At 73.3% G+C, this 230686-nt stretch carries 164 protein-coding genes and 5 pseudogenes (1 of these 169 cut by a window edge); 85 read left to right on the top strand and 84 right to left on the bottom strand.

Annotation, left to right across the window (positions count from 1 at the left end; genetic code table 11):
- Positions 1-124: 124 nt before the first annotated feature.
- Positions 125-808 (bottom strand): potassium channel family protein, encoded by a 684-nt coding sequence (locus ACIP4O_RS18130; RefSeq protein WP_401575517.1) that lies wholly within the window; start codon positions 806-808, stop codon positions 125-127.
- Positions 808-1476: a TrkA family potassium uptake protein gene (locus tag ACIP4O_RS18135; RefSeq protein WP_009069092.1), complete on the bottom strand. Its 669-nt coding sequence runs from the start codon at positions 1474-1476 to the stop codon at positions 808-810. The genes ACIP4O_RS18130 and ACIP4O_RS18135 overlap by 1 nt, the downstream gene beginning before the upstream one ends.
- 261 nt (positions 1477-1737) lie before the next feature.
- On the opposite strand from ACIP4O_RS18135, the gene ACIP4O_RS18140 reads away from it, so the two are divergent.
- Both ACIP4O_RS18140 and ACIP4O_RS18145 read left to right on the top strand, forming a co-directional pair.
- Positions 1738-3804: an APC family permease gene (locus ACIP4O_RS18140; RefSeq protein WP_401575519.1), complete on the top strand. Its 2067-nt coding sequence runs from the start codon at positions 1738-1740 to the stop codon at positions 3802-3804.
- 92 nt (positions 3805-3896) lie between these two features.
- A complete protein-coding gene (locus tag ACIP4O_RS18145) occupies positions 3897-5240 on the top strand; it encodes a class I SAM-dependent RNA methyltransferase (protein ID WP_401575521.1) in 1344 nt (447 codons plus the stop codon).
- A 100-nt stretch (positions 5241-5340) separates the two neighbouring features.
- Here ACIP4O_RS18145 and ACIP4O_RS18150 read toward each other — a convergent pair.
- The 5 genes and pseudogenes from ACIP4O_RS18150 to ACIP4O_RS18170 all read right to left on the bottom strand — a co-directional run.
- Positions 5341-5660: pseudogene (locus ACIP4O_RS18150) on the bottom strand (MFS transporter); the annotation flags it as partial.
- Positions 5661-5761: 101 nt separating this feature from the next.
- Positions 5762-6595: an oxidoreductase gene (locus tag ACIP4O_RS18155; RefSeq protein WP_401575523.1), complete on the bottom strand. Its 834-nt coding sequence runs from the start codon at positions 6593-6595 to the stop codon at positions 5762-5764.
- Between the two features lie 267 nt (positions 6596-6862).
- Entirely contained in the window at positions 6863-7450 is a 588-nt protein-coding gene (locus tag ACIP4O_RS18160; RefSeq protein WP_401575524.1) for a DUF3291 domain-containing protein, read from the bottom strand.
- A 32-nt stretch (positions 7451-7482) separates the two neighbouring features.
- Positions 7483-8121 (bottom strand): helix-turn-helix transcriptional regulator, encoded by a 639-nt coding sequence (locus ACIP4O_RS18165; protein ID WP_401576217.1) that lies wholly within the window; start codon positions 8119-8121, stop codon positions 7483-7485.
- Between the two features lie 216 nt (positions 8122-8337).
- The gene (locus ACIP4O_RS18170; protein WP_401575526.1) at positions 8338-9252 is read right to left on the bottom strand and encodes a LysR family transcriptional regulator; all 915 of its coding nucleotides are present in this window, start codon (positions 9250-9252) and stop codon (positions 8338-8340) included.
- A gap of 163 nt (positions 9253-9415) precedes the next feature.
- Between ACIP4O_RS18170 and ACIP4O_RS18175 the strand changes: the two genes are divergently transcribed.
- The 3 genes and pseudogenes from ACIP4O_RS18175 (at position 9416) to ACIP4O_RS18185 (ending at position 11019) form a co-directional block, all read left to right on the top strand.
- Positions 9416-9760 carry a DoxX family protein gene (locus ACIP4O_RS18175; protein WP_361332492.1) on the top strand — a complete coding sequence of 115 codons (345 nt, stop codon included), beginning with the start codon at positions 9416-9418 and terminating at the stop codon, positions 9758-9760.
- A gap of 58 nt (positions 9761-9818) precedes the next feature.
- Positions 9819-10076: pseudogene (locus tag ACIP4O_RS18180) on the top strand (transposase); the annotation flags it as partial.
- Positions 10077-10539: 463 nt separating this feature from the next.
- The gene (locus ACIP4O_RS18185; RefSeq protein ID WP_401575528.1) at positions 10540-11019 is read left to right on the top strand and encodes a GNAT family N-acetyltransferase; all 480 of its coding nucleotides are present in this window, start codon (positions 10540-10542) and stop codon (positions 11017-11019) included.
- Between the two features lie 244 nt (positions 11020-11263).
- Here ACIP4O_RS18185 and ACIP4O_RS18190 read toward each other — a convergent pair whose 3' ends face one another.
- A complete protein-coding gene (locus tag ACIP4O_RS18190; protein WP_401575530.1) occupies positions 11264-12091 on the bottom strand; it encodes a tyrosine-protein phosphatase in 828 nt (275 codons plus the stop codon).
- 284 nt (positions 12092-12375) lie between these two features.
- On the opposite strand from ACIP4O_RS18190, the gene ACIP4O_RS18195 reads away from it, so the two are divergent.
- On the top strand, positions 12376-13056 hold the full coding sequence (locus ACIP4O_RS18195) for a DUF2238 domain-containing protein (RefSeq protein WP_401575532.1): 681 nt from the start codon (positions 12376-12378) through the stop codon (positions 13054-13056).
- 45 nt (positions 13057-13101) lie between these two features.
- On the opposite strand, the gene ACIP4O_RS18200 is transcribed toward ACIP4O_RS18195, so the two are convergent.
- Positions 13102-14430, bottom strand: a complete 1329-nt coding sequence (locus tag ACIP4O_RS18200) for a cation:proton antiporter (RefSeq protein WP_401575534.1) — start codon at positions 14428-14430, stop codon at positions 13102-13104.
- Between the two features lie 388 nt (positions 14431-14818).
- On the opposite strand from ACIP4O_RS18200, the gene ACIP4O_RS18205 reads away from it, so the two are divergent.
- Positions 14819-14998, top strand: a complete 180-nt coding sequence (locus tag ACIP4O_RS18205) for a hypothetical protein (protein WP_401575536.1) — start codon at positions 14819-14821, stop codon at positions 14996-14998.
- Between the two features lie 112 nt (positions 14999-15110).
- On the opposite strand, the gene ACIP4O_RS18210 is transcribed toward ACIP4O_RS18205, so the two are convergent.
- From ACIP4O_RS18210 to ACIP4O_RS18230, 5 genes are all read right to left on the bottom strand, one after another.
- The gene (locus ACIP4O_RS18210) at positions 15111-16019 is read right to left on the bottom strand and encodes a Gfo/Idh/MocA family protein (protein WP_401575537.1); all 909 of its coding nucleotides are present in this window, start codon (positions 16017-16019) and stop codon (positions 15111-15113) included.
- A gap of 36 nt (positions 16020-16055) precedes the next feature.
- On the bottom strand, positions 16056-17276 hold the full coding sequence (locus tag ACIP4O_RS18215; RefSeq protein ID WP_401575539.1) for an ROK family protein: 1221 nt from the start codon (positions 17274-17276) through the stop codon (positions 16056-16058).
- A gap of 181 nt (positions 17277-17457) precedes the next feature.
- Positions 17458-18342, bottom strand: coding sequence for a carbohydrate ABC transporter permease (locus tag ACIP4O_RS18220; RefSeq protein WP_361332474.1), 885 nt, complete (start codon positions 18340-18342; stop codon positions 17458-17460).
- Positions 18339-19319, bottom strand: coding sequence for a carbohydrate ABC transporter permease (locus ACIP4O_RS18225; protein WP_401575541.1), 981 nt, complete (start codon positions 19317-19319; stop codon positions 18339-18341). Before ACIP4O_RS18225 ends, ACIP4O_RS18220 begins: the two co-directional genes overlap by 4 nt.
- A 138-nt stretch (positions 19320-19457) precedes the next feature.
- Entirely contained in the window at positions 19458-20858 is a 1401-nt protein-coding gene (locus ACIP4O_RS18230) for an extracellular solute-binding protein (RefSeq protein WP_361332469.1), read from the bottom strand.
- Between the two features lie 142 nt (positions 20859-21000).
- Between ACIP4O_RS18230 and ACIP4O_RS18235 the strand changes: the two genes are divergently transcribed.
- The 4 genes and pseudogenes from ACIP4O_RS18235 to ACIP4O_RS18250 form a co-directional block, all read left to right on the top strand.
- Positions 21001-22047, top strand: a complete 1047-nt coding sequence (locus tag ACIP4O_RS18235; protein ID WP_401575543.1) for a zinc-binding alcohol dehydrogenase — start codon at positions 21001-21003, stop codon at positions 22045-22047.
- 157 nt (positions 22048-22204) lie between these two features.
- The gene (locus ACIP4O_RS18240) at positions 22205-23005 is read left to right on the top strand and encodes a sugar phosphate isomerase/epimerase family protein (protein WP_401575545.1); all 801 of its coding nucleotides are present in this window, start codon (positions 22205-22207) and stop codon (positions 23003-23005) included.
- Complete coding sequence (locus ACIP4O_RS18245; protein WP_401575547.1) at positions 23002-24426, top strand: MGH1-like glycoside hydrolase domain-containing protein; 1425 nt, start codon at positions 23002-23004, stop codon at positions 24424-24426. The genes ACIP4O_RS18240 and ACIP4O_RS18245 overlap by 4 nt, the downstream gene beginning before the upstream one ends.
- A pseudogene (locus tag ACIP4O_RS18250) lies at positions 24423-26387 on the top strand (glycogen debranching N-terminal domain-containing protein); the annotation flags it as partial. The gene ACIP4O_RS18245 and the pseudogene ACIP4O_RS18250, both read left to right, overlap by 4 nt.
- A 93-nt stretch (positions 26388-26480) precedes the next feature.
- Here ACIP4O_RS18250 and ACIP4O_RS18255 read toward each other — a convergent pair.
- Positions 26481-29471: a GH92 family glycosyl hydrolase gene (locus tag ACIP4O_RS18255; protein WP_401575549.1), complete on the bottom strand. Its 2991-nt coding sequence runs from the start codon at positions 29469-29471 to the stop codon at positions 26481-26483.
- Between the two features lie 286 nt (positions 29472-29757).
- On the bottom strand, positions 29758-30729 hold the full coding sequence (locus ACIP4O_RS18260) for a DUF4232 domain-containing protein (RefSeq protein WP_401575551.1): 972 nt from the start codon (positions 30727-30729) through the stop codon (positions 29758-29760).
- Between the two features lie 98 nt (positions 30730-30827).
- Between ACIP4O_RS18260 and ACIP4O_RS18265 the strand changes: the two genes are divergently transcribed.
- A complete protein-coding gene (locus ACIP4O_RS18265) occupies positions 30828-32876 on the top strand; it encodes a prolyl oligopeptidase family protein (protein ID WP_401575553.1) in 2049 nt (682 codons plus the stop codon).
- A gap of 149 nt (positions 32877-33025) precedes the next feature.
- Here the strand turns inward: ACIP4O_RS18265 and yicI are convergent, their stop codons facing one another.
- From yicI to ACIP4O_RS18295, 6 genes are all read right to left on the bottom strand, one after another.
- On the bottom strand, positions 33026-35362 hold the full coding sequence (gene yicI / locus ACIP4O_RS18270) for an alpha-xylosidase (RefSeq protein WP_401575555.1): 2337 nt from the start codon (positions 35360-35362) through the stop codon (positions 33026-33028).
- Positions 35359-36819 carry a GH1 family beta-glucosidase gene (locus tag ACIP4O_RS18275; RefSeq protein ID WP_401575556.1) on the bottom strand — a complete coding sequence of 487 codons (1461 nt, stop codon included), beginning with the start codon at positions 36817-36819 and terminating at the stop codon, positions 35359-35361. The genes yicI and ACIP4O_RS18275 overlap by 4 nt, the downstream gene beginning before the upstream one ends.
- A gap of 54 nt (positions 36820-36873) precedes the next feature.
- A complete protein-coding gene (locus ACIP4O_RS18280; RefSeq protein WP_401575558.1) occupies positions 36874-37770 on the bottom strand; it encodes a carbohydrate ABC transporter permease in 897 nt (298 codons plus the stop codon).
- A gap of 5 nt (positions 37771-37775) precedes the next feature.
- Positions 37776-38735, bottom strand: a complete 960-nt coding sequence (locus ACIP4O_RS18285; RefSeq protein WP_361332438.1) for a sugar ABC transporter permease — start codon at positions 38733-38735, stop codon at positions 37776-37778.
- 7 nt (positions 38736-38742) lie between these two features.
- The gene (locus tag ACIP4O_RS18290; protein WP_401575560.1) at positions 38743-39978 is read right to left on the bottom strand and encodes an extracellular solute-binding protein; all 1236 of its coding nucleotides are present in this window, start codon (positions 39976-39978) and stop codon (positions 38743-38745) included.
- Between the two features lie 1071 nt (positions 39979-41049).
- Positions 41050-42090 (bottom strand): LacI family DNA-binding transcriptional regulator, encoded by a 1041-nt coding sequence (locus ACIP4O_RS18295; protein WP_401575562.1) that lies wholly within the window; start codon positions 42088-42090, stop codon positions 41050-41052.
- Positions 42091-42265: 175 nt separating this feature from the next.
- Between ACIP4O_RS18295 and ACIP4O_RS18300 the strand changes: the two genes are divergently transcribed.
- Positions 42266-43582, top strand: coding sequence for an acetyl-CoA carboxylase biotin carboxylase subunit family protein (locus tag ACIP4O_RS18300; RefSeq protein WP_401575564.1), 1317 nt, complete (start codon positions 42266-42268; stop codon positions 43580-43582).
- Positions 43583-43634: 52 nt separating this feature from the next.
- On the top strand, positions 43635-45656 hold the full coding sequence (locus ACIP4O_RS18305) for a CocE/NonD family hydrolase (protein ID WP_401575566.1): 2022 nt from the start codon (positions 43635-43637) through the stop codon (positions 45654-45656).
- Between the two features lie 43 nt (positions 45657-45699).
- Here ACIP4O_RS18305 and ACIP4O_RS18310 read toward each other — a convergent pair whose 3' ends face one another.
- From ACIP4O_RS18310 to ACIP4O_RS18320, 3 genes are all read right to left on the bottom strand, one after another.
- Positions 45700-46935: a VWA-like domain-containing protein gene (locus tag ACIP4O_RS18310; protein WP_401576219.1), complete on the bottom strand. Its 1236-nt coding sequence runs from the start codon at positions 46933-46935 to the stop codon at positions 45700-45702.
- Positions 46936-47042: 107 nt separating this feature from the next.
- Complete coding sequence (locus ACIP4O_RS18315; protein ID WP_401575567.1) at positions 47043-48356, bottom strand: AAA family ATPase; 1314 nt, start codon at positions 48354-48356, stop codon at positions 47043-47045.
- A gap of 89 nt (positions 48357-48445) precedes the next feature.
- On the bottom strand, positions 48446-49813 hold the full coding sequence (locus ACIP4O_RS18320; protein WP_401575569.1) for a hypothetical protein: 1368 nt from the start codon (positions 49811-49813) through the stop codon (positions 48446-48448).
- A gap of 175 nt (positions 49814-49988) precedes the next feature.
- Between ACIP4O_RS18320 and ACIP4O_RS18325 the strand changes: the two genes are divergently transcribed.
- From ACIP4O_RS18325 to ACIP4O_RS18345, 5 genes are all read left to right on the top strand, one after another.
- Positions 49989-51146 (top strand): aromatic acid exporter family protein, encoded by a 1158-nt coding sequence (locus ACIP4O_RS18325; RefSeq protein WP_401575570.1) that lies wholly within the window; start codon positions 49989-49991, stop codon positions 51144-51146.
- 205 nt (positions 51147-51351) lie between these two features.
- Positions 51352-52440 (top strand): acyl-CoA dehydrogenase, encoded by a 1089-nt coding sequence (locus ACIP4O_RS18330; protein ID WP_401575571.1) that lies wholly within the window; start codon positions 51352-51354, stop codon positions 52438-52440.
- Positions 52437-53189: a PIG-L deacetylase family protein gene (locus tag ACIP4O_RS18335; RefSeq protein WP_401575573.1), complete on the top strand. Its 753-nt coding sequence runs from the start codon at positions 52437-52439 to the stop codon at positions 53187-53189. The genes ACIP4O_RS18330 and ACIP4O_RS18335 overlap by 4 nt, the downstream gene beginning before the upstream one ends.
- A complete protein-coding gene (locus ACIP4O_RS18340; protein ID WP_401575575.1) occupies positions 53186-53803 on the top strand; it encodes an SAM-dependent methyltransferase in 618 nt (205 codons plus the stop codon). The genes ACIP4O_RS18335 and ACIP4O_RS18340 overlap by 4 nt, the downstream gene beginning before the upstream one ends.
- Positions 53800-54702, top strand: coding sequence for a glycosyltransferase (locus ACIP4O_RS18345; RefSeq protein WP_401575576.1), 903 nt, complete (start codon positions 53800-53802; stop codon positions 54700-54702). Before ACIP4O_RS18340 ends, ACIP4O_RS18345 begins: the two co-directional genes overlap by 4 nt.
- A 41-nt stretch (positions 54703-54743) precedes the next feature.
- On the opposite strand, the gene ACIP4O_RS18350 is transcribed toward ACIP4O_RS18345, so the two are convergent.
- The gene (locus ACIP4O_RS18350) at positions 54744-56219 is read right to left on the bottom strand and encodes an aminotransferase class I/II-fold pyridoxal phosphate-dependent enzyme (protein WP_401575578.1); all 1476 of its coding nucleotides are present in this window, start codon (positions 56217-56219) and stop codon (positions 54744-54746) included.
- A 193-nt stretch (positions 56220-56412) separates the two neighbouring features.
- Between ACIP4O_RS18350 and ACIP4O_RS18355 the strand changes: the two genes are divergently transcribed.
- The 4 genes from ACIP4O_RS18355 to ACIP4O_RS18370 all read left to right on the top strand — a co-directional run bounded on the left by ACIP4O_RS18355 (position 56413) and on the right by ACIP4O_RS18370 (position 59432).
- Entirely contained in the window at positions 56413-57081 is a 669-nt protein-coding gene (locus tag ACIP4O_RS18355; RefSeq protein WP_401575580.1) for a DUF6328 family protein, read from the top strand.
- 91 nt (positions 57082-57172) lie between these two features.
- Positions 57173-57685 carry a hypothetical protein gene (locus tag ACIP4O_RS18360; protein WP_401575582.1) on the top strand — a complete coding sequence of 171 codons (513 nt, stop codon included), beginning with the start codon at positions 57173-57175 and terminating at the stop codon, positions 57683-57685.
- Between the two features lie 53 nt (positions 57686-57738).
- Positions 57739-58413, top strand: a complete 675-nt coding sequence (locus ACIP4O_RS18365) for an HAD family hydrolase (protein WP_401575584.1) — start codon at positions 57739-57741, stop codon at positions 58411-58413.
- Between the two features lie 245 nt (positions 58414-58658).
- Positions 58659-59432: an ABC transporter permease gene (locus tag ACIP4O_RS18370; protein ID WP_401575586.1), complete on the top strand. Its 774-nt coding sequence runs from the start codon at positions 58659-58661 to the stop codon at positions 59430-59432.
- 15 nt (positions 59433-59447) lie between these two features.
- Here the strand turns inward: ACIP4O_RS18370 and ACIP4O_RS18375 are convergent, their stop codons facing one another.
- The 3 genes from ACIP4O_RS18375 to ACIP4O_RS18385 all read right to left on the bottom strand — a co-directional run bounded on the left by ACIP4O_RS18375 (position 59448) and on the right by ACIP4O_RS18385 (position 61718).
- Complete coding sequence (locus ACIP4O_RS18375) at positions 59448-60155, bottom strand: SDR family NAD(P)-dependent oxidoreductase (protein WP_401575588.1); 708 nt, start codon at positions 60153-60155, stop codon at positions 59448-59450.
- A gap of 157 nt (positions 60156-60312) precedes the next feature.
- Complete coding sequence (locus tag ACIP4O_RS18380; RefSeq protein WP_401575590.1) at positions 60313-60771, bottom strand: GNAT family N-acetyltransferase; 459 nt, start codon at positions 60769-60771, stop codon at positions 60313-60315.
- Between the two features lie 5 nt (positions 60772-60776).
- Positions 60777-61718: a DMT family transporter gene (locus ACIP4O_RS18385; RefSeq protein ID WP_401575592.1), complete on the bottom strand. Its 942-nt coding sequence runs from the start codon at positions 61716-61718 to the stop codon at positions 60777-60779.
- 82 nt (positions 61719-61800) lie between these two features.
- On the opposite strand from ACIP4O_RS18385, the gene ACIP4O_RS18390 reads away from it, so the two are divergent.
- The 5 genes and pseudogenes from ACIP4O_RS18390 to ACIP4O_RS18410 all read left to right on the top strand — a co-directional run bounded on the left by ACIP4O_RS18390 (position 61801) and on the right by ACIP4O_RS18410 (position 65859).
- Positions 61801-62718, top strand: a complete 918-nt coding sequence (locus ACIP4O_RS18390; RefSeq protein WP_401575594.1) for a LysR family transcriptional regulator — start codon at positions 61801-61803, stop codon at positions 62716-62718.
- 82 nt (positions 62719-62800) lie between these two features.
- Positions 62801-63139 (top strand): hypothetical protein, encoded by a 339-nt coding sequence (locus tag ACIP4O_RS18395; protein WP_401575596.1) that lies wholly within the window; start codon positions 62801-62803, stop codon positions 63137-63139.
- 571 nt (positions 63140-63710) lie between these two features.
- Positions 63711-63985 (top strand): annotated as a pseudogene (locus ACIP4O_RS18400) (alpha/beta hydrolase); the annotation flags it as partial.
- A gap of 31 nt (positions 63986-64016) precedes the next feature.
- Positions 64017-64574 carry an NADPH-dependent FMN reductase gene (ssuE, locus tag ACIP4O_RS18405; RefSeq protein WP_401575598.1) on the top strand — a complete coding sequence of 186 codons (558 nt, stop codon included), beginning with the start codon at positions 64017-64019 and terminating at the stop codon, positions 64572-64574.
- A gap of 280 nt (positions 64575-64854) precedes the next feature.
- Positions 64855-65859: a trypsin-like serine peptidase gene (locus ACIP4O_RS18410; protein ID WP_401575599.1), complete on the top strand. Its 1005-nt coding sequence runs from the start codon at positions 64855-64857 to the stop codon at positions 65857-65859.
- A 55-nt stretch (positions 65860-65914) separates the two neighbouring features.
- Here the strand turns inward: ACIP4O_RS18410 and ACIP4O_RS18415 are convergent, their stop codons facing one another.
- The 5 genes from ACIP4O_RS18415 to ACIP4O_RS18435 all read right to left on the bottom strand — a co-directional run bounded on the left by ACIP4O_RS18415 (position 65915) and on the right by ACIP4O_RS18435 (position 70700).
- Positions 65915-67564 (bottom strand): alkaline phosphatase D family protein, encoded by a 1650-nt coding sequence (locus ACIP4O_RS18415; RefSeq protein ID WP_401575601.1) that lies wholly within the window; start codon positions 67562-67564, stop codon positions 65915-65917.
- 117 nt (positions 67565-67681) lie between these two features.
- Complete coding sequence (locus ACIP4O_RS18420) at positions 67682-68266, bottom strand: hypothetical protein (RefSeq protein ID WP_361332381.1); 585 nt, start codon at positions 68264-68266, stop codon at positions 67682-67684.
- Between the two features lie 33 nt (positions 68267-68299).
- Entirely contained in the window at positions 68300-69208 is a 909-nt protein-coding gene (gene htpX / locus ACIP4O_RS18425; protein WP_361332378.1) for a zinc metalloprotease HtpX, read from the bottom strand.
- Between the two features lie 212 nt (positions 69209-69420).
- Positions 69421-69654 (bottom strand): hypothetical protein, encoded by a 234-nt coding sequence (locus tag ACIP4O_RS18430; RefSeq protein ID WP_361332375.1) that lies wholly within the window; start codon positions 69652-69654, stop codon positions 69421-69423.
- 188 nt (positions 69655-69842) lie between these two features.
- Positions 69843-70700: an alpha/beta fold hydrolase gene (locus tag ACIP4O_RS18435; protein WP_401575604.1), complete on the bottom strand. Its 858-nt coding sequence runs from the start codon at positions 70698-70700 to the stop codon at positions 69843-69845.
- A 60-nt stretch (positions 70701-70760) separates the two neighbouring features.
- On the opposite strand from ACIP4O_RS18435, the gene ACIP4O_RS18440 reads away from it, so the two are divergent.
- From ACIP4O_RS18440 to ACIP4O_RS18450, 3 genes are all read left to right on the top strand, one after another.
- Positions 70761-71636 (top strand): helix-turn-helix domain-containing protein, encoded by an 876-nt coding sequence (locus ACIP4O_RS18440; protein ID WP_401575606.1) that lies wholly within the window; start codon positions 70761-70763, stop codon positions 71634-71636.
- A gap of 279 nt (positions 71637-71915) precedes the next feature.
- Positions 71916-73259: a ParB/Srx family N-terminal domain-containing protein gene (locus ACIP4O_RS18445; RefSeq protein WP_401575607.1), complete on the top strand. Its 1344-nt coding sequence runs from the start codon at positions 71916-71918 to the stop codon at positions 73257-73259.
- 289 nt (positions 73260-73548) lie between these two features.
- Positions 73549-74541 (top strand): glycoside hydrolase family 64 protein, encoded by a 993-nt coding sequence (locus ACIP4O_RS18450; protein ID WP_401575609.1) that lies wholly within the window; start codon positions 73549-73551, stop codon positions 74539-74541.
- Positions 74542-74719: 178 nt separating this feature from the next.
- Here ACIP4O_RS18450 and ACIP4O_RS18455 read toward each other — a convergent pair whose 3' ends face one another.
- Positions 74720-75598 (bottom strand): SigB/SigF/SigG family RNA polymerase sigma factor, encoded by an 879-nt coding sequence (locus tag ACIP4O_RS18455; RefSeq protein ID WP_361332521.1) that lies wholly within the window; start codon positions 75596-75598, stop codon positions 74720-74722.
- 528 nt (positions 75599-76126) lie between these two features.
- On the opposite strand from ACIP4O_RS18455, the gene ACIP4O_RS18460 reads away from it, so the two are divergent.
- The 11 genes from ACIP4O_RS18460 (at position 76127) to argF (ending at position 90047) form a co-directional block, all read left to right on the top strand.
- On the top strand, positions 76127-76522 hold the full coding sequence (locus tag ACIP4O_RS18460) for a cell division protein SepF (protein ID WP_361332361.1): 396 nt from the start codon (positions 76127-76129) through the stop codon (positions 76520-76522).
- Positions 76523-77042: 520 nt separating this feature from the next.
- Positions 77043-78341: a biotin transporter BioY gene (locus ACIP4O_RS18465; protein ID WP_401575610.1), complete on the top strand. Its 1299-nt coding sequence runs from the start codon at positions 77043-77045 to the stop codon at positions 78339-78341.
- Positions 78338-78709 (top strand): nucleotide pyrophosphohydrolase, encoded by a 372-nt coding sequence (locus ACIP4O_RS18470; RefSeq protein WP_401575612.1) that lies wholly within the window; start codon positions 78338-78340, stop codon positions 78707-78709. Before ACIP4O_RS18465 ends, ACIP4O_RS18470 begins: the two co-directional genes overlap by 4 nt.
- A gap of 152 nt (positions 78710-78861) precedes the next feature.
- A complete protein-coding gene (locus ACIP4O_RS18475; RefSeq protein ID WP_401575614.1) occupies positions 78862-79347 on the top strand; it encodes a DUF6099 family protein in 486 nt (161 codons plus the stop codon).
- Positions 79344-79850, top strand: a complete 507-nt coding sequence (locus ACIP4O_RS18480; protein ID WP_401575616.1) for a DinB family protein — start codon at positions 79344-79346, stop codon at positions 79848-79850. Before ACIP4O_RS18475 ends, ACIP4O_RS18480 begins: the two co-directional genes overlap by 4 nt.
- Positions 79851-81420: 1570 nt before the next feature.
- A complete protein-coding gene (locus ACIP4O_RS18485; RefSeq protein WP_401575618.1) occupies positions 81421-81984 on the top strand; it encodes a hypothetical protein in 564 nt (187 codons plus the stop codon).
- 224 nt (positions 81985-82208) lie between these two features.
- Positions 82209-83129 (top strand): LLM class F420-dependent oxidoreductase, encoded by a 921-nt coding sequence (locus ACIP4O_RS18490; protein ID WP_401575619.1) that lies wholly within the window; start codon positions 82209-82211, stop codon positions 83127-83129.
- 134 nt (positions 83130-83263) lie between these two features.
- Positions 83264-84811 (top strand): 3' terminal RNA ribose 2'-O-methyltransferase Hen1, encoded by a 1548-nt coding sequence (locus ACIP4O_RS18495; RefSeq protein WP_401575620.1) that lies wholly within the window; start codon positions 83264-83266, stop codon positions 84809-84811.
- Complete coding sequence (locus ACIP4O_RS18500; protein ID WP_401575622.1) at positions 84808-87462, top strand: polynucleotide kinase-phosphatase; 2655 nt, start codon at positions 84808-84810, stop codon at positions 87460-87462. The genes ACIP4O_RS18495 and ACIP4O_RS18500 overlap by 4 nt, the downstream gene beginning before the upstream one ends.
- A gap of 134 nt (positions 87463-87596) precedes the next feature.
- Positions 87597-88829, top strand: a complete 1233-nt coding sequence (locus ACIP4O_RS18505; protein WP_401575624.1) for an arginine deiminase — start codon at positions 87597-87599, stop codon at positions 88827-88829.
- A gap of 171 nt (positions 88830-89000) precedes the next feature.
- Positions 89001-90047: an ornithine carbamoyltransferase gene (argF, locus tag ACIP4O_RS18510; RefSeq protein ID WP_401575626.1), complete on the top strand. Its 1047-nt coding sequence runs from the start codon at positions 89001-89003 to the stop codon at positions 90045-90047.
- Positions 90048-90180: 133 nt separating this feature from the next.
- Here the strand turns inward: argF and ACIP4O_RS18515 are convergent, their stop codons facing one another.
- The 3 genes from ACIP4O_RS18515 to ACIP4O_RS18525 all read right to left on the bottom strand — a co-directional run bounded on the left by ACIP4O_RS18515 (position 90181) and on the right by ACIP4O_RS18525 (position 93815).
- Positions 90181-90639, bottom strand: a complete 459-nt coding sequence (locus tag ACIP4O_RS18515) for an ATP-binding protein (RefSeq protein WP_401575628.1) — start codon at positions 90637-90639, stop codon at positions 90181-90183.
- A 143-nt stretch (positions 90640-90782) separates the two neighbouring features.
- Positions 90783-91478, bottom strand: coding sequence for a DUF4389 domain-containing protein (locus tag ACIP4O_RS18520; RefSeq protein WP_401576222.1), 696 nt, complete (start codon positions 91476-91478; stop codon positions 90783-90785).
- 246 nt (positions 91479-91724) lie between these two features.
- The gene (locus ACIP4O_RS18525; protein ID WP_401575629.1) at positions 91725-93815 is read right to left on the bottom strand and encodes a glycosyltransferase; all 2091 of its coding nucleotides are present in this window, start codon (positions 93813-93815) and stop codon (positions 91725-91727) included.
- Positions 93816-94279: 464 nt separating this feature from the next.
- Here ACIP4O_RS18525 and ACIP4O_RS18530 point away from each other — a divergent pair, with 464 nt between their 5' ends.
- Together ACIP4O_RS18530 and ACIP4O_RS18535 are read left to right on the top strand one after the other, a co-directional pair.
- Positions 94280-95278 (top strand): dihydroxyacetone kinase subunit DhaK, encoded by a 999-nt coding sequence (locus ACIP4O_RS18530; protein ID WP_361332329.1) that lies wholly within the window; start codon positions 94280-94282, stop codon positions 95276-95278.
- Positions 95279-95409: 131 nt separating this feature from the next.
- The gene (locus ACIP4O_RS18535; protein WP_401576224.1) at positions 95410-96069 is read left to right on the top strand and encodes a DAK2 domain-containing protein; all 660 of its coding nucleotides are present in this window, start codon (positions 95410-95412) and stop codon (positions 96067-96069) included.
- A 56-nt stretch (positions 96070-96125) separates the two neighbouring features.
- Here the strand turns inward: ACIP4O_RS18535 and ACIP4O_RS18540 are convergent, their stop codons facing one another.
- Positions 96126-96824 (bottom strand): HAD family hydrolase, encoded by a 699-nt coding sequence (locus tag ACIP4O_RS18540; RefSeq protein WP_401575632.1) that lies wholly within the window; start codon positions 96822-96824, stop codon positions 96126-96128.
- Between the two features lie 611 nt (positions 96825-97435).
- On the opposite strand from ACIP4O_RS18540, the gene ACIP4O_RS18545 reads away from it, so the two are divergent.
- Complete coding sequence (locus tag ACIP4O_RS18545; protein WP_401576225.1) at positions 97436-98140, top strand: ScbR family autoregulator-binding transcription factor; 705 nt, start codon at positions 97436-97438, stop codon at positions 98138-98140.
- A 160-nt stretch (positions 98141-98300) separates the two neighbouring features.
- On the opposite strand, the gene ACIP4O_RS18550 is transcribed toward ACIP4O_RS18545, so the two are convergent.
- Positions 98301-99383, bottom strand: coding sequence for a fatty acid desaturase family protein (locus ACIP4O_RS18550; RefSeq protein ID WP_401575634.1), 1083 nt, complete (start codon positions 99381-99383; stop codon positions 98301-98303).
- 208 nt (positions 99384-99591) lie between these two features.
- Between ACIP4O_RS18550 and ACIP4O_RS18555 the strand changes: the two genes are divergently transcribed.
- From ACIP4O_RS18555 to ACIP4O_RS18565, 3 genes are all read left to right on the top strand, one after another.
- Positions 99592-100464 (top strand): ABC transporter ATP-binding protein, encoded by an 873-nt coding sequence (locus ACIP4O_RS18555; protein WP_401575636.1) that lies wholly within the window; start codon positions 99592-99594, stop codon positions 100462-100464.
- Positions 100461-101444: an iron-siderophore ABC transporter substrate-binding protein gene (locus tag ACIP4O_RS18560; RefSeq protein WP_401575638.1), complete on the top strand. Its 984-nt coding sequence runs from the start codon at positions 100461-100463 to the stop codon at positions 101442-101444. Before ACIP4O_RS18555 ends, ACIP4O_RS18560 begins: the two co-directional genes overlap by 4 nt.
- Before the next feature lie 207 nt (positions 101445-101651).
- Entirely contained in the window at positions 101652-103721 is a 2070-nt protein-coding gene (locus ACIP4O_RS18565; RefSeq protein WP_401575639.1) for an iron ABC transporter permease, read from the top strand.
- A 67-nt stretch (positions 103722-103788) separates the two neighbouring features.
- On the opposite strand, the gene ACIP4O_RS18570 is transcribed toward ACIP4O_RS18565, so the two are convergent.
- On the bottom strand, positions 103789-104169 hold the full coding sequence (locus ACIP4O_RS18570; protein WP_401575641.1) for a hypothetical protein: 381 nt from the start codon (positions 104167-104169) through the stop codon (positions 103789-103791).
- Positions 104170-104411: 242 nt separating this feature from the next.
- Between ACIP4O_RS18570 and ACIP4O_RS18575 the strand changes: the two genes are divergently transcribed.
- The 7 genes from ACIP4O_RS18575 to ACIP4O_RS18605 all read left to right on the top strand — a co-directional run bounded on the left by ACIP4O_RS18575 (position 104412) and on the right by ACIP4O_RS18605 (position 110816).
- Positions 104412-105722 carry an MFS transporter gene (locus ACIP4O_RS18575; protein ID WP_401575643.1) on the top strand — a complete coding sequence of 437 codons (1311 nt, stop codon included), beginning with the start codon at positions 104412-104414 and terminating at the stop codon, positions 105720-105722.
- Between the two features lie 152 nt (positions 105723-105874).
- Positions 105875-106618 (top strand): hypothetical protein, encoded by a 744-nt coding sequence (locus ACIP4O_RS18580; RefSeq protein WP_401575645.1) that lies wholly within the window; start codon positions 105875-105877, stop codon positions 106616-106618.
- A 305-nt stretch (positions 106619-106923) separates the two neighbouring features.
- Positions 106924-107535: a hypothetical protein gene (locus ACIP4O_RS18585; RefSeq protein WP_401575647.1), complete on the top strand. Its 612-nt coding sequence runs from the start codon at positions 106924-106926 to the stop codon at positions 107533-107535.
- A 108-nt stretch (positions 107536-107643) separates the two neighbouring features.
- Complete coding sequence (locus ACIP4O_RS18590) at positions 107644-108402, top strand: hypothetical protein (RefSeq protein WP_361332307.1); 759 nt, start codon at positions 107644-107646, stop codon at positions 108400-108402.
- 117 nt (positions 108403-108519) lie between these two features.
- A complete protein-coding gene (locus tag ACIP4O_RS18595; RefSeq protein ID WP_401575649.1) occupies positions 108520-108774 on the top strand; it encodes a hypothetical protein in 255 nt (84 codons plus the stop codon).
- 157 nt (positions 108775-108931) lie between these two features.
- On the top strand, positions 108932-109489 hold the full coding sequence (locus ACIP4O_RS18600) for a hypothetical protein (RefSeq protein WP_401575650.1): 558 nt from the start codon (positions 108932-108934) through the stop codon (positions 109487-109489).
- Positions 109490-109616: 127 nt separating this feature from the next.
- On the top strand, positions 109617-110816 hold the full coding sequence (locus tag ACIP4O_RS18605; RefSeq protein ID WP_401575652.1) for an acyl-CoA dehydrogenase family protein: 1200 nt from the start codon (positions 109617-109619) through the stop codon (positions 110814-110816).
- A 13-nt stretch (positions 110817-110829) separates the two neighbouring features.
- On the opposite strand, the gene ACIP4O_RS18610 is transcribed toward ACIP4O_RS18605, so the two are convergent.
- Entirely contained in the window at positions 110830-111909 is a 1080-nt protein-coding gene (locus ACIP4O_RS18610; protein WP_401575654.1) for a winged helix DNA-binding domain-containing protein, read from the bottom strand.
- Between the two features lie 182 nt (positions 111910-112091).
- Between ACIP4O_RS18610 and ACIP4O_RS18615 the strand changes: the two genes are divergently transcribed.
- Positions 112092-113579: a DUF1800 family protein gene (locus ACIP4O_RS18615; protein WP_401575656.1), complete on the top strand. Its 1488-nt coding sequence runs from the start codon at positions 112092-112094 to the stop codon at positions 113577-113579.
- A gap of 94 nt (positions 113580-113673) precedes the next feature.
- On the top strand, positions 113674-114942 hold the full coding sequence (locus tag ACIP4O_RS18620) for a DUF1501 domain-containing protein (protein WP_401575657.1): 1269 nt from the start codon (positions 113674-113676) through the stop codon (positions 114940-114942).
- 21 nt (positions 114943-114963) lie between these two features.
- On the opposite strand, the gene ACIP4O_RS18625 is transcribed toward ACIP4O_RS18620, so the two are convergent.
- The 3 genes from ACIP4O_RS18625 to ACIP4O_RS18635 form a co-directional block, all read right to left on the bottom strand.
- Positions 114964-116343 (bottom strand): sensor histidine kinase, encoded by a 1380-nt coding sequence (locus ACIP4O_RS18625; protein ID WP_401575659.1) that lies wholly within the window; start codon positions 116341-116343, stop codon positions 114964-114966.
- On the bottom strand, positions 116340-117047 hold the full coding sequence (locus ACIP4O_RS18630) for a response regulator transcription factor (protein ID WP_401575660.1): 708 nt from the start codon (positions 117045-117047) through the stop codon (positions 116340-116342). The genes ACIP4O_RS18625 and ACIP4O_RS18630 overlap by 4 nt, the downstream gene beginning before the upstream one ends.
- Before the next feature lie 62 nt (positions 117048-117109).
- The gene (locus tag ACIP4O_RS18635; protein ID WP_401575662.1) at positions 117110-117475 is read right to left on the bottom strand and encodes a YybH family protein; all 366 of its coding nucleotides are present in this window, start codon (positions 117473-117475) and stop codon (positions 117110-117112) included.
- A gap of 101 nt (positions 117476-117576) precedes the next feature.
- Between ACIP4O_RS18635 and ACIP4O_RS18640 the strand changes: the two genes are divergently transcribed.
- The gene (locus ACIP4O_RS18640) at positions 117577-118506 is read left to right on the top strand and encodes a LysR substrate-binding domain-containing protein (RefSeq protein ID WP_401575664.1); all 930 of its coding nucleotides are present in this window, start codon (positions 117577-117579) and stop codon (positions 118504-118506) included.
- Here ACIP4O_RS18640 and ACIP4O_RS18645 read toward each other — a convergent pair.
- From ACIP4O_RS18645 to ACIP4O_RS18660, 4 genes and pseudogenes are all read right to left on the bottom strand, one after another.
- A complete protein-coding gene (locus tag ACIP4O_RS18645; RefSeq protein ID WP_401575666.1) occupies positions 118503-120422 on the bottom strand; it encodes a ricin-type beta-trefoil lectin domain protein in 1920 nt (639 codons plus the stop codon). The two genes, ACIP4O_RS18640 and ACIP4O_RS18645, sit on opposite strands and share 4 nt — an antisense overlap.
- Before the next feature lie 108 nt (positions 120423-120530).
- Positions 120531-122708, bottom strand: a pseudogene (locus ACIP4O_RS18650) (ricin-type beta-trefoil lectin domain protein).
- A 294-nt stretch (positions 122709-123002) separates the two neighbouring features.
- Positions 123003-124025 (bottom strand): LacI family DNA-binding transcriptional regulator, encoded by a 1023-nt coding sequence (locus ACIP4O_RS18655; protein ID WP_401575668.1) that lies wholly within the window; start codon positions 124023-124025, stop codon positions 123003-123005.
- A gap of 195 nt (positions 124026-124220) precedes the next feature.
- Positions 124221-125540 (bottom strand): lysine N(6)-hydroxylase/L-ornithine N(5)-oxygenase family protein, encoded by a 1320-nt coding sequence (locus tag ACIP4O_RS18660; protein ID WP_401575670.1) that lies wholly within the window; start codon positions 125538-125540, stop codon positions 124221-124223.
- 81 nt (positions 125541-125621) lie between these two features.
- On the opposite strand from ACIP4O_RS18660, the gene ACIP4O_RS18665 reads away from it, so the two are divergent.
- A complete protein-coding gene (locus ACIP4O_RS18665; RefSeq protein ID WP_401576227.1) occupies positions 125622-126575 on the top strand; it encodes a methionyl-tRNA formyltransferase in 954 nt (317 codons plus the stop codon).
- Here the strand turns inward: ACIP4O_RS18665 and ACIP4O_RS18670 are convergent.
- From ACIP4O_RS18670 to ACIP4O_RS18680, 3 genes are all read right to left on the bottom strand, one after another.
- Positions 126554-127501 (bottom strand): ABC transporter ATP-binding protein, encoded by a 948-nt coding sequence (locus ACIP4O_RS18670; RefSeq protein WP_401575672.1) that lies wholly within the window; start codon positions 127499-127501, stop codon positions 126554-126556. The two genes, ACIP4O_RS18665 and ACIP4O_RS18670, sit on opposite strands and share 22 nt — an antisense overlap.
- A gap of 4 nt (positions 127502-127505) precedes the next feature.
- Positions 127506-128546 (bottom strand): FecCD family ABC transporter permease, encoded by a 1041-nt coding sequence (locus tag ACIP4O_RS18675; RefSeq protein ID WP_401576229.1) that lies wholly within the window; start codon positions 128544-128546, stop codon positions 127506-127508.
- A gap of 105 nt (positions 128547-128651) precedes the next feature.
- Complete coding sequence (locus ACIP4O_RS18680) at positions 128652-129641, bottom strand: FecCD family ABC transporter permease (RefSeq protein WP_401576231.1); 990 nt, start codon at positions 129639-129641, stop codon at positions 128652-128654.
- Between the two features lie 265 nt (positions 129642-129906).
- On the opposite strand from ACIP4O_RS18680, the gene ACIP4O_RS18685 reads away from it, so the two are divergent.
- Together ACIP4O_RS18685 and ACIP4O_RS18690 are read left to right on the top strand one after the other, a co-directional pair.
- On the top strand, positions 129907-151914 hold the full coding sequence (locus tag ACIP4O_RS18685; protein WP_401575674.1) for a non-ribosomal peptide synthase/polyketide synthase: 22008 nt from the start codon (positions 129907-129909) through the stop codon (positions 151912-151914).
- Positions 151915-151953: 39 nt separating this feature from the next.
- A complete protein-coding gene (locus ACIP4O_RS18690) occupies positions 151954-152157 on the top strand; it encodes an MbtH family protein (protein WP_164282069.1) in 204 nt (67 codons plus the stop codon).
- Between the two features lie 72 nt (positions 152158-152229).
- On the opposite strand, the gene ACIP4O_RS18695 is transcribed toward ACIP4O_RS18690, so the two are convergent.
- The 11 genes from ACIP4O_RS18695 to ACIP4O_RS18745 form a co-directional block, all read right to left on the bottom strand.
- Entirely contained in the window at positions 152230-153300 is a 1071-nt protein-coding gene (locus ACIP4O_RS18695; RefSeq protein ID WP_361321900.1) for an iron-siderophore ABC transporter substrate-binding protein, read from the bottom strand.
- Positions 153301-153358: 58 nt separating this feature from the next.
- Positions 153359-155248 (bottom strand): ABC transporter ATP-binding protein, encoded by a 1890-nt coding sequence (locus tag ACIP4O_RS18700; protein ID WP_401575677.1) that lies wholly within the window; start codon positions 155246-155248, stop codon positions 153359-153361.
- On the bottom strand, positions 155245-156930 hold the full coding sequence (locus tag ACIP4O_RS18705; RefSeq protein WP_401575679.1) for an ABC transporter ATP-binding protein: 1686 nt from the start codon (positions 156928-156930) through the stop codon (positions 155245-155247). The genes ACIP4O_RS18700 and ACIP4O_RS18705 overlap by 4 nt, the downstream gene beginning before the upstream one ends.
- A gap of 706 nt (positions 156931-157636) precedes the next feature.
- On the bottom strand, positions 157637-159679 hold the full coding sequence (locus ACIP4O_RS18710) for a phosphocholine-specific phospholipase C (RefSeq protein WP_401575681.1): 2043 nt from the start codon (positions 159677-159679) through the stop codon (positions 157637-157639).
- Between the two features lie 40 nt (positions 159680-159719).
- Positions 159720-161231 carry a right-handed parallel beta-helix repeat-containing protein gene (locus tag ACIP4O_RS18715; protein WP_401575682.1) on the bottom strand — a complete coding sequence of 504 codons (1512 nt, stop codon included), beginning with the start codon at positions 161229-161231 and terminating at the stop codon, positions 159720-159722.
- Between the two features lie 121 nt (positions 161232-161352).
- Positions 161353-163260, bottom strand: a complete 1908-nt coding sequence (locus ACIP4O_RS18720; protein WP_401575684.1) for a DUF2264 domain-containing protein — start codon at positions 163258-163260, stop codon at positions 161353-161355.
- Positions 163261-163362: 102 nt separating this feature from the next.
- Positions 163363-164343: a hydroxyacid dehydrogenase gene (locus ACIP4O_RS18725; RefSeq protein WP_401576233.1), complete on the bottom strand. Its 981-nt coding sequence runs from the start codon at positions 164341-164343 to the stop codon at positions 163363-163365.
- 127 nt (positions 164344-164470) lie between these two features.
- Complete coding sequence (locus ACIP4O_RS18730) at positions 164471-165295, bottom strand: carbohydrate ABC transporter permease (protein ID WP_164282070.1); 825 nt, start codon at positions 165293-165295, stop codon at positions 164471-164473.
- Positions 165296-165378: 83 nt separating this feature from the next.
- Complete coding sequence (locus ACIP4O_RS18735) at positions 165379-166329, bottom strand: carbohydrate ABC transporter permease (protein ID WP_401575689.1); 951 nt, start codon at positions 166327-166329, stop codon at positions 165379-165381.
- On the bottom strand, positions 166329-167666 hold the full coding sequence (locus ACIP4O_RS18740; protein ID WP_401575691.1) for an ABC transporter substrate-binding protein: 1338 nt from the start codon (positions 167664-167666) through the stop codon (positions 166329-166331). Before ACIP4O_RS18740 ends, ACIP4O_RS18735 begins: the two co-directional genes overlap by 1 nt.
- Before the next feature lie 348 nt (positions 167667-168014).
- Positions 168015-169085, bottom strand: coding sequence for a substrate-binding domain-containing protein (locus ACIP4O_RS18745; protein WP_401575693.1), 1071 nt, complete (start codon positions 169083-169085; stop codon positions 168015-168017).
- Between the two features lie 734 nt (positions 169086-169819).
- Here ACIP4O_RS18745 and ACIP4O_RS18750 point away from each other — a divergent pair.
- The gene (locus ACIP4O_RS18750; protein WP_401575695.1) at positions 169820-171550 is read left to right on the top strand and encodes a sigma-70 family RNA polymerase sigma factor; all 1731 of its coding nucleotides are present in this window, start codon (positions 169820-169822) and stop codon (positions 171548-171550) included.
- A 295-nt stretch (positions 171551-171845) separates the two neighbouring features.
- Here ACIP4O_RS18750 and ACIP4O_RS18755 read toward each other — a convergent pair whose 3' ends face one another.
- Complete coding sequence (locus tag ACIP4O_RS18755; protein WP_401575697.1) at positions 171846-173375, bottom strand: UDP-N-acetylglucosamine 1-carboxyvinyltransferase; 1530 nt, start codon at positions 173373-173375, stop codon at positions 171846-171848.
- A gap of 197 nt (positions 173376-173572) precedes the next feature.
- On the opposite strand from ACIP4O_RS18755, the gene ACIP4O_RS18760 reads away from it, so the two are divergent.
- The 12 genes from ACIP4O_RS18760 to ACIP4O_RS18815 all read left to right on the top strand — a co-directional run bounded on the left by ACIP4O_RS18760 (position 173573) and on the right by ACIP4O_RS18815 (position 192216).
- Complete coding sequence (locus tag ACIP4O_RS18760) at positions 173573-174484, top strand: LLM class flavin-dependent oxidoreductase (protein ID WP_401575699.1); 912 nt, start codon at positions 173573-173575, stop codon at positions 174482-174484.
- A gap of 381 nt (positions 174485-174865) precedes the next feature.
- Positions 174866-177586 carry an aconitate hydratase AcnA gene (gene acnA, locus ACIP4O_RS18765; protein ID WP_401575701.1) on the top strand — a complete coding sequence of 907 codons (2721 nt, stop codon included), beginning with the start codon at positions 174866-174868 and terminating at the stop codon, positions 177584-177586.
- Positions 177587-178161: 575 nt separating this feature from the next.
- Positions 178162-179607, top strand: a complete 1446-nt coding sequence (ngcE, locus tag ACIP4O_RS18770; protein ID WP_361321882.1) for an N-acetylglucosamine/diacetylchitobiose ABC transporter substrate-binding protein — start codon at positions 178162-178164, stop codon at positions 179605-179607.
- A complete protein-coding gene (locus tag ACIP4O_RS18775; protein ID WP_361321879.1) occupies positions 179607-180644 on the top strand; it encodes a sugar ABC transporter permease in 1038 nt (345 codons plus the stop codon). Before ngcE ends, ACIP4O_RS18775 begins: the two co-directional genes overlap by 1 nt.
- Positions 180644-181666 carry a carbohydrate ABC transporter permease gene (locus ACIP4O_RS18780; RefSeq protein ID WP_401575703.1) on the top strand — a complete coding sequence of 341 codons (1023 nt, stop codon included), beginning with the start codon at positions 180644-180646 and terminating at the stop codon, positions 181664-181666. Before ACIP4O_RS18775 ends, ACIP4O_RS18780 begins: the two co-directional genes overlap by 1 nt.
- Before the next feature lie 340 nt (positions 181667-182006).
- Positions 182007-183206, top strand: a complete 1200-nt coding sequence (locus tag ACIP4O_RS18785; RefSeq protein WP_361321873.1) for an ROK family transcriptional regulator — start codon at positions 182007-182009, stop codon at positions 183204-183206.
- A 119-nt stretch (positions 183207-183325) separates the two neighbouring features.
- Positions 183326-184459, top strand: a complete 1134-nt coding sequence (locus ACIP4O_RS18790) for a substrate-binding domain-containing protein (RefSeq protein WP_361321870.1) — start codon at positions 183326-183328, stop codon at positions 184457-184459.
- A gap of 220 nt (positions 184460-184679) precedes the next feature.
- Complete coding sequence (locus ACIP4O_RS18795) at positions 184680-185468, top strand: ATP-binding cassette domain-containing protein (protein WP_164284380.1); 789 nt, start codon at positions 184680-184682, stop codon at positions 185466-185468.
- Positions 185465-186766: a sugar ABC transporter permease gene (locus ACIP4O_RS18800; RefSeq protein ID WP_401575707.1), complete on the top strand. Its 1302-nt coding sequence runs from the start codon at positions 185465-185467 to the stop codon at positions 186764-186766. The genes ACIP4O_RS18795 and ACIP4O_RS18800 overlap by 4 nt, the downstream gene beginning before the upstream one ends.
- 283 nt (positions 186767-187049) lie before the next feature.
- Positions 187050-188981: a 1-deoxy-D-xylulose-5-phosphate synthase gene (dxs, locus tag ACIP4O_RS18805; RefSeq protein ID WP_401575709.1), complete on the top strand. Its 1932-nt coding sequence runs from the start codon at positions 187050-187052 to the stop codon at positions 188979-188981.
- 205 nt (positions 188982-189186) lie between these two features.
- Positions 189187-190680: an amino acid permease gene (locus ACIP4O_RS18810; RefSeq protein ID WP_401575711.1), complete on the top strand. Its 1494-nt coding sequence runs from the start codon at positions 189187-189189 to the stop codon at positions 190678-190680.
- 33 nt (positions 190681-190713) lie between these two features.
- The gene (locus tag ACIP4O_RS18815) at positions 190714-192216 is read left to right on the top strand and encodes an ArnT family glycosyltransferase (protein WP_401575713.1); all 1503 of its coding nucleotides are present in this window, start codon (positions 190714-190716) and stop codon (positions 192214-192216) included.
- Positions 192217-192269: 53 nt separating this feature from the next.
- On the opposite strand, the gene ACIP4O_RS18820 is transcribed toward ACIP4O_RS18815, so the two are convergent.
- On the bottom strand, positions 192270-192641 hold the full coding sequence (locus ACIP4O_RS18820; RefSeq protein ID WP_401575714.1) for an NTP pyrophosphohydrolase: 372 nt from the start codon (positions 192639-192641) through the stop codon (positions 192270-192272).
- 126 nt (positions 192642-192767) lie between these two features.
- Between ACIP4O_RS18820 and ACIP4O_RS18825 the strand changes: the two genes are divergently transcribed.
- Positions 192768-193874 carry a hypothetical protein gene (locus ACIP4O_RS18825; protein WP_401575716.1) on the top strand — a complete coding sequence of 369 codons (1107 nt, stop codon included), beginning with the start codon at positions 192768-192770 and terminating at the stop codon, positions 193872-193874.
- A 69-nt stretch (positions 193875-193943) separates the two neighbouring features.
- Here ACIP4O_RS18825 and ACIP4O_RS18830 read toward each other — a convergent pair whose 3' ends face one another.
- Positions 193944-195020 (bottom strand): LCP family protein, encoded by a 1077-nt coding sequence (locus tag ACIP4O_RS18830; RefSeq protein WP_401575717.1) that lies wholly within the window; start codon positions 195018-195020, stop codon positions 193944-193946.
- 441 nt (positions 195021-195461) lie between these two features.
- Here ACIP4O_RS18830 and ACIP4O_RS18835 point away from each other — a divergent pair, with 441 nt between their 5' ends.
- From ACIP4O_RS18835 to ACIP4O_RS18850, 4 genes are read left to right on the top strand one after another with little or no spacing between them, the layout of a single operon-like run.
- Entirely contained in the window at positions 195462-197093 is a 1632-nt protein-coding gene (locus ACIP4O_RS18835; protein WP_401575719.1) for a stealth conserved region 3 domain-containing protein, read from the top strand.
- Positions 197094-197123: 30 nt separating this feature from the next.
- Positions 197124-198779: a sugar phosphotransferase gene (locus ACIP4O_RS18840; protein WP_401575720.1), complete on the top strand. Its 1656-nt coding sequence runs from the start codon at positions 197124-197126 to the stop codon at positions 198777-198779.
- On the top strand, positions 198776-200536 hold the full coding sequence (locus tag ACIP4O_RS18845) for a stealth family protein (protein WP_401575722.1): 1761 nt from the start codon (positions 198776-198778) through the stop codon (positions 200534-200536). Before ACIP4O_RS18840 ends, ACIP4O_RS18845 begins: the two co-directional genes overlap by 4 nt.
- On the top strand, positions 200533-202632 hold the full coding sequence (locus ACIP4O_RS18850; RefSeq protein WP_401575724.1) for a glycosyltransferase family 4 protein: 2100 nt from the start codon (positions 200533-200535) through the stop codon (positions 202630-202632). The genes ACIP4O_RS18845 and ACIP4O_RS18850 overlap by 4 nt, the downstream gene beginning before the upstream one ends.
- A 99-nt stretch (positions 202633-202731) precedes the next feature.
- Here the strand turns inward: ACIP4O_RS18850 and ACIP4O_RS18855 are convergent, their stop codons facing one another.
- The 5 genes from ACIP4O_RS18855 to ACIP4O_RS18875 form a co-directional block, all read right to left on the bottom strand.
- On the bottom strand, positions 202732-204861 hold the full coding sequence (locus tag ACIP4O_RS18855; RefSeq protein WP_401575726.1) for a 3-hydroxyacyl-CoA dehydrogenase NAD-binding domain-containing protein: 2130 nt from the start codon (positions 204859-204861) through the stop codon (positions 202732-202734).
- Positions 204858-206072, bottom strand: a complete 1215-nt coding sequence (locus ACIP4O_RS18860; RefSeq protein WP_361321842.1) for an acetyl-CoA C-acyltransferase — start codon at positions 206070-206072, stop codon at positions 204858-204860. The genes ACIP4O_RS18855 and ACIP4O_RS18860 overlap by 4 nt, the downstream gene beginning before the upstream one ends.
- Before the next feature lie 238 nt (positions 206073-206310).
- Positions 206311-207606: an HRDC domain-containing protein gene (locus ACIP4O_RS18865; RefSeq protein WP_401575728.1), complete on the bottom strand. Its 1296-nt coding sequence runs from the start codon at positions 207604-207606 to the stop codon at positions 206311-206313.
- A 97-nt stretch (positions 207607-207703) separates the two neighbouring features.
- Complete coding sequence (locus tag ACIP4O_RS18870; protein WP_007820863.1) at positions 207704-208363, bottom strand: response regulator transcription factor; 660 nt, start codon at positions 208361-208363, stop codon at positions 207704-207706.
- 368 nt (positions 208364-208731) lie between these two features.
- A complete protein-coding gene (locus ACIP4O_RS18875) occupies positions 208732-209355 on the bottom strand; it encodes a DUF3000 domain-containing protein (RefSeq protein ID WP_361321834.1) in 624 nt (207 codons plus the stop codon).
- Between the two features lie 254 nt (positions 209356-209609).
- Here ACIP4O_RS18875 and hemE point away from each other — a divergent pair, with 254 nt between their 5' ends.
- Positions 209610-210653 (top strand): uroporphyrinogen decarboxylase, encoded by a 1044-nt coding sequence (hemE, locus tag ACIP4O_RS18880; protein ID WP_401576235.1) that lies wholly within the window; start codon positions 209610-209612, stop codon positions 210651-210653.
- 49 nt (positions 210654-210702) lie between these two features.
- On the opposite strand, the gene ACIP4O_RS18885 is transcribed toward hemE, so the two are convergent.
- Positions 210703-212076 carry an FAD-dependent oxidoreductase gene (locus ACIP4O_RS18885; protein ID WP_401575730.1) on the bottom strand — a complete coding sequence of 458 codons (1374 nt, stop codon included), beginning with the start codon at positions 212074-212076 and terminating at the stop codon, positions 210703-210705.
- A 22-nt stretch (positions 212077-212098) separates the two neighbouring features.
- The gene (locus tag ACIP4O_RS18890; protein ID WP_401575732.1) at positions 212099-213193 is read right to left on the bottom strand and encodes a DUF4349 domain-containing protein; all 1095 of its coding nucleotides are present in this window, start codon (positions 213191-213193) and stop codon (positions 212099-212101) included.
- A 207-nt stretch (positions 213194-213400) separates the two neighbouring features.
- On the opposite strand from ACIP4O_RS18890, the gene hemG reads away from it, so the two are divergent.
- Both hemG and hemQ read left to right on the top strand, forming a co-directional pair.
- Positions 213401-214936: a protoporphyrinogen oxidase gene (gene hemG / locus ACIP4O_RS18895; protein ID WP_401575734.1), complete on the top strand. Its 1536-nt coding sequence runs from the start codon at positions 213401-213403 to the stop codon at positions 214934-214936.
- A 5-nt stretch (positions 214937-214941) separates the two neighbouring features.
- Entirely contained in the window at positions 214942-215658 is a 717-nt protein-coding gene (gene hemQ, locus ACIP4O_RS18900) for a hydrogen peroxide-dependent heme synthase (RefSeq protein WP_401575736.1), read from the top strand.
- A gap of 469 nt (positions 215659-216127) precedes the next feature.
- On the opposite strand, the gene ACIP4O_RS18905 is transcribed toward hemQ, so the two are convergent.
- From ACIP4O_RS18905 to ACIP4O_RS18915, 3 genes are all read right to left on the bottom strand, one after another.
- Positions 216128-217924, bottom strand: a complete 1797-nt coding sequence (locus tag ACIP4O_RS18905) for an alpha/beta hydrolase (protein WP_401575738.1) — start codon at positions 217922-217924, stop codon at positions 216128-216130.
- Positions 217925-218075: 151 nt separating this feature from the next.
- Complete coding sequence (locus tag ACIP4O_RS18910; protein ID WP_401575740.1) at positions 218076-218834, bottom strand: TIGR04222 domain-containing membrane protein; 759 nt, start codon at positions 218832-218834, stop codon at positions 218076-218078.
- 148 nt (positions 218835-218982) lie between these two features.
- Positions 218983-220263, bottom strand: a complete 1281-nt coding sequence (locus ACIP4O_RS18915) for a DUF692 domain-containing protein (protein WP_401575742.1) — start codon at positions 220261-220263, stop codon at positions 218983-218985.
- 394 nt (positions 220264-220657) lie between these two features.
- On the opposite strand from ACIP4O_RS18915, the gene ACIP4O_RS18920 reads away from it, so the two are divergent.
- Positions 220658-220825 carry a hypothetical protein gene (locus ACIP4O_RS18920; protein WP_401575743.1) on the top strand — a complete coding sequence of 56 codons (168 nt, stop codon included), beginning with the start codon at positions 220658-220660 and terminating at the stop codon, positions 220823-220825.
- A 30-nt stretch (positions 220826-220855) separates the two neighbouring features.
- Here ACIP4O_RS18920 and ACIP4O_RS18925 read toward each other — a convergent pair whose 3' ends face one another.
- Together ACIP4O_RS18925 and ACIP4O_RS18930 are read right to left on the bottom strand one after the other, a co-directional pair.
- Positions 220856-221719, bottom strand: coding sequence for an aminoglycoside phosphotransferase family protein (locus ACIP4O_RS18925; RefSeq protein ID WP_401575745.1), 864 nt, complete (start codon positions 221717-221719; stop codon positions 220856-220858).
- 12 nt (positions 221720-221731) lie between these two features.
- On the bottom strand, positions 221732-222445 hold the full coding sequence (locus ACIP4O_RS18930; RefSeq protein ID WP_401575747.1) for a peptidyl-tRNA hydrolase: 714 nt from the start codon (positions 222443-222445) through the stop codon (positions 221732-221734).
- An 89-nt stretch (positions 222446-222534) separates the two neighbouring features.
- Between ACIP4O_RS18930 and ACIP4O_RS18935 the strand changes: the two genes are divergently transcribed.
- On the top strand, positions 222535-223206 hold the full coding sequence (locus ACIP4O_RS18935) for an AIM24 family protein (RefSeq protein WP_401575748.1): 672 nt from the start codon (positions 222535-222537) through the stop codon (positions 223204-223206).
- A gap of 36 nt (positions 223207-223242) precedes the next feature.
- On the opposite strand, the gene ACIP4O_RS18940 is transcribed toward ACIP4O_RS18935, so the two are convergent.
- Together ACIP4O_RS18940 and zapE are read right to left on the bottom strand one after the other, a co-directional pair.
- Positions 223243-223440 (bottom strand): hypothetical protein, encoded by a 198-nt coding sequence (locus ACIP4O_RS18940; protein WP_401576263.1) that lies wholly within the window; start codon positions 223438-223440, stop codon positions 223243-223245.
- Between the two features lie 3 nt (positions 223441-223443).
- Positions 223444-224547 (bottom strand): cell division protein ZapE, encoded by a 1104-nt coding sequence (gene zapE, locus ACIP4O_RS18945; protein ID WP_401575750.1) that lies wholly within the window; start codon positions 224545-224547, stop codon positions 223444-223446.
- A 36-nt stretch (positions 224548-224583) separates the two neighbouring features.
- Here zapE and ACIP4O_RS18950 point away from each other — a divergent pair, with 36 nt between their 5' ends.
- Entirely contained in the window at positions 224584-225369 is a 786-nt protein-coding gene (locus ACIP4O_RS18950; RefSeq protein ID WP_401575752.1) for a dihydrofolate reductase family protein, read from the top strand.
- 81 nt (positions 225370-225450) lie between these two features.
- On the opposite strand, the gene ACIP4O_RS18955 is transcribed toward ACIP4O_RS18950, so the two are convergent.
- The 4 genes from ACIP4O_RS18955 to ACIP4O_RS18970 form a co-directional block, all read right to left on the bottom strand.
- Complete coding sequence (locus ACIP4O_RS18955; RefSeq protein ID WP_401575754.1) at positions 225451-226737, bottom strand: TRAP transporter large permease subunit; 1287 nt, start codon at positions 226735-226737, stop codon at positions 225451-225453.
- A 3-nt stretch (positions 226738-226740) separates the two neighbouring features.
- A complete protein-coding gene (locus ACIP4O_RS18960) occupies positions 226741-227343 on the bottom strand; it encodes a hypothetical protein (RefSeq protein ID WP_401575756.1) in 603 nt (200 codons plus the stop codon).
- The gene (locus tag ACIP4O_RS18965; RefSeq protein ID WP_401575758.1) at positions 227340-229469 is read right to left on the bottom strand and encodes a hydantoinase/oxoprolinase family protein; all 2130 of its coding nucleotides are present in this window, start codon (positions 229467-229469) and stop codon (positions 227340-227342) included. Before ACIP4O_RS18965 ends, ACIP4O_RS18960 begins: the two co-directional genes overlap by 4 nt.
- A gap of 180 nt (positions 229470-229649) precedes the next feature.
- On the bottom strand, positions 229650-230686 hold the 3' portion of the coding sequence (locus ACIP4O_RS18970) for an FAD-dependent oxidoreductase (RefSeq protein ID WP_401575760.1). Its footprint extends 574 nt past the window's final position; only the last 1037 of its 1611 coding nucleotides appear in the window; the start codon falls outside the window, past its right edge — the gene reads right to left on this strand; it ends in the stop codon at positions 229650-229652.

The following is a 230686-nucleotide window of genomic DNA, read 5'->3' on the forward strand; positions in this document are numbered from 1 at the left end:
GGGGGGGGGGGGGGCCCCCCCCCCCCCCCCCCCCGCGGGGGGGGGTGGGGGGGGGGGGGGGGGGGGCCCCCCCCCCCACCGGGGGGGGGGGGGGGCCGCGCCCCCGGACCCCGCCCCGGCCGGACTACTCCTCCTGTCCGACCCCGTCTCCCCGCCCGGAGAGAAGCGTTTCGAGCTGCTCCTCCCGCGACTGCGCCGCCACGAACAGCAACTCGTCCCCCGCCTCCAGGTGATCCTCCACGGTCGGCGCCAGCACCCGCGTCCCCCGGATGATCGTCACGAGCGACGTGTCCTCGGGCCACCGCACCTCCCCGACCCGCGTCCCCGCCAGCTCCGACTCCGGTGGCAGGGTCAGCTCCACGAGGTTCGCGTCCCCGTGGCTGAAGCGCAGCAGCCGTACGAGATCGCCAACACTCACCGCCTCCTCGACCAGGGCCGACATCAGGCGCGGCGTCGAGACGGCGACGTCCACGCCCCAGGACTCGTTGAAGAGCCACTCGTTCTTCGGGTTGTTGACGCGCGCGACCACGCGCGGCACCGCGTACTCCGTCTTGGCGAGCAGCGAGACCACGAGGTTGACCTTGTCGTCACCCGTCGCGGCGATCACGACGTTGCAGCGCTGGAGCGCGGCCTCGTCGAGCGAGGTGATCTCGCAGGCGTCCGCGAGCAGCCACTCCGCGCGCGGCACCCGCTCCACCGAGATCGCGGTGGGCGTTTTGTCGATGAGCAGGACCTCGTGCCCGTTCTCCAGGAGTTCCCCGGCGATCGAACGGCCCACGGCCCCGGCCCCGGCGATGGCGATCCTCATCACTGACCGCCTTCCTGCGGACCCTCGGCGAAGGCCGCCTCGACCCGCTCCACGTCGTCGCTGCGCATCATCACGTGCACGAGGTCCCCGTCCTGCACCACCGTCTGCGAGGTCGGCAGCATCGCCTCGCCGAGCCGCGTGAGGAACGCGACCCGTACCCCGGTCTCCTCCTGGAGCCGGCTCACCTTCTGACCCACCCACGCCTCGGTCGCGTACACCTCGGCGAGTTCCACCGCGCCCGTGGGATCGCGCCACAGCGGCTCCGCGCCCGAGGGCAGCAGGCGCCGCAGCATCTGGTCGGCCGTCCACCGCACCGTCGCGACGGTCGGGATGCCGAGCCGCTGGTAGACCTCGGCGCGGCGCGGGTCGTAGATCCGGGCGGCGACGTGCTCGATGCCGAACATCTCGCGGGCGACGCGCGCCGCGATGATGTTCGAGTTGTCGCCGCTGCTCACGGCGGCGAAGGCGCCCGCCTCCTCGATACCCGCTTCGCGAAGGGTGTCCTGGTCGAAGCCGATGCCGGTCACCCGCCGCCCGCCGAACCCTGAGCCGAGACGGCGGAAGGCGGTGGGGTCGCGGTCGACGACGGCGACCGTGTGCCCCTGCTGCTCCAAGGTCTGCGCGAGAGCGGAACCCACTCTCCCGCAGCCCATAATGACGATGTGCACGACCGTCCTTCCGGCTGAAATCGACTCGGGCGGCCCAAGCGGGCCGGTCCGGGGAGCCTTCCCGCCGTGCGGACGGTCCGGCCCGCGATTTCCGGACAAGGGGCCAAGCTACACACGTCCCGCGGCGGGTACGTATCCGCCCGCCCACCGGACCCGTGTCGCGTCAAGGCCGCGTCAAAGTTCGCGCGTAAGCGTTAGGACTTCGCAAGGACGGGGGTGGGAGGTGGGTGTGCGCCTGTTCGAGCCCTTAGGATCGCCGCCGTGTCCAAATTGACCGACGTGCCCAAACGGCTCCTCATCGGGCGCGCACTGCGCAGTGACAGGCTCGGCGAGACCCTGCTGCCCAAGCGCATCGCTCTTCCCGTCTTCGCCTCCGACCCGCTCTCCTCCGTGGCGTACGCGCCCGGCGAGGTGCTGCTGGTGCTCTCGGTGGCGGGCGTGTCGGCCTACCACTTCAGCCCCTGGATCGCGGCGGCCGTCGTCGTCCTCATGTTCACGGTGGTCGCCTCGTACCGCCAGAACGTCCACGCCTACCCGAGCGGCGGCGGCGACTACGAGGTCGCCACGACGAACCTCGGCCCGCGCGCGGGTCTCACCGTCGCGAGCGCCCTGCTCGTCGACTACGTGATGACCGTCGCCGTCTCCGTCTCCTCCGGCGTCGAGAACCTGGGCTCCGCGATCCCCTTCGTGGTCGAGCACAAGGTGCTGTGCGCACTCGTCGTCGTGTTCCTCCTCACTGTCATGAACCTGCGAGGTGTACGGGAGTCGGGCAAGCTCTTCGCCATCCCCACGTACGTCTTCGTCGGCGGCGTCTTCCTCATGATCGTCTGGGGCATCGTCCGCGGCGTCCTCATGGGCCAGGACCTGAGCGCTCCGACCGCCGACTACACGGTCAAGGCCGAGCACAAGGGCATCGCCGGTTTCGCCCTCGTCTTCCTCCTCCTGCGCGCCTTCTCCTCCGGCTGCGCCGCGCTCACCGGGGTCGAGGCGATCAGCAACGGCGTCCCCGCCTTCCGCAAGCCGAAGAGCAAGAACGCCGCCGCCACCCTCGCCCTCATGGGCCTGCTCGCGGTCACGATGTTCTGCGGGATCATCGGGCTCGCGATGGCCTCGCACGTACGGATGGCGGAGAACCCGGCCGTCGACCTGCTGCACCACGGTGTCCCCGTGGGCAGCGGCTTCGTGCAGGACCCGGTCATCACACAGGTCGCCTCGGCCGTCTTCGGCAACGGCACGTTCTTCTTCGTCGTGCTCGCCGCGGCGACGGCGCTCGTCCTCTTCCTCGCCGCGAACACCGCGTACAACGGCTTCCCGCTGCTCGGCTCGATCCTCGCCCAGGACCGCTACCTGCCCCGCCAGCTCCACACCCGCGGCGACCGGCTCGCCTTCTCCAACGGCATCGTCCTCCTCGCGGGCGCCGCAGCCCTGCTTCTCGCGATCTACGGCGCCGACTCCACGCGCCTGATCCAGCTCTACATCGTCGGCGTCTTCGTCTCCTTCACGCTCAGCCAGACCGGCATGGTGCGGCACTGGAACCGCCTCCTGGCCACCGAGCGCGACGAGACAGCGCGCCGCCGGATGCACCGCTCGCGCGGCATCAACGCCTTCGGCGCGGTCCTCACCGGCATCGTCCTCGTCGTCGTGCTCATCACGAAGTTCACGCACGGCGCCTGGGTCGCGGTCCTCGGCATGGTGATCTTCTACGGAACGATGACCGCGATCCGCAAGCACTACGACCGCATCAGCGAGGAGATCGCCCTGCCCGCGCCGGGCACCGAGGACACCGAGGACGTGCTGCGCCCCTCGCGCGTGCACAGCATCGTCCTCGTCTCGCGCCTCAGCCGCCCGACGATACGAGCACTCTCCTACGCCCGCCTCATGCGCGCCGACTCCCTCGAAGCCCTCACCGTCGGCGTCGAGCCGACCGAGACCAAGGCCCTGCGCGCCGAGTGGGAGCAGCGCGGCATCGAGGTCCCCCTCAAGATCCTCGACTCCCCGTACCGCGAGGTCACGCGCCCCGTCATCGGGTACGTGAAGCGGCTGCGCAAGGAGAACCCGCGCGACGTCGTGAGCGTGATCATCCCGGAGTACGTCGTCGGCCACTGGTACGAGCACCTGCTCCACAACCAGAGCGCCCTGCGCCTCAAGGGCCGCCTGCTCTTCAGCCCCGGCGTCATGGTCACCTCGGTCCCGTACCAGCTCGAATCCTCCGAGGCCGCCAAGCGCCGCGTCCGCCGCCGTCAGAACTGGTCCGCGCCCGGCGCCGTGCGCCGCGGCCCGGTCGAGCGCAGGACGAAGGAGCCGGCGGGGGCGAAGCCCAAGGACTGAGGGCCGGTCCGTCGGCGCGCGGCGGCCCCGTAGACTGGAAGGCTGTTGCCCTCAGCGGTCCGCACCCCCCTTTGTTCAGGAGCCCCCTCCCCATGCAGGCAGAACCGAAGAAACCGCAGTCCGGGGCCTCCCTGGTGGGTCAGGAGTACGAGGTGGAGGTCGGCCCCGTCGCGCACGGCGGCCACTGCGTCGCCCGTACGCAGGAGGGCCGCGTCCTCTTCGTACGGCACACCCTGCCCGGCGAGCGCGTCCTCGCGCGCGTCACCGACGGCGCCGAGGACTCCCGCTTCCTGCGCGCCGACGCCGTCGAGATCCTCGAAGCGTCGAAGGACCGCGTCGAGGCCCCGTGCCCCTTCGCCGGCCCGGGGCGCTGCGGCGGCTGCGACTGGCAGCACGCGAAGCCGGGCGCGCAGCGCCGTCTCAAGGCCGACGTCCTGCGCGAACAGCTCGAACGCCTCGCCGGGCTCACGCCCGAGCAGGCCAACTGGGACGGCACCGTCCTCCCGGCCGAGGGCGACAAGCTCCCGGCGGGCGAGGTCCCCGCGTGGCGCACGCGCGTCCAGTACGCGATCGACGAGGACGGCCGCGCGGGCCTGCGCCGCCACCGCTCCCACGAGGTGGAGCCCATCGACCGCTGCCTCATCGCGGCCGAGGGCGTCAGCGAACTCGGCGTCGAGTCGCGCGACTGGAGCGGCATGGACACGGTCGAGGCGATCGCCGCGACCGGCTCCCAGGATCGCCAGGTCATCCTCACCCCCCGCCCGGGCGCCCGCCTGCCCCTCGTCGCACTCGACAAGCCCGTCTCGGTCCTGCGCGTGGACGAGAAGGACGGCGGGGTCCACCGCGTCCACGGCCGCGCCTTCGTCCGCGAGCGGGCCGACGAGCACACCTGGCGTGTCGGCAACGGCGGCTTCTGGCAGGTCCACCCGAAGGCGGCGGACACGCTGGTGCGCGCCGCGATGCAGGGCCTGACCCCGCGCAAGGGCGAGACGGCCCTCGACCTGTACTGCGGCGTCGGCCTCTTCGCCGGAGCGCTCGCCGACCGCGTCGGCGAGAAGGGCGCGGTCCTCGGCATCGAGACCTCCAAGCGCGCCGTCGAGGACGCCCGCCACAACCTCGCCGACTACCCCCGCGTCCGCGTCGAACAGGGCAAGGTCGACCAGGTCCTCCCGCGCACCGGCATCACCGAGACCGACCTGATCGTCCTCGACCCCCCACGCGCCGGCGCCGGCAAGGCCACGGTCCGCCACCTCACCACCCTCACCCCCCGCCGCATCGCCTACATCGCCTGCGACCCCGCCGCCCTCGCCCGCGACCTGAAGCACTTCGCGGAGAACGGCTACCGGGTACGGGTGCTGAGGGCGTTCGACCTTTTCCCGATGACGCAGCATTTTGAGTGCGTGGCGATTCTGGAGCCGGTGGCTAAGGGCTCCTGACCTGCGGTTTTGCGCGTGCGCAATATGTGCGGTGTGGGCCTTACGGGCGATATCTCGACGCTGAAATGACGCTCATTTGACGCTCGTCCTGATGGCGCGTCAGCCCGCAGGCGGCCGAGGCCGGTGCGAAGAGGACGAGCCCGCCGCCGTACGCCTGCCGGGCGCCGATACGGTCGGACACCGTACCGGCCGAGAGCATCAGGGCGGCGAAGACGAGGGTGTAGCGTCCAGCACCCACTGCGGGCCGGACATGCCGCCGCCCAGGCTGCGGCCGATGTCGGGCAGGGCGACGGTGACGATCAGTGCGTCAAGCGAGATGAGGAAGAAGCCCAGCAGGGCGGCGCCGAGCACAAGGGGAGATCCGTTCTGGACCGGGCCCGCGGTGCGCGCGGCGGTGGGGGACGCTCGCGGCGATCTCACGAGGACACTCCTGTGAGGGAAGACGCGCCTCGCGCGGCGCGACCCCGCTGCCGCGCCCGTGCGGGAACGGCGGCGGGATGCGGGCGGGGGCCGGAGGGCCGTCAGTTGTCGAAGTCGGTGGAGCGGGTGAGCTTTTCCCAGGAGTGGAGTTCGGCGCGGGCACGGTCGAGGTGGGCGGTGATCGCGTCGGTGGCGTCGTTACCCAAGGGCAGACGCAGCGGCGGTTCGTCAGCGTCCAGCGCGGCGAGAATGGCGGCCGCGGCCTTGGCCGGGTCCCCTGGCTCCTGTCCGGCCCCGCCCGGCAGGCTGGAACGGACGGGGCCCACGGTGTCCTCGTAGGCGTTCAGGGGCGTGGACTGCTGCAGGGTTCCGGTGCCCGCGAAGCCGGTGCGGAACGCGCCGGGCTCGACGATCAGCACCCGGATGCCATGCGGGGCGACCTCGGCGGCCAGCGCCTCGGAGAGCCCTTCCAGGGCGAACTTGGTGGCGCAGTAGGCGCCGACCCCGGCGAAGGCGAACCGTCCGCCCATGCTGGTCAGTTGCACGATGGAGCCCGCGGCCCGGCGGCGCATGTGCGGCAGTACGGCGCGAGTGAGTGCCGCCGGACCGAAGAAGTGCAGGTCCATCAGGTCCCGCAGTTCCGCGTCGGTGGTCTCTTCCACGGCCCCCACCATGCCCCGTCCGGCGTTGTTCACCAGGACGTCGATGCGGCCGTGCCGGGCCACCACGCTGTCGACCGCTTCTTGGATGCCGGCGATGTCGGTGACGTCCAGCGGCAGCACTTCGACCTGGACCGGATGTGCGGCGACCAGGTCGTCGAGCGGCGCGGTGCGGCGGGCGGCGGCGACCACGATGTCTCCAGCAGCCACCGCCGCGTTGGTGATCGCCCGACCGAACCCGCTGCTTGCACCGGTGACGAGCCATACCTTGTTCATGATCTTCTCCTTGCGCCGGGTGGTTCGCCGCCGTGAGCGGTTGGTGTGAACTACCTTGCAATGCAGACCAGTTGTTCGTCCAAGGCTCACTGTGACAGCCGATGGTCATGGACGTTCACGGGCAGAACCTGGGGCACTCAGCTGCCGCGGCGTCTGTCGCGTCGGCGTACGCGGCAGCAGCCTGCGCCGCACCGGCGGGTCCTTGGAGCCCAACAGCGATCGTCGCCTGCCGGTACACGCGTACAGCAACGACGGCCGCACCACGCCCTATGGCATAGCGATGCCGGTCGTCAGGGCTCCAGTGTCAGCCGCGCCAGCGGCCGGACGGTCCTCGCGCTTCATGAGCCGCACCCGCTCGGATTGTTGCGTGCGAGCCACTTCAGGGTGTTGTGCGGCCTCGGCCGCGGTGAAGGAAGCGGTGAACGTGAACGCGCGGGGGGACGGCCCGTGCGTGCGCAGGTCCGTCAGCCGCCGCAGAGCTTCCTCGGCAGAGGGGCGGTGGCCGGCGGGGACCCACCAGAGCACCAGGTGCGCCTCAAGGGGGCGCTCGAACCATTCACGGCGCCGCTGCATCGCCGCCAGGTGTCCGCTGCGGTAGGTGAAGTCCCACAGAGCCTGCGGGGATTCCCACACCGACAGCGTGACGATGACGTTTTCGCCCGCCGGGCGCAGGCCGGTGGCGTCCGCCTCGCCTTCCTCCACGAGCCGCCACACGAAACCGGGCGCGGCGTCGGCGGAGGCGTTGACCGAGTCGAGCAGGGCCACGAACGGCGCGGTGCGCGGGTCATCAAGCGGGTGCCGGAGGGTGGCGACGTTGAGGTGAGCGAGATGAGCGACGGGCACGAGTGCGGTCATGGCCTCATACCAGCATGGCCCGCTCTTCTAAGTCAATGGCTTTGGTTTTTAGAGTTTTCGATCACCACGCAGCACTCGCCGGGCCTGGGGCCCATGCGGGCACGCACGGGGCCGTCCGTGCCGAACAGCCCTTGCAACAGGGCCAGATTCATGCCGCAGACCAAGGGTGGGAAGCGCTCGGCGACGGCGTGGAAGGGGCAGTTGCGCAGACGCACGACGCTCGCCGCCGCCTTCGCCGTGCCGTCGGTGTCCTCGGCTCCCTCCACGTGTGGTTCGTAGCCGCGGGCGGCAAGCACGTTCACAGCCTCCTCGAGGTTCCCGCAGGGCGTCGCTGTGTCACGCAAGGCCGCGCCCTGGCGGTGTGCCGCCGCGCGCAACCCGTCATCCAGCCCGGCCTGCTCGGCCGCCTCGGCGAGCAGCGTGGCGGCGGTGCGGTAGTCGCGGACGGGCAGCGACACCGACAGTTCACCCCGGGCCCGCGTGTACACCTTGGCTGGACGACCCGCTCCCGGCCCCGAGCGTCCTGACAGGCGGCGACTGCCGCTCTCCAGCAGCCCCGCCTCTGTCAGCTTGTCCAAATGATGCGCGGCGAGCGTGCGCGAGACCCCGGCCGCCTCGGCGGCCTCGACGCGCCCGACCTCGCGCCCTTGCGCCACCACGTACTCGTACATGCGGCGTCGCACCGGATCCTGCAAAGCCGCGACCGCCTCGATATCCCTCACCCGGTCATTCTAGGAACAACGCGGGTTGCGGATAGAGCGGTGACCCCGAGCCGGCCGGCACACCCTCGATGACGCGCTGCATGGTCGGCCATTGGACCCGGCGCCTGCCGGCTGTGGGGCGCGAGCGCACCCGGGCCGGCGGTCAGGAGTGCGGGGAGCCGGCTTTCAGGCAGGCCGGGGGGCGATGTGGGGAACGCGACCTGTCCGCGTGAGGACGAACTCCGTGAAGGCGCGCAAAGGCGGGCTCTGCGCGGTGGTGCGCCACACCAGGGACCACTCCGTCGCTGGGGCGTCCTGCAGGGGCAGGAACACCACCCCGGGGTGCGTGTAATAGCGGCACACGTGGGCGTTGAGGGGACAGATTCCGGTGCCTGCCGCGACGTGGGTAAGGACCTCGTGGAAAGTCCTCACCACAGGGCCCGCCGAGTGGATGGGGCGCCCACGGGGCGTCCAGGCAGGCAACATGGCCGAGATCCACGCCGGTGGCAGTTCTGGACCGATGGCGAGAACCGGGTGATCGCCCAGGTCCTCGAGTTCCACGTCGGTGCGCCCGGTCAGGGGATGCTGCGTGGCGACGGCGAGCACCCGGCCCTCGGTGAGTACGACAGGGCCGACGGTCACATCCGGTTCACGCACCGGCAACCACAGCAGCACGGTATCCACCGTGCCCTGTCGCAGCGCCGTGAACGGTTCACTGAAGTGCACCTCCCGGAACTCCACCCGGCAGTCCGGATGCCGGGCGGTGAAGGCAGCGGCTACGGAACCGAGTTCGTGTCCGAGGGCCCCCATGACGCCGACGGTGAGGGTGCCCCTGACCTGGCCGGCGACGGCCGTGGCTTCCGCGAGAGCCCGCTGGATGCCCTCGTACCCGACGCGCAGGTCCACCGCCAGGCGCTCGCCGAGCGGCGTGAGCCGCACCGAACGGCTGGTGCGCTCGAACAGCGAACCTCCGATGCGCCGCTCCTGCGCCTTGATCGCCTGACTGACCCGGGCCTGGGATACGTACAGGCGGGACGCGGTCCGGCCGAAATGCAGTTCCTCCGCCAGCGTGAGAAAGATTTCGATGTCCCGCAGCTCCACGCCCCACCCCCACTGCCCTCGCGAAATACCCTCCCGCGCCTGCCATCAATAACGCACAGGTGATCGATTCTTTCAAGAGGGGCGTTGATGTCGCGCGAAGCCCCGGCACAGACTGCGGGAGTCATCCGACAGCCCAGCTCAACCCGCCCGGGGAGTCTCGCTCATGTCCATGATCGTCACCGTCCTTACCGTCCTCACCTCGCTCTGGGTGGCGTTCTCCGGAATCTCGCTCCTGAGACGCGCGCCGTTCGTCGTGGAGCCGCTGGTTTCCTACGGAGTACCCAGTTCGTGGTGGACCTGGCTGTCCATCGCCAAACTGCTGGGCTCGGTGGGCCTATTGGTCGGACTGGCGGTACCCGCTGTGGCTGTGGCCGCGGCCACGGGACTGATCCTCTACTTCCTCGGGGCCGTCGTGACAGTACTCCGCGCTCACTCCTACAAGACCGTCGCGTTCCCCGTCCTGTATCTGGCCCCTGTGGCCGCGACCCTGGCCGTCACCGTCGCCTAGGGCGGCGTGTCCGTGAAATCGGTGGCTCGTAGTTCTGTCGATGGTGTGACGGCATGAATTGACGGACGGGTCATGGGCGTTGATCGCCCCGTTGGTGGAGCCGGGCCGGATGGGGCGGCCGGTGCGTGATCGGCGTCAGGTGGTGAACGGGATCTTGCGGAAGCTGTCCACGGGAGCTGCCTGGCGGAACCTGCCCGAGCGGTACGGGCTGTGGACAACGGTCTACGAACGGTTCCGTCACTGGTCGGCCGACGGGACCTGGGAGCGGTTGCTGGCTCACGTCCAGCAGCACTCGGACGCGGTGGGCGAGGTCGACTAAGCCCTGGTCTGCGTGGACTCGACGACGGTGCGGGCTCATCAGCACGCGGCCGGGCCCGCCGCCCTCACACCCCCGACGCGGGCCCGGTAGGAGTGGAAGCGAGACCGCCACATCGGCAGGCCGCCGCAACGGGCTGCGACACCGGTCAGCCACAAGCCGTGATCGTGTGGCGAGCGATTCGGTGTCGGTGGCCGTGATTGCGGTGAGCCGCGCCACAATATTGCCGTGATGATCAGTGTGTGGGAGGCGGCGCCACGCAACCGGTCGTCGGGCAGTGCCCGTTGGCCTCGATCCGGACGCGGGTGAGCCTTGACCCCTGATATCGGACACACGAGACACTGGATCTGGGGCGTGTATCGGAAGTTGCTGTTGAGGGTGCCGAGTAGCTGCGATCGTCCGGGCCATGACTGTTGATTGGAGCGGTGACGAGGTCGTCTTTCGGCGCTCTGGTGCGGAGCACATGGACGAGGTGCTGGGCGTGCTCGACGAGGCGGCGGGATGGCTTGAGGCACGCGGGGTCAGTCAGTGGCCTTCGCGCTTTGAGGCCGCATGGGTGCGGGAGGCTCTCACCCGAGGCGAGACCTGGCTGGTGGAGATCGGGGGCAAGGTCGCGGGTACCGCCACAGTGGACTGGTCGGACCCGTTGTGGGCAGATCCCGGCGGCACGGCGGGATACGTGCATCGCATGGCCGTGCGCCGTTGGGCGTCCGGGCTGGGCAGCGTCATTCTCGACTGGGCGGGCGACGCCGCTCGGCAGCGAGGTGCGAGCACCTTGCGGCTGGACTGCGTGAAGTCCAACGGTCGTCTGCGTTCCTACTACGAGACGCGGGGTTTCGTGCACCGTGGTGACGTGCCGGTGGGCGGTGCTCCCGGCCTGCGGCAGGACGATGGCCCCGTCACCTGGGTCAGCCGCTATCAACTCGATCTTGAAGCGCGGTGAGTTGTGCGTCATGGCCACTCGTTGATGGCTGCGATGGGAATGGTCGCCTCGTGGCGGACCGCGAGCTTGTCGTGGCGAGTTGCCACGGCGCGGTGCCTTCTCGCGCCGCGCGGGTGGCACGAGCTTGTCGTCCACCTCGCGCGGCAGCAGCGGCTTGACGTCCGCCTTCCGCCGGGCCGGCGCCGGAAGGCCGCGCACCCCGGGCAGGACCCGTTTCCGGTGGTGGGGTGGCGGCGTCCCCGGGTCAGACCAGCAGCTTCGCCTTCAGCGTGGCGATGTCCGCCTCCGTGAGGCCGAGGCCGTTGCGTACGTAGCCGTCGAAAGAGCCGTAGATCTTGTCCGCCTCGGCGAACGCGGCCTTCAGCCAGGAGAGTTCGACCGCGTCCGGGTTCCCCGTGTACGTGTTGCTCGCGAGGAAGTCGGCTTCGACGGTGGAGCGCGGGACACCGAGGAGCGTCAGGAGGACGGCGGTGGTCCAGCCGGTGCGGTCCTTGCCCGCCGTGCAGTGGTAGACGAGGGCGCCGGGCTCGTGGGCGACGGCGAGCAGCGTGTCGTGGAAGGCGTGGTCGGCGCCGACGAAGTTGACCATGAAGGGGTAGCCGATCGACTGCCCGAGGTCCCCGGAGCCGCTGAAGAGCCCGGCGGCGAGCGCCAGGGCGAGGGTGGCGGCGGCGTTCTCGTGGAACTTCACGCCGTACGCGAGCGAGAGGACGTCGGCGACCTGGTACGTGACGCCGGCGGGCAGCGTGTCGGGGTCCTCGGCGCGCTCGACGGCGTTGCGCAGGTCGACGTCACGGGTGATGCCGAGGGACGTGAGGGTGCGCTGTTCGTTCGCGTCGAGGTCGCTGAGCTTGCCGGAACGGTAGACCAGGCCCGTCCGGACGTGGTGGCCGTCGGCCGTCTCGTAGCCGCCGATGTCGCGGAAGTTCTTGGCGTGCGGGAGCGAGACCGCGGCGGAGGAAGCCGTGGCGGTGGGGGCGGCCGCAAGGGCGGCGGGGGCCAGGGCGAGGGCGGGGCCGGCGGAGAGAAGGGCGGCGGTCACCGCTGTCACGGCGATTTTGGGCAGGCGCACGGGGAGACTCCTCAGTGGGGGAAACGGCTGGCACGTGGAGCTCGCCCATCGTGTGCCGCCTGCCTCCCCCGCGCATGGACACGACATGACCGCCCGGCGAAGAGAGCACGGCTACTGCCGTAGCGCGGAGGCGAGTTGAGGAGCGGTGCCGACGCACTGCCGCCGTTGCGCTCCTACTCACTCCGGCTGGGCGGCGCACGCCGTGGTCTGAGCGCGCGTACTCATGAGGGCGGTCGCCGCCGGGCCCGAGAGTGGGGGTCCGCCCCGAACACGAGGAGCCGGCGATGACCGCCACCCGTCCCGCCCCTGTCCCGACGCCGGAGGCGAGCCCGTCGTCGCGGCGCCGTCTGCCGGCCGTTCTCGCCGTCGCGGTGAGCGCGGCGCTCGTCGTCTCGTGGTTCGGCGCGGCCGATCCGACGACCTGGCTGCTGGAGACGGTATGGGTGATGGCGGGTCTGCCACTCGCCATCCTGACGCGCCGTCGCTTCCCGCTGAGCGGCCTGCTGTGCGGGCTGCTGGCGGCGCACGCGCTGGTCCTCGTCGTGGGCGGTCACTACACGTACGCGGAGGTGCCGGCGGGGGACTGGGTGCGTGACCGGCTCGGATGGGATCGCAACCCGTACGACCGTCTCGGCCATTTCGCGCAGGGCTTCGTCCCCGCCGTCCTGGTACGCGAACTCCTCGTCCGCACCTCCCCGTTGCGTGGCAGCCGCTGGCTTGCGCCGCTCACCGTCTGTGCCTGCCTGGCCTTCAGCGCCGTCTTCGAGTTGCTGGAATGGCTCGCGGCCGTCACCGGAGGTCATGCCGCGGACGCGTTCCTGGGCACCCAGGGAGACGTCTGGGACACCCAGTGGGACATGTTCTGTGCCCTCATCGGAGCTACCTGCGCCCTGCTGCTCCTGAGCCGCGTCCACGACCGCGCCCTCGTCCGCCTGGGCGTTGACAGGCCGGCCGGCGCCTCCTGAGGGAGGCCGCCCCCTGTCGGTTCGGCGGCTGCGTTGTCCCCCTCGTCACTGCCGCTGCTCCTGCGACGTGAGGTGCTGTCCCGGGGGGTCCGTCGCGTCCTGGGCCGTGCCGTGCGAGGCGCGCGTGTCACGGCGGTCGAGGTAACGCACCACCGGCGTCGCGAGGGCGCCGTGGAGGAGTACCGACACCACGACCGTGAAGGTCACCGTCGCCCACAGCTGCGCGGCGGGGGCGGCCACGTGGGCGTGGCCGAGGGCGTAGGAGAGGTAGAAGAACGAGCCGATGCCGCGGATGCCGAAGAACGCGGTGACGGCCCGTTCGCGCCGGGTGGCGGCGGTGGAGCGCAGCGAGAGGTATCCGGTGACGGGGCGGATCACGAGGAGCAGGAGCAGGCCGAAGACCGCGCCGCGCCAGGTGAGGGCGGCGAGGCCGCCCTGGGCGAGGAATCCGCCGACGAGGAAGAGGACGAGAGCGGTCAGCAGCCGTTCGATCTGGTCCATGAACGAGTGCATGACCCGGTGGTAGCCGTGGGTGCGTTCCGCGGCCCGCAGGCTCAGGGCGGTGGCGAAGACGGCGAGGAAGCCGTAGCCGTGCAGCACTTCGGTCAGGCCGTAGGACACGAAGGCCACGGCGAGGGCGACGAAGCCCTCGCTGCGCTCGGAGACGCGCAGGGAGGCCGGGCGGGCGCGGAAGACGAGCCGGCCGAGGAGGGCCCCGATCCCCGTTCCGGCGAGCACGCCGACGGTGATCCGCAGGAGCACGTCGTAGCCGAGCCAGTGCCCCGTCCAGGCCCCGGACCAGCCGGTGGCCGAGGCGGCGGACAGGGCCAGGGCGGCCATGACGAAGGGGAAGGCCAGCCCGTCGTTGAGCCCGGCCTCGCTGGTGAGCGCGAAGCGGGTCTCGTCCTCGTCGAACTCGGCGTCGGTCGGCTCCCCCACCCGTACCTCCCCGGCCAGCACGGGATCGGTGGGGGCCAGGACACCGGCGAGCAGGAGCGCCACGGCCGGGGCCCAGCCCAGCAGACCCCAGCCGGCCGCGGTGGCGGCCAGGACGGTCACGGGCATGGCCACGCCCAGCAGCCGCCACGTGCTGGCCCAGGTGCGCCTGCCGAAGGGCCGGTTGATGGCCAGGCCCGCGCCCATGAGGGCCACCAGGACGCACACCTCCGTGAAGTGCTCGATCACCGGGCCGGAGGCGACGGGGTCCAGCGTGGGCAGCGGGTCGAGCGGCAGCAGGAAGACGACGAAGCCCAGAGCGAGGAAGACCATGGGCAGCGAGACCGCCCACCGTCTCAGCAGCGTGGGCAGCATCGCCGCCCCGAGCGCCCCGAGACCGAGCAGTCCATAGGTCAGATCCGTGCCCGAGAGCTCCATGCGCGTACCCACCTGGTGTCGACAGAGGAAGGAAGGCGAGCCGACCTGCGTTCCCGCGCGTGCGCGCCGGGGCGAGGGGCGATCACCCAGGCACCCCGTACCCCTGGTGGGGTGGCGCACGCCCGGACCGGCGCAAGATCCGGGGCAGGGGCGGCGTTCCGCGTCTCCGCCGGTGGGGAGGAAGGGGCAGCGGCGGCATTCCGCGTCGAGCCGCGCGCTGTGCGCGGGAGGCAGGCGCCGAGGCCGTGGCGGCCTCTGTCCCCCGTGAGAGCTACGCCCAGGCGTCCCCTCAGGGGTGACGGCGTGTGATCCGCGTTTTCCTACCGTTTCGTTCGGTCGCGGTGCCCCGCCCGAGGCCCTGTGAACGGAACCCGAACGAGGAGTCGTCGTGAAACCGGTGTGGCAGATCCTGGCTGTGGTGGCGGTCAGCGCGGCTGGTGGTCAGGCGCTCTCCGGGGTGAAGGAGAACCCGTGGCTCGCGGTGCCGTTGGGCGGCCTCGCGGTCGTCCTCGCGGTCCTCGTCTACCGGTGGGTCGTGGGACGCCTCGACGGGCCGTACACGACCTGATCGTCTACGCGGCCGAGCCGGGTTCCCCCTCGCAGGACCGTCTCGGTGTCCTCGCCGGGCGGATCGCGCCGCGGGCCGCTACCGCGGAACCGGCCCACCAGCCGCACTGATCTCAGGCGGCGAGGGAGCGCGTGGCCTGGTCCAGGAGTTCCTGGATGCGCAGTCCGCGCGCCGCGTCCGGGGCGCTCGTGACTCCGGTGCGCACGGCGGTGGCGAAGGCGGCGCGCAGGACCGGCCAGCACTCCTCGTGGTCGATGCCGGCCGTGTCGTAGACCAGTTCCTCGTCCGGGCCGAAGAGTTCGACGCGCGTGCGGGCGCGCGGCAGGCGTACGGCGCCCGAGAGCGAGGCCTGGCTCGTCGCGCCGTTCTCGTGCGCGCAGGTCAGCTCCGTCCAGCGGCGCGGGTCGCCGGTGGCGCGGACCGAGACGATGGGGGAGACGGCCGCGTCGAGCAGGTCGAGCAGGTGCGGGCCGAGGTCGAGGAGGGCGCCGTGCTCCAAGCGCCAGGCGGTGGCCTGGTCGCCCTCCAGGAAGGCGCCGTGCAGGTAGCAGGAGCGCGCGCCGCTCGTGTCGTGGTGCGCGGCGCGGGCCAGGAAGTCCTGGGTCGCGGGGTGGTAGCGCTTGGTCAGGACGAGCTGGGAGACGACGCCGTGCTCGGCGACGGCGTCGGCGACCGCGCGCGCGGCGGCCAGGTCCGCGCCGAGCGGCTTCTCCAGGAGCAGCGCGCGCCCGGCCGCGGCGGCCCGTACCGCGAGCGGGGCCTGGACGGCCGGGGGGACGGCGAAGGCGACCGCCTCGCAGTGGTCGAGCAGTTCCTCGAAGGAGCCGGCCGCGGTGGCGCCGTGCTCGGCGGCGAGCGCGGCGGCGGCCTCCGGGCGGCGCGCCCACACGGAGGTGAGCCGGGTCTCGGGGCCCGCGGCGAGGACGCGCGCGTGCATCGTGCGGGCCCAGGGGCCCGCGCCGACGAGTCCGACGCGGACGGGGGCCGGGTTCCCGGCGGTGGGGGCGGCGGGGTCGTGCATGGTGTTCTCCGGGGTGGTACGGGCGTGCCCACGAGGTCAGCGGGCGGCGCCGGTGGTGGCGCGGGTGAGCGCGTTCAGGCGCGCGTCGGCCCGCTCGGGTGCGTAGAGGTGGTCCACGACCATGATCGCGGCGCCCAGGAGGCCCGCGCGGTCGCCGAGTTCGGAGGTGAGGACCTGGAGGTGGGCGGTGGTGCGGGGCATGGCGCGCTGGTAGAGCAGTTCGCGTACGCCGGTGAGGAAGGGGGTGCCCGCGAGATCGCCGCCGAGCACGAGCACTCCGGGGTTGAGGAGGGTGACGACCGTGACGAGGACCTCGCCGATGCGCTGCCCGGCACGGCGGCTCAGGCGCACCGCGTCCGGCTGTCCGGCGGCGAGGTGGGCGCGCACGTCGTGCCCGGAGGCGGTCGGTACGCCCGCCTCGGTGAGCTGGGCGGCGATGGCGCCGCCGCTCGCGACCGCGGCGAGGCAGCCGGAGGAGCCGCACATGCAGACGACGTCGGGCCGGTCGTGCAGCCGGATGTGCCCGATGTCGCCCGCGCCGCCGTCGATGCCCCGGTAGAGGGCGCCGTCCACGACGACCCCTGCGCCGATGCCGGTGGACGCCTTGACGAAGACGAAGGCGCGGCAGCCGGGATGCAGGGCGCGCTGCTCGCCGAGTGCCATGAGGTTGGCGTCGTTGTCGACGAAGACCGGCAGGGGCTCCTCGCGCGGCGCGGCGTCGACGTGGGCGGCGTAGTACTCGCGGAAGCGTTCGCGCAGCGGGTAGCCGTCCCAGCCCGGCATGATCGGCGGCTGCACGAGCAGCGCGCGTTCCCAGTCGACGGGGCCGGGCACGCTCAGGCCGACGCCGCAGACGCGTTCGGGCGCCTGGCCGCTCGCGTCGAGCAGCATGGCGAACCAGCGCGCGAGCCGGTCGAGGACCACGTCGGGGCCGTCCGCTATCACCAGGGCGTCGCGGTGCTCGGCGAGGACCGTCCCGGCCAGGTCGACGACGGCCGCGCGGGCGTGCCGGGTCTCCAGGTCGGCGACGAGGACGACCGCGTGGCCGGTGTCGAACTCCAGCCGTGCGGAGGGGCGGCCGCCGGTGGAGGTGCCGCTGCTGCCGCGCAGCCAGCCGGCGGCGAAGAGCTGGTCGAGCCGGTGGCCGACGGTGGAGCGGGAGAGGCCGGTGGCCTCCTGCAACTCCCCGCGCGTGGTGGCCGCGCCGCCGCGGATCAGCCCCAGCAGGTGCCCCGCGCTCGCCTGGGTGTGCGCCATCAGCGTCCTTCGTCCCCCTCAGTCGTGGCCGGGGCTCCCCCCGGCGCTCGCCCGGTCAGCATGCCGCGCCCTTGTTACGGGCCCGGGGCGGCCCCGTGTCCCCGGGGCCCCCGTTCCCATGATCCACGGCCGCGGCGCCCGGCGGACAGTACAACCGGGCCCGCATGCTCAGGCACCTTTCCTAGCCCTTGTCGGCGCCCGCCGTCAGGCCCTCGGTCAGCATCTTCTCCGCCGCGAAGAACAGGGCGACGACGGGGATGGTGAGGACGACCGATCCCGCCATGAGGACCGTCTTGGAGACCTCGATGCCGTTGGCGAGCTGCTGGAGTCCGAGCGAGACGGTCCACTTGCCGGGGTCGGCGGCCAGGAAGAGGAGGGCGAACAGGAACTCGTTCCAGGCGATCATGAACACGTAGAGCCCGGTGGCCATGAGGGTGGGCAGGGCCAGCGGCAGGATGATCTTGCGGACGGTCTGGAGCCGCGAGGCGCCGTCTATCGCCGCCGCCTCCTCGATGCTGTACGGGATGGTGACGAAGTAGTTCTTCAGCATGTAGATCGACACCGGCACCGTCTGCGCGATGTAGACGACGGCGAGGCCGACGAGGCTGCCCGAGAGGCCCATCTTCGCGAACATGACGAAGAGCGGGACGGCGAGCAGGGTGGCCGGGAAGAGGTAGACGGCGAGGAAGAGGGCGCCGACCTGCCGGCCGCCGAAGAACTTGAGGCGGCTGACCGCGTAAGCGCCCGGAACGGCCGCGGCGAGGGTCAGCAGCACCGTCGCCACGGCGACGAGCGCCGAGTTCAGGAGCATCCCGAGGAAGCCCTGCCCGCCCTCGGAGGTCGGCTTGAGGACGCTCTCGTACGTGGTGAGCGTGAACTCGCGGGCGCTGATCCACAGCCGCCCCGGGTCGAGCAGCAGCGCGTCGATGGGCTTCAGCGACAGCAGCAGCATGTAGTAGAAGGGCACGATCGTGATGAGTGCCAGGAACAGGATCACGACCCAGCGCAGCACGCCGAAGAGGCGTTCCTCGAACTGGGCGCGGGTCATGCGGGACGCGCGGTTCATGCGGACTCCTCCTGCACCTTCTTGGCGAAGAACTTGAAGTAGACGCCCAGCAGGAGCATGAGCACGACGGCCAGCACGAGCGCCTGGGCGGAGGCGGCCCCCACGTCGAAGCGCGAGGTGAGGAAGTCGTAGACGCGCACGGCCACCACGTCGGTGCCCGAGCCGCCGCCGGTGAGCAGGTACACGTCGTCGAACTTGTTGAACGTCATGATGAAGCGCAGCACGCTCAGCAGCGCGATGACCGGCATGAGCTGCGGCAGCAGGATGTGGCGGAAGCGCTGGGTGGGGGTCGCGCCGTCCACGCGGGCGGCTTCCTCCAGCGAGTCGGGCACGGCCTGGAGCCGGGCCAGCAGGAAGAGGAAGGCGAAGGGGAAGTAGCGCCACGTCTCGAAGGCGATGACCGTCAGGAGCGCCAGCGGGATGTCGAAGTGCGCGCCGAGCAGGCTCACTTCGTAGGACCGCGTGGACAGGAAGGCGATCGGGTCGTCCCAGCCGAAGAGCTTGCGGCCCCACTCGTTGACGATGCCGTACTGCGGGCTGAGCGCGACCTCCCACACGAAGGAGACGGCGACGACGGGTGCCACGTAGGGCAGCAGCATCGCGGCGCGCAGCAGGCCCCGGCCGCGGAAGGGCCGGCGCAGGGCGAGGGCGGCGACGAGGCCGAGGATCACGGAACCGGCGGTCGCGCCGACGGTGTAGGCGAGTGTCGTGCCGAGGCTGCTCCAGAAGCCGGGCGAGCCGAAGACCTGGGCGAAGTTGTCGAGCGTCCACCGGCCGAAGAGTCCGTTGTCCTGGATGTCGACCAGCTTGGCGTTCTGGAAGGCGAGCAGGACGGTCCACAGGATGGGCACGATCACCACCACCAGCACCACGAGGAAGGTGGGGGTGACGAAGGCGATGCCGGAGCGGTTCTCCCGCTGGCTCGCGGTGCGCGGGGTGGCGCGGCGCTTCGTCGCGTCGCGCGGGGGTGTGCTCATGGGGTTACCTCAAGGGGGTACGGCCTGGGGGGAGGGGCGTGCGGGGGCGGCGGGTGGGGGGACGCGCCGGGGGAGGGCGGGAAGCGGCGGCCCGCGGTGCCGGGGGGCGAGGCACGTCCCCGGGCAGCGCGCGGGGCGTCACTGGAGGGATTTGCGCAGGGCCTCGACCTCGGAGGCCGCCTCCTCGGCCGCCGAGTCCGGGGACTCCTGGCCGCCGGTCATCGCGCCGATCGCCTTGGCGACGGGGAGTTCGCCGTTGGTCGCGCCCACCAGGGTGCCCTGTCCCTCGGTGAGGCCCCAGCGGCGCATGCCCTTGATGCCGTCGAGCAGTTGGTCGGTGAGGCCGTCGGGGTAGGCCTGCTTGAGCGAGCGCCGCTTGTCCACGCCCATGTCCGCCTCGCGCCACGCGGTGCGGAAGACGTCGGGGTCCTTCGGGGTGCCGTTGCGGACCGGGATCTTGCCCTCGGGGGCCATGCCGAACCAGTCCGCGTAGCCCTTGCCCATCATGTAGTCGACGAAGGAGCGCGAGGCGGCGGTCTCGGCGGTGCGGGTCACCGCCCAGGAGGTGATCTCGCCGAACTGGGCGGGCTGTTGGGCGTCGGGGCCCTGGAGCGCGGTGACGATGCCGGTGTTGCGGGCCAGGAAGTCCGGGTCCTTCTTGCACTGCGGGCAGCTCGGGAGCGCGTCGGAGCGCAGGCCTGCCAGTTCGTCGAGGAGGAAGGAGGACCAGACCATCATCGAGGAGCGGCCCGCGAAATAGGTGGCGCGGGTGGTGTCAACGCTCTGGGTGCCGGGGGCGCCGTGCTCGCGGGCCAGGGTGTCGTAGGCCTTGAACGAGGTGCGACAGGCGGGGGAGTCCAGGGTGACCTCGCCCTTGTCGTTCACGAGGCGGCAGCCGTTGGCGAGGGCCAGGTCCTCGAAGCTCTGCTGGGTGAAGACGTCGGAGGGGTCGGTGGCCAGTGACATGCCGTCCATGTCGCCCTTGTCCAGCTTCGCCGCCGCCTTGAGGGCGCTCGCGTAGCTCGTGGGCGCCTTCAGTCCGGCCTTGGCGAAGAGGTCCTTGCGGTAGACGAGCAGTTGCAGCCAGGCGTCGGAGGGGACGGCCAGCCGCTTGTCGCCGTCGGCGGTGAGCGAGAGCGCGTTGGACTGGAAGGTCTTCGGGTCGAGATCCGCGACGATCTTCTTGGTCACATCCGTGTTGAGCAGCCCGTTGCCGTACATCTGCCAGACCTGGCCGAGCGGGACCGCGCCGATGACGTCCGGCAGCTTCCCGGCCGCGGCCGCGGACATGATGAGCTGCGGCAACTGGGCCTCGTCCACTCCGACGAGGTCGACGTGCACGCCCGATTCCTTCTCGAAGCGCCGCACGACCTTCTTCGTGGCCGCCATGCGCGGCGGCAGGTTCTCCTGTGTCCAGACCGTGATCCGCTTGTCCGGCTGTTGTTCGCCCGAGTTCCCGCAACCGGCGAGCAGCCCGGCGACGAGGGTCGCGGCGAGCCCGGCCAGAGCCGTCCTGGTCCCTCGGGCCTTCCACACCATGCTGTTTCCTCACACTACTTACGTTGATCGTCAACGCATCTCAGCATCACTTTTGCTTCTTGACAAGACATAAGCCTGAGATATCTTCGACGGAAGTGAGTGATCACCCGCCCCACCTTCCCCTCACGACCGGAGCAGTCCCGTGGAAAGCGTCGTCCAGTTCACCGGCCCCCGACAGGTCGAGGTCGCCTCGCACGAGAGCGCCGAACTTCCCCCCGGCCACCTGCGGGTACGCACGCGCTACAGCGGGATATCCGCCGGTACGGAGCTGACCGCGTACCGGGGGACCAACCCCTACCTGACCCGCACCTGGGACGCCGAGGCCCGGCTCTTCCGCGACGGCGCGGCCGGTATCGAGTACCCGGTGGCCGGCTGGGGCTACTCCGAGGTGGGCGAGGTGACCGAAGTCTCACCCGAACTCCTCGGCAGGCCAGGCGTGCCCGCTCCCGGCGACCTCGTCTGGGGCATCTGGGGCCACCGCAGCGAGGGCGTCGTCCCCGTCGAGCGCATGATCGGCCACACCCTTCCGAGCGGCCTCGAACCGCTCGCCGGTGCCTTCGCCCGTGTCGGTGCCATCGCCTACAACGCCGTCCTGGCCGCCGACATCCATGTCGGCGAGGACGTCGCGGTCTTCGGACAGGGCGTCATCGGCCTGCTCACCACCCGGCTCGCCCAGCTCAACGGCGCCCGGGTCACCGCGGTCGACGCCCTCGACGGCCGCCTCGCCACCGCCCGCTCCTACGGCGCGAGCCACGCCCTCAACGCCCGTACCGACGCCGTCGCCGAGCGCATCCGCGAGGCCACCGACGGCGCCGGGGCCGACGTGGCCATCGAGATCAGCGGCGCCTACCCCGCCCTGCACGAGGCGCTGCGCTCGGTCGCCGTGGGCGGCCGTGTCGTCGCCTCCGGCTTCTACCAGGGCGACGGCGCCGGGCTGCGCCTGGGCGACGAGTTCCACCACAACCGCGTCCAGCTCATCTGCTCCCAGATCGGCGGCGTGCCGCCGCAACTCTCGGGCCGCTGGACGGTCGAACGCCTTCAGCGCACCTTCCTCGCCCTCGTCGCCGAGGGCAGGGTGGACGTCTCCGGGCTGGTCAGCCACGTCGTCCCCGTCGCCGAGGCCGCCGAGGCGTACGTCCTGCTGGACGAGCACCCGGCCGACGCGCTCCAGGTCGTCCTCAGCTTCTGAGCCCGCTTCCGGGACCGCGCCGGGCGAGGCGGACAGCCCCTGCTCCTCGCCCGACCGGCCCGAACTCCCGCCCCCACGCCGCCTCCGGGCCCGTACCCGGCCCTCCCACCCCCGTTCCCCGCGTGTCGCGCCCGCGGCACGGAAAGGCCCCGTTGCCATGTTGAAGATCGCCTGCCAGGAACAGCTGCTGCCCGGGGGGAGCCTCCAGGAGAAGTGGGACTTCGCCCAGGAGGCCGGTTACGACGCCGTCGAGCTGCGCTCCCAGGGCGAGTTCCGCTTCCGCGACCGGCTCCCCGAACTGCTGCGGGCCCGCGCGGACGGGGTCGTCATGCCCACCGTGTGCGTCGAGATGCTCCACTTCTTCGCCGCCTTCGACGACGACTTGCGCCGCGACGCGCTGGAGCAGATGAAGTCGCAGCTCAGCGTCGCCGCCGAGATCGGCGCGCTCGGCGTGCAGACCCCCGCCTCGTACGGGATGTTCTCGCGCCGCCTGCCCCCCTTCGAGCCGCCGCGCTCCGAGGAGGAGGACCGCGAGATCCTGCTCTCCGGGCTCACCGAACTCGGCGAGCACGCCCGCGCCGAGGGCGTCACCCTCTACCTCGAACCGCTCAACCGGTACGAGGACCACATGGTCAACCGGCTCGACCAGGCCGCCGAACTGATCGCCGCCGTAGGCCTCGACTCGGTGCGCATCGGCATCGACAGCTACCACATGAACATCGAGGAGGCCGACCCGGCCGCCGCGATCCTCGCCGCCGCCCCGTACATCGGGCACACGCAGGTCAGCGACTCCAACCGCTTCCAGCCCGGCGCGGGCCACCTCGACTGGTCCGCGTGGCTCGGCGCCCTGCACACCATCGGCTTCGACGGCTACCTCGCCGCCGAGTGCCGCCTCACGGGCGACCCCGTCGAGGCCGTCCGCTCCGTCCCCGCCTTCCTGCGGAGGTCGGGAGCGTGACCGAGCCGCTCACCGCTCCCGTGCCCACCGCCGCCGCGGACCTGACACTGTGGCGCGGTGCGGCACGGGTCCTGCTCCAGAACTGGCGGGGGGACTCGACCGTCCCCTCGCTCGGGCTCTACCCCCACCAGTGGAGCTGGGACTCCGCGTTCATCGCCATCGGCCTGCGCCACCTCTCGGTACGCCGCGCGCAGCGCGAACTGGAGACCCTGACCCTCGCCCAGTGGGGCGACGGACGCGTCCCGCACATCGTCTTCAACCCCGCCGTCCCGCTCGGCGCCTACTTCCCGAGCCCGGACTTCTGGCGCTCCTCGCGGGCCGGGGCCGCGCTCGGCGCGCCCCGCCACATCGAGACCTCCGGCATCGTGCAGCCACCCGTGCACGCGCTCGCCACCTGGCTCGTGCACCGCTACGACCCCGCCCTCTCCCGGCGGCGCGGCTTCCTGGAACGGCTGCGCCCCCGGCTCGCCGCCTGGCACGACTACCTCACCGGGCCGCGCGACCTCGGCGGCGGCGGGCTGACGGCGGTCGTGCACCCCTGGGAGGCGGGCATGGACAACAGCCCCGCCTGGGACGAGCCCCTCTCCCGCGTCGAGCCCGCCCGGGCCGGTTCCTACCGGCGAGCCGACCTCGACCACGGCGCCTTGGCCGAACGCCCCACCGACCTCGACTACGGCCGCTACGTACGCCTGGCGGCCGACTACCGCGACGCGGGCTACCGGGACACCGCGCCCTTCGCCTTCGCCGTCGAGGACCCCTGCGTCAACGCGCTGCTCATCGCCTCCGAACACGCCCTCGCCGAGATCACCGCGGAACTCGGCGGCGACCGGACCCCGCACGAGCGGCGCGCGGCCCGGCTGACGGACGCGCTCGTGGAGCGCCTGTGGTCGCCCGCGGAAGGCATGTTCCTCAGCCGCGACCTCGGCCCCGACCGGCTCGTGCCCGCGCGCAGCGCCGCCGGACTCGTGCCGCTCCTCGTCCCTGGATTGCCCGCGCACCTGGTGGACACGCTCGTCCGCACGGCCAAGGGCGAGAGTTTCGGCCTCGGCACCCTGCCCCTGGTCCCCTCCTACGACCTGCGCGGTCCCGCGTTCGACGCCTCCCGCTACTGGCGCGGACCCGCCTGGTTCAACGTCAACTGGCTCCTGGAGCGCGGACTGCGCCTGCACGGCCGCACGGACGAGGCCGACCTCCTGCGCGAGTCGATGCTCCGCGAGGCCCCGGCCAGCGACTTCGCCGAGTACGTCGACCCGTACACCGCCGAGGCGCGCGGCACCCGGGCCTTCGGCTGGACGGCGGCCCTCGGCCTCGACCTGCTCGCCGCCCGGCGTTCCCGGTCGAAGCTTCCCGCGCCCCACGAGGGCGGCGACCCCTCCCCGGCCGGGACCCGGCCCGGGGCCCGAGAGAGGACCGCGGTATGAGCACCACCGACACCACGCTCGTCCACGAGGGCACCTTCGCGGTCCTCGGCGCGGACGGCGGCCTCACAGGGCGCCGCGGCAGCAGCCCGGACGGCCTCTTCCGGCGCGACGCCCGCCACCTGAGCCGGTACGAGCTGACGGTGGACGGGGCGGCCCCGCAGGTGCTCGTCCCGCTGCGCGAGGAGGACGGCGGCGCCACCTGCGTGCTCGCCCCCGCCGGCACCCGCGACACCCCGCCCGCGCACACCGTCGTACGGGAACTGGCCCTCGTCTCGGGGGCGCTCGTGGAGCGCGTACGGCTCGTCAACAACGGCCCTGGGCCGCGCACCGCGCGCCTCGCCCTCCTCGTGGACGCCGACTTCGCGGACCAGTTCGAACTGCGCTCGGACCACCGCGTCTACGCCAAGGACGGCGCGCGCCGCACGGTGCGCGCCGAGGCGACGGGCCTGCGCTGGACCTACACGCGCGAGAGCGCTCACGCGCGTGAGGACGCGCGGAAGACCTGGGAATCGGTCACCACCGTCACCGCCTCCCCGGCACCCGCGGCCGTCGAGGAGGCCGGGACCACCGCCCGGCGCCTGCTGTGGGACCTCGACCTGCCCGCGCTCGGCTCGGCGGAGGTCCTGCTGCGCGTCGAGGCACGACCGCACGGCGCCACGCCGCCCGCGCCGGGCACCGACCCCACCGCACTCGCCGCCCGCGCCCGTGCGAACGCCGGTGACAGGAGCCTGCCGGTGCCGCCGCAGGCGCCCCCGGGACTCGCCGAGGCGTGCCTGCGCGGGCTCGACGACCTCGACCGGCTGCGTGTCACGGCGCACGGCCCGGCAGGAGAGGAACTGTCCGTCCCGGCCGCCGGGGTGCCCTGGTTCCTCACCCTCTTCGGACGCGACTCACTGCTCACCTCGTTCTTCGTCCTGCCCTACCGCCCCGCGACCGCCGCCGCGACCCTGCGGGCGCTCGCCGCCCTCCAGGGCACCGGCTACGACGCGGAGCGCGGCGAGGAACCGGGCCGCATCGTGCACGAGGTGCGGTACGGCGAACTCGCGCACTTCCGCCAGGTGCCCTACGGGCGCTACTACGGCTCGGTGGACGCCACCCCGCTCTTCCTCGCGCTGCTCGGCGCCTACACCGAGACGACCGGCGACCCGGGCCCGGCCCGCGAACTGGAGCGGCACGCGCGCGCCGCCGTGGACTGGATGCACGGCGACGGCGGACTCGACGCGCACGGCTACCTCGTCTACCAGCCCGACCCGGACGGCCTCGTCAACCAGAACTGGAAGGACTCGGCCGGGGCGATCTGCTTCCGCGACGGCACCCAGGCCGAAGGCCCGGTCGCCGTCGTCGAGGCCCAGGGCTACGCCTACGACGCGCTGCTGGGCACCGCCCGGCTCGCCAGGGAGCACTGGGACGACCCCGCCTACGCCGCGCGGCTGGAGGAGACGGCGGCGGCGCTGCGCGAGCGCTTCGCACGTGATTTCTGGCTCGCCGAGGAGGACTTCCCCGCGCTCGCCCTGGACGGGGAGGGCCGCCAGGTCGACGGCCTCGCCTCGGACGCGGGCCACCTGCTGTGGTCGGGCATCCTCGACGAGGACCGCGCCCGCCGCGTGGGCAGCCGTCTGCTGGAGCCGGACTTCTTCTCCGGCTGGGCGGTGCGCACCCTCGCCACGGGCCAGCCCGCCCACCACCCGCTCTCCTACCACCGGGGCAGCGCCTGGCCGCACGACAACGCGGTCATCGCCCTCGGCCTGGCCCGCTACGGGATGGGGGAGGCCGTGCGCACTCTCACGGCGGCGCTCGCGGAGACCGCCGCCCACCACGGGGGGCGCCTCCCGGAGGTACTGGCCGGGTACGACCGGACCCTGCACCCGCGCCCCGTTCCCTACCCGCACGCGTGCAGCCCGCAGGCCTGGGCGGCGGCCACCCCGCTCGCCCTCCTCACGAGCCTGCGCGCGGTGGTGTGAGAACCGGCCCGGCCCCGCGTGGTGCGGGGCCGGGCCGGGGCGGTGTGGGCCGCGGTGGTGCGGGTCAGGATGGTGCCGGGCCCGGTGGCGAGCTCAATTCCCCGCGCTGGGAAGGGGCTTGGTGGTAAGGGCCACGTCGAACAAATGCAGGACGCCCTTGTCGCTGGACTGCGGCAGGACCACGGACTTCACCCGCTTCGCCGGGTCGAGTGCCTCGGGGGCCGTTCCGAAGACGACCGTGCGGGTCGTGTCCGCGGTGCCGTCCGCGCGGTTGCGGCCCGTCGTCTCCACGAGCGGTACGTTGCCGAAGCGGTAGTCGGTGCCGGGGGTCCAGTCGGTGAGGGCCACGGTGACGTCCTGCGTGGTGCCGTCCGTGTACTCGACGCGCGCCGTGCCCTGGGCCGGGCCGTTCGTGGCGAGGCCGAGGAAGGAGATCCCGGTCGCCGCCTTACCCGTACGGCCGCCGAGGGCGATCCGCTGGCCGTGCGGAATCCAGTTGTCCGGCTCGCCCGGAGCGGTGCGGGGCCAGGTGAAGGTCACCCCCGTTTCGCCGAGCGGGAGCCTCGCCCCGGGAGCCGCGCCCGCCGCCGAAAGGCGTTCGCGGGAGAGGGAGTTGTCGCTCAGGTCGAGCGAGCCCGCCGACTTCGCGCCGTCCACCGTCGTCCCGACGTCGTTGCGCGCGTCGGAGCCCGCGTCGTACGAGGGCGGTACGTCACCGGCCCGCGTGCCCCAGCCGCCCGGCTTCGCGGCCATCGTGAAGTCGAGCGTCCCGCCGCGCCGCGCGAAGTCCTCGCCGACCCAGCTCGCCGTGCTCGTACGGTCGTTGACCTTGAGGGACGCCACGTACGGGCGGTCGCCCGTCGTGCCGGGCGCGTTGAGGCGCAGCGTGCGCGCGCTGCCCTGGCTGCGGATCGTCACCTTGTCGAACAGCGGGGCGCTCAGGACCAGGTTCGCGGTGCCGTAAATGGTGGGGCTGAGACCGAGGTTGGCCCACACGTACCAGGCGGAGAGCGCGCCGAGGTCGTCGTTGCCCGGCAGGCCGTCGGGGCCCGTGCCGTACATCTCGCTCGTCGCGCGCCGCAGTGTGTCGCCCGTCTTCGCGGGCTGGCGCAGCCAGTTGTAGACGTACGGGGCGGAGAAGCTCGGCTGGTTGGAGAGGTAGGCGCCCTTCGTGCCGTACACCCCCGCGTCCAACTGGCTCAGGTGCTCATCGAGTTCGGCACTCACCTTCGCCTCGCCGCCGCGTGCGGCGATGAGCCCGCCGACGTTCTGCGGCACCATCCAGCCGTACTGGTAACCGGTCGCCTGGTCGAACTGGTTGCCGCGCTGGCCGAGATCGAAGGCCCGGTCGAAACCGTTCCGCGAGCGCGGCCGTATCTCCTGGGTGACCGGGTCGAAGACGTTGCGCCAGTTCTGCGCGCGCGCCATGAACCGGCTCTCGGTGTCCTTCTCGCCCAGCCGTCCGGCCAGTTGGGCGATCGCGAAGTCGTCGATCGCGTACTCCAGCGTCTTCGAGGTCGCCGAGTCGCCCTTCGCGTTCTCCACGAAACCCGTGCCGAAGTACTGGAGCGCCGCCGTGCGCCGCGTGTTCGTGGCGGGGAGCGACTGCGTCTGAACCATCGAGCGCAGCGCGCCCTCGCGGTCGTAGTGGGTGCTGCCGAAGGCGTCGATCGCGGAGAGCACCGCCTGGAGCGAGTCCCCGGTCATCTTCTGCTGCGCCTGGTTCAGGTGCGGCCAGTTGGGCCAGGTGCCGGTCTGCTCGACCATGTCCACGAGCGACTGATTGACGTCGTCGCCGATCTTCGGGAAGAGCAACGCGAGCAACTGCGCCTGTCCGCGGTAGGTGTCCCAGCCGGAGTACGTCGTGTAGACGTGGTGGCCGCGCGCGACCGTGTGCACCTTGCCGTCGTAGCCGGGGTAGCGGCCCGAGACGTCGTCGGTGACGTTGGGGTGCAACTGCGCGTGGTACAGGGCCGTGTAGAACTTCGTCCGCTCCGCCGCCGTACCGCCCTCGGTCCGGATGGTCCCGAGGTTGCGCTCCCAGGCGCGGCGGGCCCCGGCGCGGACGGCGTCGAAGGACTGTCGGGCGCTCTCGGCCCGTACGTTGCGCGCCGCGCCGTCCACGTCGACGTAGCTCAGCCCGGTGTGCGAGGTGACCTTCGTGCCGCGCGCGAAGGTCAGCCAGGCGCCCGCGCCGTGCTTTTGGTCGCCGCCGGTCGCGCCGTCGGCGCCGGGCGTGACGTTGTCGCCCTGCCAAGTGCCGTGCGCGGTGAAGGGCTTGTCGAAGGTCGTGGAGAAGTACGCGCGGTAGTGGCCGCCGCCCTCGCACACCGAGGCGGCCTCGACCCAGCCGCTCACCGTCCGCCCGGAGACGCTGACGTGGCTGTCGTAGACCTTGTTGTTGGAGCCGGCCACGTCGAGCAGCAGGGTCGCGCTGTCGCCGTCGCGCGGGAAGGCGTACCGGCTCACGGCCGACCGCGTCGTCGCCGTCAGCTCGGCGGTCACGCCGTTGCCGAGCCCCGCGCGGTAGTAGCCGGGCGCGGCGTCCTCGGCGGCGTGGTCGTAGTCGAGGTAGTACGAGGTGATGTCGGCGGCGGGGCTGCGCGGCAGGCCGCTGTCCGGGAGGGCGCCCGTGTACGGCAGGACGGGGAAGTCGAAGGCGCTGAACCGGCCTTCGCAGCCCGTGCCCGACAGGCGCGTCATGCCGAAGCCGCGCAGCTTGTCGGCCGTGTACTCGTAGCCGCCCTTCTGGTCGCCGTCCGAGGTGCGGTACGTCGTCGGGCTCGACTGGACCATGCCGAAGGGCAGCGCGGCGCCAGGCCACGTGTTGCCGTAGGCGCTGTTGCCCTTGTTCTGCGTGGTGTCGAGCTCCGTGCCGATGAAGGGATCGACGGAGTCGTAGGCGCTCGCGGCGCTTCCCGGCGCGGGACGGGCGTGGGCCTCGGCGGCCGGGACGCTCGCGGCGAGGAGGCCGAGCGAGGTCACGGCGGCGAGGAGGAGGCCCGCGCCCGGGCGCCGGGCGGGCGGTGCCGGTTCGCGGGTGGGCGGCGCCGGTTCGCGGGTGGTCGTACGGGGCGTGCGCATGGCGCTTTCCCTTTCGGCGCGGTGCCCGGGGCGGGGGCCGAGACGGCCACTCCCGGACAACGTTGTCATGTGGCCCGGTGACCGTATCCCGCGTGGGGCGAACGGGGGAGGGGCCGGAGCACGAATTCCCGGCACCCGGTGAGGAAAGTCCCCGCCTCCGGCCGTACGTCGCCCCGTTCCCGGCCGTCCCGGCCGCGTCGCCCCGTCCCCGGCCGTCCCGGCCGTACGCCCCCCTGTCCCCCCGGCCGCCCCGGCCGGACTTGGTCCCACCCCCGGGCCCCCTGCCTCAGCGTGCCGTCTTCGCCCATGGGGTCACGCCGAGCTTGCCCGTCGTGCCGAGGTCGATGTGTTCGGGGAACATCACCGGGGCGGCTCCCGCCTTCGCGCGCACGCGGGCGTAAGGGGCCGTCACCGGGGTGCCCATCTCCGTGAGGTTGCGCCAGACCAGCCTGGCCGTCGCCGACTCGCCGGGCTTGAGGGTGACGGGGCGCGGGGGCCCGTCGCCCGTGATGCCGGTGGTGATCTCCCGGCTGCCGCGGAGGATCGCGACGTTCTCGATCGGCTCGCGGGAGTCGTCCAGGAGTTGCAGGACGGGGTAGCCCTCGACCTGGTAGTCGCGTGTGCCGCAGTTGTCGAGGTGCAGGCCCATGACGCGCAGGCCCATCGCCGCGTCGCCCTTGTCGGTGCCGACCCGGACGCCGGAGGAAGGGCAGGTGCCCGGGGCGGCCAGGGCCTCGGCGGCGGGAACCGCGGCGACCTCGCTCACCTCCGCCCCCGTGATCCGGGGCGTGGTCGGCGGCAGCGCGCCGGCCCGGACCGAGCCGCGCACGGTCTTCCCCGGGGCGACGTCGCGCTTGGTGGCGGTCCCGCCGCCCATGGCCCCGCCGTCCTCGCTCGTGAACGTGAGGGTGACCGTGTAGGTCAGGGTCTCGGTGCCGCTGTTGGTGATCTCGTACGCGGCACTGATGCCGGAGTCCCCGCCGAGGTCGAGGTGGTCGGCCGTGACGGAGTAGCGCCGGGTGGGGGTGGGCGAGGGAGAGGCGTTCGGCAGGGTCAGGGAGGTGACGCGTGCGCCGTCCTTGCCGGGGTCGTCGATGGGCGTCCGGGTGGAGGCCGAGGCCGCCCCCTTCGCGGGGGCTCCCGTCTCCTCCGTCCCGCAGGCCGTGAGGGCCGTGAGCAGCAGGATGGTCGCGGCGAGGGCCGTGACGAGGGGGAGCGTACGGGGAGTGGCCGGCCGGAGCGGCGTGCGTCTGTGCATCCGGTCATCTGATCAGCAGGTATGTCCCCCGCCTGTGACGGAGGCCATAGTTCCGGTCACAGCGCTGTCACAAGTGGCCGGGGCGGGAGAATGCGGGGGTGACTGATGACGACCCGGATCTGTGGCTGGAAGACGTCGAGGGCGAGGCCGCTCTCGCGTGGGTGGGGGAGCGGAACGCCGAAGCGGAGGCCGAACTCGCGGGGGACCCGGGCTTCGCCGCGCTCGAAGGGCGCTTGCGCGAGGTGCTCGACGCGAGCGACCGCATCCCTTACACGACGCGACGAGGTGACCAGCGGTACAACTTCTGGCAGGACGCCGAGCGCGTGCGGGGGGTGTGGCGGCGCACCTCCATCGAGGAGTACCGCCAGGAGGTGCCCGCGTGGGAGGTCCTGCTGGACGTCGACGCGCTCGCCGAGGCCGAGGGTGTCGACTGGGTGTGGGCAGGTGCCGTCGTGCGCGAGCCGGACCGGGACCGGGCCCTGGTGCGGTTGTCGCGCGGCGGGGGCGACGCGATCGAGGTGCGCGAATTCGACCTCGGGCGGCGGGAGTTCGTCGAAGGCGGCTTCCGGGTCGCCGAGGCCAAGACCCGTATCGGGTGGATCGACGAGGACACCGTCCTCGTCGGCACCGGGCTCGCGGGCGGCTCGCTGACCGACTCCGGCTACGCGCGCACCGTACGCCGGTGGCGGCGCGGGACCCCCCTCGGCGAAGCCGTCGTCGTGTACGAGGCGGAGCGGAGCGACGTCGCGGCCTGGGGATGGCACGACCGCACGCCGGGCTTCGAACGGGACTTCGTCGGGCGGGCGACCGACTTCTTCACCAGCGAGCTGTACCTCCTCGCCCCCGGTGACACCCTCGTCAGGATCGACGTGCCCGACGACGCGGCGGCGTACGCGCACCGCGAGCACCTGCTCGTGAGGCTCAGGAGCGACTGGCTCGGCCACCCGGCGGGCGCGCTCCTCGCCTTCGGCTTCGACGCCTTCCTCGCGGGCGACCGCACCGCCCGCGTGCTCTTCGCGCCGGACGACCGCACGGCCCTCGTCGGCCAGGCATGGACCCGCCACCACCTGCTCCTGACGACGATGCGCGACGTCAGCACCCGCGTCGAGGTGCTCACACCGGCGCCCGAGGGCCCCTGGACCCGCGCCCCGCTTACCGCCGTACCGCCGCTCTCCGACGTCGCCGTCATGAACACCGATCCCGACCTCGACGACGCCTACGACCTCGACGTGGAGGGCTTCCTCCAGCCGTCCACGCTCTCCCACGGCCGGATCGGCACCCCCGCCGACGTCCTCAAGCGCGCCCCGGCCCGCTTCGACGCCGAAGGCCTCGTCGTACGGCAGTACTTCGCGACCTCGCGGGACGGCACACGCGTCCCGTACTTCGTGACGGGCCCCGACCACGAGACGCACGGCCCCGGACCCACACTCCTGTACGGCTACGGCGGCTTCGAGGTCTCCCTCACTCCGGCGTACGGGGCCGTGAGCGGCCGGGCGTGGCTGGAGCGCGGCGGCACGCGCGTCGTCGCGAACATCCGGGGCGGCGGCGAGTACGGGCCCGACTGGCACCGTGCGGCACTGAAGGCCGAACGACCGCGCGCCTACGAGGACTTCGCCGCCGTCGCCGCCGACCTCGTCGCACGCGGCATCACCACCCCCGCCATGCTCGGCGCGCTGGGCGGCAGCAACGGGGGCCTCCTGATGGGCGCCATGCTCACCCGCTACCCCGAACTCTTCGGCGCGATAGTCGCCGAGATCCCGCTGCTCGACATGCTCCGCTACCACCAACTCCTCGCGGGCGCCTCCTGGACGGCGGAGTACGGGGACCCGGAGGACGAGGCGGACCGCCCGCACCTGCGCGCCCTCTCCCCGTACCACTGCCTCACCGCGGACCGCGCCTATCCGCCCCTCCTCCTGCGCACCTCCACCCGCGACGACCGCGTCCACCCGGGCCACGCCCGCAAGTTCGCCGCGCGGATGCGGGAACTCGGCCACTCCGTCCTGTTGCACGAGAGCCCGGGCGGCGGGCACGGCGGCGGCAGCGACAACGCGCAGGCGGCGTTCAACAGCGCGCTGGCGTACACCTTCCTGTGGCGCCGGCTGAACCCGCCGCGTGCCGGCGGACCAGCCCGGCCAGACCGGGAGTGAGCCGCAGGCGGTCCAGGGCCCGGGAGGGCGGAGGGGGACGGTGGGGCGGGTGCCGGGTGCCGGGTGCCGGGTGCCGGGTGCCGGGTGCCGGGTGCCGGGTGCCGGGTGCCGGGACGGGTTCGGGCGGGTCCGTCCCGGCGCCGTGCCGCTCAGCCCCTCACCGCCACCAGGCTCACCCGCGTCGTCCCGGCCGCGCAGCGCAGCCCGCCCTCGGCCGTCCGCGTCGTACCGGCCGCCTCGGTCCGTATCCGGTGGCCCGGGACCTCGACGCGCCACGGCCGCGCGCTGTCCGTCGTGATCTCCAGACCAGCTCCGGTGCGGCGGACCGTGAAGGTCGCCGCGGTGCCCGTGCCGTCCGGGCGGGGGATCGCGGTGACCGTCTCGGCGGGCCCGGGGTGGACCCGTAGCGTCATGTCGTCCGCCCAGTCCGAGACCGGGCCCTCCTCGTGCGCGGCGAGCGGGAGTACGGAACCGGGGCGGGCCAGGAGCGGGAGGGTGTCCAGCGGGTGGTGCTCGTGGCGCCAGCCGGGGCCCGCGACCTCCTCGCCGGTCAGGAGGTGGGTCCAGGTGCCCTCGGGGACGTAGTACTCGACCGAGCCGTCCGCGCTGAGGACCGGCGCGACGAGGAGGTCGTCGCCGAGCATGTACTGCCGGTCCAGGGTGCGGCTGGCGGGGTCCTCGGGGAATTCGAGGAGCATCGCCCGCATGACGGGGACGCCGTCCTCGTGCGCCTGGAGCGCCGCGCGGTAGAGGTACGGCATGAGGCGGTGCTTGAGCCGGGTGAACGCGCGGGTCACCTCGACCGCCTGGGTGCCGTAGTCCCACGGCACCCGGTACGACGTCGAGCCGTGCAGTCGGCTGTGCGAGGAGAGCAGGCCGAACTGCACCCAGCGGGCGAAGAGTTCGGGCGACGGCCTGCCCTCGAAACCACCGATGTCGTGGCTCCAGAAGCCGAAGCCCGACAGGCCGAGCGAGAGACCGCCGCGCAGCGACTCCGCCATGGCCTCGAACGTCGACTCGCAGTCCCCGCCCCAGTGAACGGGCAGGCGCTGACCGCCCGTTGTCGCCGAGCGGGCGAAGAGGACGGCCTCGTGCTCGCCGCGCTCCTCACGCAGAAGATCGAAGACGGCCTCGTTGTAGAGCTGCGTGTACAGGTTGTGCGCGCGGGCGGGATCGCCGCCGTCGTGCCAGGCGACGCCCTCGGTCGGCACCCGCTCGCCGAAGTCCGTCTTGAAGCAGTCCACCCCCTGGTCAAGAAGCACCTTCAAGTGGCCCTGGTACCAGGCGCGCGCCTCGGGGTTCGTGAAGTCCACGAGCCCCATCCCGGCCTGCCACTGGTCCCACTGCCACACGTCGCCGTCCGTCGTGCGCAGCAGGTATCCGCGCTCCATGCCCTCGGCGAAGAGCGGGGACTTCTGCGCGATGTACGGGTTGATCCACACGCAGATCCGCAGCCCGTGCCGCTCCTTGAGCCGCCGCAGCATCGCCTCCGGCTCCGGGAAGACCTCCGGGTCCCAGGTGAAGTCGCACCACTGGTAACCGCGCATCCAGAAGCAGTCGAAGTGGAACACCGAGAGCGGGATGCCGCGCTCGGCCATGCCCTCCACGAAGCGGGTCACGGTCTCCTCGTCGTACGAGGTCGTGAACGACGTCGAGAGCCACAGTCCGAACGACCAGGCGGGCGGCAGTGCGGCGCGCCCGGTGAGCGCCGTGTAGCGGCCGAGCGCCTGCTTGGGCGCGGGACCGGCGAGCACGAAGAACTCCAGGCTCTGGTCCTCGACGCTGAACTGCGTCTGTCCCACCGCCTCCGAGCCGATCTCGTACGAGACGAGCCCGGGGTGGTTGACGAAGACGCCGTAGCCCTTGCTGCTCAGGTGGAACGGGACGTTCTTATAAGCCTGTTCACTGCTCGTGCCACCGTCCGCCTGCCACAGGTCGACGGTCTGGCCATTGCGGGTGAAGGGGGTGAAGCGCTCACCGAGGCCGTAGATCTGCTCGCCGACACCGAGTGCGAGCCGGGCGAGCGTGAAGTGCCGGCCGTCGGCGTCCGTCGCGAAGCCGAGGCCGCGCGGGCCGAGCGAGGTGAGCGTGCGCCCATCGGCGTCCAGGAACTCGATGCCCCAGTCGTTGCCGGGCGTTGCGGCAAGCCGTGCGGTGAGGGAGCCGGTGACGAGTTCGGCGACGCCGTCCTCCTGAAGCGTACGCGTGCGGCCCGCGCCCGCGACCGGCTCGGCGAGGGCGAAATGCGGGCCGCGCTGACGGCGGCCCGCGTGGTGGGTGAGCCGCACGCCGATCACACCCTCGGCGGGGGACCACAACTCGACCGTCAGCAGAGGGCTGTTGAGCGTCGCGCCCCGTGTCGACTCCCTGCGTACCGCCGCGTACGCGGTCAGCCGCTCGGGACCCACCTCGACATCGGCGACGGTGGTGGCGTGCCGCAGGGTCACGCCGGGGCGCACCTGCCAGTAGCCGTCGGTGAACTTCATGCGGGGTGCTCCTGGTCGGTGCTGGCGGTGCTGGCGGTGCTGGTGCTGATGGTGGTGCGGGCGCGGTGGTGGGCGAGCAGGCCCGCGTACCAGTGGTAGCTGTCCTTCGGCAGGCGCTCACCGCTCGCGTAGTCGACGCGGACGAGGCCGAAACGCTGCTCGTAGCCGCGCGCCCACTCGAAGTTGTCCAGCAGGGACCAGGCGTAGTACTCGCGTACGTCCGCGCCCTCCTCGATCGCGGTCGCGAGCGCGGCCAGGTGCGTGTCGAGGTAGTGGATACGGTCCGCGTCGTGGACGGCGCCGTCCGGCGCGACGGAATCGGCCTCGGCCGAGCCGTTCTCGGTGATCCACAGCGGCGGCAACCCCGGGTGGCGCGCGGTCAGTTCGCGCAGCAGGGCGGGGAGCGCCTCCGGGACGACGGGCCAGCCCATCGTCGTGTGCCTGGTGCCGTACGGGTCCGTCTCGGCGGCACCGATGTCGACGGCGGTACGCAGGCGGGGCTCGCTCTCGCGGTGCGGTGCCGCGCGGACGGTGAGCGGCCGGTAGTAGTTGAGGCCGAGGAAGTCGAGCGGGGCGCCGATGACGCGTAGGTCGTCCTCGCGGCGGAGCGCGGCGAGGTCCTCGGCGAGCGGGCCCCAGGTCTCGTGCTCGTGCTTGGGGTAGCGGCCCGCGAAGAGCGGGTCCGTCCAGACGTCGTTGTGCAGCGTCCTGGCGCGGCGGAGCGCGGCGAGGTCGTCGGGGTGGCCGCTCGCGGCTTCGACGCGGTCGAGATTGAGGGTGATGCCGACTTCGCGTGCTCCCGCCGCGCGCAGCGCCTCGGTGCCGAGGCCGTGCGCGAGCAGCAGGTGGTGGGCCGCGGCGAGTGCGCCGACGCCCTCTCGCGCGCCGGGGGCATGGCGCCCCTCCGCGTACCCGTTGAATGCGGTGCAGTACGGCTCGTTGAGCGTGATCCAGCTCCCGACGCGGTCCCCGAGCCGCTCGGCCACGACGGTGGCGTACGCGGCGAAGTGCTCGGAGGTCGCGCGCTCGCGCCAGCCGCCCCGGTCCTCCAGGGTCTGCGGAAGGTCCCAGTGGTAGAGCGTGACGGTCGGCGAGATCCCCGCGTCGAGCAGGGCGTCCGTCAGCCGGTCGTAGAAGTCGAGTCCCTTCGCGTTGACGGCCCCCGTTCCCTCCGGCAGGACGCGCGGCCAGGCGACGGAGAAGCGGTACGCGTCGACGCCGAGCCCGGCGAGCAGTGCGACGTCCTCGGGCCAGCGGTGGTAGTGGTCGCAGGCGACGTCACCGCTCGCGCCGTCCTCGGTGCGGCCCGGCGTGTGGCTGAAGGTGTCCCAGATCGAGGGGCCGCGCCCGTCCTCGTCGTGGGCCCCCTCGATCTGGTAGGCGGCGGTGGCGGCGCCGAAGCGGAAGCCGGGGGGAAACGTGGGGTAAGGGGCGGTGCGGGAGGGGGCGGTACTCATGCCTGCCTTTCGATGCGGGAACGGGCCGGGGACGGAGGCGTGCGGGTGCGGGTCCTACTTCACCGAACCTCCGGTGATCCCTGCCGCCACGTACTTCTGCGCGAGGACGAGGAGGACGGCGGCGGGCACGGCGGAGACGACGGCGGTCGCCATGACCGCGCCCCAGTCGCTGACGTGGGCGCCGATGTACTCGTACATGCTCAGCGTGATGGGTTTGACAGCGTCCGTCGTGTTGAGCGTGAGCGCGAACATGAAGTCGGACCAGGCGAAGAGGAAGGTGAAGAGCCCGGCGGTGATGAGGGAGTTGCGGCTCATGGGCAGGACGACGCGGACGAAGGCCGTGAAGCGGTTCGCGCCGTCGACCATCGCGGCCTCGACGACCTCGCGCGGCACCGAGACCATGAAGGAGCGCAGGAGCACGATCGAGAAGGGCAGGCCGAGCGAGGCGTCCGCGAGAATCAGTCCGGGCAGGGAGTTGGTGAGACCGAGGTCCACGTAGGCGCTGTAGAGGGCGTTCGCGATGACGATGCCGGGGACCATCTGCGTGATGAGGGTGCCGAAGACGACGGTGCGCGCGCCGCGCAGGCCCAGCTGCGCGAGCCCGTACGCGGCGGGTGCCGCCAGGGCGAGGCAGACGACGACGGCGCCGAGCGCGACGAGGAGGCTCGTCACGAGGGAGTCGCCCTGACTGCTCAGCGCGCGGCTGAAGTTGCCCCAGCCGGGCGAGGTGGGCAGCCAGCTCGTCGAGGCGAGCCCCTCGCCGGGCTGGAGGGCGATGTTGACCATCCAGTAGAGCGGGAAGAGCAGCACCACGAGGATGAGCAGCGCGATGATCGTGTTGCCCGCGCGGCGCAGGCGGCGGCTCGTGGGCTCGGCGGTGGCCAGGGGGGTGCGGGGCCGCGGGGTGGCGAGGGCGGTGGGGCCGGGCTGTGGTGTGGCGGGTGCGGTCATGCGGCTCACTTCCCCTGTCCGAAGTCGGAACGATTGGCGCGCAGGTAGAGGACGGCGAAAACGGCGCTCACCAGGATGAGGACGTTCCCGACGACGGCTCCCTGTCCGAAGTCGAGTTGCTGGAAGGAGAGCTGGTACGTGACGGTGCCGAGCGTCTGCGTGGAGTCGGCCGGGCCGCCACCGGTGAGGGCGAGGATCAGGTCGAGGATCTTGACGGTCGACATGAAACCGAGGACGAGGACGACGGTCACGACGGGACGCAGCATGGGCAGCGTCACGGAGCGGAACGTGCGCCAGGCGCCCGCGCCGTCGAGCGAGGCGGCCTCGTACAGCTCGCGCGGGATCTCCTGGAGCCCCCCGTAGAGGATCACCATGTTGAAGGGGATGCCGATCCAGATGTTCACGAGGACGGCGGAGGTGAGCGCGACGCCGGGGCTGCTGAGCCAGTGCACGGGGGAGTCGGTGAGGTGCAGGTTCGTCAGGAGGGTGTTGACGACGCCGGTGTCCTGGTCGAGGAGTTTGCGCCACACGACGGCCGAGACGACCATCGGGACGAGCCACGGCAGGAGCAGCAGGGCGCGTACCGGTCCGGCGAGGCGGAAGCGGCGCGAGAAGAAGACCGCGAGCGCGAGGCCCAGGACGAACTGCCCGAGGAGAGAGCCGAGGACGAAGAGGAGGGTGTGGCCGAGCGAGTCGGTGAAGAGGGGGTTGTCGAAGACCTTGCGCCAGTTGTCGAGGCCGTTGAACGGGGCCTCGCCGGTGAAGAAGGTGCGCGGCGTGTAGTGCTGGAAGCTCATCACGACGTTGCGGACGAGCGGGTAGCCGAAGAAGGCCAGCATGTAGAGCACGGCGGGCAGGACGAAGCACCAGCGCAGCAGGGCCGCGCGGGCGCCGCGCCCGTGGCTGGGGCCGTGCGTGGCCGGGGCCTTGGTGACGGAGGTGCCGGGGGCTGCGGTCAGGGCCATGGCGTGCTCACTTCCCCGACGTGGCCCGCGACTGGGCCTGCTTGAGGGCGGCTGCCGGGCTGGACTTCCCGGTCAGTACGGACTGGAAGGCGCCGGAGAGCGCGTCGGAGACGGCGGGCCAGGAGGCGCCGACCCGGGTGGTGCGGGAGCGGGCGGTCGCGACCTCGTCGGCGAAGGCGGCGAGCTTCGGGTTCTGCTTCTTGTACTGCCCGGCCGCCGCGCGCATCGTCGGCACGTTGTTGACGGACTCGCCCCAGTCGATCTGGTTGCGCTGCTCGTTGAGGCAGTTGAGGATCTTGGCCGCCGTGCGCTGCCGGCTCGTGTGCCCCGTCTTCGGGAGCGTCATGACGGTGCCTCCGATGGGCGGTTGCGCGGACTGCCCCGCCTCGGGCACGGGTATCTGGGCGACCGCCCAGTGCAGGTCCTTGTGCGCGTTGAGCACGGGCACCTGCCAGGGACCGTTGATCATCATGGCGGCCCGGCCTGCCAGGAACTGGTCGTTGACGTCCTGCTGGTTCCAGGTGACGACGGCGCTGGAAGCGGACTTCGCGGTCACGAGGTCCTTCCAGAGCTGGAGCGCGGGGGCGCCCTTGCCGTCGTCGAGATGGGCCTCGTTCCCGCCCGTGGTCCAGAAGAACGGCAGGAACTGGTAGACGCCGTCCGCGTCCGGGGTCGCGCTGAACGCCATGCCGTAGGTCTTGCCCGTGGTGAGCCGCTTCGCGGTCGTCTTCAGCTCGTCCCAGGTGCGGGGTGGCTCGACACCGGCCTTCTTGAGCAGGTCCACGTTGTAGAGGAGGGCGAGCGAGTTGACCGAGCGGGCGATGCCGTACTGGGTGCCCTTGAAACTCCCCATCGTGACGGCCGACTTCGAGAGCCCGCCGGTCTCGACCCCGGCTTCCGTGAGCGGCACGAGCCCGCCGGTGTCGGCGAACTGCGGCACCTCGGAACCGTCCAGTTCCAGGATGTCGGTGAGCGAGTGCGAGGAAGCCATGCGCAGCGCTTTGGAACTGACCTGGTCGGCCGGGACGCTGGTCTGCTGGACCTTGACGCCGAGCGGCCCCGCGCACCGGTCGAAGAAGCGCTGGTTCTGGGCGTGCTCGTGGCTGTCGGTCGCGGAGTTGAGCACGGTGAGGGTGTCGTCGTCCGGCCCGGTCGAGCATCCGGCGAGGGCGACAGTGGCGGCGAGCGCGGTCGCGAGGACCACGGCGACGTCCCCTGGCCTGCTCCGGCGAAGGGGTGGCATGGCGGGAGGGCTCCGTTCGGTCTACGGCTGTGTAGGGGCGGAGGGGGGTGTCGGGTGGGGTCGGGGGAGGGGGCTGAGGTCGGGATGGGGTGGGGCCGAGGGCGGGCGTCGAATCGATTCGACAGTGGGGGAAACGGCAGTGGGGGAGACGTGTGCGTGCTCGGTGGTACGGGACGGTAGGGGGCGGGGCGTATCGGGGGAGGCGACGGGATGGACGCCGTGCGGGTGCCTGATGCGGGGCGCCCGTTGCATCGTCGAATCGATTCGACAACGCGACGCCGAGATCGTAGGACGCCGAGGGCCTTCCGACAAGAGCTGGGACACGACCTGGTGAGCCAGTGTGAGGGTCAGCCGGACCGGAACACCTCGCGCGGTCCGGACCGGGACACCTCGCGCGGTCCGGACCGGGACACCTCGCGCGGTGACGAGCCCTCCCGCTCTCGCGCGACCGTGGGGGCGCGGGGAACGGGGAGCGGGACGCCGGACGGCGGATCGGCCCGCGCGGCGAGGGCGCGGGAAGGGGTGAGGGCGCGAGGGGGGCGGAGGCGCGAGGAGGGGCGGGGTGAGAAAGGCCGGGGGCGAAGGGGACCGCTTTCCCGTCCGGTGCGGAAGGCGCTACGGGGCCGTGGCCGGACCCCCGGTCGCCTCGGCGGCATCTCACGCGAGGCTGCCCCGGTCCCGGGCGTCTCAGGCGAGGCTGCCCCGGTCGCGGGTGTCCCACACGAGGCTGCCCCGGCTCCGGGCGGGCGTCTCACGCGAGGCCGCCCCGCTCGCGGGCGTCCCACGCGAAGCTGCCCCAGCCCCCGGGCGGGCGTCCCACGCGAGGCCGCCCCGCTCGCGGGCGTCCCACGCGAGGCCGCCCCAGCCCCCGGGCGGGCGTCCCACGCGAGGCCGCTCCAGCCCCCGGGCGGGCGTCCCACGCGAGGCCGCCCCGGTCCCGGGCGTCTCACCGCAAGGCTGCCCCCGGTCCCGGGCGGGCGTCTCACGCGAGGCCGCCCCGCTCGCGGGCGTCTCACCGCAATGCCGCCCCGGTCCCGGGCGTCCCACGCGAAGCCGCCCCGGTCCCGCCCCTCACACCCCCCGCGGCCCCCTGATCCCCTCCGCCCCGCTCAGCAGCGGCGGGACCAGGAGGTGGGGGGCGGGGGAGGGGGTGGGGCGGGTCGTGGCCTGGGCGGCGAGGCGGATGACCTCGGTGGCGAGGGCGTGGACGGGGAGGTCGACGCGGGGGATGCGGCGGGTGGCGGGGTCGTCGGGGAGGGAGCCGAGGACGAGGACGGTGATGTCCTCGGGGGCGCGCAGACCGAGGGCCGCGAGGGCGTCGAGGGCGTGGTCGGCGGTGGGGTGCTGGACGATCACGGCGGTGGCGCGGTCCGGGCCGGTGCCGATCGTCTCGCGCAACCGGTGCACCAGCCGAGGGGTGTCGTTCGGGGAGTGCCGCTCGGAGGAGGGGCCGCTCGGGGTCTCCACGACCCGGAGCGAAAGCCCCGCCTCGGCCGCCGCCCGCGCGCCCGCCGCGCCGCGCAGCGCGTAACTGCGGCGCGCGGCGAACTCGTTCTGGGTGGGGCCGAGGTAGACGAGGGCGCGGTGCCCCGCGGCGGCGAGGGTGCGTACCGCGAGGGCTGCCGCGGCCTCCCAGTCGAGGTCGGTCCAGGGCAGCGCGGCCTCGTCGGCGGGACGGCCGATGAGGGCGGCGGGGAAACCGAGTTCGCGGACGACGTCGATACGGTTGTCCTCCATGTCGACCGCCATGAGCACGGCGGCGTCCGCGAGCCCGCTGAGCGCGACGCGCCGCACGCCCTCCGCCTTGTCCTGCGAGGTGCTCAGGAGCAGGTCGTAGCCGAGCAGGTTGGCCGCGTCGCTCACGTCGATCGCGAAGCGGCCGTCCACCGAGCGCTGGAGCCCCGCCGCGCGCGGCACGGCGAGCGCGATGACCCGCGTCCGCCCGGCGCGCAGCGTCCGCGCGGAGGCGTGCGGGTGGTAGCCGAGCACGTCGATCGCCTCGCGTACGCGGGCTCTGGTCTCCTCCGAGATGGAGCGCGAGCCGCTCAGGACGTACGAGACGGTGCTCGGTGCCACCCCGGCGTACTGGGCCACATCCCTGATCGTTGCCACCGTCGAACCTCCCCGCCACCTGCGCGAACGGCGCGAGCCATGGTAACCGCCGCGAAGGAGCGCGAGCGGTGCGGGCGGAGCCGGCCGACGCGCGCGCAAGGGCCCCGGCTCCGTTTGCCTCCCCACCCCCCGGGTACTCGCGCCGAACCCTGCAACCGACCAATGGGGAGAATCCATGAGCGAAACCCGTGAAGCCTCTGAAACCCGCGAAGCGAAGCAGTTGGACGTCTTCGTCGTCGGGCTCGACGACGACAACCTCGAAACGCTTCGCGAGGTTCCCGGTGCCGAGGCGCTGACCTTCCATCCGCTGCTTTCGGTGGCTGAACTCCAGGAAGGTGAGATCGACTTCGACAGGTTGCTGGACAAGGCGCGGGCCACGCTCGACGCGTTCGAGGGGGGCGTGGACGCGGTGGTGGGGTACTGGGACTTCCCGGTGAGCGCTCTCGTGCCGCTGCTGTGCGCCGAGCGCGGGCTGCGGGCGACGAGTGTCGAGTCGATCGTGCGGTGCGAGCACAAGTACTGGAGCCGGCTCCTGCAGCGCGAGGCCGCGCCGGAGGCCGTGCCCGGGTTCGGGCTCGTGGACCTGGACGAGGCGGACCCGCGCCCGCCCGCGGGCGTCTCGTTCCCGATGTGGCTCAAGCCGGTCAAGTCGTACTCCTCGGAGCTGGCCTTCGGGGTCAAGGACGAGGCGGAGTTCCGCAAGGCCGTCGAGGAGATACGGGCGGGGATCGGCCGCATGGGCGAGCCGTTCTCGCGGCTCATGGAGGGCATCGACCTGCCGCCGGAGATCGCCGAGGCCGGGGGCGCGGCGTGCCTCGCCGAAGAGGCCCTGACCGGCGTGCAGGTCGCGGCCGAGGGCTACGTGCACGACGGCGAGGTGGTCGTCTACGGGGTGCTCGACTCGCACACGTACCCCAACAGCGCCTGCTTCCTGCGCCACCAGTACCCGGCGGACCTGCCGGAGGAGACGACGCGGCGCGTCGTGGACATCTCGCGGCGCGTCATGGAGCGCACCGGGCTCGACTCGGCCACGTTCAGCATCGAGTTCTTCTACGACCCCGAGACCGGCGACGTGAAGGTCCTGGAGATCAACCCGCGCCACTCGCAGTCGCACGCCGAGATGTTCGCGCACGTCGACGGCGTCCCGAACCACCACCGCATGCTGAGCCTCGCGCTCGGCCGCGACCCCCGCGTGCGGCAGGGGCACGGGCGCTACGAGTACGGCGCGAAGTGGTACTACCGCCGGTTCCGTGACGGGATCGTGCACCGCGTGCCGACCGCCGAGGAGATCGCGGAGGTCGAGCGCGAGGTGCCGGGCGTCAAGGTGGTGATCGTGCCGGACGAGGGCGTACGGCTCTCCGAGATGCCGGGGCAGGACAGCTACTCCGCCGAGCTGGCGCACCTGTACGTCGGGGCCGACAGCGACAAGGAGCTGGAGGCCAAGTACGACCGCGCGGTACGGGGGCTGCGCTTCGAGATCGAGGACGTCTGAGGCGGCCCCGCAGCCGCCAAGCCGTCGAAGAGCCCCGTAACGGAAAGGACTTATGCGTTACGTCAGCCAACTCCCGCATGCCGTCAAGGAAGAGGAGCACGTCCTCATCCCGATGCCGGACGGTGTCCGGCTCTCGGCGCACGTCTGGCGGCCCGTCTCGTCCGACACGGAGCCCGTGCCCGCCGTCCTTGAGGCGATCCCTTACCGCAAAAGGGACTTGAGCTCCGTACGCGACTCGATGCACCACCCCTACCTCGCCGGTCACGGCTACGCCTGCGTGCGGCTCGACCTGCGCGGTACGGGGGACTCCGAGGGCGTACTCCTCGACGAGTACCTGGAGCAGGAGCAGCGCGACGCCGAGGAGGTGCTCGCCTGGCTCGCCGAGCAGCCGTGGTGCGACGGGGCGACCGGCATGATGGGCATCTCCTGGGGCGCCTTCGCCGCGCTCCAGACCGCCGCCCGCCGGCCGCCGAGCCTGCGCGCCGTCGTCCTCGCCTCCTTCACCGACGACCGCTACGACGACGACATGCACTACATGGGCGGCGCGATGCTCTCGGACAACCTCGCCGAGGCGGGCACGATGTTCGCCTACGCGACCTGCCCGCCGGACCCGGCGGTCGTGGGGGAGCGGTGGCGCGACATGTGGCACGAGCGCCTCGCGGCGAGCGGCCCGTGGGTCGTCGAGTGGCTGCGCCACCAGCGCCGCGACGCCTACTGGCGGCACGCCTCGGTGTGCGAGGACTACGGCGCCGTACGGGTGCCCGTGCTCGCTTCGAGCGGCTGGGCGGACGGCTACTCGAACGCCGTCACCCGGCTCCTCGAACACCTCGACGTGCCCCGCAAGGGCCTGGTCGGGCCGTGGTCGCACAAGTTCCCGCACCTCGGCGAGCCCGGTCCGGCGATCGGTTACCTCCAGGAGGTGGTGCGCTGGTGGGACCACTGGCTCAAGGGCGAGGAGAACGGGGTCATGGACGGGCCGATGCTCAAGTCCTGGATGCAGGAGAGCGCGCCGCCGTCGACGTCGTACGAGGAGCGCCCCGGCCGCTGGGTCGGTGAGCCGAGCCTGCCTTCTCCCCAAGTGGAGTCGCACGTGCATCCGTTGACGGCGCACCGCATCGAGGAGGCGGAGGCCGCGGACGGGGCTCCCGGTGACTGGCTGACGGTCTCCTCGCCGCTCTCGGTCGGCCAGTACGCGGGCAAGTGGGCCTCGTACAACGCTCCCCCCGACCTCCCCTACGACCAGCGCGAGGAGGACGGCGGTTCGCTCGTCTTCGACAGCGCGGTCCTCGCGGAACGCCTGGAGATCCTGGGGGCTCCGACCGTCGAGCTGGAGTTCACCGTGGACCGGCCCGTCGCGCAGGTGGCGGCGCGGCTCTCGGACGTGGCTCCCGGCGGCGCCTCGACGCGGGTCTCGTACGGCATCCTGAACCTCACCCACCGCGGGGGCGGCGACCCCGAGCCGCTGGAGCCGGGGCGTACGTACCGTGCCACGGTTCGCCTCAACGGGATCGCCCAGGCGTTCCCGGCGGGACACCGCCTGCGCCTGTCCCTCTCCACCTCGTACTGGCCCCTCGCCTGGCCCCCGCCCGAGCCGGTCATGCTCGCGGTGAAGGCGCGCGCGAGCACCCTGACGCTGCCGGTGCGCCCCGTGCGGGCCCCGGACGAGGGGATCGCCTTCGGCGAGCCGGAGGCGGTGCGCCCCCTCGCGACGGAACAGCGCGTCCCGCCCGAGCAGTCCTGGCGCGTCTCGCGCGATCTCGTCGACTACCACGCGGCCCTCGACATCGTGAAGGACAGCGGCACCACCCACTACACCGACATCGCCCTCGACGTCGGCCGCCGGGCCGTCGAGCGCTACGACTGGACCGCGGACGACTTCACCTCGCCACGCGGCCACTCCGCCTGGACGATGCGCTTCTCCCGCGGCGACTGGGACACCCGCACCGAGACCACCACCACCCTCACGTGCGACGCGGACCACTTCCACGTCCACGCCACACTCGACGCCTACGAGGGCGGGGAGCGGGTGTTCTCGCGGAACTGGAGGGAGACGGTGCGGCGGGATCTGGTGTGAAGGGGCGGGGTGAACCGGTGCGCGGTGAACCGGTGCGGCGGCCTCATCCGATCTCCACCACCCGCGCCCAGGCCGGGGGCCCCGTGGGGGTGTAGGTCTCCTCCTCCTCGTCGTAGTGGGGCTCGTGGCGGCGGGGGAAGAGGCCGATGACCGTGCGGCAGGGCGGGCGGGTGGCGGGCCAGGGGGTCTGGCCGTCGGTGAGGAGGACGAGGGTGTCGGGGCGGGTGGCGAGGGCGCGCGGGAAGGCGGTGCGCAGGTCGGTGCCGCCGCCGCCCGTGAGGTGGAGGTCGGCCGCCGCGCACAAGGTGGTGGCGCGGGAGGCCGCGGCGTCGCAGGAGATGACCTTGACCAGGTCGCGGCGTCCGCCCAACGCTCGTGCGATCGCCGCGAGTTCGAGGAGCGCCGAGCCGAGTTCGGCGTCGCTCACTGAGCCCGAGGTGTCGATCACCACCGTGACGCGCGGGGGTGTGCGGCGCAGGCTCGGCAGGACCGCTTCCGGGAGTGCCGCCGCGCGGCGGGGCGGGCGGCCGTAGCGGTAGTCGGCGCCCTGTCCCGCCGCCGTGGCGGCGGACCGTACCGCCGCGCCGAGCAGCCGCTGCCACGGCTGCGGCGGGTGCACGACGCGCTCCGCCCAGCGCTGCCAGCCCGCCGGCGCGTTGCCCGGGGCGCCGGTGAGGGCGCGGGCCACGCGGAAGCGCACCGCGTCCCGGTCCCCGCGACGCAGCGCGTCCGCCCCGCCCGGGCCCAGGTCCCAGCGGCGCGGCAGGCCGTCCGCGCCGCTGCCGCACTCCAGCCACGCCAGGTGCGCGGTGTGCGCGCCGAGGCGGAATCGGCGCAGGTAGCCCTCCATCAACTGGCCCGCTCCGAGACCGAGATGGGAGGGGAGTACGGCCCCGCGCGGGGCGGTGAGCCCGTCCCCGTAGATGTCGTCGTTGATCTCGCAGTCCGCCGCGATGTTCACCCGCAGCCGCTCCCCGGGGCCGTCCGGGCCGTGCAGTGCCACGTACCGCTCGCCGCGGTCGTGGTGCTCGCGCAGCAGGTGTGAGACCTCGTGCACCCACACCCCGGCCAGCTCGGCGAGCGGCGTGCGCGCGACGAAGACGGCATTGACGTACAGCCGCCAGTACGGGTCCACCGCCATCGTCGGCACCCACGCCGAGGGCACCGGGGACAGCGCGAAGAGCGCGGTCGCGAGGTAGGGACGATGGCGGACTGCGAGGAGCCGGGCCGTGTAGAGCTTGTCGGTGTCCAGGGGGACGGGAACGGAAGCGGCGCGCACCGGAGCGGGGGCCGGTGGCACGGGCGCGGGGCCCGACGGTACGGGCGCGGGGGCCGACGGTACGGGAGCGGGGGCCGCGGGTACGGGCGCGGGCGCGTCCTTTCGTGTCATCGCCACGTCTCCGCCCGTTCCCGCTCCGCCTCGCGCCGCGCCTTCCCGTCCGCCTCCGCCCCCGCACGCGCCACGCGCTGCGAGAGGGCGACGACCCCGGAGAGCCCCTCGATCGCCGGCGGCGCCGGCCAGTCCGGGCGGCGCAGCGCCGCGAGCGCGCTCGCGGGGGTGACCAGCAGGTCGGGCGGGCCGGAACGCGCCGCGTGGGCGAGGAGTTCCCAGGCGGCTTGCCATCTCCATTTCTCCGGGCGGGCGTTGACCGCGGCGACCGCTCCGTCCAGCGCCGCCTGCCTGCGGTCGCCGCGCTCCGGCAGGACCGCGTTCGCGGGGTCGGCGAGAAGGTCCTCGGGGTCGGGGAGGTCCATCCGGTCCAGGTGCGCGAGGAACTCGTACCCGGGGCCGTCCCCGACCGCGCCGCGCACCAGGAGCGCGAGGACGTCGCGCCCGGACCCTGCCGCCGAAGCGAACGCGGTGAGCCGCAGCGCCATGTCCCAACTGCGCGGCGACGGCCACGCGTTGCCCCGTACCGTCTCGGTGGAGGGGAGCTGGTGGACGAGGGTGGGGCGGGCCGTCAGGAAGCCGCACACCGCGCGCCGCGCGTACGCCACCGCATCCGTGAGCCGTTCCGGGGCGAGCGCGGGCAGCGCGGCCACCGGCCAGGTGCCGCCCAGTCCCCGCACCACCACGTCCGGGTCGTGGTGCCACGTGAGGTGCACGAAGCGGTTGGCGAGCGGCGGGCTCAGCTCCCAGCCGTCGGCGGCCGAGGCGGGCGGGTTCGCTGCGGCGACGATGCGGACGGCGGGAGGCAGGCGCAGCGCGCCGACGCGCCGTTCGAGGACGAGCCGCAGGAGCGCGGCCTGCACCGCCGGGGGAGCGGTGGACAACTCGTCGAGGAAGAGCAGCCCCCGTCCCGCGCGCACGAGCCGCACCGCCCAGTCCGGCGGGGCCATCGGGATGCCCTCGCTCGCCGGGTCGGGGCCGATGACGGGCAGGCCCGAGAAGTCGGACGGCTCGTGGACGCTCGCGATGACCGTGGTGAGCGGCAGATCGAGGGTCTCGGCGAGTTGCATGAGCGCGGCGGTCTTGCCGATGCCCGGCTCGCCCCACAGCAGGACGGGGAGGTCGGCGGACACGGCGAGCGTGAGGGCTTCGAGGCCGTCGTTCGCGCGGGGCTCGGTGGAGGTGTCGGCGAGGAGGCCGAGGAGGGCCGTCGCGGTGTCGAGAGGGGAGGCGGAGGCGGTGGGGTCGGGCACGGGCGAACGGTGCGGGGCCGGCGCCTGGGCGCGGATGGTCGCTGCGGTGTGTGGCATGGGGCATCACCTGAGGGCGTGAGGAGGTGTGTGGTACGGCGATGGGGCCGGTGGTTCAGGGAGTGTCCGGCGAGTGGTGCGGGGGCGGTTCAGCGGATGGGACGACGGCGTGGTGCCGGGGGGAGGGGGATGCGCTGGGCCGGGGACAGTCCGGCGCGGTGCAGGTCGTGGCGGAGCCGCTGGCGGCCCGCCTCCGCCAGCGCGGTCCGCAACTCCCCTTCGGGCAAGTCGCGTTGCGGACCGACCAAGTGAGTCACCCGCTCGGTGGCGCCGACCACGTCCCCGTAGCGCAACAGTTCACGCACCTCGGGGTGGACGTCGAGCTCGCGTGCCGCCTCGCGGAGCGCGCCCAGGCAGGGCAGCGGCGTGCCGCCGAGCTGCGCGAGCAACTCCTCGCGCTCCAGCTCCTCCTGGGTGTGGTCGAGCGCGACAAGCGGCCCGCCCGCGCGCGTGCGTCCGAGGCGGTGGCTCGCGCCCTGGCACGCGATCCGCAACACCTCCGGTCCCGGCGGCTGTCGTACGGGACCGGGCGCGCCCGGGGCGAGTGCCGCGGCGACCAGCGGATGCAGCGCGTCCGGCGCGAGGAGCCCGGCGCGCAGCAACTCCACGTCCGGCGGCACCCAGACGGCCGCCTCGGGCAGTGTGGGCACGCCCGGCCACGCGCGGGCGCGCACTTCCTCGGCGGTGGCGACGGCCCCGTCCCGTACGTGCAGGAGCAGCCGCCGCGCACGGGCCAGGCGCACGAGCACGTGCCCGGCCTCCCCGCGCCCCTCGGCCCGCAGCAGGAGTGCCGCCTCCGCGCCCCAGCGTCCGGACGCGTACGCGTCCGAACCCAACAGGGCGTGCCAAGGGGGTGGTTGCCCAGAAGCTCGCAGGTCCGCGCGCTCGCGCAGCTCGCCGCTGCGCCCCGCGTCCCACAGGTGCCGGTGCAGGTCGAGCCGGAAACGGCGGTCCGGGGAAGGGCAGTCCGGGCCCGGGCGGTCGCCGAGCCACAGCGTGAGGCGCTGCCCGGCCTGTACGGAGGCGGGCGGGGTCTCGGCGAGCAGGTGCACGGGCCGGCCGGTCCCGGTCCCGTACCGCGCGAGGGTCACCGCCGTGCCCGCGCGCAGCAGCCCGTCGGGGCCCGTACGAGGAAAGTGCCAGCGCAGCAAATCCGGTGCCAGCGACTGCAGATCGGACCTGAGCCGGGACGCGAGCGCCTCGCCCCAGCGGTGCCGCACGGCGCGGAACGCGAAGGAGACATCGACCTCGGCGGCGGCACAGGCCCCCGCCCAGTCCCCGGCGGCACGCCGCCGCGTCGCGGTCTCGATCATGCGGGGCGGCACGGCGCACGCGCGCACGCGTTGCCAGAAGAGAAGCCGTGGGAAGGGGGGCCGGTACTCGGCCGGGCGGGGCCCGGGATCAACCGGGCGGTGCGGTGGGGAGTCCCCGAACGCCTCGTCAGTGAGCATCAGCACTCACCTTGCGGGCGCGGGGCCTCCTCTCGGAGAGAGGGGTAGGTCGTCATCGGGGCGAGCGTAGACGAGTGCGGGGGAGCGCGCCAGCCATTTTCCGCCCGCTCCCGCGCGCGCCTTTCGCGTGATCGCCCCGTGACGGGGTACCCACGGATTCACCGCATACGAGGAGGCGCCCGTGGGGCCGAGGGACACGGGGCTTTGGGCCCGTAAGGAGACGGCGGCCGTCGTCGCGACCGTACGGACCGTGTTCCGGCAGCCGGGCCCCGAGCGTGACTCCGTCGTGCAGTCGCTCAAGGCGGCGGGCGCCGCGATCGCCGCCTGGGCGCTCGCCGGGTGGTGGCTCAAGGCCCCCATGGCCCTGCTCGCCCCGTGGACCGCGCTCGCGCTCGTCGACGCGACCGTCTACCGCTCGCTGCGCGCCGGATTCCGGCAACTCGCCGTCATCCTCCTCGGCACCCTCACCGCCGCCGCCGCGCTCTCCCTCACGCGCGGCGACACCCTCGCCGCCATGGCCCTCGCGCTGCCGCCGCTCGTCCTCGCCGGCACGTACCGCAGGCTCGGCACGCAGGGGATCTACGGGGCGACGACCGCGCTCTTCGTCATCACGGCGACCTCGGCGAGCCCCGCCGAGATCGGTCACCGTCTCCTGGAGACCGGCATCGGCGCCGTCATCGGCATCGCCGTCAACGCCTTCGTGCTGCCCCCGGTGCACCTGCGCAACGCGGGCGACCAACTCCTGCGGTTGCCCCGGGACACGGGGCGACTGCTGCGCGACCTCGCGCAGGGTGTCCGGGGGGAGTGGACGGCGGAGCAGGCGCTGGACTGGCACGACGAGGCGCGCCGCGTCGAGGAGACGCTGCGGTACGTGCGGGACGCGCGGCAGCAAGCCGAGGAGAGCTCCCGGCTCAACCCCGGCCTGCGGCTGCGCCGCGCCCGGTCCGCGCAGCCGCCGGCCGCGCTCGACGCCCGCTGGTCCGCCGCCGTCGACCACCTGCGCGCGGTCACCCGCACCCTCGCGACCCTCGGGCAGGGGGACAACCCGCTGCGCTCGCCCGGCAACGACTTCTTCGCCGACTGGGCGCGGCTCGCCGAGACGCTCGCCGTGTTGTGCGAGCGGGAGTACGAGGCGCTCGCGCGCCGGGAGCCGAGCGCGCCGTACGTCCTGGAGCCGCGAGCGATCCCGGAGGAGGTGCGCGAGGCGTACGAGGTGCTGGACGCCTCCTTCCACGCGCTCTCCGGCACGGGCGCCGTCCCCGCCGGTGAGCTCCTCGCCGAGACCAGGCAACTGCTGCGGGCGCTGCTGAGCGAGGTGCCGCGTGAGGTCGGGCGCTGAGCGTGCCACGAGCGGGCGGCGGCCTCTGGGGGGGCGGGGCGGCGGCCTCCCGTGGCTGCTTCGCCCGTCTTCGTTGACCGGGCAAGTGGTGCTCACGAGGAGTGGGCGGCAGCAGCCGGACCGGTCGCCCCAGGTATGAAAAGCCGCCGCACGGGCACCCATGGTGTCCCGGCCCCGCACCGCCCCCACCGAACAGGACTTCCCCATGACCCACCCCTCCCCGCCCGCCCCCGAGCCGCCGGAAGGCCGTGGTGTCCTCCCGCCGGGTGACGCGGGCGTCCCCCAGCCGGGCGATTTCGGCGCCGCCGGTGCGCGCGCCGAGGTCGCCGCCCGCTTCGCCGCCGCCGTGCGGCAGATCGAGGAGGGCAAGCTGCGCTTCCCGCTGCCCGGCAGCGGGGCGACCGGACTCCGCTTCGCCGCGCTGCGCGGCGTCGCCGAGGAGGACCTCGCCGTGGCCCGCCTCGTCGAGGGCCACACCGACGCGCTCGCGATCCTCGCCGAACTGGCCGGGCCGCCGCCCGCGCCGGGTCAGCGCTGGGGCGTATGGGCCGCCGAACCGCCCGGCGAGGGGGTACGCGCCACCTACGACGGGACAGCGGACACCTGGACGCTGAGCGGCCTCAAGCAGTACGCCTCCGGGGCGCACTCCTGTACCCACGCCCTCGTCACCGCCCGCACGCAGGAGGGGCAACGGCTCTTCGCGGTCCGCCTCGACCGAGGCACCGACGCAGGGCCGGGCACGTACGAACCCGCCCCCGGCACGTGGCCCGCGCTCGGCATGGCGGGCTCCGACACGCCCGACGTGCGTTTCGAGGGCGCGCCCGCGCTCCCGGTCGGCGACGTCGATGCCTACGTGCACAGGCCCGGCTTCGCGCACGGCGGGGTCGGGGTGGCGGCGTGCTGGCTCGGCGGCGCCCACGCGGTGACGGGCGCGCTGCGCCGTGCCGCCGCGCGCCGCGGCAGCCCTTTCACCGACGCCCATCTCGGCGCGGCGGACCTTGAGTTGTACGCCGCCGGACTCGTCCTGGAGCGCGCCGCCGCCGAGATCGACGCGGACCCCGTGGACGCCGAGGGCGGCGCCGAGCAGCGTGCCCTGCGGGTCCGCGCCCTCGTCGCCGCCTGCTGCGAACGCGTCCTCACCCACGTGGGCCGCGCGACCGGCGCCGGACCGCTGTGCCACGACGCCCGGCACGCCCGCGCCGTCGCCGACCTCACCGTCTACGTGCGCCAGCACCACGCCGAACGCGACCTCGCCGCCCTCGGCGCGCTCGTCGCGGGCCGGGCCAAGTCGTGACCGGGCCCGGCGACGCCGACCCCATCCAGGCCCCCGGTACCGACGAGGCGCTGTGGCGGGCCTGGGACGGGTGGGCGGAGCTGTCGGAGGCCGCGCTGCCGCGCGGGCCCGTCGTGGTGGTCGCCGCGCATCCCGACGACGAGGTGCTCGGCGCGGGCGGGGCGCTCGCGCTGCTCGCCGCCGCCGGGCAGCCGCTCACCGTCGTCACCGTCACCGACGGAGAGGGCTCGCACCCGCGCACCCGCGTGCTGCGGCCTCCCGCGCTCGCCGCCCGCCGGGCCGTGGAGTTGCGCGCGGCGCTCGCCCGGCTCGGCGCCTCGGCGGCCCGTACCGTACGCCTGCGGGTGCCCGATACGGCCGTCGCCGCGCACGAGGACGAGGTGCGCCGCGCGCTCGTGCCGCTCACCGCGGGCGCCGCGCTCGTCCTCGCGCCGTGGACGGGCGACGTGCACGCCGACCACGAGGCGACGGGCCGCGCCGCGCGCGCCGCCGCACGCGAGACCGGTGCCCCCTCGGCCGCCTACCCGGTGTGGATGTGGCACTGGGCGCGCCCCGGCGATCCCCGTGTGCCCTGGCACCGCGCCAAGCGCCTGGACCTGCCCGCCGACGTCCGCGCGCGCAAGCGTGAGGCCGTGGCCTGCTTCCGCAGCCAGATCGCCCCGCTCGGCCCGGCCCCCGAGGATGCCGCGATCCTGCCGCCCGCCGAACTCGCCCACCATGTACGTGACTTCGAAGTGTGGTTCGCATGAGCACTCCCACCGACTATTTCGCCGCCATGTACGAGGGCGCGGCGGACCCCTGGGGCCTGCGCAGCCGCTGGTACGAGGAACGCAAGTACGCCCTCACGCTCGCGGCGCTGCCCCGCCCCCGTTTCCGCCGCGCCTTCGAACCGGGCTGCTCCGTGGGTGAGTTGACCCGGCGACTCGCGGGCCGCTGCGAGCGGCTGCTCGCCACCGACCGCGTCCCGGAAGCCGTCGGTCAGGCCCGCGAGGCCACGAGGGGACTCGACCACGTCGAGGTCGCCCTGCTCACCGTGCCCGAGGAATGGCCGCAGGGCGAGTTCGACCTCGTCGTCCTCTCCGAACTCCTCTACTACTTCGATGCGCCCACCCTCGACCGCCTGCTGCGTCGCACGGTGGACTCCCTCACCCCCGGCGGCACCCTCGTCACCGTTCACTGGAACCACCCCGTGCCCGAACACCGGCTCACTGGAACGGAGTTGGCGGATCGCCTCGGTCGCGAGGAAGGGCTCGCGCTCCGGCTCGACCACCGTGAGGAGGACTTCGTGCTCCAGACCTTCTCCCGCCGGGCCCCGGGCGAGCGGCTGCCGCCGTCCCCGGCCGCGTACGAAGGACTCGTGTGAGCATCCGGCCCCCGGAGGGCGGGCCGCCGGGGCCCGCTGGGGAGTACGGGCCGTACGGAGGCCGTGCGGGGCACGGAGGCCGTGCGGGGTACGGCACTCCCGCCTCGTACGGGGGTCCCGCCTCGTACGGGGGTCCCGCCCCGCGTGCCGCGCGCGCCATCGCCGCTCTCGCCGTCGTCGTCCCCGCCCACGACGAGGAGGTGCTGCTCCCGCACGCCCTCGCCGCCCTGCGCCGCGCCGCCCGGCACCCGGCCTTGCCCGTGCGGGTGCGGGTCGTGGTCGTCGCCGACGCCTGCGCCGACGCGACGGCATCTCTCGCCCGCGCGGCCGGCGCGCACGTCGTGCGGATCGACGCGCGCAACCCGGGGCGGGCGCGCGCCGCCGGGGTCGCCGCCGCGCTCGGCCTGTTCGCCGGGCCCCCGGAGCGGGTGTGGCTCTCCTCGACCGACGCCGACAGCGTAGTACCGGCGAACTGGCTGGCCAGCCAGTGGCGTTGGAGTGTGCGAGGCTGGGACGCCGTCGTCGGCACCGTACGGTCGCTGGGCGGGGACCCCGCTCTCGCCGGGCTGCTCCACCGCGAGGCGGTCCGGTACCGCGAGGCCGGGGGCGCGCGGCACCCGCACGTCCACGGCGCCAACCTCGGCGTACGGGCCGACGCCTACCTCGGCGTCGGCGGCTTCCCGCCCCTCGCCACCGGCGAGGACCACGCCCTCGTCCACGCCCTGGAGGCGGGCGGCCACCGCGTCCTGCGCACCCGGCGCTCGCCCGTGGCCACCTCGGCCCGTCTGCACCCGCGCGCGAGCGGCGGCTACGGCGCACGGCTCGCGCGACTCGCGCGGCTCACCGGGGTGGAGGGGGCGGAGGGGACCGAGGAGGTGCGCGGGACGGAGCCGGTGTAGGCGCGGAGGCCGGAGCGGGACGCGGCGGGCGCCCGCCGCCCCTACTCCGCCACCACCCGCACCGTCCCCAGCGAGGTGTCCACGGCGTCGGGGAGGTTCATGCCCGCCGCGATGCCCGTGCGGAGGTAGTGGAGGAGGGGTGCGGTGAGGCGTTCGCCCGGGAGCGCGGCGGGGATGCCGGGCGGGTAGGGGGTGAGCATCTCGGCCGTGACGCGGCCCGCCGCCTCCGCCGCGGGAACGTCCTCGACCGGACCGAAGTAGGCATCCCTCGGCAACATGACCTGCTCCAGACGGAGTTGCTCCGGTGCGGGAACGACGACCTCGGGACCCGGGCCGAGTTCCGGGGCTTCGGCGGCGAGGGCGCGCAGGGCGGCGAGGAGCGGTTGTGTCGTGGACTCGTCGTCGGCGTGGGTGAGCTGGGTGCTGATACGGCGATGGTCGGCCAAGTGGGCGTCGATCCCGTGCCGTTCGCGCAGCCGGTCGGCGGCGCGGTAGCCGCTCGTACCGAGCCCCGAGACGTCGATGACGACCGGGAGCGGGTCGAGGTCGTGGCCGAGGCCGGGGCCGCAGAAGTCGGCGCGCCCGTGCACGTGGAGCCCGTCGATCGCGTCGATCGCGGCCCGTACCTTCGCGGCCCTGTCGAGCGCCCCGCCCAGCAACTCGCGGCCGTGCAACATCATTTGGCGCCGCCAACCGTCCATGCCCGCGTACAGCGGGACGGACGGGCTCGTGGTGCCGAGCAGATCGGCGCGCGAGGCGAGGACCGCGGGGTCGATGAGGTCCCCGCCGAGGTGGAAGACCGAGCGCTGTTCGAGGCCGCTGCCCATCTTGTGGATGCTCGTCACGCACACGTCGGCGCCCGCGTCCATCGCCCACGTGGGCAGATCCGGGTGGAAGGGCAGGTGCGCGCCCCACGCCTCGTCCACGAGGAGGGGCTTGCCGCGCGCGTGGCACAGCTCCGCGAGCGCGCGCAGGTCCGCCGTCGTGCCGTACGGCGTCGGACTCGTGACGAGTGCGCCCTTCGCGTCCGGGTGCGCGGCGAACGCGGCCTCGTACGCGGCGGGCGCGGGCGGGTGCGCGAGGTGGCGCTCGCGGTCCCACTCCGGATCGACCCACACCGGCCGTACCCCCGAGATGATGAGCCCCGAGACCACCGACTTGTGCGCGTCGCGGCCGATGAGGAGCTTCTCGTGGGGACCGGCGACGGACAGGATCGCCGCCTTGACCGAGAGGGAACTCCCGCACGTCGAGAAGAAGGTGTGCGCGGCGTGCACCGCGTCCGCCATCAGCTCCTCGGCCCGCTCCAGGACCCGCCCGCGCGTGCGGCGCTCGTCGAGCCCGCCGGAGGCGAGGAGGTCGCTGTGGAACGCGGCGTCGCCGAGCAGCCGCCGCACCTCGGGGTCCGCGCCTCTGGCCTGCTTGTGCCCCGGCGGGGTGAAGGACAGCTCACCGCGCGCGTGGTGGGCGGCCAGTGCTTCGAGGACGGGGGCCTGCTGGTGGTCGGGTCGCTCGGGCATGTGCCTCCTGTTCCCCGGGCCCGTCCCGGGGAACCAGCCAATGAGCCGAGCGGTGGAAAGGGCCGCCCCCGCACGGTCCCCGGTTCGCCGGTACGTCCGCCGCGGCTCCCGGCGCGCCACCGCACGCGGCCCCCTCGGGCCCCCGAACCTGGGCGGGCCCCCGAGGAGCCGCCCCGAGGAGAGGACGACCACCATGACCGCGCCCGCACCAGGACCCCAGGAGCCCGGAGAGCCGCACGACGCCTCCGGCCGCCCCGGCACCCCCCAGTCCGCCGGCGGCCCGAACAGCACCGGCGCCGCGAGCCGCCCCTACGAGCCCGCCGGCCCAGACCGCCCCGACGCCTCCCGCGCCCCCGGCCGCAGCGAGACCCGCGAGGAGCGGGCCGACCGCAAGTGGGCGGACCTCCTCCAGGAACTCCGCGTCGCCCAGACAGGCGTACAGATCCTCTTCGGCTTCCTCCTCACCGTCGTCTTCCAGCAACGTTTCACCACGCTCTCGGACACGGACCGCACGATCTACGTCGTCACCGTCGTGCTCGGCGCCGCCACCACCGGGGCGCTGGTCGCGCCCGTCTCCTTCCACCGCCTGCTCTCCGGGCAGCGCCTCAAGCCGGAGACGGTCCGCTGGGCGGGGCGGCTCACGCTCGTCGGGCTCGCGCTGCTCCTCGCCACCATGGCCTCGTCGATGCTGCTCATCCTGCGGGTCGTGGTCTCGCCCAACGGCACCGCGCTGTGGCTCGTCGCCGGGATCGCCGCGTGGTTCGCGCTGTGCTGGTTCGCCTTCCCCGCGTGGGCGCGGCACGCGGCACGGCGGCAGCGGAGCGTCACGACAGGTGACGAAGGCGGTGCGGGGAGGGAGTGAGGCCCGCGTGGAACGGCCCCCGCGGCCGCCCGCACCCTTTGCACCGCCCCGGGGACCCGGGGCACACTCGAAGGTGAGGTCAGGAGGTTTTGTGAGCCCTACCGACACGCCCGCCGCACCGCGGCGGACACCCGCCCCGTCGCCCGGGGCGCCCGCCGCGCTCCTCGTCGTGCCCTTCGACACGCTCGTCGACCTCGACAACGAGGTGGCCGCCGAGGCGGCCCTGCGCGAGGCCGTCGAGCGCCATCCCGCCCGGATCGTCGTGGTGCGGGTGCGGTCCCGGGTGGTGACCCCGCAGGCGCTGCGCATCCTGCTGCGCGCGGGAATCCGTACGGCGCCCGGCGGTGTGCTGTGTGTCGCCGCCGAGTACCCGGCGGCGCGGCGCGTCTTCCACCTCACGGGGCTCGTGCGCGTCCTGCACGTGGCCGCCACCGTCCCCGGTGCCGTGCGGCGGGTCCGCGGCGGCCCTGTACGCCACCCGCTGCGACCGCAGCCGCGACTGCCCCTCCGCCCCTATCCGGCGCTCGCCAGGACGTGGCGCCGCGACGGCGGCCCGCGCGGCGCCGGAAGCGCCCGCCCGCACGGCCCGGCCGGCCCGCGCTGACCGGCTGACCCGCACCGACCGGCCCGTTCCGTCCCCCCCCGCTGGAGGCCCCCGTGAACACGCCCGCCGCAGTCTTCGACGTGGACGGCACCCTTGTCGACACCAACCACCTGCACACCGTCTGCTGGTGGGAGGCGCTGCGGCAGGCCGGGCACCGGGTGCCGTTCACCACGATCCTCGGCGCGATCGGGCTCGGCTCGACCGATCTCCTCGCGCACGTGCTCGGCGAGGGCCGCGACCGGGACGGCGACGCGGACATCAGCGCCGGGCACAAGGCGCTCTACGGCACGTACTACGACCGTCTCGCGCCCTTCGACCGCGCCGCCGACCTCCTGCGCGCACTCCACGTCGAGGGCTGGCCCGTCGTCCTCGCGACCTCGGCGGGCGGTCCGGAACTCGCCGCCCTGCGCGCCGCGATCGACGCCGACGACGCGATCGACGCGACCGCGAGCGCCGACGACGTGGCGGCGGGCAAACCCGCCCCCGATCCCGTCCTCCACGCCCTCGAACAGGTCGAGGCGGACCCCGAGGGGTCCGTCTTCGTCGGTGACTCGGTGTGGGACATGCGCGCCGCGGCCGCGGCGGGGCTCCACCCCATCGGGGTCCTGAGCGGCGGGGTGTGCCGCGCGGACCTGGTGGAGGCGGGCGCGCGGGAGGTGTACGAGGACGTCGCCGAACTCTTCGCGAAGCTCGGCGACAGCGCGTTCGCGCGGCGCGGGGCGGCCTGATCGCGCGGGGACGGCGGGGCCCGAGCGCGTGAGACGGGGACGGCGGGGCCCGAGCGCGTAAGACGGGGATTGCCTCATCGTTCACGGGTGACGGCGCCTCACGCGTGCGGCCAACGCGAGACGACCCGGCCGCGCACGCGGCGCTCCCCCTTCGAGGACCTCCCGCCCCACGGGCCCCCGCCCAGCGTCCTCCCGCCCGGCCCCTTCCCTCCTGCCGGTCGCCGCCCCCTGTCTACTGTGGCCCCGTGCCCCTGAGTGCCTCGCAGTCGCTGCTGCCCGTCAACCTCACCCTCGGGGTGCTGATGTGCGTCCTGCTGCTGGTCGCGGCGGTGGTCGTACGGGCCGGTCGGCTCAGCCCCGACGAGGGGACGAACCGCTCGCGGCAGGTGCTGATCGCCGGGGTGCGGGCCGCCGTGCAGCTCGGGGTCGTGTCCCTCGTCATCACGTGGGCCGTCACGAACGTTCTCGGGCTGCTCGCCTTCCTGCTCGTCATGTTCGTCGTGGCGGTACGGACGGCGGGGCGGCGCCTGACGCCCAACGGGACGTGGTGGCTGACGGCCGCTCCGCTCGCCGTCGGCGTCGTACCGGCCGTGCTCGCGCTGCTGCTCACCGGGCTCGTGCCGCTCAAGGGCATCTCGCTCGTACCGCTCACCGGCATCCTGCTCGGCGGCGCGCTCACCGCGACGGTGCTCGCGGGGCGGCGCGCGCTCGACGAACTGCGCACGCGCGAGGGCGAGGTGGAGGCCGCGCTCGCGCTCGGCTTCCCCGACCGCGACGCGCGCCTCGAGATCGCCCGCCCCGCCGCCTCGGAGGCGTTGCTCCCCGGGCTCGACCAGACCCGTACCGTCGGGCTCGTCACGCTCCCCGGCGCCTTCGTCGGCGTCCTCCTCGGCGGCGCGAGCCCGCTCGCCGCCGGTGCCGTGCAGCTCTTCGTCCTGCTCGCGCTCATGGCGGTGCAGTCGCTCGCGGTCTCGGTGACGGTGGAACTCGTGGCGCGCGGGCGGATCAACAGGGACTGAACGCCGCCGCGACGCTCACCAGGGCACGATCCGCCCCTCGCGGTCCAGGTAGGCGAGTCCGGGCCGGCCGAGCCGGGACTCCACCACGTCCATGAGCAGCGGGATGCTCTCCTCGACGGTGTACGGGGCCTCCGGTCCGCCGAGCGCCGTGCGGACCCAGCCGGGCGCGAGCAGCAGGATCGAGCGCCGGGTCCCCGACTGCCGGACGGCGAAACCGTGCATGAACATGTTGAGCGCGGCCTTGCTGCCCCGGTACACCTCACGGCCGGCCGTGGTGTTGTTGGTGATGCTGCCCTGGCCCGAGGACATCGCGCCGATGAGCCCGTCGTCGGCGACGAGGTCCGCCAGGGTTTCGATGACCCGCATCGGACCCAGGGCGTTCGTCACCATGACCCGGACGAAGTCCTCCGTCGGCACCGCGCCGACCGGGGTGTCCTCGTTGTTCGTGGTGCCCGAGTTGACGAAGAGCACGTCGAGCCGGCGGCCCGCGAGACGTGCGCGCAGCGCGCCGACCTGCTCGGGGTCGTCGACGTCGAGCCTCTCGACGGACACGTGCCCGCCGGAGCGCTCGGCGAGGTCGGTGAGGGGACTCGGCGCCGAGGGATCGCGGGCGGTGCCGATCACGTCCCAGCCCCGGTCCAGGAAGGCGGCGGCGAGGCCGTGCCCCAGGCCGCGCGAGGCGCCGACGAGAAGGGCGGTACGGGGGTCGGTGAGGGGAGCCATGAAGGTGTCCGATCCTCGGGGTTCGGGGTCCCGATGGTAAGTGGCCCCCTCACGCGTCCGCGCGATCTCCACGCCTCCCCGCCCCGCCCGGCGCGCGCCCGTCCTCCAGCAGGACGGGGTAGCCCCCGCCCTCCCGCGCCGCACAGGTCCCGTCCTCTCAGCCCAGCCCCAGCACCCCTACGGTCTCGCCGCCGCTCGTCTCACCCGTCGGCCGGAACCCCAGGCGCTGGTAGAACGCCTCGGGACCGTCCGGGCCCGGGTGCCACGTGGTCGTCAGGAGGTCCTCGCCCCGGCGGCGCAACTCCTCACCGACCGCCGCCACCGCGAAGCGCCCGTAACCGCGGCCCTGCGCCCGCGCGTCGATGTTCAGGCGCCACAGGCCCGAGCGGAAGTCGGTCCCGTCCATCTTCCAGTCGATGTCGAAGAAGGCCATGAGGAAGCCGACGACGCGCTCCTCGTCCATGATCAGCCGGGGCCAGGCCACCCCGGCGGGGTGCACGTACGCCTCGGCGAGGGACTCCGCCACGGGAGTCGAGGCGTGCTCCTGGTCGGGGCGCACGCGGACGGCGATGGCGGCGTCGAGGTTGTCGGGGGTGAGGGTCGCGAGGTAGGGCATGGGCGTCAGGCTAGGGACCGGGCACGCTCCTGGACCAGGGGTTTTCCCGCCTCGTGCGCGGACCGCGCGGGACCCTCGTCCCGGTGCCCGCGTTCCACCGCCTGGCCCCAGTACGTCCCCGCGAGCATGAGTGCCGCGCCCGCCGCCGCCCACGGCGTCAGGTGTTCGCCGCCGAGGGCCAGGCCCGTCGCGACCGCCCACACCGGCTCCGTGCCGAGGAGGAGACTCGCGCGGCTCGCCGAGGTCCGCTGCACCGCCCACGTCTGCGCGAGAAACGCGAACACGCCGCACGCGAGCGCCAGATACAGCAGCCGCGCCCCCGTCGCCGGGCCGCTCGCCGCGAGCGCGCCCAGGTGCGGCAGGGTGAACGGGAGGACGAGCGCCGTCCCGGCCACCATCTGCACCGCGGTGAGGTGCGACGGGTCCACGCGGTGCCGCGCGGTCACCCTGCCGACGAGCGCGACGTGCCCCGCCCGTACGACCGCCGCCGCGAGCATCAACAGGTCGCCCCCGCGCGGCAGTCCGAGTCCACCCTCCCCGCCCGCGCCGATGAGCCCGACCGCGACGACGCACAGGAGCGCCGCCGCGTAGAACCGCCCGGGGAGCGGCGGCCGGGTGCGGTCGAGCGGCGGGGTGAGCACGATCGTGAGGCTGATGAGGAGCCCCGCGTGCGCCGCGCTGGTGTGCGCCACCCCGTACGTCTCCAGGACGAGCACCGCCGCCTGCGTCACGCCGAGCAGCGCCCCCGCCCGTACCTCCGTACGCGACCAGGGGCGCCGCCGCACGAGGACGACGGCCCCGCACGCGAGCGCCCCGAGCGCGTAGCGCGCGAAGAGCACGGCGAGCACGGGCAGGACATCCGTCGCCGACTTCGCGACGAGATAACTGGAACCCCAGACGAGGGCGACGAGGACGAGGACCGCATCGGTACGGCGCACGGCGAGCATGCGTCCCACGCTGCCCCACCCGTATGTTGAAGACCAGACACCACCTTCTTCAGCGAAGGTGTAGCAGCACTAAAATACGGGCGTGGACGAACGACAGCTCCGGATTCTGCGCGAACTCGGTGAACTCGGCAGCGTGAGCGCCGTCGCCGATGCCCTGCGCGTCACGCCTTCGGCGATCTCGCAGCAACTGCGCCTGCTCCAGCGCACGGTGCCGCTCCCGCTCACCGAACGCGCGGGCCGCCGCGTCGTGCTGACCGAGGCGGGCCGGGTGCTCGCGGGCGCCGCCATCGAGGTCGAGAGCGCGCTCGCCCGCGCCCGGCACACGCTCGCCGACTATGCGGGTGAGCCCACCGGGGAGGTCTCCGTGGCCGCCTTCTCCAGCGCCGCCGCGGCCTTCTTCCCGCCGCTCCTGCGCGCCTGTACGGGTTCCGGTACGCCCCAACTCGCCCTCGCCGACCAGGACGTGGCCCAGGGCCGATTCCCCGCGCTGACCCACGCCCACGACCTCGTCCTGGCCCACCGCCTCGACCACGCGCCGCCCTGGCCGTCCACCGTCACCGCGACGACGCTTCTGCGGGAACCGCTCGACGTGGCACTGCCCTGCGCGCATCCCCTCACCGCGCACGACTCCCTCAGCCCCGCGCAGGTCGCGGGCGAGCCGTGGATCGCCGTCCACGACGGCTTCCCGATCCTCGCGACGCTCGACGCGCTCGCCACGGTCGCCGGTCGCCCACTCCAACTTGTCCATCGGGTCAACGAGTTCACCGTGTCGGCAGCGCTCGTCGCCGCGGGCGGCGGGCTCGCGCTGCTGCCGCGCTGGACGGTCCCCGCCCAAGCGGGCGTGGTGCTCAGGCCGCTCGACGGGGTGCACGCGCTGCGGAACGTCGATGTGCTGCACCGTCCCGAACGGACGGCGCGGCGGGCGGTCCGGGAAGTGCTGGGGCTTCTGGAGCGGGTGGCGGAGGAGGTGCGGGGCGGCACGGCGGGGCCCGCGCTGTGACGTGGCTCTCGCGTGTGTCATCCCCCTTGCCGTACAGGTGAATTGATCGATCATGGGGGGACACGGCGACGGGGGACGCGGGATGAGTCAGTACGACGAGGGGCACACGGTCGCGGGCTGGACGGGGGCGGCCGTCGCGGTCGCGGGCTCGGCGTGCCTCGCGGTGGCGGTGGTGGGATGGACGCCGGGGTGGTACCTCGGGCTCGTCCTCCTGATAGTGGCGGCCGTGCTCACCTGGGTGCTGCACCTCGCGGGCTGGGGCAAAGCGGCGGGACCGCGCCCCCGCGACACGTGGGGCGTGCGGGACGCCTCCGTACGCGCGGGCCACCCCGACTGCTTCGCCTGCCGCCTCGCGGGGCGGCGCGGCGAGGCCGCCGGTGCGCCCGAGCGGGCACGTACGGCCGGGGCGCGGACGAGCTGACGACGGCGCGCCGCGCGTCCGTCGGCGGAGCGCGCGGGCGTCCCCGCGCGCGGTGAGGTGCGGCCGTGCGCGGAGGGCCCGTGTCTTTCCGCGAAGGTGGCATGCGTCTCTCCGTGAAGGCGGACGACGCCGCGCACGCGGCCGCACAGCCCGCCTCCCGCCCGGGGCACACCGGGTCCCGGCCCCTGAGACGCCCCGAGGTGTCCATTGACAGCCCCGCCGCGCCCGCCGCAGGATGTGGAACATGCACACGACTCACCCCGGTGTGGTGTGCCGCTACGTGGACCTGCGGCGCACCTCCAGCGCCCTCTGTCGCTGATCCAGCGCCTTCCCGGCCCGGCGGCCACCGCCCTCCGCGCCGCCCCGGTGTTCCGGCCGCTCCCTTCCTGAGCCGCGTTTCCCCTTCCCGCTTCTCGCGCCCCGGCCCCCCGTGCCCGGGCACCCCGTGGCGGCCCCACCGCGCGCCCCGGACGTCCCGCGCCCCCCGCCGAGCCCGGTGGTCCCGCCTCGCGCGCCAACCGCCCCTCGGCGCACGCCCCTTCAGGAGTACGCAGATGAGCCACCCGATCGACTTCCGCCCGCCCTCCTGGCCGCCGCCCACGTCGCCCGCCCACCGTCCCCACCCTCCTGCTGAGCGGTGAACGGGACCCCCTCGCCGACCACACCGCGCTCGCCGCGCTCGCCACGTCGCTGGACCGGGCGCGCCTCGCCCTCGTGCGCGGCGCCCACCACGACGTACTCAACGACCTCCAGCACCGCTCCGTCGCCGCTGAAGCCGTCGGTTTCCTGGAGACCCCGCGCGAACACCTCGTCCCGCGCGTCGCCGTCCAGTCCCGTACGTGGTGACTCGCGCCCCCTCCCCACGGAAGGCACCGTCATGGCCCGCATCCTCTCCGTCTCCGGCAGCCCCTCCGCCACCTCGCGTACCGCCCGCCTCCTGCGCCACCTCGACGCCCACCTGCGCGCGCGGGGCCACGAGGTCACCGTTTTGGATGTCCGCACCCTGCCCGCGGGGCCGCTCCTCGCCGCCGAGTTCGGGCACCCGGAGATCGTCCGCGCCACGCGCGCCTTCGCCGAGGCGGACGGCGTCGTCATCGGCACGCCCGTCTACAAAGCCGCGTACTCGGGCCTCCTGAAGACGCTCCTGGACGTGCTCCCGCAGTACGCCCTCGCGGGAAAGACAGTTCTCCCCCTCGCCACGGGCGGCTCCACGGCCCATGTCCTCGCCCTCGACTACGCCCTGCGCCCCGTGCTCACCTCGATGGGCGCGGCCCACGTCGTCCCCGGCTGGTTCGTGGTCGACAAGGACCTCGCGGTCGATCCGGAGGGCGCCCTGACGATCGCCCCGGGGACGGCGGAGGCCCTCGCCCAGGTGACGGACGCGTTCGCCCGCGCCCTGCACACGGCGTTCCCGGCGCCGATCCCGGTGGGCTGAGCAGAAGCGACGACGGCCCGCCCGAGGTGACCGGGCGGGCCGGGCGGGGCGACCGGGCAGGGCAGCGCAGGCCGCCCGGTCGCCCTACGTTTCCCTATGAACTCGCTTGCTAATTTGGCTTGTTGAGAACCTGTACAGCGCCGCCCCGAACGCCCACGCTGAACTGCGCCGCTCCTGACGACGTCAGTCGGACAACGTTGTCAGGCCGGTGACTCCGCCGCTCGCCGCACGAGGCGGGCGGCGGCCCCCGCAGTCACGCAGGCGAGAAGGGAACAGCCGAATGAGAGCGAGAGCAGCAGGTGGCATCGCCGCCCTGGTCCTGGGAGCGGCCCTCTGGTCCGCCGCCCCCGTGAGCGCCGCCCCCACCGAGGGCGCCCACCGCACGACGATCACCGCTTCGGAGCGCTCGGCGGCGCTGCGGTTCTGGACGGATGCCCGCCTGCGGTCCGCGCGCAGTCTCGACACCCCTGCCGCGGCGTCCACCCCGTCCGCCGCGCCCGATGCCACCGGCCGCCCGGCGACCGCGCCGAAGGGCGAGGAGGTGCGGGTGGCGCCCCTGCCCGCCCCGCGCACCGCCGCGGCCCCCGCCCCCGCCCTCGCGGCATCGGCCCCCGCCCCATGGACCGGCGGCGGCCTCATCTCCACGACGGCGGGCAAGGTCTTCTTCCAGAACGCGGGCGGCGGCACCTTCGCCTGCTCGGCGACCGTCGCCAACGCGGACAACAGGTCGCTGGTCCTGACGGCGGGCCACTGCGTCGTGGACGCGGGCACGGGCGAGGTCTACCGCAACTGGGTCTTCATCCCGGGCTACGCGAACGGCGACCGCCCCTACGGCACCTTCACCGCGTCGGCCCTCTTCCACCTCGACCAGTACGTGGCGACGGCGGGCAACGCCAACTACGACCTCGCCTTCGCCCGCCTCGCCCCACTGAACGGCCGCAGCCTCGGTGACACGGTCGGCGCCCAGGGCATCGCCTTCAACTCGGCGACGGGCCGCGAGGTCCACTCCTTCGGCTACGGCGGCTCGGCGGCCGAGGGCAACGGCGAACGGCTCAACCACTGCTCCGGCGTGGAGTACCCGGACGCGGGCCGCGAGGGCTCCACGATGTGGGGCATCGACTGCGTGCAGACGGGTGGTTCGAGCGGCGGCGGCTTCCTCGCCGACTTCGACGGCGGCGGGGGCTACCTCGTGGGCAACATCAGCGTGAGCGCCGGGAGCAGCGAGTACCACCCCGTGCTCGGCAACGAGGCCCTGGACCTGTACCGCCGGGCCGGAGCCGCCTGACCCCCCCACGGGACCACCGGCCGGGCCCCCTGTCCCTCCGGGGGCCCGGCCGGTGTCACGCGACCGGGGCGTCCACGCGCTCCAGCTTCCGGGCTCCCGAGCGCGTCGCGTACGAACGGTCCCAACTGCTCTTCGCTGCGGGGTCCTTGCGATCCGAGAGGACGTAGTAGTCCATCTGCGCGCGGCCCGCGGTGACGTCGAGGACGCCGTAGCCGTGGGAGTCGAGATCGGCCCAGTGCACGTGCCGGTTCGCGGCGCGCAGCGCCGCCACGGCGAGGGGCGACACCGACTGGGGCGGGACGCCGAGGATGTCGTCGATGTTGTCGGAGGTCACCGAGGTGACGACGAACTCCGTCGCCGCGCTCGCCGACAGCGGATACGTGGCGGCGTTGACGGGCACGTCGTTGGCCCACGCGCTGTGGATGTCGCCGGTCAGGAAGACCGCGTCGCGGATGTTCTCCGCGCGCAGGTGGGCGAGGAGTTCGCGGCGGTCGTCGGTGTAGCCGTCCCACTGGTCCGGGTTGATCGCCAGACCGCCCGCCGGGACGCCGAGCAAGTCCCGCAGCGGGCCGAGGAGTTCGGCGGGAAGGGCGCCGAAGGCGAGCGGCGAGATCATCACCGAGGTGCCGATCAGCTGCCACTGGGCCGCCGAGGCGCTCAACCCCGCCTTGAGCCAGTCGAGTTGCGCCCGCCCCGTGATCGAGCGCTCCGGGTCGTCGACCGCTCCCGCACCCGTCCGCGCCTGCTGGGAACGGAAGGAGCGCAGATCGAGCATGTGCAGCTCGGCCAGCCCGCCCCAGCCCACCCGCCGGTACACGGTGCCGGCCGTCGAGGGCCGTACCGGCATCCATTCGAAGTACGCCTGCTTCGCCGCCGCGACCCGCGCCGCCCAGTCGCCCTCCGTGCCCGGTGTGTGGTTCTCGGCGCCGCCCGACCAGGCGTCGTTGGCGAACTCGTGGTCGTCCCAGATCGCGATGAAGGGGTGGCGCGCGTGCACCGCCTGGACATCGGGGTCGGTCTTCGTCGTCGCGTGCCGCAGCCGGTAATCGGCCAGCGTCAGCGTCTCGTTGCGGGGGCTGTGCGGCCGTACCGGCTTCTTCGGGTAGTCGCCGCTCGCGTACTCGTAGACGTAGTCCCCGAGGTGCAGGACCGCGTCGAGGTCCGTGCGCGCGGCGAGGTGCCGGTACGCGGCGAAGTAGCCCGCCTCCCAGTTCGCGCAGCTCACGACGCCGAACCGTGCGCCGCCGACGCGCGCGTCGGCGGCGGGGGCGGTCCGGGTGCGGCCCGCAGGCGAGCGCTCGTCGCCGCGCGTGAAGCGGTAGTGGTACGTGGTCGCCGGGCGCAGTCCGCGCACGTCCGCCTTGACGGTGTGGTCCTGCTCGGGGCCCGTCCGGACGGTGCCGCGCGCCACGACGCGGACGAAGTCGGCGTCCTCGGCGACCTCCCAGCCCACCTCGCCCGCGGCCCCGCGCCCCGAGCCCGGCGTCGCCTCCGGAACAGGTGTCACGCGGGTCCACAGCAGGAATCCGTCGGGCAGCGGGTCACCGGAGGCGACTCCGTGGAGGAAGAGCGGCGAGGCGGCGCGCGCGGCCGGAACGAGCGTCCCCGCGAGCACGGCGGAAACGGCGGCGGCCTTCACGACCGTGCGGCGGCGGGGGTGCGAAGGGCCGAAAGGGGGTCTGAGTGCGTCCTCGTGAGTCGTCACACGCGCACGGTAGGGCGCGGGAAGCGGTATGTGACAGGGTCCGTACGGAGGGTTCCCGCACCGTTCAGCCGGGCGTCGCCGCGTGCTCCCCGCGCGCCGTGCCGTCCCCCGTCGCGCTCACAGCCCCGGCGCCCCCCATACGGGGAACCACCGGCTCAGGTCCTCCTCCACCCGCAGGTCCGTGCCGAGAGCCGCGCGCACCTCCAGCTCCAGCTGGTTGTCCCGTTTCTCCCGGTCTCCCGGCTGCGGGGCGAAGGGGTAGAAGCTGCCGCGCTTGTAGAGGTAGACGAGGCCCAGGGAGCGGCCGTGCTCGTCCTGGAAGGCGAGAAGCGAGCACAGGAGCTGGGGGCCGAAACCGCCCTCCTCCAGGAGCGTGTTCACCGCGTGCAGGTCGGTGACGAGGCCGCTCAGGTCCTCGGGCGGCTGGGTCGACAGCAGCCACGTGTACCCGTACGGGTCGCGGCTGAACTCGACGGGGACGCCGCCCCGCTCCGTATCCGCGTCGAGCAGCGCCCGTACGTCGTCCCGCACCCGCGCGAAGGATGCCCCCTCGGCGGCGGCGAAGCACACCGAGCCGCGCCCCGTCGGCCGGAAACCGGTCGCCGCCTGGAGCGTGAGCGCCGCCGAGGGGATGGCGAAGAGCTGATCGAGATCAGGGCGGACCGGCTTCGAGCGGCCGAGCAGCGCGTCGAGGAAACCCACGCGACCTCCAGTCGGGAGCGGTGACGGCGCGGCTCAGCCGGAGAGCTGGGCCGAGATGCGGGAGAGCTGGTCCAGGCGCTGCTGGAGCGTCGGGTGCGAGGAGAGCAGGCGGCCGAGGCTCTCCTTCGAGGAGAAGGCGGGCACGAAGAAGAAGGCGTTGTACGGCTCCGCCTTGCGCAGGTCCTGGGTGGGGATGCGGGACATCTGCCCGCTCACCTTCGTCAGCGCCGACGCGAGCGCGGACGGCCGCCCGGTGAGGAGGGCCGCCGCGCGGTCGGCGGAGAGCTCGCGGTACCGCGACAGGAGGCGGGTCAGGAGGAAGCCGATCGTGTAGACGGCGGCGCTGACCAGCGGGATCAGGAGCAGGGCCACGCCCACGGGATCGTTCCTGTTCCCGCCGCGGGTCAGGCCGCTCCACAGGGCCATCCGGGTGATGAGCCCGGCGAGCACACCGAGGAAGGAGGCGATCGTCATGACGAAGACGTCTCGGTGCGCCACGTGCGACATCTCGTGCGCGAGCACGCCCTCCAGTTCCTCCGGTTCCAGGCGTCTGAGCAGCCCCGTCGTGACGCACACGAGCGCCGAACGTTCGTTGCGCCCGGTCGCGAAGGCGTTGGGGACGTCGCTGTCGGCGATCGCGACGCGTGGTTTCCTCAGGTCGGCCAGGGCGCAGATCCGGTCGACGACACCGTGCAGTTCGGGGGCCTGCTCCGGGCTCACCTCGCGCGCGCCCATGCCGAAGGCGGCGATGCGGTCGCTGAACCAGAACTGCGCCACGAAGAGCGCGCCCACCGCGATCAGGATGATCGGCCAGGCCCCGCGCAGCACCGCGAGCAGGACGCCCACGAGGACGACGTAGAGCAGACCGATGAGGAACATCGTGGTCACCATGCGCACGGTGAGCCCCTGGTCGGGTGCGTAGCGTGAACGACTGCGGGCCATTCCCGCCTCCCCTCATTGCCTTCCGTCGGCTCAGGGCGACGCTGTCCTGCCGCCGCCTCCGGCTTCCGCTTACTCCATAGTGCCCTTTTCCATGTCGAAGGGGAGTAAACGGATGTTCGAAAAAGGGTTTCCGTCGCCGCGCATGCCGCGGCCCCGGCACCCCACCGAGGGGGATGCCGGGGCCGCGCACGGGGTCGGGCCGGGGCCCTGGGTCAGCCGGCCGCCACGAAGCCCAGCTCACCGTGGGTGTACGAGCCGTCGAGGTGGCCCTTCGTGATGCCGTACGGACCGCCGATGTTCAGGTAGTCGGCGTTGACGTCCACGTGGGTGTACTCGGCTTCGCCGGCCACGAAGGACGGGCCCTCGTCGGCGGAGGCCAGGCTCGCGCCACCCAGAACGGCGGTGGCGGCAAGGGCGGTGGCGGCGAAGACGGTGCGAAGGCGCATGCAAACTCCTCGTTGAGGTGGGGTCGTTCGCACCGAGACTTCCCCTGGTGAAGGGCCATATCCCCTCCCGCAACTCGAATTCCATCGAATGGGTCAACGCCCGAACTGTTGACAAGCGCATCACGTGGTCGCGGCCCGGTGCGCGGGGCTGTCGGGAGCGGGAGCGGGAGCAGGGGCGGGGGCGCCGCTCAGGCGCTCCCGGGCTCGAAGGCGAAGTCGTGGAGCAGCGGGCCCGTCGTGGCCGGGTCCTCGTACATCGGGGTGTGGCCGATCCCCGGCAGGACCTCGACGCGGCAGCCGGGGACGGGGCGGTACTCGTCGACGCAGGAAGGCGGCCAGCGCTTGTCGGCGCCGCCGAAGAGCACCAGGGACGGCAGGCCGAGCGCGGTGAGGCGGGCGGGCAGCGGCCTCTCGCGCAGGTACGCGGTCGACGCGCGGTCCGTGCCGGTGAGGCCCTGGTACGTCATCCCCTTGACGTCGGCTACGAGTTGGGCCGGGATCTCGACCTCGCGCGTGAAGGCGCCGGCCAGTGTGGCGCGGATCATCCCGTCCGTGCGCAGCGCCCACAGCAGGTTCCCGATGCCGGGCGTGGCGAGGAGGCGGGCGGGGAGGCTGTCGCCGCTGAAGGAGTCCATGCTCGGGCCCGTGTCGATCACACCGAGACCGGCCACGAGATCGGGGCGTGTCTCGGCGAGCGCGATCGCGACGCAGCCTCCGGTGGAGTGGCCGACGACGGTCGCCCGGCGGACCCCGAGCCCGTCGAGCCGCGCCGCGACGAGACGGGCCTCCTCGGCCATGCCGTAGTCCGCCGCGCGGGGCTTGGGCGAGGCGCCGTGGCCGAGCAGGTCGAAGCGGAGGACGCGGAGCCCCGAGAGGGCGGGGAGCACGGGGTCCCACCAGGCGAGGGAACCGGCGAGGCCGTGGATCAGGACGAGCGGCGGCGCCGTCGCCCCGGAGGCGGGGGACTCGGCCACGTGCAAAACGGGCGTCCGCGCGGCGCCGCCCCTCCGGGGGCCGAGGGGCAGGGAGTTACTGGTTTCGGTCATGACTTCAGCTTCTTCGTCCGCCCGGAATCGGTATTGGAGGAATGTTCGTACAGTCGGTACATGGAGGACACGAGCCGGTGGGAGATCGCGCGGGTGCGGGCCCGCGGCGGGGTCGCGATGGCGGGGTTCCGGGTTCACCCGGGCTCCGACGTGGAGTTGCGGGCGCTGCCGCACCCGGCGGTGACGCTCGCCGTCGAATTCGGCGAACGGGCCTTCGCAGTACGGGCGGAGAGCGGTGAGGTACGGGCCGAGAACGGTGAAGTGCGGGCCGAGAACGGTGAAGTACGGGCGGCAAGCGGTGAAGTGCGTGCCGGAGGGCTCGCCGCCGGGCTCGGGTTCGGGGTCTTCAGGGCGCGGGCCGCGGGTACCGCCGCCGTGCAGGCGCGCCTCTCGCCCCTGCTCGCCCGCTCCGTACTCGGTTTGCCGCTCGCGGAGTTGGGGCGCGGGGTCGTTCCGCTGGACGCGGTGTGGGGGGCCGGTGCGGAGCGCCTGAGGGAGCGGCTCGCCGAGGCCGCGGGGTGGCCGGAGCGGTTCGCGCTCGTCGAGGCCGAGTTGGCCCGGCGGGCGTTGGCCGAGGGCGGCGTCGATCCCGAAGTCGCCCACGTCTGGCGGCTGATCGTCCGCGGCGGGGGCCGGGTGCGCGTCGAGGAGCTGGCCGGGCTGACCGGCTGGAGCAGGCAACGGCTGTGGGCGAGGTTCGGCGAACAGCTGGGCATCACCCCCAAGCGCGCCGCCATGCTCGTCCGCTTCGACCACGCCGTCCACGCCCTCCTGCGCGGGGACGGACCCGCGCGCGTCGCCGTCGAGCACGGTTACGCCGACCAGTCCCACCTGCACCGCGACGTCCGCCTCTTCGCGGGCACGACGCCGGGGCTGGCGATACGCGAACCGTGGCTCGCGGTGGACGACAGGGCCTGGCCGACGGGGGGCACGTGACGGAGGTCGCCCCATTCTGCCGGAGCGGTGGCGGCGGCGTGCCGGTCGGCCCGTACTGCCGGAGTGTGCGGCGCCGATCGGCCCCTGCCGCCCGGGGCACGCGCTCCACGCGCCGGGGGAGACGGGCGGCCCCCCGGGGGCAGGACTTGAGCGGCGGGGTACGTGCGGTGGCGCCGCGCGTACAGGTCCGTTCACCCCGTCTTCCGCCCGTCGCCACCGCGCGGTCGCTCCCGCGTGCGTGGATGTTCCCGTCCAGCCCGCCCCGCCCCGGGAGCCCTCGTGTCCACCGCCACTCCGCCCCGTACCGCCGGAGCCGCCCGCCGCGTCGGCGCCGGCGTCGCCGCCACCGCCGCGCTCGGCGCGCTCCTCGCCGCCGCGCCGCAGGCGAGCGCGGCGACGCCGTCCCCGCGCCCCGGCGACCTCCTCACCGTCCGGCTCGACCAGCTCCGTCCCACCCAGCCGTCCGTCGGCAAGGATCAGATCTTCTACAAGCTCGGCCGGTACGGGAGCCCGAAGGACGAGCAGGCGGGGGACTTCAACAAGCGCTTCGACGACTGGTGCGAGACCAACGGCCAGGGCGAGGCCGAGAAGGTCCCCGTGGGGGCCAGGCTCGCCGACCCCGCGAGCTTCACGTGCGCGATCCCGCTCGGCGAGGAGACCGACGAGAGCCGTGCCGCGATGAAGACCGTCGTCGTCGGGCCCGGCGGCAGCCTCTACCTCACGGACGGCCACCACAGCCTGACCTCCTTCTGGGAGGCTCCGGACGGCGGCCCCGGTACGACCATCAGGCTGCGCGTCCAGGCCGACTACAGCGAGCTGGGCCAGAGCGCCTTCTGGGACGAGATGCGCGCCCACCACTGGGTCTGGCTCCGCGACGAGCACGGCGACCCCGTCACCACCGAGGAACTCCCCACCCGCCTCGGCCTCTCCCGCTTCCACGACGACCCCTACCGCTCCCTGGTCTACTTCACACGCGACATCGGCTACACCGCACCGGAGGACGCCGCCGAGTACCTGGAGTTCCTGTGGGGCGGCTGGCTGCGCGAGCGGCTCGACCTCGGCGCCTACGACCTCGACGACCCGGCCTCCTACCTCCAAGCCGTGCGGAGCGCCTCCGAGTTGATGGTGGCCGCCGATCCGGACGAGGTCATCGCGGACGGGCGCACGGCCGCCGAACTCGGCCGCCTCGACGAGTGGAACGACGGCAAGAAGCCCGAGAAGGGCGAGTTCGGCAAGCTCTCGCAGCCGCTCACGGCCGAGAAACCCGGCAAACTCGCCTTCGCGCTCGACTACCGCTCCCGCACCGTCGCCCCGCCCCGCTGCACCACCACGCTGCGCGGCGCCCGCTCGGGCCCGCTCGTCGTCGACTCCGGCGTCACGTGCCTCGACAACACACGCCAGACCGGTCCCGTCGTCGTACGCGCCGGAGCCTCGCTCGTCGCCCTCGGGGCCGAACTCACCGGTCCCGTACAGGCCGTGAGCGCGCGGAGCGTGTACCTGTGCGGTACGACGCTCGACGGGCCGCTCTTTGTGGTCGGCTCCGGGCTCCGCACCGAAGGCCCTGACTGCTCCGCCAACTCCTTCGGCGGTCCCGTCCAGTTGGTGGCGAACACGCGGGGCTGACTTGCCCCGTACCGCCGCAATCCTCCACGTTGATCCTTCAACTCGCGGACGGTGCCGATGGGTTGGCGGGCCGTGCGTGTAAATAATCCGTAGCAAAGGTTCGTACCTTCGCATTGACATCGCGCGCGGCCCGGCCGAACCTCGAAGGCGGCGCGGGTCCTTCGCACCCCACCGGCCCCAGCGGGCCGCGCGGGGACCGTGCCTGCCGGGTGGCCCCACGCCCCTGGCGGCGTGGCCGCGTACCTGGCGGGCGGCCCGTCGTTCCCCCACCCGCCAGGGAGGTACCGTCATGCCCGCAGCATCCCGTACCCGCATCCCCCACAGCTCCGGCCGCAGGGCGGGGCGCCCGCTCGCCGCCGGCGCCGCGCTCCTCGCCGCCGCCTTCTGCGGCCTGGCGACCGCCCCGCAGGCGGGCGCCGCTCCCGCTCCCGCACCCGTCGCCGCCGCCGCGCCGGGCGAGGCCCCGCCGGACTCCTTCTGGGGCGACACCTCCGCCTTCCCCGCGCCGAACAACGTGGTCACTGTCGCGGTCCTCAACCGCACCAACGGCAAGTACCCCGACAGCGAGGTCTACTGGAGCTTCAACGGCGAGACGCACTCCATCGCCGAACAGCCCTACGTCGACATGCCCGCCAACTCGGCGGGCCGCATGTACTTCCACCTCGGCTCGCCCGACAGCGAGTACCAGGACTTCATCGAGTTCACCGTCGGCGACAACGTCTTCAACGGCAACACGACCCGCGTCGACGCCTTCGGCCTCAAGCTCGCGATGCGCCTGCACGCCGCGGACGGCTACGACGTGCAGGTCGGCGAGGACTACGACACCTTCCAGCAGTCCCGCGAGCAGACCTTCCAGGAGTTCAAGGACGAGGTCCCCACCGAGTTCAAGGGCCTCGCCGACGATCCCACCCGCATCCCGGCCCCCGGCGGCTCGCCCGACTTCCGTGCGGGCGGCAAGTACGCGGACTACTTCACCGCCTACGCCCAGTCGCAGGGCGTCGACGCGCCCACCTCCGACATCACGGGTTGCGCCGGCGTCCTCGCCAACGACCCGGGCAAGTGCTCGGCGCTCAACCGCCACGTCGCCCAGCTCCCCGAGGACCAGTGGTCCACGCCGGACCTGTACTACAAGGACAGCCCGGCGAACTACTACGCGAAGTTCTGGCACGACCACGGCATCAACCACCTCGCCTACGGCTTCCCGTACGACGACTACGCCGGCCAGTCCTCCTTCGTCTCGCACCAGGACCCGCAGTGGCTCGCGGTGGCCGTGGGGTGGTGACGTTCCCTCCGGATCGCTGAGGTCCCTCCTGGAACGGTGGCATCGCGCCCGGAGTGTTGATGGACACGTCGCAGGGCCCGTACGAAGAGCAGCTCTTCGTACGGGCCCTGTGGACAATCCGACTCCCGTGATCCGACCGCCTCGCGGCCCCGGTCCGGCCGCGAGGTACCGGAGGACCTCAGCCCTCCGACAGCAACCCTTCCCGCAGCTTCCCCAGTGTCCGGCTCAGCAGGCGCGAGACGTGCATCTGCGAGACGCCCAGCTCCGCCCCTATCTGCGCCTGGGTCAGCTCCTGCCCGAAGCGCAGTTCGAGCAGGTACCGCTCGCGATCGTCGAGCGTGCCGAGGAGGGGGCGCAGCGCCGTGAAGTTCTCGACCAGCTCCATCGCCGGGTCCCAGTCGCCGAGGAAGTCGGCGTAGGTCGTCGCGGTCTTCTGGTCGGGCTTGCCGCTCGTGGTGCTGTCGGCGGGCAGGTCGAGCGAGTCGGACATGTAGCCGTTCGCCGCGATGAGCCCGTCGATGACCTCCTCCTCGCTGATGTCCAGCTCGGCCGCCAGCTCCTTGACCCCGGGGTCGCGGTCCAGCTCGACCGCGAGCCGCTCCTTGGCCCGCGCGAGGTCGACGCGCAGCTCCTGGAGGCGCCGCGGGACGTGCACCGCCCACGTGCTGTCGCGGAAGTACCGCTTGATCTCGCCGACGATGTACGGGATCGCGAAGGAGGTGAACTCGGCCTCGCGGGTGAGGTCGAAGCGGTCGATCGCCTTGATGAGGCCGATCGTGCCGACCTGGAGGATGTCCTCCATGTCCCCGTTGCCGCGGTTGCGGAAACGGCGCGCGGCGAAGCGCACGAGGGACTGGTTCATCTCGATGAGCGTGTTGCGCGCGTACTGGTAGGCGTGCGTGCCCTCTTCGAGGACGGCGAGCTGATCGAAGAAGAGCCGCGAGAGCTCGCGGGCGTCCTGCGGGGCGATCTTCCCCGCATCCTCTATCCAGGGCAGTCCGGCGGCATCCGCCTCGGCCGCCGCCGGGCCGGACGTGCCCGTGCTGTGCGTGGTGATCGTCACGAGTAGCACCTTTGCAGTCGGTTGCGGTCGAAGAACTTCGACATGGCCCCGCCTGCCCCGGCCCGTCGCCGTCACACACGACGAAACGCGACGATCGGGAAACGGCCCGAAATCATCAGGAGAACGAGGTTCGGCGCCGGTGGAATACCGGCTCTGTCGGGCCGGATGATCCTCTTCCGGAATCCACTCCACCCCGCTGACCAGGTAAGTCGGCGCTCCTCCCGTGACTTTCCGCAGGGAATAAGAAAAGACACGAGAGATCGCGAAAAATGCCGTGCATATCTGTTCCGGACGCGGGAATTCGGGAACAAGGGTTTATGCGGGCAGTCCGCCACGGGCCCCGCCGCGCCGCACCGCCCGGGTTGTTGGGTACGGTTTCCCAGGGCACCCCCAGGGTGCCGACGTACCGTCAGGCGCGCCGCCGGGGGCCGCGGGCGGGTGTGTCGCTGGTCCGCCGAACGAGTGAGGCGGGCGAGAATGAACGAATGCAGACAATCGTACGAGCCCGGACGGGGTGGGGCAGTGAACAGCCACGACGTCACTGATGAGCAGTGGGAAGGGCTCGCCCAGGTCGTACCGCTGCGCAGCAGCGACGCCTGGCCGTCCTGGCCGGGGCACAGCGCGCTCCCGGACGCGGAGACCGCCTCGCGCCGGCGCTTCGTCGTCCTGCGCGTGAACGTCTTCGCGGACGCGCGGGAGGTCGCCGAGACGCTCATGGCGCAGATCCCCGTTCTGCTCGACCTCAGCGGCGCCGAGAGCGAGACCGCCAAGCGCGTACTCGACTTCAGCAGCGGCGTGGTCTTCGGCCTCGGTAGCGGCATGCACCGCGTCGACCGCAACGTCTTCCTGCTGGCCCCTCCCGGCACCGAGGTGCAGAGCCTGGTGGAGGGCGTGCGGGGCACGGGCGCGATCGGCTGAGACGCCGGCCGATGGCGGTGGGGTGCGCGGGGAGTGCGGGGTGCCGCGTGCTCGTGGTGCCGAGTGCCCTCCGGGGCGTGGTGCGCGGCGCGCGCGGTGGGCGTGGCGGGGAAGGGCGGGGACGCGGGCGTCTCGCTTCGGTGAGCGCTGAGGTGCTGTCCGGGGGCGGGCCGCGGCACGGCGTTCAGCGAGGGGGGAGTCCCCGGCGAAACGGTTCGTCTTCCGGCCCGGGCCGCCGTCCGTGACGGGGAACTACGCCGTTCCCTGCCCCGCTCCGCATGCGGCACGCGGGCGACCGCCGCGCGCGGGGGCCCAGGCCCGGCGGAGCGGCTCGGTCCCGCCGGGTGACGATGCGCCGCGGTGAGTGGCTCGGGCGCGGTCCGGCCGGGTGGGGCCGGTGCGTGCGGTGGCCGAGGTTTCGCCCGGCGGAGTGGAGGGCCTTTCCCGCGCGTCCCCCGATGGTGGGAAGCTGCCGCAGGCGAAACGGTTCGTCGCGGAGAGGCACGCCTATGTTCCGCACATGCCTCCCACCTCAGGTCCCGGCCCCACCGCGCAGGCCGCCGAAACGCCCCGACCCGTCCCGCCCGGCGCGGACGGCGCGGACGGCGCTTCCGCGCCGAGCGCCGCGCGCGTACCCGGTCAGACGCGCGCGGACACCACACCCCGCCCGCATCTGACCGAACTCCGTCTCTCCGCCTTCGCCGGTCACCGCGCCACCGTTCTGCCCCTCGGCCCCGTCACTCTCCTCACCGGGCCGAGCGGCGGCGGCAAGTCGACCGCGCTCGCCGCCTGCGCAGCCCTCGCCGCGCTCGGCAACGGCTCCTCGCTCGCCGAGGCCTTCCCCGAACCCCACGCCGCCGTCCCCGAGACGGCCCGCCCCGACGCGCAGCGGCGGCGCGGCTTCCGCATCGGCTGCGTCTGCGACGGCCCCGCCGGACCCGTACGCCTCGACCTCGCCGTGCAGGCGGAGCCCGAACTGCGCATCGTGGGCGAACGCCTCAGCGGCGACGGCGTCGTCTACCTCGAAACCGCGCTGCGCGACCCCGCCCGCCGCACCGTGCAGGCCGCCTGGCACACGGCGGGCAACGCCTCCGTCACCCGCGCCCCGCTCCCCGACGACCTCCTCGGCACCACACTCCTGCCGCTGCGCGTCGCGGGCCGTACGAAGGAGCAACGACGCGTCCTCGCGGCGGCCGAGCAGACCGTCCTCGCCCTGCGCAGCCTCTTCCCGTGCACCCCCGCCCCCGCGGCGATGCGCCCGCCGCCCGCCGGCGGGGACGGGCTGCTGCGCCGCGACTGCGCCAACCTCGCCGAGGTGCTGCACCGTGCCGCGCGCGAGTGCCGCACGCGGTACGGGCTCCTGGAGGCGGCGGTACGGGAGGGCTGTGCGGGCCCCGTCGACGGCCTCGGTACCGAGCTGCTGCCCGGGGGCGCGGTCATGGCACGGCTCCTGCGCCCCGAGGGCCCCGGGACCCCGTTGTCCCGGCTCGGTGACGGTGAACTGCGGTACCTGGCGATGGCGTTGGTGCTGTTCACCGGGCCCGGTGTGCTCGATGTGGACCCGGCGAGCGAAGTACCTGGCGCGCTCCAGGCGCTCACCGTCCTCGCGGACGACTTCGACCTGCACCTCGACGAGCGCCAGGTCGCTCTGCTCCTGGACCTGGCGGCGCGGATGGCCGCGCGCGGCCACATCCGTCTCCTCGGCGCGCTCTCCCGCCCGCCCGTCCCGCTGGACGGCTCGCCGGGCGGGCGGCAGAGCTTCCCGGGGGTGCGGCTCGTGGAAGTGGGCACGGCGGTACGTGGTACACCGGAGCGGTGACGAGCCAGACACCCCCGCCCGGGGCCCCTCGAACCGCTTGGGACACGGCCCTCCAGGAGTTGCGCGAACGCCTCACCGCCTTCGCCGCCGCCCGCGACTGGGAGCAGTACCACACGCCGAAGAACCTCGCGGCGGCGCTCAGCGTGGAGACCGCGGAACTCCTGGAGATCTTCCAGTGGCTGACCCCCGAGCAGTCGGCGGCCGTCCTGAACGATCCCGCGACGGGCTTCCGCGTCCACGACGAAGTCGCTGACGTCCTCGCATATCTCCTCCAGTTCTGCCACGTCCTCGGCATCGATCCGGTGCGGGCGCTGCACGCGAAGATCGGCAGGAACGAGGAGAGGTTTCCCGTCGGGGAGAGCGACTGAAACGAAAATCTCGTCACTCTTCGGAGTGAGCCGTTGTGCGCCTTCCCTGGAGTTATCCACAGATTTGCCGTGATGGCTTCCGATGTCCTCACCCGTCCAGCACGCTGAGTAGCGAAGCCGGCAACGGATGGACGGACACGGGGGACGGAACGATGGACGCGACACGGCTCGCGGTGGTGACGGCGGCGGCGCTCGGGGCGGCACGCACGGAGACGGAGGTGGTACGGGAGGCCTGGCAGGCCCAGGCCCTGGCCCGCGCGGTCGGCGGCATCCTGGCGGCGACGGGCCCGCATACCCAGAGCGCCGAGGCCCGCAGGCTCCACGAGACCGGCGACACGGGCGCCCCGCCCTGCGTCCGGCCCCGCGCGGGCCGTCTCACCTCGGTCGCCGACCCGCCCCGCGCCCTGGACGCCCTGGACTCGCTTCTCGCGGAAGCGGCTCACGCTCTCATCCCCCTCGCGGCGACGGCGGCGGAGAGCGGCACGTACACGGACTGCATGGAAACGATCGAAGCCCTGGGCAACTCCCGGGACGCGGTGCGGGTGTTGCGGGGGCTGTGGGCGGGGTCGCCGGAAGTGGTGGCGCGAGGAAAACCGGTCGACACCGGGAGTGACGATCCGGGACGCTGCGCGCGATGACAAGAATCAGTGACACCCCGCCCGCGTGGGACGACCGCACCCAGCTCACCACGTTCCTCGACTACGCACGCGACACCGCCCGGGCCAAGTGCGAGGGCGTCTCCCCGGAGCACGCCCGCACGGCACCCCTGCCCGGCTCGCCGCTGATGACGATGAGCGGAGTGATCAACCACCTGCGGTGGGTCGAGTACTACTGGTTCCAGGTGGTCTTCCTCGGTGAGGAGGACGAGGGTCCCTGGACCGACGAGGACCCGGACCGCGAGATGCGCGTGGCCGTCGACTTCCCGCTCCCGCGACTGCTCGGCGAATACGCGGAACAGAGCGCCCGCTACCGCGAACTGGTCGCGGGCACCGCACTGGACAAGCAGGCCCAGCGCCCCATCCGCGACGGCCGCCACGTCGATCTGCGCTGGATTCTCCTCCACCTCACGGAGGAGACAGCCCGCCACAACGGGCACTTGGACATCCTGCGGGAACTGCTGGACGGGACGAGAGGGGGGTGAGGAGGCGGGGGACCCTGCGGTAGGGCGGCTTTCGGGGGCTCCTCGACCGGCGGGGGCGTGCGGCGGCGGGGCGCGTGCGGGGGTGGGGTGGGGCGGCGCGCATGCGGGGTCGTGGGCGCGTGCGGGGGTGTGAGGACGTGTGGGGTGCCTGCCTGCCGGTGGGCGGGAGAGGGCGTCAGGGGCGGGGCGGGACGGGTTGGTGGGAGTTCGGCGGGGATGGTGGGGCTCTGGTCGTTTTGGCGGTGCCGGGCGTTCGGCGGGCCCGAGGGCTCTCCCGGGCGCGGGTCGTGTCGGGTGAGGCGGGAGCGGAACTCCGGGCCGGGAGTGCGTGAGGGCGTCCCCGCCGGGAAAGCCGGCCGGGCGGCGGCGGCCCGAGGTGCTGGGCGCGTGGCGCCTGGCTTCGTCAACCGCGCTTCGCTCGCCGGGACCGTGTCGGGGAAGGCGATGCGGGTCGCCCGGCGCGGCTCTGGCCGCTCCGGCGGGGTGCCGGTCGCATCGGCGGGCGTTCAGCGGGGGTGGCGGGAGTCGGGGCCGTTTTGGCAGGGTGTCGGTCGTTTCGGCGGAAGACCGGCCGCTCCTCCTGGAGTTGAGTTCGACCGGGGTGATGGGAGTCCGGCCATTGTGGCGGGGTGGGGGTGTTCGGCCGGGGTGGTGGGACTTTGATCGCTCCGGCGGGGTTCGGCCGCTTCGGCGGGAGTGGCGGGGCTCTGGCCGGCCGTTTGGCGGGGTGCGCCGGGCGTTCGGTGGGTGTCGGGTGGGGGTGGCGGGGGTTCGGCCGCTTCGGCGGAAAGTCGCCCGCTTCGGCGGGAGTTGGGCCGCTCCGGCAAGGGTTGGCCGACTTGGGGGAGTTGCGCCGGGGTGGCGGGTGGTTGGCGGGCATGGTAGGACTTTGGCCGTTTTGGCGGGGTGCCGGGCGTCCGGTGGGAGTCTGGCGGGGGCGGCGGGAGTCGGGCCACTCCGGCGGGAGGTCGCCCGCTTCGGCAGGAGTCCGGCCCGGATGGCGGGAGTCCGGCCAGGGTGGCGGGGCTCTGGCCATTCCGGCGGGGGCCCGGTTGTTCCGGCAGGGGTCCGGCCGGGGGAGCGGGACTCCGGCCATTCCGGCGCTGTTCCAGCCGCTTCCGCCGGGCTCCAACTGTCCAGGTGGTCTGCGGCTGTCCCGCGGGGGACTGCGGCCCGTGTCGCGTGGGCCCGCCCGGGGGTGAACGTTTCGGGGGGACGGGGCGTCCAGGGAGTGAGGTCGTTCTTGTGTCAGGGGGTGGGCGCGTTGCGGGCGGTGGGAGTGCGTATGGCTCTGGCGGTTGGCCTGCTCGTGGCCGGTGCGGGCTGTGGGAGTCAGTCGACGGGGGATGACGGGGACCTGCGAGCGATGCGGGAGCGGGCCCGGCGGGTCGGGGCGGCCTGGGAGGGGAGCGGTGCGGCGGCCTCGTGGCGCGCGGGGTACCACCCCGTGGGTTCGGGGGTGCGGTTGCCGCGTGGGGGCTGGCGGGGCGTGGATGATCAACGTGCCTATGCGCAAGGGGCGTTCGAGTTGCGGGGAGGGTTGCCCGGCGCCGGGACGAAGGAGGTCGGCGTGACGTGGGCGGGGCGGGCGCCGGTCGTCCGGCCGCTTGTGGGGGCTCGGGCCTCGTACGCGCGGATGGCCCAGGGCGGGGACGGCGAGGGGAAACCGCACCTCACCGTGACCGGCGCGCGGCTCGGCACGACGACGGTCGCGACCACTCGCGGCCCGGCGACCGTCCCGGCCTGGCTCTTCGCGCTGGACGGCTACGACTCCCCGCTCAGGCGCGCCGCCGTGACCCCCTCACCGGCTCCCCGCTCGCCGATACCCCCCGCCCGTTCCCTGCCCGGTGAGCGAGTGGACCGGCTCGCCGGGGTCAGCGCGGACGGGCGCACGGTCACCGTGGTCGTCGCGCACGGGGTGTGCGACGACGGCCCCCGCGTGGCGGTCCTGGAGACGCGGGGCAGTGTCGTGCTCTCCGCCTCCGTCGCAAAGGGCCGGCACCCCGGCGTGTGCACGAAGCAGGCGAGACTCACGCCCGTCCGCGTACGTCTCAAGCAGCCCCTGGACGGGCGGGTCCCGCTCGACGCGCTCACCGGTGCGCCGGTGCCGTACAAGGAACCACCCGCAGGCTGAGCCGCAGCGGGTGTCGTCCCCCTGGAGAGCCGGGCTGCCGCGTGGAGTCCGGGTCGGGCCGGGTGGGGTCGGCGGTGAGGGTGGCCATCGTTCCCACCCTCGCTGGGGGCTGCCCGCCCCGAGAGGGGCAAGTCGGCACGGCGGAATTTTCACCCGACCGTGGAACGGGGCCCGTGGGGGGTGCGGCGCGGTCGAGGCGGGGGTCAGGAGGCAGGATGGGGGGCATGGATCTGCGTATCTTCACCGAGCCCCAGCAGGGCGCCACGTACGACACACTCCTCACCGTCGCGAAGGCGACCGAGGACCTCGGCTTCGACGCGTTCTTCCGCAGCGATCACTATCTGCACATGGGTGGCGACGGTCTCCCGGGTCCCACGGACGCCTGGATCACCCTTGCCGGGCTCGCCCGCGAGACGAAGCGGATTCGTCTCGGAACGCTCATGACCGCCGCGACCTTCCGCCTCCCCGGCGTTCTCGCCATCGAGGTCGCGCAGGTCGACCAGATGTCCGGCGGACGCGTCGAACTAGGCATCGGCGCGGGCTGGTTCGAGGAGGAGCACAAGGCGTACGGGATTCCGTTCCCGAAGGACAAGTTCTCGCGCCTCGAAGAGCAGCTCGCGATCGTCACCGGGCTGTGGGAGACGAAGCCGGGCGACACCTTCAGCTACGAGGGACGCCACTACCAGCTGGAGAACTCCCCGGCCCGCCCGAAGCCCGCGCAGTCGCGGGTGCCGGTGCTCATCGGCGGGTTCGGCGCGAGCCGTACGCCGAAGCTCGCGGCGCGGTACGCCGACGAGTTCAACGTGCCCTTCGGCTCGATCGAGGACAGCGAGCGGCAGTTCGGCCGGGTGCGGGCGGCGGCCGGCGAGGCGGGCCGCAACCCCGAGGACCTCGTCTACTCGAACGCGCTTGTCGCCTGCGTCGGAGCGAACGACGCCGAAGTGGCGCGTCGCGCGGCGGCGATCGGCCGCGAGGTCGACGAGCTGAAGAAGAACGGGCTCGCCGGGACGCCCGCCGAAGTGGTCGACCGTATCGGCCAGTTCGCCGCGATCGGCTCCCAGCGGATCTACTTCCAGATCCTCGACCTGGACGACCTCGACCACCTGGAGCTCATCTCCTCGCAGGTGCGGAGCCAGCTGAGCTGACCCCGGGCGGGGCGGGCGCGGGACGGCGAGGGGGGCTCGCCGCCCCCGCCCCCGCCCCCCGCGAAGCCCGACGGGCGTTCCGGTTAAATCGGTCGTCCGCCGGGGCGGGGGGAACGCATAATCACGGGGTGTTCATGACCTTGACGACCACCGGTACCCCCGAAGCGCCCGCCTCCGACCTCGGCTTTCTGCTCCACAAGCATCCCGGGCGGGCCCAGCGCTTCGACACGGCGCACGGGACGGCGCACGTGTTCTACCCCGAGGCCGGGGTCGAGCGGTGTTCGGTGGCGTTGCTCCTGGAGATCGACCCCGTCGCGCTCGTGCGGCGCGGGAAGCGCAAGGGGCGCGGCAAGGCGCCGGACGCCTCGCTCGCGCAGTACGTCAACGACCGCCCGTACGCCGCCTCCTCGCTCTTCACCGTCGCGCTCGGCACCGTCTTCAAGACGGCCCTGCACGGCGAGTGCAAGGCGAGGCCCGAACTGGCCGGGCGCGCGCTGCCGCTGCGGATCGAGCTGCCCGCCGTGCCCGCGAACGGCGATCCCGGCCTCGTCGAGCGGCTCTTCGCCCCGCTCGGCTGGACCGTGACCGCCGAGCCCGTCCCGCTCGACCCCGCCTTCCCCGAGTGGGGCGACTCGCGGTATGTACGGCTCGTGCTCGAAGGCGAGCAGGTGCTCGCCGAGGCGCTGCGCCACCTGTACGTCCTGCTGCCCGTCCTCGACGGCACCAAGCACTACTGGGCCTCGGCGGACGAGGTCGACAAGCTCCTCCGGGCCGGTGAGGGCTGGCTGCCCGCGCACCCCGAGCAGGCGTACATCACGCGCCGCTACCTCAGCTACCGCTACTCGCTCACGCGCGACGCGATGGAACGCCTCGAACTCCTCCGGCTCGCCGAGTCCGACGACACCGAGGCCGGGAACATCGACAACGCGGTGGAGGACGGAACGGAGGGCGCGGAAGGCGGTGACGGTACGGAGGGCGCCCCCGAAGCCGGCGGTACGGAGGGCGAGGCCCCCGACGCCTCCCGTCCCGTCACTCTCGCGTCCCGCCGCCGCGCCGCGATCCTCGAAGCGCTCCGCGCCGCGAACGCCGCCCGCGTCCTCGACCTCGGCTGCGGCGAGGGCACCTTGGTCAAGGAACTGCTCAAGGACCCGCGCTTCACGCACGTCCTCGGCATGGACGTCTCGCAGCGCGCGCTCCAGATCGCCGCGCGCCGCCTACGTCTGGACCGGATGCCCGAGCGGCAGGCGGCTCGGCTCACGCTCGTGCAGGGCTCGCTCGCGTACACCGACCCGCGCCTCACCGGCTACGACGGCGCCGTGCTCAGCGAGGTGATCGAGCACGTCGACCCGCCGCGCCTCGCGACGCTCGCGTACACCGTCTTCGGGGCCGCGCGCCCCGCGACGGTCGTCGTGACGACACCGAACGCCGAGTACAACGTGCGCTGGGAGACCCTGCCCGCCGGGCACGTCCGCCACCACGACCACCGTTTCGAGTGGGACCGCGCCCAGTTCAGGCGCTGGGCCCAGGAGGTCGCCGCCGCGTACGGGTACACCGTCGCCTACGGGCCCGTCGGCGAGGAGGACCCCGAGGTGGGCCCGCCGACCCAACTCGCCCGCTTCACCCGTGCCGACACCACCGAGTCCGTCACGGACACCACCACGAAGGAAGGAGCGGCGGCATGAGCGAGAACACCACCACCGACACCACCACCGACACCACCACCGGCACCAGCACCGAGACCGCCGCCGGCCCCGCGGGCACTCCGGCCGCCCCCGCCCCGGCGAAGAGCCGTCGCTGCCCCGTGCCCGACCTCTCCCTCGTCGTCCTCGTCGGTGCGACGGGCTCCGGCAAGTCCACGTTCGCCGGGCGGCACTTCAAGCCGACCGAGGTGCTCTCCTCCGACTTCTGCCGGGGGCTCGTCGCGGACGACGAGAACGACCAGGGCGCCTCGCGCGACGCCTTCGACGTGCTCCACTACATCGCGGGCAAACGGCTCGCCGCCGGGCGGCTCACCGTCGTGGACGCGACGAGCGTGCAGCGCGAGAGCCGCAAGCAACTCGTGGACCTGGCCCGCGAGTACGACGTACTGCCCGTCGCGATCGTTCTCGACGTGCCCGAGGACGTGTGCGCCGAACGCAACGCGAAGCGCGAGGACAGGGCGGGCCTCCCGCGCCGCGTCATCCAGCGCCACCAGCGCGAACTGCGCCGCTTACTGCGCGGCTTGGAGCGCGAGGGTTTCCGCAAGGTGCACGTGCTCCGCGGTGTCGCCGAGGTCGAGTCGGCGCAGGTCGTGCGCGAGAGGCGCTTCAACGACCTGCGCGAACGTACCGGCCCCTTCGACCTGATCGGCGACGTGCACGGCTGCTCCGCCGAGCTGGAGGAGCTGCTCGGCAAGCTCGGCTACGAGGACGGCGCGCACCCCGAGGGCCGAACCGCCGTCTTCGTGGGGGACCTTGTCGACCGAGGCCCCGACACGCCCGCCGTGCTGCGCCGCGTCATGGGCATGGTCGCGGCGGGGACCGCGCTGTGCGTGCCCGGCAACCACGAGAACAAACTCGGGCGCCACCTGAGCGGCCGCAAGGTCACCGTCGCCCACGGACTGGCCGAGACCATCGAGCAGTTGGAGCGCGCCGAGGCCGAGGAGCCCGGCTTCAAGGAGAAGGCCGCGGAGTTCGTGCGCGGCCTCGTGAGCCACTACGTGCTCGACGGCGGCAAGCTCGTCGTCTCGCACGCCGGACTCCCCGAGCGCTACCACGGCCGCACCTCGGGACGGGTCCGCTCGCACGCGCTCTACGGCGACACGACGGGCGAGACCGACGAGTTCGGCCTGCCCGTGCGCTACCCGTGGGCCGAGGACTACCGTGGCAGGGCCGCCGTCGTCTACGGGCACACCCCCGTACCCACCGCGACGTGGCTCAACAACACCATCTGCCTCGACACGGGCGTCGTCTTCGGCGGCCACCTCACCGCACTGCGCTGGCCCGAGCGCGAACTCGTCGACGTGCCCGCGCACCAGCAGTGGTACGAGCCGGCGCGGCCCCTCGAATCGGCCGCGCCCGGCGGCCACCAGGGCCGGCCGCTCGCGCTCGGCGACGTCGTGGGCCGCCGCACCGTCGAGACCCGCGCGCTCGGCCGGATCGGCGTGCGCGAGGAGAATGCCGCGGCGGCCCTGGAGGTCATGAGCCGCTTCGCGGTCGACCCGCGTCTCGTCCCGTACCTGCCCCCGACCATGGCGCCCACGCCGACCTCGCACCGTGAGGGCTACCTCGAACACCCCGAGACCGCCTTCGCCGCCTACCGCGAGGACGGCATCGCACACGTCGTGTGCGAGGAGAAGCACATGGGCTCACGCGCCGTCGCCCTCGTGTGCCGCGACGCGGCCACGGCCGTCGGGCGCTTCGGCCTCGCGGACGAGGGCGAAGCGACCCCCACGGGGGCGCTCGTGACCCGTACCGGACGCCCCTTCTTCGACGACCGCGCGGTCACCGAGGAAGTGCTCGCCCGCCTGCGCGCGGCCATCGACGCGAGCGGGCTGTGGGACGAACTCGACACGGACTGGCTCCTGCTGGACGGCGAACTGCTGCCGTGGTCCCTCAAGTCCACGGGGCTGCTCCGCTCGCAGTACGCGGCCGTGGGCGCCGCCGCCGGGGCGGTCTTCCCCGGTGCGCTCGCCGCGCTCGACGCGGCCGCGGAGCGGGGCGTCGACCTCGGCGACCTCGGCGAGCGGCAGCGCGAACGGGCGAGCGACGCCGCCGCGTTCACCGAGTCGTACCGGCGGTACTGCTGGCCGGTGCGGGGGCTCGACGGCGTCGAGTTCGCGCCGTTCCAGCTCCTCGCCGCGCGCGGCCGGTCCCTCGCCGGCGTGCCGCACGACGCCCAACTCGGTTATCTCGACCGCATGGTGGCCGCCGAGACGACGGGCCTGCTGCGCACGACACGGCGGGTGTACGTGGACACCACCGACGAGGACTCGGTGCGCGCCGGGACCGAGTGGTGGCTCGCGCTCACCGCCGAGGGTGGCGAGGGCATGGTCGTCAAGCCGGTCGAGGCGCTCGCCCGCACGAGCGGCCGCAAGCTCGCGCAGCCCGGCGTCAAGTGCCGGGGCCGCGAGTACCTGCGGATCATCTACGGGCCCGAGTACACCCGACCGGAGAACCTGGAGCGGCTGCGCGAGCGCCAGCTCGGCCACAAGCGCTCGCTGGCGCTGCGCGAGTACGCGCTCGGCCTCGAAGCGCTCGACCGCTTCGCGGAGGGGGAGCCGTTGTGGCGGGTGCATGAGGCCGTCTTCGCGGTCCTCGCGTTGGAGTCGGAGCCGGTTGATCCTCGGCTGTGAGGGAGCGGGGCTCCGTGCGGCGGACCGTCACGGGGCTCCGCCCCGGACCCCGCTCCTCAATCGCCAGAGGGGCTGATTTTTGCCCCTCGTGGCGTGACGGGTGCGGGGCCCGTCCGGCGGACAAGATGACAGGCATGGCCTTCCACGTCGATTCCGAGACCGGCCGGCTGCGGCGCGTCGTCCTGCACCGCCCCGGCCTCGAACTCAAACGACTGACCCCCAGCAACAAGGACGCGCTCCTCTTCGACGACGTGCTGTGGGTGCGCCGCGCGAAGGAGGAGCACGACGCCTTCGCCGCCGTGCTGCGCGAACGCGGTGTCGCGGTGCACCTCTTCGCCGACCTGCTGCGCGAGACGATGGCGCTCCCCGACGCGCGGCGGCTCGTCCTCGACCGCGTCTTCGACGACAAGGAGTACGGGCCGCTCGCCACCGACCGCCTCCGCTCCTCCTTCGAGGAACTCGGCGAGGCAGAGCTGACCGAGGCGCTCATCGGGGGCATGACCAAGCGCGAGTACCTGGAGCGCTGGCCCGAGCCCGTCTCGGTGGGCTTCCACGTCATGGAACCCGACGACCTGCTCCTCGGCCCGCTGCCCAACCACCTCTTCACCCGCGACACCTCCGCCTGGATCTACGACGGCGTGTCCATCAACGCGATGCGCTGGCCCGCCCGGCAGCGCGAGACCGTGCACTTCGAGGCGATCTACCGGCACCACCCGCTCTTCACCGGGCCCGAGGCGGGCGACTTCCGCCTGTGGTCCGAGGGGCAGCCCGACTATCCGTCCACGATCGAGGGCGGCGACGTCCTCGTCCTCGGCAACGGCGCGGTCCTCATCGGGATGAGCGAGCGCACGACGCCGCAGGCCGTGGAGATGCTCGCCACGAAGCTCTTCGCCGCCGGGTCGGCGCGCACGATCGTCGCGCTCGACCTGCCCAAGCGCCGCGCCTTCATGCACCTCGACACCGTCATGACGATGGTCGACGGCGACACCTTCACGCAGTACGCGGGGCTCGGCGACCTCCGCTCCTACACCATCGAGCAGGGCTCGGGCCCGCGCGACCTCAAGGTCACCGACCACCCGCCCGAGCACATGCGCCGCGCGCTCGCCGCCGCGCTCGGCCTCGATGCCGTACGCGTCCTCACGGCGACGCAGGACGTGCACGCCGCCGAGCGGGAGCAGTGGGACGACGGCTGCAACGTGCTCGCCGTGGAACCGGGCGTCGTCCTCGCCTACGAGCGCAACGCCACGACCAACACGTACCTGCGCAAGCAGGGAATCGAGGTCGTCGAGATCCCCGGGAGCGAGCTGGGGCGGGGGCGGGGCGGGCCGCGGTGCATGAGCTGCCCGGTGGAGCGGGACGCGGTGTGAGGCAGGGTGGTGGTGCGGGTGGGTGGTGCGGGGGAGGGCGGGGTGGGCGGTGTGACGTACGGTCGGTCCCCACCTTCCGGCCGTATAGAAATTCCTGATACCGTATACACTTCCATTCCGTCATCGTCGCCTCCGTACCTCTCCGTACGCGGCACCCCGGGAGCGCCCCTCATGGCCCACGACGCGATCGACCTCAGCGGCCGTCACTTCCTCAAGGAGCTGGACTTCGGCGCGGCCGAGTTCCGTTCGCTGATCGATCTCGCCGCGCGGCTCAAGGCCGCCAAGCGGGCCGGGACCGAGGTGCCGCGCCTGCGTGGCCGGAACATCGCGCTGATCTTCGAGAAGACGTCGACGCGCACGCGTGCCGCCTTCGAGGTCGCCGCGGCCGACCAGGGCGCGCACACGACGTACCTCGACCCCGCGGGCTCGCAGATCGGGCACAAGGAGTCGGCGAAGGACACGGCGCGGGTGCTCGGCCGGATGTACGACGCGATCGAGTACCGGGGGGACGGGCAGGACGTCGTCGAGGCGATAGCGGCCCACGCCGGGGTCCCCGTCTACAACGGGCTCACCGACGCCTGGCACCCCACCCAGATGCTCGCCGACGTGCTCACGATGACCGAGCACAGCCCGCTGCCGCTCCCGGAGATCTCCTTCGCCTACCTCGGCGACGCCCGCTTCAACATGGGCAACTCCTACCTGATCACCGGGGCCCTGCTCGGCATGGACGTCCGCATCGTCGCCCCCGAGGCGTACTGGCCGGCCCCCGAGATCGTCGCGAAGGCGCGGGAACTGGCGAAGGAGAGCGGCGCGCGCGTCACGCTCACCGAGGACGTGGCGGAGGGCGTACGGGGCGCGGGCTTCGTCGTGACCGACGTGTGGGTCTCGATGGGCGAGCCGGCGGAGGTGTGGGGCGAGCGGATCGCCGCGCTGCGGCCGTACGCGGTGACGATGGACGTCCTGCGCGCCACCGGCAACCCGGACGTCAGGTTCCTGCACTGCCTGCCGGCCTTCCACGACCTCGGCACGGGGGTGGGGCGCCGCATCCACGACGAGTTCGGCCTCGACTCGCTCGAAGTCACCGACGAGGTCTTCGAGTCCCCGTACTCGGTCGTCTTCGACGAGGCCGAGAACCGCCTGCACACCATCAAGGCGGTTCTTGTCGCGACGCTGGCGGGACCGGGGCGGGTGGCGGCGGACGAGCCGCACGAGGGCTGACGCGGGGGGCGGGGCGGGAGCCTCGACCGCTGGCGGGGTGGCCTCGCGGGGCGCTGCCCCGGGCCCCGCTCCTCAAGCGCCGGAGGGGCTGACTTGGGCTGGCGTGGCGGGTTTGCCCGCTGGCGCGGTGGCCTCAAGCGCTGGTGCGGCTGGTTTCTGGGGGGTGTTGTCGTTGTACCGGTAGCGAGGTCGTTGCCGCCAGCCGGAACCAGACCGCCTTGCCCGAGTCCGTGGGGCGGTGGCCGCAGGCGGCGGCGAGGGCGCGGATCAGGAGGAGACCGCGGCCGCCCTCGGCGAGCGGGTCGGGGGCTTCGAGCGGTTCGGGGGAGCTGAGAGCGCCGGGCGGGGCGGGGTCGCTGTCGAGCACCTCCACCTGGCAGTGGCTCGCGAGCAGCTCGACGTACAGCTCGATCGGCTCGCGTCCCTCGGTGTGCTCGACGGCGTTGGCCACCAGCTCGGCGGTGAGCAGTTCGGCGGTGTCCTGGTCGGGCCCGGACAGCGCCTCGCGGACGAGGGCACGGGCGAGCGGGACGGCCTGCGGGCTGTGCGGCAGCGTGCGGTGCCATGAGCGGATGGCGGCGGTATCCGGCACGACGAGGTTCCGTTCGTGTGGTGCGGGGGACGCGGGCGGCAGGGGGTGCCCGGGGGGACGTCTCTCCCCACCATACGAAGCCGCGCGCTAAACCGCGTCGCCCGGCCCCCGAGGGCCCCCGGGCCCCTCGCCACCCGCCTTGCTCAGCGCCCCGCCCCGCTCCCCGTCCGCGCCGTGTCCGTCTCCTCGTGCGGCGAGGTGTACGTACTGCCCCGGCCGCCGCCGACGACCCCCGCCACCAGGAAGAGCACGAGCAGCCACTTCCCGCCCGTGGAGACGAGCAGCGGGCGCGAGTGCGAGTACCGCTCCACGGGGTCGCCCGCGCCCGGCTCGTCGCCGAAGAACCGCTTCGGATAGGCGGGGGTGAGCAGCAGCCAGTACGCGGAGGTGCGCAGGTGGTAGCGCAGGGCCGCGACGCTCGCGCTGTGCAGCGCGGCCGGCATGCGGCCGAGTACGAGCGTGATCAGCCACCAGATGAGGCCGAGCGTCCACCAGCCGCTCATCGCGAGCGAGGCGATGATCCACGCCGGGATGATCAGGACGATCCGGAAGAGGACCGCGAGCCGGTTGAGGTGCGTCGGCCTGTTCTCGAAGCGCACCGCGTAGCCGGTGTCGTGGAAGAGCGCGAAGGGCGGGTAGCGGTCCACGAGCAGCATCGCGGACGCCCCGACGCGGGCCTCGTACGCGAGATACGCCGCGAGATACCGGAAGACCGGCTCCGGCAGCCGCCCCAGGACGAGCGCCGCGAACCAGCCGACGATCGCCGTGAGGAAGGCGGCGAGGGAGAGGAAGAACAGCACGACGGCGTGCGGCACGAGGAGCGGCAGCCGTAGCAGCACCGTCCACCGCCGCTGCCGCCCCGGCCCCGGCAGGTCGAGCGCGGGCAGCCACTCGAAGGCGCTCTCGGGCGGGTACGCGGCGGGGGCCGCCGGGTGCCCCCAGGTCCAGCCGCCCCCGTACGGACCGCCCTCGCCCTGCGCCATCGCGGGCTCCTCTCGCGCGCAGCCGCGCCACCGGGACGGCGGCGCGTCGCCTCCACGCTTGGCGGCCCGCCCGGGGCCCGCAATCCGGGTGACCCGTTCGGCTCAGTCCTCGGGGGGCGCCGGGGGCCGCACGATCAGCGCGAGATCGTGCGCGGAGGTGAAGAAGGGCCGGACCGTCGCGGTGCCGTGCTCGGGGTGCGGGACGGTCACGGCCGGGTAGTGGTCGGTGCGCTTGCGGTCGGTGCCGTCGCCGGTGACCCGGCCGAGCGGGACCGGTGCCTCCTCGGGACCCGGTGTACGAAGCTCCAGGTCCCACACCTCCTTCGGCGCCTCCTCGCCCGTCAGCGGCACGTCCCCCGCCCGGTGGAGCGGGAGGACGAAGCGGAAGGCGCCGTCGCGCGCCCCGTCAGCGGTCACCGGGACCTCGAAGGACCGGCCGCAGCCGCGCGCCCGCGCCCTGACCACCGCGCCCTGTGGATCGGCCCCGCCCGGAGCCAGGAACCGCGCCTCGACCTCGACGTGCTCCGCGCCGAGCCGCACGCCGGTGACCTCCGCGTGCCGGGCCCGCGCCCAGGCCCGTACCGCCAGGAAACCGTCGCTCGTCGTGTACGGGACCCGGGTGCGCAGCCCTTCGGCGTCCACGAGCGGGGGCGCGACGAGCAGCGCGGCCTGCTCGGCGCGGACCGCGCGCAGCCGGACGCGGGCGGATTCGTCGGCGTCGCGCGGCACCACGAAGCAGTCCCAGCGGCCCTCGGCGAGCGGGTGGGCGACGGCGTCGAGCACGGCCTCCGCCCCGTCGAGCGGCACCCGCACGGAACGCTGTTCCGGGTCCTTGCGCAGGCGTACGAGCAGGTCGAGCGGGCCCTCGGGCAGCCCTTCGGGCTCCGGGGCGAAGGAGAGCGCGCCGCCGGGGAGCGCGCGGGCCACCGCGTGGGGCCGCCCGGCGGGGGCGGGCGCCGTGGGCTCGGCGGGGGCCGGGGGGCGCAGCAGCGTGCGCAGCGCGGTGAGCGGGCCCCGGCGGCGCCGGCCCGCGCCGTGGCGGCCGAGCAGGTCCTCGTACTCGCGCGCGATGCGCTCGGGCGCGTAGCGGGCGGCGCGCTCGCGGCCGCGCGTGCCGAGCTTGGCGCGCAGTCCCGCGTCGCCCATGAGGTCGCGCAGCGCGGCGGCGTAGGCGGCGACGCGGTCGTCCTCGTCGCCGTCGAGCGGCACGAGCACCCCGGTGTCGCGGTGGCTGATGATCTCGCCGGGACCGTACGGGCAGTCGGTCGCGAGCACGGGCACGCCGCAGTGCATCGCCTCGACGAGGGTGAGCCCGAAGGACTCGCGGTCCGAGGAGACGGCGGCGATCGAGCCCTTGACCCACTCGGTCTCCAGGGGCGAGGCCGGGCCCATCAGACGGGCTCGCTCGTAGATGCCCAGTTCGTCGACGACGGCGCGCAGCCGCGCCTTGTCCGGGCCGCGCCCGTACAACCGCAGGGTCCACTCCGGGAAGGACGGCGCGGCGGCGGCGAAGGCGCGCAGGAGGCGGTCGTAGCGCTTGACGGCGACGAGTCGCCCCGCCGCGACGATCACGGGCGAGGCGAGCGTGGCCGGGGCGACGGCGGGGGCGGGGACGGCGTTCGGGACGCACAGGATCTCGGCGCGGACGCCGGGGAGCGCGGCCCGGTACTGCGCGGCGTCGGCCTCGGAGACGGTGACGAAGGCGTCGAGTCCGCCGAGGGTCGCGTTCTGGTCGGTGCGCAGCTGCTCGCTGTGCGCGTCCATCGCGAGGTGCTCCTGGCCGACGCGGACGAGCCCGGGGCGGCCGTGGCGGGCGAGGTAGCCGTTGAGGATGGGGCGCGTGGCGATCACCGCGTCGGCGTCGGTGCCGTCCAGCCAGGCGGCGATGCGCGCGTCGTGCAGCGCGGTGTAGCGCAGCCGGCCGAAGTCGACGCCCACGTCGGGGAAGACCGTGTTCGGGCGCTGGGTGAGCGGGTCCTCGCCCACGTAGCCGCGCGCGTCCTCGCGCATGTCGAGCAGGGCGCGCAGCCGCACGCGCGGGTCGAAGGCGAGGTCGGGGTGGTCCGAGGGGCGGTGCACGCTCACGACCTCGACGGCGTGCCCGCGCCCGGCGAGCGCGGCGGAGAGGTTCGCCACGGCGCGGACGGTGCCGCCGATCCCGTAGGCGTTGTGGATCAGCAGGGCGATTTTCATGCGGACAGTCCTTGGGCCTGGGGCCTCGGGGGCCTTGGGGCGACGCCGGAAGGCGGTGTAGTGCCCTGAGGTGCCAGGTGATGAATCTGTGCGCGGGCTATGTCTATATGGGGGAGGCCACCACAGGGCGGTCAAGCGGCTCCGGTCCGTAAGCGGAAAATTGGCTTGAAATCTTCGATGCGGACCGGATTCGTTCGTTACATAGAACATGCGTTCGGATTAGGCCCATCGCAAGGGTGAGGCGGGGGGCCCGTGGGTCACGGGGGGCGTGCGGGAAGCGGAACGCGCGGTGCGTGCGAGGGCGTGCGCGGTAGGGGGCGCGCTGTGCGTGGGTCGCGTGCGCCGGTCCGTGCGAGTGGTGCGCCGGTTGCCGATCTTCACCGCCCGCCGCAGCATGGAAATCTGGCGCGAGGCGAACGGGTGAGCAGCACCCGGTACGCCGGCTTTCGACACTGGAGGACCCGATGGCCCCCTACTTCGAGAACAACGGCGACCGCCTCGTACCGGACGCGCTCCAGGGCTTCGCGCGCGCCCACGCGGACCTCCTCTCGCTCGACCCCGAGCACGGCTTCCTGCTCGCCCGCGACACGGCGCCCGGGCGCAGGGTCGGTCTGCTCTCCGGCGGCGGCGCGGGGCACGAACCCCTGCACGCGGGGTTCGTGGGACCCGGGATGCTCGACGTGGCCGTGCCGGGGCGGGTCTTCGCCTCGCCGCACAACCGGCAGGTGTACGCGGCTTCGCGCGCCGGGGCGCGCGCGGACGGCGTCCTGCACCTCGTGAAGAACTACACGGGCGACCGCATCAACTTCGGCATCGCCGCCGAACGCCTCGCCCATGACGGCATCGCCTGCGCCCGCGTCCTGATCGACGACGACCTCGCCTCGGACTCCGAGGAGATCGCGGCGGGACGGCGCGGCACCGGCGGCACGGTGCTCGTGGAGAAGGTGCTCGGCGCGGCGGCCGACGAGGGTCTCGGCCTCGACGAACTCGCGGCCCTCGGCGCCGGCCTCGCGGCCCGCTGCCGCTCCCTCGCCGTCGCCTCGGCCGCGCACACCGCGCCCACGACGGGCGAGCGTGCCTTCGAACTGGAGGACGGCGAGCTGGAGTACGGCGTCGGCATCCACGGCGAGCGCGCGGGCCGCACGATGCTGCGCGGCGAACTCACCCCGCTCGTCGAGCGGATGACGGGCGAACTGCTCGCCGCGCTCGATCCGGGCGCAGGCAGCGAGGCGATCGTCCTCGTCAACGGGCTCGGGGCGACGACGCCGCTGGAGCTGTACGGGGTCTACGGCGAGGTCGCGGGCCGCCTGGACGCGCAGGGGGTGCGCCCGGCACGCAGCCTCGTCGGGAACTACGTGACGGCGCTCGACATGCGCGGCTTCTCGGTGAGCCTCCTGCTCGCCGACGAGGAGACCCTGCGCCGCTGGGACGCACCGGTGCGGACGGCGGCGCTGCGGTGGTGACGTGGGCCGCGAACGCGGCGCCACCGCGGTGGTGACGTGGACCGCGGATACGGCGGTACCGCGGTGGTGACCTGGGCCGCGGGTGTGGTGCGGTCACGAGGAGAGGGAGTGGTGTCGTGACGGAGCGAGCCATGGCATGGACGGGACCCGAACCGGACGCGGACGGCTGGATGCGCCGCTTCGCGGCCTCCGCGCAGGCCACCGAGGCCGAACTGACCGCGCTCGACCAGCGGGTCGGGGACGGTGACTTCGGTACGAACCTGAGCGCGGGCGTCGGCGCCGCGCTGCGCCGTGCCGACGCCGCCCCCGGCACGGACACGCTGGAGCACTTCGCCGAAGCGTTCCTCGACGAGGTCGGCGGGACGAGCGGCCCGCTCTTCGGGCTGCTGCTCCAGGCGATGGCGGGGGCGGTGGGCGAGGGGGGCTGGACGGTCGTCGCGCTCGCCGACGGCGTCGGTGAGGGCCTCGCCGCGATACGCCGCGTGGGCGGCGCGGCCCCGGGGGACAAGACCCTGGTCGACGCCCTCCACCCGGCGGCCGAGTCCCTCAAGGAGAGCGCCGCCGACCCCGACCGGACCCCGGGCTCCGCCCTGGCCGCGGCCGCCGAGGCCGGCTGGGCCGGAGTCCACCGCACGGCGGGGCTCCGCGCCCGCATGGGCCGCTCCAGCTACCTCGGAGACAGGGCCACGGGCGTCCCGGACCCGGGAGCGGTGGGTGTGGCCCTGTTCTTCGCCTCGGCGGGTGGAGAGGTGCGTCAGCTGGCTCCCCACCTGGGCCCCTCCGGCGGTTGAGGAGCGGGACGGCGGGGGGCGAGCCCGTCCGGGGGCGGGGCGGAACCCCGCCGGGCTCAGGGCCGCAGGCCCGGGCCACCCGTCACGTGCGCTCGCACCCACGCCATCAGGACGGGCGCGTCCAGCGCGGGCACCCACAGGTGCGCCCGCTCCGCCTCGGCCGGCCGCGCCCCCACCCCGAGCACCCGCAACCCCGCCGCCCGTGCCGCCTCCACGCCGGTGAGCGTGTCCTCGACGGCGAGGGCGCGGTCGGGCTCGACGCCGAGCAGCGCCGCGCCCTTCCGGTACACATCGGGCTCCGGTTTCGCCCGTACCTCCGCGTCCGGCACCACGACGTGCCGGAAGTGGCCGAGCAGTCCGGCCCGCCCGAGCGAGGTCTCGACGACCTCCCTGGGGCAGTTGCTCGCCACCGCGAGCGGCATCCGTTCGGCGAGTGCGCGGACGAAGGCGCCCGCGCCCGGCATGAGGACGGGGTCGGCGGCGGCGAGCGCGGTGAAGCGGCGCAGGAGTTCGGCCGTCAGTTCCTCGGCCAGCTCGGGCTTTCCGGCCTCCTCGGCCATGAGCCGTCCGCAGTCGGCGTAGTGGAGGCCGAGGGCGCGGGCGGCGAAGCCGGGCGAGGGCCGCAGGCCGAGCGTGGCGAGCGTGGCGACCCTGGCCTCGTGCCAGTGCCGCTCGGAGTCGACGAGGGTGCCGTCGCAGTCCAGCACGGCGGCCTCGGGGGTCCAGGAGAGCAGGGGGTGCGTGAAGTCGTTCATGGCGGTGCGCTTTCAGGGAGGGGACGGTGCGCGACGGTGCCGCGCGAACGGGGAGAAAGCGGGAGGAAAGGGGTGCACGAGAGCGGGGGGAGCCGCACGGCGGTCGCGAGGCGCCGGTGCGGGGGAGTCAGGGGGAGATGACGGGGAAGGCGCGTGACCGGGGACCGGGGGACCCGGTGCCGGTGAGGGCGCGTTCCGGACGGACGACGAGGCGGGGCGCGCTGGGTGGGCGCGCCTCAGGCGGCTCTCGTGCAAAACATCATGCGCACTACGTTATTTCCGCCCGCGAATCCCCCGCAATCGCCCGGAGTTGCGGTTGTGTGTGCGAAGCGCTCGTCCGGGGGGAGTGGCGAAGGGGTTTCGGGTATTCCGTGAAAGGTGTCAACAAGGCATTTGTGCAGCCGAGTTGGCCATGAGCGCGGCCCTCGGTGAGGTGATCGGGAAGCTGCGGGGGAGCGGGCGGGAAGCCGCGCGCAATCACCCGGAAGCGTGCATGCCCGAAAGAAAGGAACAATTTCCGGGCGCGAGCGGTCCGTTCGTATTCCCGGCGTACGCGGGCGCATTAGATTTCCCGGTTGTCACAACCATGTTGAACGAAGGTGGACGGCACATTGCAGGAAAGGGCGCAGGCGACCCGGAGAAAGGTGCTGGAAGCGGCGGCCGACCTCTTCGCCACGCGCGGCTACGCCGCGACGAGCATCAACGACATAAGCGCCAGGTCCGGCCGGACCAGCGGAGCCGTCTACTTCCACTACACGAACAAGGAGGGCGTCGCTCTCGCCGTCGTCCGGGACCGGTTCGCGGACTGGGGCCACCTGCGGTCCAGGTACACGGCACGTGACGTGTGTCCCCTGGAGAACCTGGTCGGGCTCAGCTTCGCCGTCGCGGGCAGCCTCGCAGACGACCCGGTGGCCCGCGCCGGGGCACGCCTGTGGGCCGAGCGCGCCACGATCGCCGCCCCGCTCCCCGACCCCTTCGGAGCCTGGACCTTCGGCGCCACCAGGCTGCTCGCCCGTGCCCGCCAGCGCGGCACGCTCAGCCCGGGCGTGAGTCCGGCCCGGACCGCTCCCGCGCTGGTCCGGGCCTTCTACGGCGTCTCCGTCCTCACCGCCCCGCTCGGCACGCACGAGGGCGCGGGCACCGGCAGGGGCGCGGGGGAGGGGAGGCGGCGCGGGCAGATCGTCGGCGAGCGGTTGTACGAGTGGTGGCGCCTCGTCCTGCCCGCGCTCTACGCGCGGCGGGGCGACACCGGCCTTCTGGAGCGCGCCGCCCGGGCGGCCGCCGAGCCCGAGCATCCCCTCGCGGGGAACGCCTGAACGCGCCCGGGACCGTACGCGACGACTCCGCGCCGGTCCCGTCCCGGGCCGTCCGGTCCCGTCCCGGGCCGTCCGGTCCCGTCCCGGGCCGTCCGGTTCCGGCCCGGGCCCGCCCGGCCCCATGCCGGGACCGGACGCCGCCCGCGCGAGCCGGCCTCGCTCAGCCCCCGGTCGACTTCGGGGCCACGACGCCCCGCCTGATGGGCTCGCCCACCCGGTGCATGTGCGTCAGCGCCTCCTTGTACGAGCGCAGCAGCCCCGTCTCGTGGTACGGGATGCCGAGTTCGGCGCAGTACGCGCGGACCAGGGGCTGGGCCCGGCGCAGGTGCGGGGTCGGCATGCTCGGGAAGAGGTGGTGCTCGATCTGGTAGTTGAGACCACCGAGGGCGACATCGGTGACGAGCCCGCCGCGCACATTGCGCGAGGTGAGGACTTGCCGGCGCAGGAAGTCGGGACGCTCGTTCCCGGTCAGCGTCGGCATCCCCTTGTGGTTGGGCGCGAAGGTGGAACCGAGGTAGACGCCGAAGAGCGCCTGGTGCACGAAGAGGAAGGCGACCGCCTTGCCGGGCGACAGGACGAGGAAGAGCGCCGCGAGGTACCCCGCCAGGTGCGCGAAGAGCAGTACCCCTTCCAGGACCCGCTGCTTCATCTCCGGCCTGCGCAGCGCCCGCACGCTCGACACGTGGAGGTTGAAGCCCTCCAAAGTGAGCAAGGGGAAGAAGAGCGCCGCCTGGTGACCGCCGATGAGCCGGGCGATGCCCCTGCTGTGCCGCGCCTGCTCCTTCGACCACACGAGGATGTCCGGGGCGACGTCGGGGTCCAGCTCCTCATGGTTCGGGTTGGCGTGGTGGCGGGTGTGCTTGTTCATCCACCAGCCGTAGCTCATGCCGATGCCGAGATTGCCGAAGAGCCGTCCGCCGATCTCGCTGGGCCGCCGCGTACGGAAGACCTGACGATGCGCCAAGTCGTGTGCCACCAGAGCGACCTGGCCGAAGACGAGGGCGAGGAACGCGGCCACGGCGAGCTGCCACCAGGAGTCGCCGAGCAGCGCGAAGGCCGTCCAGCCACCCGCGAGGGCCGCGGCGACGAGGCCGAGGCGCAGGGTGTAGTAGCCGGGGCGCCGGTCGAGCAGTCCGGCCGCGCCGACGCGCTGGGCGAGGCGGGCGAAATCGCTGCCGCCGCTCCGGTCACCCGCGCCGCGCGGCGTGGGCACCGGGCGGGGTGCGAGGGGAGTCGTCGTCATGAGGCGAGTCTTCGCCTCCCGGGCCCCGAGGGGCAGCCTGCTGACGCCCGGACCCAGGGGGGTGCCACCCGGTGAGCGGCCCGGGGGCTAACCCCCGTAACGCCTCCGTGACCTGCGAGGACTGTGGGGGTAGGGAGCGAGGTGCCCGGCGTGCTCCGCGCCGGGGGTGGGTTCCGCAGCCACCTAAGGTTAGGCTAGCCTTCGTGGCGTGAAACCAGCTGAACGAGCGCTCACCGCCCCCCGTACGCGTGGCCACGGCCTCAGCGCGACGGGCGTCTGTGTGGCCTACGACCGCGCGGACGTCCTCCACGACGCCGCCCTGTCGCTGCGCCCCGGCGAGGTCACCGCGCTCGTGGGACCCAACGGCAGCGGAAAGTCGACCCTCCTGCGCACCCTCGCCCGCCTCCAGCGCGCCCGCGCCGGGGACGTGCGCTTGGAGGAGGACGGCACGGACCGCGTCGACGCCCTCGCGCTCGCCCCCAAGGAGTTCGCGCGCCGCGTCGCGCTGTTGACCCAGCAGCGTCCCACGCCCGGCGGGCTGCGGGTGCGCGACGTCGTCGAGTTCGGCCGTTACCCCTACCAGGGCCGCTGGGGCGGCACCGACCCCGAGGGCACGGCCGCGATTGAGCGCGCGCTGCGCCTGACCGGCGTCCAGGACCTCGCCGAACGCGCCGTCGAGCAGCTCTCGGGCGGCCAGCTCCAGCGCGTCTGGCTGGCCGGCTGCCTCGCCCAGGAGACCGGCATCCTCCTCCTGGACGAACCCACCACCTACCTCGACCTGCGCTACCAGGTCGAACTCCTCGACCTCATGCGGGACCTGGCCGACGAGCACCTGATCGCCGTCGGCGTCGTCCTGCACGACCTCGACCAGGCCGCCGCCGTCGCCGACCGCGTCGCGCTCCTGCGCGACGGACGCGTCGTCGCGGACGGCACGCCCGAGGAGGTGCTCCTCTCCGAGCGCCTCACCGAGGTCTACGGCATCCGTATCGAGGTCGACACCGACCCCCTCACCGGACGGCCGCGCACCCGCGCGATAGGCCGCCACAGCACCAGAAGTGAAAGGCTCCACCCCACGCCATGAGACGACTCCTCCTCGCCACGGCCGCGGTGGCCACCGCCGCGATGACCCTCGCCGCCTGCGGCTCCTCGGAGCCCGCGAAGGACGAGCCCGCCTCCAAGGGCTCGGCCGCCACCTCGAAGGTCTCCGTGACCGACGACAAGGGCCAGAAGGTCACGCTCGACGGCCCCGCCAAGCGGATCGTCACCACCGAGTGGAACGTCACCGAGGCCGCCCTCAGCCTCGGCGTCACGCCGGTCGGCGTCGCCGACATCAAGGGCTACCGCGCCTGGGACAAGGCCGCCCCGCTCGGTGACGGCGCCAAGGACATCGGCATGCGCGGCGAACCCAGCATGGACACCGTCGCGGCGCTGAACCCCGACGTCATCGTCGCGACGAGCGACCTCAAGGCCGCCGCGGTCAAGCAGCTCCGCAAGATCGCCCCCGTCCTGGAGGTCGACTCCGCGGTCGGCGGCGCGCAGCTCAAGACCGTCGACCGCACCCTCGACCTCGTCGCCAAAGCCACCGGCACGACCGACAAGGCCACCACGGTCAAGAAGGACTTCCGCGACAAGATCGCCGAGGGCAGGAAGGCGCTCGCCGACGCGGGCGCCGACAAGCGCGAGGTCGCCTTCGCGGACGGCTGGGCCACCGGCAACCAGGTCTCCGTGCGCCCCTTCACCGAGCAGTCCTTCCTCGGCGAGATCAACACCGAGCTCGGCCTCACCAACGCGTGGACGCAGAAGGGCGACAAGGCGTACGGCCTCGCCTCGACCGACGTCGAGGGCCTCACCAAGCTCGGTGACGTCAACTTCCTCTACATCGCCTCGGACGCGGACGGCGGTGACCCCTTCGCCAAGCTCGCGAAGAACTCCGTCTGGAAGTCGCTGCCCTTCGTCAAGAAGGACCACGTCCACCGCCTGGACGACGGCGTCTGGCAGTTCGGCGGCCCCGCCTCCGGCAGCGCCTACGTCGACAACGTCGTCAAGGCGCTCACCAAGTGACCCGCCCGGCGGGCCGCCGCACCCGGCGCTGACGGCCCGCCGCTCCCGACGGCCCCCGGGGACCCGCGTCCCCCGGGGCCGCCCGGCGTGACGGGGTCCGCCTCCGTGCCGCCGCTCCGTCCCGTACGTACGCGCCGCCGCCCCCCGCCGGCGCGCCCCCACGGCCGGCCCTTCCCCTCCCGCAGCAGACGTGACGAAACAAGGCTCATGACCGCGACCGCAACGCGCCCTCCCGTCCAGGAGTCCACCGCCCCCGCGCACCGCGGGGGCGCCGGGGCCATCACGCTGGGGCTCCTCCTCGTCGTCGTGGCCTTCGCCGTCATCGACATCGCGCAGGGCACCTCGGACGTCGGCCTCTCCGACGTGTGGCACGCGGCGATCGGCGACGGCGACCACACCTCCGCCTCCGTCGTCGCGGCCTCGCGCCTGCCGCGCGCCGTCGCCGGGCTCGTCGTCGGGCTCGCACTCGGCGCCGCCGGGCGCGCCCTGCAGACGATGAGCCGCAACGTCCTCGCGGCCCCGGACACGCTCGCGGTCAACGCCGGTTCCTACCTCGCCCTCGCGCTCTTCGCCGTCACCGGTGTCTCGGTCCCGCTCCTCGCCTCCTCGGGCGTCGCCTTCATCGGCGCGCTCGCCGCCTGCGCCGTCGTCCTCGGCGTCTCCGGGCTCGGTACGGGCACGGTCCGCCTCGTCCTCGCCGGCACCGCGCTCGCCCTCGGCCTCGACGCCGTCACGCAGTCGCTCCTGCTCCTCTTCCCGCAGGAGACCGAGGGCCTCTTCCAGTGGAACCAGGGCTCCATCGCGCAGAACGGCTTCGACGGCATCCTCCAGATGCTGCCCGTCATCGCCGTCGCGCTCCTCGGCCTCCTCCTCGTCTCGCGCCGCCTCGACGCGCTCGCCCTCGGCGACGACGCGGCACGCGGCCTCGGCGTCGCCGTGGGCCGCACCCGGCTGATCGTCGTCGTGCTCACCGCGCTGCTCGCCGCCGCCGCCGTCACCCTCACCGGGCCGCTCGGCTACGCGGGCCTGTGCGCGCCCGCGCTCGTCCGCCCCCTCGTCGCCCGCTACCAGGGCTTCGTGCGGACCCGCGCGAACATCCCGCTCGCCGGCCTCGTCGGCGCGGGGCTCGTCCTTGGCTCGGACGTCCTGCTGCGTACCTTCGTCACCGCCGACCGCTCCACCGGCATCCCGACCGGCACCGTCACGAGCCTGCTCGGCGCGATCTTCCTCGTCGTCATGGCGGTACGGCTCAAGGAGGGCGGCGACGCGCAGGAGCCGGAGCGCACCCGCATACCCGGCCGGGGCGCGTACCTCCTCACCCTCGCCGTCATCGTCGTCGTGCTCGTCGGCCTCGTCATCGCGGGCGCCCTCCTCGGCGACAACGTGCTCCTCCTCGGCGACCTCACCAACTGGGCCACGGGCCGCGCGGGTTCCGCGATCTCCTTCGTCCTCGACACCCGCGTCCCGCGCGTCCTCTCCGCGCTCCTCGCGGGCGCCGCGCTCGCCCTCTCGGGCACCCTCGTGCAGGCGGTGACGCGCAACCCGCTCGCCGAACCGAGCGTGCTCGGTGTCTCGGGCGGCGGTGCGCTCGGCGCCGTCCTCGCCACGACCGCCGCCACCGGCATCGGTACGTGGGGCATCGCGGGCGCCGCCTTCGCGGGCTCCGCGGCGGCGGCCGTGCTCGTCTTCGGGCTGGCCGCGCGGGGCGGCTTCCGGCAGAACCGCGTCATCCTCGTCGGCATCGGGGTCTCGGCGGCGACGACCGCGCTCATCGGCCTCGTCATCGTCCTGACCGACCCCTTCAACGCGGCCAAGGCCCTTACCTGGCTCTCCGGTTCGACGTACGGGCGCGAGCTGCCCGACCTGCTGCCGGTCGGTGTCGCCCTGCTGCTCGGCGGGGCCGTCGCGGTGGCCTCGCGCCGCGACCTCGACCTCGTCTCGCTCGACGACGACACGCCCCGCCTGCTCGGCCTGCCGCTCGCGCCGCGGCGGCTCCTGTTGCTCGGCACGGCGGTCGTCCTCACGGCGACGGCCGTCGCGGCGGCCGGAACGATCGGTTTCGTCGGGCTCGTCGCACCGCACGCGGCGCGCGCCCTCGTCGGCCGCCGCCACGCGCGGGTCCTGCCGACGGCGATGCTCCTGGGGGCGTGCCTGGTGACGCTCGCGGACATGCTGGGGCGCACCGTCATCGCGCCCTCGCAGCTGGGCGCCGGGCTCATGACGTCGCTGGTGGGGACGCCGTACTTCATCTACCTGCTGGTGCGCACGAGGCGGTAGGCGGGGGCGCGGGCCTCGCGTCCAGCGGGGCGGGCCTTCTCCGGGGCTCCGCCCCAGGCCCCGGTCCTCAAACGCCCCCAGCCTTCGGCCGGGAGGTGCCCCCAGACGGGCTGGATTCCTGGGCTTGTGGTGGGGTTCCGCCCCCTGGCCCCGGGAGGTCCGGGGGACCGGGGAGGGAGGGGGCGTCCGGTGCGTGGTGGTCGGGGAGCTGGGAGGGAGCGCGCAGTCGCGGTCCCTCCGGGAGGAGTCCATGGGCCCCGGGCGGGTCGAGGTCGTACGTCGCGGTGCTCCCCGCCCCGGAGAACACCGCCTTCTCCTCCGCCTCCGTCACCGCGATGCCCCTGCCCTCCGTCGCGGTCACCGCGATCGCCCGCTCCTCCGCCGGGGAGAGCGCGATGGCCCGTTCCTCGGCCTCCGACAGGCCTATGCCGTCCTCGCCGTCACCCATCACGACCTCCTCCGTTTCTCTTCGTATGTCCCGTGACCGCCCTGTGAACCCCGTGTTGACCGGTGTCACCCATTCCGGTTAGGTTCGTGCGGTACGGCGCCCGCGCCCCCGCGCCCGGGCCCGCGACCGTAGGCGTTAACGTCAGTCAACGCGCTTCCAGCTTCCTGCCCAGCACGACACGGCAGGGGCGGCGCGTCGGCGTACCGCGGACCGTTGCCCCGCCGGGAAACGGAGTCCTTCCGGTGGCCGACAGCGCTCACCAGCCCACCGAGAGCCCCGAGGACACGCCGCCAGCTCCCGCCCTCGTCCCCGCGCAGCGCCGCCGACGCTTCACCGTCGACACGACCCCGCTCCGCATCAAGCCCTTCCGCCGCCTGTGGTCGTCCACGGTCGTCACCGCGATCGGCAGCCAGCTCACGGCCGTCGCCGTCCCCCTCCAGATCTACGACGACACCGGCTCCTCCGCCCTCGTCGGCGTCGCGGGCGCCGTCGCGCTCGTCCCGCTCGTCGTCTTCGCGCTGTGGGGCGGCGCCATCGCCGACCTGCGCGACCGCCGCACGCTCCTCCTCCTCAGCAACGCCGGCATCGCCCTCACCTCGCTCCTCTTCTGGGCACAGGCGGCGCTCGGGATGCACTCGGTGGCGGTCCTGTTCGTCCTGCTCGCCTTCCAGCAGGCGCTCTTCGGCATCAACGCCCCCACCCGCACCGCCTCCGTCGCCCGCCTCGTCCCCGAGGCCCAGCTCCCGGCCGCGACCGCGCTCACCTCCACCGTCGCCCAGTTCGGCCAGATCCTCGGCCCGCTGCTCGCCGGGGCGCTCGCCCCCGTCCTCGGTATCTCGACGCTCTACCTCGTCGACACGCTCGCCCTCGTCATCACCCTGTGGGCCGTGTGGAAGCTCCCGCCGCTGCCCCCGCTCAAGACCGCCGCGCGCCGTGCCGGTCTCAAGGACATCTTCGACGGCTTCCGCTACCTGTGGCCGCGCAAGCTCCTCCTCGTCTCCTTCGTCGCCGACATCGCGGCGATGGTCCTCGGTATGCCCCGCGCCCTCTTCCCCGAGATGGCCGACACGTACTTCGGCGGCGACGCCGCGCTCGGCGTGCTCTACGCGGCGCTCCCCGTCGGCGCCCTGCTGTGCGGGGTCTTCTCCGGGCTCTACTCGCACATCCGCCGCCACGGCGTGATGGTCGTCCTCTCGGTCGCCGCGTGGGGACTCGCCGTCGTGGGACTCGGGCTCGCGCACTCCCTGTGGCTCGCCGCGCTCATGCTGGCGCTCGCCGGAGCGGCCGACATGATCTCGATGGTCTTCCGCGGCGTCATCCTCCAGTCAGAGGCCACGGACGAGATGCGCGGCCGGATGCAGGGCGTCTTCACCGTCGTCGTCGCCGGCGGTCCGCGCCTCGCCGACCTGCTCCACGGCACCGTGGGCGAGGCGGTCGGCGCGCGCGGCGCGACGGCGGGCGGCGGGCTCCTCGTCGTCGTCGCCGTCGTCCTCCTCGCCCTCGTCGTGCCCGCGTTCTGGCGGTACGTACCGGCCGCGACCATCCGCGAGTGAGCCCGCGGCCCGGGGCGCCCGCCCGTCCCCGCGCCGACTCTTCTGTGCCGTTTCTGTGAAGGAAGCGTTTTCGCGGGTACTCGTGCCGAGTCCCGTCACCCTGACGGGACGTCATCGGACGGCCGGTCGGGGACCGGCGGAAGGGCGGGACCATGACGACGAGGCGGACGCGGACCACGGCGGCGGCGCTCGGGATGCTGTGCGCGGGGGCACTCGCGCTCTCGGCGTGCGGCGACTCGGACGACGCCGACGAGGCGTTCAAGGGCCAGAAGCCCGACGACATCGCGGCGAAGGCCGTCGCCGCCACCGACAAGGCCCCCTCCGTCCACCTCAAGGGCACCTCGCACGTCAAGGGCGGCAACGTCGTCAAGATCGACATACGCGTCGACGACAAGGGCCACTGCACCGGCACGATGAGCGGCGACGGGGCCACGGCGGAACTGCTGCGCGACGGCGGCGACATCCTCATCAAGGGTGACAAGAAGTTCTGGACCAACTCCGCGAAGGCGAGCGGCGGCTCCGGCGGCCAGGGCGCCCAGCTCGCCGACAAGCTCGCGGGCAAGTGGGTCAAGGCACCCGCGGACAGCGCCGACGCCTCGCTCTGCGACAAGAAGGCGTTCCTCGCCTCCATGGACCAGGACAAGTCCGAGCGCCAGGGCCTCAAGCGCGGCGACACGAACGAGGTCGACGGCAAGGACGCGCTCGCGCTCAAGAAGGAGAAGGGCGGCAAGCGCCTCACGATGCACGTCGCGACCGAGGGCGACCCCTACATCCTGCGCACCGAGACGAAGGGCTCCGAGCCCAACGACATGACCTTCTCCGAGTACGGCAAGAAGGTCGAGGTGCAGAAGCCCGCCGACGACGAGATCGTCGACCCCGCGAACCTGAAGGCGTGAGGTGCGGGAGGCGTGAGGTGCGGGGGTGAGGTGTCGCGGGGCATGAGCCGCGTGCTCTGAGGCGGGGGCCGGTACGAGGCCCGGCGACCGGGAGCCGGTACGGGCCGGGGGCGGAGCGCCCCCGGCCCGGCGCGTGTGCTCGCCCCCCGCGCCCCCCCACCGCTCCCGCGCTCCTTCGTGTCGCGTGTCCCTTCCCCGGTCCGCTCGTTGCTCCGTACGCCGGAACCGCTCCCGCCCCGCGCGGGGTCCCGGGGCCGGTGCGGTTCGCGGTCCGGCGCGGGGAGCGCCGGAGGAGGAGGGGGCGAATGGCAGGCTGGATCACGGCCGGGATCATGGCGGCCACGGCGTTCTGCCCGTTGCCGGGCCACACGGGCGGGACCTCGGTGCTCATCGAGGGCGGGCCGATCGGGGGACACCTCGTCGTCTGCACCGACCACGCGTGGGTCGAGATCAACGGTCACCACCCGCCCCGGCCCACCCCGCCACCGCCCCCGGAGCCCACCCCGACTCCCACCCCGCCCCCGCCGCCCCCGGCACCCCCCGCGCCGAAGCCGCCCACGCCGCCGAAGCCCGCGCCCAAACCCCCGGCGCCCGCCCCGCCGCCCGCCCCGCGCCCCGCGCCGCCGCCACCCCCGAGGCCCCGCCCCGCCGTGGTCGCGCCGCCGCCCGCCGCGCGTCCGGCCCCGCCGCCGAGCCCGCGTCCGCGCCCCGCGCCGCCGAAACCGCCCCCACCCGAGGCGGTCCCCGCCCCGCGGCCCGCGCCCGCCGCCTTCCGCTGGGAGCCCCGCGAGCACCGCCCGGTCGCCCAGCGCCCGGAGCCCGCGGGGATGCCGGTCACCACCACGACCCTCGTCGTGATGCTCCCCGCCGTGCTCACCGCCGTGGCCCTCCGGCCGGGCGGCCGTCGCAGGCGCTGAACCCCGCCTCACCCTCCGTCCCGGCCGCGCGCCGCCCCTTCGCGGGCGCGCCGCGCGGCCCCGTACCCGTACCCCTGTTCCCTCCGGCCTGCCCCCAGGAGGCTCGCTGTGCCCCAATGGCTGATCTACACCCTCGCCTCCGTGCTCGTCTGCGCGCTCGTCGTCGGCGCCGCCGCGCTCAGACAGCGCCGCGTCACCGACGAGGACACCTCCGAGACGCCCGACGTCCTGGAGTACATGGTGATGATGGTGGGCGTCGTGTACGCCATCGTCCTCGGCCTCGCCATCGCCGGTGTCTGGGAGGCCCGCCAGGCCGCCGACGACACCGTGCAGCGCGAGGCGCAGTCGCTCTACGAGATCGACCAGCGGCTCGACGTCTACCCCGCGGCCTTCCGCGAGCAGGTGCGCACCCACATCGACGCCTACGCGCGGCACACCGTCACCGCGGAGTGGCCGGAGATGGAGGCAGGGCGCGAACCGGACGCGAAGGGCGCGGCGCTGCTCGCGAAGATCCGCTCCGACCTCGCCCACCGCGAGCCCGCCGACGAACTCCAGGCGCAGGCGTACCAGCCGCTCCTCGACCAGGTCGCCGCCGCCGACGACGCGCGCCACCAGCGCATCGACTCCGCCGGGTCCACGCTCCCGGGCAGCGTCTGGTTCGGTCTCATCGCGGGCGGCGCGGTGACGCTCGGCCTGCTCTACACCCTCCAGATCCGCCGCACCACCCGCGAGGTCGTGCTCGCCACGACGTTCAGCGCGCTCGTCGTCTTCCTGCTCTTCCTCGTGTGGAGCTTCGACGCGCCGTTCGGGCGCGACGGGCTCGACTCGGCGCAACCACTGCTGGAGTTGTACGCGACGGGCGGCTGAGCGGCAGGGCGGAAACCGGCGGCGCGGCGCACGCTGTTATCGGACCTTGACCTGATCGCCCGGTAGTCCGCGCGTGCGGGGGCACTCGGACGGAGTCGTCTTCGAGGGAGCTCCACCGTGTTGTTCGTCGCGTGCCTGCTGCTGCCGCTCGCCGCCGTCCTGCTCTTCGCGATGGACCGGGTGGAGGACTGGATGGGGTCCTCCGCCGGGTCGTCGCCGATCCGGCGAGCGCGCCGGGAGCGAAGCGTGCCGGACACCGGACACCGTACGCGTCACCTCCGGCTCGTGCGCGATACGGACGTGGCCACGACGGCCGCCGAGCGGACGGCCGCCGCGCCGCGCGAGAGCGCGGACAAGCGCCGCGCCGCCTGAGCCGGAAGCGGGCACAGCGCCGGGCGGACCGGGGCACATCGCAGGGCATACCGTCGGGCGGGCAGGGGACAGCGCATCCGGGAGCCGGGCACGTGCCGCTCAGGCGCACCGAAACGGGTGGGCCGTTTTCTCCCCGTATCGCGCCTAAAGTTCCCCCATGCCGCCCGAGTCCACCCCCGCCGACGGCCCCCGCGCGCCCCTCGGCAGCACCGGCGCCCCGGACCCGCTCTCCAGTCCCCAGGTCCTCGGCGAGCGCCTCAAGGAGCGCATCTACGCCTCGCTCACGCTGCTCGCCGTCCTCGTCGGGTACGGGCAGAGCGAACACGCCAGCCACGAGGGGGTCGCCGTGGCCGTCGCCGCGACCGCGCTCGGGCTGTGGCTCGCGACCCTCGTCGCCGACCTCCAGGCCCACCCCGTCGCGCACGCCCGCCGGGCCGGTTCGCACGCCGTGCGCCACGCGCTCTACACGAGTAGCCCCCTGCTCACCTCCGCCGCAGGACCCCTCCTCCTGACCGCGCTCTCGGCGCTCGGCGCCATGGAACTGGACACCGCGCTGTGGATCTCGGTCGGCAGCGAGGTCGCGGCGCTCGCGCTGTGGGGGTACGCGGGCGGACGGCGCTCGGGCCGAGGAGTGCCCCGGGCCGTGCTCTCGGCCGTGCTCAACGCGGTGATCGGGGTCTTCGTGGCGGGGGTGAAGGTGCTCGCGGGGCACTGAGAGCCGCCCGGGCATTCAGGTGGCGGGGCGGGGAGTCACGACTGGTCCCGCCCTCCACGGGGTACCCGCCAGTAACGATCAAGTCCGTGCCGTACGGCGGCGCGGCGGGACGAAGGCGGTGCGGAGCATGGCGGAGCGGCGGCACGGGAGCGAAGCGGGCGCGGTCGAGGGCGATTTCTTCAAGATCGTGGACCTGCTGGACGGCGAGGAGCGCAAACTCCTGGAGCGCGTACGGGAGTTCCTGCGGGCCGAGGTCGCGCCGCACGCCAACGAGCTGTGGGAGGCGGGGCGCAGCCCGGTCAGCCTGCGCGGGCGCATCGCCGAGCTGGGGATCACCGGCGAGGAGGGCGACGAGGAGGGCGTACCGGCTCGCAGCAGTCTCTTCCGGGGGGTGCTCGGCATGGAGATGGCGCGCGTCGACCCGTCGTTCGCCACCTTCTTCGGGGTGCACGCCGAGCTGGCGATGGGCTCGGTACGGGCCTGCGGCTCAAAGGAGCAGAAGGCCCGCTGGCTGCCCGCGATGACCCGCTGGGAGAAGCTCGGCGCCTTCGCCCTCACCGAACCCCTCGTCGGCTCCGGCACCGCCGCCGGGCTCACCACGACCGCGCGCCGCGAGGGCGACACGTGGGTGCTCGACGGCGAGAAGAAGTGGATCGGCAACGGCTCCTTCGCCGATCTCCTCGTCGTGTGGGCGAGGGACGTGGCCGACGACCAGGTCAAGGGCTTCGTCGTGGAGCACGGCGCCGAGGGGCTGAGCGCCGAGGTCATCCCCCACAAGATCGCGCTGCGCGGCGTGCAGAACGCCCACCTCGTGCTCGACGGGGTCCGCGTCCCCGAGGCCGACCGGCTCCAGCGCGCGGAGTCCTTCGCCGACACGAACCGGGTCCTGCGCGTGACGCGCGCGGCCGTGGCCTGGACCGCGACGGGCTGCGCGCTCGGCGCGTACGAGGCGGCGCGGGCGTACGCCGTGGAGCGCGAGCAGTTCGGCCGCCCCATCGGCTCCTTCCAGCTCGTGCAGGACCTCCTCGCCCGGATGCTCGCCGACATCACCGCCTGCCAGACCCTCGCCGTGCGCCTCGCCGCGCTGGAGGAGAAGGACGAACTGAGCGACGCTCAGGCCGCGTTGGCCAAGATGTTCTGCACGACCCGGATGCGCGAGACCGTCGCCCGCGCCCGCGAGGTCCTCGGCGGCAACGGCATCCTCCTCGACCACGGCGCGGCCCGCTTCTTCGCCGACGCGGAGGCGCTGTACTCGTACGAGGGCACGCGGGAGATGAACTCGCTCATCGTGGGCCGCGCGGCGACGGGGCTGAGCGCCTTCGTGTGAGGGGCGCGGGGGCCTACGCGGCCACCGGCCCCACCCGCACCTCGCCCCGTGCCCCCGCCAGGAACGCGGCGAGTCCCGCGCCCTCCGCCTCGACCCCGGCCAGCTCGGCGCCCGTCAGCTTCCGCAGCGGCGTCACCGTCACGACCCCCTTCTCGGCCCGCCACACCGCCCGCACGACCCCGTCGACGAGCACGGTGCCGGGGACGAGGCCGTTCTTCGAGAAGAGGTACGGGCGCGCGGCCTCCGGCACGATGCGGCCGCGGTCGGCGTACGAGAGCAGGACGTTGTCGAACTCGGCGAGGAACCGGACGGGCGCGGGCGCCTCGGGTCCCGGGCGCGGCGCCTCCGGCAGGTCGAGGAGCGCCGCGCCGTCCTCGTCCCGTACCCGCAGCAGGTCCGGCATCGCGTCGGTCACCTCGCGCAGGCGCGTGAGCCCGCACCACGCCTGGACGTCCGCGACCGTCGCGGGACCGAAGGCCGCGAGGTAGCGCCGCACCAACTCCGGCAACCCCGACGCACGTTGCTCCGCGCCGAGCCACGCCTCCGCCGTCGCGTACCGGGTCGCGCCGCCCGCGCCCCACACGGCGCGCGGCGGCACCTGGACGAGCGCCACCGTCGTCCGCGCCACGTCCGCGAGCACCTTCGCGGGTGTCCCCGGCAACAGCTCGGCGAGCGCGGCGCCCAGCTCGGTCGGCGTCAAGGGGCCCCGCGCGTCGAGCACTTCGCGCGTGAGCCGCGCGATCCGCTCCGCGTCGGCGAAGGCCGCGCGCACCTTTGCCCGGTGCCCGCGCACGAGCACAGGCCGCACGAGCGGTCGCAGCGCGAGGCAGTCCGCCGCGCTCACGAGGTGCACGGTGCCCCGGTGCAGCAGCACCCGTACGAGCCGCCGCGAGCTGAGCGCTTCGGCCAGTTCCTCGTGCCGGAAGCCCTCGATCCGCGTCCACAGCCCGGTGTACGGCGGCCACGGCGCCTGCGCCTGCATCCCGACGAGGTGCTCGACCATCGCGACAGCGGGCGTCCGCACCCGCGCGTCGAGGTGCTGGCGGGCGAGCGTGGCGCGGTTGAGGGCGCGGCGGGTGAGTACGGCGGTCACAAAACGCTCCTCGGTGCGGGCGGGGCGGAGCCGACGCGGGTGGGCGAGGCCAGTGCACCGTACGCGGGATGGCGGACGGAAGCGGTCCGCCTCGGGTCCCCGCGCGCCCCGCGCCCGGATTCCCACCGTTTTCCCACCGTCCGCCGACCCGTCCGGAACGTGGCCGGGGCACTCTCGTCCCCATGGCACCGACACTCGACTCCAGGGCGCACCTGACGCGGCTGCTGCAACGCGCGGGCTTCGACGCGGGCGGTGACGCGGTGGACGCCGCCGAGAAGGCGGGCTTCGACGCGACGCTCGATCGCCTGCTCGGCGACCGGGATTCCGGCGACGACCCCGGGGCCGTACCCGCCCCGGACTTCGCGCCGCTGCCCCCGCGCAACAGCGAGGCGGCGCGGCGGAAGAAGGAGGGCGCGGGCGCGAAGAAGCGCGAGAAGGAGAAGAAGTCCCCGCCCGCGTCCCCTGGTGATCCCTCCTCCTCCCACGACACGGTGCCCTCCGGCGCTTCGCCCTCCCCCCGGGAGACGGAAGGCACCGACCCGCACAAGGACCCCGTGCGCGAGCACTACCGCGAGGTACTGCGCGAGCAGCGCGAGGAACTGACGCTGTGGTGGCTGGAGCGGATGGTCGCCACCGAACGGCCGTGGACCGAGAAGCGCACCCTCCTGTGGCACAACCACTGGGCGACCTCGATCAAGAAGGTCAAGTCCGGCGCGGCGATGCTCCAGCAGAACGAGACCCTGCGCCGGCTCGGCGGCGGCGACTTCCGCACGCTCGCCCGCGCCATGGTCGTGGACCCCGCCCTCATGGTGTGGCTCGACGCGGACGGCAGCACCGCGAAGGCGCCCAACGAGAACCTGGGCCGCGAGTTCATGGAGCTCTTCGTGCTCGGCGTCGGCAACTACAGCGAGACGGATGTCCGGCAGGCCGCCGCGGCGCTCACCGGCTGGACGCTGGACCGCCACGCGAACCCGTGGAAACCGGTGTTCCGCGCCGCACGGCACGCGAAGGGGCCCGAGACGGTCGTCGGGCGGACGGCGGACTTCACCGCGCGCTCCCTCGTCGATCACCTTGTCGCGCTGCCCGCCTCGCACGCCCACGTCGCCGGGCGCATGTGGGGAGTGCTTGTCAGCAACGAGAACAAGCCCTCCGCGAGCGCGCTCGCCCGGCTGGTCAAGGCGTACGGCTCCGCGCGCGACACCACCGCCCTCTTCCGCGCGCTCTTCACCGACGCGGCGTTCGCCGATCCCGCCAACGTCCTCGTGAAGCAGCCCGTGGAGTACGTGGTGGGCAGCCTGCGGGCGCTGGGGTTCCGGCCCCGGGACCTGCCGGAGAAACAGCGCACCGCGCTGCTGCTCCACACCCTCACCGGGCTCGGCCAGGTGCCCTTCGCCCCGGACAGCGTCGGCGGCTGGCCCGCGGGGGCCGCCTGGCTGACGACCTCCGCCGCACAGGCCAGGATCGGCTTCGCGCAGACGCTCGTCCGCCACGCCGACCTGGGCGAGATCGAGAAGACGGCCGCGAAGGACCGCGCCGAACTGCTCGCGCGCACCCTCGGCGTGGGGGAGTGGGGTGCCGCGACGCGCGGCGTGCTCACCGCGGCGGCCCGCGACCCGATGCGGGTCACCGCCCTCGCCCTGACCGCCCCCGAACACCTCGTCCTGCGCTGAGCGAACCGCGCGAGGACCGCCGCCCGCACCGTGGCGACCACCGCGCGCACCCCGAGGACCACCGCCGCCGTCACCGCACCGAAAGGCATCTCCCGTGGACACCTGGACCCGACGCAAGTTCCTCGTCACGAGCGGCGTGACGGCCGGCGCGGCGCTCGCCGCCGGGGCGGGCGCCTGGGGGGTGGACGAACTCCTCGCCACCGGCTCCGGCACCCCGGACGGCGAGGCGTCGACCCTCGTGCTCGTCACGCTCTACGGAGGCAACGACGGCCTCAACACCCTCGTCCCCGCCGCCGATCCGCACTACCAGGACCTGCGTGGCGACCTCGCCTACGAGGAGGACGAGGTGCTGCCGCTCGGCGAGGGCCTCGGCCTCAACCCGGGCCTGAAGAACCTCAAGAAGCTCTGGGACGACAAGCACCTCGCCGTCGTGCGCGGCGTCTCCTATCCCAAGCCCGATCACAGCCACTTCCGTTCGATGGCCATCTGGCAGACCGCCTCACCGGCCGGCCCGGTCCCCTCCGGCTGGCTCGGCCGGTGGCTGGACCGAGCGGGGGACGGCGATCCGCTCAAGGGCGTCTCCGTCGGCGCGACGCTCCCGCCGCTCATGGCGGGCACGAAGACGGCGGGCGCCGCGGTGCGCCTCGGCGGCAAACCGCTGCCCGACGCGTGGCAGCGTGCCTGCGCGGAACTCTCCCACCCGGACGAGGACGCGCACCCCCTCCTGCGCAGGGCCGCCACCTCGCTCGGCGATCTTCGCCAGGTGTCGCGTTCCTTCGACGCGAAGAGCGACAGCACCTCGGGCGAGAAGGACGAGAGGGACGAGAAGGGCGAGGACGACCAGGACGGCGCCACCGAGGGAAACGAGGGCGGCTCGGCCGGGGCCGAGAGCGCGCTCGGAGCGCAACTCGACGTCGTCGCCCGTGCGATCGAGGCCGGTGTCTCCACGCGCGCCTACAGCGTGAGCCTCGGCGGCTTCGACACGCACGCCAACGAGAAGGCCACGCAGTCCCGGCTCCTCGCGGGACTCGACCGTGACCTCGGCGGCTTCCTGAGCCGCGTGCGTCGCACCGCGGCGGGCCGCAAGGTCGTCGTCGCCGTCTACTCCGAGTTCGGCCGCCGCCCGAAGGCCAATGCCAACCAGGGCACCGACCACGGCACGGCCGGACCGCTCTTCGTCCTCGGCGAACCCGTCCGGGGCGGCTTCCACGGCGAACAGCCCGCGCTCGACGACCTCACGGACGACGACCTGCGGACGACGACGGACTTCCGCACCGTCTACGCGACGCTGCTGCGCGAGGTGCTCGGCACCGACCCGGGCGCGGTGCTCGACGGCTACGACAAGACGCTCGCCTTCCTGTGAGCACCCGGCGCCCGGCCCCGCTCACCGCGCCGCGGGCAGCGTCACGGTGACCAGGGTGCCGCCACCGGGGGCCGCCGCGCACGCGGCGGTCCCTTCGTGCGCCTCGGCGACGGCGGCCACGATGGCGAGACCGAGCCCCGTCCCCTCGCCGCGCCCCGTACCGGCGCGGTAGAAGCGCTCGAACACCCGGCGCGCGGCGTCGGGCGGTACACCGGGGCCCTCGTCGCCGACGGCGAGCACGACACTCCCGCCCTCCCGCCGCACGGTGACGTGCGCGGCCGTCCCCTTCGGGGTGTGCCGGCGGACGTTGGCGAGCAGGTTGTCCACGACCCGGCGCAACTGCTCGGCGTCCCCGTCCACGAGGGCGCCGTCCTCGGCGTCCACGGTGAGCGGGCGCCCGGGGGCGACGACGCGGCCCGCGGCAACGGCTTCGCGCACCGTGGCGGCCAGGTCCAGCCGCGTGTGCGCCCGGGCGGGCACGGCGTCGAGCCGGGCGAGCAGCAGCAGGTCGTCCACGAGGCGCTGCATCCGCAGCGCCTCCGCCGTGATGCCCCGCATCGCGCGCTCGCGGTGCGCGGGCTCCTCCAGCACGCCCTGGTGGTGCAGGTCCGCGTACCCGAGCACGGCGGTCACCGGGGTCCGCAGCTCGTGCGAGGCGTCCGCGACGAACCGGCGCAGCCGCTCCTGCGTGGCCCGCTGACCGGCGAGCATCGCGTTCAGCGCCGCACCGAGCCGGCCCACCTCGGTGTCCTCGTCCGCCGGTGCGACGTCGCCGCCCGCCCGCCCGGCGGTGATGGCGTCGGCGTCCTCGGCCATGACCTCCAGCGGCCGCAGCCCGCGCCGCAGCACCCCGAGCCCGGCCCCGCCGAGCAGGACCAGCACCCCGCCCGTGGCCACCGCCTCCACCACGAGGAGCCGGCGCAGGGTCTCCCGCACGTCCGCGAGCGGCACGGCGGCGACGAGCACGCCGCGCCCGGCGACCCGCTGCGTCAGCACCCGGAACTCCGGCCCGCCGTCCCGCTCCGCCGGCACGGTGACCGGGTCCCGCGTCCCCGGGCGGGGCAGCGGATCGGGCAGCCGCGGCGCGTCACCGGCCGTGCGCAGTCCCGGCGCCAGCTCGCGCACCGAGCCGTCGGGCCTGCGCAGGCGCAGGAAGAACTCGGAGGCTCCCAGGAGCCGTACGTCGTTGCCGAGCGCCTGCCCCGGGGGCGCCTCGGTGAGCTGCTGGGACACCCGCTGCCGCACGGCCCGCAGCGTGGTGTCCGTACGGTCCGTGAGGTAGCCCCGCAGTGCGCCGTAGACGACCGCGTCCAGGACGAGCAGCGCGAGCGCGGTCGAGGCGAGCAGGGCGAGGAGCAGCCGTCCGCGCAGCGAGCGGGGCCGCGGCAGGCGCGCTCTCACGGCGCCTCCGGCGCGCGCAGGGTGTAGCCGATGCCGCGCCGCGTCTCGATGAGCGAGGGGCCCGGGCCGTCGAGCTTGTGCCGCAGGTAGGAGATGTACGTCTTCACCCCCCCCGGGTCGCCGCCCTCCTGCCCCCACACGTGCTCCAGCAGTTGCCCGTGCGTCAGCACCCGGCCCTGGTGGGCCAGGAGGTGGCGCAGCAGCCGGTACTCGGTGGGGGAGAGGTCCACGAGCCGTCCGCCCCGGCGCACCTCGTACGTGGCGGTGTCGAGCTCCAGGTCCGCGCAGCTCAGCACCCGCGCCGCGGCGGGAGCCTCGCGGCGGCGCAGCACGGCCCGCACGCGGGCGGCGACCTCGGCGAGCCGGAACGGCTTGGTGATGTAGTCGTCGGCGCCGAGGTCGAGCCCGGCGACGATGTCCTCGGGGCTCTCCCGGGCGGTCAGGAAGACCACCGGGACCCGCCCCCCGCCCTCACGCAGCCGGCGCACCACGGCGAAGCCGTCGAGGTCCGGAAGCACGACGTCGAGCAGGACGAGGTGGAAGCCGCCCTCGCGCGCGGCCGTGAGGGCGGCCCGCCCGGTCGTCGCCTCGGCCACCTCGTAGCCCAGAAAGCGCAGCGAGGTGGCCAGCACGTCGAGGATGGCCGGTTCGTCGTCCACCACGAGGAGCCGGGTCCCCGCGGCCATGTCGTCCCGCACAGTCATGACGGCCATCCTGGCACCGCCCGGCGCGGTGCGGGCCGGGCGGGCCTGCCCCCCCGGCGCGCTCAGCCCGTCGGCCGCTGGAACTCCGGCTGGTCGATGACCCGCAGCCAGCTCCCGTCCGGCTGCCGCCGCACGACCTGGGCCCGCGCGCCCGCGCCGTCCTTCGGCGGCGTCGAGGTGAGGGCGAGGTCGCCGTGGACGAGCGTCGGCAGCGGCTCCTCGGGCGTGAAACGCGGCGCGGCGGCGAGCATCTTGCCGATCAGCTCGCGGATCGCCGCGCGCCCCACGGTGACGTTCCCCGGCGGGTATGCCATCACGGCGTCCTCCGCGTACAGCGCCGCGACCCCGTCCGCGTCGCCCGCGTTCGCGCGTTCCACGAAGAGCCGGGTCAGATCCTCCGGCCGCAGGGCCTTCTCGTACTCCGTCATGCTCGGTGCCTCCAGATCGGGATCGTCCGCACCACGAGTCTCGGGCGCCGCCCGCTCAGAAGTCCAAGCAATGTTTTCGATCCGGCCTATCATCCACACTTATGGAGCTGCGTCACCTGCGGTACTTCCTCGCCGTCGCCGACGAGGGCGGATTCACGCGCGCCGCCGCGCGCCTGCACGTCAGCCAGCCCGGGATCAGTGCGCAGATAGCGCAACTGGAACGGGAGTTGGGCGCCGTGCTCTTCGACCGCTCGGCTCGCGCGGTGCGGCTCACGGAGGCGGGCGAGGTGGTGCTGCGGCACGCGCGGCAGGTGCTCGCGGCGGAGCGCGGGCTGCGCGAGGCCGTCGACGAACTCAACGCGCTCGTGAGGGGCAGCCTCGTCGTCGGCATGATCATGGCCTGCACCGTCGAGCCGTTCTTCACCGCGCTCGCCGCCTTCCACCGCGCGCACCCCGGGGTCGCGCTGCGGCTCGTCGAGGACGACTCGGACCGCCTCGCCGCGCGCGTGCGCGAGGGCTCGATCGACCTCGCGCTGATCGGCGCCGCGCACCGCGCGCCCGCGGACCTCGCGGCGCGCGAGGTCGTGAACGAACCGCTCGCCGTCGCCGTCCCGCCCGATCACCCCCTGGCAGCGCGCGATGCCGTGACCCTGGACGCGCTCCTCGCACACCCGTTGCTGTGCCTGCCGCACGGTACGGGCATCCGCGCGAGCCTGGAGGCGGCGTGCGCGGAACGCGGTCTCGCCCCGGCCGTCGCGATGGAGGCGAACGCGCCGGGGGCGGTCCTGCACCTCGCCGCGCGCGGACTCGGAGCGGCCGTGCTCTCCGCCTCGATGGTGGAGGACGTGCCGGGGCTGCGCGCGCTGCGGCTCGAAGGTACGGCGGTACGCGGCGTGTTGGCACTCGTCACGCGGCGGGCGGCGCCCTCACCGGCTCTCGCCGCGCTCCTCGCGCGCTGCGAGGAGGCCTTCGGCACGGCGGGGGGCCCGCCGCGACAGCGACGGGCCCCCGGTGCGCGCGTGTCCGCCTAACCGTTCAGCGTCCACTTCTGGTTGGTCCCTCCGGTGCACGTCCAGATCTGCGCCCTCGCGCCGTTCGCGGTCGAACGGTCGGTCACGTCAAGGCACTTGTTGGCCGCCGTGTTCACCACGTCGTGGCTCGCCGCGTCGTACGTCCACCGCTGGGCGCCGGTGCCGTTGCAGTCGTAGAGCTGCACCTTCGCGCCGTCCGTCGTGGAACCCCCGGTCACATCGAGGCACTTGCCGTTGGTGCGGACTGTGCCGTCCGTCCCGATCGTCCAGCGCTGGTTGGCGGCCCCCGTGCACGACCAGGTCTGCACGGCTGAGCCGTTCGCCGTTCCGGAGGCGTCCAGGCACTTGCCGCCGAGCCCGGTGAGCGTCCCCGCGCGTTCGGTGCCGCCGCCCGGGTTGCCGCTCTGCGTCCCGTCCCACGTGAAGGTCGCGGACGTCTTGCCGGGGAGCTGGTAAGTGAAGTGCTGGCCGCCCCAGTTGACGGTGAAGGTACGCGCCGACGAGGACTCGTTGTAGGCGAGGAGCGCCTTCGAACCGTCCGTGTTGCGCCATGCCACGTTCGGCACGTCGCCGCTCGCCGTGGAGGCGATGCGGCTCGCGCCCGGGTGCACGAACTTCGTGAGGTGCCCCATCGTGTAGTACTCGATGGTGTAGTCGACCTGCCCGCTGCGGCCGTCCCCGTCGTGGACCGTGATCAGCCCGTCGCAGGTGCCGCAACCCCCGTTGTGCGGGCCCCTGTTCTGGTCGACGGCGAGGGACCACTTCGTCACCGACTTCGCCCAGTTGCGGGTGTAGTCGATGATGTTGCGCATGTCCTCGGTCTGCTGGTTGGCGATCCAGGTGCCGCCGGAGTGCTCGGTCTGGAAGGCGTCCAGTTGCGGGTACTTGTCGTGGACCTGCGACTGCTTGGTCACGTCGCCGCCGTAGCCGTGCCACGCGATGCCGCCGAAGTTCGGGTGGCTGCGCACGGCCGCGTCGTCCACGGTGGGCGCCGCGTAGGCGTCGTACGTGTCCCAGTTCCAGTCGTGCGCGAGCACCTTCGTCTTCAGCCCTGCAGAGGCCAGCTTGGGCAGCAGCTCGCTCTTCGTGAAGTACGCGAGTCCGGAACCGTTCCAGCTCATCGAGGGGTAACTGTCGCAGCACGTCGGCTCGTTCTGCGCGGTCACGTAGTCGATGGGCACCCCGGCGGCCTGGTACGCCTGGATGTACTTCACGAAGTAGTTCGCGTACGTGCCATAGTTCTCGGCCTTGAGCCAGCCGCCGTTGAGCTGTCCGTTGTCCTTCATCCAGGCGGGCGCGGTCCACGGCGAAGCGACCGTGGTGAGCTGCGGGTTGAGGCGCTTGGCCTGCTGTGTGAGCGGCAGGACGCCCGCCTGGTCGTGGGCGATGGAGAACTTCGCGAGCGAGGGATCGCTCTGCCCGGCGGGCACGTCGTCGTACGTGTAGCCGAAGCGCGCGAGGTCGGAGCCGCCCATCGGGTTGCGCAGGAACGAGAGCCCGATGCCGTCCGTCGGTGAGAAGAGCTTCGTCATCGTCTGGTCGAGTGTGGACTGCGAGAGCGCGCCGCTCTCCTTCATGAGGTACGCGGCGGTGTCGGTGAAGGAGGCGCCGCCGCCCGTGAAGGTCTGGTAGCGCGTGTTCTCGTCCACGGAGACGGTCGTGCCGCTGTTCGCCGTACCGGACTGGAAGGCGAACGGGGCCTGTTGCTGGAGTCCGCGCGTGACGTGCCGGCCCCCTGAGTCGTCGGTCGTCGTGAGGTACGCGGTGACCTGCTCGCCCGCCGCGTGCACGGGAGCGGTCCCCGCCGCGCCGAGCCCGGCGGCGGCGAGCGCGCCGGTGAGCAGGAGGCGGACGAGGCGGCGCGGGGGAGTGGCCGGAGTGCCGGGAGCGGACCGGAGCCGGGGTCTGGGAGACATGCGGGTGCCCTCCGTGGTGGGGGTGGGGTGGGGGTGGAGCGGTGGGGCGGTGGGGCGGCCTCGGCCGCGCGAGGAGGCTGCCCCGCTCGCGTGCGAACCGACCGTTTTCTACGGGTAGTTGGTCAGGTAGGCGACGTTGCTGCTCGGCGTCACCTTGGCACCCGTGTTGTTGATGATGTGGTTGATGGTTCCCTTGCCGCCGAGGACGGTGGTCACCATGTCGTGGAAGCGGACCCCGCTCGTCTGCGGGACCTCGAAGGAGTGGTCCTCCACGACGGACGGGTTCACCTGGGCGAAGGCGTAGCTGCCCAGGCCCCACGCCTCGTGACTCGTCACGTTGTTCGCGACCTTGTAGGCGGGGTAGCCCTGCGTCGAGCCGTTCGTCCAGGAACCCTGGTCCGGCGGGTCGTAGGGCAGCTCGTTCTGGAAGAAGTACGTGCGTCCGCCGTTGCCGTTCCAGATGACCTGCGTCTTCTTGTAGTGCTCGACGAACAGGCCGTACGCGGTGACGTTCTGCCCGTTGACGACGAGTCCCGTGTCGGCGGTGTTGGTGTTCCAGCCGACCGTGCCGCCGTTGCCGTGGTCGGCGCGCCAGGCCCACGTGTGGTCGATGACCGTGTGGTCGCTGTTGACCACGAGGGAGGTCGTCGCCTTGCCGAGCGTCGCGCCGCCGATCCGCAGGAACACGTCGTTGAGGACCGTCGGGTTCGCGGCGTGGCTCGCCGAGGCGCCGCTCGGGCCGACCTCCATGAGCGTCCGCGAGGTGGTGGTGCCCGCGTCGATGAGGAGCCCGGCGACGCGGATGCCGTCCACGTCGGCCGTGGTGAGCGCGGTGATCCCGTTGTCGGGGACGAGCGTCGCGAGGCCCAAGCCGAGGACGACCTGATCGGGCTTGGTCACCTTCAGCGTCTGGTCGAGGTGGTAGACGCCCGGCGTGACGAGCAGGTTCTTGCCGGAGGCGAGCGCCGCGTTCATGTCGGCGGCGGAGGCACCGGGCTTCGCCACGTAGAACTCGTCGAGGGACAGGTCCCTGCCGGTCTGCTTCTTGCCGCTCCAGGTGGTCGCCGCCGCGTTCGTCTGGAGGCCCGGCACGTAGACCTTCCAGGCGCCCGCGCCGTCGACGTGCGGGAAGGGCTTCTCTGCGTTGACCGGGGCCGCGCCGACCGTCGTGTACGTGGGGAAGTTCTGCGCGGGCGCGCCCTGGTCGCCGACGAAGACCATGTTCCAGTTCGACCCGGACCACGAGCCCATCGAGCTGTTCTTGGTGAGGAACTGCTGCTGCGAGCCGGACTGGATCTGCCCGTCGATCTTGCTGTCCGAGATGAACCCGCCGCTCGACCAGCCGCCGTCGTCCAGCTTGAGGTTCCCGCGCACGTGCATCCGGCGGTACGGGGCGGCCTGCGAGACCGCCCAACGGTCCGAGCCGCCCGTGGGATTGACCGACATGTTGTCGGCCTCGCGCCAGAAGTTCTGCGTCGCGTTGCCCTGGAACCAGTCGGCCTCGGCGTGCACGGCCCCGTTGATCGTCACGTCGTCGGGGCTCATGCCGAGCCCGGCGGCCTGCGTGTAGAAGCCGACGTTGACGTCCGCGCTGTACGTGCCGGGCTTGAAGAGGACCGCGTAGCGCTAGGAGCCGAACTGGTTGCTCTGCTGCTGGTCGAAGATCGAGTTGAGGCGGGACTGGATCGTCGCGGCGGACATCGACGGGTCGAAGACGACCACGTTCGGGCCGAGATCGGGGTCCTTGCCGTTCGGCGGCGTCGTCGTGCCGCCCGCGTAGTCCCACTTCTGGTTCGGTGTCCCGGCGCAGTCCCAGACCTGGAGCGCGGCGCCGTTCGCGTTGTTGTTGTCCTTGATGTCGAGGCACTTCCCGGCGGCCTGGTTCACGAACTGCCCGCCGGTGTACTGCCACTTCTGCGAGGCGAGGGAGTCGTAGCAGGTCCACAGGTGGGTGGCGGTGCCGTCGGCGGTGCCGCCGTTCACGAGATCCAGGCACTTGCCCTTGGCGGTGAGCGAACCGTTGGCGCTGAGCGTCCACGTCTGGTTGGGGCCCGGGGAACACGTCCACATCTGGGCCGGAGTGCCGTCGGCGGTCGAACCGTCCTTCACGTCGAGGCACTTGCCGTTGCCCTGGCTGACGATCGGCCCCGGCGTCGCCGCGCTCGCGGCGGTGCCGTCCACGGCGACGAGGGTCCCGGCCCCGAGCAGCACGACGGCCGCGGCCGTCGCGAGCGTCCTGGGGCGCCGTCTCGGGCGGGTACGGGGGCGGGTACGGGCTGGAGGCATGCGGGTGTCCTTCCTGGGGCGGTGGGGGTGGGGAAGGAGGACCGGCCGGAGCGTCGGCCGTGAAACATTTACATGAGTGGTGCGAACCGCTGCGTACAACCGGTGAAGTTAGAGGGACGCCGGGGGAGCGTCAAGAGTAATGACGTGTACGCGCAAGGGAATTGACGACAGCGCAGGTCAGTCGTGGTGGTAGGTCGCCGGGGCGGGCCGTCCGGCGCGCGTCCGGCCTGTTCACGCGTGCAAGGGATGGAGCCGGACGGAGCGGTGGCGGCCCGCCCGCCGCCGTTTCTTGTTTCAAACGCGACATGCCGGCGGCGCCGTCGAGTCCCGTACGACCAGAGGCGTCGCGAGTTCGACGTGCAGCGTGTCGACGGCGTGGCCCGCGACGAGGCGGACGAGGAGCGAGACCGCCATGCGGCCCATCTCCTCCAGCGGCTGGCGGACCGTGGTGAGCGCGGGCGTGATGCTCTGGCCCAGCTCGCTGTCGTCGAAGCCCGTGACCGAGAGGTCCCCGGGGACCGTGAGCCCCGCCTCGCGCGCCGCGCGGATCGCCCCCGCGGCCGTCTTGTCGTTGAAGGCGACGAGAGCCGTCGGGCGGGGGGTACGGGACAGCAGCAGCCGGGCCGCCGTGTGGCCCTCGTGGGTCGTGGGCTCGGCGATCGCGGCCAGGAGCGCCGGATCGGGCAGCAGCCCGGTCTCGCCGAGCGCCGCGGTGTGGCCCACGAGGCGGTTGCGGCTCGCGAGCCAGTCGGCGGGGCCGCCGATGAAGCCGATCCTGCGGTGGCCGAGGCCCAGCAGGTGCCGCGTCACGCGCCGCGCCCCGGCCGCGTGCGCGGCCGAGACGGAGGCGACGGTCTCGGGCAGTTCGGCTCGCGGGTCCACCACGACGAGCGGGTAGCGGCGCGCGTGCAGCGCCTCCAGGTCGCGGGTCGAACCCGGCGGCAGGACGAGCACGGCACCCGCGATCCCCTGCTGCTCGGGCAGCGCGAGCAGCGCCGAGGTGTCGTCCTGCGCGCTCTCGCCCGCGAGCACGAGCGCACGGCGGCCGTGCAGCGCCAGGGTCTCCACGACGGACGTGACGATCGTGCCGAAGTAGTCGGTCAGCGCGTACGGGCAGTACACGAGTACGGGCGGCGCGCCGCCCCGCGTTCGCGCGAAGCCGCTCCCCAGCCGCTGCGCCGCCTCGCGCACCGCCCGCTGCGTCCCCTCCGAGACCCGCGTGCTCCCGTTGACCACCCGCGACACCGTCGCGATCGACACGCCCGCCTCGTCCGCGATGGCCCGGAACGTCACCCGCCCACCCGGCCGCCTGCCCATACGCCTCCCCCGTTCGTCGAGGCCCACCCTCCGTCAGGGGCGGGGGAGGGGGCAAGGCGGGGCCGCGCGGAACCTCGTCGGGCCGCGCGGAACCTCTCGGGGCCGCTCAGGTTCTCATGGGTGCCGCACGGCATCGCGTCCACGGAACCCTGCGGGCTGCCACGCCGGCTCCGGCGCGGCAGCCCGCCCCGTACCTCAGACCGTCGCCGTCACCTTCCGCCCGTCGAGGAGCGAGCGGTGGATCTCCTCCGCCCGGACCGCCACGGTGGAAAGGAGCGTGCTCGTGAGGCCGTGGGTGTGCTCCGTGCCGCCCTGGAGGTAGATGCCGGCCGTGACCTCGGGTGCGGTCTCCACGCGGTGGTCGCGGTCCACGCGCAGCGCGTCGCCGTCGTCGCGCAGGCACAGCTTCGCCGCGTCGCCGAGGAGCGTGCCGAGGTCGCGCGGGCGGTAGCCGGTGGCGAGGACGAGGATGTCGGCCGCCAGCACCTCGCGCTCGCCCGTGGGCAGGAACTCCACCGTGACGTCCAGCGGAGCGCCCGGGGAGACCTCCCTGATCCGCGAGACGTTGAGGAAGCGCAGCCGCTCGCGCCCCGCGACCTTCTCGCGGTACGCGGTCGCGTAGAGCGACTCGATGAGGTCCATGTCGACGACCGAGTAGTTGGTCGAGCGGTGGTAGTCGAGCAGGGACTGCTTCACCTGCGAGGGCGCCGAGAAGTAGACGTCCACCGCGTCGGGATCGAAGACGCGGTTCGCGAAGGGGCTGTCGTCGGCGGGCGTGTAGCCGTACTTGGCGAACACCGAGCAGACCTCGGCGTCCGGGAACGTCCGGTGCAGGTAGTCCACCGACTCGGCGGCGCTCTGCCCGGCGCCGAGCACGACCGCGCGCCGCACCGGGGTGCCGGAGCGCGCCAGTTCCTCCGCGCGCGGGATCAACGCGCTGTTGTGCCAGACGCGTTCGCCCAGGCTCAGCCCCGGCGGCACGTGCGCCTCCAGGCCCAGCGCGACGCTGATGTTGCGCGCCCGGTGCCTCGTGCGGGCACCCCCGGCGTCCCGGCTCGTGACGTCGAAGCACGTCACCTCGCCGTCCTCGGCGCGCACCGGGTCCACGGCCACGACCTCGCTCCCGTACGCGACCTGGTGCGCGACCCGCGCCGCCGCCCACTCGAAGTACTCGTGGAACTCCGCCCGCAGCGGGAAGAGCGTCTTCTGGTTCAGGAAGTCGATCAGGCGCCCTCGCTCGCGCAGGAAGCACAGGAAGCTGTAGTCGCTGGTCGGATTGCGCAGCGTGACGAGGTCCTTGAGGAAGGACACCTGCATCGTCGCGTCGTCGATCAACATCCCCCGGTGCCAGCCGAAGCGGGGCTGGCGCTCCAGGAACAGCGCGTCGAGGCGGCGGTCCGCCGCGAGGTGCGCGTTGTGTTCCTCAACGGCTATGGACAGAGCGAGATTCGACGGGCCGAAACCGATCCCGACAAGGTCGTGGACGGGCTCGGAACCCGTAACAGGTGCATTCACCTTGGCATCGCCTCCTCAGGCAACGACATGTTAGATAAGGTAAGGCTTACCTAGCAATGCGGTCGTGGAGGGATGCACATCATGCGGGTCGTCATGCTCGGCTACCAGACCTGGGGTCATCGCACGCTGCGGGCGCTGCTCGACTCCGGGCACGAGGTGGCGCTCGTCGTCACGCACCCGAAGAGTGAGCACGCCTACGAGAAGATATGGGACGACAACGTCGCCGAACTCGCCGAGAAGAACGGGGTGCCGGTCCTGCTGCGCAACCGGCCCGACGACGACGAACTCCTCGACGCGGTACGGGAGGCGCACCCGGACATCATCGTCGCCAACAACTGGCGCACGTGGCTGCCGCCCGAACTGTTCGACCTGCCCCCGCACGGCACGCTCAACATCCACGACTCGCTGCTCCCGGCCTACGCGGGCTTCTCGCCGATCATCTGGGCGCTCGTCAACGGCGAGGAGCGCGTCGGTGTCACGGCGCACCGCATGAACGCCGAACTCGACGCGGGCGACGTCCTCGTGCAGCGCTCGGTACCGGTCGGGCCCACCGACACGGCGACGGACCTCTTCCACCGCACGGTCGACCTCATCGAGCCCCTCGTCCGCGAATCGCTCGACCTCATCGCCTCCGGCCGTGACGCGGGCCAGTGGGTGCCGCAGGACCGCGCCCGCGCGAGCTTCTTCCACAAGCGCGCGGACGAGGACAGCCGCATCGACTTCCACTGGCCCGCCGAGCGCCTGGAACGGCTGGTACGGGCGCAGTCCGACCCGTACCCGAACGCCTACGCCTTCCACCGGGGCAAGCGCCTGCGCATCGTCTCGGCGGGCGTCTCGGAGGGCCGTTACGGGGGCACCCCGGGCCGGATCTTCATCCGTGAGGGCGACGGCGTGGTAGTCGTCGCGGGGCCCGAGGCGCACACGGGGCGGCACCCCGGGCTGCTCGTGCGGCGGGTGCGGACGGAGGACGGCACGGAGTACGCCGCGCGGGACTACTTCCGCACGATGGGCGGCTACTTGACGTCGCGGCCCTGAGGGGCGGTGGTCCCGGCACCGACCGGGACCGGGGCAGCCTCCGGGGCGGGAATCCCGGTACGGGGCGGGGCCGCGTCGTCGGCGCCCCGCCCCGTACCCGCGTCCCCGCGCCCGCCGTCCCCGTGGTGCCGGCTCAGCGGGATGACCAGCGGGGTGTGGCTGACCGGGTCCTTCGTGATGCGGCAGCGCAGCCCGAAGACGTCCTCCACGATCGCCTCCGTGACGACCTCGGCGGGCGCGCCCTGCGCGACGATCCGGCCGGCCTTCATCGCGATGACGTGATCGGCGTACCGGCACGCCTGGTCGAGGTCGTGCAGGACCATCACGATCGTGCGGCCCTCGCGCCGGTTGAGGTCCGTGACGAGGTCGAGGACGTCGACCTGGTGGGCGAGGTCGAGGTACGTCGTGGGCTCGTCCAGGAGCAGGACGGGGGTGCCCTGCGCGACGGCCATCGCGATCCACGCGCGCTGCCGTTGGCCCCCCGACAGTTCGTCCACGGCGCGGTCGGCCAGCTCCGTGAGCCCGGTGGCGGCGAGCGCCGCGTCGACCGCCTCCTCGTCCGCCTTCGACCACTGCCGCCACCAGGTCTGGTGCGGGGCCCGGCCCCGGCCCACGAGGTCCCCGACGGTGAGGCCCTCGGGCGCCACGGGGGACTGCGGCAGGATGCCGAGCTTGCGGGCGAGTTCCCGCGTGGGCACCGAGTGCAGTGCCGCGCCGTCGAGTTCGACGACGCCCTCGCGGGGGGCGAGGAGCCGGGCGAGGGCGCGCAGCAGCGTGGACTTGCCGCAGGCGTTGGCGCCCACGATGGCCGTCACCCGGCCCGTGGGGACGGTGAGGTCGAGATCGGCGACGACCGGGCGGCCGTCGTAGGCGAGGTGCAGGCCCCGGGCGCGCAGCTCGGGTCCGTTCGGCTCGGTGAGCGACATGGGTTCAGCCTCCAGAGCCCGCGCGGTTGACGCGGATGAGCAGCCACAGCAGGACGGGGGCGCCGAGGGCGCCGGTGACGACCCCGACCGGCAGCTCGGTCCCCGGGATCGCCTCGCGCGCGAGGAGATCGGCGCCGAGGACGACGAACGCGCCGGTGAGACCGGAGACGAGCGGGGGCGGCGCCGCGGTACCGGCGAGCCGCAGGGCGATCTGCGGGCAGGCGAGCGCGACGAAGGCGACCGGGCCGGCCGCCGCCGTACCGAAGGCGACGAGACCGACGCCGGTGAGCAGCAGCGCGAGCCGCACCGGCTGCACGGGGGTGCCGAGCCCGGCCGCGACGTCGTCGCCGAGCTGGAGCGTGCGCATCCAGCGGCCGAGGCCGAGGGAGAGCGGCAGCAGTACGACGAGGGCGATCGCGAGCGTGTCGACCTGCCCCCACGTACGGCCGTTGAGGTTGCCGACGAGCCAGCCGAGCGCGGCCTGTGCCTCGAATCGGTTGCCGCGCGCGACGAGGAAGTCCGTCGCGCTCGTGCAGATCCAGGAGACGCCGATGCCGACGAGGATGATGCGGTAGCCGGTCGCCCCGCCCTTCCACGCCAGCGCGTAGACGAGGAGCGCGGTCGCGAGCGCGCCGAGCAGGCCGAGCGTCGAGAGCCCGAGGCCGCCGCTCCAGCCGAGGACGACGGCGGCGACGACGGCGGTGCCCGCGCCCTCGGTGAGGCCGATCATGTCGGGGCTCGCGAGGGGATTGCGGGTCATCGTCTGGAAAAGGGCGCCCGAGACGCCGAAGGCGAGCCCCACGAGGAGCCCGGTGAGCGCGCGCGGCAGGCGCAACTCCCGCACGATGCTGAGGGTTCCCTCGTCGCCCGCGCCGAACAGGGCCTTGACGACCCCGGTGAGGCTCACGGGGTAGTCGCCGAGCGTGAGCCCCCAGCAGAAGAGCGCGAACGTGCCGAGGGCGAGCGCGATCCCCGTGAGCAGCAGGCGCGGGCGCAGGACGCCGGAGACGGGAGGGGTACGCAGCCGGAAGGGGCGGTCGCGCAGGACGGGGCGCTTCGCGGCGGCTGTTCCGGGCGCGGTTGTCCCGGGCGCGGCTGTTCCGGGCGCGGGGGACGAGGGCGGGGCGGACGGGGGCGGGGCGGACACGGGCTATACCTCCGCGAGCTTCCGGCGGCGGACCAGGGCGATGAAGAACGGCCCGCCGATGAAGGCGACGAGGACCCCGGCCTGTATCTCCGAGGGCCGGTCCACCATCCGCCCCACGATGTCGGCGGACAGGAGCAGTACGGGGGCGAGCGCGGCCGACAGCGGGAGCAGCCACCGGTGGTCGGGCCCGATCCCCGCCCACTGCGCGAGGACCCGCGCGAGGTGCGGGACGACGAGGCCGAGGAAGACCACCGGGCCGATGACGGCGACCGAGGCACCGGTGAGCAGCACGATCGCGGTCACCCCCTGGAGCCGTACGAGACCGAGCCGCCTGCCGAGCGAGGCGGCCACCTCGTCGCCGAGCGCGAGGCTGTTGAGCGCGGGCGCGCAGGCGAGGGCGAGCAGCGCGCCGACCGCGAGGAAGGGCAGGACGCGGGTGAGGTCGCCCGCGTCGCGGTCGGCGAGCGTGCCCGCCGACCAGAAGCGGTAGCGGTCCAGGGCGTCCTCGTCGGTGAGCACGACGGCGCTCGTGAGCGAGGAGAGCAGCGAGGTGACGGCGACCCCGGCAAGGGCCAGCTTGACCGGCGTCGCCCCCGATCGTCCCAGGCGCCCGAGGAGGAAGACCACGACACTGGCGACGAGGGCGCCGCCGAAGGCGAACCACACGTAGCCGTAGAGCGAGGCGACCCCGAAGACGGCGACCGAGACGACGATGGCGAAGGAGGCGCCCGCGCTCACCCCGAGAATCCCGGGGTCGGCGAGCGGATTGCGGGTCAGGGCCTGCATGAGCGCGCCCGCCATGCCGAGGGCCGCGCCCGTCGTGAGGCCGAGCAGGGTGCGGGGCACGCGCACGGACCAGATCACGTTGTCCGTGAGCCGGTCCGGCGGCTGCCCGAAGAGGGTGCGTACGACGTCGTCGAGCGGGACGCTCAGCGCCCCGAGCGCCACGGAGAGCAGGGACAGGACCACGAGCAGGGCGACGAGGAGTGCCACGAGAGCCGTGGTGCGCGGTCTTCCGGAGGTTCCGCCTGAGGTCACGTGCCGGTCTCCATGCCGTAGTTCCCCTTGTCCGGCCGTAGTCGCCCTCGTCCGGCCGTAGTTGGTCTCGTCCGGGGCAGGTTAGGCAAGCGTAACCTCAGCCGCCGGACGTGTACCGCCCCCCTGATGCCCTATCGGGTTAGGCAACCCTTACCTTACTATGCGGGTGATCGCGGTCCCACTGGGGCCGCTCCGTACCGATCGGGAGGCGGGCACAGCTGTGTCGGGCACCACGCGTCACACCGCGCACACCACGGCTTCGGCTCACTGGACGGCGGCCTTCGCCGACGAGGTCCCCCACGCCGCGCTGCCCCAGGACTTCCCGCACCCGCGCGAGAGCGGACCCCGCGCGAGCCGGGTCCGGGCCCTGGGGGCGGGCGACACCGACGAGCTGACCCGCCTCGCCGCCTTCGTCGCCCTGCTCCACCGCTACGGAGGCGGCGCCGAGGATCTGACGCTCGCGTACGAGGGGCTGCCGCTGCGCTTCACCCTCCACGGAGCCCTGAGCTTCGCCGAGTTGCGCGCCCACGTCGCCGAAGTGCGCGCGCGGGCGCGGGCCCACCGGCTGCCCACCGCCGAACTCCTCGCCCTGCTCGCCCCGGAGGAGGGCCGGGGCGGCACCGTGCTGTGCGCCACCGGCTTCGGCCCCGCCGCGTGGGACGAGGGCGGCCCGCTCGACCTCGCCCTCACCGTGACGGACGAGGAGATCCGCGCCGAGTACGCCGCCGCGCTCCTCACGCCCGCCACCGCCGACCGCGTCCTCGGCCACTACGCGACGCTCCTCGCCGACGCGAGCGCGCGCCCGGAGACCCCGCTCGCCGCCCTCGCGCTCCTCGACGACTCCGAGCGCCACCGCGTCCTCGTCGAGTGGAACGACACCGGCCACGACGTGCCCGCGCTCACCTGGCCGCGCCTGTTCGCCGCGCAAGTGGCCGCGCGCCCCGACGAGATCGCCCTCGTCCACGAGGACGAGCGGCTCACCTACGCGGAACTCGACGCCCGCGCGGCCCGCCTCGCCCACGCCCTCGTGGCCCGGGGCGCGGGACCCGAGCGGGTCGTCGCCCTCGCCGTACCGCGCTCGGCGGACATGATCGTCGCCGAGGTCGCCGTGCTGAAGGCGGGCGCCGCGTACCTCCCCGTCGACACCGACTACCCGGCGGACCGCGTCGCGTACATGCTCGAAGACGCCGGGCCGGTGTGCCTCGTGACGACGGCGGACGTGCTGCCCGACCTGCCTTCCGGCGCCGTGAGCACCCTCGTGCTCGACGCCCCGGAGACCGTCGCCGAACTCGCGGGCCACCCCGCGCACGACCCCGCCCACGCAGCCGGGCTCACCGTCGCGCACGCCGCCTACGTCATCTACACCTCGGGCTCGACCGGGCGCCCCAAGGGCGTCGTCCTCTCGCACGGCGGCGTCGCGAAACTCCTCGCGACGCAGCGGGAGCGCTTCGGGATCGGACCGCACAGTCGCGTCCTGCAGTTCGCCTCGCCCAGCTTCGACGTGGCCTTCTGGGACCTGTGCCTCGGCCTGCTCTCCGGCGGCCGGCTCGTCGTCGTCCCCGCCGAGCGCCGCGTGCCCGGGGCACCGCTCGCCGACTACGCGCACGCGCACGGCATCACCTTCATGATCCTGCCGCCCGCGCTTCTCGCCGCGATGCCCGAGGACGTCGAACTCCCGCCCACCGCCACGCTCCTGGCGGGCACCGAACGCGTCTCGCCCGAACTCGTGGGGCGTTACGCGCGCGGCCGGATGATGTTCAACGCGTACGGCCCGACCGAGGCGACGACCAACTCCACCCTCGGCCTGTGCGACCCGGACACGCCCGCGGGCACGATCGTGCCCATCGGCGTCCCCGACCCGGGCACCCGCGCCTACGTCCTGGACGCCGCGCTGCGCCCCGTACCCGCCGGTGTCGTGGGCGAGTTGTACCTCGGCGGCGCCGGGCTCGCGCGCGGCTACCTCGGCCGCCCCGCGCTCACCGCCGAACGCTTCGTCGCCGACCCCTTCGGCGCCCCCGGCGAGCGCCTCTACCGCACCGGCGACCTGGTGCGCTGGAAGGCGGACGGGCGCCTGGAGTTCCACGGCCGCGCCGACAGCCAGACGAAGATCCGGGGCTTCCGTATCGAGCCCAGCGAGATCGAGTCGGTGCTCCGCGCCCACCCCGCCGTCGGCCAGGCCGCCGTCGTCGTCCGCGAGGACCGCCCGGGCGAGCGCCGGCTCGCCGCGTACGTCGTCCCCTCGCTCACGGCGGAGGCCCACGCGTCCGTCGCCGAGTGGAAGGACGTCCATGAACTCCTGTACGCCGCCGCCGGTTCGGACGGTTTCGAGGAGAACTTCGCGGGCTGGAACAGCATGTACGACGGCAGGCCGCTGCCGCTGGCGGACCTGCGCGAGTGGCGGGACGCGACCGTCGCCCGCGTCCGGGAGCTGCGTCCCCGGCGGGTGCTGGAGATCGGCGTCGGCAGCGGACTGCTCCTCTCCCGCATCGCCCCCGACTGCGTCGAGTACTGGGGAACGGACCTCTCCGAGGAGGCGGTACGGGCCCTGCGCGCCCAGGTCGACGCGGTCCCCGCCCTCGCGGGCAAGGTCCGGCTCGACGCCCGGCCCGCGCACGAGCTGAGCGGGCTGCCCGAAGGCCACTTCGACACGATCGTCGTCAACTCCGTCGTCCAGTACTTCCCCGACGCCAACTACCTTACGGACGTGCTCCGTTCGGCCGCGGCCCTCCTCGCCCCCGGCGGCGCGCTCTTCGTCGGCGACGTCCGCAACCTGCGCCTGCACCGCACCCTCGCCGCCGCCGTCGAGGCCGGGCGCACGCCCGCCGACGACAAGGAGGCGCTGCGCGCCGCCGTCGACCGCGCCGTGGCCTGGGAGGGTGAACTCCTCCTCGACCCCGACTACTTCGCGGCACTCGACGGCCTCAGCGCCGACATACGCCTCAAGCGCGGCACCCACCACAACGAACTGACGCGCTACCGCTACGACGTCGTGCTCAGGCCGGGGACCACCGCGGCCACCGCCGCCCCCGAGACGCTGCCGTGGTCCGCGTTCGGCACGCCCGAGGCCCTCGGCGCGGCCCTCGCCGCCCGTACCGCGCCCCTGCGCGTCACCGGCATACCCAACGCGCGCCTCGCGCCCGACCTCGCCGCGCTCGGCAGGCTCGACGACAGCAGCCGCACGGGCGGTCCCGGCATCGATCCCGAGACCCTCCACGAGACCGCCGGGCGCCACGGCCACCGCGCCGCCCTCACCTGGGCGGCGGACGCGGAGGACGGCAGCGTGGACGCGGTGTTCGCGCGGGAGACGGCCGAAGAAGGCGCGCCCGGCGGGCAGTTCACGGAATCCGGGGAAATCCCCCTGCCCGTCACGGAGTGCGCGACCGGCCCGCTCTACCTCCCCGACCGCCCCCACCCGCACGCCAACCGCCCCGCCCCCTTCCGCAACGTCACCGCGCTCATGACCGCGCTCCGCGCTCACGCGGCCGAGGCGCTGCCCGACTACATGGTGCCCGCCGCCTTCGTCCCCCTCGACCGCCTCCCCGTCACCCCGAGCGGCAAGCTCGACGCCGCCGCCCTGCCCGTCCCCGACTACGGGCTCCTCAGCACCGGCCGCCCGCCGCGCACCGCCCGCGAACGCCTCCTGTGCCGCCTGTACGCGGAGACGCTGGGCGTCGCCTCGGTCACCGCCGACGACGACTTCTTCGCGCTCGGCGGGGACAGCATCGTCGCCATCCAGCTCCTCGTCCGGGCCCGCCGCGCGGGGCTCGAACTCACCCCGCGCGACGTCTTCCGGCACCGTACGGCCGCCCAGCTCGCCACCGCCGCGCGCACCGCCTCCGGCACCCCGCAGGACCCCGAGGACCTGCCCTGGGTCCCGCCCACCCCGGGCGAACTCGCCGCGCTCCAGGGCCCCGGACCGCTGGACATCGCCGAAGTCCTGCCGCTCGGCCCGCTCCAGGAGGGCTTCTTCTTCCACGCCCAGCTCGACGGCGCCGAGCACGACGCCTACGTCGTCCAGCAGGTCATCGACCTCGCCGGACCCGTCGACGCGCGCCTCCTGCGCCGCGCGGCACAGCGCCTCGTCGACCGCCACGCCCCGCTGCGCGCCTGCTTCCGCCCGCTCCCGGACGGCCGCCCCGCGCAGGTGATCGCGACCGGTCTCGACCTCCCGTGGAGCGAGACCGACCTCACCGGGCAGGACCCCGCCCTCGCCGAGACCGTCGCCGCCACCGAGCGCGCCCACCGCTTCGACCTCGCGCACCCGCCCCTGCTGCGCTGCGCCCTGATCCGCCTCGACGCCACGCACAGCCAACTGGTGCTCACCTTCCACCACATCGTCGCCGACGGCTGGTCGCTGCCCGTCCTGCACCGCGAACTCTTCGCGCTGTACGGGCAAGAGACCGCCCCGCTGCCCGAAGTCGCCCCGTACCGCGCCCACCTGGCCCACCTCGCGCGCGCCGACCGCGAGGCCGCACGCGAGGCGTGGCGCGCCGCGCTCGCCGGGGTGGAGGAGGCGACCCGCCTCGTCGCCACCGCGCCCGCGGGGCCCATCGAGCCCGCCCAGGTGCGTATCGCACTGCCCGAGGCCACCACCGCGCGCCTCACCGCCCGCGCCCGCGCGCACGGCGTCACGCTCGGCACCGTCGTGCAGGCCGCGTGGGGGCTGCTCCTGTCCAAGCTCACCGGGCGGCAGGACGTCGTCTTCGGCACCACGGTCTCGGGGCGCGACGCCGCCGTGGACGGCATCGAGTCGATGGCGGGACTCTTCATCAACACCCTTCCCACCCGGCTCGCCTGGGCTCCGGGCGACACGCTCGGCACCGTCCTGGAACGCCTCCAGCGCGAGCAGGGCGCGCTCCTGGACCACCAGCACCTCGGGCTCGCCGAGATCCAGCGCCTCGCCGGGCACGCGGGCGAGGGCGAACTCTTCGATACCCTCGTGGTGTTCGAGAACTACCCGGCCGAAGAGGACCTGAGCGACCCCACCGGAACGGTGCGCCTCACCGGGCACACCTTCCACGACGCCGTGCACTACCCGCTCGCGCTCGTCGTGAAGCCGGGCCGCCGCCTCGACCTGCGCCTCAAGCACCACGCCGAACGCGTCGACGGGGCGGCGGTGCGCCTGCTCGCCGCGCGCCTCACCCGCGTACTCGACGCGCTCGCCGACGACACCGCGCGCCCCGCCGCCGCGCTCGACCTCCTCGGCCCCGAGGAGCACGCGCGCATCGCCGCGCTCGGCACGGGCGAACGCCGCGAGGTCGCCCCCCTCACGCTCCCCGCCGCGATCGCCGCGCAGACCGCCCGCACCCCGGACGCGCTCGCCGTCGTGCACGAGGGGACACGTCTCACGTACGCCGAACTCGACGCCCGCGCCGAGGCGTTGGCTCGCGTGCTGCGCGCCCGGGGCGCCCGGCCCGAGGAGTTCGTCGCCGTCGCCGTGCCGCGCTCGGCCGGGCTCGTGGTCGCGCTGCTCGGCGTCCTCAAGTCCGGTGCCGCGTACGTGCCGATCGACCTCGACCACCCCGCCGAGCGCCTCGCCCACGTCCTGGCCGACTCGGGCGCCCGCACCGTCGTCACGACCGCGGCAGACGCCGGACGCCTCCCCGCGCACCACGGACTGGACACGGTCCTCGTGGACGCCGAGGGGCACGCGGCCGACGCGGCGGGAGCCCCGAGCGCCGAGCCCGCCCCGCACCCCGAGGCCGCCCCCGACCACCCCGCCTACCTCATCCACACCTCCGGCTCCACGGGCCGCCCCAAGGGCGTCGTCGTCACGCACCGCGCGCTCGCCAATCGCCTCGCCTGGATGCAGGGCGCGTACGGCCTCACCGCCGCCGACCGCGTGCTCCAGAAGACCCCCGCGAGCTTCGACGTGAGTGTGTGGGAGTTCTTCTGGGCGCTGCGCGAGGGCGCCGCCGTCGTCCTCGCCGCACCCGAGGGCCACCGCGACCCCGCCTACCTCGCCCGCACCGTGCGCGCCGAGGGCATCACCGCCCTGCACTTCGTGCCCTCGATGCTGGAGGCCTTCCTCGCCTCCGCCGAGGTGACGGCCGACCCGTCCTGGGCGGCCTCGCTCCGGCTCGTCTTCAGCAGCGGCGAGGCCCTCTCCGGGCAGGCCGCCGCACGCTGGACCGCCCTGACCGGGGTGCCCCCGCACAACCTGTACGGGCCCACCGAGGCCGCCGTCGACGTCACGCACCACGCCTTCGACGGCGCGCCCGACACGACCGTCCCGATCGGCCGCCCCGTGTGGAACACCGGCCTCCGCGTCCTCGACCCCTGCCTGCGCCCGGTCCCGGACGGCGTCCCGGGAGAGCTCTACCTCACCGGCGTCCAGCTGGCGCGCGGCTACCACCGCCGCGCCGCGCTCACCGCCGAACGCTTCGTCGCCGACCCGTACGGCGACCCGGGCACCCGCATGTACCGCACCGGCGACCTGGTGCGCCGCCGCCCGGACGGCACGCTCGACTACCTCGGCCGCACCGACCGGCAGGTCAAGCTGCGCGGCAACCGCGTCGAACCCGGCGAGATCGAAGCCGCCCTCACGCGGCTCCCCTCGGTCGCGCGTGGCGCCGTGCTCGTCCGCGCACAGCGCCTCGTCGCCTACGCGGTCCCCGCCACCGGGAGCACGGACCTGGAGCCCGCCGCGCTGCGCGCCGCGCTCGCCCGCGCGCTCCCCGCCGCCCTCGTACCGGAGGACTACGTCGTCCTGCCGGACCTGCCCCTCACCCCGAGCGGCAAGCTCGACCAGGCCGCGCTGCCCGCGCCCGAGGCCGCGCGCGCCGCGCGCCGCGCCCCCGCGAACGAGCGCGAAGCGACGCTCGTCGCCGTCTTCGCCGCCGTGCTCGGCACCGACGACCTCGGCCCCGACGACGACTTCTTCCAGCTCGGCGGCGACAGCATCAGCTCCATCGGCGTCGCGAGCCGCGCCCGCGCCGCCGGGCTCGACGTCAGCCCCCGCGACGTCTTCACGCACCGCACCCCCGCCGCCCTCGCAGCCCACCACACCCCCACCCGTACCGCCCCCGAGACCGCCGGTCCCCCGGCCGCCCTCGCCCTGTCCGAGGCCGCGCTCGCCCGCCTCCGCGCGCTCGCGGCGCCCGCCGCCGTCACCGACGTGTGGCCGCTCGCCCCCCTCCAGGAGGGCCTGTTCTTCCACTCCGCGTACGACGAGGGCGCCCTCGACGTCTACACCGTCCACGAGACCTTCGACTTCGCCACCCGTCTCGACGCCGACCGCCTCCGCGCCGCCGTGCGCGCCCTCCTGGACCGCAACCCCGGCCTGCGGGCCGGATTCACGAGCGAAGGGCTCGACGCGCCCGCGCAGTTCATCGTGGACAGTCCGGCGGTCCCGCTCGAAGAGGTGGACCTCTCCGCACTGGACGCCCACGAACAGGACGCCCGAGTACGCGAGTTGACCGACGCCGAGCGCGCCCGCCGCTTCGACCTCTCCGCGCCCCCGCTCTTCCGGCTGCTCCTGCTGCGCCTCGGCGAGGCGCGCGGGGACCGGCTCGTCATCGGGCGCCACCTCATCCTGTGGGACGGCTGGTCCGCCTGGCTCTTCCTCGACGAGCTGTTCGCGCTCTACGAGAACGGGGGCGACGCCCGCGCGCTGCCCGCCCCCGGCAGCTACCAGGACTACCTGACCTGGCTCGCACGCCAGGACGACACCGCCGCCACCGCCGCCTGGCGCACCGCGCTCGCCGGACTCGACGAGCCGACACTGCTCGCCCCGGGGGCCGCGGACGGACTCGAACCCGTCATCCCCGAACAGCTCGACGTGCGGCTGTCCGCCGCGCTCGGCGCCCGTCTGCGCGAGAGCGGACGCCGCCACGGACTGACCCTGAACACCTTCCTCAACGCCGCCTGGGGACTGACCCTCGCCACCGCGACGGGCCGCACCGACGTCGTCTTCGGCACCACCGTCGCGGGCCGCCCCAGCGAGGTCCCCGCCGTCGGCGACATCATCGGCCTCTTCCTCAACACCGTCCCCACCCGGGTCGCGCTCGACCCCGCCGAGTCCGTGCTCGGCCTGCTGCGCCGCGTCCAGGACGAGCGCCTCGCCCTCATGCCGTACGAACACCTCAGCCTCGGCGTGCTCCAGGCCGAGACCGGGCACCGCAAGCTCTTCGACACCCTCTTCGTCCTGCGCGACAACGACACCGAGGACCGCCTCGAAGCCCTGCGCACCCGCCACGGCGCGACCGCCGTCGCCAACGTCGACGCGACGCACTACCCGGCCAACCTCGTCGTCACCCCGGGCGAGCGCATCACCGTCTCGCTCAGCCACCGCCCCGATCTCGTCCCCGCCGAACGGGCCCGGGCGCTCCTGGACCGCTTCACGCTCCTCGTGGACCGTCTGAGCGAGGACCTCGCGGCCCCCGTCGGCTCCCTCGACGCGCTGCTCCCCGCCGAGCACACCGCGCTGCGCGCCGAGTGGGCCGCGAGCGAGGTCGAGCAGCCGGAGAAGACCATCGCGGACCTCCTCGCCGAGCAGGCCGCGCGCACCCCGGACGCCACCGCGCTCGTCTTCGGCGCCGAGACGCTCACGTACGCCGCGCTCGACGCGGCCGTCAACCGCACCGCGCGCCTGCTCCTCGCGCGCGGCGCCGGTCCCGAACGCGTCGTCGCGCTCGCCCTGCCCCGCTCGCTGGACATGGTCGTGGCGCTCTTCGCGGTCCTGCGCACGGGCGCCGCGTACCTGCCGCTGGAGCTGGACCACCCCGCCGACCGGCTCGCGGACATGCTCGCCGACGCCCGTCCGCTGCTCCTGCTCAGCCGTACGGAGGTCTCCGCGACGCTCGCCGGGGACGTACCGCGCCTCCTCCTGGACGTCCCGGCGGTGCGCGCCGAACTCGCCGCGCTGCCGGAGACCCCCGTGCACCGCCGCTTCAGCCTCGAACACCCCGCGTACGTCATCTACACCTCCGGCTCCACCGGCCGCCCCAAGGGCGTCGTCACCCCGTACCGCGGGCTGACGAACATGCAGATCAACCACCAGAAGGAGGTTTTCGGCCCGGCCGTCGCCGCCGCCGGGGGCCGGCGCCTGCGCATCGCGCACACCGTCTCCTTCGCCTTCGACATGTCGTGGGAAGAGCTGCTGTGGCTCGTCGAGGGCCACGAGGTCCACGTGTGCGACGAGGACCTGCGCCGTGACGCCGAGGCCCTCGTCGCCTACTGCGCCGAGCACCGCGTGGACGTCGTCAACGTGACCCCCACCTACGCGCGCCTCCTCATCGAGCAGGGCCTGCTCGAAGGCCACGTGCCCCCGCTCGTCCTGCTCGGCGGCGAGGCCGTCCCCGAGACCGTCTGGGCGGCGCTGCGCGACACCGGGGGCACCTACGGCTACAACCTGTACGGCCCCACCGAGTACACGATCAACACCCTCGGCGGCGGCACCCCCGACAGCCAGACCCCCACCGTGGGCCGCCCCATCCGCGGCACCCGCGCCCACCTCCTGGACGCCTGGCTGCGCCCCGTGCCCGACGGTGTGCCCGGCGAGCTGTACATCGCCGGCATCGGCCTCGCGCGCGGTTACCTCGACCGCCCGGGGCTGACCGCCGAACGCTTCGTCGCCGACCCCTTCGGCGCGCCGGGCGCCCGCATGTACCGCACCGGGGACCTCCTGCGCCGCCGCCCGGACGGCAACCTCGACTACCTCGGCCGCACCGACGACCAGGTCAAGATCCGCGGCTACCGCGTCGAGCCCGGCGAGATCGAGACGGCGCTCAGCCGCCACCCGCTCGTCTCCCAGGCCGCCGTCGTCGTCCGCGAGGACCGCCTCGTCGGCTACGTCGTCCCCTCGGGCGCCGAGGCCGAGGCCCGCACCGCCGCGCAGGAGGCGCAGGTCGGCGAGTGGCGCGAGATCTACACCGACGAGTACGAGAAGATCGGCACCGCCGTCTCCACCGAGCGCTACGACGGCTGGGACAGCTCCTACGACGGCGAACCCATCCCCTTCGCCGAGATGAGCGAGTGGCGCGCCGCCACCCTCGACCGCATCCGCGCCCTGCGCCCGCGCCGCGTCCTGGAGATCGGCGTGGGCTCCGGGCTCCTCCTCTCCGGCCTCGCCAAGGACGCGGAGGCGTACTGGGCGACCGACATCGCCGCCCCCGTCATCCGCAAGATAGAGGCCGAACTGCGGTCCACCGACCCGGAGCTGGCCGCACGCGTCGAACTGCGCTGCCGCCCCGCCGACGACCTGAGCGGCCTGCCCACGCACTTCTTCGACACGATCGTCATCAACTCGGTCATCCAGTACTTCCCCGGCGTCGAGTACCTGACCGCCGTCATCGAGGGCGCCATGGCCCTCCTCGCCCCAGGCGGCGCCCTCTTCGTCGGCGACGTGCGCAACCTGCGCCTCGCCCGCACCTTCCACACCGAGATCCAGCGGGCGCGCGGCACCGCCCCCGGGGACCTGGAGCGCGCGGTGGCGCGCGGGCTGCGCCTGGAGAAGGAACTCCTCGTCGACCCCGACTACTTCACGACTCTCGGCTACGGTGCCGACCTGCGCACCAAGCGCGGCCACCACGACAACGAGCTGACCCGGCACCGCTACGACGTCGTCCTCCACGCGGGCCCGGCGGACACCGGCCTGGACGAGGTGCGGGAGATTGCCTGGACGACGGCGGAGGACGCCGCCCGCCGCCTCGCCGGGACCGCCGACGCCCTGCGCCTCACCGGCATCCCGGACGGCCGCACCCGCGCGGACGGGGTGGCCCCCGAGTCCGTCCACCGCGTCGGGGAGGCCGCCGGGCGCCGCGTGCTGACCACCTGGTCCGCGCGGGAGGGCGCGTACGAGGCGGTGTTCCTCGCCCCGGGCAGCGGCGAACCCCGGCTCGCCGGGGGGCTGTTCCGCCCGCGCGGCGCCGGCGCCCCGTACACCAACGACCCCACGGCCGCGCGCGGGACCGCCGCGCTCGTGCGCCGCCTGCGCGAGGACCTGGGCCGTACCCTGCCCGCCTACATGGTGCCCGCCGCATTCGTCACCGTCGACGCGCTGCCCATGAACGCGAACGGCAAGCTCGACGTCCGCGCGCTGCCCGAGGCCGAGCCGGCCGTCGCGCTCGGCGGCGGGCGCGGACCCCGCACCCCGCGCGAAGAGGTGCTGTGCCGCCTCTTCGCCGACGTGCTCGGGCTCGCGGAGGCCGGGGCCGAGGACAACTTCTTCGACCTCGGCGGGCACTCCCTGCTCGCCACCCGGCTCGTCAGCCGCGCCCGCGCCGAACTCGGCGCCGAACTCGCCATCCGCGACCTCTTCGAGGCCCCCACCCCGTCGCTCCTCGCCACCCGCGTCCACACCGGCGAGCCCGCCCGCCCCGCGCTCACCGCCCTCGCGGACCGCCCCGCGCGCGTCCCGCTGTCCGCCGCCCAGCGCCGCCTGTGGCTCGTCCAGGAACTCGAAGGCGCGAGCCCCGCCTACAACTTCCCGCTCGTCGTACGGCTGCGCGGCCCGCTCGACACCGACGCCCTGCGCCAGGCCCTCCATGACGTCGCTGAGCGCCACGAGTCGCTGCGCACCCTCGTCGCGCTCCACGAGGGAGAGCCGTACCAGCACGTCGTCCCGGACGCTCGGCCACCGCTCAGCGTCAGCGCGCGCACCGAGGCCGAACTGCCCGCGCTCATCGAGGCCGCGCAGCGCCGCCCCTTCGACCTCACGCGCGAACTCCCCGTCCGGGCAGACGTGTTCACTCTCGCGCCCGAGGACCACGTCCTCGCGCTCGTCCTGCACCACATCACGACCGACGAGTGGTCCGACCGGCCGTTCCTCACCGACCTCGACACCGCCTACGCCGCGCGGGCGCGAGGCACCGCGCCCGAGTGGGCCCCGCTCCCCGTCCAGTACGCCGACTACACCCTGTGGCAGGAACAGCTCCTGGAACGGCTCGGCGCCCGGCAACTCGCCCACTGGAGCAGCGCCCTCGACGGCGCCCCCGAGGAACTCGCCCTGCCCCTGGACAGGCCGCGCCCCGCCGCCCCCACCGGGCACGGCGCCGTCGTGCGCCGCGAGGTGCCCGCCGCGACCGGGCGCGCCCTGCGCGAGCTGTCCGCCGCGAGCGGCACGAGCATGTTCATGCTCCTCCAGGCGGCGACCGCCGCACTCCTGCACCGCCTCGGCGCGGGCGAGGACATCCCGCTCGGCGCGCCCATCGCCGGGCGCACCGACGGCGCACTCGACGATCTCGTCGGCTTCTTCGTCAACACCCTCGTCCTGCGCACCGACTTGGCGGGCACCCCCACCTTCACCGAACTCCTCGCCCGCGTACGGGAATCGTCGCTGGCCGCCTTCGAGCACCAGGACCTCCCCTTCGACCGGCTCGTGGAGGCCGTCAACCCGCCCCGCGTCACAGGCCGCAACCCGCTCTTCCAGGTCATGCTGGGCTACCACCACCGCCCCGAGGGCGACGCGGCCACCCTCCTCGGCCTGCCCGCCGAGTGGTACGACATGGACACCGGTACCGCCAAGTTCGACCTCGACTTCACCTTCGTGGACGCCTCCGACGCGGACGGCGGCATCACGCTGCTCCTGGAGTACGCGACCGACCTCGCCGACCCGGAAACGGCCGCGCTCCTCGCGGAACGCCTCGTCCTGCTCCTGGACCGCGCGGCGCGCACCCCGGACGTGCCGCTGCGCGACCTGGACATCCTGACGCCGGAGGAGCACGCGAAGGCCACGGGCGGCCGGGACGAGACGGGAACCTGGGACGGTACAGGCACCTGGAACGACACCGCCCACCCCGTCGAGACCCGCTCCGTGCCCGAGATCCTCGCCGGCACCGCCCGCCGCGTCCCCGGCGCCACCGCCCTCGTCACAGGGCCGGACGCCGCTCCGCGCCGCACCACCTTCGCCGCCCTGCACGCCTCCGTGACCGCGCTCGCCGCCCGCCTGCGCCCGCACGTCACGGCGCCCGGTGCGGTCGTCGCGCTCGCGCTGCCCCGCGAGGAGATGGTCCCCGGGCTCCTCGGCGTCCTCGCCGCCGGGGCCGCGTACCTCCCGCTCGACGTGGCGCACCCGGCCGAGCGCCTGGAGTACATGCTCGGCGACGCGGCACCCGTGTGCCTCGTGACGACGACGGAGTACGCGGCGGAACTGCCCGAAGTCCCGGGAGTGCCGCGCCTGTTCCTGCACGAGCCCGCGACCGACGAGCCCCCGGCGACCGCCGGGGCCCCCACGCCCCACCCCGACCAGGCCGCGTACACCATCTACACCTCCGGCTCCACCGGCCGCCCCAAGGGCGTCATCGGCACCCACCGGGGCCTGTCCAACCTCTACGCCGCCCACCTGCGCGACCTGATCACCCCCGCCGTGCGCACGACGGGCCGCGCGTCCCTGCGCGCCCTGCACGCCGCCTCGTTCAGCTTCGACGGCTCCTGGGAACCCCTGCTCTGGCTCCTCGCCGGGCACGAACTCCACGTCGTGGACGAGACGACGATGCGTGACCCGGAGGCGCTGCTCGCCCGTATGACGGACGCGCGCGTCGACTTCGCGGACCTCACGCCGACGTACCTGCGCGAACTCCTCCACCACGGCTTCCTCGCCGAGGCGGGCCCCGGGGACCGCGCGCGCCACGTCCCCGCCGTCCTCGCCGTCGGCGGCGAGGCGACACCCCCCGCCCTGTGGCAGCGCCTCACCGCGCTCCCGCACACCACCGTCCACGACCTGTACGGCCCCACCGAGTGCGCCGTCGACGCCTACGGCTGGCACCACACCCCCGAAGGCGCGTGGGCGGCGCCGCTCGACAACACTCGCGCCCACGTCCTGGACGAGGCCCTGCGCCCGGTCCCGGTCGGGGTCCCCGGCGAGCTGTACCTCGCGGGCGAGGGCCTCGCGCGCGGCTACCTCGGCCGCCCCGCGCTCACCGCCGAGCGCTTCGTCGCCGACCCGTACGGCCCGGCGGGCACGCGGATGTACCGCACGGGCGACCTCGTGCGCCGCACCGCGGACGGCACCCTCGTCTTCCTCGGCCGCGCCGACGACCAGGTCAAGATCCGCGGCTTCCGCGTCGAACTCGGCGAGATCGAGGCCGCCTTGACCCGCCACCCCGCCGTCTCGGCAGCCGCCGTCCTCGTCCGCGAGGAGCGCCTCGTGGCGTACGTCACCGGCACCGCGCCCGACCCGGCCGCCCTGCGCGCCCACGTGGCGGCCTCGCTCCCGGAGCACATGGTCCCCAGCGCCTTCGTCACCCTGACCGCCCTGCCCCGTACCGTCAACGGCAAGCTCGACACGGCGGCCCTGCCCGCCCCGCCGTCCCCGGCCACGAGCGGCGGCAGGCTGCCGCGCACGCCGCGCGAGGAACTGCTCTGCACTCTGTTCGCCGCCGTGCTCGGCCAGGAACACGTAAGCCCCGACGACGACTTCTTCGCCCTCGGCGGCCACTCCCTGACCGCGATGCGCCTCGTCGCCCGCGTCCGCTCCGCGCTCGGCACCGACCTCTCCCTGCGCACGGTCTTCGACGCGCCCACCCCCGCACGCCTCGCCGCCCGCATCGACGAGGCGACGGGCCCGGCCCGCCCCACCCTCGCCACGCCGCGCCCCGTCCCCGCCCGCCTCCCGCTCTCCTCCGCGCAGCAGAGCCTGTGGCTGCTCCAGCAGGTCGAGGAGACCGGCACCGCCTACCACATCCCCACCGCCTGGCGCCTGACAGGCGACCTGGACCGGGCCGCCCTCGAAGCCGCCCTCCACGACATCGTGACCCGCCACGCCCCGCTGCGCACGGTCTTCCCGGCCGTCGACGGCGTCCCGTACCAGCGGGTCCTGCCCCCCGACGAGGCCGCGGTCCCGCTCGCGACGGTCCGGTACGAGGACCTCGCGGCCGAGGCGGCCCGGCCCTTCGACCTGGCCCGTGACCTCCCGGTGCGCGCCGCGCTCGCGCCCACCGGACCCGAGGAGCACGTCCTCCTCCTCGTCCTCCACCACATCGCCACCGACGAGTGGTCCGACCGCCCCCTGCGCGCCGACCTCGCCACCGCCTACGCCGCCCGCACCGAGGGCCGCGCCCCCGACTGGACGCCGCTGCCCGCCCGTTACGCCGACTACACCCTGTGGCAGCGGGACCTCCTGGCCGAGACCGGCCCCGCGCTCCTCGACCACTGGACCCGCGCGCTCGCCGGGCTCCCCGAGGAGCTGAACCTCCCCACCGACAGGCCGCGCCCCGCCGAGTCGAGCGGGCGCGGCGGCACCGTGGGCTTCACCGTCGCCCCCGACCTGGAGCGCGCCCTGCGCGCACTCGCCCGCGAGCACGGCGTCAGCATGTTCATGCTCGCCCAGGCCGCCGTGGCGAGCCTCCTGCACCGCCTCGGCGCCGGCGAGGACATCCCGCTCGGCGCGCCCGTCTCCGGGCGCGCGGACGAAGCGCTCGAAGACCTCGTCGGCTTCTTCGTCAACTCCCTCGTGCTGCGCACGGACCTGTCCGGCGACCCGAGCTTCGCCGAACTCCTCGCCCGCGTCCGCGAGAGCGACCTCGCCGCCTACGCCCACCAGGACCTGCCCTTCGAACGCCTCGTGGAAGCCCTCCACCCCACTCGCTCGCTCGCCAGGCACCCGCTCTTCCAGGTGATGGTCGTGCACCTCGCGGGCGACGGCGCCGAGGCCCCGCTCCTGCCCGGGCTCGCCTCGCGGCGCGAGAGCGTCGGCCAGGACACCGCGAAGTTCGACCTCAGCTTCGACTTCGTGGAGCAGGGCGAGGGCGGCGGCATCCAGGGCTGGATCGAGTACAGCGCCGACCTCTTCGACGCGCGTACCGCCGCTCTCCTCGGGGAACGCCTCGTCTCCCTCCTGGAACAGGTGGCGGCCGCGCCGGACCGCCCGCTCGCGATGCTCGACGTCCTGCGCGAGGACGAGCGCGCCCTCGTCCTCACCGACTGGAACGCCACCGAGGAGGCCGGGCAGGACGCCCCGCTCCCCGAGGCGTTCCGGGCCCAGGCGGCCCGTACCCCCGAGGCGACCGCGCTCGTCTTCGAGGGCGCCTCGCTCACGTACGCGGAACTCGACCGGCGCGTGGACGCCCTCGCCCGTACTCTCGCGGCGCACGGCGCGGGCGCGGAGACGACCGTCGCCGTCGCCGTCCCGCGCTCCCTCGCCCTCGTCGTGACCCTGCTCGCCGTGCACCGCGCGGGCGCCGCCTACCTGCCGCTCGACACCGGCTACCCCGCCGACCGCCTCGCGTACATGCTCGACGACGCCCGCCCCGCGTGCCTCGTCACGACCGACGGCGTCGCCCTGCCCGGCACCGCCGTCCCGCGCCTGACCGTCGGCCCGGACGGCACCCCCGCGCACCCCGCCGACGCGCCCCTGCCTCCCGCTCCCGACCCCCGTCACCCCGCCTACGTCCTCTACACCTCGGGCTCCACGGGCCGCCCCAAGGGCGTCACCGTCCCGCACGCGGGCATCGCGAACCGCCTGCGCTGGATGCAGGACCACTACCGGCTCGGCGCCGGGGACCGCGTGCTCCAGAAGACCCCCGCGGGCTTCGACGTCTCGGTCTGGGAGTTCTTCTGGCCGCTCGTCACCGGGGCGACGCTCGTCGTCGCGCGCCCCGGCGGCCACCAGGACCCGGCCTACCTCGCGGACCTGATCCGCCGCGAGCGCGTCACGACCGCCCACTTCGTGCCCTCGATGCTCCGCGCCTTCCTCGCCGAACCCACCGCCGGGGCCTGCGATTCCCTGCGCCAGGTCATGTGCAGCGGCGAGGCCCTGCCCGCGCCGCTCGCCGCCCGCTTCCACGCGGTCCTGCCCGGCCGCCGCCTGCACAACCTGTACGGGCCCACCGAGGCGTCCGTCGACGTCACCGCGCACGAGGTGGGCGCCGCGCCCGGCGCCACGGTGCCCATCGGCCGCCCGGTGCGGGGCACTCGTACGTACGTGCTCGACGCGGCGCTGCGCCCCGTCCCGCCGGGCGTCGCCGGTGAGCTGTACCTCGCGGGCGTCCAGCTCGCGCGCGGCTACCTCGGTCGCGCGGCCCTGACCGCCGAACGCTTCGTCGCCGACCCGTACGGCCCCGCGGGCACGCGGATGTACCGCACGGGCGACCTCGCGCGCTGGACCGGCGACGGCGAGCTGGAGTACCTGGGCCGCACCGACGAACAGGTCAAGCTGCGCGGATTCCGCGTCGAGCCCGGCGAGATCGAGGCGGCGCTGAACACGTACGAGGGCGTCGCGCACGCCACCGTCGTCCTGCGCGAGGAACGCCTCGTCGCGTACGTCGTCCCCGCGGCCGGTGCCGCGGCGGACCCCGCCGCGCTGCGCGCGCACGCAGCCGCCACGCTCCCCGCGCACATGGTGCCCGCCGCCGTCCTGCTCCTGGACACGCTCCCGCTCACCCCGAACGGCAAGCTCGACCGCCGGGCCCTGCCCGCACCGGACTTCGCCGCCGAGACCGGCGACGCCGCCCCGCGCACCCCGCGCGAGGAAACCCTCGCCGCGCTCTTCGCCGACGTCCTCGGCCTGCCGCGCGTCGGCGCCGACGACGACTTCTTCGCGCTCGGCGGGGACAGCATCGTCGCGATGCAGCTCGTCGCCCGCGCCCGCGCCGCCGGACTCGCGCTCAGCCCCCGCGACGTCTTCCGCCACAAGTCCGTCGCGGGACTCGCCGCCGTCGCCACGACGGCGGACCCCACCGCGGCGGAGGACGGGGAGACGGACCTGCTCGCCCTCACCGAGGCCGAGCGCGCCGAACTCGCATCCCTCCCGGCCGGCACCCAACTGCTCCCCGTATCCCCGCTCCAGGCCGGTCTCCTCTTCCACGCCGCGCTCGACTCGGGCGAGGAGGGCCCCGACGTCTACACCGTGCAGGTCTCGTACGACCTCGAAGGCCCCCTCGACGCCGAGCGCCTGCGCGCCGCCGCCCAGGACCTCCTGGCCGCCCACGACAACCTCCGCGGCGGCTTCCGCCACCTCGCCACGGGCCGCCCCGTCGCGGTCGTCCCGCGCACGGCCGTCCTGCCGTGGCGGGTGGTGGACCTGACGGACTTCGGTACCGGCGGGGACGCGACCGCCGCGGAGGCCACCTGGCGCCGCCTCCTCGCCGAGGAGCGCCGCCGCTTCGACCCCGTACGCCCCCCGCTCCTGCGCTTCCTCCTCGCCCGCACGGGCCGCGACCGCCACCGCCTCGTCCTCTCCCACCAGCACCTCCTGCTCGACGGCTGGTCCCTGCCCCTGCTCACCGCCGAACTGTGGGCCCGCTACGAGGGCCGCACCCCGCCCCGGCCCGCCCCCTACCGCGCCCACCTGCGCCACCTCGCCGCCCAGGACACGGCCGCTGCGGCGAGCGCGTGGGCCGAGGCGCTCTCCGGGCTCACCGAGCCCACGCGCCTGGCCCCCGCCGACCCCGACCGGGCCGCCGCCGTCCCGCACACCCACACGCGGGAGCTGGACCCGGCCCGGACCGCCGCGCTGGAAACCTTCGCGCGCTCCCGGGGCGTCACCCTCAACACCCTCGTGCAGGCCGCCTGGGGCGTGCTCCTCGGCCGGCTCACCGGGCGCACCGACGTCGTCTTCGGCGCCACCATCGCGGGCCGCTCGCCCGAACTCCCGGGCGCGGAAGCGATGATCGGGCTCTTCATCAACACCGTGCCCGTGCGCGTCCGCCTGCGCCAGGACGAGAGCGCCGCCGCCCTCCTCGCACGGCTCCAGGACGAACAGTCCCGGCTCCTGGCACACCAGCACCTCGGCCTCGCCGACATCCAGCGCGCGGCCGGACTCGGCGAACTCTTCGACACGCTCGTCGTCTTCGAGTCGTACCCCGTGGCCGAGGAGCCCGCGCGCGGCGACGCGCCGCGCGCCACCGTGCGCGACCACGAGGACTCCACGCACTACCCCTTCGCGTGGGCCGTCGAGCCGGGCGAACGCCTGCGCCTGACCGCCGAGTTCCGCCCTGACCTGATCGACGGGGCGACGGCGCGGCGCCTCACGGACGCCCTCGCGGGACTGCTGACCGGCATGGCGCGGGAGCCCGAACTGCCCGTCGGACGGCTCGACCTGCTCGCCCCCGAGGAGCGGTACAAGGTCCTCACCGTCTGGAACGACACCGCGCTCCCCGAGCCCGCGCGCCTCCACACGATCCCCGAACTCCTCGCCGCACAGGTCGCCAAGAGCCCCGAAGCCCTCGCCGTCACGGACGGCCGCACGCGCCTCACCTTCGCCGAACTCGACCGTCGCACGGAGGAATTGGCCCGCGTCCTCGCCGCGCACGGTGCCGCGCCCGAGCGGACCGTCGCCCTCGCCCTGCCCCGTACCACCGCGCACCTCGTCGCGATCCTCGCCGTCATGCGCGCGGGCGCCGCCTACCTGCCCCTCGACACCGAACTCCCCGAATCCAGGCTCACCGCCCAGCTCACGGACGCCCGCCCCGTACTCGTCCTCACCACGGCGGGCACGACGCTCCCGGAGACCGGGACGCCCGTCCTGCGTATCGACACCCCGCTCGCGGACCTGCCCCGGGCCGAACCCACCCCGCCCGCGCCCGACCACCCCGCCTACGTCATCTTCACCTCCGGGTCCACAGGGCGCCCCAAGGGCGTCGTGATCACGCAGCGGAACATCACGAGCCTCTTCCACAGCCACCGCCACGACCTCCACGAGGCCGCGCGCCGCCGCACGGGCCGCCGCCACCTGCGCGTCGCGCACGCCTGGTCGTTCGCCTTCGACGCCTCCTGGCAGCCGCAGTTGTGGCTCCTGGACGGCCACGCCCTGCACCTCGCCGACGAGGAGACGCGCCGCGACCCCGAACTCCTCGCCGCCTTCGTCCGCACCCACGCGATCGACTTCATCGAGGTCACCCCGTCCCTCCTCGCCCGCATGGCCGACAGCGGACTGACCGGCCCGGACGGCGAGTGCCCGCTCGCGCTCGTCGGCTTCGGCGGCGAGGCCGTGCCGCCCGCGCTGTGGAGCAGGCTCGCCGCCCTCCCGCACACCGAGGCCGTCAACCTGTACGGGCCCACCGAGACCACCGTCGACGCGCTCGTGGGCCGCGTCGCGGACAGCCCCGGAGAGCCCGTCGTGGGCCGCCCCGTGCACGGCTCCCGCGCCTACGTGCTCGACACGGCGCTGCGCCCCGTACCGCCGGGCGTGACGGGCGAGCTGTACCTCGCGGGCCCCGGCCTCGCGCGCGGCTACCTCGACCGCCCCGCGCTCACCGCGGAACGCTTCCTCGCCGACCCGTACGGCCCGGCGGGGGAGCGCATGTACCGCACGGGCGACCTCGCCCGCTGGACCGAGGAAGGACTGCTGCGCTTCGCGGGACGCGCCGACGACCAGGTCAAGATCCGCGGCTACCGCGTCGAACTCGCCGAGATCGAGAAGGCGATCGACACCCACCCGGCCGTGGCCCGGACCGTCGTCGTCACCCGCGAGCCCCGCCCGGGGGTCCACCAGCTCATCGCCTACGCGGCACCGCACGCCCCCACCTCGCCCACCGCCGACGCGCCCGCGCCCGCCGAGTTGCGCGCCCACGCCGCCGCGACGCTCCCCGAGTACATGGTCCCCGCCGCCGTCGTCGTCCTCGACCGCCTGCCGCTCCTGCCGAACGGCAAGCTCGACCGCGGCGCCCTGCCCGCCCCCGACTTCACCGCGTCCGGCGGCGGGCGTGCCCCCGAGAACGCCACCGAGCACACCCTGCGCGACCTCTTCGCCGAGGCACTCGGCCTGCCCGCCGACGCGCTCGGCACCGACGACGACTTCTTCTCCTTCGGCGGGGACAGCATCATCGCGATGCGGGTCGTCGCCCGCGCCCGGGCCGCCGGACTGCGCCTGACCCCACGCCAGTTGCTCCAGCACCGCACCGTCGCCGCGCTCGCGCCGCTCGCCCGTCCGCTCGCCCCCGCCGAGCGCGGCGCCACGCACGACGACGGCACGGGCACCGTCCCGCTCACCCCGATCATGCGCTCCCTCGTCGAGCGCGGCGGCCCCCTCGCCGCCTACCACCAGGCCGCCCTGGTCCGTACCCCCGCCGACCTCACCGAGGACGGCCTCCTGACCGTGCTCGGCGCCCTCGCCGCCCGCCACGACATGCTCCGCGCCCGCCTCCTGCGCACGCCCGAGCCCGCGCTCTCGGTCCCGGCGGCGGGGGAGTGCGACGTACGCGACTGGCTGCGCCGCGCGGACGTACGCGCCGAGGCGGACGACCCCAAGGCGCTGCGCGGGGCCATCGCGGCGCACGCCGAGGAGGCGCGGGCCGGTCTCGACCCGGAGACCGGCGCGATGGTGCGCGCGGTCTGGTACGACGCAGGGCCTGCCCGGGCGGGACGGCTGCTCCTCCTCGTCCACCACCTGGCCGTCGACGGCGTCTCCTGGCGCGCGCTCCTCCCGGACCTCGCGGCCGCCTGGGAAGCGGTGCGCCAGGGGCGGGCCCCCGCGCTCGCCCCCGTCGAGATGTCCTTCGCCCGCTGGTCGCGGCTGCTCGGCGCACGGGCGGCTGAGCCCGCGACGGCCGACGAACTGCCGTGGTGGACCGACGTGCTGGCCGAGGGCGCCGGGCTCCCGCTGCCCCGCCCGCTCGACGCCGCGCGCGACACCGTCGCGACCACCCGCTATGTCTCCCTGACGCTGCCCACCCACCTCACCGGGCCCCTGCTCGGCTCCGTCCCCGCCGCGTTCGGCGCGAGCGTCAACGACGTGCTGCTCACGGCCTTCGCCCTCGCGGTGGGCGACTGGCGCTCGCGCGTGCTCGGCGCGCCGGGCGGCGGCCCGGTCCTGGTCGACCTGGAGGGGCACGGGAGGGACGAGGACCTCGCGGGCGACGCCGATCTCTCCCGTACGGTCGGCTGGTTCACCACGGTCGTCCCCGTACGTCTCGACCCGGGCGCCCGCGCCGGGGACGACCTCGACGCCGCCGTGGCCCGCGTCCGCGCGCACCTCACGGCCCTCCCCGGCTCCGGCACCGGCCACGGACTCCTGCGCCACCTGAACCCGGAGTCGGCCCCGTTGTTGGCCGAACTCGCCGCACCGCAGATCGAGTTCAACTACATGGGCCGCTTCGGGCACGCCGAGGACGCCGACTGGTCCTACGCCCCCGAGGAGGACGCGGCCGACCTCGACGCGGACCCGGACATGCCGATGTCGCACGCCCTCACCCTCAACGCCCTCACCGAGGACCGCCCCGAGGGGCCGCGCCTCGCCGCGCACTGGTCCTTCGCCGCCGGCCTCCTCACCGAGGACGCCGTACGCGACCTCGGCGAGAGCTGGTTCCGCGCGCTGGAAGCGCTCGTACGCCACGCGGAAACCCGCGACTGACCCCCCGTACCCCCTCCGACCCATCAAGGAGCAAGCGCCATGAGCAACCCCTTCGAGAACCCCGACGGCCAGTACTCCGTCCTCGTCAACGACGAGAACCAGCACAGTCTGTGGCCCGACTTCGTCGAGGTCCCGGCCGGCTGGCGCGTCGTCCACGGCCCGGCGCCCCGGCAGGAGTGCGCCGACTACATCGAGACGCACTGGACGGACATGCGCCCCAAGAGCCTCGTCGACGGCGACTGAGCGCACCGGGCGGTACGGCGAAGGGGGCGGACACCCGGTGTCCGCCCCCTCCGCCATGCCGCGCCCGGAACGTCAGGACGCCGGGTCCTCCACCTTCGTCGACGGCTTGCCGTCCACCGCCGCCGCGAGCTGCGGCACCAGGCGGTCGAGGACGTACGGGATGCTCAGCACCGTGGAGAGCGACACCGCGTTGCCGTAGTCGCTCGTCTCCTTGACGAAGACCTCGCGCCCCTGCTTCGCGACGTCCAGGTCCCCGTAGATCTTGTCGGCGTGCAGCTTCGTCACCGAGGAGGTGGTGTCCGGCGCGATCCACAGCGCCGCGTCCTGGTCGAGCAGGTCGAGCCGCTCCTTGCTGATGTTGGCGCCGAACTCGTCCCCGATGACCTTGTCCAGGTCCTTCGGCAGCTCGAAGCCGAGGTCGGACAGGAGCCGCGAGCGCGGGTCCTGGCTGCCGTAGACGAACGTGCCCTCGTACGGGGTCGCCACGACCCCCGTGGCCCCCGCGAACTCGGGGTGCTCCTTCTTCGCCGCGGCGAACTTCTCCTCGACACCCGCCACGAGCTTCTTCGCCTCGGCGGGCTTGCCGAGCGCCTTGCCGATCTCCTCCGTCTGCCGCTGCCACGGCACGCCGTAGTCGTTGAACTCCTTCGGCTGCGCGACGACCGGCGCGAACTTCGACAGGCTCTCGTACTGCGCCTTCGTCAGCCCGCCGTACACCGCGAGGACGAGGTCCGGCTTGAGCGCGGCGATGCGCTCCACCTGCGGGCCCGTACCGCTGTCCTTGAGGACGGTCGGCGCCTTCGCGTCGCCGAGCTTGTCCTTGGCCCACGGCCCGATCGCGCCCTTGTAGCCCCCCAGCCACTCGGTCGTGCCGACGGGCACCTTGCCGAGCGCGAGGACGGCGTCCTGGTCGGTCAGCCCGACGGTGACGATCCGCTTCGGCTCGGACTTCACCGTCGTACTGCCGTACTTGTGCGCCAGCGTCACGGGGAAGGCGCCCGCGGCGGCGGAGCCCTTCGAGGCCTTCGTGTCGGCGGAGGCATCCGTATCCGAGTCGGAACCGCAGGCGGCGGCCGTCGCCGTCAGCAGCACGGTGGAGGCGAGCAGGCCGGTCAGCCGGAGGGCTCTGGGGGCGCGGGACATCACATGATCCTTCTGTCGGTCGGTTCGGTAAGGGCCCCGAAGGGACTCGGGGCGGCGATCAGTGGGGGGCTTCGGACGCCTCGGGGGAGGCGGGGACGGGGGAGTGGGCGGGGGACGGCGGCGGTACGGGGAGGGGGCGGCCTTCGGCAGCGGGGGAACCGCCTTCGCGCGGAGCGCCGGGCCCGCCCTGGCCGCGGCTCCCCGACCACGCCCGCCACAGCGCCGCGTACCGGCCGTCGGCGGTGAGGAGTTCCTCGTGCGTGCCCTGCTCCACGATCCGCCCGGCGTCCATCACGACGACCCGGTCGGCCGCGGCGGCCTGCCCGAGCCGGTGCGCCACGACGAGCGCCGTACGGCCGCGCAGGGCCCGTTCGGCCGCCTCGTCCAGCACCCGCGCCCCCGAACTCCCCGCCTCCGCCGTCGCCTCGTCGAGCACGACGAGCGGCGGATCGGCGAGCAGCAGCCGGGCGAGCGCGAGTTGCTGGGCGCGGTCGGTGGTGAGCCGGTGCCCGCCCTCGCCCACGACCGTCTCCAGCCCCTCGGGCAGCCGCTCCGCCCACTCCAGCGCCCCCACGGCGGCGAGCGCCCCGCGCAGCTCCGCCTCGTCTGCCCCCGGACGGGCGAGGCGCAGGTCCTCGGCGAGCGGCCCGGCGAAGACGTGCACCTCCTGGGTCACGAGACCCACCAGCCGCCCCGAGGCGTCCGGCTCGGCGCCGCCGACGCGGACGCTCCCCGACTCCGCGCGGTGCAGCCCCGCGACGAGCTTGGCGAGCGTCGTCTTGCCCGCGCCGCTCGCCCCCACGAGCGCGACGCGCTCCCCGGGCCGCACCTCCAGGTCCACGCCGTGCAGGACCGGCCGCCCCGGCACGTACGCGTGCGAGACCCCCGAGACCACCACCCCGGGCGGCCCCGCGACGGGCGCCGCGCCCTCCGCCGCGCGCTCCTCGGCCCGTACGTCGACCACGCCGACCAGGCGCGCGAGTCCCGCCGTCGCCGACTGCGCGTCGTCGAGGAGCACGAGCGCCGTGTTGACCGGCGTGAACAGGCTGTGGAAGTACAGCGCGGCGGCCGTCGCCGTACCGACCGACACCGCGTCGCCCCGCACCAGGAGGAAGCCGGTGAGGAGCACGGCGGCGAGGCCCAGGTACTCCGCGACGTGCAGCCTGCCGTAGAAGCGCAGCACGAGCCGCACGCCGCTCATCGTCAGGTCGACGGCGGCACGCGAACGCGCGGTGACCCGCCGGTCGTGCTCCGCCTGGAGCCCGTACGCGCGCACCGTCCGCGCCCCGCCGATCGTGTCGAGCAACTGCTGCTGCTGGGCCCCGGTCACGATCCGCTCGCGCGCGTACAGCGGCACGGCGTGGCGCACGTACCAGCGCGCCGTCCACGCCTGCACGGGTACGGCGACGAGCGCGGCCACGAGGAACCGCCAGTCCAGGAGCGCGAGCGCGCCGAGCGTCAGCACGATCGACAGCCCCGACCTGGCCAGCTCCGGCAGCGCCGAGCGGACCGCCTCGGCGACCCGCGACACGTCCCGCGTCACCCGCGCGTTCAGGTCCCCCGAACCCGCCCGCTCCACGCGATCGAGCGGCAGCGAGAGGGCGCGCTCCACGAAGAGTTCGCGCAGCCGCGCGAGCGCCGTCTCGCCGAGCCGCGAGACGAGCGCCATGCCCCACGCGGTCGCGGCGCCCTGTACGAGCGCGATCCCGGCGAGGGCGAGCACGGGCCAGGTCAGCGCGTCGGGGGAGCGGCCCCGCGTCACGAGGTCCACGATCCGGCCGAGGAGCGGTTGCGTGAGCAGCCCCACCGCCGTGGCGAGGACGAGCACGGCGAAGCCCGCGCCCGCCAGCGCCCGGTGCGGGCGCAGGAGTTCGCGCACGGCGGCGCGGGTGCGCGCGGGCGTGGCGGTCGGGAGGAGGTCCCGCTCGGTGCTGTCCTCGGTCGTCATGCCCACACCGTCCCGCGATACGTCTCATGGGTCCGCGCCAGCTCCTCGTGCGTCCCCTCCGCCCCGACCCGCCCGCCGTCCAGGAACACCACGTGGTCCGTCACGGCGAGCAGCGCCGGGCTGTTGGTCACGACGACCGTCGTACGGCCCCGCCGGAAGTCCCCGAGCCCGCGCGCGATCCGCGCCTCCGTCGCCGCGTCCACGGCGGTCGTCGGCTCGTGCACGACGAGCACGGGCGGCGCGGCACGCAAGGCCCGCGCGAGCAGCACGCGTTGGCGCTGCCCGCCGGACAGCGACCTGCCGCCCTCGCCGACATCGGTACGTGTGCCGTACGGGAGCGTCCGCGCCACCTCGTCCGCGTCCGCCGCCGCCATCGCGGTCCCGGTCCTCGACTCGTCCGGGTCCGCGCCCGCCCCGACGATGTTCGCGGCGAGCGTCCCCTCGAACAGCGCGGCGTCGTGCCGCGCGACGAGCACCACCTCGCGCAGCGCCGCCGGGTCGATACGGGTCAGCGGCACCCCGTCCAGCTCGACCGCGCCCGCCTCGGGGTCGGCCTCCCGGCCCAGGCAGTCGAGGAACGCCTCGGCGTCGTGCGGATCACGCACGGCGATCCCGGTCAACGACCCCGCCGGCACCCGCACATCCACCCCGTCGAGCCCGCGCAGCCGCACCCCGCGCAACCGCAACTCCCCCCTGGCCCGCGCCGGTACGGGCTCCTCTCCGCCCGCGACGGCGGGCCCCGCGCCGAGCACCTTGGCGATCCGGGCCGCCGAGGCCCGACCCTGCGCCAGCTCCGCGTTGACGTACGCGAAGGCCTCCAACGGCCCCACGAGGAACAGCGCGAGCCCCACCGCCGAGACGAGCTGCCCGAGACTGAGCGAGCCGTCGAGCGCGAGGCGCCCGCCCACCCAGGCGATCAGCGCGAGGAAACACCCGGTGAGGGCGAGCACGAGCCCCGACTGCACGGACTCGGCGCGCGCCGCGCGCACCGTCGCGACCAGCGAGACGCGGCTCGTACGGCGGTACCGCTCCACCGCGGCCCCTTGCGCCCCGAGTCCGCGCAGCACCCGCAGCCCGGCGACGAGATCGGCGGCGACGCCCGCAGCGCCCGCCGCCTGCTCCTGCTCGGCCTCGCTGCGCCGCTCAAGGGGCTTTCCGAGCAGGTGACCCACCCACAGCAGCACAGGCGTGCCGAGGAGTACGACGAGCCCGAGCGGAACGGAGGTGAGGAGCAGCGCGACGGCGCTCACGGTGATCCCGGCCAGCGCCCAGATGCCGTTCAGGAGCGCCATGGTCACGGCGCCGACGCGCTTCGCGTCCTCGGTCGCCACGTTCGCCAGCTCCCCCGACAGCCGGTCGCTCTCGGCCCCGCCCCGCGCGTCCAGCACCCTCCGCACGACCGCGAGCCGCAACACGTGCCCCGCCTCCTCGGCACCGCGCTCCCCGGCGAGCGCCCCGAGCCGGAAACTCCACGACAGGCACACGTACACGACGGCGAGCACCCCGAGCCACAGCACGAGCCGCTCCCCGTCCCGCCCCGCCACCGCCTGATCGATGACCACCCCGATGAGCACCGGGGTCAGCGCCTCACCGAGCTGGTGCACACACCCGAGCACGGCGGCAACGCCCACCCGCCGCCCCTGCCCCCTGACGGTGCCCCACAGGACTTCCCGCCCCGACACACCCGCTGCTCCCACCGCTCACCCTCCGAAGACGGTCCAACTTAGGGAAGCCTATTCTAAGTTTCACGCGGCCAGTCATACGAGCCCACAACTCCGGCTCGCCGACCGGGCGAATGGAACCCCGCCGCGTGCGCGCACCACCCGGCACACGACCGCGCCCCTTCCCGGACACGGGAAGGGGCGCGGCAGGTGCTCGCAGCCGGTCGGCGGGCGCCCCGGGCTCAGATGTCGCGGAAGGGACCAGCGAGTGCGGTGACCTGCCCCGATGAGAGGCTGACGGTCGCTGACCTGAGCGAATGACCTTTCGGCTATTTCACGTTCGTGCCGCTTGATGGGGGTGGAAGTCCCAGAAAGCCCCAGGGAACTTCTACCGCTGACGGGCGTCTTTCGGCATGCGGGCAGTCGAGCATCCACCCGGGCGGTTGCACGGTGAGCTGGCGGAGATCGGTGTGGTCGTCTGCCTCGTGAGTCGGCACGAGCCACCAGGCGAGCGGTGCGCGAACGATCTCAACCACCCTCATCCTCTGGCTCATCGTCGGCCCCTGATCAGCAACAAAGCCTCCCCAGGCGCGAGGGAAAACGACCGCCAGGCCCGCGCGACCTGCAAACACGCGCGGACCAGACGAGGCCGTCCCACCAGTTCACCTCCGCGCGCGGAGGTCACCCGCAGGCCATCACGGTCATGAACCGGGATGCCTAGGCGGTGTCAGCCGCTAATGCTGGGGCGGCCGGTTTCCAGGTGGCCGACGAAGCGTTGTGACCAGGTGGTGTCCGGGGAGGCGGTGACGGTGTGGTCGTACCAGCCGGAGCCGTAGGTGAGGGGGGAGAAGTCGTCTGTGACGGTCTTGCCGGCCGGCACGGTGTACGTCCAGGGCCCGCCGGTGCGGTAGGCGTTCGCCTTGATGGTGAAGGTCACGGCGGCCGCGGTGCCGTTGGTCAGAGTGAAGCGCAGCTTGAGTGCCCCGGACGCGGTGACGACGGAGGCGGCCACGAGAAGGTCCTTGCCGGCCTTGGTGGCGTTGCCCTTGAACCGGCGCATGAACCGGTTGGGGCCCACGACGGTGAGGTCGTAGACGCCGTCGCCGAAACCGGGGCCGCAGTGGTAGAAGTCGGTGGTGTCGCCGCCCGCGCCGACCGTGTACTGCCAGGGGCCGCCCGAGCGTTGCGTGCCGTTGGTGTAGGCGGCGAAGTGGCAGGTGGCCGTGCCGCCGTTGGACATCTTGATGTTGGCCTTGACGGTGCTTCCGGAGGTGGTGAAGGCGATCAGGTCGGCTGTGGGCTGGTAGGGCAACGCCCGCGCTTTGCGGGTGCCTGCCTCCTGTGCGGGCAGCCGGTTGTCGACCGGTGCCGGATTGGGCAGTCCGGTGCACTGGCCGATGTCGACGGTGGTCGTGGTGGCCGGCAGGGTGGGCAGGCCGTAGACCGGGCTCGTGAAGTCGAACATGCCGGTGAGGTCGCCGCAGACCGAGCGTCGCCAGGCGCTGATGTGGGGGCAGGTGGCCGGTTTGCCGATCGCGGCCGTCCATTTCTCCAGGAACCGCAGGACCGAGGTGTGGTCGCTGGTCTCGGAGTTGACGTATCCGCCGCGGCTCCAGGGGGAGATCGCGATCATCGGCACGCGGAAGCCGAGGCCGATGTTGGTGCCGTCGAGGAACTCGCCGTCCGTGCCGGCCGGGGCGGTGGGCGGCGGCACGTGGTCGAAGTACCCGTCGTTCTCGTCGTAGTTGAGGAAGAGGATCGTGGAGTTGAAGACGTCCGGGTCGGCGTTGAGGGCGTTGATGACCATGTGGACGAAGTGGGCGCCGTTGGCCGGTGTGCCCAGGGGGTGTTCGGAGTAGTTCTGGTCGGGGACGATCCATGACACCTGCGGCAGCGTGCCGGCCCGTACGTCGGCGGCGAGGGCGTCGCAGATGTCGGCGGCGACGTCGCCGGGTTCGGTGGTGCCCCGGGGAACCGTGGACATGCCCTTGGTCCGCAGCGGACTGCTCGCCGACGCCGAGGTGAACTGTGTGAAGTAGGCGAGCCCGTTGTCGCCGTAGTTGTCGCGGGACTGGTAGAGCTTCCAGCTCACTCCGGCCTTCTCCAGGGCTTCGGCGTAGGTCTGCCAGGTCAGCCCGGATTCGCTGCCGCCGTCCTTGGACGAGTCGCTGATTCTGCCGCTCCACAGGTAGGTGCGGTTCGGGCCGGTCGCGGTCAGTCCGGAGGCGTGGTAGGCGTCGCAGATGGTCCAGGTGTCGGCGAGGGCGTAGTGGAAGGGGATGTCGTCGCGGGTGAGATAGCCCAGGGAGCGCAGGCCCTTGGCGGCGACCCAGGCGTCCATCCTGCCGCCGTTCCACGCCTCGTGCTGGCTCGTCCAGTCGTGGGCGAGGTCCCCGCTGCACTGGGCGAGGCGTTCGGGGTCGGAGCCCCCGGACGCCTTCGTCGCGCTGAGCTGCCAGGGGTAGTGGCGGCCGGTTCCGTTCGGCTGCTCGAAGACGCTGTGGCCGCCCGCGATCTCGACGGTGCTGCGATCGGAGAAGCCCCGGACGCCCTTCAGCATCCCGAAGTAGTGGTCGAAGCTGCGGTTCTCCTGCATGAGGATCACGATGTGCTTCGCGTCCTTGAGCGTGCCGGTCGCTGCCACCGCGTCGGACGTGGCCGTCCTGGTCTCGGCGGCGGCACGATCCGCCTGGCTCCCGCTCACCCCGGCTGCCGCCGCCGCCGCTGCCGCGGAAAGAGCGATGAAATCGCGTCGTTTTGGCTTGTACACGACACTCCTTGACTCGAGGGGGGTTGACTGCTGGTGGGAGCTACAGGCCCGGACCCTGATAGGCGCCCCGGTTGGGCTTGGTGCTCCTCGGGACCGCGTTCGCCCAGTAGTCGCGGCCACCGTTGTCGGTGATGACGGCGCCGTTGCCGAGGGCGGGCGAGGTGGACTTCAGCTTGTAGCCGTCCACCTCGTGGATCGAGCTGCCGCCGGTGCCCGGAGCGGTGAACTGCGGGTCGCCGATGATGCCGTTGGCCGTGGGCCTGGTGACGCCCTGGAAGACGTTCCAGTACCACTTGATCCCGGAAGCGGTGGGGAGCCGGGAGTCGGACGTGCCGACGAAGATGTTGTTCTCGACCACACTCTCGTCGGGAAGGATGACGTCGGACTTCTTGTCCGTGCAGTAGAAGACGTTGTTGTACATGTGCAGCGCCGACCGGCCGGCGCTGTTGCTGCTCATCCGGCAGTCGTTCTCGGAGATGTTGTAGCGGATGATCTGCTTGGCGCCGCCGATGGTGCCGCAGCCGTCGCAGTCGAGGAAGAAGCCGCCGATGTTGTCACGGCTGTAGTTGTACTGGAGGGTGCAGTAGCCGGTGTTGCCCCAGTCGCAGTCGAACGCCTGACTGTCGGCGGCGGACATCTTGGTGATGTCGTGCACGGCGTTCTTCTGGATGGTCGGATTGTGGTCGCCGAGTACCCAGATCCCGGCGAAGTTGCCGCCGGAGAAGGGGTATGCGCCGTTGCCCACGCCGGAGGCGGTGTTGTACTGGATCATCGGGGCGTTGGCGTAGCTGACGATGACGCCGTCGCCGCCGACGTCCTCGACGGTGTTGTGCTCGACGAGGACGCCGTCGCCCTTGTCGGCCATGGAGCCGGTACGGATCTTCAGGCCGCCACCACCGGTGTTGCTGACGGTGTTGTGGTGCACGTGCACGTCATTGAGGGTGGAGTCCGCGCCGGTGGCGCCGGTGACGACGGCTCCGGACTGCACGTAGTCCTCGGTGAGGGAGCCGGTCTTGCTGGTCTGGCCGGCGACGCGATCGATGACGAGGTTCCCGATGTCGAATCCGGAGTGGGCCTTGCCGTCGGTGGCGGAGATCCGCAGGCCGGTGCGCCGGGCGAGAGAGGCGGCCGGGTTGGTGATCTTGATATGGCTGATCGTCCAGTGGTCCTGGTTGGTCAGCGCTACGGCGTCCGCGGTGGCGTTGCCGTTCAGGACGGGCAGGGCACCCGTGCCGTAGCGGGTGAGCGTGATGGGCCGGCTCGCGGTTCCGCTGCCCTGCGGGGCGAGCGCGCCCGTACAGGTGGTACCGGACGCGAAGGCGAGCGTGTCACCTGGCTCGTACGTCTTACTGTTGGCCTGGGCGACGCTGTTGAAGGGGCTGGACCGGGTGCCGGTGCCCGCGCTGGTACGCGAGCAGTCGACGTAGGTGGTGGAGTCGGCCGCGAGAGCCGGCTGGCCGGGCAGGGCGGCGGTGCCGATGAGTGCGAGGGAAACGGCGAAGAGCAGTCGACCAACTGCGCGCTTTCCGGTGACGGCGACTCTGGTTCCCATGCGCGTACCTCCAGGAGCGGGTGGCCTGAAAATTAGAGGTCACATTTGATCAGGTCAATAGATTCGCTCAATAAAACCGAATATTGATTGAATGATCGGCGTGAGGGGGAGAGCGGGCTCTCTAGCCCTTCGGACCGAGGGACACCCTTCCGGGAGCGATGTACGCGCATAGGGCCGTTCCGCCCGGCCAGCGGATGCTCAGTCGCCAGGTCTCACCCGGCTCGACGGTGAAGCCAAGCGCGTCGAGGGGGTGAAGCCCGTCGGTGCCGGTGAGCCGGGCGGCGCAGGCGAGCAGCGCGGTGTCACCGGGCAGGGTTCCGGTCAGGAAGGGCAGGAGCGCCCTGGAGCCGTAAGCGGTGCCTCCGGGCACGGCCGTGGTGCCGGCGGCGGAGAAGCCGTGCAGAGCGCGGAGTTCGCTGCTCAGTCGCCCGTCGGCGCGGGCGAACGCGGCGGGGCCCGCCTCCGTCTCGCTGCCCGCGACCGCCCAGCCGCCGTGCCGCACCGGGGTGCCGGAGGCGGCCCCGGTGACCAGGTGGACGCGAACATCGTCCGGGCCGTGGGCCAGGGTGAGCGAGGTGACCGTGACGCCCGGGAGTTCCCGGCCCCCGGCGCGAGGGCGCCAGGTGGAGGCGGCCCAGCCGTCTCCCGCTCCGAGGAAACCGATCCGGCCGCGTTCGGTGGGTTGTCCGTCGACGAGGAGGGCGAGGTGGTTGTCGGCGATTCCCTCGTGGGTGGGGCCGGTGGCGGTGGAGTGGGCCAGGCGGGCGTAGTGCGGGTTGTCAGGCAGGACCGTGTCGGCGGGCTGGTCGTCGCTGCCGTGGTTGTGGAGGCGGACGAGGCCGTCTTCGGCGGTGGACTGCAGCAGCCATCCCGGCTGGGGCAGAGCGAGCACGGTGTCGCGGGTCTCGGCCGGGGCCGGGCGTTCCGTCTCGCTCCAGACCGGATGGTCCGGGGGCAGGAGCAGCCCGAGGAAGGCGCTGCCCGCCCAGTAGGGGGAGGCCGGGCCGGAGTACGGCTGCACCAGGCGTGGTTCGGGTCCGTGCCAGCCGAGAGTGAGGAGGCCGTGCGCGTCGAGGGCACCGCGGTCGAGGAAGTAGCGCAGCGCCCCGGAGGCGAGGCGGCGGGTCGTGCCGGGGGGAAGCGGGGTGTGTCCGGTGAGCGCTCCGGCCCACAGCGCCGCGGTGGCGGCGAAGCGGTAGGTCAGCGAGCGGCCCTGGTGGACGGGGGCTCCGTCGCCGCCGAAGGTGTGCGCGTACCCGGCGAGGTGAGTGGCGAGCCGGCTTCCGTACTCGGCCAGCAGATCCCCGTCGCCGGAGAGGTGGGCGTGGAGCACCGGGTAGAGGTGGAGAGCCCAGCCGTTGTAGTGGTCGAAGGCCCGGGGCCGCCCGTCCGTGTACCAGCCGCCGCCGAGGTAGAAGCGATCGATCCTCTCCAGACCGCGGCGGACCGCCGCCCGCGCGGCCTTCTCCTCGATGCCGGCCTCGGCGAGGAAGCCGCCGACGGCGAGGGGGAAGAGGTGCCAGTTGTTGTCGTTGGGGTCCCGGTGCAGGGCGTCCGCGAGCCAGCCGCCCACCCGCTCCTTGACGGGCATGTCGAGGTGGTCCCACAGCCAGGGCCGCGTCAGGCGTAGCGCGAAGGCGATGGAGGCGGCCTCCACCATGGCCTGGCCGCGGTCGGTGATCGGCGGCCAGGATTCGCGGTCACCGTTCGCGAGATCCCGCTCGGACGTCGGCGTGCGTGTGCCGGCGTCGAGCCCGGCGGCGTACCTCTCCAGCAGGCCGTGCGGGTCGGCGCCATGGGCGCCGGCGATGCGCAGAGCGGCGGGAAGGAAGGTCCGGGCGAAGCCTTCGAGCCCGTCGGAGCGGCGACCGGACCAGCTGGGACGGTCACCGGGAAGGTCGATGAGCGCGTGACCCGGGCTCGCGTACGGGCGGACGGCGGCGAGGAGCTCGTCGGCTGTCACCTCCCAATGCTCCCTGGTCCAGCCTGTGCGAGGGCTGAGCTGTCGGTCTTCGGGAGGCAGTGGCATGCGGTGTGTCCTTCGTCGAGCGGCTCCGGCCGCAGAGCTGACGCGCGGTCGGGGGAGGGATACGGACCTGGATTCCTCCCCCGACGCGTGCCGGAGGAGCGGTCAGGCCGACCGTTCCCATTCATCGGCGGAAACGAGGTGGGCGAAAGGCCGACCGGTCACGTAGCGCTCCAGCTCGTCGGCGGCCGACGCGGCCATGCGATGGAGCTCCACGCCCAGCGAACCGGCGACATGGGGGGTCAGGACCACGTTGGGCAGACCGTAGAGCGGGGAGTCCGGCGGCAGCACCTCGGGGACGGTGACGTCGAGGACCGCGTCGAGTCGCCCCGACACGAGTTCCTCGGTGAGCGCCCGCTGGTCGATCAACGAGCCTCGGGATGTGTTGATCAATGTTGCCCCGGTGCGCATCGACGCCAGCCGCTCGCGGCTCACGAGGTGGCGGGTCGCGGGCAGTTCGGGGGCGTGCACGCTCACCACGTCGCTGGCACGGCAGAGTTCGTCGAGGCCGACGGGCCTCGCGCCCAGCCGTTCCGCCTCGCCCGGTGGCAGGTACGGGTCGTACAGCAGCAGGTCCAGGTCGTACGGGCGCAGGAGTTCCAGAACCCGGCGGCCGATCCGGGACGCCCCCACGACGCCCACGGTGCGCCGGTAGTTGCCGGCGGCGGCGTAGGCCGACTGCCAGTCGTGGCCGGCCCGGCGGCGGCGGTAGTCGTCCCGGATGCGCAGCAGATCCTTGCCCGCCAGGAGGACGAAGGCGACGGTGTACTCCGCGACGGGCACGGCGTTGGCCGAGGCCGCCGAGGTGACGGCGATGCCCCGGTGCCAGCAGGCGTCGGTGATGTGGTGCTTGACGGACCCGGCGGCGTGGATGACCACCCGCAGGCGGGGCGCCAGGGCGAGGACCTCCTCGGTCAGGGGCGGGCACCCCCAGCAACTGATGAGGACCTCGGCCTCCTGCAACGCCGCGGAGGCCGCCGGTGCGGCGAAGTCGTCGACCACCAGGGACGGGTCCAGGTCCGAGAGTTCGGTCAGCCGGCGCATCGTCGGGGCGTCGATCAGCTTCGACGCCAGACCGGCGTGCATGGCGAGCAGGGCCCGCGGCCGGCGGCCGGGCGCCGGAGCCGCGGAGGCGTCGGTGACGGGGGCGGGGTGGTGCACGGGCGTTCTCCCGGGTGAGGTGTGGCTGGACGGACGGTCGCGGACGGGGGCGCTACTTGACGGCTCCGGCCGTCATGCCCGCCTTCCAGAACCGCTGCAGTCCGATGAAGGCGACGACCAGCGGGACGACAGCGAGCAGCGAACCGGTCACCACGAGGGGGTAGTACTCGGGGAACGCATGGGTCTGGGTGTTCCAGGAGTAGAGCCCGAGGCTCACCGGGAAGAGCTTCGTGTCCGAGAGCATCACCAGCGGCAGGAAGAAGTTGTTCCAGATCGCGGTGAACTGGAACAGGAAGATGGTCACGAAGCCGGGCATGACCATGCGCAGCCCGATCGACCAGAAGGTGCGCAGTTCCCCGGCGCCGTCCATCCGGGACGCCTCCAGCACTTCCCCCGGCACGTACCCGCCGCAGAAGACCCGGGCGAGATACACGCCGAACGGATTGACCAACGACGGCAGGAAGACGGCCCAGAAGGTGTTGACGACCCCCACCTTCGAGGCGAGCAGGTACATCGGCAGCGCCAGCGCCGTCGTCGGCACGAGCACACCCAGCAGGACCAGGCCGAACAGCTTCTCCTTGGCGGGGAAGCGGTACACGTGGAAGGTGTAGCCGGCGGCGACGCAGACGAAGGCGCAGAGCGCGGCGCCCACCCCCGCGTACAGCAGCGAGTTCAGGTACCAGCGGAAGTAGACCCCGTCCCCGGTGGACGCCAGGTCCGCGAGGTTCTGGCCCAGGTGCCAGCGGTCGGGCGTCAGGGTACGGCCGCCGATCAGGTCGCCGGTGTTCTTCGCCGCCGCTGTCAGCAACCACAGCAGCGGGAGGAGCATGTAGAGCGCGGCCAGTACGAGGACGCCGTTCACGGCGGCCTTCGACATCGACCAGTGGCGCCGCCCGGTGTCCAGCGCCGGGGGAGTGGTGCGACCTCGGCGCTGCCGGGGCCGCACGGGAGCGACGGTGCTCACGCCTCGGCTCCCTTCTGCTCGGTGGAACGGCCGCCGGAGAAGCGGGTGACCAGGTACGAGAGGGCGGCGGCGGCCAGCGCGAGCAGGACGGAGGCGGCGGCGGCCAGGCCGTAGTCATCGCGCTCGAAGGCCGCGGTGTAGGCGTACATGTTGGGCGTCCAGGTGGTGACGACGTCGGGGGTGGCGCCGTGCAGGATCATCGGTTCGGTGAACAGCTGCAGCGAGCCGATCACGGTGAAGAGGCCGACCATGGCCAACGACGGCCGGATCAGCGGCAGCTTGATGCTCAGGGCGGTACGCAGCGGGCCGGCGCCGTCGACGACGGACGCCTCCAGCACCTCACGGGGGATGGCCTGGAGCGCGGCGAAGAAGATGATCAGGTTGTAGCCGGTCCACTCCCACAGCGCGATGTTGACCACGGCCGGTACCGGGGTGCCCAGGATGTCGGCCTGGAAGCCGGCCGAGTCCAGGGCGCCGACGACGGGGCTGACCCCGGGCGTGTAGAGGTACATCCAGATCAGGGCCGCGATGATGCCGGGCACCGCGTGCGGCAGGAACAGCGCCAGCTGGAAGAAGCGCTTGGCGCGCGCGAGGGTCGAGTCGAGCAGCAGGGCGAGCAGCAGCGACAGGACGACCATCAGGGGGATGTAGAGCAGGCAGTACAGGCCGAGGTTGACGAAGCCGTCGCGGAACGCGGGGTCGCCCAGGGCGTCGGCGTAGTTGCCGAACCCGCTGAAGACGCGGTGCACGCCGCCGAAGCCGAGCCCGGACCGCTTCTCGTCGTAGAGGCTGAGATAGACCGCGTACCCGATGGGGATCAGCGTGCAGGCGGTGAACAGGATGAAGAAGGGGAGCAGCAGGAGGGCCGGGGCCCCCGCCCGCGCCCGCCGTCGGGGCGCGGGGCGGGCGGCCGGGGAGGCGGCCTTGAGCGGCGCGGGGGTGGCCATCAGCCGGTCACCTTGATCCCGCGGCTCTTCAGCTCCTTCGTCGTGGCCGTTTCGGCGTCGCGGACCGCCGTCGCGATGTCGCCGCCGTTGTCGTGGACCTTCGAGAAGGCGTCCTTGAGCGAGTTGTTGGTGGTGCCCATGACCGGGCCCCAGGTCCAGTCGGTCCTGATGGTCTTCGCGGCGTCCGCGTACAGGCTGTAGAGGTCCTGCTCGCCGAAGAGGGTGCTCTTGAAGGCGCTCTTGACGACCGGCACGAGGCCGGGGGAGGCGGGGTAGGACGAGGACGTGCCGGTGGCGATGCGTGCCTTGAAACCGTCCGCGGTGGTGGTCGCCCACGCGGCGAACTTCACCGCCGCCTCGGACTTCTTGCTGTCCTTGGACACCGCGAACGTCGTTCCGCCGAGCATGCCGCTCGCGGGCGTCCCGTCGAACGTCGGCATCGGCGCGGCCGCCCACTTGCCGCCCTGCTCGGGGATCGTGCCGCCCAGCACGCCGGCGCCCCAGCTCGCGCCCAGGTAGCCGACGGTCTTCCCCTTCTGCAGGGAGGCGGTCCACTGCTGGGAGAAGGAGGGGGCGTACTCCACCAGGTCGGCGTCGATCAGCTTCTGCCAGTAGGCGGCCGCCTTGTGGGTGGCCCCGTCCTGGAAGGAGACCTTCCAGGAGTCGTCCCCGGGCTTGAACCACTGCCCGCCCGCCTGCCAGACCATTGCCTCGAAGGTGCTCGGGTCGTCGGGGAAGAAGGTGGCGATGCGCGCCTTGGGGTCGGCCTTCTTGATCTTCTCCGCGTCGGCCCGGAACTCGTCCCAGGTCTTCGGCGGGGTGGTGATCTTCGCCTTCTCGAAGACGTCCTTGCGGTAGTAGAAGGTCTGCGGTGCGACGTCCAGCGGCAGGGCCCAGGTGGAGCCGCCCAGTGTGGTCATCCGCATGGCCTGGGGCAGGTACTTGCCCTTCAGGTCGTCGGACACCTGCTCGCTGATGTCCTGGACGGCGCCGCGGCTGACGAAGTCGGGCAGCTGGGGGTACTCGACGTTGAAGACGTCGGGGGCGTTGCCCGCCTTCACGGCGTTGGAGATCTTGGCGTAGCCCCCCGCGTTGCCGGACGGTATCTCCTGGAAGTCCACGCGGATGTCCTTCTGGGAGGCGTTGAAGGCGTCCACGGTCTCCTTCGTCCCCTTGGCCCAGCCCCAGAAGGTGAGGGTGGTGGGTCCCTTCCCGGCCGAGGCGTCGGTGTCGTCGCCCGAGCCGCACGCGGAGAGGCCGACGAGGCACAGTGCGGTCGCGGCGGCGACGAGGCCCGAGCCGTACGTTCTGAGGCGGGGAAGCGAAGAGGAAGGCATGGCGCGGCTCCTTGAAGAGGTCACGAGCACCGGCGTCCGACCGGGCGCTGCGAGGTCACGCTGAAGTGAGCGTCATCCTGTGTCGCGCTGCGATCGAAGTCAATACCTTTCGATCAAATGATCCGAACGATCAAAATTGACGGCTCGCTTGACCGACCGCCGACCGCCGACCGCCGACCGCCGTCGATCTCGGATCTCGGACCTCCCCGGACCGGCTTGTGGGTTCCGCGCCCAGGAAAAGCCCTGGAGAAACGGGAGGCTCCGCTCCGGTCGGTCGAATGTCCGATCAGAGCGGAGCCCCTCACTCAGGGTCTGCTCGGCTGCGCACCCCGCGCCGGGTTGATACGGCTACGCCGGCCCGCCGCAGGACTTGCGCAGTTCGAGAGTGGGCAGCAACTCGATCCGGTGGACGGGCATCGAGTCGCCGGCGTCGAGCCGCCGCAGCAGAAGATCCAGGGCGCCCGAGCCGACCGCCTGCTTCGGCGGCGCCACCGCCGTCAGCGGCGGCTCCGACAGCGACGCGTACACGTCGTCGTAGGCGATCAACGCCACGTCCTCCGGCACCGTCAGACCGTGCGTACGCAGCAGCGACGGCAGTTGCAGGGCGTCCTGGTCGTTGTGCACGAGCACGGCCCGCACGCCCTCGCGCGCGGCCTCCGCGATCCGGGCGGCCAGGTCCGCTTCGTCCGCGGGTGAGCGGGACACCCCGGGGTTGGGCACGTCGATCACGGGCAGCGTCGGGAGTCCGAGCTGTTCGGTGGCCTCCGCGTAGCCCGCGCGCACCTCGCAGGCGGTGCGGGTGTCGGCACGGGCGGCGAGCAGCACCGCGTCGTGCCCGAGCGCGACGAAGCGGCGCAGGGCCAGCAGGACTCCGTGGCGGTGGTCGGAGCAGACCGCGTCCAACTGCGCCGCCGCGCCCAGCCGAGCCGCGCGGCGTTCCACCAGGACGGCGGGGACGGGCAGTTCGCCCAGCCAGTCGCCGCCCTCCAGCCCACCGCCGGGAGTCCAGCCCGGCGTGAGGAGCAGCCCGTCGACATCGGACCCCAGCAGCCGTTCTACCTGCGCGCGGTCATTTCCTGCGCCGTACGGGGCGATGCCCAGGACCAGCCGGGCGCCTCCCGCGGTCGCCGCGGCATGGGCCCCGGCGATCACCTCGTCGAAGTACTGGCCGACCGTGGGCACCAGCATGCCGATCACCCGGCCCTGGCCCGCGGGCTGCCCGCCGACGGTGTCGGGGGAGAGGGAGACCGAGCCGTGGGTGCGCTGGACCCTGCCCTCGTCGGCGAGGACGGCGACGTCGCGCCGGACGGTGACCGCCGGGATGTCGAGACGCTCGGCGAGTTCCACGACCCGGATGGAACCGGTCTCGCGCACGACGTCGAGGATGCGCGAGCGACGTCGTTCGGCCGAAGCTGCCATCGGCACTCCTCTGGAATCGGATCCGGTGTCCCCAGGCATGCCTGACCGGCAATGCCTCCCTTGAGGACCATATCCGATCACGCACGGGTCATCTGATCAGTTCCCTCTTCTCCATCCTCCCCGGCGGGGGTGTGGCACGGGATGGGATTCCGGCCCACCGCGCACGGCATTCGGCGGCGCGGAGACCGGAAGACCTTGAATCGACCGGTTATCGCATTGCCGATCAGAGTTGATCGAACGATCCGGCTCTGGTGATCCGTTCCGTGCGCCGCTTCGCCGCGACGGCCCGTCGGCCCCGGCACGCCCACCGACCGGCCCGGGCCGGAGCATCTCCCCAGTGCGACGCACCCGCCGGGGACGTCGCCGCCGAGGCCAGCGGTGGCCGACCCCGGCAACTCGGAGCCGTACCAGGCCGGGGAGAGAGGGGCGACGGGTGGTTCCGGGAGATCAGCGCCGCCGCCCTGAGGGACACCGCCGCTTTGCCGCGCGACCGGCTGCCGGCCGCCGCCCTGGCGGGCCCCCTGACCGTCGTGGACCGGAAGCGCGCTCTCTTCTCTGTGCGGAGCGCCGACGACGGACGCGGCTTCAGGGCCAAGAGGACGGCCGCGGTGCGGTGGAGGGCCGGGAGTCTTCGATCGGATCGATCCGCGAGGAACTGTTATCCGGGCCAGCCTCGGGGGTCTCCCAGCCATCGGACATCATCGACCGACGTCGAAGGACAGGGAACTTCTCGTATGAGCACACAGCATCCGGTGGAGCTGGCAGAGCTGGTGACCCACGCCCGCGAGGGCGACCCGGCGGCTCAGGACGCCTTGATCAGCGCGCACCTGCCGCTCGTGTACAACATCGTGGGCCGCGCGCTGAACGGTTCCGTGGATGTCGACGACGTCGTCCAGGACACGATGCTGCGCGCCCTCGACGGACTGGCCGGGCTGCGTGAACCGGGCAGTTTCCGGTCCTGGCTGGTGGCGATCGCCATGAACCGGGTGCGGAGGCACTGGCAGGACCGGCAGGCCGCGCCGGGCGGCGTCGAGGAGGCCGACCGGGCCCCGGACCCCGGCGCGGACTTCGTGGACCTGACGGTGCTGCGACTCCAGCTGTCCGGCCAGCGCCAGGAGACGGCGCGCGCCACCCGTTGGCTGGAGCCGGACGACCGGGGTCTGCTGTCGCTGTGGTGGCTGGAGTGCGCCGGTGAGCTGACCCGCGCCGAGGTCGCGCAGGCACTCGCACTGTCCCCGCAGCACACCGCGGTCCGGGTGCAGCGGATGAAGGCCCAGCTGGAGGCGGCCCGCGTGGTCGTCCGCGCCCTCGACGCCCGGCCGCGCTGCCGCCAGCTCGCCGAGCTGCTGGTGGGCTGGGACGGCCGTCCGTCCGCGCTGTGGCGCAAGCGAATAGCCCGGCACGCGCGTGAGTGCGTGCGCTGCGCGGGCCTGTGGAGCGGACTGGTGCCGGCCGAAGGACTGCTCGCCGGTCTCGGCCTGGTGCCCGTTCCCATGACGCTGGCGCCGCATCCGCCGACCGGCCACGACGGCACGCCGACCGGTTCGGCGTCCGAGGGCGTCGACGGGACCGCCGCCACGGACGACGGGGCAGCAGCCACGGACAACGTGACCGCCGCCGCGGACGACGTGACCGCGAGCTACGGCGGTCACGCCACCGGCGGCCGGGCCGCGGCACGTCGGAGACGCGGCCGGGGCACCGCCCGCGACGCCGCCCGCCGCAAGCGTCGCATACGGCGGCGCGCGACGGCAGCCGCCGTGGTCGCCGCCTGCCTCGCCGGTGGCGGTGCCTGGTACTTCGGCCACGAGCCGGACGGCGGCTCGGACGGGAGCGAAACCTTGGCCGGGGCTCCGACCGCCCCCGTCACCGGCCTCCCCACTCCGGTCGGCAGTCCGTCGCACTCTCCGTCGCCCTCCGCCTCCCCGACGAAGAGCCCCAGCGCTTCGAAGAGCCCTGGCGCCTCCTCGAGTTCTGGTGCCTTTACGAGCCCGAGCCCGGCGAAGAGCTCGCCCGAGCTGACGAAGAGGCCGCAGCCCCTGCCATCCCGAACCACCGCCGGCGCCTCTTCCGCGCAGTCCGCCCCCGCCGGGGCCGTCGCGCAGGTGATCGCGCTGGTGAACCAGGAGCGTGCGAAGGCAGGCTGCGGCCCGGTCAGCGGGGACTCGCAGCTGGACGCCGCAGCGCGGGCCCACTCCGAGGACATGGCGGCCCGGGACTTCTTCGAGCACACCAACCCGGACGGCGAGGGTCCCGGCGACCGCATCACCAGCGCGGGCTACCGCTGGTCCTCGTACGGGGAGAACATCGCTCGGGGCCAGCAGACTCCGGAGTCGGTGATGAACTCCTGGATGAACAGCCCCCCTCACCGTGCCAACATCCTCAACTGCGCGTTCAAGGACCTGGGCGTGGGCGTCCTCCAGGGGTCGGGCGGCCCGTGGTGGACCCAGGATTTCGGCACCAAGTGACGTGGTCGCGGCCGGCGAACGGCCGCCGCGATCGTGAACGACCCCGCGCGGAGCCACAAGACCAGTCCGCCCGCACGCTGCGGAAGTACTCCCACTTCCTGCCCCGCGCCGGCGCACGGGGCACCGCCGCCATCGACGCGATCTTCGCGCAACTGCTGCCGGTCGGCAGAGCCTGTGGAGCGTGGCCCATCGCCCGCCGCAGGCCCAAAGTCCCAGAGAAGTCCCAGAGATGCCACCGCACCCCTCCCTGGCCCGCTAAGTAGCAGGTCAGGTGGGGCGCGGCGGCATCCTCACATCAGATGTCCCGGAACGTCTCGATCTGCGCCCCCACCGAGTTCAGCCGCTCCGCCAGGTCCTCGTAGCCCCGGTTGATGACGTACACGTTGCGCAGGACCGAGGTGCCCTCGGCCGCCATCATCGCGAGGAGGACGACGACCGCCGGGCGCAGGGCGGGCGGGCACATCATCTCGGAGGCGCGCCAGCGGGTGGGGCCCTCGACCAGGACGCGGTGCGGGTCGAGGAGCTGGAGGCGACCGCCGAGGCGGTTGAGGTCGGTCAGGTAGACCGCGCGGTTGTCGTAGACCCAGTCGTGGATGAGGGTCTTACCCTGGGCCACCGCCGCGATCGCCGCGAAGAACGGCACGTTGTCGATGTTGAGGCCCGGGAAGGGCATGGGGTGGATCTTGTCGATCGGCGCCTCCAGTTTGGAGGGGCGGACCGTCAGGTCGGTCAGGCGGGTGCGGCCGTTGTCCGCGACGTACTCCGTGGAGCGGTCGTGGTCGAGCCCCATCTCCTCCAGGACCGCCAGCTCGATCTCCAGGAACTCGATCGGCACGCGGCGCACGGTGAGTTCGGACTCCGTGACGACGGCGGCGGCGATGAGGCTCATCGCCTCGACCGGGTCCTCGGAGGGCGAGTAGTCCACGTCGACGTCGATGTCGGGCACGCCGTGCACCGTGAGCGTCGTGGTGCCGATGCCCTCGACCCGGACACCCAGGGCCTCCAGGAAGAAGCACAGGTCCTGGACCATGTAGTTCGAGGAGGCGTTGCGGATCGTCGTGACGCCGCTGTTGCGCGCGGCGGCGAGCAGCGCGTTCTCGGTCACGGTGTCGCCGCGCTCGGTCAGCACGATCGGGCGGTCCGGGACGATCGCCCGCTCCACGGCCGCGTGGTAGAGGCCCTCGGTCGCCGTGATGTCGAGGCCGAAGCGGCGCAGCGCGATCATGTGCGGCTCGATGGTCCGCGTGCCCAGGTCGCAGCCGCCCGCGTACGGCAGCGTGAAGTGGTCCATGCGGTGCAGCAGCGGGCCCAGGAACATGATGATCGAACGGGTGCGGCGCGCCGCGTCCGCGTCGATCGACGCCATGTCCAGCTCGGCCGGCGGGACCAGCTCCAGGTCCTTGCCGTCGTTGATCCAGCGCGCCTTCACGCCGATCGAGGAGAGGACTTCGAGGAGGCGGTAGACCTCTTCGATGCGGGCCACGCGCCGCAGCGTCGTACGCCCCTTGTTGAGCAGGCTCGCGCACAGCAGCGCGACGCACGCGTTCTTGCTCGTCTTGACGTCGATCGCGCCCGACAGATGGCGACCGCCGACGACCCGCAGGTGCATCGGGCCGGAGTACCCGAGCGAGACGATCTCGCTGTCCAGGGCCTCCCCGATGCGGGCGATCATCTCAAGGCTGATGTTCTGGTTGCCGCGCTCGATCCTGTTGACCGCACTCTGGCTCGTGGCCAGCGCTTCCGCGAGCTGCGCCTGTGACCAGCCACGATGCTGACGTGCGTCACGGATGAGCTTGCCGATGCGTACGAGGTAGTCGTCTGCCATGGATGAAGGCTATCTCAGATATGAGATCGTCGCCGCTTGAGGGGTGTGGGGCGCGCGGGGCGTCATACCCGGACAACCCCGGGCGCGGTGAGGGTATTTCAGTGAACCGCGTCCACGCCCTGCGCGCCACTCGGGTGACGGGCCGCCCCGCCCGTACCGGCGTTGCGCCGTGCGGGTACCCGCACGAGGATGCGCCCATGCGCTACTCCGTGAACATCCCCAACTTCGGTGACTTCGCCGACCCGCGTACCGTCGCCCTCCTCGCCCGCACCGCCGAGGAGGCCGGCTGGGACGGGCTCTTCGTCTGGGACCACGTGCTCCACGACAGGGAGCGGCGTCGCGGAGCCCCCTTCGGTGACCCCTGGATGCTCCTCACCGCCGCCGCACTCGCCACGACCCGCCTGCGCCTGGGCACCCTCCTCACCCCCGTCCCGCGCCGCCGCCCGCACCAACTCGCCCGCCAGGTCGCCACGCTCGACGCGCTCAGCGGCGGCCGCGTCATCCTCGGTGCCGGTCTCGGCGGCCCGATCGAGGACGAGTACGGGAGCTTCGGCGAGCCCACGGACCCGCGCGTCCTCGCCGGGATGCTCGACGAGGGCCTCGAACTCCTCGCCCGCTACTGGACGGGCGAGCGCGTCACGCACCATGGCAGCCACTTCACGGTGGACGACGCCCAGTTGCTCCCCGCGAGCACACAGCGCCCGCGTCCGCCCGTGTGGATCGGCGGCTTCTGGCCGAGCCGCCCGCCGATGCGCCGCGCCGCCCGCTGGGACGGCGCGGTCCCGCTCTTCCGTACCGCCTCGCACGGCACGCCGCCGGACCTCGCGGAGGTGCGCGAGCTGACGGCGTACGTACGGGAGCACCGCGCCGCGTACGGAGAGGAGCACCCCGAGGCGTACGTGCGCGAGCGCGCGACCCCCGCGACCCCGTTCGATCTCGTGCTCGGCGGCATCTCGCCGCGCGAGCCCGACCGGGCCGCCGAGCTGATCGCGCCGTACGCCGAGGCCGGGATGACGTGGTGGGACGAGCGCCAGGCCGGGGACGGCGAGCACATCGACCGGCTCGCGCCCGTCCTGCGCCGCGTCGAGGCGGGCCCGCCCGCGTACTGAGCCCCTTCACCGGGAGCGTGACGCGCGCCACGCGCCCGCACCGCCACCGCAATGGCCGTACCGCGCCGACCCGGGCGAAACCCGCGATTCCGCCGGGGCATACCCGCACGAAAACCCCCAAGGCCGCCCCGCCCTCACCGGCTCCCGCCCGCCCCGGGTCGCCCCCCGTCGCCCGTCGCCCGGGCAGCGCGGGGCGGCCCGGGGCATGACCGGGCGGGCCGCGTGTACTAGGGTTATCTCGACATCGAGATATCTGCCGAGGCGCACCGCGACCGCCGCCCCGGGTAAGGGTTACCTAACTAAGTCTTACCTTAGCTGACGGGACCGGCGGCATGGCGGCAGCATTGTGGTGGTACGCGCACAGAAATGAAGGAGACTGTCGTGTCGGCGAACAGCTTCGACGCCCGCAGCACGCTGCGCGTGGGTGACGAGTCGTACGAGATCTTCAGGCTGGACAAGGTCGAGGGCTCTGCTCGCCTTCCCTACAGCCTCAAGGTGCTGCTGGAGAACCTGCTCCGCACGGAGGACGGCGCGAACATCACCGCCGACCACATCCGGTCGATCGGCAACTGGGACTCGCAGGCCCAGCCGAGCCAGGAGATCCAGTTCACCCCCGCCCGCGTGATCATGCAGGACTTCACCGGCGTTCCCTGTGTCGTGGACCTCGCCACGATGCGCGAGGCCGTGAAGGAGCTGGGCGGCGACGCCTCCAAGATCAACCCGCTCGCCCCCGCCGAACTGGTCATCGACCACTCGGTCATCGCGGACAAGTTCGGCACCAACGACGCGTTCAAGGAGAACGTGGAGCTGGAGTACGGCCGCAACCGCGAGCGCTACCAGTTCCTGCGCTGGGGCCAGACCGCCTTCGACGAGTTCAAGGTCGTCCCGCCGGGCACCGGCATCGTCCACCAGGTCAACATCGAGCACCTGGCCCGTACCGTCATGGTGCGCAACGGCCAGGCGTACCCCGACACGCTCGTCGGCACCGACTCGCACACGACGATGGTCAACGGCCTCGGTGTGCTCGGCTGGGGCGTCGGCGGCATCGAGGCCGAGGCCGCGATGCTCGGCCAGCCGGTCTCGATGCTCATCCCGCGCGTCGTCGGCTTCAAGCTCACCGGTGAGCTCAAGGCCGGCACGACCGCGACCGACCTCGTGCTCACCATCACCGAGATGCTCCGCAAGCACGGTGTGGTCGGCAAGTTCGTCGAGTTCTACGGCGAGGGCGTCGCCGCCACCTCGCTCGCCAACCGCGCCACCATCGGCAACATGTCGCCGGAGTTCGGTTCCACCGCCGCGATCTTCCCGATCGACGACGAGACCCTGAACTACCTGCGCCTCACGGGCCGCAGCAAGCAGCAGGTCGACCTGGTCGAGGCGTACGCCAAGGAGCAGGGCCTGTGGCTCGACCCGGCCGCCGAGCCGGACTTCTCGGAGAAGCTGGAGCTGGACCTCTCCACGGTCGTCCCCTCCATCGCGGGCCCGAAGCGCCCCCAGGACCGCATCGTCCTGGCCGAGGCCGCCAGCCAGTTCGCCTCCGACGTGCGCAACTACGTCGCGGACACGAGCGTGGACGAGGCGGGCCAGGAGTCCTTCCCGGCCTCCGACTCCCCGGCCGTCTCCAACGGCGTGCCGAGCAACCCGGCGACCGTGACGGCCCCCGACGGCACGACGTACGAGCTGGACCACGGCGCCGTCACCGTCGCCGCGATCACCTCCTGCACCAACACCTCGAACCCGTACGTCATGGTCGCCGCGGCGCTCGTGGCGAAGAAGGCGGTCGAGAAGGGCCTGACCCGCAAGCCGTGGGTCAAGACCACCCTCGCCCCGGGCTCGAAGGTCGTCACCGACTACTTCGACAAGGCGGGCCTGACCCCGTACCTCGACAAGGTCGGCTTCAACCTGGTCGGTTACGGCTGCACGACCTGCATCGGCAACTCGGGCCCGCTGCCCGACGAGGTCTCCCAGGCCGTCAACGACAACGACCTCGCCGTCACCTCGGTGCTCTCCGGCAACCGCAACTTCGAGGGCCGGATCAACCCCGACGTCAAGATGAACTACCTGGCGTCCCCGCCGCTCGTCGTCGCCTACGCGCTCGCCGGGTCGATGAAGATCGACATCACCAAGGACGCGCTGGGCGCCGACCAGAACGGCAAGCCTGTCTTCCTCGCGGACGTCTGGCCGAGCGAGGCCGAGGTGAACGAGGTCGTCGCGAGCGCCATCGGCGAGGACATGTTCGAGAAGTCCTACGAGGACGTCTTCGCGGGCGACGCGCAGTGGCAGGCCCTCCCGGTCCCCACCGGCAACACCTTCGAGTGGGACGCCGAGTCCACCTACGTGCGCAAGCCCCCGTACTTCGAGGGCATGGAGATGGAGCCGGCGCCGGTCGAGGACATCGCCGGTGCCCGCGTGCTCGCCAAGCTCGGCGACTCGGTCACCACCGACCACATCTCCCCGGCCGGTGCCATCAAGGCCGACACCCCGGCGGGCAAGTACCTCACGGAGCACGGCGTCGAGCGGCGCGACTTCAACTCCTACGGCTCGCGCCGCGGCAACCACGAGGTCATGATCCGCGGCACCTTCGCCAACATCCGCCTGCGCAACCAGATCGCGCCGGGCACCGAGGGCGGCTTCACGCGTGACTTCACGCAGGACGGCGGCCCCGTCGGCTTCATCTACGACGCCTCGCGCAACTACATCGAGCAGGGCATCCCGCTCGTCGTCCTCGCGGGCAAGGAGTACGGTTCCGGCTCCTCGCGCGACTGGGCGGCCAAGGGCACCGCGCTCCTCGGCGTCAAGGCCGTCATCGCCGAGTCGTACGAGCGCATCCACCGCTCGAACCTCATCGGCATGGGCGTCCTGCCCCTGCAGTTCCCCGAGGGCCAGACCGCCGCGAGCCTCGGCCTCACCGGCGAGGAGACCTTCTCCTTCTCCGGCGTGACCGAGCTGAACAACGGCACGACCCCCCGCACGGTCAAGGTCACCACCGACACCGGCGTGGACTTCGACGCGGTCGTCCGCATCGACACCCCCGGCGAGGCGGACTACTACCGCAACGGCGGCATCATGCAGTACGTGCTCCGCTCGCTCATCCGCAAGTGACGCGAGGCCGCCCGTGAGGGCGGCGGCACGGAGGTGAGGGGCCCCTTCCCGGTGACGGGAGGGGGCCCCTTCACGTGTCGTGATACGGCGTGTTCTGTTCCCCGGGCGGATACGGCCCCGCCTCTCCCCTGAAAGCGGTGCGTTCTATTCCGTATGTCCCCTGGCGAACTCTCGCTCCCCGCCTCGTACTTCGTTGCGCGGGGGAACAATCGCCGTCGCGCTCCTCCCCAAAAACCCCGCTGTACTGGGAAGTTGCCGACACGTCCGGCTACCTGACGTTTCCCGGATGTCTCAACTAGGGAAAGTTCCAAGGCCAATGAGGCTTTCGATCTTGCCCCCTGTGCCGCAAGTGGACTATACCTGTCGGCGACCGCCCGGGCCGGGAAGCCGGACCCGCGCGGAACCGGGGGAGAAGGACACGGACACGCGGGCGGCCAAGCCCGCACGTTGCCGTTCCGCACCCAACCGGCGCGCAGCACCCCGCAGTTCCAGCACGACCCCAGTCACACTTCACCGCGGTGCCGGGGAAGGTCCGGTTCACCGCCTGAGTCCTGGATGAAAGCGAGGACTTGAGCATGGGATCTTCCCGAGCGAACGGCAACGGTCTGGGCCGGCGCGACCTCATCAAGCGTTCGGCCGCGATCGGTCTCGTCACCGTGCCCACGATGGGTTTTCTGGCCTCCTGCGCCAGCAGCGACAGCGGCTCCGACGACAAGCCCGAGAAGAAGGGCACCAAGAGCAAGAAGAACCCGCTCGGCGTCAACGAGAGCGCCCCGCTCGACTTCGTCCTCTTCGACGGCGGCTTCGGCAGTGAGTACGGCAAGGACGCCGTCGCGATCTACGAGAAGAACTTCCCCAAGGCGAAGGTGAAGTTCACCCCGACCCAGAAGATCCAGTCCACGCTCCAGCCCCGCTTCAACGGCGGCACCCCGCCGGACCTCATCGACAACTCCGGCGCCGAGCAGATGGACATGGGCGTCCTCGTCGGCAAGAAGCAGCTCGCCGACCTCACCCCGCTCCTCGACGCCCCCTCCTACGACGACCCCGCCAAGAAGGTGCGCGACACCCTGCGCCCGGGCATCGTCGAGATGGGCCAATACGAGGGCGAGGCGTGTTACGTCTTCAACTACGCCTACACCGTCTACGGCGTGTGGTACTCGCAGACCAACCTCGACAAGCTCGGCGTGGAGTACCCCGAGACCTGGGACGACATGCTCAAGGTCTGCGCCAAGGCGAAGAAGAAGGGCATCGCCGGCTGGACGTACGCCGGGAAGTACCCCTACTACATCCCCTTCTCGCTCTTCCCGTTCATCGGCAAGATCGGCGGCCGCAAGGTCCTCGACGCGATCGACAACCTGGAGCCGAACGCCTGGAAGGACCCGGCCGTCAAGGCCGGCTTCGAGGCGTACTACGAGCTGTACAAGAAGGGGTACGTCCTCAAGGGCACCCCCGGCCTCGACCACATCCAGTCGCAGACCGAGTGGACCAAGGGCAACGCGCTCTTCATCCCCAACGGCTCCTGGGTCGAGAACGAGGCGGCGAAGACCACGCCGAAGGACTTCCAGATGAAGGTTGCCGCGCCCTCCAGCCTCGACAGCTCGGACGCGCTGCCCTTCGGCACCCTGTGGGCGTCCGGCGGTGAGCCCTTCATCGTCCCGAAGAACGCCAAGAACCCCGACGGCGGCATGGAGCAGCTCCGCGTCATGCTCTCCGAGGCCAGCTCGAAGAACTTCACGCAGAAGGTGAAGTCGCTCTCCGCCCTCAACGGCGGCACCGACGGGCTCGAACTCTCCACCGCTCTCCAGTCCGGCATCGACGCCCTGGACAAGGCCGGCGAGAACGTCCTCAACCCGCGCCTCCAGGACTGGTACGTCGACCTCAACAAGCAGAAGATCGGTGTCGGCGCCCTGGGCGAGATGATGGCCGGGCGCATGACCCCGGCCGAGGCGATCAAGAAGTGCCAGGACTTCGCCGACGCCGCCGCCAAGGACGACTCGATCCCCCACTACAAGCACCGCTGATGGCGAGCGAGCACAGCGCAGCCGAGGCCGGGGCGGACCTCGTGTCCGCCCCGGCCGCCGGCCGTACGCGGAAAACAGCCCCGGGCCGCGCGAGCAAGCGCCCCCGCAGTGCCGCCGACCGCGGCAAGTACCCCTTCGTCATCGGCTTCCTGATCGTCCCGCTCGCGCTCTACGCGGTCTTCGTGATCTGGCCGTTCATCCAGGCGATCTACTACTCCTTCACGGACTGGACCGGCCTGAGCTCCGACTTCAAGATGGTCGGGTTCGACAACTACAAGAAGATGTTCGACGACGACACCTTCTGGAAGTCGGCGCAGCACAGCGTCACTTACGTCGTCCTGCTGCCCGTCGTCGTCCTCGGCATCGCCCTCTTCCTCTCGTTCATGGTCAACGTGGGCGGGCGGCGCCGGAAGGGCTCGGCGATCGCGGGCGTGCGCGGCTCCTCCTTCTACAAGATCGTCTACTTCTTCCCGCAGGTCCTCTCGATCGCCATCGTGGCCCTGCTCTTCCAGTTCGCGTACAACCCGAAGACCGGCGCGCTCAACTCCGTGCTGCGCGGCGTCGGGCTCGGCAGCGTGCAGCCGGAGTGGCTCGGGGACCCGAACCTCGCCCTGTGGTGCATCATGGCCGTCCTCGTGTGGACGCAGGTCGGCTTCTTCGTGGTGCTCTTCTCCGCCGGGATGGCCTCGATCCCCTCCGAGCTGTACGAGGCCGCGCTGCTCGACGGCGCGGGACGCTTCACGACCTTCTTCCGCCTCACCCTGCCGCTGCTCTGGGACACCGTGCAGTCCGGCTGGGTCTACATGGGCATCCTCTCGCTCGGCGCGGAGGCCTTCGCCGTCGTCCAGATCATGTCGGTGGGCCCCGGCGGCCCGGCCGACTCCACCACTGTGCTGCCGCTGCTCGTCTACCAGAAGGCGTTCGGCCAGGGACAGGCGGGCTACGCCACGACCATCGGCGTCGCCCTGCTCGTCATCACGCTGATCTTCTCCGGCCTCGTGATGCGGCTGGGCAGGCGCGAGCGGCTGGAGTTCTGATGAAGACCACCGACACCCCATCCCCGGCGGAGCAGGGCGAGCCGGCCGACGCGGGCCGGGAGGCCTTCGTACCAGGACAGGACGACGGGCGGAACGGGCCGGAGGGTCCTGGCGGTCCCGGCGGTCCTGGCGGCCCGGTGGGCGAGACCGGCGGTACGGACACGGCGGGTGCCCCCCGGCCGCGCGGCGGGGCGAAGACGGGCGGCGTGCTCAACGTCTTCTCGCACGGCTTCCTCGTGCTCTGGGCGATCCTCGTCGTCATGCCGCTCCTGTGGGCGGTCATGACCTCCTTCAAGGACGACGGGTCGATCTTCAACCACCCGTGGGCCCTGCCGGACTCGCTGCACTTCGACAACTGGTCGCGGGCGTGGACCAACGCCCACATGAGCGACTACTTCCTCCACACGGTCGTCGTGGTGGGCTTCTCGCTCGTCGGCACGCTGCTGCTCGGCTCGATGTGCGCCTATGTCCTGGCGCGCTTCGACTTCCCCGGCAACCGCTTCATCTACTACCTGTTCGTGGGCGGGATGAGCTTCCCGGTCATCCTCGCGCTGGTGCCGCTCTTCTTCGTCATGAAGAACCTCGGGCTGCTCAACACGACGCACGGCCTGATCCTCGTCTACATCGCCTACTCGCTGCCCTTCACGGTCTTCTTCCTCACCTCCTTCTTCCGGACCCTGCCGGGCTCGGTCGCGGAGGCGGCGATGATCGACGGGGCCTCCCACACCCGTACCTTCTTCCAGATCATGCTGCCGATGGCCCGCCCCGGGCTCATCAGCGTCGGGATCTTCAACTTCCTCGGGCAGTGGAACCAGTACCTGCTGCCCACGGTGCTCAACACCGACGAGGACAAGAAGGTGCTCACCCAGGGGCTCGTGGCCCTCGCCACGAGCCAGGGGTACAAGGGCGATTACTCGGGCCTCTTCGCGGGGCTCGTGATGGCGATGCTCCCGGTGCTCGCCGCCTACATCCTCTTCCAGCGCCAGGTGCAGGAAGGACTCACGGCGGGGGCCGTGAAGTAGCCGGGCGAGCGGGGCGGGAGCGCGAGAGCCCGCTCCTCTCCCGGAATTCACCCTTCGCGCAAGCGAACTGACATAGCATCGCCCGGCCGGAGGACACCGCGCCTGTCGCATGCCCTGCGGGGCGGCGGCGGGCGCGGTCCTCCGCGTGTCCGGGGGCGGGCCGCGTCCGGTGACGGCCCGCTCACGCCCGTACAACGAACTCCGTCAAGGACTTGACTGCGGCAACCCCGACAGCGGAACTTGGAGTTCATAACTTGTACGTGGCCGCCGTCACTCCTGGTGACCGGTCGCGGGTGCCCCCGTGCGGGGTGCCCGGTCGAGGGCGGGAGTGGATGGGGCAATGGAGACTCCGGGGTCGCAGTCGTCGCTGCACCGGGCCAATCTGGAACGCGTCGTACGGGCGGTGCGGCTCGCCGGCTCACTGACGCAGGCGGAGATCGCGCGGACGACCGGGCTCTCCGCGGCCACCGTCTCCAACATCGTCCGCGAGCTGCGCGAACTGGGCACCGTCGAGGTCACGCCCACCTCGGCGGGCGGGCGCAGGGCGCGCAGCGTCTCGCTCAGCGGCAACGCGGGCATCGTCATCGGCGTCGACTTCGGCCACACGCACCTGCGGGTCGCGCTCGGCAACCTCGCGCACCAGGTGCTCGCCGAGGAGTCCGAGCCGCTCGATGTGGACGCCTCGGCCGCGCAGGGCCTGGACCGGGCCGAGGAGGTCGTCGCCCGGCTCATCTCGGCGACCGGCGTGGACGAGGCGAAGATCGCGGGCGTGGGGCTCGGCGTGCCCGGTCCCATCGACGTGGAGTCCGGGACGCTCGGCTCCACCTCGATCCTGCCGGGCTGGGCGGGGACCCGCCCCGCCCAGGAGCTGAGCGGGCGGCTCGGCGTGCCCGTGCACGTCGACAACGACGCCAACCTCGGCGCGCTCGGCGAGCTCGTGTGGGGCGCGGGGCGCGGGGTGCGCGACCTCGCGTACATCAAGGTCGCGAGCGGTGTCGGGGCCGGGCTCGTCATCGACGGGCGCATCTACCGGGGCCCGGGCGGCACGGCGGGAGAGATCGGCCACATCACGCTCGACGAGGCGGGCCCGGTGTGCCGCTGCGGCAACCGCGGCTGCCTGGAGACCTTCACGGCCGCGCGCTACGTCCTGCCACTGCTGCACTCCAGCCACGGCGCCGATCTCACGCTGGAGCGGATGGTGCGCCTGGCCCGCGAGGGAGACCCCGGGTGCAGGCGCGTCGTGGGCGACGTGGGGCGGCACATCGGCAGCGGGGTCGCGAACCTCTGCAACCTGCTCAATCCCAGCCGCGTGGTGCTCGGCGGGGACCTCGCCGAGGCGGGGGAGCTGATCCTCGGGCCCATCCGCGAGTCGGTGGGGCGGTACGCGATCCCGAGCGCCGCGCGGCAGCTCTCCGTGCTCCCGGGGGCCCTCGGGGGCCGGGCGGAGGTGCTGGGGGCGCTCGCCCTCGCGCTGAGTGAAATGGGGGATTCGACCCTCTTGGAAGGGCCGGTTCCGGCCGGGCGTCCTGCCTTCACTTAGCAAACGCATGACACCGTTGCCATCTCGTTAAGTATTAACTCCTTGACGCCGCTCTCGCGGCCGAGTTGACTTCCAGCCACCTCGGCCGCAGCGACGCGGCCTCGTCAGGGAGGTTTCGAATGAACACGCGTATGCGTCGTGCTGCCTTTGCCTTTGCCGCCACCGGTCTGGCCGTCTCGCTGGCCGCTTGCGGGTCCGCCAAGGAGAGCGACGACGGCAAGAAGGACGGCGACGCCAAGTCGTCCTCGTCGAGCAAGTCCAAGGGCGACGCGCTGAAGATAGGTCTGCTCCTCCCGGAGAACCAGACCGCGCGGTACGAGAAGTTCGACAAGCCGCTGATCACCGCCAAGGTCAAGGAACTGACCAACGGCAAGGGCACGGTCGTCTACAACAACGCCAAGCAGGACGCGAGCCTTCAGGCGCAGCAGGTCGACACGATGATCACCAACAAGGTGGACGTCCTGATCGTCGACGCGGTGGACGCCAAGGCCATCCGCTCCTCGGTGCAGAAGGCCGTGGACGACGGCATCAAGGTGGTCGCGTACGACCGCCTGGCCGAGGGCCCCATCTCCGCGTACACCTCCTTCGACAACCAGTCGGTCGGCAAGGCGCAGGGCGAGGCCCTGCTCAAGGCCCTCGGCGGCGACGCGAAGAAGGGCAAGATCGTCATGATGAACGGGTCGGCCACCGACCCGAACGCGGCCGACTACAAGAAGGGCGCGCACTCCGTCCTCGACGGCAAGGTCAACGTCGGCAAGGAGTACGACACCAAGGAGTGGAAGCCGGAGAACGCCAACTCCAACATGGAGGGCGCCATCTCGGCCATCGGCAAGAAGAACATCGTCGGCGTCTACTCCGCCAACGACGGCATGGCCGGCGGTATCATCACCGCCCTCAAGGCCGCCGGCATCTCGCCGCTCCCCCCGGTCACCGGTCAGGACGCGGAGCTCGCCGCCGTGCAGCGCATCCTCAAGGGTGAGCAGTACATGAGCGTCTACAAGTCCTACCCGCAGGAGGCCAGCACGGTCGCCGAGCTGGCCGTCGCGGTCGGCAAGGGCGAGGACCTCGCCTCCCTGGCGCCCGACAAGGTCGACAGCGGCACCGACAAGGCGATCCCCAGCAAGATCATCCCCGTTGTCTCGCTGACCACGGACAACATCCAGGACACCGTCCTGAAGGACAAGATCTACAAGCTCTCGGAGATCTGCACCGCCAACTACAAGGACGCCTGCGACAAGGCCGGCCTGAAGTAAGCGCGGTCGAGACGGCGCTCACGCGGTCCCCGGGCCCGTGAGCGCCCTCCTCTCGCTCCCACCCAGACCTGTCCGGTGCCCCGCCCCCTCAACAGTCCCGCTAACGGGGCGGGGCGCCGGACGGACCACCCGGGCGGGAACTCCCCCCAATCTGCTCGACCCACCGCGTCCGGTCACCCCCACCGGACGCGGCATCCCCGCCGGTCAGGCGGCGAAGGAGATGGTTCACGTGTCCGCTGCGCCCGTGTTGGCGTTGCGCGGGGTCTCCAAGCGGTTCGGTGCCGTTCAGGCGCTCACCGACGTAGAGCTTGAAGTCCACGCTGGTGAGGTGCTCGCCCTGGTGGGCGACAACGGCGCCGGTAAGTCCACTCTGGTCAAGACGATCGCGGGTGCCCACTCCATCGATGACGGTGTCATCGAGTGGGAGGGCCGCCCGGTCTCGATCAACCGCCCCCACGACGCCCAGGAGCTGGGCATCGCCACCGTGTACCAGGACCTGTCGCTCTGCGACAACCTGGACGTGGTCGGCAACCTCTTCCTCGGTCGCGAGGTGCGCCGCTGGGGCGTGCTCGACGAGGTCGAGATGGAGCGCCGCGCCCGCGAGCTGCTCACCACGCTCTCCATCCGCATCCCGAGCGTCCGCATCCCGGTCGCCTCGCTCTCGGGTGGTCAGCGCCAGACCGTCGCCATCGCGCGCTCGATGCTCGGCGAGCCCAAGCTCGTCATCCTCGACGAGCCGACCGCCGCGCTCGGCGTCGAGCAGACCGCCCAGGTCCTCGACCTCGTGGAGCGCCTGCGCGAGCAGGGCCTCGCGGTCGTCCTCATCAGCCACAACATGGCCGACGTGAAGTCCGTCGCGGACAACGTCGCCGTTCTGCGGCTCGGTCGCAACAACGGTGTCTTCCCCGTGAAGACGACCTCCCAGGAAGACATCATCTCCGCCATCACCGGTGCCACGGAGAACGCCGTGACCCGCCGCGCGGCCCGCAGTGTGGGAGTGCAGAAGTGAGCGCCCAGAACGTGAAGAAGGAAAACACGGGGGCGGTGCAGGACAGCACCAGCAACCCGGAGAGCGCCGCGGGCGCCGTCGCCGCGGTCGACCCGCGGCTGCTCGTGCGCGAGCAGGGTTTCGCGGGCTACCTCACCGAGTTCAAGCGCCGCATACGCGGCGGCGAGCTCGGCACCATGCCCGTCATCGCCGGTCTCGTCGTCATCTGGATCATCTTCCAGAGCCTGAACTCGGGCTTCCTCACCGCCGGCAACCTCACCGCCATGAGCATCACCATGGTCGGTACGGGGCTCATCGCGGTGGGTATCGTCTTCGTCCTGCTGCTCGGTGAGATCGACCTCTCGGTCGGCTCGGTCAGCGGTGTCGCGGGCGCCTTCTCGGCGGTCCTCTCCGTCAACCACGGGGTGAACGACTGGCTGGCGATCCTCATCGCCATCGTCACCTGCCTCGTCATCGGCGCCATCCACGGCTTCTTCTTCGCCCGCCTCGGCGCCCCCGCCTTCGCCGTCACCCTCGCCGGACTGCTGTTCTGGCAGGGCTTCATGCTCCAGATCCTCGGCGACAACGGGACGATCAACCTCAACCCCGACGGCGGGATCGTCAAGCTCACCACGTACTACTTCAGCGACGTCGCCGTGGGCTACGGCCTCGCGCTCGTCACCGTGGTGCTCTTCTTCCTCAGCTCCTACTCCGACGCCCGTCGCCGCAAGGCGGCCGACGTCCCCTCGCGTCCGCTCAGCGAGATCATCCTGCGGACGGTGCTGCTCGCCGTCCTGGCCTTCGCCGTGGCGATCATGCTCAACCAGTACAAGGGCACCCCGCTCGCGCTGGTCGTCTTCCTCGCCCTCGTCGTCCTCACGGACTTCGTGCTGCGCCGTACCCCCTACGGCCGCAAGGTCTTCGCCCTCGGTGGCAGCGTCGAGGCCTCGCGGCGCGCGGGCATCAACGTGACCATGATCCGCATCTCGGTCTTCGGTATCGCGGGCGCCTTCGCGGGCGCGGGCGGTCTCTTCCTGGCCTCCAAGATCGCCACCGCCAACCAGGGTGCCGGTACCGGCGACCTGCTGATGAACTCCATCGCGGCGGCAGTGATCGGTGGCGTCAGCCTCTTCGGCGGACGCGGCCGCACCTGGCACGCGCTGCTCGGTGTCCTCGTGATCAGCTCGATCCAGAACGGTCTCGCCCTGGAGGGCGTCGCCTCGCCGGTCCAGTACATGATCACCGGCGCGGTCCTGCTGGCCACGGTCGTCATCGACTCCGTGACCCGCAAGACCCAGAAGTCCGCCGGCCGCGCCTGACGGCCGCCGGCGCCGGGCTGCCCCGTCCCCCCGTATACGTACGGGGGGACGGGGCACCCGCATGTGGTCGTACTTCCCCCGCGGTGCGGGGGAGGGCCACGGGGCGAACGGCCCCCCGGCTGGCCCCCGCCCCCGCCAGGGTGGATCATGGACCGGCCCCGCCACCGCGCCCGAAGTGACACAGGTCGCCCGGAACCGGTGACGAGGCCCGGAGGCGGAACATTAGACTCGCAAGACCGCCAGACCCGGCAAGGCTCGACAGCTCTACTGCAAGGAGGCACGGGTGCCGCTGCTGACCCGCATCACGGGACCGCGCGATCTGGACCGGCTCAGCCCTGAGCAGCTCGACCAGCTGGCCGGGGAGATCAGGACCTTCCTCGTGGAGGCCGTTTCCAAGACCGGCGGCCACCTCGGCCCCAACCTCGGGGTCGTCGAACTGACGATCGCCCTGCACCGTGTCTTCGAATCGCCGCGCGACCGCGTCCTCTTCGACACCGGCCACCAGGCGTACGTGCACAAGCTCCTCACCGGCCGCCAGGACTTCTCGCGGCTGCGCACGAAGGGTGGCCTCTCCGGCTACCCCTCGCGCGCCGAGTCCGAGCACGACGTCATCGAGAACAGCCACGCCTCCACGGTGCTCGGCTGGGCCGACGGCCTCGCGAAGGCCAACCAGGTGCTCGGCAAGGACGACCACGTCGTCGCCGTCATCGGCGACGGAGCGCTCACCGGGGGCATGGCCTGGGAGGCGCTCAACAACATCGCCGCGGCCAAGGACCGCCCCCTCGTCATCGTCGTCAACGACAACGAGCGCTCCTACGCCCCGACGATCGGTGGCCTCGCCAACCACCTCGCCACGCTCCGCACCACCGACGGCTACGAGCGCTTCCTCACCCGCGGCAAGGAGATGCTGGAGCGCACCCCCGTCGTGGGCCGCCCGCTCTACGAGACGCTGCACGGCGCGAAGAAGGGCCTCAAGGACTTCATCGCCCCGCAGGGCATGTTCGAGGACCTCGGCCTCAAGTACGTCGGCCCCATCGACGGCCACGACATGGAGGCCCTGGAGTCCGCCCTCACGCGCGCCAAGCGCTTCGGCGGGCCCGTCATCGTGCACTGCATCACGCAGAAGGGCCGCGGCTACGAGCACGCGGAGCACGACGAGGCGGACCGTTTCCACGGCATCGGCCCGATCCACCCCGACACCGGCCTCCCGATCAAGACCGCGGCGGCGAGCTGGACCTCCGTCTTCGGCGACGAGATGGTCCGGATCGGCCGCGAGCGCGAGGACCTCGTCGCGATCACCGCCGCGATGCTCCAGCCCGTCGGTCTCAAGAAGTTCGCCGAGGCCTTCCCCGAGCGCGTCTACGACGTCGGCATCGCCGAGCAGCACGCGGCGGTCTCCGCCGCCGGGCTCGCGACCGGCGGCCTGCACCCCGTCTTCGCCGTCTACGCGACCTTCCTCAACCGCGCCTTCGACCAGGTCCTCATGGACGTCGCCCTGCACAAGTGCGGCGTGACCTTCGTCCTGGACCGCGCGGGCGTCACGGGCGACGACGGCGCCTCGCACAACGGCATGTGGGACATGTCGCTGCTCCAGATCGTCCCGTCCCTGCGGATCTCCGCGCCGCGCGACGCCGAACAGCTGCGCGCCCAGCTCCGCGAGGCCGTCGCCGTCGACGACGCGCCGACCGTGGTCCGCTACTCCAAGGGCGTCGTCGGGCCCGCCGTACCGGCCGTGGGCCGCGTCGGCGGCATGGACGTGCTGCGCGAGGCGGGCACCGAGCACCCCGACGTGCTCCTCGTCTCCGTCGGCGCGCTCGCCCCGATGTGCCTGGAGACCGCGAAGCTCCTCGACAAGCAGGGCATCTCCACGACCGTCGTCGACCCGCGCTGGGTCAAGCCGGTCGACGAGGCGCTCGCCCCGCTCGCCGAGAAGCACCGCATCGTCGTCACCGTCGAGGACAACAGCCGCGTCGGCGGCGTCGGCTCCGCGATCGCGCAGGCGCTGCGGGACGCGGGCGTCGACCTCCCGCTGCGCGACTTCGGCATCCCGCCGCGCTTCCTCGACCACGCCTCGCGCAAGGAGGTGCTCGCCGAGATCGGCCTCACGGCCCCCGACATCGCCCGTCAGGTCACCGGACTCGTCGCGGGCCTCCAGGGCGCCTACGAGACGGAGCGGGCCGCCGCCGACGAGCGCGTGGAGCGCACGCGCGACTGAGCGGGCACCGGGGCGCGCGAGACCGCGCCCCTCCGGGGACCGGCACGCGGGAGCGCGCGCTGCTCCCTCCGGGTACGGGCCGCCGCCGAAACCCCTCTTCGGGGTGGAAACGGCGGTCCGTTCGCGTGAAAGAGGCCGTGGCCGGGCACACGTGGCCCATCGCCTTCGCGATCATGCGTGCACCCGAGGGCTGGAGGTCGCCCCGTTGAACAGCCGTAGCCTCTTCCGTACGAAGAACATCGAACAGTCGATCAGAGACACCGAGGACCCCGAGCACTCGCTCCGCAAATCCCTCTCGGCCCTCGATCTCACCGTCTTCGGCGTCGGGGTCGTCATCGGCACCGGGATCTTCGTGCTCACCGGGAAGGTCGCCAAGCAGAACGCGGGCCCCTCGGTCGCGATCGCCTTCGCCGTCGCCGGGATCGTGTGCGCGCTCGCCGCGCTGTGCTACGCCGAGTTCTCCTCGACGGTCCCGGTCGCGGGCTCCGCGTACACCTTCTCCTACGCCTCGCTCGGCGAGTTCCCGGCCTGGATCATCGGCTGGGACCTCATCCTCGAACTCGCGCTCGGTGCGGCGGTGGTGGCGGTCGGCTGGTCCGGCTACATCCGTTCGCTCCTCGACACCGCCGGCTTCCACCTGCCGCAATGGCTCAGCGGAACGCACGACGGGCACTTCGGCTTCGACCTCCTCGCGGCCCTCCTCGTCCTCGTCCTCACCGGCATCCTCGTCGCGGGCACGAAGCTCTCCTCGCGCGTCACGAACGTCATCGTCGCCGTCAAGGTGACCGTCGTCCTGATCGTCGTCATCGTCGGCGCCTTCTTCGTCACGGGCGCCAACTACAAGCCCTTCGTGCCGCCGTCCCAGCCCACCGAGGGCGGCGGCGGCCTCACCGCCCCGCTCATCCAGCTCATCGCCGGCTTCACCCCGTCGAACTTCGGCGTCATGGGCATCTTCACGGCCGCCGCGGTCGTCTTCTTCGCCTTCATCGGCTTCGACGTCGTCGCGACCGCGGCCGAGGAGACCCGCAACCCGCAGCGCGACGTCCCGCGCGGCATCCTCGGCTCCCTCGCCATCTGCACGGTCCTCTACATCGCCGTCTCGATCGTCGTCACCGGCATGCAGAAGTACACCGACCTCACCGTGGACGCCCCGCTCGCCGACGCCTTCAAGGCCGTCGGGCACCCCTTCTGGGCCGGGCTCATCAGCTTCGGCGCGGCGGTCGGGCTCACCTCCGTCTGCATGATCCTGCTCCTCGGCCAGACCCGCGTCTTCTTCGCCATGAGCCGCGACGGTCTGCTGCCCAAGGGCTTCTCCAAGGTGCACCCGCGCTTCGGCTCCCCCTACCGCTCCACCGCGCTGCTCGGCGGCGTCGTCGCGGTCGTCGCCGGGTTCACCTCGATCGACGAACTCGCCGAACTCGTCAACATCGGCACGCTGTTCGCCTTCGTCGTCGTCGCACTCGGCGTCGTCATCCTGCGCCGTACCCGCCCCGACCTCCACCGCTCCTTCCGCACCCCGCTCGTGCCCTGGCTGCCGATCGCCTCGGTCCTCGCCTCGCTGTGGCTCATGCTGAACCTCCCGGCCGAGACCTGGCTCCGCTTCCTCATCTGGATGGTCCTCGGCACGATCCTGTACGCGGCCTACGGGCACCGCCACAGCCGCCTCGACACTCACGACGCTCCGCCCGGCAAGGAGTAAAGCGGGGCGAAGGGGGCGGATAGGTTGAGCGTCATGCTCGCCCCGCCCCCACCGCCGTCCCCGCCCCCGGCCACCGCGCCGGCCGCGGCTCTCCCGCCGCCCGCCGTCCGCGACCGCTACTGGTGGCGTCTGCTCCCCGCCCTCGCGGTCCTCGCCCTCCTCGTCCGGGTTCCCTCCTTCACCCGCCCCCTGTGGAACCCGGACGAGGGCTACCTCGCCGTCCAGGCCCGGATGCTCGCCGCCGGCGGGAGCCTCTACGACACCGTCGTGGACCGCAAGCCGCCGCTCGTCCCCTGGCTCTACCAGGCGTCCTTCGCCCTCACCGGGGATACGACGCTCCTCGGCCCCCGGCTCCTCGCGGTCCTCGCCTGGCTCCTCGCGGCCGCCTTCACCGCCTCGCTCGCCCGCCGCCACGCGGGCCCCCGCGCCGGGATCACCGCGGGAATCCTCTGCCTCCTCCTCTCCGCGGGGCTCAACCCGGCCGACACCCAGGCGGCGAGCTTCGAGGTCTTCATGCTCCCGGCCACGGTGGCTGCCGTGTGGTGCGCCGACCGCGCCCACTGGTGCGGCGCCGGGCTCGCCCTCGCCGCCGCCTTCCTCGCCAAGCAGACCGGGCTCGCGGTCCTGCTCCCGCTCCTGTGGTGCGTCCCGCACCGCGCACCGGCGGGGGACAGGGCCCGCGCCCTCGGCCTCCTCCTCGGCTCGGCCGCCCTGCCCGTCCTCCTCGCGGCCCTCGCCACGGCCCCGCGCGGCTTCCTCTTCTGGACGCTCACGGGCTCGGGCGACTACCTCGCCTTCTCCGGCTCCCTCGCGACGCTCGCGGGCCGCGCCCTCGTCAACACCGCCCTCCTCGCGGCAGCGGCGGCCGGCGTGCTCCCCGCCGCCCTCGCCGCGGTACGGGCCCGGCGCACCGGACTCGGCCCCGGCACGGGCTGGCTGTGGCTCTGGCTCGCGGGCGCGGCCCTCGCGACCGCGCTGGGGCTGCGCTTCTTCGGCCACTACTTCCTCCACCTCGTACCGCCGCTCGCGCTCCTCGGCGCGGGCGCCCTCGCCCGGGTGCCGCGCCGGGCCCGCCGCACCGCGCTCGCGGTCTGCGCCGGTTGCTGCGCCCTCTTCCTCGCCTGGGGCCTGCTCGCGCCCCGTACCGGCGACGAGCACTCCCGCCGCGTCGCCGCCGAGATCGTCCGCCGCACGGCGCCCGGCGAAGCCGTCCTGGTCTGGGGCATGCACCCCGAGACGTACTGGCTCGCCCACCGCCCGCCCGCGAGCCGCTACCTGACCGCGGGCCTGCTCACCAACTTCGGTGGCGGGCGCACGGGGACGACGGCGGTGGGGGAGCGGTGGGCGGTACGCGGCGGGTGGTCCACGTTCCGCCGCGAGGTCGCCGCGCGTCCCCCCGTCCTCGTCGTCGACGACGCGCGCGGCGCCCCGTACCGCCTCTCGCGCACCCCGACGCTGCGAAGGTGGTTGCGCGGGGGGTACGTGCCGGTGGCGCGCGTGGACGGGGCGGTCGTGTACGTGCCGGGCGGGCGGTAGGGGACGCCGGAGGCTTTCGCGGGTGGGATCAGACGGCCCGCACCGCGCGGACGTCACGGCCGTACGGTACGGGGCCCCGCCACCTCCGCTCCCAACGCCGTGACCCTGCCGCGCAGTTCACGATCGGCCGTGATCACGAGCGTCGGGCCCGGCGCCCGCTCGACCTCCGCCACGATCCGGTCGTCCCCGCTGCCGGCCGCGGCCACGACCCGTACGCCCTCGATCGCCGTCACGCCCCGCGCGGCGCCCTCGACGACGAGCACCACGTCGAGCGGCGCCGGCCAGCCGGGCAGCCCCTCGCTCCCGTACCGCACGAGCGAGTCCCGGAGCCGCTCGGCGGCCCCCTTGCGGTCCTTCCACCAGCCGTCCGGCACCGAGCCGACGACATTGGCGGCGTCCACGACGAGTGTGCGCTGTGCGTCCATGGCCTCATCATCGCGCGGCGGGACGGGTACGGAGCCGCATTCCGGCGGCTCCTATGATGGGCGCTGCCCGGGTGACGGTACGGCCCGCGGCGGCCGGTGGTCCGGCCTGGGAAGAAGGGCGGGCTGATGGCGAGAGCGGGACAGCGGAGCGGAGCGGCCGAGGGGACGGAGCGCGGTGCGAGCCCCGCCGAGGTGCGGGTGCCGCACGGTACCTGGCTCGTGCGCGGGACGGACGGGCGGCTCACCGCCTTCGGCTTCGACGCGGAGGGCGTACTGCGCTGGACCGAGCGGCGCGCGGGTGCCCGGGACTGGGAGGGGCCCGACCTCTTCCCCGTCTCCCACCTCGATGCCCTCACGGTGGCCCAGGGCGCCAACGGCTACACCCACCTCGTGGGCCGGCGCGCGGTGCCGCGGCGGGACGCGCCGACGGCCGTCGAGCTGGTGCACGCCGTCCAGTACCAGACCGGGCGCGCCCTCGGTGCCTTCCACGGCCTCGGCAACCCGCATCCCAAGAGCCCCGAGAGGGCCGCCAGGCTCGGCGTCCCCGTCGTGGCCGTGGACGACGGCGGCACCGTGCACGTCCTGGTGCGCAACGCCGGCCGCGGCCTCATGCTGCGCCGCGAGGACAAGACGGGGAAGTGGGAGGGGTGGAAGGACCTCAAGGGGTCCAGGCTCCACGACGTGCCCGCGGCCGTCGCCACCTCGGCCGCCACGGTGGAGGTGCTCGCCCCGGGCGAGGCCCTCACCTCCTACTGGGTGCGGGACAAGCCGTACGGCGCCTTCGCGCAGCGGCCCGACATCCCGCTCTCGGTACGGAGCGGGAGCGTACGCGGCCTGGAGACCTCGCCCGGCAAGGTCACCTTCTACTGGACCGACCCGGCGAACGGTCAACTCGTCGCGCACCGCCCCGGAAGCTGGCTGATACCCATGGGCGGTTCCCCGGCGGACGACACCCTGTCGGTGCTGCGCGCGCGGGTCGACGGCGAGGACCGCACGGTCTTCGCCTATCGCGACGCGGCCGGGCAGGTCATGGTCGCGATGTGCCGCAGCGAGCAGGAGCAGGACGGGTTGTGGTGGGTCCCCACCGGGCTCCGCGGCACCGGCCGCCCCTGCCTCGCCGTGGACGGCGCGGGCCGCGTGACCCTCGGCGTGTTCGGCGCGGACGGCCGTCCGCGCGTCAGCCGCCGCGCCGACGAGCCGGGCCTCGTGATGGGACCCGCGCTGACGGTCTGAGGAGCGAGCTCCCCGGACCGTCCGAGCCACGGGCGGCGGCGCCACGGACGACGCGGGGCGCGGAAGGGCTCAACCGCCGGACGCCGGCGACTCCTTCGCCGACTCCGGAATGTCCACGTCGTTGCGGATCGCCTTCCACAATTGCGTGACCTGCGGCTCGGCGGGGACGACGCGGTTGGGGTCCTGCTTGTCGTAGGCGACCGGCATCATGATCGTCTCCATCGTGTTCGGATCGATCCCGCGCATGCTCCGGGCGAACTTGGCGAGGGACGTGAGCGAGGCGAGGTCCTCGTCCGTGGTGAGCGCCTTGGTGGCGGAGTTCGCCATCTTGATGGCCTTGGTGGGGCTGCCGAGGAGGTCCTGGTTCTTCACCTCGCTCAGGAGCGCCAGCAGGAACTGCTGCTGGAGACCGATACGGCCGAGGTCGCTGCCGTCGCCGTGGCCGTAGCGGGTGCGGACGAACTTGAGCGAGTCGGTGCCGTTGAGCTTGTGGGTGCCCTTCGGCAGGTCGAAACCGCTCTTCGAGTCGTGGATGTCCTCGTCCGTCGTGACGGTGACGCCGCCGATCGCGTCCACGAGCCCCTTGAACCCGGCGAAGTCCACCTCGACGAGGTGGTCGACACGTACGTCCGACAGCTTCTCGACGGTCTTGACGACGCAGGCGGGCCCGGCGAGCGAGTAGACCGAGTTGAACATGACGCGGTGTGCGGCCGGGAGCTTCCCGCCGTCGTGCTTCTCGCACTCGGGCCGGTCCACGAGCGTGTCGCGCGGAATGCTCACCGCGACCGCCTTCTGCCGTCCCTCGGGGATGTGCACGAGCAGCGCGGTGTCCGAGCGGGCCCCGCTCACGTTCCCCGCGTCGAGCTTGCCGTTGTCCCCGGAGCGCGAATCGGAGCCGAGGACCAGGAGGTTGGTGGCGTCCCCGGCGGCGACGGCCTTCTTGGGGCGCGTGGCCTCGTCGAGCTGCTTGCTCAGGTCCACGCCCTTGAGGTTGCCGTTCAGGTGCTCGTAGTACCACCAGCCGGTACCACCGGCACCGAGTACGACCACGAGCAGGCCGACGAGTATCCACCGGCCTGTGTGCCGCTTCCTGCGCGGCCGGGCACGTCGGGAAGGGGCGGCGGGCGGCGCCTCGTTGTGGCTCATCCTGCTCCAGTCGTCGCTTGAGGGGCCTCGGTGTGGGGGAGTGAGCCGTCACGGGGCGGCGAGGACCGGGCTGCGCGTGAATCCGCACTATATATAGGCGACATCGAACGTACAGACGCCTCTCGCGGGCACCGGGTTCCGCTTTGCGACGCTTCGCTCCGTGCTCCCTCCCTCCTCGCGGAGTTGTCCCCGTCGATCGCCCTTGTTCGCATTTGTGACTAAGTGAACCGTCGTTGACAATTATTGAAGGAGTAAGCGACGATATGAGGAAGATGTGGAGTGGTCTCTTCCTGTGTCGCCTGACGTACGCGTGAGCGACGGCGGCAGGACACCGGAGGAGCGGCCCCCGTCGATCAGGTCCGTGTCGCCTCGTCGTGCCGGGCATCTTTCGGCACCACTGGGACAGTCGCGCGCAGGGTGCCGCCTTGGGAAAGGTGGACAGTGGCGACGATTTCCGCACCTGGGTTCGGTCAGGAGATCGGACCCGGAGGAGCCGCCGAGATCCCTTTCTCGCTCCCCGACGACCAGACGCGGCACCCCGCCGCCGACTCGTACGCCCTCGACGGGCCCCGCGTCCGGACCGACCCGCGTGCCACGCCACTCGGCGCCCGTGAGGCCAACCGCCTCGGCGTGACCCGCGTGCTCGACGCCGCGCGCGTCCCGTACTTCACCGTCCGGGGCCGCAGCGACCACGGCCACACGCTCGCCGTGGCGGAGGAGCACAGGGAACGCGCGCTCCGCGCGCTGCGCCACGACCTCGCCGACGAGGACGCGATGGTGTCCCTCGTCCTCGACCCCGAGGGCGGGACGACCGAAGCCGCGCCGAGCGCCACCTCCCGGGCCTGGCTCGACGCCCACGAGGCCCTCGCCGTGCACCTCGCCTGGCACCACTCCGACCCCGGCGGGCATCTCCTGCTGGGCCGGCAGTACGGCTGCGCCGTGGAGTTCTGGCGGCAGGACGGGGACCGGCTCCTCGCCCCGCGCGCCAACCGGGTCGCCTGGGCCGTCGCCGCGGGCGGCCCCGACGTCACCGGGCCCGCCCACCTCTTCAGCCGCTTCGTCTCCCCGTGGACGCCGCCGGAGCTCGCCCCCGCGCTGCCCACCAGGCCCGAGTTCCTGGTCCCCACCGTCGACGACATCACCTTCCCCGTCGACCTCGTCTACACCTGGGTGGACGGGAACGACACCGCCTGGCAGCGCCGCAAGGCCGCCGTCAAGGGCGAGGTGTACCACGCCGAGTCCGCGAGCGACGCCCGTTTCATCAGCCGCGACGAACTCCGCTTCTCCCTGCGCTCGGTCCACCTCTTCGCCCCCTGGGTCCGCACCGTCCACATCGTCACCGACGACCAGACGCCCGCCTGGCTGCGCACCGATGTCCCCGGGGTACGCGTCGTCAGCCACCGGGAGATCTTCACCAGGCCCGAGGACCTGCCCACCTTCAACTCGCACTCCATCGAGAGCCAGCTCCACCACATCGACGGCCTCGCGGAACACTTCCTCTACCTCAACGACGACATGTTCTTCGGCCGCCCGGTCACCCCGCAGACCTTCTTCGGCCCCACGGGTGTCGCCCGCTACTTCCCCTCCCGCAACCGCATCCCGCAGGGGCCGGTCGTGGAGACGGACACCCCGGTGGACGCCGCCTGCAAGAACAACCGGGCCCTGCTGCGCCAACGCTTCGGGCGCGTCATCACCCAGCCCATGGAGCACGCGCCGTACGCCCTGCGGCGCAGCGCCATGCAGGAGGCGGAGCGCGACTTCCCCGAGGCATGGGCACGGACCGCGGCGAGCCGTTTCCGCGCCATGACCGACCTGTCTCCCACGTCCTCCATGGCCCTCTACTACGCGGCGCTCACCGGACGCGCCCTGCCGTCCTCGCTGCCGTTCTCCTACATCCAGCTCGCCGTGCCCGACCTCGTGGCGCGACTGGACCGCCTGCTCATCGAACGGGACAAGGACAGCTTCTGCCTCAACGACGCCTTCTCGCTCCCCGAGGAGGTCGAGGCACAGCAACAAGTTCTCGACTCCTTTCTCCACCGTTACTTCCCGACAGCGAGTCCCCACGAAAGATGACCAGCGAGAACGCCTCCCGGAGCTGCCACCGTGCCTGACCCCTCGTCCCTGGGTTCGGCCGCCCGTCTGTACGGGCGCGTCGTCCCGCGTCCCCTGCGCTCCCTGGCCTCCGGTATGCCGGCGGGGGTGCGCCGCAAGGCCAAGCAATCCCTCGCCCGCACCCTCGACATGCGTGAGGTGGGGCTGCACAAGCGCGCCCTGCGCCGCCTGCGCCGCACCGAACTCCACGTCCTCTCCGGCCAGGAGGTCCTCCTCGCCGACGGCAGGACCGCACACCTGAGCGCCGGCCTCACCCCGCAGGAGGCCCGGCGCATCGACCACGACCTGGTCACCGCCGCCCTCGACTCGGCCGGCATCCCGTGGTTCGCCGTGCCCGCGCTGGACGACCGACGCCTCTGCCTCGCCGTCGAGAGCCGCTACAAGGGCCCCGTACGCCGGGCCTTGCGCGCCCTCCTCCAGGAGCACACCGGCTACGTCAGCTCCGTGATGCCGGGAGACCCCGCCCCCAGCCGGATACCGGGCGGCGACCTCTCCGCGTGGCGCAACTACGGGCGCGCCCGCGTCTTCCGCGTCCACTGGCTGCGCGCCGATCCCACCATGAGCCTCGTGCTCGGCGAGCACGCCGGGGTCGAGATCGAGTTCTGGACCGTCAACAACGAGCTGGCCACCGAACGCCTCGTCGGCCCCAGGCCCAACCGCGTCCAGCGCGTCGTCGCGCGCGACACCCCCCGCGTGGAGCTGGGGCTGCGGCAGCTCAGCGGCTACATCGCCGACGCCTCCGCCGGCAGTGCCTCGCTGGCCCCCTTCGACATCCCGCGGCTGGAGGACATCACCTTCCCGGTGGACGCGGTCGTGCTGTGGCGCGACACCGCCCCCTGGGCGGAGGAACTCCTGCGCGCCGCCCTGCGCTCCCTGCACCAGCACGCGCCCTGGACCGGCGTCGTCCACGTCCTCGCCGAGTCCCCGGTCCCCTCCTGGCTCGCCCCCGGCGAACGGCTCGTGATCCACCGGTCCGGCAACGACGGTGCCCTGCACGCGATACCCGGGCTCAGCGAGCACTTCCTGCTGCTGCGGCCCGGTGCCCTCCTCGGCCGACCGGTCCGTCCCTTCGACTACTTCACGCCGAGCGGCGCGACCCGCCCCCGAACCGGGCCGTGGACAGCCGCCGAAGCCCTCGCGGAATGGACCGCGCGCGCCCAGGAGCTGACCGGCCGGGCCGTCACCAGCGGTTACGCACACGGCCCCCAGCCGCTGTGCCGTACGACCCTCGCCGAGCTGGGCGCCGCACTGCCCGCCGACCCCGGCGGCGACGGCCAGACCCGCGACACGCTGCCCACCACGCACCCCCTGGACGGACTGGCGCACCACCACGCCCGCGTCACGGACGACGCCACCCCGCTCAGCGGCAAGGGCCTCGCCCTGCACGCCGCCCACCCCGGGGCCCGACGGCTCTACGCCCGGCTCCTCGTCCGGCGCGACGTCCAGCACCTGCACCTGTTCGGCCTGGGCTCGGACACCGCGCTCGCCCACGGCGGCACCGGGGCCGCGCTCGACTTCCTGCGCGCGTACTTCCCGGTGCCCAGTCCCTACGAGTCGTCCCCGGCCGCTGCGGACACGTTCCCGGCACCCCCCGGGTACACGGCCGCCACCGACCGCGTGGTCCCCGTCGCCGGGGAACACGCGTGAGCGGCAACGCGGAGGCGGGAGCGGCGGTCACCGTCTACCGCTCGCTCGTGCCGCCCTCCGTCCGCGGCCAGGTGGCCCGCCACGTGCCCCCGCGCGTCCGGCAGGGCGTCAAGGGCATCCTCCGGCAGAGCCAGCTCCTCGCCCCGCTCACCGGAGCGGTGCGCGAGGCGAGGGCGCGACGCCGCTGGCCGGGGATGAGGGAGGGCGAGCGGTCCCGCACCGTGGCTGTGCGCGGCTCCCACATCGCCATGGTCCGCGAGGACGCGACCCCCGTCCTGCTCCGCGAGGAGAACCTCGACCTCATCGCCGGTCTCCTGGAGCGCGAGGGCATCGACCACTTCGCCGTACGGGGCAAGTCCGAGCTGCGCAGCGTCCTCGCCGTACCGGAGCACGCCCGGGAGCAGGTCGCGGCGGCCCTCACCGAACTGGCCGTCACACTGCCGCTCTACGTCGGCGCCTGCGACGGCGAGTCCCTGCGCGGACGACCCGTGCTCTGTGGCAGCGGCCACGCCGAGCGGCTCCTGCGGCAGGCGAGCGTGCTGCGCGTGGGCGTCATGTGGAGCGACCCCGGCGGGAGCCACGTCCTCGGCCTCACCCACAGCTGCGACCTGGAGTTCTGGCGAGCGGAGGACGGGATGCTCCACGCACCGCGCCCCAACCGCGTCACCGACGCCGTGGCCGTGAACGAGGCCCTCGTCCTCGCCCCCGCCCGGCGCCTGACGCAGTTCGCCCCCGCGCACTCCACCGAGGGGCGGCGCGTGCCGACGCTCCCGATCGCGCTCGGCGCCCTGCCCGAGGACATCCGGTTCCCCATCGACGCCGTCTACACCTGGGTGGACGGCGAGGACCCCGCCTGGCAGGCCCGGCGCGCGGACTTCGGCGAAGGCGGCTACCACGCGGAGGCGGCCAACGCGGCGCGCTACATCAGCCGCGACGAACTGCGGTTCTCCCTGCGCTCCCTGCACCAGAACGCCCCCTGGATACGTCGCGTCTTCCTCGTGACCGATCAGCAGCGCCCGACGTGGCTCGACGACTTCCAGCCCTGGCTGACCGTCGTCGACCACCGCGAGATATTCACCGATCCCGGGCTCCTGCCGACCTTCAACTCGCACGCCATCGAGAGCCAGCTCCACCACATCGAGGGCCTCGCGGAGCATTTCCTCTACTTCAACGACGACATGTTCCTCGGCCGCCCCGTGCTCCCGCAGACCTTCTTCCTCTCCAACGGGATGACCCGCATCTTCCTCTCCCCGGCGCAGGTCCCCAGCCACAGCTGGGGCGAGGCGGACCGCCCCGTGGACGCGGCGGGGAAGAACAACCGCAGGCTGATCCGGGAGCGCTTCGGTTCCACCATCGTGCAGAAGCTGCGGCACGCGCCCTACGCGCTGCGCCGCTCCGTCCTCTACGAGCTGGAGGAGACCTTCGCCGACGAGCACGCGAACACGGCGGCGAGCCGCTTCCGCAGCCCCGCCGACATCTCGATCCCGTCCTCGCTCTACCACTACTACGCCTACCACACGGGCCGCGCGGTGCCCTCCGACATCGAGTTCGCGTACCTCGACCTGGCCCGGACGGAGATCGCCCGGCGGCTCGGCATCCTGCTCGCCCGCCGGGACCGGCAGGCCTTCTGCATCAACGACACCCTCACCGAGGACTTCGGCGAGGGCGATCGCCGCACCCAGCAGGTCAGAACCTTCCTCCAGTCCTACTTCCCCGTGCCCAGCCCCTTCGAGCGCAAGGAGACCGGGCCTCGATGAAGCTCTCCTTCCTGATCAACAACATCTACGGGATCGGCGGCACCAACCGCACCGTCATCAACCTCGCCGAGGCGCTCTCCGCCCGGCACGAGGTCGAGATCGTCTCCGTGTTCCAGCGGGCCGCGACCCCCCAGTTCACGATCTCCCCGGCCGTGCGCGTGCGCTCCCTCCTCGACACCCGGCCCGGGCGCCCCGACCGCGCCCCGCACCTCGCCTCCGGGCCCAGCGAGGTGGTCCCGCAGCAGGAGGAGTACTACTCCCAGTACACGCGGTTCAGCGATGAACGGCTCAGGGAGGAACTGCGCGGCACCGACGCCGACGTCGTCATCGGCACCCGCCCGAGCCTCAACCTCTTCGTCGCCGCCCACACCGCCGACCGGGCGCTGCGTGTCGCGCAGGAGCACATGACCCATCTCGCCATCCCGCCGGCCGTCCGGGCCGCGATGGCGGCGGTCTACCCGCGCCTGGACGCCATCAGCACCGTCACGGAGGCCGACGCCCGCTCCTTCCGGGAGCACACGCCGGTGGCCGGGGTCCCCGTCGTCGCCATCCCCAACAGCGTCCCGCGCCCCCGCGTCGCGCCCTCGGACGGCACCGCCCGCGTCGTGGTGAGCGCCGGGCGCCTCCACCACGTCAAGCGCTACGACCTGCTCGTGCGGGCCTTCGCGCTGCTCGCCCCCGACTTCCCCGACTGGCACCTGCGCATCTACGGGACCGGCGAGGAGCAGAGCGAACTCGGCAGACTCATCAGGAAGATGGGACTCGACGAACGGGTCCTCCTCATGGGCGGGCATTCCCCCATCGAGTCGGAGTGGGCCAAGGGCTCCGTCGCCGCCGTCACGTCCTCGGCCGAGTCCTTCGGCATGACGCTGGTCGAGGCCATGCGGTGCGGTCTTCCCGTCGTCTCCACCGACTGCCCGGTGGGCCCGCGCGAGATCCTGCGCCACGGCGAGGACGGGCTGCTCGTCGCGAACGGGGACGTGACCGCCATCGCGGACGGGCTCGGCCGTCTCATGGGCGACGACGTGCTGCGCAAGGAGATGAGCGCCGCCGCGCTGCGCAACTCCGAGCGCTACGACCCCGAGCACGTCGCGGACCTCTACACCCGGCTCTTCGAGGAGGCGGGCGCCCGTCGCGCCTCCTCCTCCCGGGGCTACCGGGCCCCCTCCGCCAGCAGCGGTCGCCGCTTCGGGCGCTCCCACCTGCTGCGCGAGGCGGGCGAGGCCGAGGCCTACGTCGAGCCCGGCGGAGCGGTACGCCTGAGCGTCGCGGCGCCCCACGACGGCCGCCACCGCCGACGCCTGTTCCTGCGCGCCACCACGAAGGACGAGGACGGCGGCCGCCTCTGTCTGCCGCTGGAGACGCGGCACGAGGACCGCGGTCACGACCGCACGACGTACACCGCGGTCGTCGGGCCCGAGACGGTGGAGCGCGCGGGTGAGGGCACCTGGCAGGTGCTGCTCGGCTCCTCCGCCGAGGACGCGGTCCCGCTGCGGGCCGGGGTGCGCGACACGCGCGAACTCCTCGCCGCGCGGCAGCTGTTGCTCGTGGGCGGGCGCTCCGGGCCACGGGTGCGCTGGACGCTCCCGTACGCCCACCGCAACGGCCGGCTGCTGCTGCGCACCCTCGACCGCACGGAGCACATCGAGTGCGCGCGGGTCCAGGTCGGACCGGGCGAGGTCATCACCGTGACGGCGCGCGTGTGCGGCAGCGGCCCCGAGCCGGGGCCCGGAAGCCTTTTCGTCCTCGACCGCAGGGGGACGCACCCCGACCGGCTGACGGTGCCCGTCGAGCTCGTCTCCCCCCGCGTGGTGCGTGCCGTGCTCCCCGTCCGCGAGCTGATCGACCGGCGACTGGAGGACTGGGAGGACTGGGAGTGGGGGGTGCTCCTCCACGGCGCCGACCCCGAACCCCGCCCGGTGTGCCACATGCTGGAGGACTTCGCCGACGTGAAGTCCGTCCTCATCCACCCCACTCTCGTCGCGGACGGCGACGTGGAGGGGCCGCACCTCGGGGTGTACGGCTCCGCGCCGGTGCGCGTGCGCCCGTACTGCTCCTCGTCCGGCCGGATGGCGCTCAACGTCGTGGAGCGCTGAGCGCGCCGTCCGGCCCCGGCACGGGCACCGGCGACACAGGGCGGGCCGCCCCGGGAAACCCCGGGACGGCCCGCCCTCGTACTGTCCGCTTCCGCCCGCTCAGGCCGTCGGCACCGACGCCGTTCCCGGGGCCAGGAAACGCTTGCCCGTGACGCGTTCGGTGACGCCCGCGCGGTCCAGGTACGGGGTGATGCCGCCCAGGTGGAAGGGCCAGCCCGCGCCCGTGATGAGGCACAGGTCGATGTCCTGCGCCTCGGCGACGACGCCCTCGGCGAGCATGAGGGAGATCTCCTCAGCGACCGCGTCGAGCACACGGTCGCGCACCTGCTCCTCCGTCAGGACCTTGTCGCCCTGCTTCAGGAGCGCCGCGACCTCGGGGTCCAGCTCCGGCTTGCCGGAGTCGTACACGTAGAAGCCGCGCTTGCCCGCCTCGACGACCGCCTTGAGGTTCGGCGAGACCGTGAAGCGCTCGGGGAAGGCGCCGTGCAGCGTCTCGGAGACGTGCAGGCCGATCGCCGGGCCGACCAGCTCCAGGAGCACGAGCGGCGACATCGGCAGGCCCAGCGGCTCGACGGCCTTCTCGGCGACGGCGACCGGGGTGCCCTCGTCGATGACGTTCTGGATCTCGCCCATGAAGCGCGTCAGGACGCGGTTCACGACGAAGGCCGGGGCGTCCTTGACGAGCACCGCGCTCTTCTTCAGCTTCTTCGCCACGGCGAAGGCCGTCGCGAGCGAGGCGTCGTCCGTGGCCTCGCCGCGCACGATCTCCAGGAGCGGCAGGACCGCGACCGGGTTGAAGAAGTGGAAGCCGACGACCCGCTCGGGGTGCTGGAGCTTCGAGGCCATCTCGCTCACCGAGAGCGAGGACGTGTTCGTCGCGAGGATCGCGCCCGCGGGCACGACCGCCTCGACCTCGGCGAAGACCTGCTGCTTGACGCCGATCTCCTCGAAGACGGCCTCGATCACGAAGTCCGCGTCCGAGAAGCCCTCGGCCTTGTCCAGGACACCGCTGACCAGGCCCTTCAGGCGGTTCGCCTTGTCCTGGTTGACGCGGCCCTTGGCGAGCAGCTTGTCGATCTCGGCGTGCACGTAGCCGACGCCCTTGTCGACGCGCGCCTGGTCGATGTCGGTCAGCACGACCGGCACTTCGAGGCGGCGGACGAACAGGAGCGCGAGCTGCGAGGCCATGAGCCCGGCGCCGACGACGCCGACCTTGTTGACCGGGCGCGCCAGCGACTTGTCCGGCGCCCCGGCCGGGCGCTTCGCGCGCCGCTGCACGAGGTCGAAGGCGTAGAGGCCGCTGCGCAGTTCGCCGCTCATGATGAGGTCGGCGAGCGCCTCGTCCTCGGCGTCGAAACCGGCCTGGAGGTCGCCGTCCTTCGCCGCCGCGATGATGTCGAGTGCGCGGTACGCGGCCGGGGCGGCGCCGTGCACCTTGCCGTCCGCGAGGAAGCGGCCGGTCGCGACGGCCTGGTCCCAGGCCTCGCCCCGGTCCACCTCGGGACGCTCGACGGCGATCTCGCCCTTGAGGACGGCCGCCGTCCACAGCAGCGACTGCTCCAGGAAGTCCGCGCCCTCGAAGATCGCGTCCGCGATGCCGAGTTCGAAGACCTGCTTGCCCTTGAGCTGCCGGTTCTGGTTGAGCGAGTTCTCGATGACGACCTTGACGGCCTTCTCGGCGCCGATCAGGTTCGGCAGCAGCGTGCAGCCGCCCCAGCCGGGGACGAGGCCGAGGAAGACCTCGGGCAGCGAGAACGCGGGCAGCGCGGCGGACACGGTGCGGTACGCGCAGTGCAGACCGACCTCGACGCCTCCGCCCATCGCCGCGCCGTTGTAGTACGCGAACGTCGGCACCGCGAGGCCGGAGAGGCGCTTGAAGACCTCGTGCCCGCCGTGGCCGATCGCGAGCGCGTCCTCGCGCCGCTTGAGCAGCCCGACGCCCTTGAGATCGGCGCCGACCGCGAAGATGAACGGCTTGCCCGTGACGCCGATGCCGACGATCCGCCCGTCCGCAGCCTCCTGCTCGACCTGGTCGATCGCGGCGCTCAGGTTGGCGAGCGAGGCGGGGCCGAAGGTCGTCGGCTTCGTGTGGTCGAGGCCGTTGTCCAGCGTGATGAGCGCGAAGCGGCCCGCGCCGGGGAGGTCGAGGTGGCGCACGTGCGCCTGCGTGACGACCTCGTCGGGGAAGAGCGCGGCGGCTTCCCGCAGCAGCTCGGTGGTGGTGCTCACTTGCCCTCCCAGTGGGGGTTCTCCCAGATCACGGTGGCGCCCATGCCGAAGCCGACGCACATCGTGGTGATGCCGTACCGCACCTCGGGCTGCTCCTCGAACTGCCGCGCGAGCTGCGTCATCAGCCGGACGCCGGAGGACGCGAGCGGGTGGCCGTAGGCGATCGCGCCGCCGTACTGGTTGACGCGCGGGTCGTCGTCGGCGATGCCGTAGTGGTCGAGGAAGGCGAGGACCTGGACGGCGAACGCCTCGTTGATCTCGAAGAGACCGATGTCGGAGATCGACAGGCCCGCCTTGGCGAGCGCCTTCTCCGTCGCGGGGATCGGCCCGTAGCCCATGACCTCCGGCTCGACACCCGCGAAGGCGTACGAGACGAGGCGCATCTTGACCGGGAGGCCGTTCTCGCGCGCGAAGTCCTCGGAGGCGATGATCGACGCGGTCGCGCCGTCGTTGAGGCCCGCCGCGTTGCCCGCGGTGACCCGGCCGTGCGCGCGGAAGGGGGTCTTCAGGCCCGCGAGCTGCTCGATCGTCGTGCCGGGGCGCATCGGCTCGTCGGCCGTCGCGAGACCCCAGCCCGTCTCCCCACCCTCGGGCGAGGTACGGCGGATCGAGACCGGCACCAGGTCGGCCTGGATCTTGCCGTTCGCGTACGCCTTCGCCGCCTTCTCCTGCGAGCGCACGGCGTACTCGTCGGCGCGCTCCTTCGTCAGGTGCGGGAAGCGGTCGTGCAGGTTCTCCGCCGTCATCCCCATGAAGAGCGCCGACTCGTCGACGAGCTTCTCGGAGACGAAGCGCGGGTTCGGGTCGACGCCCTCGCCCATCGGGTGGCGGCCCATGTGCTCGACGCCGCCGGCGATCACCGCGTCGTACGCGCCGAAGGCGATCGAACCGGCGGTCGTCGTGACGGCCGTGAGCGCGCCCGCGCACATGCGGTCGATGGAGTAGCCGGGCACCGACTGGGGCAGCCCGGCGAGGATGCCGGCGGTGCGGCCGAGGGTCAGGCCCTGGTCGCCGATCTGCGTCGTGGCCGCGATCGCGACCTCGTCGATCTTCGCCGGGTCCAGGTCCGGGTTGCGGCGCAGCAGCTCCCGGATGGCCTTCACGACGAGATCGTCGGCGCGCGTCTCGTGGTACATGCCCTTGGGGCCCGCTTTGCCGAACGGGGTGCGGACGCCGTCGACGAAGACGACGTCCCGGATGGTACGAGGCACGTTGGCTCTCCTCCAGGGTGCGGGACGGAACTGCCACGCGGCACGGCGGGGCGTGTCGCTCCCGGTCATGCTACTCGTGGGTAACCATAAGTGGCACCCCTACGGGGCGGAGCGGCGTAGGTCACAGGCGTACGGGGGCCGGGGCGCCCGTCGCGCGCAGGTCGCGAGGAACGAGTGACCGAGCACGTCGGGTGGCTCGACACCGGCTCGGGCGCTCCCGGAGGCGAAGCCGACGCAATCAAACAGCGTGGGCTTGGAGGGCTCGGGTCAGTACAGGGGTCACGTGTTCGATCTGCCAGCGCCTCGCCCCGTACCCACGGAGCGCCTCCGCCACCGCGTCCGGGTCGGGGGATGCCGGCGGCTCCCAGCACACGCGGCGCACGGTGTCGGGCGTGATCAGGTTCTCCTGCGGCAGGTGCAGGCGCTCGGCGAGCGTGTTGACCCCGGCCCGCGCCGCGGAGAGACGGGCCGCGGCCTCCGGGTCGCGATCGGCCCAGGCGCGCGGCGGCGGGGGCCCGGCGACCGAGGCGCCCGGCTGCGGAAGCTCGCCCTCGGGCAGCTCCCTGGCCCGGTCGATCGCGGCCTGCCACTGGTCGAGCTGCCGCTTCTGCGCGCGCTGCCCGAAGGCGGGGAGTGCCCCGAGCGCGTGCACGTTCACCGGTACGGCGAGCGCGGCCTCGACGATCGCGGCATCGGGCAGCACCTTGCCGGGCGAGACGTCGCGACGCCGCGCGATGCGGTCGCGCAGCGTCCACAGCTCCCGTACGACCGCGAGCTGACGGCGCCTGCGTACGCGGTGCATCCCCGAGGTGCGGCGCCAGGGGTCCTTGCGCGGGGCCGGGGGCGGCGCGGAGGCGATCGCGTCGAACTCCTCCAGCGCCCACTCCAGCTTCCCCTGCCGCTCCAACTCCTTCTCCAGCGCGTCGCGCAGGTCCACGAGGAGCTCGACGTCGAGCGCCGCGTACCGCAGCCAGGGCTCGGGCAGCGGGCGGGTGGACCAGTCGACGGCCGAGTGCCCCTTCTCCAGGGTGTAACCGAGGACGCTCTCGACCATCGCGCCGAGCCCGACGCGCGGGAAGCCCGCGAGCCGCCCGGCCAGCTCCGTGTCGAAGAGGGAGTGCGGGACCATGCCGATCTCGCGCAGGCAGGGCAGGTCCTGCGTGGCCGCGTGCAGGTCCCATTCGGCGGAGGCGAGCGCCGCGCCGAGACCGGAGAGATCGGGGCAGGCCACGGGGTCGATGAGCGCCGTGCCCGCGCCCGCGCGCCGCAGCTGCACGAGGTAGGCGCGCTGCCCGTAGCGGTAGCCGGAGGCCCGCTCGGCGTCGACGGCGACGGGGCCGCTGCCGCTCGCGAAGGCGGCGACGGCGGCGGCGAGGCTCTCGGGGTCCGCGATGACCGGGGGGATGCCCTCGCGGGGTTCGAGGAGGGGGACCGGTGCCGGATGCGCGGCGCCTTCGGCGGGCCCGGGGTCCGTCCCGGAGACCTGCGGTGCGGTGGCTGCTGGGCTGTCTTGGGCGTCGGTGGCATCGGTCACCGGTCAAGGGTATCCGGGGACGTGCCGGAGGCCACCGACGGAATGATCCGCCGATGGCCTCCCTGGGGGACGGGGTGGGGACTTCTGTACTCGGGACTCAGTGGATGATGCCGGTGCGCAGGGCCACGGCGACCATTCCGGCGCGGTCGCCGGTGCCGAGCTTGCGCGCGATCCGGGCGAGGTGGCTCTTGACGGTCAGTGCGGACAGGCCCATCGAGACGCCGATGGCCTTGTTGGACTGGCCCTCCGCGACCAGTCTGAGCACCTCGACCTCACGACCCGACAGCTCGCGGTAGCCGCCCGGGTGGCTCGGGGTACCCGGGGGGCGACGGTGGGTGCGGGAGGCGGCGCCGAGCTGGGCCGCGCCGGGACGGCCCGGCAGTCCGACGTTGGTACGGGTGCCGGTGACGACATAGCCCTTGACCCCGCCCGCGAGGGCGTTGCGCACGGCGCCGATGTCATCGGCCGCGGAGAGGGCGAGCCCGTTGGGCCAGCCCGCGGCGCGGGTCTCGGAGAGGAGGGTGAGCCCGGAACCGTCGGGCAGATGGACATCGGCCACGCAGATGTCGCGCGGGTTGCCGATGCGGGGACGGGCCTCGGCGATGGACGAGGCTTCGATGACGTCGCGTACGCCGAGCGCCCAGAGGTGCCGGGTGACCGTGGAGCGCACCCGGGGGTCGGCCACGACGACCATCGCGGTCGGCTTGTTCGGACGGTAGGCGACCAGGCTTGCGGGCTGCTCAAGAAGAACGGACACCGGGCCTCCTGTGGTGGGGGAGAGGAGCGGAACGGTCCCGGCCGGGGAAGAAGCCGGGCGAACCGTGCCGACAAGGTCGAAATGAATGTCGGCAGCACGCCGGGAGTCCTTTAGGGGATGATCACGAACGAGGGAGGAAAAAACAGAATGATTAGGACGAGTTTTCGATCACGAAGAGATCGGAACGAGAACTCGAACGAATCAGGTCCCGCGTGTCATCCGTTCGTGAACGACGTCATGTCTTCCCCTACTGGTCCGTAACCGATCCGTAATCGTCAGCCACTGTGTGCCGAGGCGCACTGACGAGGCGCACTGACAAGGCGCACTGACGAACCCGCCGCCGGAGCCACCGCCCCGCCCACCCGTCCTCAGGAGCGCGGGCCCCTGCGCTGCGGCAGTGAGACCACCGCGGCCTCCCCCGGACCCGTCGCCGGGGGGAGCCCGGCGACCTGCGAGAGCAGCTCGCACCACGCCGCGAGGTGCGCCGTCGTATCGGGCACGCCGCTCGGCGACTCGCGCGGGGTCCAGGAGGCGCGGATCTCGATCTGCGAGGCGGCGGGGCGCTCCCGCAGGCCGCCGAAGTAGTGCGAACTCGCCCGCGTCACCGTGCCGCCCGCCTCCCCGTACGCGAGGCCCCGCGCGGTGAAGGCGCCGGTCAGCCACGACCAGCACACCTCGGGGAGCAGCGGGTCGGCGGCGAGCTCCGGCTCCAGTTCGGCGCGGACGAGCGTGACCAGGCGGAAGCGGCCCTTCCACGCCTCGTGTCCGGCGGGGTCGTGGAGCAGCACAAGCCGCCCGTCCGCGAGATCCTCGTCCTCGCCGTCGGCGACGGCGGCCTCCAGCGCGAACGCCCAGGGGGCGAGGCGTTGCGGGGCGCGGGTGGGGGACAGCTCGATCTCGGGGCGTGGTCGCGCTGCGCGCAACGCCGCGACGGCGGCGCCGAAGTCCGCCGGGGTCTTCTGGGGGTCCGTAGCGTCAGGCGCAGCAGGCATGCGGCGAAGCGTATGCGCTTTCGCGCGGGGGGATGGGGGGTGCTCGCCGTGTGGCGGAAGGTTTGGCCCGAAGTCGGGGCCGCCGCGCGGGGCTCCGCCCCGGACCCCGCTCCTCAAACGCCGGAGGGGCTGGATTATGGGGCCCGCCCCATGCCCCGCTCCTCAAACGCCGGAGGGGCTGGAAGGGGTCCCCGGAGGGGCTGGGATGGGCGGCTCGGGGGGCGTGGGAAACTTTCCGCGTGAGTGCCAACGACATGCCGCCGTCCCCCTCCCTCCGCGACTCCGTCTTCCTCAAGGCGTGTCGGCGTGAAGCCGTTCCTTATACGCCCGTGTGGTTCATGCGGCAGGCCGGGCGGTCGCTGCCCGAGTACCTCAAGGCGCGCGAGGGCATCCCGATGCTGGAGTCCTGCGCGCGTCCTGAACTCGTCGCCGAGATCACGATGCAGCCGGTCCGGCGGCACAAGGTCGACGCGGCCGTCTACTTCAGCGACATCGTCGTGCCGCTCAAGGCGATCGGAATCGACCTCGACATCAAGCCCGGCGTGGGCCCGGTCATCGCGGACCCCGTCCGCACCGAGGCGGACCTCACGCGTCTGCGCCCGCTCGTGCCCGAGGACGTCTCCTACGTGACCGAGGCCGTCGGCCTCCTGACCGCCGAACTCGGCGCGACCCCGCTCATCGGCTTCGCGGGCGCGCCCTTCACCCTCGCGAGCTACCTCGTCGAGGGCGGTCCCTCGCGCAACCACGAGCGCACCAAGGCGCTCATGTACGGGCAGCCCGAGCTGTGGGCCCGGCTCCTGGACCGCCTCGCCGACATCACCACCGTCTTCCTCAAGGTGCAGATCGAGGCGGGCGCCTCGGCCGTGCAGCTCTTCGACTCCTGGGTCGGCGCGCTCTCCCCGGCCGACTACCGCCGCTACGTCCAGCCGGCGAGCGCGAAGGTCTTCGCCGCGGTCGCCGGATACGGCGTGCCGCGCATCCACTTCGGGGTCGGTACGGGCGAGCTGCTCCACGACCTCGGCGAGGCGGGCGCGGACGTCGTGGGCGTGGACTGGCGCGTCCCGCTCGACGAGGCGGCCCGCCGCGTCGGCCCGGGCAAGGCGCTCCAGGGCAACCTGGACCCGGCGGTGCTCTTCGCCGGCGAGGCCGCGATCCGCGAGAAGACGACGGAGGTCCTGGACGCGGCCCGCGACCTGGAGGGCCACATCTTCAACCTCGGCCACGGCGTGCTCCCCACGACGGACCCCGGCGTCCTGACGGACCTCGTCGCGGACGTGCACGAGCGCTCGCGGCGCTGAAGACGGGGCGGGGCGGCCTCACGAGGAGGACGCCCCACCACGCCCTCGCTCACCCCGCCGCCCGCACCGCCTTGACCGCCTTGCGGGCCGCGACGAGCACCGGGTCCCACACCGGCGAGAACGGCGGCGCGTAGCCCAGGTCGAGTGCCGTCATCTGCTCGACCGTCATCCCGGCCGTCAGCGCGACCGCCGCGATGTCCACGCGCTTGCCCGCGCCCTCGCGGCCGACGATCTGCGTGCCCAGGAGCCGCCCGGTGACCCGCTCGGCGAGCATCTTGACCGTCATGGGGGTGGCCTCGGGGTAGTAGCCCGCGCGGCTCGTCGACTCGATCGTCACGCTCACGAACTGGTACCCGGCGGCGGCCGCGTCCCGCTCACGCAGCCCCGTACGCCCGATCTCCAGCTCGCACACCTTGCTCACCGCCGTGCCCACGACGCCCGGGAACGTCGCGTAGCCGCCGCCGATGTTGGAGCCGATGACCTGGCCGTGCTTGTTCGCGTGCGTGCCGAGCGCGATGTGCCGGGTGCGCCCGGCGAGCAGGTCCAGGACCTCGACGCAGTCGCCGCCCGCGAAGATCTCCTCGTGCCCGCGCACCCGCATCGCGAGGTCCGTGAGCAGCCCCCCGGCCGGTCCGAGCGGGAGGCCCGCGGCGCGCGCGAGATCGGTCTGCGGGCGGACCCCGAGACCGAGCACGACGACATCGGCCGGGTACTCCGCCTCGTCGGTGCGCACCGCGTTCACGTGCCCGTCGTGCCCGGTGCCGAGCGCGGTCACCGCCGTCCCGTTGACCATCGTGATGCCCATGCCGCGCATCGCCTCGTCGACGAGCGCGCCCATGTCCGGGTCGAGCGTCGTCATGGGCCGCGGCGCGTGGTTGACGACGGTCACCTCGTAGCCGCGCCGGATCAGCGCCTCGGCCATCTCGACGCCGATGTACCCGGCCCCGACGACGACGGCGCGCTTCCCGCGCGCCCGCCTCAGCGTCGCGAGCAGCCGTTCGCCGTCGTCGAGCGTCTGCACGCCGTGCACGCCGGGCGCGTCGATGCCCGGCAGGTCCGGACGCAGGGGCGCCGCTCCGGTCGCGATGACCAGCTTGTCGTACGAAGTCCAGTACTCGCCGCCCGAGTCCAGCTCGCGCGCCCGCACGCGCCGCCCCTCGACGTCCAGTTCGGTCACCTCCGTCCCCGTGCGCAGGTCGATGTCGCGGGCCCGGTGCTCCTCGGGCGTCCGCGCCACGAGGTCTTCCGGGCCCGCGACGTCTCCGCCGACCCAGTACGGGATGCCGCAGGCCGAGTACGAGGTGTGCCGCCCGCGCTCGAAGGCGATGATCTCCAGCTCGTCCGGGCCCTTGAGCCGGCGCGCCTGCGAGGCCGCCGCCATCCCCGTCGCGTCGCCGCCGATGACGACCAGTCGTTCACTCATGCGGGCAGGCTACGCGGCGTGATCAGGGGCGCGCGGAGGGCTCGGTGTTCGAGCCGGGGACGTCGGAGGCGGGGGGTGCGGGCGTGCCTTCGGCATCGGGGGTGGCCGCGGGGTCTCCCGTACGCACTCGCCGTCCCCGTACGAGCCTGCGGGCCGCCCAGGCCGCGAGCAGTACCACGGCCGCCACCGCGAGGAACGGCAGGAGGGCGCCGAGCACGACGCCGATGACGCGCACGGTCGCGGCGAGCGCGTGCCAGCCGCCGGCGAGCGCGTCGCCGAAGTTCGCGTCGCCCTCCTTCTTGTGCTCCTTCTCGGCCGGGGGCTCGGGGCCTTCGACGGTGAGGGTGAGGGTCGAGAGCGCCGTACGGTCCGCAAGCCCCGCCTGCTGGGCGAGCAGCGACTCCAAGTCGGCCTCACGCGTGCTGAGTTCGCTCTCCAGGGCGGTCACGTCGGTGATCTTCGTGGCGTCGTCCATGAGCGCCCTGATCCGGTTCACGCTCGCGCGCATCGTCCGGACCCTGCTGTCGATGTCGACGACCTGCGAGGACACGTCCTGCGAGCGCACCTCGTCGCTGAGGAGCTTGCCGGGCCCGTCCGCGAGCCTCCGGTGCACTGTGTCGAAGGAGCCGACGGGCACGCGTAGCGTGAGCCGGGAGCGAGCGGGTCCCCCGCTGGCGCCCGTCGTGGTCTCCTCGCTCACGAATCCGCCCGCGTCGGTGGCGGCGGCACGCGCCCGGTCCGCCTCCTCGGCGACGTCCGCGACCCGTACCCGCAGGGTGGCGGTACGGATGAGGTGCAGGCCCTTGGGCGTGGGGGCGTCCGCCTTCGCGGTCGTCCCGGCGCCGCCACCGGACTTCGCACCGTCCGTGCCGGTCCGCGCACCGTCCGCCCCGCTCGCGCCGGCCCGCGCACCGTCCGCCCCGCTCGCGCCGGCCTGAGCCCCGTCCGCCACGGCCCGCTTCTCGTTCGAGCCGTCCGCGCTGTCGGCGCCGCCGTTCGCGGAGCAGCCGCCCAGCACGAGCACGGCGGTGAGCGGCAGCGCGAGCAGCGCGAGCAGCCGGGCGCGGCCCGCGCCGTACCGCCCGTGCCCGGTGTCCGTCCTGCGTGTCGTCCTCATACGTCCCCCTCGTCCACGGGCCCCGGTGGCGGGGCTTTGTTTCCTGGACGGAGAAGGGCGCCGCGGCGATCGGTCCGCGCGATACCGAAGCGGTCACGAGGGGGACACGGGACGGAAGCGCGGCACCGCGGCGCGCGCCCCCCGCGCCCGCCCCCACAAGCCCGACCCTCCCGCCGCCCGCTGTCCGTACGGTGAGAAAGTGGACCCATGAGCGAAGTCCCCAGCAGCATCCCCGTCTCCGCCACTTCCTCACCGTCCCCCGGCCTGCCCGCGCCCGGTACCGCTCCCCGCCTGCTCGTCCTCGGCGGCGGGATCACCGGTCTCGCCGCGGCGCTGCACGCGCTCGACGCCGGTGCCCGCGTGACGCTCGTGGAGGCCGCCGCTCGGCTCGGCGGCAAGCTGCGCTCCGGCGAGATCGAGGGCGTACGGGTCGACCTCGGTGCCGAGTCGATGCTCGCCCGCCGCCCCGAGGCCGTCGCCCTCGCGCGCGCCGCCGGGCTCGGCCACAAGCTCCAGCCGCCGAACACGGCGAGCGCCTCGCTGTGGACGCGCGACGCGCTGCGCCCGATGCCCAAGGGACACGTCATGGGGGTCCCCGCCGAGGCGGGGAGCCTCGCGGGGGTGCTCTCGGACGAGGGGCTGCGGCGGATCGACGCGGAGGCGGAGCTGCCGCCCGAGGAGCTGGGCGACGATGTCGCGATCGGCGAGTACGTGGCGCGCCGCCTGGGCCGCGAGGTCGTCGACCGGCTCGTGGAACCGCTGCTCGGCGGGGTCTACGCGGGCAACGCGTACCGCATCTCGATGCGCGCCGCCGTACCGCAGCTGTGGAGGACCGTCCGGGAGCACCCGCGGCTGACCGACGCGGTGCGCGCCGCGCAGGCGAACGCGGCGAACGGCGCGGGCGGCAAGCAGCCGGGCGGCCCGGTCTTCCAGGGCCTCAAGGGCGGTCTCGGCACGCTGCCGCTCGCGGTGGCCCGCACCGTGCGCGACCGGGGCGGCGAGATCCGGACCGGCACGGCGGCCGAGGAACTGCGCCGCACCCCCGAGGGCTGGCGCGTCGTCCTCACCGACGGCAGCGTCCTCGAAGCGGACGCGGTCGTCCTCGCGCTGCCCGCGCCGCGCGCCGCGCGACTGCTCGACGCGGAGTCCCCCGCGGCGGCGGCCGAACTGCGCGCGGTCGAGTACGCCTCGATGGCGCTCGTCACGCTCGCGTACCGCCGTGCCGACACGGCCGCGCTGCCCGCGGGGAGCAGTGGCTTCCTCGTCCCGCCCGTCGACGGGCGCACGATCAAGGCGTCGACGTTCAGCAGCCAGAAGTGGGCGTGGGTGGAGGAGGAGAACCCCGAGCTGCTCGTGCTGCGCACCTCGCTCGGGCGGCATGGCGACACCGCCGACCTCGCGCGCGACGACGCGGAACTCGTGAGCCTCTCGCGCCGCGACCTGCGCCTCGCCACGGGCCTCGACGCGCGCCCGGTCGCCTCCGTCGTGACGCGCTGGAACGACGGCCTGCCGCAGTACCCCGTGGGCCACCAGAGCCGCATCGCGCGCGTACGCGAACACGTCACGAAGCTCCCGGGCCTCGCGGTGTGCGGCGCGGCGTACGACGGGGTGGGCATCCCGGCGTGCGTGGCGAGCGCGCGGGCGGCGGTGGACGGGTTGCTGCGCACCGTCGCGCTCCCGGAGGCGAAGCCGACGCCATCAGGCAGCCCGGGTCGGACGGCGGAAAGTGAGGAAGGAGAATAGAGGGCATGAGTGCTGCTCCCGAGAAGATCCCCAACGCGGGTAAGAAGGCCAAGGACCTCAACGAGGTCATCCGCTACACCCTGTGGTCCGTCTTCAAGCTCCGCGACGTGCTGCCCGAGGACCGGGCCGGGTACGCCGAGGAGGTCCAGGACCTCTTCGACCAGCTCGCCGCGAAGGACGTCACCGTGCGCGGCACGTACGACGTCTCCGGGCTCCGTGCCGACGCCGACCTCATGATCTGGTGGCACGCCGAGACCTCGGACGCGCTCCAGGAGGCGTACAACCTCTTCCGCCGCACCCGCCTCGGCCGTGCCCTGGAGCCGGTGTGGTCGAACATGGCGCTGCACCGCCCGGCGGAGTTCAACAAGTCCCACATCCCGGCGTTCCTCGCCGACGAGAACGCGCGCGCCTACGTCAGCGTGTACCCCTTCGTGCGCTCGTACGAGTGGTACCTGCTGCCCGACGAGGAGCGCCGCACGATGCTCGCCGACCACGGCAAGATGGCCCGCGGCTTCCCCGACGTGCGCGCCAACACCGTCGCGTCCTTCTCGCTCGGCGACTACGAGTGGATTCTCGCCTTCGAGGCCGACGAACTGCACCGCATCGTCGACCTCATGCGCCACCTGCGCGCCTCCGAGGCCCGCCGCCACGTCCGCGAGGAGGTCCCCTTCTACACGGGCCGCCGCCGCTCGGTGAGCGAACTGGTGCAGGGCCTGGCCTGAGATTCCGCCGCAGGGGCCGCTGAGCGGCGCCCCAGCTTGCCGAAGGCCGCACCGGATCACGTCCGGCGCGGCATGTGAAGGCCCCGCCCGGGGGAGGGGCGGGGCCTTTGCGCGTGGGGGCTTCGCGCTTGGGGGCGGGGCGCGTGGCGTGGGGGAGACCCTTAGGGGGTGGTCGAACGGATCACCTAGGGGTTCGATGGGCCCCCTGTGATGGGCCAAAACTCCCGGCGGGGAGGGGTGGTTCCCGGTGGAGAGGGGATTCCCTCGAACGGGGGAGTCCCGTCCCAGCCGGGAAGCCTGTGGCGCGCCAAAGTTCCTCCGCCCGAGGTGCTGTCCGGCCGGAGGCGGCCGACTGTCGGCCCAGCCGTCCGCGTCCGGCCGTGGGTGCCCAGCCGTCCGCGTTCAGCCGTCCGCATCCGGCCGCCCGCGTCCGGACGCAGGCGGGGTCCAGCCACCCACCCCCGCTCCCTCACCTCTCCCGCAGTGCCTCCCGCGCCCTTCCCACCACGCTGCCGCTCTCCTGGGTGTCGGCCGCCGTGCCGTTCTGCGGGTTGTCCGCCGCCATGTCGCTCTCCGGTCCGTTCGTCGCCGTGCCGCCTGTCCGGCCGTCGGCCGCGGGGGGAGTGGCCGGCTTCGGTTCCTTGTGGGGGGCGCAGTCCAGGGTGCCGTTCCCCGGGACGCGGCCCGTCAGGAGGTACGTGTCGACCGCCGCGTTGACGCAGTCGTTGGCGCCGCCCGCGATGCCGTGCGTGCCCGCGCCGCGTTCCGTGACGAGGGCCGCGCCGCCGAGGCGACGGCGCAGTTCGAGGGCTCCCTCGTACGGCGTCGCGGCGTCGCGCTCGGCGGCGAGGATCAGTGTCGGGGGCAGGACGCCGGGCCGCACGCCGATGTCCAGCGGTCGCTGGCGCGGGGCGGGCCAGGAGGCGCAGGGGAGGTTCATCCAGGCGTTGTCCCAGGTCTCGAAGGGGGCGACCGAGGCCAGGCGCGTGTTGTCCCTGTCCCACGTCGCGAAGTCGGTGGGCCACGCCGCGTCGTTGCACTCGACGGCCGTGTACACCGCAGTCCCGTTCTCGTCCTCCTTCGCCGCCGCGGCGGTCGGCGGCGCGGCGAGCTTCAGGAGCGGCTTGTCGTCCTTGCCGACGACGAGCCGCGAGAGCACCTCGGCGCGCGAGACCCAGTAGTCGTCGTAGTACGCGGCCTTGAGGAACGCGGCCTGGAGCTGCGCGGGGCCCACCCTGCCGCCCGCCGGGTGCGCGGCGAGGCGCTCGCGCACCTTGTCGTACGCGGCCCGTACCGCCGTGCCGCTCGTGCCGAGGTGGTAGACGTCGTCGTGGCGCGCGATCCAGTCGGTGAAGTCGTTCCAGCGCCGCTCGAAGGCGAAGGACTGATCGAGGTTGTTGCGGTACCAGATCTGTTCGGGATCGGGATTGACCGCCGAGTCGAGGACCATGCGCCGCACGTGCCCGGGGAAGAGCGTCGCGTACAGGCCGCCGAGGTACGTGCCGTACGAGGCGCCCATGAAGTTGAGGTCCTGCTCGCCGAGCGCCGCGCGCAGCACCTCCAGGTCGCGCGCGTTGTCGAGCGAGGTGTAGTGGCGCAGCTTCGCGCCCGCCCGCTTCGCGCAGCCCTTCGCGTACGCCTCGGCGCGCGCGAGCCGGGCCCGCTTGTACGCCTCGTCCGGCAGGGCGGGCGAGGTGTCCGGGGCCTTCGCGTACTCCTTCGGGTCCTGGCAGCTCAGCGGCGCCGAGCGCCCGACGCCGCGCGGCGCCCAGCCCACGAAGTCGTAGGCGGCGGCGAGCTTCTTCCACTCCGGGTACGCGCCGAGCAGCGGGAAGTACATCCCCGAACCGCCCGGCCCGCCCGGGTTGAAGAGCAGCGCGCCCTGCCGCTTCGTGCGCTTCCCGCCCGCCTTCGCGGGCGCCCCCGTCGCCGCGATCCGGCTCACGGTGAGGCGGATCTGCTCGCCGTCCGGGTGCGCGTAGTCGAGCGGCACCTCGACCGTCCCGCACTTCACGCTGCGCGGCATCTGCTCCACGGCGGGGCAGGCGCCGAAGGTGATGCCGCGCGCGGCGGCCCGCGCGACGCTCGTACCGACCCCGGCCGGCTGGCCGGCGGCGGAGGGCGCGGGCGAAGGCGCGCGGTACGAGGGGGAGCGGTACGAGGGCTGCGCGCCCGCCGGGGCCGCGCCGAGGCAGCCGAGCAGGAGCGAGCCGGCGGCGGCCGGGACCAGGACGTACCGGGGTGCGGGCCTGCGGGGGATTCTCATACGGGGCGATCCCTTCCGCCGCCACGGCTTGGCGGGCAGCGGGACGAAGAAACGATAAAAGGGATAATTCGTACGAGAAGGGGCGAAGTAAAGGACCGCCGCTCCGTGTCGGAGCGACGGTCCCGGAGGGAGCGCGAGTGCGGGCGGCCGCTCAGGCCACCGTGCGGACCGTGAGCGCCGCCCGGAACTGCGGCTCGTGCACCGCCCGCAGGCCGTGCACCGCGAGCGCGAGCGCCTCGTGCCCGGCGGCCCCACGCACCGCCTCCGTGCCGAGCGGCGTCGCCCAGCGCCCGTACGGGGCGAGGTCGATGCGCGCGATGACGAGGCTGCCCGCGCCGAGCAGCAGCGGCAGCCCGAACCAGCCCGCCACCTCCGCCGTCGAGTGCCCGGCGTGCGGCAGGAACAGGAGCGCGACGAGCCCGGCCGCGAACACAGCGAGCACCGTGCGCCGCAACTGCCGCAGCGCCCCGGCGACGAGCGACCGGATCTCCGCGGGCACGGCGAGCCGCGCCGCGCCCAGCCGCTCTCCGAGGGCCCGCACCTCCGCCGAAGCGGCCACCGCCGTGCGCAGTTCGGCGACCGGGAGTTGCAGCCCCGGGCCGAGCGCCCCGAGCACCGCGCCCTCCAGCGCGTCCGCCGGGCGGTCCGCGACGGCCGTGGCCCAGCCCGTGTGCGCGAGGAGCAGCCGGCCGCGCCGCGCCATCGCCACGAGCGTCACCTCCGCGACGCGCGCCGGGCCGCCGACGAGGAACGCGGTCTCGGCGAGCCCGAGCGAGCGCGCCACGGGATCACCCCGGCCCGCGGTGAGCCGGAAACGGGGATCGGCGGCGCGCACCGCGGCACGGAAGAGCCGCGCACAGGCGACGGCGGAGGCCGCCGCGGCCAGCAACAGGACCGGTATCCACAACACACGCGCTTTGTAACGCTGTTGCGTGATTCATGCCATGACGACGCTCACAGCGGGGCGGTGACGTGCGGCACGCGGTGCCGGGTCCGCCGACGTCACGGGGCGGCGGGGACGCGCAGGGCCGCCACCCCGTGTCGTGCCGTCCGGTCCCTCACCGCCCCAGCAGCCTCCGCAGCCCTCCGCGCGGCGGCACCGGCCCCGAGCGGTCCGCGTGCCAGCGGGTGAGGGCGCGCCGGGTGCGGGCGGGCAGGGGCGGGTCCGCGTGCTCCAGTACGTGCGCGGCGAAGTCGAGCGCGTCGCGGCGGTGGCCGCCGGTCAGCGGCCGTGTCGTCGCGTACGCGCGAAACGCCGCCCGGTACCGACCGCCGAGCAGCCGCGGCAGCTCGGGCGCCACCTTGCCGACCACCTGCCCGCGCTTGCCCGCGAGCGCCCCCGCCTGCACCGCGAGGCGCTCCGCGTCGAAGCCGGCGGGCGCGGGGCCGCCCGCGACGAGCGCGGCGAGCAGCGCGTACTGCTCCTCGGCGAGGCGCGCGCGGGTGGCCTCGGGGACGACCGCGACGTCGGTACGGGGCACGGGGCCGCTCCCGCGCACGGCCGCCGCGCTTCCGCGCACCGTCTCGCGGATCGCCCGCAGCTCCCCCTCCAGCTCACCGGCCGGCGGGAAGTCGTCGTCCCGTTCGAGCAGCACCCCCGGGGGCTCGGCCCGCGCGCACAGCTCGCCGAGCAGCGCGAGGACCTGCGGCGGCACGGGGTGGGCGTGCGTGTCGTGCCACACGCCGTCGCGCAGGACACCGCCCGCGACATGCACGTACGCGAGCGCTTCGAGCGGTAGCTCGTCGAGCGCGCGCACCGCGTCCTCGCCGCTGTTGACCTGGTTCGTGTACAGGTTCGCGACGTCGATGAGGAGCCGTACGCCGGTCCGCTCGACCAGCTCGTACAGGAACTGTCCCTCGGTCAGCTCCTCGTCGGGCCACGTGAAGAGCGCCGCGATGTTCTCCACGGCGAGCGGGACGGGGAGCGAGTCCTGCGCGACGCGCACGTTCTCGCAGAGAACCGCGAGTCCTGCGCGGGTGCGCGGCACCGGCAGCAGGTGACCGGCCTCCAGGGCGCCCGCCCGTACGAAGGCGATGTGCTCCGTGACGAGCGGCGCACCCAGGACCTCTGCCCGCTCCGCGAGCGCCGCGAGCCGCCCGGGATCGGGCCGCTCCGCACCCCCGAGCCCGAGCCCGACCCCGTGCAGCACGACGGTCACGCCCCGCGCCCGCAGCCGCAGCAGCGACTCCGGTACGTGCCCCGGGCAGACGTTCTCCGCGACGGCCTCGACCCAGTCCACGTCCATCCGCTCCACGGCCTCCGCGATCTCGGGCCGCCACCCGATCCCGGCCCCGAGCCGCAGCCCCGCCCCCGCCCGCCCGCTCAGCTCCACGGTCATCCCGTCCCCCTCCCGTCGCACGTTCTCGCGAAGGGGTGATGACCGGCGGGGGAGCGGGTCAACCGTTCGGGGGACTTTCTCAGAGCTGGACTTGAGGTTGAGGGCGTCCGCCGCCGCGTCGAGCGGGCCTCGGCATCGTCCGCGCCGGGGAGCCCGCAGATCCGGTGGCGCTTCGGCGCTCCCCGGGGGTGGGACACTCCGCCGCATGAGCGACACGTACTGTCCGCGGTGCGATCTCGTCGTCGGCAGGGGTTGCGCCTGCCCCGAAGACGGCAGCGCCCCGGCGAAGACCCCGGAAAGCCGTCCGGTGCGTCAGGAATGGCGTCGGTTCCCCGGTGCCGCCATCCTGATCAAACGCGACGGGAAGGCGCACGTCCCCGGCGCTTGCGATCACATGACGGAGGACGACGTCCGGGCCCCGCGCTGGGGCTGGATTCTCGACCCCCGTCCGGGCACGTGGGAGCACATCGGCGAGGGCGGGGAGCCCGTGACGGCCACGGGCGGGAACACGGCCGCGCGGGCCACGAGCCGCTGTCTGCACTGCGTGGAAGCCCTCGGCTGAGCAGGACGCGCGCCCGCCCGCCGCACGCCGTCACCCCTCCCCCAGCACCGCCCCCACCGTCCGCCTCCCCACCCCCGCCATCAGCGGATTGTCCGCCGAGTGCGTGACGAAGACGAGGCCCAGGGCCAGGGCCCAGCCGCGGGCCCGTGTCCAGGTCGCCTCGTCCACCCCGCCGTGCGCCGCGCGGAACGTGTCGCGGTCGGCCTCGCGCGGGAAGAGCATCCAGGCCGCCGCGAGGTCTGTCGCCGGGTCGCCGCCGGTCAGGTCGCCGAAGTCGACGACGCCACTCAACTCCCCCTCGTGCACGAGGATGTTGGCCGGGTGCAGATCGCCGTGGAGCCACAGCGGCGGGCCCGTCCACTCGGGGGCCGCGAGCGCGCGGCGCCACACCTCGTACGCCGCGGGCTCGCCCAGCGCCGCCAGGTTCTCCGCCACGCCCGCCGCCCGGTGCGCGAGCGGTACGCCGCGCGCCGCGTGGACCGGTGCTTCCGGCGACGCGGGCGTGTGCAGCGCGCCCAGGAAGGCGCCGAGCGCACGCGCCGCCGCCCCCGGGTCGGCCGGTGGCGTGTGCGCCGCCGTCTCGCCCGGCAGGTACGGGACGACGCTCCACGCCCACGGATACCCGCACCCCGGCACACCCTCCCGTACCGGTGTCGGCACGGGGAGCGGCAGCCGCGCGGCGAGCGACGGCAGCCAGCGCTGCTCGTTGCGTACGAGACCCGCCGCCCGCGCGCGCCGGGGCAGCCGCACGAGATACGCAGTGCCCAATCGGCACACGAGGTTGTCCCAGCCGTGCGCGAGCACCGTGAGCGGGAGATCCGCGAGATCCGGATGCTGCGCGGCGAGCAGTCGCCGGATCAGCTCCGGCGGGAGCGGCACCTCGGCCGCGGGCATCGCGCGCACCGCTCAGCCCGCGAATTCCCGCAGGTCCGCGACCGCCGTCGCGGAGCCCGGCACGACCTCGGTGAAGCCCGCGTCGTGGACCACGGGGAGCCCGGCCGCGACGAGCGACCGCCACCGCTCCTCGTCCGCCGTGCGTACCGCGAGCGGGAACCCGGCCTCCGCCCACGCGGTGCGGCGCTTGTCGTCCAGCTCCCACCACGCGAGCTGCACCGCGTGCCCCGCCTGCGCCATCGTCTTGCCCGCCGACATCTCCACCCCGGGGTTGAGCCACACGACGGGGACACCGGGGGCGGGCGCGGCGGGCGGCTCCGGGTCGCTCAGCTCCGTCCCCGACACCTGGAGCTTCGCGAGGTCCTTGGGCCAGCCGTCGAGCGGGATAGGCGGGTAGACCCGCACCTCGGCGCTCCCGCCGCGCAGCGTCAGCCCCTCCAGCGCCTCGGCCCGCCGCCACTCGGAGCCCCGCGCCCGCCGTACGACCTTGCGGATACGGGCGTCCTGCCAGTCCCGTACCGCCCCGGCCCACGGCCCCTCGCCCACCGAGCGCGGGTCGGAGAGCAGCGCGAGCACCGCGCGGGCCGCCGTCTCCAGCGCGTCGGTACGGGCCGGGGGCGCCGTCTTCTCCAGGTGCAGCACGAGCGGGAGGACGAACTGGGGGGCCTCGTCGCGGGGCGAGCGGGTCTCGGTGAAGGGCGGGGGAGGGAAGTCGCTGCTGGTCACGTCCCCCAGTCTGCCAGGGGCCCGCCACCCCGCTGCCGGAGCCCGGGAAAGGCTTGGCGCACCGCGTGCGCCCCGCCATGATGGGGCGCATGAAGAGCGATCTGTTCGGTGCCGACTTCCTCGCCCAAGCCCCCGTCCCCGGCCTGACGGTGGAGAACCCCAAGACTCTCAAGTACGTCGTGCGGGGCGAGATGTTCGCGCGGCAGGGCGCCATGATCGCCTTCCGCGGCGATCTCCGCTTCGAGCGCAAGGGCCAGGGCATAGGGGGCCTCCTCAAGCGGGCCGTGACCGGCGAGGGTCTCCCGCTCATGTCCGTCGCGGGCAACGGCGAGGCGTGGTTCGCGCACGAGGCGCAGAACGTCTTCGTCGTCGAGATCGAGCAGGGCGACGAACTCACGGTCAACGGCCGCAACGTGCTGTGCTTCGACCCGAGCCTCGGCTACGAGATCAAGACGGTGAAGGGCGCGGGCATGACCGGCGGCGGCCTCTTCAACAGCGTCTTCTCCGGGCAGGGGAAGCTCGGCCTCATGTGCGAGGGGCACCCGCTCGTCATCCCGGTCGGCCAGGGACAGCCCGTCTTCGTGGACACCGACGCCGTCGTCGGCTGGAGCGCCCACCTCCGGACGAGCCTGCACCGCTCGCAGAGCGTCGGCTCGATGCTGCGCGGCGGCTCCGGCGAGGCGGTCCAACTGCGGCTCGACGGCGAGGGGTTCGTCATCGTACGGCCGAGCGAGGCGAAGCCGGAGCAGAAGTCGGGCTGAGGGCGGGGGCAGAAACCGAACGCCGCCCCGCTCCCCTCACCCCGAGCAGGCCGTCCGCTGCCCCTCCAGCCAGGCGCAGCGCGGGCACAGCGTGATCCCACGGTGCGACTCGGGGTACTCGCTCGGCTCCTGGCACAGCACGCAGGCGGCGCGGGGCTCCGCCGCCTCCCGTTCTTCCCCGGCCACCGCTCGGCCCGCCCCGTCCGCCGCCGTGCCGTCCGTCTCTTCCGTCACCGCTCAGCCCTCCCCGTCGTCCGCCGCCACCAGCGGCTTCGCGTCCCGCGCGAGCGCCGTGAGCCGTGAGATCGCGCGGAAGTACTTCTTCCGGTAGCCCCCGTTCAGCATCTCCTCGGAGAAGAGCCGGTCGAAGGGCAGGCCCGCGGCGAGGACGGGGACCTCGCGGTCGTAGAGGCGGTCGGCGAGGACGACGAGGCGCAGCGCCGTCGACTGGTCGGGCACCGGGGCGACCCCGGTGAGGCACACCGCGCTGAGCCCGTCCGTGAGCGCCCCGTAGCGGCTCGGGTGGACGCGGGCGAGGTGGCCGAGGAGGGCGGGGAACGCGTCGAGGCTCGCGCCCGGCGTCGCCTCGGCGACCCGTACCACCCGCTCCTCGGCGAACGGCGCGGGTGCCTCGGGCAGGCCCCGGTGCCGGTAGTCGTCGCCGTCGATGCGCAGCGCGCGGAAGTGGGCGGACAGGCCCTGGATCTCGCGGAGGAAGTCCTGCGCGGCGAAGCGGCCCTCGCCGAGCTTGCCGGGCAGCGTGTTCGACGTCGCCGCGAGCGCCACACCCGCCTCGACGAGCCGCGCGAGCAGCGAGGAGACGAGCACCGTGTCGCCCGGGTCGTCCAGCTCGAACTCGTCGATGCACAGCAGCCGGTGGCCGCTCAAGGTCGCGACCGTCTGCTGGAAGCCGAGCGCGCCGACGAGGTTCGTCAGCTCCACGAACGTGCCGAACGCCTTCTTCTCGGGCGGCGCGTCGGTCGCGTGCCACAGCGAGGCGAGCAGGTGCGTCTTGCCGACGCCGTAGCCGCCGTCGAGGTACATGCCGCGCGGGGCCGCCGGAGCGCTCGTACGGGCCTTGCGGCCGAACCACCCGCGCTTGCCGGTGGCCGCGGGCGCCGCGCCGAGCGAGGCCGCGAACGCGGACAGTTCCCGTACCGCCTCCGACTGGCTCGGCTGCTTCGGGTCCGGTACGTACGTGCTGAAGCGGACCGCGTCGAAGCGCGGCGGCGGCACCAGCTCCGCGACCAGCCGCTCCGGCGGGACGCGGGGCTCGCGGGCGCACAGTGACAGGGGCCGTGCCTCGGCTATGGGCGCGGGCGAGGGCGTAGGGGTCGACACAAATACCCAGCTTAAGCGCCGTGCGAGACTGCCGGTATGCGACGCCTGTTCCCCGTGACCGACCCGACACCCAACGTGACCGACGCCGATCGGGAGTGGCCGCTCCCCGAGCTGGCCGCGCTCTACGCGTACCCCGAGCCGCTGCCCGAGGGCGGGGTCCTGCGCGCCAACATGGTCACGACGCTCGACGGCGCCGCCTTCCACGACGGCCGCTCGCAGGGCATCTCGGGAGCGGCCGACATGCGGGTCTTCGGGGTGCTGCGGGCGCTTGCGGACGTCGTGGTGGTCGGCGCCGAGACCGTACGGCGGGAGGGGTACCGGCCCGCGAAGGCGCGTGAGGCCTTCGCGGAGGCGCGCGAGGCGGCGGGACAGGCGCCCGCCGCGGCGATCGCCGTCGTCTCGGCCTCGCTCGACCTCGACTTCACGATGCCCCTCTTCACCGCACCCGTCGTGCCCACCCTGGTCCTCACCGGGGCCGAGGCCCCCGCCGAGCGGGTCGCCGCCGCGCGGCAAGCGGGCGCCGAGGTCGTCGTCGCGGGGAGCGGCCGGGGCGCCGATCCCGTCCGCCTGCGCGCCGAACTCGCCGCGCGCGGCCTGCGCCGCCAACTCGCCGAGGGCGGCCCCCGCCTGCTGGGCCAGCTCATCGCCGCCGACACGGTCGACGAACTGTGCCTGACCGTCTCGCCCTTCCTCACCGGGGGCGACGCGAGCCGCATCGCCTACGCGGCCCAGGGCCTCGCGACCCCGGCCCGCATGCGCCCCGCCTCGATCCTCACGGAGGACGGCTTCCTGCTGACGCGGTACGTGCGCGAGACGGCCTGAGGCGCGGGACACGCGACGGGGCGGGCCGCCCCCGAAGGGAAACGACCCGCCCCGCGGCCCGCCCTGCGGCTCAGCGCCCCCTCACAGGTGCACCGCCGCCGTCACCACGAAGCCGCCCAGCGCCACGAACCACACGTACGGCAGCGTGCGGACCATGACCTGCTGCGGGCTCACGCCCGCGTACTGCGCGGCCCACACCGTCTGCGTGCTCGTCGGGTCGGCGACGCCGAAGACCTGGTTGTACGAGGCCGTGATGCCGAGCACCGCGATCGCCGGGTAGATCCCGGTCGCGATGAGCACGCCCGCGATGCCGGCCCCGAGCCCGTACACGTTGAGCGGGCCCCGGTACAGGCACAGCGGCACGAGCAGCGCGAAGACCACGACGAACAGGATCGGGTTCTCCGGCGTGACCGCCCGCACGAGCGGTTCGAGCGCGTCGATCGCGCCCGGCAGCTTCACCGCGGCGAGCAGGATGCCGATCGCGACGAACAGCGTCATCGGCGCGGCGGCGACCTCGAAGCCGCTGTAGAGCGTGCGCAGGAGGCGCTTGTTCATCTCGCCGGGGCGGGTCGTCGTCACGAGCGCGTACAGCACCCCCGCGAGCAGCGAGGGGATGATCGCGACGTCGAGGCCGAGCGCGAGCACGAGCGGGACCAGCGGTGTGAGCAGCGCGTACCAGGGGGCGTCGCCCAGCTCGGCGCGACGGCGCGCGGCCTTCGAGCGCGGCGCCTCGGTGCGGAAGGCCCACGCGTGCTCGACGCCCTTGCGCCGCGACTCGATCAGCACGAACATCACGGCCGCGAAGAGCGCGAACGGGAAGAGCTGGATCATGAAGTGGCGCACGTCGTGCACCGGCATGTCGAGCGCGCTGGAGAAGAACTGCCACACCGGCAGCTCGAAGGGCATCCCCGCGGCGATGCCCATGAGGACCGTTCCCGCCGCCGTGACCTTGGGGATGCCGACCGCGATCATCGCGGGGATGCCGATGATGCCCGCGAGCATCGCGGCGGGCGCCGAGCCGGTGACCGTCCCGATGAGCGTCGAGACGATCAGCACGCCGAGCGCGACGATCGTGGGCCGGTCGCCGCCGAACTCGACGATCTTGCGCACCAGCGTCCCCGCGATGCCCGTCTCGTCGAGGAGCTTGCCGAGCCAGGAACCGAGCAGGATCGCGATCATCGTCGCGGCGAGCGCGGGGGCGCCCTCCTGGAGCACGGTGTCCAGGACGCTGTTCTTGCCGGTGAGCGGCGCGCCCGAGACGAGCGCGATGACGACACCGAGGAGGACGAGCGCGAAGGCGGTGGGGAGCTTGCGGGTGAGCATCGCGACGACACCGGCCGCCATGATGATCAGGATGATGATGCCCATGACTTACTTCTCTCTGGCCGAGGGCGCCGGGGCGGGCACGTCGGCGGTGTAGGACGCGGCGAGCGCGGCGGACAGCAGGAGCGGGCTGCGGCCGAGACCGCGGACGGTGCGCGCGTAGGCGTGGGCGGCGAGCTCCTCGGCCCCCGCGACGTGCGCGGGGACGCGCAGCCGCCCCAGCCGCAGCGCGGTGTGCCCGAGCGCGTGCTTGAGCGCGGCCCGCTCGGGGCCGTGGTGGAGCCGCTCGTGCACCGCCTCGTGGGCGAGCGCGGCGGCCCGTACCGAACCGGCGGGGAACCACTGGCGCCACCCGTGCCGGGCCACGAGCCGCTCGGCGGCGGCGATCGCGTCGGTGTACAGCTCCACGGCCTGTGGCCGCGAGGTGTAGCGGGCGAGCAGCCCGCGCTCCAGGCCGCCCGTGCTCTCGACGACGTGCGCGGGAGCGGGCGAGGGCGTGCGCGCGAGCTCCGTGCCGAAGCGGTCGGCCGCCTCGGCCCAGCCCCGCAGCACGGCGGGGTCGCGGTGCGCGTGCAGCGGCAGCGAGGCGAGGAACCGGACCCCGTACTCGATGTCGTCCACGCGCGACAGGTCTTCGGTCGTCACGGTCATGAGCGCTCCTCCACCAAGGCCACGACCCGCTCGTCCGCGGGCCGCCCTTCCAGCTCCGTCCGCGCGAGCGCGAGCAGCGGCTGCGGGTCGAGCACCCCGGACAGGTCCGCGATGCGCGAGCCGATGAGCAGCCGCAGCGCCGGGGCACGCACCCCGCCGTCCCCGTACGCCGTGGACTCGTCCACGAGCGTCGCGAGGGTGTGCGCGGCGGCGCCCACGGTCGTCGTCTCGATCCGCGCGTCCGGCGCGTGCAGCCGTACGACGCCGTCCGCGTCCACGACCCGCACGGGGTGCTTGACGCCGCGCAGCCTGCGGTGCTTCTCGGCCCCGTAGACCGTGTACGCGTTCGTCCTGGCCAGCTCGCGCACCTCGCCCTCCGGCGCCTTCAGGCTCGTCGCCGCGAGGCGCAGCCGCTCCGCGTCGTCGGCCCGGTGCGCCCGGTCCTGGGTGCGCAGTTCGGTGGCACCCGTCGCGACCGCCCGCACCGTGTTGGTCTGCGGGTCCACGGTCACCTCGACCTCGACCGCGTCGGCCGCCGCGCCCTGCGCGATGACGGCCCGCTCGGCCTCGGCCCGTACCGCGAGGATGTCCTCCTGACCCGCGCCCGGGATGATCCGCTCGACCTGCTCGCGCACGAGCGCGAGCGCGACACCGATCGGGCTGATCACCTCGTGGTGGCGCGCGAGTCTGCCTTCCAGCCCGGTCACGGCCGCGAGGTGCGGCGTGACCGAGGCCGCGCCGCCGCCCCCGCCGACGAGCAGGACCGCGTCCTTGTCGAGCCGGTAGTCGGAGATCATCTTGTCCGCGACCTCGCGCACCCGCGCGATGCCCGCGTCCAGGATCCGCGTCGCCGCGCCGTCCACGTCGGTGCCGAGCGCGGCGGCGAGCGGCGCGAGCGCGGTACGGGCCGTCTCGCGGTCCGCGTGCGCGAAGTCGTCCTCGGGGACGCGGCCGAGCGCGTTCGCCGCGCACGTCATGGTGAGCGCGTAGCGCCCGCCCGCCGCGTCGATCACGACGTGGTCGTCCGCGTCGTCCGGCGTCGGGCGCATCGTGGCGAGCTTCGCGCCCGCCAGCTCCTCCGCTGCCGCGAAGCACGCGTAGGGGAGCCCCGCGATGTGCGCGCTGCGCGGTCCGACCGTGCTCACCCTGCCGTCGCTCACGCGCACCATCGAGCCGCCGCCCACCCCCACCGTGCGCACGTCGAGCGCCGAGAGGTACGAGGTCTTGCCGAGCAGTGTCGCGTGCCGTACCGCGACCTTGCCGCGCCGCACGACGCTGATGTCCGTCGACGTGCCCCCGGTCTCCAGGAACACGCCCTCGCTGACCCGCTCCTGCATGAGCGCGCCCGCGACCCCGGCCGCCGGGCCCGAGAGCACGGTGAGCAGCGGGCGGCGGCGCATCTCGTCGAGCGACATGACGCCGCCGTCGCAGCGCATCACCATGAGCGGCGCCTCGACGCCCGCCTTCGTGATCGCGGCGTCGACGAGGTCCGCGGTCGCGAACATGCGCGGCAGGATCGCGGCGTTGACGACGGCGGTGCGGGTCCGCTTCTGGAGCCCGTAGAGCGAGGTGATGTCGTGCGCGGCGGTCATCGGGACCCCGCGCGCGGCGGCGGCCTCGCGCACCGCGTCCTCGCCCTCGGGGCGGTCCACGCTGAACGGCTGGCTCGCGACGATCACTTCGGCCCCGGCCCGTACGACCTCGTCGACGGCGCGTTCGACCGCCGCGCGGTCGGCCGGGTCGGGGACGTGCGCGTAGCGGAGCGGGAAGTTCTTGCCGGGGATCAGCTCGGTCTTCGCGAGCGAGGCGAGGCGCTTGGTGAAGAGCGCGCCGGCGCCGCCGCCGAGCCCGATGAGCCCGACGGTCGCCACATCGCCCTCCAACAGGGCGTTGGTAGCCTGTGTCGTGCCGTGGGCCAGGAAGGACACGTCCTTGGCGGTGTGCCCGGTCTCGGTGAGCAGCTTGTCGAGCGCCGTCACGATGCCGTGCGCGACCCCGTCCTCGTGATGGTGGCTGGTCGGGACCTTCACCTGGCCGACGAGGGCGAGCGTCGCGCTGTCCACGGCGACGGCGTCGGTGAAGGTTCCGCCCACGTCGATGCCGACGCGGATGCGGTGGGTGGTCATGGTCTGGGCACCTCCTTGTGCTGGGTCGGCGCGTGCGTGGGCGGTGGGCCGGGCGGGACAGGTGGAGCTGTCCCGCCCGGCGGTCTCCGCCCCGGGCGGCCGGGCGCGCCGTCAAGCTTCCCGGGCCCGGTGGGGCTCAGCGGGCGGGGCGGCCGTCGTGGCCGCGTCCGCCCCCGCGGCTCAGTAGCCGCGTACCTCCGGCCAGTGCCGCTCGACGCCCGAGCGGTCCAGCAGCCCGGCGAAGTCCGCGAAGCGGGCCTCGTCCGCCCGCACCTCGCGCGGCGTCAGCTCCTCGTCGAGGCAGTGTGCGGCCAGCGCGCCCGCGACCTCGCCGATGTTCCACTCGACGGGGTGCAGCCGGTAGCAGCCGTTCGTGATGTGCGTCGTGCCGATGTTCTTCGCGGCCGGGAGCAGGTTGCGCACCCGGCGCGGCACGAGCGCGCCGAGCGGGATCTCGAAGGGCACCGAGCCGATGTCGACGTAGTTGTCGCCGCCCGTCGAGGGGTGCAGGTCGATGCGGTAACTGCCGACGCCGACCGAGTCCGGGTAGCGGGTGCCGCCGGTCGGGCCGACGAGGTCGATCGCCACGTCATGCTCGGTGACGGTCGTGACGGCCTTGATGCGCCGCGACTCGCGCACGTACGGGGCCTTCGCGAGCCCGTCCTCCGTGCCCATGACGTCCGGGCGCAGGCGCAACCCGGGGAAGCCCTTGCCGCCGTCCGCGCGCGGGGCCTCGGTCTGGAGCCAGTACAGGACCGAGAGCGAGAGCTGCTTGGCCTCGCGTATCGCCTCGGCCGTCGTCTTCTCGCCGCCGCCGATCAGGGGCTTGAGCCAGTAGTCGTTGAGCGGCCAGTTGACGAGCGTGATGTCGGAGCCGAAGGCGCCCTCGCGGTGCAGCTTGCGGGCGAGGATGCGGCGGAAGCCGAAGAGCTCCTTGTCCCCGGCGTCGGCCGACTGGTCGGCGCTCACCGCGAGCGGGTCCTGCTCCGGGTTCGGCACGAACGTACGCGGCACGGCCTCCAGGCTGCGCGGGTCGGGCGCGAGGAAGCCGAGGAGCGGGCCCGGCCAGAAGTCCGGCTGGTAGGAGCGCCAGAAGTCGTAGTCGGCGGGCTTCTCGATCGTGTGGTCCTCGCCCTCGTGGTGCGAGAGCGCGAAACAGAAGGTGATGCCCTGCTGGTTGAGCGGGTCGGCCTGCTCGGGCGCGTGCGGCTCGCCGG

Origin of the sequence: Streptomyces sp. NPDC088923 (assembly GCF_044749745.1) — a bacterium.
Taxonomy (GTDB): domain Bacteria; phylum Actinomycetota; class Actinomycetes; order Streptomycetales; family Streptomycetaceae; genus Streptomyces.

Excerpts from the sequence above, each read along its gene's own strand:
- ACIP4O_RS18130 (WP_401575517.1), bottom strand. The coding sequence starts at position 808 with ATGAGGATCGCCATCGCCGGGGCCGGGGCCGTGGGCCGTTCGATCGCC.
- ACIP4O_RS18145 (WP_401575521.1), top strand. The coding sequence starts at position 3,897 with ATGCAGGCAGAACCGAAGAAACCGCAGTCCGGGGCCTCCCTGGTGGGT.
- ACIP4O_RS18155 (WP_401575523.1), bottom strand. The coding sequence starts at position 6,595 with ATGAACAAGGTATGGCTCGTCACCGGTGCAAGCAGCGGGTTCGGTCGG.
- ACIP4O_RS18160 (WP_401575524.1), bottom strand. The coding sequence starts at position 7,450 with ATGACCGCACTCGTGCCCGTCGCTCATCTCGCTCACCTCAACGTCGCC.
- ACIP4O_RS18165 (WP_401576217.1), bottom strand. The coding sequence starts at position 8,121 with ATGTACGAGTACGTGGTGGCGCAAGGGCGCGAGGTCGGGCGCGTCGAG.
- ACIP4O_RS18175 (WP_361332492.1), top strand. The coding sequence starts at position 9,416 with ATGTCCATGATCGTCACCGTCCTTACCGTCCTCACCTCGCTCTGGGTG.
- ACIP4O_RS18185 (WP_401575528.1), top strand. The coding sequence starts at position 10,540 with ATGGACGAGGTGCTGGGCGTGCTCGACGAGGCGGCGGGATGGCTTGAG.
- ACIP4O_RS18195 (WP_401575532.1), top strand. The coding sequence starts at position 12,376 with ATGACCGCCACCCGTCCCGCCCCTGTCCCGACGCCGGAGGCGAGCCCG.
- ACIP4O_RS18200 (WP_401575534.1), bottom strand. The coding sequence starts at position 14,430 with ATGGAGCTCTCGGGCACGGATCTGACCTATGGACTGCTCGGTCTCGGG.
- ACIP4O_RS18210 (WP_401575537.1), bottom strand. The coding sequence starts at position 16,019 with ATGCACGACCCCGCCGCCCCCACCGCCGGGAACCCGGCCCCCGTCCGC.
- ACIP4O_RS18215 (WP_401575539.1), bottom strand. The coding sequence starts at position 17,276 with ATGGCGCACACCCAGGCGAGCGCGGGGCACCTGCTGGGGCTGATCCGC.
- ACIP4O_RS18220 (WP_361332474.1), bottom strand. The coding sequence starts at position 18,342 with ATGAACCGCGCGTCCCGCATGACCCGCGCCCAGTTCGAGGAACGCCTC.
- ACIP4O_RS18225 (WP_401575541.1), bottom strand. The coding sequence starts at position 19,319 with ATGAGCACACCCCCGCGCGACGCGACGAAGCGCCGCGCCACCCCGCGC.
- ACIP4O_RS18230 (WP_361332469.1), bottom strand. The coding sequence starts at position 20,858 with ATGGTGTGGAAGGCCCGAGGGACCAGGACGGCTCTGGCCGGGCTCGCC.
- ACIP4O_RS18240 (WP_401575545.1), top strand. The coding sequence starts at position 22,205 with ATGTTGAAGATCGCCTGCCAGGAACAGCTGCTGCCCGGGGGGAGCCTC.
- ACIP4O_RS18255 (WP_401575549.1), bottom strand. The coding sequence starts at position 29,471 with ATGCGCACGCCCCGTACGACCACCCGCGAACCGGCGCCGCCCACCCGC.
- ACIP4O_RS18260 (WP_401575551.1), bottom strand. The coding sequence starts at position 30,729 with ATGCACAGACGCACGCCGCTCCGGCCGGCCACTCCCCGTACGCTCCCC.
- yicI (WP_401575555.1), bottom strand. The coding sequence starts at position 35,362 with ATGAAGTTCACCGACGGCTACTGGCAGGTGCGCCCCGGCGTGACCCTG.
- ACIP4O_RS18275 (WP_401575556.1), bottom strand. The coding sequence starts at position 36,819 with ATGAGTACCGCCCCCTCCCGCACCGCCCCTTACCCCACGTTTCCCCCC.
- ACIP4O_RS18280 (WP_401575558.1), bottom strand. The coding sequence starts at position 37,770 with ATGACCGCACCCGCCACACCACAGCCCGGCCCCACCGCCCTCGCCACC.
- ACIP4O_RS18285 (WP_361332438.1), bottom strand. The coding sequence starts at position 38,735 with ATGGCCCTGACCGCAGCCCCCGGCACCTCCGTCACCAAGGCCCCGGCC.
- ACIP4O_RS18290 (WP_401575560.1), bottom strand. The coding sequence starts at position 39,978 with ATGCCACCCCTTCGCCGGAGCAGGCCAGGGGACGTCGCCGTGGTCCTC.
- ACIP4O_RS18300 (WP_401575564.1), top strand. The coding sequence starts at position 42,266 with ATGAGCGAAACCCGTGAAGCCTCTGAAACCCGCGAAGCGAAGCAGTTG.
- ACIP4O_RS18305 (WP_401575566.1), top strand. The coding sequence starts at position 43,635 with ATGCGTTACGTCAGCCAACTCCCGCATGCCGTCAAGGAAGAGGAGCAC.
- ACIP4O_RS18315 (WP_401575567.1), bottom strand. The coding sequence starts at position 48,356 with ATGCCACACACCGCAGCGACCATCCGCGCCCAGGCGCCGGCCCCGCAC.
- ACIP4O_RS18330 (WP_401575571.1), top strand. The coding sequence starts at position 51,352 with ATGACCCACCCCTCCCCGCCCGCCCCCGAGCCGCCGGAAGGCCGTGGT.
- ACIP4O_RS18340 (WP_401575575.1), top strand. The coding sequence starts at position 53,186 with ATGAGCACTCCCACCGACTATTTCGCCGCCATGTACGAGGGCGCGGCG.
- ACIP4O_RS18350 (WP_401575578.1), bottom strand. The coding sequence starts at position 56,219 with ATGCCCGAGCGACCCGACCACCAGCAGGCCCCCGTCCTCGAAGCACTG.
- ACIP4O_RS18355 (WP_401575580.1), top strand. The coding sequence starts at position 56,413 with ATGACCGCGCCCGCACCAGGACCCCAGGAGCCCGGAGAGCCGCACGAC.
- ACIP4O_RS18375 (WP_401575588.1), bottom strand. The coding sequence starts at position 60,155 with ATGGCTCCCCTCACCGACCCCCGTACCGCCCTTCTCGTCGGCGCCTCG.
- ACIP4O_RS18380 (WP_401575590.1), bottom strand. The coding sequence starts at position 60,771 with ATGCCCTACCTCGCGACCCTCACCCCCGACAACCTCGACGCCGCCATC.
- ACIP4O_RS18385 (WP_401575592.1), bottom strand. The coding sequence starts at position 61,718 with ATGCTCGCCGTGCGCCGTACCGATGCGGTCCTCGTCCTCGTCGCCCTC.
- ACIP4O_RS18395 (WP_401575596.1), top strand. The coding sequence starts at position 62,801 with ATGAGTCAGTACGACGAGGGGCACACGGTCGCGGGCTGGACGGGGGCG.
- ssuE (WP_401575598.1), top strand. The coding sequence starts at position 64,017 with ATGGCCCGCATCCTCTCCGTCTCCGGCAGCCCCTCCGCCACCTCGCGT.
- ACIP4O_RS18410 (WP_401575599.1), top strand. The coding sequence starts at position 64,855 with ATGAGAGCGAGAGCAGCAGGTGGCATCGCCGCCCTGGTCCTGGGAGCG.
- htpX (WP_361332378.1), bottom strand. The coding sequence starts at position 69,208 with ATGGCCCGCAGTCGTTCACGCTACGCACCCGACCAGGGGCTCACCGTG.
- ACIP4O_RS18430 (WP_361332375.1), bottom strand. The coding sequence starts at position 69,654 with ATGCGCCTTCGCACCGTCTTCGCCGCCACCGCCCTTGCCGCCACCGCC.
- ACIP4O_RS18435 (WP_401575604.1), bottom strand. The coding sequence starts at position 70,700 with ATGACCGAAACCAGTAACTCCCTGCCCCTCGGCCCCCGGAGGGGCGGC.
- ACIP4O_RS18440 (WP_401575606.1), top strand. The coding sequence starts at position 70,761 with ATGGAGGACACGAGCCGGTGGGAGATCGCGCGGGTGCGGGCCCGCGGC.
- ACIP4O_RS18450 (WP_401575609.1), top strand. The coding sequence starts at position 73,549 with ATGCCCGCAGCATCCCGTACCCGCATCCCCCACAGCTCCGGCCGCAGG.
- ACIP4O_RS18465 (WP_401575610.1), top strand. The coding sequence starts at position 77,043 with ATGCCTCCCACCTCAGGTCCCGGCCCCACCGCGCAGGCCGCCGAAACG.
- ACIP4O_RS18475 (WP_401575614.1), top strand. The coding sequence starts at position 78,862 with ATGGACGCGACACGGCTCGCGGTGGTGACGGCGGCGGCGCTCGGGGCG.
- ACIP4O_RS18480 (WP_401575616.1), top strand. The coding sequence starts at position 79,344 with ATGACAAGAATCAGTGACACCCCGCCCGCGTGGGACGACCGCACCCAG.
- ACIP4O_RS18490 (WP_401575619.1), top strand. The coding sequence starts at position 82,209 with ATGGATCTGCGTATCTTCACCGAGCCCCAGCAGGGCGCCACGTACGAC.
- ACIP4O_RS18495 (WP_401575620.1), top strand. The coding sequence starts at position 83,264 with ATGACCTTGACGACCACCGGTACCCCCGAAGCGCCCGCCTCCGACCTC.
- ACIP4O_RS18500 (WP_401575622.1), top strand. The coding sequence starts at position 84,808 with ATGAGCGAGAACACCACCACCGACACCACCACCGACACCACCACCGGC.
- ACIP4O_RS18505 (WP_401575624.1), top strand. The coding sequence starts at position 87,597 with ATGGCCTTCCACGTCGATTCCGAGACCGGCCGGCTGCGGCGCGTCGTC.
- argF (WP_401575626.1), top strand. The coding sequence starts at position 89,001 with ATGGCCCACGACGCGATCGACCTCAGCGGCCGTCACTTCCTCAAGGAG.
- ACIP4O_RS18525 (WP_401575629.1), bottom strand. The coding sequence starts at position 93,815 with ATGAAAATCGCCCTGCTGATCCACAACGCCTACGGGATCGGCGGCACC.
- ACIP4O_RS18530 (WP_361332329.1), top strand. The coding sequence starts at position 94,280 with ATGGCCCCCTACTTCGAGAACAACGGCGACCGCCTCGTACCGGACGCG.
- ACIP4O_RS18535 (WP_401576224.1), top strand. The coding sequence starts at position 95,410 with ATGGCATGGACGGGACCCGAACCGGACGCGGACGGCTGGATGCGCCGC.
- ACIP4O_RS18540 (WP_401575632.1), bottom strand. The coding sequence starts at position 96,824 with ATGAACGACTTCACGCACCCCCTGCTCTCCTGGACCCCCGAGGCCGCC.
- ACIP4O_RS18550 (WP_401575634.1), bottom strand. The coding sequence starts at position 99,383 with ATGACGACGACTCCCCTCGCACCCCGCCCGGTGCCCACGCCGCGCGGC.
- ACIP4O_RS18560 (WP_401575638.1), top strand. The coding sequence starts at position 100,461 with ATGAGACGACTCCTCCTCGCCACGGCCGCGGTGGCCACCGCCGCGATG.
- ACIP4O_RS18565 (WP_401575639.1), top strand. The coding sequence starts at position 101,652 with ATGACCGCGACCGCAACGCGCCCTCCCGTCCAGGAGTCCACCGCCCCC.
- ACIP4O_RS18570 (WP_401575641.1), bottom strand. The coding sequence starts at position 104,169 with ATGGGTGACGGCGAGGACGGCATAGGCCTGTCGGAGGCCGAGGAACGG.
- ACIP4O_RS18580 (WP_401575645.1), top strand. The coding sequence starts at position 105,875 with ATGACGACGAGGCGGACGCGGACCACGGCGGCGGCGCTCGGGATGCTG.
- ACIP4O_RS18585 (WP_401575647.1), top strand. The coding sequence starts at position 106,924 with ATGGCAGGCTGGATCACGGCCGGGATCATGGCGGCCACGGCGTTCTGC.
- ACIP4O_RS18600 (WP_401575650.1), top strand. The coding sequence starts at position 108,932 with ATGCCGCCCGAGTCCACCCCCGCCGACGGCCCCCGCGCGCCCCTCGGC.
- ACIP4O_RS18605 (WP_401575652.1), top strand. The coding sequence starts at position 109,617 with ATGGCGGAGCGGCGGCACGGGAGCGAAGCGGGCGCGGTCGAGGGCGAT.
- ACIP4O_RS18615 (WP_401575656.1), top strand. The coding sequence starts at position 112,092 with ATGGCACCGACACTCGACTCCAGGGCGCACCTGACGCGGCTGCTGCAA.
- ACIP4O_RS18630 (WP_401575660.1), bottom strand. The coding sequence starts at position 117,047 with ATGACTGTGCGGGACGACATGGCCGCGGGGACCCGGCTCCTCGTGGTG.
- ACIP4O_RS18635 (WP_401575662.1), bottom strand. The coding sequence starts at position 117,475 with ATGACGGAGTACGAGAAGGCCCTGCGGCCGGAGGATCTGACCCGGCTC.
- ACIP4O_RS18640 (WP_401575664.1), top strand. The coding sequence starts at position 117,577 with ATGGAGCTGCGTCACCTGCGGTACTTCCTCGCCGTCGCCGACGAGGGC.
- ACIP4O_RS18645 (WP_401575666.1), bottom strand. The coding sequence starts at position 120,422 with ATGTCTCCCAGACCCCGGCTCCGGTCCGCTCCCGGCACTCCGGCCACT.
- ACIP4O_RS18655 (WP_401575668.1), bottom strand. The coding sequence starts at position 124,025 with ATGGGCAGGCGGCCGGGTGGGCGGGTGACGTTCCGGGCCATCGCGGAC.
- ACIP4O_RS18665 (WP_401576227.1), top strand. The coding sequence starts at position 125,622 with ATGCGGGTCGTCATGCTCGGCTACCAGACCTGGGGTCATCGCACGCTG.
- ACIP4O_RS18670 (WP_401575672.1), bottom strand. The coding sequence starts at position 127,501 with ATGTCGCTCACCGAGCCGAACGGACCCGAGCTGCGCGCCCGGGGCCTG.
- ACIP4O_RS18690 (WP_164282069.1), top strand. The coding sequence starts at position 151,954 with ATGAGCAACCCCTTCGAGAACCCCGACGGCCAGTACTCCGTCCTCGTC.
- ACIP4O_RS18695 (WP_361321900.1), bottom strand. The coding sequence starts at position 153,300 with ATGTCCCGCGCCCCCAGAGCCCTCCGGCTGACCGGCCTGCTCGCCTCC.
- ACIP4O_RS18700 (WP_401575677.1), bottom strand. The coding sequence starts at position 155,248 with ATGACGACCGAGGACAGCACCGAGCGGGACCTCCTCCCGACCGCCACG.
- ACIP4O_RS18715 (WP_401575682.1), bottom strand. The coding sequence starts at position 161,231 with ATGGGAACCAGAGTCGCCGTCACCGGAAAGCGCGCAGTTGGTCGACTG.
- ACIP4O_RS18720 (WP_401575684.1), bottom strand. The coding sequence starts at position 163,260 with ATGCCACTGCCTCCCGAAGACCGACAGCTCAGCCCTCGCACAGGCTGG.
- ACIP4O_RS18725 (WP_401576233.1), bottom strand. The coding sequence starts at position 164,343 with ATGCACGCCGGTCTGGCGTCGAAGCTGATCGACGCCCCGACGATGCGC.
- ACIP4O_RS18730 (WP_164282070.1), bottom strand. The coding sequence starts at position 165,295 with ATGTCGAAGGCCGCCGTGAACGGCGTCCTCGTACTGGCCGCGCTCTAC.
- ACIP4O_RS18735 (WP_401575689.1), bottom strand. The coding sequence starts at position 166,329 with ATGGCCACCCCCGCGCCGCTCAAGGCCGCCTCCCCGGCCGCCCGCCCC.
- ACIP4O_RS18740 (WP_401575691.1), bottom strand. The coding sequence starts at position 167,666 with ATGCCTTCCTCTTCGCTTCCCCGCCTCAGAACGTACGGCTCGGGCCTC.
- ACIP4O_RS18745 (WP_401575693.1), bottom strand. The coding sequence starts at position 169,085 with ATGGCAGCTTCGGCCGAACGACGTCGCTCGCGCATCCTCGACGTCGTG.
- ACIP4O_RS18750 (WP_401575695.1), top strand. The coding sequence starts at position 169,820 with ATGAGCACACAGCATCCGGTGGAGCTGGCAGAGCTGGTGACCCACGCC.
- ACIP4O_RS18755 (WP_401575697.1), bottom strand. The coding sequence starts at position 173,375 with ATGGCAGACGACTACCTCGTACGCATCGGCAAGCTCATCCGTGACGCA.
- ACIP4O_RS18760 (WP_401575699.1), top strand. The coding sequence starts at position 173,573 with ATGCGCTACTCCGTGAACATCCCCAACTTCGGTGACTTCGCCGACCCG.
- ngcE (WP_361321882.1), top strand. The coding sequence starts at position 178,162 with ATGGGATCTTCCCGAGCGAACGGCAACGGTCTGGGCCGGCGCGACCTC.
- ACIP4O_RS18775 (WP_361321879.1), top strand. The coding sequence starts at position 179,607 with ATGGCGAGCGAGCACAGCGCAGCCGAGGCCGGGGCGGACCTCGTGTCC.
- ACIP4O_RS18780 (WP_401575703.1), top strand. The coding sequence starts at position 180,644 with ATGAAGACCACCGACACCCCATCCCCGGCGGAGCAGGGCGAGCCGGCC.
- ACIP4O_RS18785 (WP_361321873.1), top strand. The coding sequence starts at position 182,007 with ATGGAGACTCCGGGGTCGCAGTCGTCGCTGCACCGGGCCAATCTGGAA.
- ACIP4O_RS18790 (WP_361321870.1), top strand. The coding sequence starts at position 183,326 with ATGAACACGCGTATGCGTCGTGCTGCCTTTGCCTTTGCCGCCACCGGT.
- ACIP4O_RS18795 (WP_164284380.1), top strand. The coding sequence starts at position 184,680 with ATGGTTCACGTGTCCGCTGCGCCCGTGTTGGCGTTGCGCGGGGTCTCC.
- ACIP4O_RS18815 (WP_401575713.1), top strand. The coding sequence starts at position 190,714 with ATGCTCGCCCCGCCCCCACCGCCGTCCCCGCCCCCGGCCACCGCGCCG.
- ACIP4O_RS18820 (WP_401575714.1), bottom strand. The coding sequence starts at position 192,641 with ATGGACGCACAGCGCACACTCGTCGTGGACGCCGCCAATGTCGTCGGC.
- ACIP4O_RS18825 (WP_401575716.1), top strand. The coding sequence starts at position 192,768 with ATGGCGAGAGCGGGACAGCGGAGCGGAGCGGCCGAGGGGACGGAGCGC.
- ACIP4O_RS18830 (WP_401575717.1), bottom strand. The coding sequence starts at position 195,020 with ATGAGCCACAACGAGGCGCCGCCCGCCGCCCCTTCCCGACGTGCCCGG.
- ACIP4O_RS18850 (WP_401575724.1), top strand. The coding sequence starts at position 200,533 with ATGAAGCTCTCCTTCCTGATCAACAACATCTACGGGATCGGCGGCACC.
- ACIP4O_RS18875 (WP_361321834.1), bottom strand. The coding sequence starts at position 209,355 with ATGCCTGCTGCGCCTGACGCTACGGACCCCCAGAAGACCCCGGCGGAC.
- hemE (WP_401576235.1), top strand. The coding sequence starts at position 209,610 with ATGCCGCCGTCCCCCTCCCTCCGCGACTCCGTCTTCCTCAAGGCGTGT.
- ACIP4O_RS18885 (WP_401575730.1), bottom strand. The coding sequence starts at position 212,076 with ATGAGTGAACGACTGGTCGTCATCGGCGGCGACGCGACGGGGATGGCG.
- ACIP4O_RS18890 (WP_401575732.1), bottom strand. The coding sequence starts at position 213,193 with ATGAGGACGACACGCAGGACGGACACCGGGCACGGGCGGTACGGCGCG.
- hemG (WP_401575734.1), top strand. The coding sequence starts at position 213,401 with ATGAGCGAAGTCCCCAGCAGCATCCCCGTCTCCGCCACTTCCTCACCG.
- hemQ (WP_401575736.1), top strand. The coding sequence starts at position 214,942 with ATGAGTGCTGCTCCCGAGAAGATCCCCAACGCGGGTAAGAAGGCCAAG.
- ACIP4O_RS18905 (WP_401575738.1), bottom strand. The coding sequence starts at position 217,924 with ATGAGAATCCCCCGCAGGCCCGCACCCCGGTACGTCCTGGTCCCGGCC.
- ACIP4O_RS18915 (WP_401575742.1), bottom strand. The coding sequence starts at position 220,263 with ATGACCGTGGAGCTGAGCGGGCGGGCGGGGGCGGGGCTGCGGCTCGGG.
- ACIP4O_RS18920 (WP_401575743.1), top strand. The coding sequence starts at position 220,658 with ATGACGGAGGACGACGTCCGGGCCCCGCGCTGGGGCTGGATTCTCGAC.
- ACIP4O_RS18925 (WP_401575745.1), bottom strand. The coding sequence starts at position 221,719 with ATGCCCGCGGCCGAGGTGCCGCTCCCGCCGGAGCTGATCCGGCGACTG.
- ACIP4O_RS18935 (WP_401575748.1), top strand. The coding sequence starts at position 222,535 with ATGAAGAGCGATCTGTTCGGTGCCGACTTCCTCGCCCAAGCCCCCGTC.
- ACIP4O_RS18950 (WP_401575752.1), top strand. The coding sequence starts at position 224,584 with ATGCGACGCCTGTTCCCCGTGACCGACCCGACACCCAACGTGACCGAC.
- ACIP4O_RS18955 (WP_401575754.1), bottom strand. The coding sequence starts at position 226,737 with ATGGGCATCATCATCCTGATCATCATGGCGGCCGGTGTCGTCGCGATG.
- ACIP4O_RS18960 (WP_401575756.1), bottom strand. The coding sequence starts at position 227,343 with ATGACCGTGACGACCGAAGACCTGTCGCGCGTGGACGACATCGAGTAC.
- ACIP4O_RS18965 (WP_401575758.1), bottom strand. The coding sequence starts at position 229,469 with ATGACCACCCACCGCATCCGCGTCGGCATCGACGTGGGCGGAACCTTC.